Raw genomic sequence first — 230686 nt, forward strand, 5'->3', positions numbered from 1 at the left:
CGACGCCAACGCCATGTACCGTCAGCCTAAGCTGAAGACTTTCCACGATCCGTCGCAAGACGATCCGCGCGAAGCGCACGCTGCCAAGTTCGAACTGAACTACGTAGCGCTGGAAGGCAACATCGGTTGCATGGTCAACGGTGCTGGCCTGGCCATGGGTACCATGGACATCGTCAACCTGCATGGCGGCAAACCAGCCAACTTCCTCGACGTGGGCGGCGGTGCTACCAAAGAACGCGTTACCGAAGCGTTCAAGATCATCCTGTCCGACACTAACGTCGCTGCAGTATTGGTCAACATCTTCGGCGGCATCGTTCGTTGCGACATGATTGCCGAAGGCATCATCGGCGCTGTGAAAGAAGTCGGCGTGAAAATCCCGGTTGTTGTTCGCCTTGAAGGCAACAACGCTGAGCTGGGCGCTAAAGTACTGGCAGAAAGCGGTTTGAACATCATCGCTGCTACCAGCCTGACCGACGCTGCTCAACAAGTTGTCAAAGCTGCGGAGGGCAAATAATGAGCGTCCTGATCAATAAAGACACCAAAGTTATCTGCCAGGGTATTACCGGTTCGCAAGGTAGTTTCCACACCCAGCAAGCCATCGAATACGGCACCAAGATGGTTGGTGGTGTAACTCCTGGTAAAGGCGGCACCGAGCACCTGGGTCTGCCAGTGTTCAACACCGTGAAAGATGCTGTAGCCGCCACTGGCGCCACCGCCAGCGTGATCTACGTTCCAGCTCCTTTCTGCAAGGACTCCATCCTGGAAGCAGCATTCGGCGGCATCAAGCTGATCGTTTGCATCACTGAAGGCATTCCTACCCTGGACATGCTGGATGCCAAGGTCAAGTGCGACGAGCTGGGCGTAGTCCTGATCGGTCCTAACTGCCCAGGCGTGATCACTCCAGGCGAATGCAAGATCGGCATCATGCCAGGTCACATTCACTTGCCAGGCAAGGTCGGTATCGTTTCCCGTTCCGGCACCCTGACCTACGAAGCTGTGAAGCAGACTACTGACGCCGGTTTCGGTCAGTCGACTTGCGTCGGCATCGGCGGTGACCCGATCCCAGGCTCGAACTTCATCGACATCCTGAAGCTGTTCCAGGAAGACCCGAAGACCGAAGCGATCGTGATGATCGGTGAGATCGGCGGTTCGGCTGAAGAAGAAGCGGCTGCCTACATCAAGGCACACGTGACCAAGCCGGTTGTTTCCTACATCGCTGGTGTGACTGCCCCTGCGGGCAAGCGCATGGGCCATGCTGGCGCAATCATCTCTGGCGGCAAAGGCACTGCAGACGAGAAGTTTGCTGCCCTGGAAGACGCGGGCGTTAAAACCGTGCGTTCGCTGGCAGACATCGGCAAGGCTTTGTCCGAGCTGACCGGTTGGGCGATCAAGTAAGCCTCGCGCTTAGCTGACGCTTCACCAAACAAAGGCCACCTTCGGGTGGCCTTTGTCGTTTCTGGCGTTCGAGAAGTTCGCAGGTTTCTGTGGCGAGGGAGCTTGCTCCCGCTCGGCTGCGCAGCAGACGCCAAATGGGGCCGCTTCGCCGCCCAGCGGGAGCAAGCTCCCTCGCCACAGGGTTTAGTTGTGAACATTTGATATGTAAACGCGACACTGAAATGTCGCGTATCGGATAGATCGCACCCTAACAGTGCGTTTGTCGGGCAAATTCGTTAGGCTAGCCGCCATTTTGCGTTTGCGTCCCACAAGGAAGCATCGCGCTAAACGGGTCAGTCCTATACGGACCGACAGCATTTCCCTCACCCCTCAGGGAAATCCCTCTCTAAATTCCGATTCAGTAGTGTGGTATTTCCTTAATGAAAGTGTTGAAAGGCCAGGACATCCTGGCACTTGGTTTTATGACCTTTGCCCTGTTTGTCGGGGCTGGCAACATCATCTTCCCGCCTATCGTCGGTCTGCAGTCCGGTCCAAACGTCTGGATGGCGGCGCTGGGCTTTCTGATCACTGCGGTCGGTCTGCCGGTGATCACCGTTGTCGCACTGGCCAAGGTCGGTGGCGCCATGGATGCCTTGAGCAGCCCGATCGGGAAAGTCGCCGGTGGCCTGCTGGCGGCCGCGTGCTACCTCGCCGTGGGCCCGCTGTTCGCGACACCGCGCACCGCCACCGTGTCATTCGAAGTCGGCTTGGCACCACTGACTGGCGAGAGCCCGCTGGCGCTGTTCCTCTACAGCTCGGTGTACTTCCTGCTGGTGTTCTTCATCTCGCTCTATCCGGGCCGGCTGCTGGATACCGTAGGACGTTTCCTCGCACCGCTGAAGATCATCGCCCTGGCCGCACTCGGCATCGCAGCGTTTGCATTGCCGGCCGGTGATGTCGGCGTGGCCACCCCGGAATACGTGGCGGCACCGTTTTCCCAAGGCTTCATCAATGGTTACCTGACCATGGATACCCTGGGCGCGCTGGTGTTCGGCATTGTCATTGTCAACGCAATCCGCTCCCGTGGCGTCGAGTCGCCGGTGTTGATTACCCGTTACGCAATCATCGCCGGGCTGATTGCCGGCGTGGGCCTGGCGCTGGTTTACGTCAGCCTGTTCCGTCTCGGTTCGGGCAGTCATGAAGTGGCCGCGGGTGCCACCAACGGCGCGGCGGTGTTGCACGCTTACGTGCAACACACCTTCGGCTCTCTGGGCAGCGGTTTTCTGGCGGTGCTGATCTCCCTGGCCTGCCTGGTGACGGCGGTGGGTCTGACCTGCGCCTGCGCCGAATACTTCAGCCGTGTGCTGCCACTGTCCTACAAGACGCTGGTCATCATCCTGGCGGTGTTCTCGCTGTTTGTGTCCAACCTGGGCCTCACCAAGCTGATTGCGTTCTCGATCCCGGTGCTGACCGCGATCTACCCGCCGTGCATTGCCTTGGTCGCCCTGAGCTTCTGCAAGGACTTCTGGCATGAGCAGGGCCGCATCGTCGGTCCGGTGATGCTGGTGTCGTTCATCTTCGGTTTGATCGACGCCCTCAAGGGCGCGGGCCTGGCGGACTGGATGCCGACTCAGTTGTCCCACCTGCCGCTGAGCGAGCAAGGCCTGGCCTGGCTGGTGCCGTCGGTCATGACCCTCGTCGTCGCGGTGGTGTGCGATCGCCTGCTGGGCAAGCGCGAAGAAGCACTGGCCTAAGCCGCTTCATGGCCCGCCACAAGCGGGCCGTGAACACACATGGAAATGCCCCGTATCAATCGATACGGGGCATTTTTTTTGGAGGGGGTGCAGTGTCTTTTTCCTTGAGCTAACGTCGAAGCACTACTTGCTTTGCCAAACACATCACAAGGACCTGCATGTCGTTCATCCACGCCAACATGATCCACATCCTCGCCGCGCTCTGGTTCGTCATCTGCTGGGGCGGCTACACCCGTTATGCGACGTGGAAGGGCCGCGATACCGCGTGCCTGGCCAGCGTGCTGCACCTTTATCGCGAAGACTGGATGCGCCGCATGCTGTTGCGCGACAACCGTATCGCCGACGCTAGCGTGATCGGCAACCTGGAGCGCAACGCTTCATTCTTCGCCTCCAGCACACTGATTATCCTGGCCGGCATTCTTACGGTGCTCGGAGCCTCCGAAAGGGCAGTGTCGTTGTTGGCGGATATCCCGATGGTGCAACAGGCATCCCAGGGGATGTCGGAGATCAAGTTGCTGTGCCTGGCGCTGGTCTTTGTCTATGCGTTCTTTACGTTCAGCTGGTGCATGCGCCAGTACAACTTTGCCGCCATTCTGGTGGGCTCGGCACCTATGGTCGGTGAGCGTCACGTTTCCGAACAAGAGCGCAAAGCTTTTGCTGCCCGGGCGGCCCGCGTCATTTCCATGGCCGCCAACCAGTTCAACTTCGGACTGCGCTCCTATTACTTCGGCATGACCATGCTGGCCTGGTTCGTCAGCCCGTGGTTGTTCATGTTGATGAGTGCCGGGGTGGTGCTGGTGTTGTATCGCCGGGAGTTTCATTCCGACGTTCTCGACGTGATGGTCTATACACCTACAGAGGCGCCATTGCCCGAGGCGATTAAAGAGGCTGTTTGATGAGTATTCCGTTCTGGTGTGTGTTTATCAGTGCCTTGTTGATTTACGTCGCCCGTATGCCCGTCGCCAAGGCGATGAATGACCAGGGCGGTTACGACAATCACTTGCCTCGTCAGCAGCAGGCGCAACTGACTGGCTTTGGTGCCCGTGCGTTGGCGGCTCATCAAAACTGTTTTGAGGCGTTCATTCTGTTCGCGGTGGGGGTGTTGATGGCTCACACCACGCAGACAGCGGGGTGGCTGATCGACTTGCTGGCAATCATCTTCGTGATTACTCGAATCATTTATTTGCTGTGCTATTGGGTCGATCTGGCGTGGGCGCGGAGCCTGGTATGGTTTGTCGGATTAGTGTGTTCGTTGTTGCTGATGATTAGTCCGACTTTTAGAACTATTTTGCTGTAGCACCTGCTTTGCAAACAAAAAAATCAGGCAAAAGAAAACCCGCACTTGGCGGGTTTTCTTTATCACGCTAAAAACTGTTTTAGTTTTTAGGTGCTTCTTTTGCGGCAGCTTCGTTCGATTCAGCCTGAGCTTTGGCAGCTTCGGCGTTTTCTTTCGCAGCGTCGTTCACTTTATCCTGAGCTTTGCTCATGTCTTGCTGAGCTTGCTCAGCATGTTTGTCGGCTTCTTGAGCTTTGTCCTCGGATTTTTTATCGCAAGCAGCGAGACCGAGGGAAGCGGTCAACATCAAGGCAATAGCTAAAGTCTTACGCATGGGGTGTTTCTCCTTATGGAAAATATCTACTGGCCTTTCGAGCGCAGCCCATCGCGTTAAGTTCCTCAATTCATACAGATATATAAGTTTATTCCGACGGGAACTTTTACTAAAAACGCCTAGTGCGTTGCCGGAACACTAAGAAGAGTTTTATGAAAATGGCCGAAAACCCCGTTTTTGAGCGCGCTACACGATTTCTATCGGCGCTGCGACATTGTCAGGTACTTGGGCTGCGGGTTCACAGCGCCAGCAGCGAAGGGCTAACCGTCATTCTGCCGTACAGTCCTCAAATTGTTGGCAACCCGCAAACCGGCGTGATTCATGGCGGAGCGCTGACCTCGCTGATGGACACGGCCTGCGGCATGTCCACCCTCTGCGTACTGCCCGAGTTCGAAGTTTGTCCGACCCTCGACCTGCGCATCGACTACATGCACGCCGCCGAGCCGCATAAAGATGTCTACGGTTTTGCCCAGTGCTACCGGGTGACCACGGATGTGATCTTTGCTCGCGGTTTCGCCTATCAGGACGATCCCGAGCAGCCCATCGCCCATGTAGTGGGCACCTTCATGCGCATGGGCAAAGCCATCAAGGGCACCAAAGGCTTTGGTGGCGTCATCGCCGGAGGTGCGAAATGACCGATTCCTTCAAGGAACAACTTCAGCAGGCACATGAGCAGGGCGACTACGCCTCGCTGCTGCACTTGATCCCCTACGCCAAACTGATCGGCGTCGAATGTTCGCGGGTGGGGGATGAGCTGCTGTTTCGCTTGCCGGCCAACAAGGACAACATTGGTAACCCTTTATTGCCGGCGATCCATGGCGGGGTGATTGCCGGGTTCATGGAACTGTCCGCAGCGCTGCACCTGCTGATTTTCACCGGTTCGCCGGGTGTGCCGAAGATCATCGATTTCTCCCTCGACTATCTGCGCTCCGGGCAGTTTCGCGACACCTGGGCCAGATGCCAGGTTTGTCGGCAGGGCCGTCGGGTCGCCAACGTTGCGATTACGGCCTGGCAAAGCACTGAAGCCGAACCGATTGCCACAGCCCGCGCCCATTTCAAAATTGAAGAGCCCTTGAAATCCTGAACTCAGCCCCCAACTTTGATGACAACCCGCCGCCGACCCTTCAGGTCGCGGCCACTGCCATCTGATTGGAGTTTGATGACCATGAGTGTGGAAACTCAAAAGGAAACCCTGGGCTTCCAGACCGAGGTGAAGCAGCTGCTGCACCTCATGATCCATTCGCTGTATTCCAACAAGGAAATTTTCCTTCGCGAATTGATCTCGAACGCCTCTGACGCTGTCGACAAATTACGTTTCGAAGCCCTGTCCAAGCCTGAGTTGCTGGAAGGTGGCGCCGAACTGAAAATCCGTGTGAGCTTCGACAAGGACGCTAAAACCGTCACCCTCGAAGACAACGGCATCGGCATGAGCCGTGAAGATGCGATCACCCACCTGGGTACCATCGCCAAATCCGGCACTGCCGACTTCATGAAACATCTCTCCGGCGATCAGAAAAAAGACTCGCACCTGATCGGTCAATTCGGTGTGGGTTTCTACTCTGCGTTCATCGTCGCCGACAAAGTCGACGTGTTCAGCCGTCGTGCCGGTGCTGATGCCAGCGAAGGCGTGCACTGGTCGTCCAAGGGCGAAGGCGACTTTGAAGTTGCCACCGTTGATAAAGCCGAGCGCGGCACTCGTATCGTTCTGCACCTGAAGTCCGGTGAAGACGAATTCGCCGATGGCTGGCGTCTGCGCAACATCATCAAAAAGTACTCCGACCACATCGCTCTGCCGATCGAGTTGCCGAAAGAAGTGGCCGCCGTTGAAGGCGAAGAGCAACCGGCCGTTGAATGGGAAACCGTCAACCGCGCCAGTGCCCTGTGGACCCGTCCGCGTACCGAGATCAAGGACGAGGAATACCAGGAGTTCTACAAGCACGTCGCTCATGACTTCGAAAATCCGCTGAGCTGGAGTCACAACAAGGTCGAAGGCAAGCTCGAATACAGCTCGCTGCTCTACGTGCCGGCCCGTGCTCCATTCGATCTGTACCAGCGTGAAGCGCCGAAAGGCCTGAAGCTGTACGTGCAACGCGTGTTCGTGATGGATCAGGCTGAGTCGTTCCTGCCGCTGTACTTGCGCTTCATCAAAGGCGTGGTTGATTCCAACGACCTCTCGCTGAACGTATCGCGGGAAATTCTGCAGAAAGATCCGATCATCGATTCCATGAAGTCGGCGCTGACCAAGCGCGTTCTCGACATGCTGGAAAAGCTGGCGAAGAACGAGCCTGAGCAATACAAGAGCTTCTGGAAAAACTTTGGCCAGGTCATGAAAGAAGGCCCGGCAGAAGACTTCTCCAACAAAGAGAAAATCGCTGGCCTGCTGCGTTTCGCATCGACCAACGGTGATGAAGGCGAGCAAGTGGTGGGTCTGGCCGAATACCTGGCTCGCGCCAAGGAAGGTCAGGACAAGATCTACTACCTGACCGGCGAAACCTACGCGCAAGTCAAGAACAGCCCGCACCTTGAAGTCTTCCGCAAGAAAGGCATCGAAGTGCTGCTGCTGACCGACCGCATCGACGAGTGGCTGATGAGCTACCTCAGCGACTTCGACGGCAAGAGCTTTGTCGACGTGGCGCGCGGTGACCTGGACCTGGGCAACCTGGATTCGGAAGAAGACAAGAAAGCGGCGGAAGAAGTCGCCAAGTCCAAAGAAGGTCTGGTTGAGCGTCTGAAAACTGCACTGGGCGACTCCGTTGCTGAAGTGCGGGTTTCCCATCGTCTGACTGATTCCCCGGCGATTCTGGCCATCGGTGAACAGGACCTGGGCATGCAGATGCGTCAGATCCTCGAAGCCAGCGGTCAGAAGGTTCCGGAATCGAAGCCGATCTTCGAATTCAACCCGGCTCACCCGCTGATCGAGAAGCTCGACAACGAGCAGAGCGACGAGCGCTTCGGCGACCTGTCGCACATTCTCTTCGATCAGGCGGCCCTGGCCGCCGGCGACAGCTTGAAAGACCCGGCCGCGTACGTGCGCCGTCTCAACAAGCTGCTGGTTGAACTGTCGGTTTAACTGCGCTGTACAAAAACCCGCTTCGGCGGGTTTTTTTATTCTGGTGTCTTTTACTGGGAGTTAGTCATGAGCCAAATCACTGTTCGTTCCGTCGCTTATCAGATTGATGACCAGCCGTATGAAAGCCGTCTGGCGTTCGATGCCAACCACAAAGGCCCACGTCCCGGCCTGTTGATGGCGCCGAACTGGATGGGCGTCAGCGCCGGTGCCGAGGAAATTGCCAAGTCTGTTGCGTCCAAGGGTTATGTGGTGCTGATCGCGGACCTCTACGGCCAGTCGGTCCGTCCGCAGAACGGCGACGAGGCGGGTGCAGCCATGATGCCGCTCAAGCATGACCGGCCGTTGTTGCGCAAACGCATGCAAGCAGCGTTCGATCAGCTGCAGATCCAGGACGAAGCCGCGGTAGATAGCTCGAAACTGGCGACGTTCGGTTTCTGCTTCGGTGGCTGCTGCGCGCTGGACTTGGCCCGCACCGGAGCGCCGGTGAAAGCGGCTGTGTCGTTCCACGGAACGCTGGATTCGCCGAATCCGGCGGATGCCAGGAACATCAAGGGTTCGGTGTTGGTGCTGCACGGTGCATCCGACCCATTGGTGCCGAAAGAGCAGCTGCCGGCGTTTGAAGATGAGATGAACGCGGCAGGCGTGGATTGGCAATTGCTGAGCTACGGCGGCGCGGTGCATTCCTTCACCGATCCGCACGCCAATGTGCCGGGCATGATGATGTATGACGCGAAGACAGCAAGTCGTGCGTTTACCTCGATGCACAACTTGCTGGATGAAGTGTTCAAAGGCTAGAAGCAAAAAGCACCCTCACCCTAACCCTCTCCCGGAGGGAGAGGGGACTGACCGAGGTGGTTTTTAGATATTCTGCGACCGGGGAAATAGAGTCGAACTCAGGAACTAAAAGCCATGGAGATCGGCTCCCTTTCCCCTCTCCCCCGTGGGGAGAGGGCTGGGGTGAGGGGTCGATTTTCAGCCTGACGCTACCTACCGCGGCAACTCAATCCGCTCGCTTTCCCCCGGCACCGTCGGCCAATCCCCGGCCGCCCAGCGTCGCCGCGCTTCATCGATCAACGCCGGATCGCTCGCTACAAAGTTCCAGTTGATCCGCCGCGGCCCATCCAGCGGCGCACCTCCAAACAGCACCGCATGACAGTCGCTTTCAGCGAACAGTGTCATCTCTTCCCCAGCCGGCAACACCACCAGCGAATGCGGTTCTATCAGCTCGCCATCCAGTTGCACCTCGCCGTCCAGCACATACAACGCCCGCTCTTCATGCTCGGTTGGAATCAGCAATGTGGTCGCCGTTTGCAGGTTCAATTCGGCATACAGCGTAGGAGAAAGCACCGGGACCGGTGATTCCAGGCAAAAACCTGACCCGGCAATCATCCGGATCTTCACCCCCAGGTTATTGCTGACCGGTAGCGTGGCCGCCGGATGGTGGCTGTAGTGTCCGGGGCCGTGCTCTTTATCCTTTGGTGAGGCCAGCCAAATCTGCAAACCATGCATCGTGAAGCCGCTGTCCTTCAACGCCTCAGGCGTGCGCTCGACATGGGCAATTGCGCTGCCCGCCGTCATCCAGCTGACATCGCCAGCCTCCACCACCTGATCGGAGCCGAGGCTGTCCTTGTGCTGGATTTTTCCTTCGAACAGGTACGTGAGAGTCGACAGACCAATGTGCGGATGCTGACGGATGTTCATGCCTTTTCCCGCCTCATAGCGGGTTTCGAGCATGTGGTCGAAAAACACGAAAGGCCCGACGCTGCGGCATTTGGCTGACGGCAGCGGGCGGAGAATCGGCTGGCCTTCGACATCTTCGGCGCGGGGGCGGATCACGAGCGGAGTGTTCATGCTGCATTCCAGGCTGAGCGGGTAATGCGTGGAGCATAACCCGCTTGCGCAGCCCTTGCCGCTATTGGCTGAAGGCACCTTCAGACAGGTGCGTTTCGATGCTGACGTCGGTGGTCGTCATCAACTTGTGGACCGGGCAACGGTCGGCCACGCGGTGCAACTCATCGCGCTGAGCGTCGGTGAGCACGCCTTTGAGTGTCAGTTTGACGTGCAGGGCATATTTACCTTTCTGCTCTTCGCTGTTGTCACGTTTGACTTCAACGGTGACACCGGTCAGCGGGATGTCTTTCTTCTTCGCGTACATCTTCAGGGTCAGGGCCTTGCAGGCACCCAGCGCCGCGTCGAAGTAATCGTGCGGCTCGGGCGCCGAGCCTTCGCCGCCGAGGGATGTCGGTACGTCGGCAAAAATTTGATGGTCATCGATCTGGACGCTGTGGCGAAAACCTTCGGCGGAAACGGTATTGACGGTGACAGTCATGGGAAACCTCGCAGGCAACAGGAAAAGTCATTCGAACAAAAAAGACCTTGAAGGTATAGAGCATTGCTCCTGTTACGCGTTCCACTTTCTTGCTCGCCCATTCCCGAGCACTGAATCGTTACCGCTCGGCGATCGAAGCAGTTGAGGCGTTTTGATATCACGTTTTCGTCTTACGCAAAATTTATCCGGGCCGATACCTTCTTAAGCAACCCACTGCAGGGTGATGCAGCACTTTTGGAAGGAACCAGAGCAATGAGTATCAGAAGTCTCAATATTGCGCCGCGCGCGGGTCTGGGTTTTGGCTTGCTGGCGTTGATGGTGTTTGGATTGGGGGCGTTCGCCCTGCTGCAAATGTCGAACATGCGCGCGCAGTCCGATCAGGTCGATGACAACTGGCTGCCGAGTGTGATGGCGGTCGGGGAGATGAATCAGGACACGCTGCGGCTGCGGGCATTGACTATGCGTCTGCTGCTCAATCGGGACCCGCAGGTGCTGATGCAAAACGTCAGCAAACTCAACGAACTCAAAGGCACCATGGATGAGCCTCAGCAGCGGTATGACGCGCTGATCGTGCTGCCCGAAGAACGTGTGCTGTTCGACCGCTTCAAAGCCTCGGAGCAACACTTCCTGCAGTTCCAGACGCAGGTGATGACGCTGTCTGCCCAGGGACGGGTGGAAGAGGCGGCCGCTATCCTCAATGGCGAGATGAGTCCGTTGGCCGATGAAATCAACGTTACCCTCAAGGCATTGGTCGAACTGAACAAGCACAACGCTAACCTGGCGACGGAGGCGGGGCGCCAAGTGTTCAGCCGTTCGCGGGTCTGGGTCGGGGTGATGATCGGCATGACGGCGCTGATGACCATCGGTCTTGCGCTGCTGCTGACCCGCAGCATCGTCGTGCCGCTTTCCCAATCGTTGAAGGTGGCTGAAGGGGTGGCTGGCGGCGATCTCACCGGTGTCATCAGCATCAGCGGCAAAGACGAGCCGGCGCGGCTGTTGCACGCCCTCAAGAGCATGCAGGGGAGTTTGCGCGAAACCCTCCAGCGTATTTCCAACTCATCCAGCCAATTGGCCTCGGCTTCGGAAGAACTCAGTTGTGTAACCGAAGAGGCCACCCGGGGCCTGCATCAGCAGAGTCTGGAAATCGACCAGGCCGCCACGGCGGTGAATCAGATGACCGCGGCGGTGGAGGAGGTCGCGAGCAATGCGGTGGCCACGTCCGAAGCGTCTCGGGAGTCCGACCGGATCGCCCAGCACGGTCGCGAGCAGGTGCATCAGACCGTGTTGTCCATCGAATCCCTGGCCGACGATGTCACGGCCAATGCGACCCAGGTCGAGGACCTGGCGCAGAAAGTCTATGGCATCAGCAAAGTCCTGGAGGTGATTCGCTCGATTGCCGAGCAGACGAACTTGCTGGCCCTGAACGCGGCCATCGAAGCGGCGCGGGCCGGGAGTGCCGGGCGCGGGTTTGCGGTGGTGGCCGATGAAGTGCGGGCGCTGGCGCACCGGACTCAGCAATCAACCCAGGAAATCGAGCAGATGATGACTGGCATCCAGCAAGGCACCGATGCTGCGGTCAGCTCGATGCAGCAGAGCAACATTCGAGCGCGTTCGACCCTGGAAGTGGCGAAAGCAGCGGGTACGGCGCTGGAAGAAATTGCCTCGGCGTTTACCCTGATCAATGAACGCAACCTGGTGATCGCCAGTGCCTCGGAGGAACAAGCGGCTGTCGCGCGCGAGGTGGATCGCAACCTGATGAACATCCGCGATCTTGCGTTGCAGACGTCGGCCGGGGCGAATCAAACCAGTGCGGCGAGCCAGGAACTGTCTCGGTTGGCGGTCGATCTGAACACGATGGTGGCGCGGTTCTCGGTCTGAACGCCGAGCGGCTTTGTCGTTCCGGCGATGCTACCGGCTGGCTGTGCAAGGTTGCGGGTGACGCCATCCCGGCCTATGGTCCAAGCGATACTTTGCCGCGACTGGCGCGCAATGATTCGACGCCGGTCGCTGTCCATCCAGTGCTGATTTACGTAGCGAGGTGACGACATGCCCACCGACTCCCGACCCGCCGTACTCGAACTGATCGGCAATACGCCGCTGGTGCGCGTCAGCCGTTTCGATACCGGCCCGTGCACGCTGTTCCTCAAGCTCGAATCGCAGAACCCCGGCGGCTCAATCAAGGATCGCATCGGCCTGGCGATGATCGACGCCGCCGAGCGCGATGGCAGCCTGCGCCCCGGCGGCACCATCGTCGAGGCCACCGCCGGCAACACTGGCCTTGGCCTCGCCCTGGTCGGCCGTGCCAAGGGTTACCGGGTGGTGTTGGTGGTGCCGGACAAGATGTCCACCGAGAAGGTCTTGCACCTCAAGGCGATGGGCGCCGAGGTGCACATCACCCGCTCCGACGTCGGCAAGGGCCATCCCGATTACTACCAGGACGTTGCGGCGCGGCTGGCGCTGGAAATTCCCGACGCGTTCTTCGCCGATCAATTCAACAACCCGGCCAACCCGCTGGCCCACGAGTGCAGCACCGCGCCGGAGATCTGGGCGCAGACTCAGCATGATGTGGACGCCATCGTCGTCGGCGTCGGCTCGGCCGGCACGTTGACCGGTCTGACCCGGTTCTTTCGCCGCGTGCAACCGGACCTGGTCATGGTGCTGGCCGACCCGGTCGGTTCGGTGATGGCCGAATACAGCCGCAGCGGCACCATGAGCACGCCCGGTTCCTGGGCAGTGGAGGGGATCGGCGAGGACTTCATTCCGTCGATTGCCGACCTGTCCAGCGTGCGCCATGCCTACTCGATCAGCGATGAGGAAAGCTTCGATCATGCCCGCCAACTGCTGCGCGCCGAAGGCATACTCGGCGGCTCTTCGACCGGCACTCTGCTGGCGGCGGCGCTGCGCTATTGCCGCGAGCAGACCGAGCCGAAGCGGGTTGTCAGCTTCGTCTGCGACACCGGCACGCGCTACCTGTCGAAGGTCTACAACGACCAGTGGATGAACGATCAGGGCCTGTTGCAGTACAAACATTACGGCGATCTGCGCGACCTGATCTCACGGCGCTTCGAGGATGGCCGGGTGATCAGCGTGGGCCCGGACGATACGCTGCTCACTGCGTTCCAGCGCATGCGCCTGGCGGATGTCTCGCAACTGCCGGTGCTGGAGGGCGGGCAGCGGCTGGTCGGCGTGATCGACGAATCCGACATTCTGCTGGGCATGCAAGAAGATGCTTCGCACTTTCGCATGAGCGTGGCCAGCGCGATGACCGACAAGCTGCAAACCCTGCCTCCAAGCGCCAGTCTGGCTGAACTACAAGCGGAGCTCGACCGTGGGCTGGTGGCGATCATCGCCGACGCTTCGGGCTTCTACGGCTTGATTACTCGAGTCGACATGCTCATTCACCTACGGAGATCCCTTACATGAGTCAACACGACGAAAACGCTGTGCCACGTGCCTTCGCCACCCGTGTGATCCATGCCGGGCAAACACCCGACCCTACCACCGGGGCGCTGATGCCGCCGATTTACGCCAACTCCACTTATTTGCAGCAGAGCCCCGGAGTGCACAAGGGGTTCGACTACGGGCGCTCGCACAACCCGACGCGCTTTGCGCTGGAGCGTTGCGTTGCGGACCTCGAAGGCGGCACCCGGGCCTTCGCGTTCGCTTCCGGGCTGGCGACGATTTCCACCGTGCTCGAATTGCTCGATGCTGATTCGCACATCGTCTCCGGCAACGACCTGTACGGCGGTACTTTCCGCCTGTTCGACAAGGTGCGCCGGCGCAGCGCCGGGCATCGCTTCAGCTTTGTCGACCTGACTGATTTGTCGGCTTTCGAAGCGGCGCTGCAGGACGACACTCGGATGGTCATGGTCGAGACGCCGAGCAATCCTTTGCTGCGCCTCACCGACCTCGTTGCCATCGCGCGCATCTGCCGCCAGCGAGGCATCATTTGTGTCGCCGACAACACCTTTGCCAGCCCCTGGATACAGCGTCCGCTGGAGATGGGCTTCGACATCGTGTTGCACTCGACCACCAAGTACCTGAACGGGCATTCCGACGTGATCGGCGGCATCGCGGTGGTCGGACAAAACGCAGACCTGGCGGAGCGTCTGGGCTTCCTGCAAAACGCAGTCGGCGCGATCGCCGGGCCGTTCGACGCTTTCCTCACCCTGCGCGGTGTTAAGACCCTGGCGCTGCGCATGGAACGCCACTGCAACAACGCGCTGGATCTGGCGCAATGGCTGGAGCGTCAGCCGCAGGTGGCGCGCGTCTATTATCCGGGCCTGCCGTCGCACGCGCAGCACGACCTGGCGCAGCGGCAGATGCGCGGTTTCGGCGGGATGATTTCCCTCGACCTGGACAGCGACCTGGCCGGTGCCACGCGCTTTCTCGAGAATGTGCGGATCTTTGCCTTGGCCGAGAGCCTGGGCGGGGTGGAAAGTCTGATCGAGCACCCGGCGATCATGACCCACGCCACTATCCCTGCGGAGACTCGTGCGCAACTCGGCATCGGCGATGCGTTGGTGCGGTTGTCCGTGGGGGTCGAGGATGTCGAAGACCTGCGCGCCGACCTGGCACAGGCGCTGGCGCGGATCTGAATTTCAGCAGGCAAAAAAAATCCGGAACCCTTATCGGATTCCGGATTTTTGTGTGGAGCCGGATCAGCTGCCTTTGACAGCCTTGCCGTTGACCGTACCGTCGAGGAGCATGATGTTGTACTCCTTGCCGTCGGTTTCAACCTGTTGCAGACGAACCAGCAGGTAATCCCAATCCTTGGCGAACCACAGGACGGTGATGCGCTTGCTTTGCGTCGGGTCGCGCACGCGCTCGACCTTGATTGCATCGATCTGGCCAGCCTTGGTGTCGACCTTTTCCGAACCCAGCACGCGGAAATCATAGGTATCGACTTCGCCAGCGTCGACGACCTGATAGCTCATGCTTTTCTTGCCAGCGGCCACGTCGTGCTGCAGGGCGAGCTGATAAGTGGATTTGTCGACCATGCCGCGGTTGAGCGGGATCTTGACCGGGTCACCGCGATCGGTGCCGGTGATCATTTTGTTGGTCCAGTCGAAATCCAGGTCGGCCTTCTTGGCTTTACCCAGGCCGCCACGTTCGAAGTGGTAGGACTGCGGCAGCATGGTGTCCTTGTCCAGCGTCAGGGTGCTTTCTTCGGTCAGGCTGGCGATCATCATCGAGGCCTTGAAGCTGAGCTTCCAGGCGCCGTTGGCTTGTTTGGTCAGGCTGCGTTCAGCGGTACCGCTCATGGGCAACTGCTTCCAGTCAGCGGTGTAGCTGGCGGAGAAAGGTTGAAGTTCTGCAGCCTGCGCAAATGGCAGTGCGAGCAGAGCGCAAGCGAAGAGCAGGGCGCGACGCATAAAATCTCCTAGGTTCGAATCAAGTGGCCGCTGGCCGCGAGTAACTTTCCATCCAGTAAAGCACCTTGCTCGCCGAGTGATAAACGACCTTCGGCAAACCAGCGTACAGCCAGCGGGTAAATCAGGTGTTCCTGGGTATGAACTCGCTGCGACAGACTCTGCGGCGAATCGTGCAACTCTACCGGTATTACTGCCTGTACGACCAGTGGTCCGCCATCGAGTTCCTCGGTGACGAAGTGCACGGAGCAGCCGTGCTCGGTGTCGCCGGCTTCCAGCGCGCGCTGATGCGTGTGTAACCCTTTGTATTTGGGTAGCAGCGAGGGATGGATATTGAGCAGGCGACCCGCGTAGTGGCGCACGAAGTCAGCGCTGAGAATGCGCATGAATCCGGCCAGTACCACGAGTTTGGGGTTGAACGCGTCGATCAGTTCGATCAGCGCGGCATCGAAGGCCTCGCGGCCTTCGAAAGCCTTGTGATCCAGGGTGCGGGTGTCGATACCAGCGTCCCTGGCGCGTTGCAGGCCGAAGGCGTCGGCGCGGTTGGAAATCACCGCAGCGATGCGGGCCGGGCTGTCGCCCGTCCGCGTGCTGTCGATCAAGGCCTGCAAGTTACTGCCGGTGCCGGACAACAGCACCACCACATCACAGGTCTGGGACATCAATGAGCCTTGAGGTTCTTCAGTTCAACCTGAGCCGCGCCTTCGGCAGCGGTGGAGATCTGACCGATGACCCAAGGCTGCTCGCCGGCTTCGCGCAGGACGTTCAGGGCGGTTTCAACGTGCTCTTGAGCAACGCAGATGACCATGCCCACGCCGCAGTTCAGTACGCGGTGCATTTCGTTTTCGTCGACGTTGCCTTTCTCTTGCAGCCAGTCGAACACGGCAGGACGGGTCCAGCTCGCAACGTCAACCACGGCTTGTGCGCCATTTGGCAGAACGCGCGGGATGTTGTCCAGCAGGCCACCACCGGTGATGTGGGCCATGGCTTTGACGGCGCCGGTTTCCTTGATCAGCTTGAGCAGCGGCTTCACGTAGATACGGGTCGGGGCCATCAGCAGGTCGGTCAGCGGTTTGCCGTCGAGCTGGATGTTTTCGATGTCGGCACCGGACACTTCGATGATCTTGCGGATCAGCGAGTAGCCGTTGGAGTGCGGGCCGGAAGACGGCAGGGCGAGCAGGGCATCGCCGGCAGCGACTTTGGAACCGTCGATGATTTCGGATTTTTCCACGACGCCGACGCAGAAGCCGGCCAGGTCGTAGTCTTCGCCTTCGTACATGCCAGGCATTTCAGCGGTCTCGCCGCCAACCAGGGAGCAGCCGGACAATTCACAGCCAGCGCCAATGCCGGTCACGACCTGGGTCGCGGTTTCGACGTTGAGTTTGCCGGTGGCATAGTAGTCGAGGAAGAACAGCGGCTCGGCGCCGCAGACCACCAGGTCGTTCACGCACATGGCAACCAGGTCGATGCCGATGCTGTCGTGCTTGTTCAGGTTCAGTGCCAGGCGCAGCTTGGTGCCGACGCCGTCGGTGCCGGAAACCAGCACGGGCTGTTTGTAGCCGGCCGGGATTTCGCAGAGGGCGCCAAAACCGCCCAGGCCGCCCATGACTTCCGGGCGCGCAGTGCGCTTGGCGACGCTCTTGATGCGTTCGACCAATGCTTCACCGGCGTCGATGTCTACACCGGCGTCCTTGTAGCTCAGGGAGGGTTGCTTGCTCATGATCCAGGCCTTTAGGGGGGATTCAGGGGTAACGACCGAGTCCAGTGGGACCACCGAAACTGACGAAGGCGATTGCCATCCGCGAATTTCAGGGTGCCCGGCTGTTGCCGGTCTGCGAAGGCGCGCGATTTTATCAGGCTTGAGGGGCAGCGGCCATCCTCAGGCCGACGGCAGGGGCATATCCGCTTAAAAAAACCTTCATTGCCCGTGCTGGTCGCCTCCTTCATGGCTGTATAAGGTATCGCTATTAACCGTCTATCGTTATGACAGTGCAAAAACTTACCAGGGTCAGGTGAATGTTTTGCTTGGGGGCGTGGTCACAGCCTTGCTCAATCCGGTTCACGCGGCCTGTTCCAGCCGCTCTTGTCGTCAGGAATCCTCCATGCGTTTTTTTTCCAGATTTTTGTTTGCAGGCTGTTTGTCATTGGTCAGCCTGGCGAGTCATGCCGAAACCGTCAAAAACCTGTATCAGGTGCGTCAGCCTGTCAGTGGTCAAACCCCGGAAGTGCGCGATCAAGCGACCCAGCAAGCGCTGGATACGTTGGTGTTGCGTCTGACCGGTGATCCCAAGGCTGCGCAAAACCCGGGGTTGGCGGCACTGCGCAAGGACCCGCAGCAAATCATCAGTCAGTACGGCTTTGATGCTGGCCCGCCGGAAGTGCTGAAGGTCGATTTCGATCCGGCCACCACTGAGCAGGCGTTGCGCCGCGCCGGACTGTCGTTGTGGGGGGCGAACCGGCCTTCGATCCTTGGCTGGTGGCTGAACGATTCCACCGAGGGTTCGAGCCTGGTCGGCGATGGCCAGGCCAGTGCTGCGCCACTGCGTCGAGCAGCGCAACACCGTGGCTTGCCGCTGCGCCTGCCGCTGGCCGATCTGAGTGAGCAGATTGTCGCCACTGCACCGAATCTGGAAGGTACGGATGCGGCGCCACTGCGCGGGGTATCGGAGCGTTACAACGCTGACGCCTTGCTCGCGGTGCATGCCCGTGAAGAGGGCGGACAGTGGCAGGCCAAGTGGCATTTGTGGCTCGGCGACAAGAAGGAGGCGGGCAGCGTGCAGGGCGCGGATCAGGCCGCGGTGGCCGATGCGGTGATGCTGGCAGTCAGTGAGCGTCTGGCGCCTCGCTTTGTCGTCAAGCCGGGTGCTTCGGGCGAACAATTGCTCGAAGTGCAGGGCATGAACCTGGAGCACTACGCGGCGCTTGGGCGTTTGCTGGAGCCGTTTGGTGCGCGTCTGCAAAGTGTCGACGGCGACCGGATTCTCTACCGCGTCAATGGCAGTGCCGAACAGTTGAAGGCGCAATTGGCGCTGGCCAGGTTGCAGGAAGTTCCGGCCGGTGAAGCGCCGGCGCCCGTCGCACCGGCTCAGCCGGCCGAGGGTTCGGCACCGGTAGTAGCGCCGACTCCGGCACCTGTGCCGCAGCTGCGATTCCGTTGGTAAGGTTTTCTTTCTTTATATAGATGCATAGGGAGTTGTACATGGCCGATACGCGGCGTTGGTTCTGGTTGGGTGGGGTGATCCTGCTCTGCGTGTTTGTCTGGCTGTTGCATCCGATCCTGACGCCATTTCTGGTGGCGCTGCTGTTGGCTTATCTGTTCGATCCATTGGTGGATCGGCTGGAGAAGGCCGGTCTGTCTCGGACCTGGGGCGTGGTGGCAGTGTTTGCGCTGTTCACCCTGATCTTCACGACCTTGCTGCTGGTGTTGGTGCCGATGCTCGCCAAGCAGCTGTTTCGCTTGTACGAATTGGCGCCGCAGATGCTCGACTGGTTGCAGCACACCGCACTGCCGTGGGCGCAATCGAAATTCGGGCTCTCGGATAACTTCTGGAAGTTCGACAAGCTCAAGGCAGCAATCAGCGAGCACATGGGCCAGACCACTGACATTGTCGGGATCGTGCTGAGTCAGGCGACGGCGTCCGGGCTGGCGCTGATCGGTTGGTTGGCGAATCTGGTGCTGATCCCGGTGGTGGTCTTCTATTTGCTGCGGGACTGGGACCTGATGATGGCCAAGATCCGCGGCCTGCTGCCCCGTGACCGCGAAGAGCGCGCCGTGATCCTGGCGGGTGAATGCCATGAAGTGCTGGGTGCATTCGTGCGCGGACAGTTGCTGGTGATGGTGGCGTTGGGTGTGATCTACGCGGCGGGCCTGATGTTGGTAGGGCTGGAGCTGGGGCTGTTGATCGGTTTGATTGCCGGTCTGGCGGCGATTGTGCCGTACATGGGATTTGTCATCGGGATCGGCGCGGCCTTGATTGCCGGTCTGTTCCAGTTCGGTGGCGATCTGTATCCCATGATCGGAATCGTCGTGGTGTTCATGGTGGGGCAGGCGCTGGAAGGCATGGTGCTGACGCCATTGTTGGTGGGGGACAAGATCGGTCTACACCCGGTAGCGGTGATCTTCGCGATTCTGGCGGGGGGCGAGCTGTTCGGATTTACCGGCGTGTTGCTGGCGCTGCCGGTGGCGGCGGTTATTATGGTGCTGGTGCGCCATGTGCATGATTTGTATAAAGATTCGGATATGTACAGCGGTGCCGACTAGCCTGAGCGCTAAGATTCGTTGAGGGTTGGTAACGGGCAGCCTGGTTCCATGCCAGGTTGGCCCGAACCCCTCGTGCGGCTGTCACATGCGCCGCCAAAGAAACTGCCATAAAACCAGTGTGTTAACGCAAACCTTTGATTTTGCTTGTGGTCTGTCGCATTGTGCGACCCGCCTCACGGGTATAAACTTCGCAAACTTTACACAGAGGCCACTAACGGTTCCTTTGGAACTGTTCAGTCAGCATGAAACCGATTCAGCTGCCCCTAGGTGTGCGTCTGCGTGATGACGCTACCTTTATCAATTACTATCCAGGCGCCAATGCCGCTGCACTCGGCTATGTCGAGCGGCTATGCGAAGCCGACGCCGGCTGGACCGAAAGCCTGATTTATCTTTGGGGCAAGGACGGGGTAGGGCGTACGCACTTGTTGCAGGCGGCCTGCCTGCGCTTCGAGCAACTGGGGGAGCCGGCGGTGTATTTGCCGTTGGCCGAACTGCTTGATCGCGGCATCGCCATCCTCGACAACCTCGAACAGTACGAACTGGTCTGCCTGGATGATTTGCAGGCGGTGGCCGGTCGGGCGGATTGGGAAGAGGCGCTGTTCCATCTGTTCAACCGTCTGCGTGACAGCGGTCGACGCCTGCTGATTGCCGCGTCGACATCCCCGCGTGAACTGCCGGTGAAGCTGGCGGACCTCAAATCCCGTCTGACATTGGCACTGATCTTTCAGATGCGTCCGCTCTCCGACGAAGACAAATTGCGTGCCTTGCAACTGCGCGCATCTCGTCGCGGTCTGCACCTGACCGATGAAGTCGGGCATTTTATTTTGACCCGCGGTACGCGCAGCATGAGTGCACTTTTCGAGCTGCTTGAGCGTCTCGATCAGGCCTCCCTTCAAGCTCAGCGCAAGCTGACGATCCCCTTCCTGAAAGAAACCCTGGGCTGGTAAAACCAAGGCCTGTAGCGGGTTTTGGCATATTTCAGGCGCCAGAAAAACCGCTTTCCTACAGGGTTGCAGGCTGCGCGAGTGTCTAAAACGGGCTTAAGCGCTTAGATGTAAACGCGAAACCAAGAAGTCACATAAAGTTCGATTGAATTTGCAAATGAGGATGATAGTAGGCATAGTCTCGGCTTCTTTAGAACTATCAGCCACGGTCGTGCCCATGCTAAATCGCTTTGCACCCCTCGTGCCCCTCGCACTCGTCACCCTGTTGTTCGGTTGCGCTGCCCACTCTCCAGTGTCCCAGCAAGAGCAACAACAGCAGGCTAAAAATTCTGCTACCGCCCAATCTTCCGTTCTTTACCAGCAAGCGCTGGAACAGGAAGAAGCGGCCACCGAAAAAGAACTGGCAGACTTCGCCGGCGGCAAGTCGTACCAGCTTCCGGTTCTGGCCGACAGCATCCTCGAACGCGGCATGTCCCTGATCGGTACCCGTTACCGTTTCGGCGGCACCTCCGAAGCTGGCTTTGATTGCAGCGGCTTCATCGGTTACCTGTTTCGTGAAGAAGCCGGCCTGAACCTGCCACGCTCCACCCGCGAAATGATCAACGTCGACGCTCCGCTGGTTTCTCGCGGCAAACTGGAGCCGGGCGACTTGCTGTTTTTCGCCACCAATGGCCGTCGCGGCCGTGTCAGTCACGCCGGGATCTACCTGGGTGACAACCAGTTCATCCATTCCAGCAGCCGCCGTAGTGGTGGTGTCCGGATCGATAGCCTGGGCGACAGCTACTGGAGCAAAACCTTCATCGAAGCCAAGCGCGCACTTGCGATGGCGCCGGCTGCGACCCCGACGATCGTCACGGCTCGCAAGTAAGCGGACTTTTTGTAAGGTGAACTTAAAGTCTTACTTGAAGTTTGCCGCGTAGCAGCTAGAATCCTGATCTATTATTGATGGCAAACCGCCTGCGTCCTGCGCAGGCGGTTTTCTTTTCTGCGCCCCCTGCAGAAAAAGCCGCAGCCAGATCAGGATGCTCTGCATATGTCGATGTCGGCCCGCCTCGCAATCATGTTCTTCGCAGCGCTGCTCAGCGCCTGCGCCAGCCGTACACCGCCCCCTGCGCCGGTGGTTCGCGCGCCCATTGTTTTCAGTTCCTCCCAACCATTCTCCCCAGAGGCAGAAGACGTATTGTTCCGCGCGCTCGGCCTGGTGGGCACGCCGTATCGCTGGGGTGGCAACACACCGGATTCGGGTTTCGATTGCAGCGGGCTGATTGGTTATGTCTACCGTGACGTTGCCGGCATTTCTCTGCCGCGTACCACGCGCGAGATGATCAGCATGCAGGCGGCCAGCGTGGGCAAGGAAGGTCTGCAAACCGGCGACCTGATCTTCTTCGCCACCAATGGCGGTTCTCAGGTCAGTCACGCCGGGATCTACGTCGGCGAAGGTCGCTTCGTCCATGCGCCCGCCACCGGCGGCACGGTGAAGCTCGACAGCTTGTCCAAAGCTTACTGGCAGAAAGCCTATCTGAGCGCCAAGCGCGTCTTGCAACCTGAGCACTTGGCACGCAATCCCTAAATGGCAGAGGTTGTCATGACCGCTCGCACACTCAATCTCGACGATTCCCTGTATCAATACCTGCTCGACGTTTCCCTGCGCGAAACGCCGTTGCTCAAGCGTTTGCGTGACGAAACCCAAGCGCTGCCCATGGCTCGCTGGCAAGTGGCGCCCGAGCAAGGTCAGTTCCTCGCGCTATTGGTGAAACTCACCGGCGCCAAGCGTCTGCTGGAAGTGGGCACCTTTACCGGTTACAGCGCCTTGTGCATGGCAGCTGCATTGCCGGATGACGGCTCGCTGATCTGCTGTGACATTCCCGGTGACTACAACGCCACTGCGCAGCGTTACTGGCAGGAAGCGGGGCTTGCCGGGCGGATCGATCTGCGTCTGGCGCCCGCGCTGGAAACCTTGGCTCAGCTGGATCAGCGAGAGCCATTCGACCTGATCTTCATCGATGCCGACAAAGCCAACTACCCACGCTATCTGGAGCACGCATTGCGTCTGCTGCGCGTCGGCGGTCTGGCGGTGTTTGATAACACGCTGTGGAGTGGCCGGGTGCTTGAGGACAATCCCGAGAGCGAAGACACCCGAGCCATCCAGGCGCTCAATCGCGCCTTGAAGGATGACTCGCGTGTGGACCTGTCGTTGTTGCCGTTGGGCGATGGATTGACCCTGTGCCGCAAACGCTAGGCGCTTACTTGGCCGCCGACACGCGCCACACCTTGTTGCCCACATCATCCGCCACCAACAAATCACCCTGCTGATCAATCACCACGCCCACCGGCCGGCCCATGGCTTTTTCCTCGCTGTTGAGGAAACCGGTGAGCACATCAATCGGCTGCCCGATCGGTTTCCCTGCGCTGAACGGTACAAAAATCACTTTGTAGCCACTGTGCGGTTTACGGTTCCACGAGCCGTGCTGGCCAATGAAAGCGCCTTCCTTGAACTGCGCCGGCAGTCTGTTGCCTTCAGCAAACGTCAGGCCCAACGATGCGGTATGCGGCCCGACCGCGTAGTCCGGCGCAATGGCCTTGGCCACCAGCTCGGGGTTTTGCGGCTCGGCGCGGATGTCGACGTGCTGACCGTAATAACTGTAAGGCCAGCCGTAGAACCCGCCGTCCTTCACTGAAGTGATGTAGTCCGGCACCAGGTCGCTGCCGATTTCGTCGCGCTCGTTGACCGCCGTCCACAATGCGCCGCTGCGAGGTTCCCAGGCCAGACCGTTTGGATTGCGAATCCCCGAGGCGAAGATCCGATGGTTGCCGGTGGCACGATCCACTTCCCAGATCGCCGCGCGACCTTCTTCCTTGTCCATGCCGTTTTCCGCAACGTTGCTGTTGGAGCCCACCGTGACGTACAGCTTGCTGCCGTCCTTGCTGGCGATAACGTTTTTGGTCCAGTGGTGATTCAGCGTACCGCCCGGCAAGTCGATCACCTTCATCGGCTGTGACTTGATCGCCGTCTCGCCGTTTTCATAGTGGAAGCGCAGCAAGCGGTCCGTGTCGGCGACGTACAGGTCGTTGCCGACCAGGGTCATGCCGAAGGGCGAGTTGAGGTTTTCCAGGAACACCGTGCGGGTTTCGGCGATGCCGTCGTGGTCCTTGTCCCGCAGCAGCGTGATGCGGTTCGGGCTCGGTACTTTGGCGCCGGCACGGCCCATGACTTTGCCCATGACCCAGCCACGAATACCTTTGCCGTCATCGGGTTTGGGCGGTGCGTTGGTTTCGGCCACCAGCACGTCGCCGTTGGGTAACACATAGAGCCAGCGCGGGTGATCGAGACCTTCGGCAAAAGCCGCGACCTGAGTCCCTGTCGCGGCGATGGGTTTCGTGCCGTCCGGCCAGCCGATCGCCGGGGCGATGTTCACCGTCGGGATCAGGGTTTTGTTCGGTTCTGGCAGCTTGGGCGAAGGGCCGATGCCGTCGGAGACTTGCAGCCTGGCGGTTTCACCACAGGCCGCAAGCCCTCCGGCGAGCACGATGACGAGAGCGAGCTGGGGCTTGCGCATGCTGACCTTCCCTATGAATGCATTGACCTAATCAATAGAGAAGCGCAGGTGATCGATGGTTCAACTGGTCAGCCGCGTGCTTCCTTGAACAGCACGGCAATGCCGGGGTGATAGTTGCCGGCTTCGTTGCGCAACTTGCGATAGGCATAGGGGAAGTACCAGGCCACCGCGCAGGTGTGTTCCTTTTGCAGGTCGTCGACCATGTCCTGGAGTTCTTCCGGGGTGGCGCTTTGTTGGGCTTTTTGCGGTGCGACGAACAGGCAGCCGAGTTTCAGGTCGCTGGCGTAGCTGATGCGTTTGGCGTCGCTGGTGATGTCCTGCAATGCTTGAGTCAGGTTCAGGCTGTTGACGCGTGGCCAGCGCTGGGTCGCTTGCAGGTAAGCGCGTTCTTCGCTGGCCGCGATAAACAGATCGGCGCGGCCATTGCGTTCGCCTTCTTCGGTCTGTTTACGGGTCGGTGTTTGTTGCAGCGTCACCATTTCCGCCATCCACGCCGCGACGGAAAGCAGGCCCAGGTTGGCCTTTTCGTCGAACCAGTAAGGCGTGTCGTTATCGCCGCGCACGGCGTTGTAGCGGTCGATACAGTCAAACCAGCGTTCCAGCACCGGGCGCAGGAATTCCAGCTTCGGATTGCTGATGATCATGCCTTGCATGTGGCTCACCCTTGTTATTGTGTTGTGAGATTGTGGCTCTTTGATATCACTGCTGTGAGTGTGGCACAAGATTGGCGTCAGATAATTGATCGACGGCAGTTATTCGCTCGCAGGCTGCCCGTCTTCAATTGACGCTCCATCCCCAACCCTCTAACCTTCGCGGCTTGTTTCAGGTGCTCTGTGACCTTGGTCGACAGAGTGAAACAGGGAAGCCGGTGAGTGACGCTCTTCAAGCGACGAAGAGCCATGATCCCGGCGCTGCCCCCGCAACGGTAAATGAGTGAAGGCTGCGCCTTGAGCCACTGTGTCGTATGACATGGGAAGGCGCGCAGTCGGGCCCAGTGCCGCTCATGAGCCCGGAGACCGGCCTGATCCATCCAGCGGCATCACGGTGGGCGATGCCAGGCTTCTTGCCGTCTATTCTTGTGCCTGCCCGCCGTTATCCAGCCTCAACGGAGAGCTCCCCCATGACTGATACCCCTGATCGTGACGAACGCCATCTGGCGCGCATGCAGCGCAAAAAAGCCGTGATCGACGAACGCATCGCCAATTCCCCGAATGAATGCGGCCTGCTGCTGGTGCTGACCGGCAACGGCAAAGGCAAAAGCAGCTCGGCCTTCGGCATGCTCGCCCGGTCCATGGGCCACGGCATGCAGTGCGGCGTGGTGCAGTTCATCAAGGGGCGCAGCAGCACGGGCGAAGAACTGTTCTTCCGGCGCTTCCCGGAGCAGGTGCGTTTTCATGTGATGGGCGAGGGCTTCACCTGGGAAACCCAGGATCGCCAGCGCGACATCGCGGCCGCTGAAGCTGCGTGGGCGGTGTCGCGCGAATTGCTGCGTGATCCGTCGATCGGCCTGGTGGTGCTGGATGAATTGAACATTGCGCTCAAGCACGGTTATCTGGATCTCGATCAAGTGCTCAGCGACTTGCAGGCCCGTCCGCCGATGCAGCACGTGGTGGTGACCGGTCGCGGCGCCAAGCCGGAGATGATCGAACTGGCCGACACCGTCACCGAAATGGGCGTGATCAAGCACGCGTTCCAGGCCGGGATCAAAGCGCAAAAAGGCGTCGAGCTGTGAATCAACCACGTCATTGCCCGGCGGTACTGATTGCCGCGCCGGCCTCCGGTCAGGGCAAGACCACCGTCACCGCCGCGCTGGCCCGTTTGCATCGCAATCAGGGGCGCAAGGTTCGCGTGTTCAAGTGCGGCCCGGACTTCCTCGACCCGATGATTCTCGAGCGCGCCAGCGGTGCACCGGTTTATCAATTGGACATGTGGATGGTCGGCGAGCAGGAAAGTCGTCGACTGTTGTGGGAGGCCGCGGGCGAAGCCGACCTGATCCTCATCGAAGGCGTCATGGGCCTGTTCGACGGCACGCCGTCCAGTGCTGATCTGGCGCGACATTTCGGTGTGCCGGTGCTCGGAGTGATCGATGGCACTGCCATGGCCCAGACTTTTGGCGCACTGGCCCTGGGGTTGGCGCGCTATCAGCCGGACCTGCCGTTTGCCGGTGTGCTGGCCAACCGCGTCGGCACCCTGCGTCACGCGCAATTACTGGAAGGCAGCCTCACTGAAGGTTTGCGCTGGTACGGCGCCTTGTCGCGGGAAACCGGGATCGAATTGCCAAGTCGACACCTCGGGCTGGTTCAGGCCAGTGAGTTGAACGATCTCGATCTGCGCCTCGATGCAGCGGCTGATGCACTGGCCAGCAGTTGCGAGGTCGCGCTGCCACCGGCGGTGGAATTCGCCGCGCCAGATGTGATCGCTGCCGAGCCTTTGCTGGCCGGTGTGCGAATTGCCGTGGCCCGTGACGAAGCGTTTGCCTTCACCTACGGCGCCAGCCTGGATTTGCTGCGGGCCATGGGCGCTGAGTTGTCGTTTTTCTCGCCAATCCGTGACACGCAATTGCCGCAGGCAGACAGTCTTTATCTGCCGGGTGGTTATCCTGAATTGCATCATGTGGCGCTGTCACAGAACACTACGATGCTGGCCGCAATCCGCGCTCACCATATGGCGGGCAAACCGTTGTTGGCCGAGTGTGGCGGCATGCTTTATCTGCTCGATTCGTTGACCGATGTCGAAGGCACTCGCGCTGAACTGGTCGGTTTGCTGGCCGGTGATGCTGTGATGCAAAAGCGCCTGGCCGCGTTGGCGTTGCAGGCGGTCGAGTTGCCGGAAGGTTCATTGCGCGGACACACCTATCACCACTCGCTGACCAGTACCGAGCTGGAGCCTATTGCTCGTGGCTTGAGCCCGAACGGTGGGCGAGGGGCGGAGGCGGTTTATCGTGAGGGGCGGATGACCGCGTCCTACGTGCACTTTTATTTCCCTTCCAATCCCCAAGCGATGGCGGCGTTGTTCAAGCCATGAACCCAGATGATCTAGCGTTCAGCGAAGCTGAGCGCGCGGCGGTCTACCGAGCCATCGGCGAACGCCGCGACATGCGTCATTTCAGCGGCGGCACCGTCGAGCCCGAGTTACTGCGACGCCTGCTCGAAGCCGCGCATCAGGCGCCGAGTGTCGGCCTGATGCAGCCTTGGCGGTTCATCCGCATCAGTGATCGAGCCCTGCGCGGCAAGATCCAGTCACTGGTGGAAGAAGAGCGCATCCGCACCGCCGAAGCCCTCGGCGAGCGCACCGACGAATTCATGAAGCTGAAAGTCGAAGGCATCAACGACTGCGCCGAAGTGCTGGTCGCTGCGCTGATGGACGATCGCGAGCGTCACATCTTCGGCCGTCGCACCTTGCCGGAAATGGACATGGCCTCGCTGTCCTGCGCGATCCAGAACCTCTGGCTGGCCTCCCGCGCTGAAGGGCTCGGCATGGGCTGGGTCTCGCTGTTCGAACCGCAAGCGCTGGCGGACTTGCTGGGTTTACCCGCCGGAGCCAAGCCGTTGGCTGTTCTTTGTCTCGGCCCGGTCAAGGAATTCTATCCGGCACCGATGCTGGTACTCGAAGGCTGGGCGCAGGCGCGTCCGCTCAGTGAATTGCTGTATGAAAATTATTGGGGAGTGAGTCAATGAGTGTGGCGTTATTGAGTGTCGCTGCGGTTGCGCTGGATGCGCTGCTGGGTGAACCCAAACGCTGGCATCCGCTGGTGGCGTTCGGCCGTTTTGCCGACCGCATCGAGCAACGTTTCAATGGCGGTGGCCGCGGCTGGCGCAGTCATGGCGTCACTGCCTGGGTGATTGCGGTGTTGCCGCTGACCCTGCTGGCCACGGCGTTTTCCTGGGCGCCCTATGTCGGCTGGATCGTCGAGATTCTCGTGCTCTATTGCGCCCTCGGCATGCGCAGCCTCGGTGAACACGTCGAGCCGGTGGCCAAGGCATTGCGCAGCGATGATCTGGACGAGGCGCGCAAACGTGTCAGTTATCTGGTCAGCCGCCAGACCAGCGAACTGGATAAAACCGAAGTCGCCCGCGCCGCCACAGAATCCGTATTGGAGAACGGCAGCGACGCAGTATTTGCCGCGTTGTTCTGGTTTGCTGTCGCCGGTGCGCCCGGTGTGGTGCTCTACCGTTTGAGCAATACGCTGGATGCGATGTGGGGTTACCGCAACGAACGTTTCGAGCGTTTCGGCTGGGCGGCGGCAAAGATCGACGACGTCCTCAACTACATTCCTGCACGCCTGGTGGCGCTGACCTACGCGCTGCTGGGCAAAACCCGACTGGCGCTGAAATGCTGGCGTACCCAAGGTCCGACCTGGGACAGCCCGAATGCCGGCCCAGTGATGGCGGCCGGTGCCGGCGCGCTCGGTGTCGAGTTGGGCGGGGCAGCGATTTATCACGGTGAGCTGCATCAGCGTCCACAACTGGGCGAAGGCGTGCCGGCGGACGCTGACTCCATCGACCGTGGCTGGCAATTGGTCCAGCGCGGGGTATGGTTATGGTTGCTGATCCTCTGCGTGGGGGCTGAATTCTATGCTTGAACACGGTGGTCGGTTACGCAAGGCGGCGCTCGATTACGGCATCGCCGAAGCCGATTGGCTCGACCTGTCCAGCGGCCTCGCGCCCTGGCCGTTTCCGGTCCCGGAGATCCCGTTGCGGGCCTGGGCGCGTTTGCCGGAAACCGATGATGGGCTGGAGCAGGCGGCCTGTGATTATTACGGCGCCCCTCAGGTGTTGCCGGTGGCCGGCTCGCAAATGGCGATCCAGTTGCTGCCGCGTTTGCGCCGGGTCGGCAAGGTCGGCGTGCTCTCGCCGTGTTACGCCGAACACGCTGAAGCGTGGCGCCGTAATGGCTACATCGTGCGTGAAGTGCTGGAGCAGGAAGTCGACTTCTTTCTCGACAGCCTCGACGTGTTGGTGGTGGTCAACCCGAACAACCCAACCGGCCTGAGCCTGACACCGAGTCGGCTGCTCGACTGGCACTCGCGGCTGGCGCAGCGTGGTGGCTGGCTGGTGGTGGACGAGGCGTTCATGGACAACACACCGCAGCTGAGCCTGGCACCTTTTGCCAATCAGGTCGGGTTGATCGTGCTGCGTTCCTTCGGCAAGTTTTTCGGCCTGGCCGGTGTGCGTCTGGGGTTCGTGCTGGCCGAGCGCAAGTTGCTCAAGTTGCTGGCCGAGCAAGTGGGACCGTGGGCGGTCAGCGGGCCGACGCGGGTGCTGGGGCAGGCCTGTCTGCTGGATACCGAAGGGCATGCCCGGCAACGGGTTCGCACTGATGAGGCTAGCGAGCGTCTGGCGCTGCTGCTTGAACAGCACGGCTTCAAACCACAGGGCGGCTGCGCCTTGTTTCAATGGCTGATCACCGATCACGCCGAAGCGTTGCACGAATTCATGGCCCGGCGCGGCATTCTGCTGCGGTTGTTCGCGCACAACAGCAGCCTGCGTTTCGGCCTGCCCGCCGATGAAGCCGACTGGACGCGTCTCGCGCAAGCGTTCGAAGCCTACGCCAAGGAAACCCAATGACTACGTTGATGGTGCAGGGCACCACTTCCGACGCCGGTAAAAGTACGCTGGTGACGGCGTTGTGCCGCTGGGTCACGCGTCAGGGTGTCAGCGTCGTGCCGTTCAAGCCGCAGAACATGGCGCTCAACAGTGCCGTGACCGCCGACGGTGGCGAGATCGGTCGCGCGCAAGCTGTGCAGGCACAGGCCGCCAATCTTGAGCCGCACACCGACATGAACCCGGTGCTGCTCAAACCCAACAGCGACACCGGCGCCCAAGTGATCATCCATGGTCGCGCGGTTACGACGATGAACGCGGTCGCGTATCACGACTACAAAGCCATCGCCATGCAAGCAGTGCTGGTCTCACATGAACGGCTGAGCGCAGCGTATCCAGTGGTCATGGTCGAAGGCGCGGGCTCGCCGGCCGAGATCAATCTGCGTGCCGGTGACATCGCCAACATGGGCTTTGCCGAGGCCGTGGATTGTCCGGTGGTGCTGATCGCCGACATCAATCGCGGCGGCGTTTTTGCGCATCTGGTGGGTACGCTGGAACTGCTGTCGCCCAGCGAGCAGGCGCGGGTCAAAGGCTTCATCATCAACCGGTTTCGCGGCGATATCGCTTTGCTGCAACCGGGTCTCGACTGGCTGGAAGCGCGCACCGGCAAACCGGTGATCGGCGTTCTGCCTTACGTGATGGACCTGCACCTGGAGGCCGAGGACGGCATCGATCAGCGTCAGACCGACAAGGCCGACCAGGTGCTGAAAGTGCTGGTGCCGGTACTGCCGCGCATCAGCAACCACACCGATTTCGATCCGCTGCGCTTGCATCCGCAGGTGGACCTGCAATTTGTCGGCCCCGGTCAGGCGATTCCGCCGGCGGACCTGATTATTCTTCCCGGTTCGAAGAGCGTGCGCAGTGACCTCGCATATCTGCGCGCCAATGGCTGGGACACTGCGATCAGTCGTCATCTGCGTTATGGCGGCAAAGTGCTGGGGATTTGCGGCGGTCTGCAAATGCTCGGCGAGCAGCTACACGACCCGCTGGGCCTCGAAGGCGCACCGGGTTCCAGCGCCGGTTTGGGTTTGTTGGCGTTCGAAACACAGCTCGAAGAAGAGAAGCAATTACGCAATGTGCGCGGGCGTCTGGCGCTCGAAGACGCGCCGGTCAGCGGCTATGAAATTCATGCCGGCGTGACCACCGGGCCGGCGTTGGAAAACGCCGCTGTGCTACTGGACGATGGTCGCTGCGATGGCGCGCAAAGTGTGGATGGGCAGATTTTCGGCACCTATCTGCATGGGCTGTTTGAATCGCCCGCAGCGTGCAGTGCATTGCTGCGTTGGGCTGGGTTGCAGAATGTGCAGGAGGTCGATTACCACGCGTTGCGCGAGCGTGATATCGAACGGCTGGCGGATCTGGTGGAAAAACATCTGGATACCGGGTTGTTGCGTCAACTCTGCGGGATTTGAGGTGAATTCATCGCGAGCAGGCTCACTCCTACAGCGGATCGCCAGTGAACATAAACTTTGTGTTCGCCATCGACCCACTGTAGGAGTGAGCCTGCTCGCGATGAGGCCAGTCGCAACGCCGCCATTTAAAGGTAAATGACCATGCTCCAACTGATCCTCGGCGGCGCCCGTTCCGGTAAAAGTCGCCTGGCCGAAAAACTCGCCTCCGACAGCGCTCTGGCGGTGACTTACATCGCCACCAGCCAACCGCTCGACGGTGAAATGAACGAGCGGGTCGCCCATCACCGCGCCCGTCGTCCAGCCGAATGGGCGTTGATCGAAGAACCGGTGGAACTCGCCCGCGTCCTGCGCGAAACCGCCAGCCCCGATCGTTGCCTGCTGGTGGATTGCCTGACGTTGTGGATGACTAATCTGCTGATGCTCGACGACACCGAGCGGCTGTCAGCCGAACGTGATGCATTGCTGGACTGCCTGGCGTCGTTGCCGGGTGAAATTATTTTTGTCAGCAACGAGACCGGAATGGGTGTCGTGCCGCTGGGCGAATTGACTCGCCGCTATGTCGATGAAGCCGGTTGGCTGCATCAAGCGTTGGCCGAGCGCTGTCAGCGCGTCGTCCTGACCGTCGCCGGTCTGCCCCTGACTTTGAAAGGAACTGCGTTATGACTCAATCCTGGTGGCTGAACCCCTGCAAACCGATCGATGCTCATGCGGTCAAGCAAGCGCAGGCCCGTCAACAGCAGCTGACCAAACCGGCCGGCTCGCTCGGTCGGCTTGAGTCGGTGGCCGTGCAATTGGCCGGGATGCAGGGGCAGGTCAAACCGAGTCTCGATCAACTGTGGATCGCGATTTTCGCCGGCGATCATGGCGTTGTCGCAGAAGGGGTGTCGGCATTTCCCCAGGAAGTCACCGGGCAGATGCTGCACAACTTCGTCAGCGGTGGGGCGGCGATCAGCGTGTTGGCGCGGCAACTCGGGGCCTCCCTGGAAGTTGTCGACCTCGGCACGGTGACGCCGTCGCTGAATTTGCCGGGTGTGCGTCACTTGAACATCGGCCCGGGCACGGCGAATTTCGTCGAAGGTTCGGCGATGACGCCGGCTCAAGGCGAGCTCGCTTTGCAGGCCGGCCGCGACAGTGTGCAGCGCGCCATCGCGGCGGGTGCGCAGTTGTTTATCGGTGGCGAGATGGGCATCGGCAACACCACTGCGGCCAGCGCATTGGCCTGTGCCTTGCTCGATTGCCCGGTGGTGCATCTGGCCGGGCCGGGCACGGGTTTGAACGCGGCGGGTGTCAGTCATAAAGCCCAGGTTATCGAGCGCGCGTTGACATTGCACAGCGCTCAGCGTGGCGATGCGCTGCAAACCCTGTTCAACCTCGGCGGGTTTGAAATCGCTGCACTGGTCGGCGCGTATCTGGCGTGTGCCCAGGAAGGCGTTGCGGTACTGGTAGACGGTTTCATTTGCAGCGTTGCGGCGTTGGTGGCAGTGCGCTTGAACCCTGAATGCCGTCAGTGGCTGTTGTTTGGTCATCGCGGCGCCGAACCGGGTCATCGTCATGTACTGGAAACCCTGAACGCCGAGCCGCTGCTGGACCTCGGCCTGCGTCTGGGCGAGGGCAGTGGCGCTGCGTTGGCCGTGCCGTTGCTGCGTCTGGCGTGCGACCTTCACGGGCAGATGGCGACCTTCGCCGAGGCCGCTGTGGCGGACCGTCCGGCATGACCTTGCGCCTGGACCTGTTGCGCCACGGCGAAACCGAACTCGGCGGTGGTTTGCGCGGCAGCCTTGACGACGCGCTGACTGAAAAGGGCTGGGAGCAGATGCGCGCGGCGGTGGTCGAGCAGGGGCCTTGGGATCGTTTGGTCAGCTCGCCACTGCAGCGGTGCGCGCGGTTCGCCGAAGAACTCGGCGAACAGCTGGGTTTGCCGGTGCAGCTGGATAAAGACCTGCAAGAGCTGCACTTCGGCGCCTGGGAAGGACAGAGCGCCGCCGCGCTGATGGAAACCGATGCCGAGGCGTTGGGATTGTTCTGGGCCGACCCTTATTCGTTTACGCCGCCTCAGGGTGAGCCGGTGGTGGATTTTTCAACGCGGGTGTTGGTGGCCGTTGAGCGCTTGCACGCTACCTACACAGGCGAGCGGGTGTTGCTGATCAGTCACGGCGGAGTCATGCGCTTGTTGCTGGCTCAGGCGCGGGGATTGCCCCGTGAGCAGTTGCTCAACGTCGAAGTCGGGCATGGCGCGTTGTTTTCGCTGTCGGTCGAATCCGGCGTGTTGTTAAAGGAAGCGCTCTGACCATGTTGCCATTCTGGATCGCCCTGCAATTTTTGAGCAGTCTGCCGATTCGTCTGCCGGGCATGCCGGAACCACAGGAATTGGGGCGGTCGCTGCTGTTTTATCCGCTGGTCGGCCTGCTGTTTGGCGGAATTTTGTGGGCGTTCAACTGGCTGTTGCTCGGCACCCCGTTGTTGCTTCACGCGGCGCTTTTGCTGACGGCTTGGGTATTGCTCAGTGGCGCTTTGCACCTGGACGGCCTGGCGGACAGCGCCGATGCGTGGCTCGGTGGGTTCGGCGACCGCGAGCGTACGTTGACGATCATGAAGGACCCGCGCAGCGGGCCGATTGCGGTCGTGACGCTGGTGCTGGTGTTGCTGCTCAAATTCGCCGCGTTACTGGCATTGATCGAGCAGCAACACGCCGTTGTCCTGATCATCGTTCCGTTGATCGGGCGCAGCGCGATGCTGGGCTTGTTCCTGACCACGCCTTATGTGCGTGCCGGCGGGTTGGGGCAAGCGCTGGCCGATCATCTGCCACGTCTGGCGGGCAAGCAGGTGTTGGCGGTGAGTGCGTTGGCGTGTGTTTTGATTGCCGGTCTCAGCGGCGTGTTGGCCGTCGTGCTGGCGGCGCTGGTGTTTGTCTGGCTGCGGCAAGTGATGCTGCGCCGATTGGGCGGCACGACGGGCGATACGGCGGGGGCGTTGCTGGAAATCCTTGAGGTCGCGGTGCTGGTGGGATTGGCGATCGCCTGAACTTCCCACATCATGTAACTTGATTTAACACAACCGCGGGTATATACACGCACCATGCTCGACTCCCAATGTTTATGCATCAACCTGCGTCGCGCCGCCCGTGGCGTCAGCAGGCACTACGACGGCGCTCTCGACGGCTTCGGGATCAACGTTGCCCAGTATTCTCTGCTGTGTAATCTGCAGCGTCTGGATAAACCGAGTATTTCCACGTTGGCCGAGGCCATGGGGCTGGATCGCAGCACCTTGGGCCGCAATCTGCGGGTGCTGGAAGGCGAAGGCTTGCTGATGCTGGTCGAGGGCGAAGACATGCGTAACCGCATCGTCATGCTCACCGAGGCCGGTGTTGAACGTCTGAAAGCGGCCTTGCCCGCGTGGGAAGCGGCGCAACAGCGGTTGATTGACCGCTTGGGTGCCGAGAAACGTGAAACCTTGCTGCGACTGCTGGACGAACTGGCCTGATGCCGGTTTTTCCGATCTTAAGCGGGTATATACCCGCTACCGGAGAATAAGAATGACATCGATGTGGCGTACGTGTGGTTGGGTTTTGTTGGGGAGTGCGCTGATTCTCGCGTTGTCCTTGGGGGTAAGGCACGGCTTCGGGCTGTTTCTGTCGCCGATGAGTGCCGAGTTCGGCTGGGGGCGTCAGACGTTTGCCTTCGCCATTGCCTTGCAGAACCTGATCTGGGGCCTGGCGCAACCCTTCACCGGCGCGCTGGCCGACCGCTTCGGCGCCGCGAAAGTGGTGCTGGTCGGCGGTGTCCTGTATGCGTTGGGCCTGGTGTTCATGGGCCTGTCGGATTCGGCAGTGACCTTGTCCCTGAGTGCCGGCCTGTTGATCGGCATCGGTCTGTCCGGCACCTCGTTCTCGGTGATCCTCGGCGTGGTCGGCCGCGCAGTACCGCCAGAGAAACGCAGCATGGGCATGGGCATCGCCAGTGCTGCCGGCTCTTTCGGCCAGTTCGCCATGTTACCCGGTACGCTGGGGTTGATCGGCTGGCTCGGCTGGTCCGCGGCATTGCTGGTGCTGGGCCTGTTGGTGGCGCTGATTGTGCCACTGGTGAGCATGCTCAAGGACAAACCGCTGCCGGTGTTCGGCCATGAGCAAACACTGTCCGAGGCACTGCACGAGGCTTGTTCCCATTCGGGGTTCTGGCTGCTGGCATTCGGTTTCTTTGTTTGCGGTTTTCAGGTGGTATTCATCGGCGTGCACTTGCCGGCTTATCTGGTGGATCAGCACCTTCCGGCGAGCGTCGGCACGACGGTGCTGGCGTTGATCGGGTTATTCAATATATTCGGGACCTACACGGCGGGCTGGCTCGGCGGGCGGATGTCCAAGCCACGTTTGCTCACCGGCCTATATCTGCTGCGGGCAGTGGTGATCGGGTTGTTCCTGTGGGCGCCCGTCACGACGACCACCGCGTACCTGTTTGGCATGGCGATGGGCTTCCTGTGGCTGTCGACGGTGCCTTTGACCAACGGCACCGTCGCGACCTTGTTCGGCGTACGAAACCTGTCCATGCTCGGTGGGATTGTTTTCCTGTTTCACCAGCTCGGATCGTTCCTCGGCGGCTGGTTGGGCGGGGTGGTGTACGACCGAACGGGGAGCTATGACTTGATCTGGCAAGTGGCGATTCTCTTGAGCCTGTTGGCCGCCGCCCTGAACTGGCCGGTGCGTGAGCAGCCGGTGGCGCGCCTGCAAACACAAATGAGTGCGATATGAACAGTCTCTGGCCGCGGATCGCTGTGGTCGCTGTCTGCGCCTTGCTGCTCGCCTTGTCGTGGTGGGGCTGGCATCAGGGCGGGCTGGCGTTGATGCAACTGGGCATGGGTGCTTGCTAGCAGGATGTGAGGGCGAGTAACTTCGGTCTTGACGATTTCTCAAGGATGCACCGACATGCTGATGCGCTGGCTTGCAGTTCCCGCGTTACTGGTAGCGTTTAGTGGATTGGCTCAAGCGGCCGAATGCCCGGAGCTGCTGCAAGGCTCGTTGCCCAAGCTGCGCGCCAAGGAATCCATCGACCTGTGCCAGCGCTTTGCCGGCAAACCGCTGGTGGTGGTCAATACCGCGAGCTTCTGTGGTTTCGCCCCGCAGTTCAAAAGCCTTGAGGCGCTGAATCAGCGTTACAAGGATCAGGGGCTGGAGGTGATCGGCGTTCCGTCCAACGACTTCAAGCAAGAGTCCAAGGATGGCGAAGAGACAGCCAAGGTCTGCTACGTGAACTACGGCGTGACGTTCACCATGACTGAACCGCAGAAAGTGCGCGGTAATGACGCGACGCACTTGTTCAAGACTCTCGCCAAGCAAAGCACCGCGCCGAAGTGGAACTTCTACAAATACGTGGTTGATCGCAAGGGCAAGGTGATCGCCAGTTTTTCCAGCCTGACCAAGCCTGATGACCCCGAATTTATCGAGACGGTGGAAAAGGCACTGGCCTCGCAACCCTGATCAACACCCACTAAAAAGCCCCGCCTCTGTACAAGAGAGCGGGGCTTTTTTTGATTCAGGCGGCGAGGGGTTCAGGTTCGCCATGAATCATCAGAAGCGGTAGGTCGCGCCAACACCGAAACCGTTCGCATAGTTTTCATACTCTGCGCTGTAGTTCTGACGGCCGTTGCTGTTGTTGACCTTGACCGACTCTTCGCGCAGGTACGAATACGCTACGTCGATAGTCAGGTCGTCGGTCGGGCTCCAGCCGGCGCCCAGGCTGAAAATCTTGCGATCGCCAGTCGGGATGCGTGGGGAGCGGTTTGTGTTGTTGGTCGGTGCCTGGTCAACCGACAGGCCGGTACGTAGCACCCACTGCTTGTTCAGCTGGTAGGAAGCACCGATGGCGTGAGCCCAGGTGTCGTGCCAGTTCTGCTCTTCAGTGATGGTGCCAAAGCCGCGTGCGGCCAGGGCGGCAGGAACGCCTTCGTTCTCGACGGAGATCTCTTTCAGGCGGCTCCAGCGAGTCCAGGTGCTGCCTGCGTAAAGGGTCCACTGATCGTTCAGTTGGTGAGTGACCGAGAAGTCCACCGACTCAGGCGTGGTGATGTCCAGCGAAGCGTCGAACTTCTGGTTCCCCAGTGGGCCGAGCAGGGCGTAGTTGACCTTGGTGTCACCTTCGAGCTTGTACTTCACTTTCGAGTGATAGGTCAGGCCGAGGCGAGTGCTTTCGAGGGCTTGAACCATGATGCCGATGTTGTAACCCAGCGCGGTGTCGTCACCCTCGATCTTGACGGAGCCGTCCGCTGCGCGCGGGTTCAGCGACAGATTAGATTCCAGGGTCCCGTCGATGCGGTTGATGGTCGGACCGAAACCGATCGACACCTTGTCGTTGAAGGCGTAGCTGACGGTTGGCTGCAGAGTCACGATTTTGACTTCGCTCTTGCTGCCGAAGTATCTGCCGGCGAAGCCGTTCTCGTAGTCGGTCACCAGGCCGAATGGAGCGTAGACGCCGAAACCGACTGCCCAATGGTCATCGATTGGCTTTACGTAGTAGCCCATGGGCACGCCCATGAAAGGGACCATGTCACCTTTGTTGGTGCCACCATTCGGGCTTGAACTGGCGTCATTGATGTCAGTGTGCGCGTCGATAAATGCAACACCACCGGTCACTTGTTCGCGCTTGAGGCGAGACATGCCGGCAGGGTTGCCAAAAACGGTGGATGCGTCGTCGGCAGAAGAAGATCGCCCGGCAAAACCTGTCCCCATCCCGCTGATGCTTTGTTCGTTGAGGGCAAAGCCACTTGCGAAGATCTGGGTGGATGCCAAGGTAACGGCGAGGCTAAGGGTGGTTTTGAGCATTACTTTTTTCATTATTAGAACTCCTGGTGATCACCGGGGCGAAAATTACCAACATTTTCGTCCCAGCGCTATAGGCTGTAATGCTTGATTTAGAGCGGTTTTGTAGGACAATCCGACCAAAATCGCAGCAGTTGCGCGATCTTGCGGAAACAGCAGGTCAGCAGGCGACCTGATTCAGTGGTGAAACACAGGTTTGCCAGGCGCAGGTGAAGTCTCTCAGGCGTCCTTGAGGCTGGAAGGTCTGGCGCCAGATACGGGCCATTCCGAGTAGGTCGTCTGCTTCGGGGAGGGGGGTGTTCTGTTCTTCTACCAGCAGCCAGGCGATGGCTGTGGCGTAACGCAGGTTGACAGTCAGTTCGAGGTGCGGACCGCTCAGGAAAGCATGCTGGCTGGCCAGGCCGCGAACCAGGCTTGCGCGTTCCGGGTCAAGTGCCAGGTAGTGGTCCCAAAGTGCCTGATGGCGGGGTTCGGCGATTCGGTACAGGCCGTGTCCACGGCGGTCATGCAGGGCCGTTCCAAGGGCTGACTGGCTGGCGGCAATGCCCAGCAGCAGGGATTCGGCAGTTGCGCTATGGCACCCGAGGTAAATCAATGTCGGGCGGATCACATAACGGCACAGTTCGCTGGCAGCGATACCCATAAAACCCTCGAAACATCAAATGGTCGGCGATACCTGAAGGGCCTTGGCAGCGGGTGAATCGACTCAGGCTCGCCGGAAGCGGTTTAGGCCGCTTGAGTTGAAGTGTAGTGTCATATTCGCGCCGTAAAGGCCTGTTTTTAAAATATTTCCGGCTGCGAGTTATAACCGTTATATCGCTTAGTGCTTAGGCGGTGGCAGCAAAAAGAGAAATATCGGGCAATAAAAAGCCCCGCTTTTTGAGCGAGGCTTTTGAGGTTTTCAGTCTTGCTGGCGTATCAGGCAACCAGTGCCTGACGGGTACGCTCGATCACGGCCTGCAGCGGCTCGGCGCTGGAGTATTGATCGGGGTACAGGCGTTCGCTGTGACGAGCGATGCCGTGTTCGTTGACCAGAGTGAAGCTGAAGCAGCCTTTGCGAGCAGCCATGATCAGGCAGTTCATTGGTGCAAAAGCATTGGTTAGGGTGCGAATTGCATCCTGGGTGTGGATTTGAGTAGACATAGTCATTGGGTGTTCCTACAAGCGACACGGATAAGAACCGTGCAAAATTAAAACGTTCCAGTGACGCTGACCACCATTGGTCGAACGAAGAACCCGACTGGAACAAAGCAGCCAGTTTGAAGCGCTGATAAATTGGCGCGCTTGGGCTGGCAGGTAGGTACTTAGGAGGGCAGGCAACACATCAAGGGCAAAGGTTCTGGGCCCGGGGTGAAGATCCTGATCAATTTGCAGGTTGGTTCGGTCAGAGTAAGTGAGCTTCGCAACACCCTTTGCTTTCGATCAAAGGCAGTGTTGACGCAAGGTTTACCTGGAAACCATCGAGGTGGTCGATCCCGCTTTGTCGGTGGAGGCTTCCTTTGGGAAGGCTGACCGGGGGGATTTGTTCGACCAGAATTGACTTTCAGCTTGGTACTAACGCCGCGGATACTAACGGATTGAATTGCTGAAGGGAAGTGTGTTAGCAAAAAAGTTCTCTGAACGCCTCATTCAACGTCCGGATTGGCGCTCGGAATAAGCCATGACCCGCAGACTTGCCCTGTAATAGCACAAATTCCGACCATTGGTAGTCACGGCTCATCGGGCCAGGACCGGCCTGGATCATGGGTTTGCCAAGGTTTATCCCCAGGTGCAGGCAAAAAATGCGCCGAAAAAGCGCATCGATATAACTGCCTCGAAGGTACTTGTGCACATAAGTCACGGAGGGTGTCACGCCGCTGTCATCTCCCCTTCAAACGCAGTGGGTGCCTGTAACCAAAATTTAAGTCAATGAAAAACATCGCTTTTTTTTACTGGTGAAAAAATCGTCAGTTTGACTGCGAGCCCCATTCCATACGGCTTTGCGAGAGTTCAAGGGCGGTTGTCCACTGAGTTATCCACAGCTTCTGTGGATTGTCCCGAGCGCTTGCTCTAGGACGGGCGTGCCGGGTTTTTTTAGACTTTACCTGTAAGAAAAAAAGAGTAGAGTGGCGCGCCTTCCGATCTGCCCCACAGTGCTTTATGAAGTTTCGCTCAGTATCAGTCTCTGCAACCTCCACACCTCCCGGCATTACCCCGCCCAAGCGCTTTTCGATGCGTGTGGCCGAGTGGCTGCTGGACAGCCCGCGTCTGGGCGAAAACCCCAACGTCAAACACTTCGCCGGACGTTTGCTCAAGCAGCCAGCCCGTGAAGGGGTCGTGGCCGCGCAAAGCCGTCTCGGTCAGCTGATGTGCCGTGAATGCGGGAATGCCCGGGATCGCCGTATCGGCCAGGACCTTTTGCGTTCGGCCGCGCGGGCAGGGGATCGGCGCGCCCAGCAGGAACTGGGTCTGATCGAAGACTGAGCTGTCCAAGACCTGACGCCTTGGTTAACCTTCAAGCTTTATTTCATTGGCAGGAGTGGCTATGGCTATGGACTTGACCAGCGCATTGCTCGGTCTGGCGGGTGCTGCGCTGCCGTTATTGGTACTGGCCTGGCAACTTCAGCGGCGAGCGAGCGCCACGCAGTCAGACGTTGCACTGCTGGAAGAACGCCTGGCCATGGCCCATCTGGCTCAGGACGGATTGAACGCCCAGCTTGAAGCCTGTCGCGATGAAATAGGTGATCTGGGCCAAGCCAACGCCGCCAAACAAGCAGACCTGGCCGCCGTGCGCCGTGAAGTCGAATTGCTGCAGATCGAACGTGACGATGCCCGCGATGCCGCCCACGCCTGGAATCTGGAGCGCGCCGGCAAAGAGGCTGAGTTGCGTCGTCTGGACGCCCAAGCCGCTTCGCTCAACGCCGAGCTGCGTGAGCAGCAGGAAAGCCATCAGCAGCGCCTCAACGACCTGCAGGGCTCGCGAGACGAGCTGCGAGCGCAGTTCGCCGAGCTGGCCGGCAAAATCTTCGACGAGCGCGAGCAGCGCTTTGCCGAAACCAGTCAACAACGCCTCGGTCAGTTGCTCGATCCGTTGAAAGAACGCATCCAGTCCTTCGAAAAACGCGTTGAAGAAAGCTATCAGGCTGAAGCCCGCGAGCGTTTTTCCCTGGCCAAGGAACTGGAGCGGCTGCAACAGCTGAACTTGCGCCTGAGCGACGAAGCCACGAACCTGACCCGCGCCTTGAAAGGCCAGAAAACCCAAGGCAACTGGGGTGAGCTGATTCTTGAACGAGTGCTTGAACACGCCGGCCTGGAAAAGGGGCGCGAGTATCAGACCCAGGTCAACCTCAAGGGCCCGGACGGTGAGCGTTTCCAGCCGGACGTGATCATTTATTTGCCGGGCGACAAACAGGTGGTGGTCGACTCCAAGGTCAGCCTCACGGCCTATCAGCAATACGTCGCGGCCGAAGACGATGCCATCGGCCAGATCGCCATCAAGCAGCATGTGCTGTCCCTGCGCACTCACGTCAAAGGGCTGGCCGGCAAGGACTACAAGCGTCTCGACGGTTTGCACAGTCTGGATTTCGTCCTGCTCTTCGTACCGATCGAAGCGGCGTTTTCCGCCGCATTGCAGGCTGAGCCGACGCTGTTCCAAGAGGCCTTCGACCGCAACATCGTGATCGTCAGCCCGACCACGTTGCTGGCGACCCTGCGCGTCATCGACAGCCTGTGGAAGCAGGAGCGCCAGAGCCAGAACGCCCGGGAAATCGCCGAGCGGGCCGGGTGGCTGTACGACAAGTTTGTGTTGTTCATCCAGGATCTGGATGAAGTCGGCAATCGCTTACAGCAACTGGATAAGGCCTACAGCTCGGCACGCAACAAGCTGACAGAAGGCCGCGGCAATCTGGTCAGCCGCAGCGAGCAGCTCAAGTTGCTTGGCGCGCGAGCGAGCAAGAGCCTGCCGGCAGACTTGCTGGAGCGGGCGATGACCGATGTGGATGGGTTGGCCGAGTTGCCAGAATAAGATCTTTTGATTTTGACGCTACAACGGCAAATGCCGACTCAGCAACGCCCGCAACGCCGCCGGCTTCACTGGTTTGGCCAGGTAGTCCAGCCCCGCCGCATGCACTTGGGCCACCGTCTCCGGTCGCGCATCGGCACTGATCACTACCCCTGGCACTGGCTCACCCAATCGGGTTCGCAGCCATGCCATCAGTTCGGTCCCGGTCTCGCCATCGTCCAGGTGGTAATCCACCAGCGCCAATTGCGGTCGCATCCCGTCGCTGAGCAGCGCCGCGCATTCGTCGCGATTGCGCGCCGTCCAGACCTGACAACCCCAGCGCGTGAGCAAACTGTTCATGCCGATCAGGATGCTGTCTTCGTTGTCGATGCACAGCACCTGCGAGCCGCTCAGTAACTTTCCATTGAGCTCGGCGGTCTTCGCCGGCAGGGCGGCTTGAGCACGAGCCAACGGCACACTGACGCTGAACACGCTGCCGCGCCCCGGCCAGGAGCGTACGCGCAAGGTATGGCCCAGCACGCGACACAGCCCGTCGGCGATCGCCAGGCCCAGCCCCAGGCCTTTTTCAGCGCGCGTCTGGTGGCTGTCGAGACGTTTGAATTCTTCGAAAATGACCTGCTGTTTATCCACAGGAATGCCCGGGCCACGGTCCCAGACTTCCAGGCACAACTCGCCCTTGCGTCGGCGAACTCCCAGCAGCACCGGCCCTTTGGCATAGCGGAAGGCATTGGTCAGGAAGTTCTGTAGGATTCGTCGCAGCAGTTTGACGTCACTGTCGACGCGCAACGTACTGCCCCTGACGCGGAATTTCAGCCCCTGGTCGTGGGCCAGCGCCTTGAACTCGGCACCGAGGACGTCGAACATCTCATTGAGCACGAACGGTTTGGGATCAGGGTTGATCTTGCCGTTTTCCAGGCGGGAAATGTCCAGCAGGTCGCTGATCAAGTCCTCGGCCGAACGCAGTGACGTGTCCAGATGATGGACCAGTTTCTGCGCTTCACCGGAGAGGCCGTCGTCTTGGTGGGAAAGGGCGGCCGAGAACAGTCGCGCAGCGTTCAACGGTTGCATCAAGTCGTGACTGACCGCCGCCAGGAAACGGGTTTTCGACTGGTTGGCCGACTCCGCGGTGCCCTTGGCTTCGGTCAGGGCGACGTTGAGTTGCGACAGTTCGTGGGTCCGCTCGGTGACCCGACGTTCCAGGCCCTCGTTGGCTTCGGTCAGCGCCTGCTCAGCCTCGCGGAACGCGGTGATGTCGGTGAAACTCATGACGAAACCGCCGCCCGGCATCGGGTTGCCGATCAGTTCGATCACACGGCCATTGGGGAAAAGTCTTTCAGAAGTATGGGCGCGGCCCTGACGCATCCAGTGCAAGCGCCGTGCGACATGCACCTCGGCCTCGCCGGGGCCGCACAGGCCACGTTCGGCGTTGTAGCGAATGATGTCGGCAATCGGGCGGCCAAGCCTGATCAGTCCATCCGGGTAGTTGAACAGCTCCAGGTAGCGCCGGTTCCAGGCCACCAGTTTCAGCGACTGGTCGACCACGCTGATGCCTTGGGTGATGTTCTCGATCGCGCCTTGCAGCAGCGCACGGTTGAACTGCAGCACTTCCGAGGCTTCGTCGGCGATTCGGACGACGTCCTCAAGCTGCATTTCCCTACCTTCGATGGCAGCTTTTACCACCGCTCGGGTCGAAGAAGCACCCAGCACACCGGCCAGCAAACGTTCGGTATGGGCGATCCATTCACCATCGGCGTTTTGGTTCGGGTTAAAGCCTTTGCCCTGACGGTAGGCGAAGCGGATAAAGCTCTGACGGGCGCGTTCTTCGCCGACGAAGCGTGCGGCCAGTTGCAACAAATCGTCGATCTGCACCGACAGCATCGAACGGGCGCTCGGGCGGGCGCTGATTTCTTGACCGATGAAGCGACCCGCCTGCCAATGTTCCGAAACCCTCGTGCGTGACAGCACCGACACCCAGGCGAACAGTGTGAAGTTGGCCGCCAGCGACAACATCACGCCTTGGGTCAGCGGGGTAAGCGGCAGGTTCAGCGGGTTGCTGTGCAGCCATGCCAGTCCGGGGAAACTGCTCAGGGACAGGCCCAGGCTATGGGCCGCTATCGGCAGGATCAGGGTGTAGAACCAGAGGAATGTCCCGGCGGCGAGGCCGGCGAACACACCGCGGCGGTTGGCCTGTTTCCAGTACAGCGCGCCGAGCATGGCCGGGGCCAGTTGGGTCACGGCGGCGAAGGCGATCTGGCCGATGGTCGCCAGGCTCGCCGTCGAGCCGAGCAGGCGATAACTGACGTAGGCCAGCAGCAGAATCACCACAATGCTCACTCGGCGTACCGAGAGCATCCACTGGCGGAACACTTCGAACGGCCGCTCGGCGTTGTTACGCCGCAGCAACCATGGCAACAACATGTCGTTGGAGACCATGGTCGACAGCGCCACGCTGGCAACAATCACCATACCGGTTGCCGCCGAGGCGCCACCGATAAATGCCAGCATCGCCAAGGCAGGATGGGATTGGGCGAGCGGCAGGCTGATGACAAAAGAGTCCGGCAGCACCGAACTTGGCAGCATCATTTGACCGGCAAGGGCGATGGGCACGACGAACAGTGCCGCCAGCGCCAGATAGGCTGGAAACACCCATTTGGCCAGGCGCAGATCCTGAGGGTCGATGTTCTCCACCACGGTCACGTGGAACTGCCGGGGCAGGCAGATGATGGCCATCATTGCTACGCCGGTCTGCACCACCATCGACGGCCAGTTAATGGTCTCCTTCCAATACTCTTCGAGGCGCGGAGCGAGCATGGCCTGGTCGAACAGGTCGTCGAAACCGTCGTACAGGCCGTAGGTCACGAACGCGCCGACCGCGAGAAAAGCGAACAGCTTGACCAGCGATTCGAATGCAATCGCCAGCACCATGCCGCGGTGGTGTTCCGTGGCGTCGAGGTTGCGGGTACCGAAGACGATGGTGAACAGAGCCAGCACCAGCGACACGATCAGCGCCGTGTCCTGGGCGCGAGTGCCCATGGCGTCGGCACCGGCGCCGATCAACAGGTTCACCCCGAGCACGATGCCCTTGAGTTGCAGCGCGATGTAGGGCAGCACGCCGACCAGGCAGATCAGTGCCACCACTACGGCCAACGATTGGGATTTGCCATAACGCGCGGCGATGAAGTCGGCAATGGAGGTGATGTTCTCCTGCTTGCTGATCATCACCATTTTTTGCAGGACCCACGGTGCGCACACCAGCAGCAGGATCGGCCCGAGGTAGATCGGCAGGAAAGACCAGAGCTGTTCAGCGGCCTGGCCCACGGCGCCAAAGAAGGTCCAGCTGGTGCAATAGACAGCCAGCGACAAGCTGTACACCCAGGCGCGCACTCGCGGCGGCAACGGCGTGCTGCGACGGTCGCCGTAGAAGGCGATGGCGAACATGATGGCCATATAGGCCAGGGCGACGGCGGCGATCAGCCCGCTGGACAGCGACATGGGAACTCCTGACAAAAGACACCCGGGACTCCCGCCCGGACAGACAGTCTCGCACGATGGCAGGGGTTAGTCAGTGTCGACCAAGGTCGCGGCGCGGCGGGGTGTCGCAGGCTTTGTATCAGTTGGATCTTTGCTGTTTATGCTGGCCTCACTGATTCAAAGCAATCTCGATCAACCGATGCAATTCCTCAACCTCCAGCGGCGCCACTGAAAACAGGATACGAAACACCGTCGGCGCAGCCACCATGTTGATCAGCCGATCAACGTTCGGCTTCGGCTGATCGGGGTAACGATCCAGAATCGTCTGCAGCTGCCCGCCAATGATCGTCGCGCAAAGGGCCGGTGTGGTGCTGCATTGCACGTCGCGCAAGATGTTGCGGCCGGGCTCGGAACTCATCTCGTCCAGATACTGCTCGGCCCAGGCGCGCACGTCACCACGCAGGCTGCCGGTATTGGCCGGCTCGCTCTCGGGGCGCATGCGGGCGAGGGCGACGTCCGCCAACAACACCGACAAATCGCCCCAGCGCCGGTAGATGGTCGACGGTGTGACGCCGGCACGCGCAGCGATTTGCGGGACGGTCACGGTGGCGCGGTCCTGCTCTTTGAGGAGATCGCGGACTGCCGAATGAACCGACTCTTGCACCCGGGCACTGCGGCCGCCCGGGCGTAAACCTTCTTTAATTGCCATGCATCGGACCTTAACACAAAGAATTTGCTTTAAGCGTCAGCCAGTCGCACACTCCGCAAAAGCAAAAAATTAGCTTTTGTGGAGTGCTCATGTCCAGTTCAGCGTCTAATCGTTCAAGCCTGTGGTTCCTGGCGATCACCTTACTCAGTTTTCTTGCGGCGTCCACGGCGCCGACGCCGTTGTATCACTTGTACCAAGAGCACCTGCAATTCTCGGCAGCGACCCTGACCCTGATTTTCGGCGTGTACGCCATCAGCTTGCTGGCGGCATTGCTCACGGTCGGTTCGCTCTCGGATTACCTGGGGCGCAAACCGGTGATCTTCACCGCTGTGATGTTGAACATGCTGGCGATGCTGTTGTTTATCAACGCAGACAGTGTCGCCTGGTTGATCAGCGCACGAGTGCTTCAAGGTTTTGCGACGGGGATGGCCACTGCCGTACTGAGTGCGGCGCTACTGGACACTGATCGCCATAAAGGTCCGCTGGTCAACAGCGTCGCGCCATTGCTGGGCATGGCGTCGGGCGCCATGGGCTGCGGTTTGTTGGCCGAGTTTGCGCCGTTGCCGTTGCAGTTGACCTATTGGGTGCTGTTCGCGCTGTTTGTGATGCAAGCGCTGTACGTCTGGCGTTTGCCGGAAAGCGTCAGCCCCCAGCCGGGAGCCTGGGCCTCGCTGCGTCCGACACTGCATGTGCCGATTCAGGCGCGGCGTGCGTTGTGGCTGGTGCTGCCGATCAACATCGCGGTGTGGGCGCTCGGTGGTTTTTACGCCTCTTTGGCCCCGTCGTTGGTGCGCACCGCCACCGGATCGACCTCAAATCTGATTGGCGGTGCGACGGTGGCTGTGTTGACGGTGACCGGCGCGTTGATGATCTACACCCTGCGCGATCGGCCGGCCGACAAGGTTTTGCGATTAGGCGGCAGTCTGCTGCCCGCCGGCGTCGCGCTGATTCTGATGGCAGTGCACAGCGCCAGCCTTACGCTGTTTTTCGTCGGTACGCTGGTGGCCGGGTGCGGTTTCGGTGCCGGTTTCCTCGGTGCGTTGCGCAGCGTCGTGCCGCTGGCCTTACCCCATGAACGGGCAGGGTTGATGTCGGCTTACTACGTGCTCAGTTATCTGGCGTTCTGCTTGCCATCGTTGCTGGCCGGGAACTTGACCCGGACCTTCGGGCTGGTGGCCACCACCGATGGTTACGGTGCGGTGCTGATTATTCTCTCGGTCGGCGCTCTGTTTGCGTTGATGCGTCAGCAGTCCATGAAAGTCTGTGGCGCCGATGTTCGATGACCGTTAGCCTTGGCACCGCCATACTTTTCGACGGACCGACGCATGAACATCATCCGCAGCAAATCCTTCACCGCTGACCGTGCCTGGGGCGCTTTGGATATCGCCAACATGAACGGCATCACCACGCGTTTGCACTGGACCGATCAGCCCTATAGATGGCACATCAATGATGGGCAAGAAGTGTTTGTGGTGCTGGATGGCATCGTGCAGATGCGTTATCGCGAAGAAGGACAGGAGAAAGAGGTGATGTTGGGTGTAGGCGATATCTTCTATGCCGATGTAGGTACCGAACACGTTGCTCATCCGCAGGGTGCGGCGAGAATCCTGGTGATCGAGACTGAAGGCAGCGTCTGACGCTATATCTGCAAAACAGATAACAGTTAGAGATATTACCCGTTATATCGATATTCGATTCAGATCTACCATGAGCTCCACCTCAACAGAGGACAGGAGTTCACCATGACATGCCCCAACACCGCCCCGGCCGGTTTCAAACCTTTCAGTCATTTGCAGCATCCGCGTGAAGTCATCCGCCAGTTCACGCCGAACTGGTTCGCCGCCACCATGGGCACCGGTGTGCTGGCGTTGGCGCTGGCGCAGCTGCCAGGCGCAAATGCCGGTTTGCATGCGATTGCCGAAGCCTTTTGGCTGTTCAATATCGTGCTGTTCGTTTTGTTCACTGCGCTATACGCCGCACGTTGGGCGCTGTTTTTCGATGAAGCGCGGCGGATTTTCGGTCACTCCACGGTTTCGATGTTTTTTGGCACCATCCCCATGGGCCTGGCGACCATCATTAATGGTTTCCTGGTGTTCGGTCTGCCGCGTTGGGGCGAGGGCGTGATTGATGTCGCCGAGGTGTTGTGGTGGCTGGATGTGGCGATGTCCGTGGCGTGTGGCGTGCTGATTCCCTACCTGATGTTCACCCGTCAGGAACACAGCATCGACCAGATGACCGCCGTCTGGCTGTTGCCAGTGGTGGCAGCAGAAGTGGCGGCCGCCAGCGGTGGTCTGCTGGCGCCGCATCTGGCGGATGCCCATTCGCAACTGGTGGTACTGGTGACCAGCTACGTGCTTTGGGCATTTTCCCTACCGGTGGCGTTCAGCATTCTGACCATTCTGTTGCTGCGCATGGCGCTGCATAAGCTGCCCCACGAAAACATGGCCGCCTCCAGCTGGCTGGCGCTTGGCCCGATTGGCACCGGGGCGCTGGGCATGTTGCTGTTGGGCGCCGACGCGCCGGCGATCTTCGCTGCCAACGGCCTGCCGGGCATCGGTGAAATCGCCGCAGGGCTAGGGTTGGTGGCCGGAATCACCCTGTGGGGCTTTGGTCTGTGGTGGATGTTGATCGCGGTGCTCATCACCCTGCGTTACCTGCGCGTCGGCATCCCTTTCAACCTCGGCTGGTGGGGCTTCACCTTCCCGTTGGGCGTCTATTCCCTGGCGACGTTGAAACTGGCCAGCACCTTGAATCTGACATTTTTCAGCGCCTTCGGCTGCGTGCTGGTGGTGTTGCTGGCGGTGATGTGGCTGATCGTCGCGAAACGGACAGTGCAGGGCGCCTGGCGGGGCGAGCTATTTGTCTCGCCGTGCATTGCAGGTTTAAAGAAATAACCTGCAACTTTTAGGTAATGTGTGGCCTGGATCGTCGTTGGATATTCCAATCACTGCATCCACGCCACTCTCTACCCAAGATCAGGGACACACGGAAGATGAGTCACCCCTCACAGTTCACCTTGCTTCGCACCCGGCGCTTCCTGCCGTTCTTCGTCACGCAATCGCTCGGGGCGTTCAACGACAACATCTTCAAGCAGTCGCTGATCCTTGCCATTCTCTACAAGCTGACCATCGACGGTGACCGCTCGATCTGGGTCAACCTGTGTGCGCTGCTGTTCATCCTGCCGTTCTTCCTGTTCTCGGCGCTGGCCGGGCAGTTCGGGGAAAAGTTCGCCAAGGACGCGCTGATTCGTCTGATCAAGCTTGGGGAAATCGCCATCATGGCGGTGGGTGCGGTCGGATTCATGTTCGATCACCTGTCGCTGATGCTGGTGGCGCTGTTTGCCATGGGCACGCACTCAGCGCTGTTCGGGCCGGTGAAATATTCGATCCTGCCCCAGGCCTTGCATGACGAAGAACTGGTGGGTGGCAACGGCCTGGTGGAAATGGGCACCTTCCTGGCGATCCTCGCCGGGACCATCGGCGCCGGGATCATGATGTCCTCCAGTCATTACGCGCCGATCGTCTCCACGGCGATCATCGGTGTTGCGGTGCTTGGCTATCTGGCCAGCCGCAGCATTCCACGGGCCGCGGCCGCCTCCCCGGAAATGCGTCTGAACTGGAACATTTTCAGCCAGTCCTGGGCCACATTGAAACTGGGCTTGGGGCAGACCCCCGCAGTGTCGCGCTCGATTGTCGGCAACTCGTGGTTCTGGTTTGTCGGGGCGATTTATCTGACGCAGATCCCGGCCTATGCCAAGGAGTGGATGCACGGCGACGAAACCGTGGTGACGCTGATTCTTACGGTGTTCTCGGTCGGTATCGCACTCGGTTCGATGCTTTGCGAGAAACTGTCCGGACGCAAAGTCGAGATCGGTCTGGTGCCGTTCGGCTCTTTCGGTCTGACCGTGTTTGGTTTGCTGCTGTGGTGGCATTCCGGCGGAATTCCGGACAGCGTTACCGGCCATGGCTGGATCGAAGTCCTGGGTTTTGGCCACGCCTGGCTGGTGTTGATCGACATTCTGGGGCTTGGGGTGTTTGGCGGTTTCTACATCGTGCCGCTGTACGCGCTGATTCAGTCTCGTACCCCCGAGAACGAGCGGGCGCGGGTGATTGCCGCCAACAATATTCTCAACGCGCTGTTTATGGTGGTCTCGGCGATTGTCTCGATCGTCTTGCTGAGCATGGTCAAGCTGTCGATCCCGCAGCTGTTCCTGGTGGTGTCGCTGCTGAACATCGGCGTCAACGCCTACATCTTCAGCATCGTCCCCGAGTTCAGCATGCGCTTCATGATCTGGCTGCTCAGCCATTCCATGTACCGCGTGGAGCATCGCAATCTGCAACTGATTCCCGATGAAGGCGCGGCGTTGCTGGTGTGCAATCACGTGTCCTTCGTCGATGCCTTGCTGATTGGCGGCGCGGTGCGTCGGCCGATTCGCTTTGTGATGTATTACAAGATCTACAACTTGCCAGTGCTGAACTTCATCTTCCGCACGGCCGGGACCATTCCGATCGCGGGGCGTCAGGAAGACATTCAGATCTACGAAAAAGCCTTCACGCGCATTGCTCAGTATCTGAAGGACGGCGAGTTGGTGTGCATCTTCCCTGAGGGAAAATTGACCGCCGATGGCGAGATCAACGAGTTCAAGGGCGGGCTGACGCGGATTCTCGAGGAGACGCCGGTGCCGGTGATTCCGTTGGCATTGCAGGGTTTGTGGGGGAGCTTCTTCAGCCGCGATCCGCAAAAGGGCGTGTTTCGCCGGTTATGGTCACGGGTGACGTTGGTGGCAGGGCCTGCGGTGTCGGTTGAGGCGGCAGAACCAGCCCGGCTGCAAGGGTTGGTGGGGGAATTACGCGGCGCTGTGCGCTAACGCCTTTCGCTGCGGGCCGCTAACCAAGCGTGCCCGCGCCGGGCGTTCAACCCGCCATCGCCAACCGGTTGCGCCCCTCGCGCTTGGCCACATACAACGCACTGTCGGCTCGTCGCAACAGGCTGTCGGCAGACTCGCCGGGCAATAGCGTCGAGCAGCCAAGGCTGACCGTCAGCTCGATCGCATGGCCGTCGGCCGAATATTCCTCTGTTTGCACCGCAAATCGTAGCCGCTCGCCGATCATGGCTGCCGCATCACGAGTCGTGTTGGAAAGCAGGATCATGAATTCCTCGCCACCAAAGCGGAAGACCATGTCCACGTTACGCAACTGGTTTTTGATCGAGGCAGCAACGGCCTTAAGCACGCCATCCCCGGCGCTGTGCCCGTGGTTGTCGTTGATGTGTTTGAAGTGATCGATGTCCAGCATCAGCAGCGACAAGGGTTGCAGATGCCGACGCGACATCTCGACTTCCCGTTGCAGGGTCTGATCCATGGCAATGCGGTTGCCGGTGTCCGTGAGCGGATCACGCAAGGCACTTTGGGTCGCGGCGCGGTAGAGCAGGGCATTGCGCATCGGATACATCAATGCGGACAGCAGCGACTCGAGGTTGCCTTGTTCCTGCTCACTGAAGCGATGATTGCGGCGGAATATCAGTTCACCCAGGTGCTCGCCTTCATGGCTGAGGTTGTAGCTGATCGAGTGATGGCCGTGAAGGCCGAACTCCAGGCGCAAATCGCTGACCTTGTGCTGGTAGATCAAGGCGTCGAGCGGTACAAGTCGTTGAATCTCGCGGAAAAAGAGCCCAAGAATGCGTTGCGGCTCGAGACTGGTTTGTAGCTGCAGGCTCAACTTCTGGCGTAGCTGCGCAAGGTTGACAGGCCTCTCCCGAAGGGGAACCTGCTGACCAAAGCCCAGGCGTTGCAATTTGGCAACATCGAAGTCAATTGCGTTGGTCTGGGAAGGTGATTTCATATGGCGTGCGCCCCTAAGCAGTAAGGCTGTCTTACAGGCTGGGTGAGAGCGGCTTTGGGCTGCGCGTCATACTGATCCATCAGTCCCGTAGGACGTTTGGCGCAAGTTTAGTCCGCTTTGCCGAGGATGAGTAACTCATCGGCTCAGGCGTCCGCCCGTTTGCTTTCACACTGCGTGTCTGAGCAAATTTAGAGCGAAAGTCGTGCCATCAGTTCAGTCTAATAAAAAACGTTATAAATCAATGCGTTGAATGTTCTTTTGAATTTTTTCCCGAAAACGGTGACAGTTGTTTGACTTGCCGACGGTGTGGTTGCGACGCACTTCGAATGCCGCGACGAGAAGCCGTCGCGGCATAAAAGCGACGCGCGGGCGTTACTGAGCGTTGAACGCCTGGCCATTGATGCCGGTGCTGTCCGGACCCATCAGGTAGAGGTAGACCGGCATGATCTCCTCGGGCGTCGGGTTGTTCAGCGGGTTTTCACCCGGGTAAGCCTGGGCGCGCATGCTGGTGCGTGTGGCGCCCGGGTTGATGCTGTTGGAGCGCACCGGTGCCACGGTGTCGACCTCATCGGCCAGGGTTTGCATCAAGCCTTCGGTGGCGAACTTGGATACGCCATATGCGCCCCAATACGCACGACCCTTGCGGCCGACGCTGCTGGAGGTGAACACCACCGAGGCGTCCTGGGACAGCTTGAGCAGCGGCAGCAGGGTGCTGGTGAGCATGAACATGGCGTTGACGTTGACGTGCATGACACGCATGAAGTTTTCGCCGGACAGTTGCTCGATCGGCGTACGCGGGCCAATGATCGACGCGTTGTGCAGCAAACCGTCGAGATGGCCGAATTCGGTTTCGATCATCGCTGCCAGCTCATCGTATTGATGGGGCAGGGCGGTTTCCAGGTTGAACGGGATCACGGCCGGTTGTGGATGGCCGGCGGCTTCGATTTCGTCGTAGACCTGAGTCAGGTTGGCTTCGGTCTTGCCCAGCAACAGCACTGTGGCACCGTGCGCGGCAAAGGTTTTCGCGGCGGCGGCGCCGATGCCACGGCCAGCACCGGTGACCAGGATGACCCGGTCCTTGAGCAGTTCTGGGCGGGCGGAATAATCAAACATAAAAAACCCTCAACACTATTAAGACGGACACCGGAACTGTGGCGAGGGAGCTTGCTCCCGCTCGGGTGCGAAGCAGCCGTAAAACCAGCAAGTGCGGTCTACCTGATCAGAATGCTGTTATAGATAGAGGGGACGCTTCGCGCCCCAGCGGGAGCAAGCTCCCTCGCCACAAAAGCCTCTGTAATCAGCAGCCACACAAGGCGCTATCCAGTACCTTGCGCAACTCCAGCGGATGATCGACCACCACATCCGCGCCCCAATGCCGCGGGTTATCGTCCGGATGAATGTAGCCGTAGGTCACGGCGGCCGTCTTGGTGCCGGCATCGCGACCGGATTCGATATCGCGCAAGTCATCACCCACAAACAGCACGCTGGCCGGATCCAGGTCGAGCATTTTGCACGCCAGGATCAACGGCTCGGGGTCAGGTTTGCTGTTCTTCACATGGTCCGGGCAGATCAGCAGCGCCGAGCGCTCGGCCAGCCCAAGTTGCTGCATGATCGGCTCGGCGAACCGCAGCGGCTTGTTGGTAACCACGCCCCAGATCAGGTTGGCCTTCTCGATGTCGGCCAGCAGTTCGCCCATGCCGTCGAAGAGTTTGCTGTGAACCGCGCAACCGGCGAGGTAACGCTCCAGAAACTCCAGGCGTAATTCCTCGAAACCCGGTGATTCCGGGTCCATGGAGAAGGTCACGGCGACCATCGCCTTGGCGCCGCCGGAGATCTCGTCGCGAATGTGTTTGTCGTTCATTGGCGGCAAGCCGCGATCGGCGCGCATCGCCTGACAGATCGCAATGAAGTCCGGCGCGGTGTCGAGCAGGGTGCCGTCCATGTCGAAAAGAACTGCTCTGATACGCATCGGCTTACTCCTCGCGCAGGGTCTGGATCATGTAGTTGACGTCCACGTCGGAGGCCAGTTTGTAGTGCTTGGTCAGCGGGTTGTAGGTCAGGCCGATGATGTCCTTGACGGTCAGGCCGGCCATGCGGCTCCAGGCACCCAGCTCGGACGGGCGGATGAATTTCTTGAAATCGTGGGTGCCGCGCGGCAGCAGCTTCATGATGTATTCCGCGCCGACAATGGCGAACAGGTACGCCTTCGGGTTGCGGTTGATGGTGGAGAAGAACACCTGGCCACCGGGTTTGACCATGCGGAAGCAGGCGCGGATCACCGAGGATGGATCTGGCACGTGTTCGAGCATTTCCAGGCACGTGACCACGTCGAACTGCTCAGGCATTTCTTCTGCCAGGGCTTCGGCGGTGATCTGCCGGTATTCGACGCTCACACCCGATTCCAGTTGATGCAGTTGCGCGACCGCCAGCGGCGCTTCGCCCATGTCGATGCCCATCACGGTAGCGCCGCGCTGGGCCATGGCTTCGCTGAGGATGCCGCCGCCGCAACCGACGTCGAGGACTTTCTTGCCGGCCAGGTTGACCCGCTCGTCAATCCAGTTGACCCGCAGCGGGTTGATGTCGTGCAGCGGTTTGAACTCGCTTTCGCGGTCCCACCAGCGATGGGCCAGGGCTTCGAATTTGGCGATTTCGGCGTAGTCGACGTTGCTCATGGTTAAGTCCTCTAAAACTTGAAAAATCCTGTTGCCCCGGCGGTGAGTCCGGGGGGCTTACGATTCGGTATGGCCGCTGATGCGCTGGCCCCAGGCCTTGGCGGTGGCGCACAGCTGTTGTTCATCCAGGCGAGTCAGGCGACGGTCGTCGAGCAGTTGCTTGCCGGCGACCCAAAGGTGTTTCACGCAATCACGGCCGGTGGCATATATAAGCTGCGAAACCGGGTCGTAGACCGGTTGCTGCGCCAGGCCGGAGAGGTCGAATGCGACGATATCTGCCGCTTTGCCGACTTCCAGCGATCCCACTTCGGATTCAATGCCCAGCGCGCGGGCGCCATTGAGCGTGGCCATGCGCAAGGCGCGATGGGCATCCAGCGCAGTGGCCGAGCCGGCGACGGCTTTGGCCAGTAAAGCGGCGGTGCGGGTTTCGCCGAGCAGGTCCAGGTCATTGTTGCTGGCCGCACCATCGGTGCCGACCGCCACATTGACGCCAGCCTGCCACAAGCGCTCCACCGGGCAGAACCCGCTGGCCAGCTTCAGGTTGGATTCCGGGCAATGAATCACGTTGGTGTTGCTTTCTACCAGCAGCACCAGGTCTTCGTCGCTGATCTGAGTCATGTGGACGGCCTGGAAGCGCGGTCCCAACAAACCCAAGCGACCGAGACGGGCCAACGGGCGTTCGCCGCGCTGCTCGACGGACTGCTGCACTTCATGAGCCGTTTCATGCACGTGCATGTGGATCGAGGCGTCCAGTTCTTCGGTGATCACCCGGATTTTCTCCAGGTTCTCGTCGCCCACCGTGTAGGGTGCATGGGGGCCGAAGGCGACTTTGATGCGCTCGTGGTGCTTGAGATCGCCAAATAATTCGACGCCCTGACGAATGGCTTCATCCGCCGTGCTGGCGCCCGGGATCGGGAAATCGAGGATCGGAATCGCGATTTGCGCGCGAATGCCGCTGTTATGGACGCGCTCGCTGGCAACCTTCGGGAAGAAATACATGTCAGAGAAACAGGTGATGCCACCTTTGATCTGCTCGGCGATCGCCAGATCGGTGCCGTCACGTACAAAAGCTTCATCGACCCACTTGGCTTCGGCCGGCCAGATGTGGTTCTCCAGCCAGGTCATCAGGGGCAGATCATCGGCCAGGCCACGGAACAGCGTCATCGCTGCATGCCCGTGGGCATTGATCAAACCGGGGCAGAGCAATATGTCCGGCAGTTCGCGGACTTCGGTTGCGTTAAGCTTCAGCGCAGCCGAGCGTGGGCCGATGAATACGATGCGTCCGTCGCGGATGCCCAGGGCGTGCTCTTTGAGGACAACGCCAGCGGGTTCGACGGGTACCAGCCAGGTCGGCAGCAATAGCAAGTCGAGCGCAGCGGCAGTGTTCGGCATCGAGAATCGGTTCCAGAGCTTTTGTAAAGGATGGCGAAGTATACCCGAGCGTCTTCGCAGGGGGATCGCTATAATCGACGGCTTTTGTTCATGAGTACGGGGTGACAGATGCGCGATCGACTGTTGGCTGCGGAGAAGGTGAAGGCCATCGATTGGCGTGATGATGCCCTTTACCTGCTGGATCAGCGTATTTTGCCGTTCGAGGAAACCTGGATCGCCTACACCAGCGCTGCTGGCGTTGCCGAGGCCATTCGTTCGATGGTAGTGCGCGGCGCGCCGGCGATTGGCATCACTGCCGCTTATGGTGTTGTGCTGGCGGCCCGTGCACGGTTTGCCGAAGGCGGTGACTGGCAGGCGGCGCTGGAAGAGGATTTCGCGCTGCTGGCCGATTCCCGTCCGACCGCGGTCAACCTGTTCTGGGCCCTCGGCCGCATGCGTGACCGGCTTGAGCGTCTGAAACATCACGCCGATCCGCTGCCGGTGCTGGAAGCAGAGGCTATCGCCATTCACGAGAGTGATCGCGAAGCCAACCTGACCATGGCGCAACTGGGTGTGGACCTTATCCGCAAGCATCAGGGCAACGCCCAGGCGATTCTGACCCACTGCAATACCGGCGCTCTGGCCACCGGCGGCTTTGGCACGGCACTTGGCGTGATTCGTGGCGCGTTCATTGAAGGCATGGTCGAGCGCGTCTATGCCGACGAAACCCGTCCCTGGCTGCAAGGTTCGCGGCTGACCGCATGGGAACTGGCCAACGAAGGCATTCCCGTGACGCTCAACGCGGACTCCGCCGCCGCCCACATCATGAAGACCAAGGGCATTACCTGGGTAATCGTCGGCGCTGACCGGATCACCGCCAATGGCGACGTGGCCAATAAGATCGGCACCTATCAGCTGGCGGTGAACGCCATGCACCACGGCGTGCGTTTCATGGTGGTGGCGCCGAGCTCGACCATCGACATGAACCTGGCCAGCGGTGATGACATTCCGATTGAAGAACGCGATGGTCGCGAGTTGCTGGAAGTCGGCGGCAAGCGGGTCGGGGCGGATGTCGATGCGTTCAACCCGGTATTCGACGTGACCCCGGCTGACCTGATCGATGCGATCGTCACCGAAAAAGGCATCGTCGAGCGCCCGGATACTGCGAAAATGGCGCAGTTGATGTGCCGAAAACGTCTGCATTGACAGTATTTGTTGTCAGATAAATCGCCTTCGCGGGCAAGCCTCGCTCCTACAGGTTCGCTCGATCTGTAGGAGCGAGGCTTGCCCGCGAAGAACGATGACACGATCTACCACCCCTGAAGCCCCGTATTTCGCTTGAAAATATGGGGTTGTGACGGCTCTAAGCCTCTCTCGTCCCCTTCAAGCCTGTCACCGGTCAACTAACTATGCTCCATGCGCATCAGGGGGATAGGTGCGTGGCGGCGATTGTGATAACATCCGGCGGTTTCCAAGGTAGCCCGATGTGGCTGCCTTTACTGCGCAGATCCATGGCATAACTCGTTGATTTGTCGTAAGTCGGTGCATGGCACTAAGCCTGCAGCGGCGAGCTTCGTTCGTCCCATATGGATGTGACGAAGTTTCACCAGAAAAAGGAATCAGGCTTCTCATGGGCGAACTGGCCAAAGAAATCCTCCCGGTCAATATCGAAGACGAGCTGAAGCAGTCCTACCTCGACTACGCGATGAGCGTAATTGTCGGGCGGGCACTGCCGGATGCGCGCGATGGCTTGAAGCCCGTGCACCGGCGTGTGCTGTTCGCGATGAGCGAGCTGGGCAACGACTTCAACAAGCCGTACAAGAAATCTGCCCGTGTTGTCGGTGACGTGATCGGTAAGTATCACCCTCACGGTGATACCGCGGTGTACGACACCATCGTTCGGATGGCGCAGCCATTCTCGCTGCGTTACCTGCTGGTAGACGGTCAGGGCAACTTCGGTTCCGTGGACGGCGACAACGCCGCGGCCATGCGATACACCGAAGTGCGCATGACCAAGCTGGCGCACGAGTTGCTGGCTGACCTGCACAAAGAAACCGTGGACTGGGTGCCGAACTACGACGGCACCGAAATGATCCCGGCGGTCATGCCGACCCGTATTCCCAACCTGTTGGTCAACGGCTCCAGCGGTATCGCCGTGGGCATGGCGACCAACATCCCGCCGCACAACCTCGGTGAAGTCATCGACGGTTGCCTGGCACTCATCGACAACCCTGAGTTGACCATCGATGAGCTGATGCAATACATCCCCGGTCCGGACTTCCCGACCGCCGCGATCATCAACGGTCGCGCCGGCATCATCGAAGCCTACCGCACCGGTCGTGGCCGCATTTACATGCGCGCCCGCTCGATGATCGAAGACATCGACAAGGTCGGTGGCCGTCAGCAGATCGTCATCACCGAACTCCCTTACCAGCTGAACAAGGCCCGTCTGATCGAGAAGATCGCCGAGCTGGTAAAAGAGAAGAAACTCGAAGGCATCACCGAACTGCGCGACGAGTCCGACAAGGACGGTATGCGCGTCGTGATCGAACTGCGTCGTGGCGAAGTGCCTGAGGTGATTCTCAACAACCTCTACGCCCAGACCCAGCTGCAAGCGGTGTTCGGTATCAACATCGTCGCGCTGATCGACGGCCGTCCGCGGATCCTGAACCTCAAGGACCTGCTGGAAGCCTTCGTTCGTCACCGTCGCGAAGTCGTTACCCGCCGTACCGTGTTCGAACTGCGTAAAGCCCGCGAACGTGGTCACATTCTGGAAGGCCAAGCGGTTGCCCTGTCGAACATCGACCCGGTCATCGCTCTGATCAAAGCCTCGCCAACGCCGTCGGAAGCCAAGGAAGCGCTGATCAAGACGGCGTGGGAATCTTCCGCCGTGGTCGCGATGGTTGAGCGTGCCGGTGCCGATTCGTGCCGTCCAGAGACCCTGGACCCGCAATACGGTCTGCGCGAAGGCAAGTACTTCCTGTCGCCAGAACAGGCGCAAGCCATTCTGGAACTGCGTCTGCACCGTCTGACCGGACTGGAACACGAAAAGCTGCTGGCCGAGTATCAAGAGATCCTCAACCAGATCGGCGAGCTGATCCGCATCCTCAGCAGCGCCACGCGCCTGATGGAAGTGATCCGCGAAGAGCTGGAAGTGATCCGCGCCGAATACGGCGACGTGCGTCGCACCGAAATTCTTGATGCCCGTCTCGACCTGACCCTGGGTGACATGATCCCGGAAGAAGAGCGCGTCGTGACCATTTCCCACGGTGGCTATGCCAAGACCCAGCCATTGGCTGCGTACCAGGCTCAGCGTCGTGGCGGTAAAGGAAAATCGGCTACCGGCGTCAAGGATGAGGACTACATCGCTCACCTGCTGGTCGCCAACAGCCACACCACGCTGCTGCTGTTCTCCAGCAAAGGCAAAGTGTACTGGCTGAAAACCTACGAAATCCCGGAAGCCTCCCGCGCGGCCCGTGGTCGTCCGCTGGTCAACCTGCTGCCGCTGGACAGTGATGAATACATCACCACCATGCTGCCGGTCGACGAGTACACCGAAGGTCACTTCATCTTCATGGCCACTGCCAAAGGCACCGTGAAGAAGACCCCGCTGGAATCCTTCAGCCGTCAACGCAGCGTCGGTCTGATCGCGCTGGAGCTGGACGAAGGTGACGTACTGATCTCTGCCGCCATTACCGATGGCGAGCGCGAAGTCATGCTGTTCTCCGACGGCGGCAAGGTCACTCGCTTCAAGGAAACCGACGTTCGCGCCATGGGCCGTACCGCTCGCGGTGTCCGCGGCATGCGTCTGCCGGAAGGCCAGAAGCTGATTTCCATGCTGATCCCGGAAGAAGGCAGCCAGATCCTCACTGCTTCGGCCCGTGGTTTCGGCAAACGCACGGCGATCACCGAGTTTCCTGAGTACAAACGTGGCGGTCAGGGCGTTATCGCCATGGTCAGCAACGACCGTAACGGCCGTCTGGTCGGTGCAGTCCAGGTGCTCGACGGCGAGGAAATCATGCTGATTTCCGACCAGGGCACTCTGGTTCGTACTCGCGTCGACGAAGTCTCCAGTCTGGGTCGTAACACCCAGGGCGTGACCCTCATCAAACTGGCCAGCGATGAAACGCTGGTAGGTCTGGAGCGGGTTCAGGAGCCGTCGGAAGTCGAAGGTGAAGAGCTGGAAGAAGGTGAAGAGGGTGCAGTGTTCGACGGCGAAGTCGTGATCGACGACGTTGTTGAAGATCAGCAACTCGACGCCGCCGCTGACGAAGAACCGCAGGAATAAGCGGACAAGCGGGGGGCGGATGAGAATTCGCCCCCTTGTTGTTTGTCCGTAAAGAAATATCGACACCCATGGAGATCTCTGTAGGAGTGAGCCTGCTCGCGATCGCATCACCGCGAAGTTTCAGACATACCGCGGGCGCCTGCATCGCGAGCAGGCTCACTCCCACAAAAGCTGTGCTTCAGCAGGGACCCCTGTGTCGATTGATGTTGTGATTTATTGCGTGATTACCACCAAATCAGAGCGAGATTGGATGTGAGCAAGAGAGCCTATAACTTCTGTGCCGGTCCTGCGGCACTTCCCGAAGCTGTCCTGCAGCGCGCCCAGGGTGAACTCCTTGATTGGCACGGCAAGGGCCTGTCGGTTATGGAAATGAGCCATCGCAGCGATGAGTTCGTGTCCATCGCCAGCAAGGCCGAGCAGGATCTGCGTGATCTGCTGAATATCCCCTCGAACTATAAAGTGCTGTTTCTGCAAGGTGGCGCCAGCCAGCAATTTGCTCAGATTCCTCTGAACCTGTTGCCGGAAAGCGGCACCGCCGACTATATCGATACCGGTATCTGGTCGCAGAAAGCCATCGAAGAAGCTTCGCGCTACGGAAACGTCAACGTTGCCGCTACCGCCAAGCCTTACGACTATTTCGCTATTCCCGGTCAGAACGAATGGAAGCTGTCGAAAGATGCGGCCTACGTTCACTACGCGCCGAACGAAACCATCGGCGGCCTGGAATTCAATTGGGTTCCGGAAACCGGTGATGTTCCGCTGGTGGCCGACATGTCTTCCGACATTCTCTCGCGTCCGATCGATGTTTCGCGCTTTGGCATGATCTACGCCGGCGCCCAGAAGAACATCGGCCCGAGCGGCATCGTCGTCAACATCGTTCGCGAAGACCTGCTGGGTCACGCCCGTTCCCTGTGCCCGACCATGCTCAACTACAAGGTCGCGGCCGACAACGGCTCGATGTACAACACCCCGCCAACCCTGGCCTGGTACCTCTCGGGTCTGGTGTTCGAGTGGCTGAAAGAGCAGGGTGGTGTTGAAGCCATCGGCAAGCTCAACGAAGTGAAACAGCGCACGCTGTACGACTTCATCGACGCCAGCGGCTTGTACAGCAACCCGATCAACAAGTCGGATCGCTCGTGGATGAACGTGCCGTTCCGCCTGGCTGACGACCGTCTCGACAAGCCATTCCTGGCCGGTGCCGACGAGCGTGGCCTGTTGAACCTCAAGGGTCACCGTTCCGTGGGTGGCATGCGTGCCTCCATCTATAACGCCGTCGACATCGTTGCGGTCAACGCACTGATTTCGTACATGGCAGAGTTCGAGAAGGAACACGGCTAATGTCTGAGCAAGAACTCAAGGCACTGCGCCTGCGCATTGATGCCCTGGACGAGAAAGTCCTGGAGCTGATCAGTGAGCGCGCACGCTGCGCCCAGGAAGTTGCGCGAGTAAAGATGGCCTCGCTGGCCGAAGGCGAAGTGCCGGTGTTCTATCGTCCTGAGCGTGAGGCTCAGGTGCTCAAGCGTGTCATGGAGCGCAACAAGGGGCCGCTGGGCAACGAAGAGATGGCGCGGCTGTTCCGCGAAATCATGTCCTCGTGCCTGGCCCTCGAGCAGCCGTTGAAAGTGGCGTACCTCGGCCCTGAAGGCACCTTCACCCAGGCCGCCGCGATGAAGCACTTCGGTCACGCCGTGATCAGCAAGCCGATGGCAGCGATCGACGAAGTGTTCCGTGAAGTGGCGGCCGGTGCGGTGAACTTTGGCGTGGTCCCGGTGGAAAACTCCACCGAGGGCGCGGTCAACCACACCCTCGACAGCTTCCTCGAACACGACATGGTGATCTGTGGCGAAGTCGAGTTGCGGATTCACCACCACCTGTTGGTCGGGGAAAACACCAAGACCGATAGCATCAGCCGTATCTATTCCCACGCCCAGTCCCTGGCCCAGTGCCGCAAGTGGCTGGACGCCCATTACCCGAATGTCGAGCGCGTGGCGGTGTCCAGCAACGCCGAAGCGGCCAAGCGGGTCAAGGGTGAGTGGAACTCGGCGGCGATTGCCGGCGACATGGCGGCAGGCTTGTACGGGCTGACCCGTCTGGCCGAGAAAATCGAGGATCGCCCGGATAACTCCACGCGATTCCTTATGATCGGCAGCCAGGAAGTGCCGCCGACCGGCGACGACAAGACGTCGATCATCGTCTCCATGAGCAACAAGCCCGGCGCACTTCACGAGTTGCTGGTGCCGTTCCACGACAACGGCATCGACCTGACGCGAATCGAGACGCGTCCTTCGCGCAGCGGTAAATGGACCTACGTGTTCTTCATCGACTTCGTCGGCCACCACCGTGATCCGTTGATCAAGGGTGTGCTGGAAAAGATCAGTCAGGAAGCAGTGGCACTCAAAGTGCTGGGTTCCTACCCGAAAGCAGTTCTCTAAGGGCGGTAGCAAATGAGTGGTGACTTCCTCGCTCTGGCACAGCCGGGCGTGCAACAACTTTCGCCTTACGTTCCGGGCAAACCCGTGGACGAACTGGCGCGCGAGCTGAACATCGATCCGGCCAGCATCGTCAAACTGGCCAGCAACGAAAACCCGTTGGGCGCCAGTCCCAAGGCGCTGGCGGCGATTCGCGAAGAATTGGCCGAACTGACCCGTTATCCGGACGGTAACGGTTTTTCGCTCAAGACCTTGCTGGCCGATCAGTGCCGCGTCGAGCTCAATCAGGTGACGCTGGGCAACGGTTCCAACGACATTCTGGAGCTGGTCGCCCGTGCCTATCTGGCGCCGGGCCTGAATGCGGTGTTCAGCGAACACGCGTTTGCGGTCTATCCGATCGTCACGCAAGCCGTCGGCGCTACGGCCAAAGTGATCCCGGCCAAAGACTGGGGTCATGATCTGCCGGCCATGCTGGCCGCGATCGATGCCGATACCCGTGTGGTCTTCATCGCCAACCCGAACAACCCGACCGGGACCTGGTTCGGCGCCGAAGCACTGGACGAATTCCTGCAGGACGTGCCAGAACACGTGCTGGTGGTGCTGGACGAGGCCTACATCGAATACGCCGAAGGCAGCGACTTGCCGGATGGTCTGGATTTCCTGGCGGCTTACCCGAACCTGCTGGTTTCGCGCACGTTCTCCAAGGCTTATGGTCTGGCGGCGTTGCGGGTCGGCTATGGCTTGTCCACGGCGGTGGTTGCGGATGTGCTGAACCGCGTGCGTCAGCCGTTCAACGTCAACAGCCTGGCCCTGGCCGCTGCGTGCGCTGCGCTGCAAGACGCCGAGTACTTGGCCGAAAGCCGTCGCCTGAACGAATCCGGCATGCAGCAGCTTGAAGCGGGTTTCCGTGAGCTGGGGTTGAGCTGGATTCCGTCCAAGGGCAACTTCATCTGTGTCGATCTGGGTCGTGTTGCGGCGCCGGTCTTCCAGGGTTTGCTGCGCGAAGGCGTAATCGTGCGTCCGGTGGCCAATTACGGCATGCCGAACCACTTGCGCATCACCATCGGTCTGCCGGCGGAAAACAGCCGCTTCCTCGAAGCGCTGACCAAGGTTCTGGCTCGTGGTTGATGTCACTGCACTGCAATCTGCTGAACCTATGATCGGTCGCCTGGTGGTGGTCGGTCTGGGGTTGATCGGCGGTTCGTTTGCCAAGGGTTTGCGTGAAAGCGGTCTGTGCCGCGAAGTGGTCGGGGTCGACCTCGACCCGCAGTCGCGCAAACTGGCGGTTGAGTTGGGTGTGGTGGATCGCTGCGAAGAAGACCTGGTGGCTGCTTGCCAGGGCGCTGACGTGATTCAGCTGGCCGTGCCGATCCTTGCCATGGAAAAAATGCTCGGCCGCTTGGCCGGCATGGACCTGGGCCAAGCGATTCTGACCGACGTCGGCAGCGCCAAAGGCAATGTGGTGCGGGCGGCAACCGAAGCGTTTGGCGGCATGCCGTCGCGTTTCGTGCCGGGTCACCCGATTGCCGGTTCCGAGCAGAGCGGGGTGGAAGCCTCTAACTCAGAGCTGTTCCGTCGCCATAAAGTGATTCTGACACCGCTGGATCAAACCGATCCGGCAGCCCTGGCAGTGGTCGACCGTTTGTGGCGCGAATTGGGCGCCGATGTCGAGCACATGCAGGTCGAACGTCACGACGAAGTGTTGGCAGCAACCAGCCATTTGCCGCACTTGTTGGCGTTCGGTTTGGTCGATTCGTTGGCCAAGCGCAATGAAAACCTTGAGATCTTCCGTTACGCTGCCGGCGGTTTCCGCGATTTCACAAGAATCGCGGGGAGTGACCCGGTCATGTGGCACGACATCTTCCTCGCCAACCGCGAAGCTGTCCTGCGCACACTCGATACATTTCGCAGCGACCTCGACGCCTTGCGCGACGCGGTCGATGCAGGGGATGGGCACCAATTGTTGGGCGTGTTCACTCGCGCCCGGGTTGCCCGCGAACATTTCAGTAAAATCCTGGCCCGCCGGGCTTATGTGGACGCTATGAATTCCAACGACCTGATTTTCCTGGCACAACCTGGTGGCCGCCTGACTGGGCGGATTCGAGTACCGGGCGACAAATCGATTTCCCACCGTTCGATCATGCTCGGCTCCCTGGCTGAAGGCGTTACCGAAGTGGAAGGTTTCCTCGAGGGCGAAGACGCCCTGGCAACCTTGCAAGCCTTCCGCGACATGGGCGTCGTGATCGAAGGTCCGCACCACGGTCGCGTGACCATTCACGGCGTCGGCCTGCATGGCCTGAAGCCAGCGCCGGGCCCGATCTATCTGGGCAACTCCGGCACCTCGATGCGTCTGCTGTCTGGCCTGTTGGCTGCGCAGAACTTCGACAGCACGCTGACGGGCGATGCTTCGCTGTCCAAGCGTCCGATGAATCGCGTGGCCAATCCGCTGCGTGAAATGGGCGCTGTGATCGAGACCGCTGCTGAAGGTCGTCCGCCGATGACCATTCGCGGCGGCAACAAGCTCAAAGGCCTGACCTACACCATGCCGATGGCCAGTGCCCAGGTTAAATCCTGCCTGCTGCTGGCGGGTTTGTACGCCGAAGGCAAAACCACCGTCACCGAGCCGGCTCCAACCCGCGACCACACCGAGCGCATGCTGCGTGGCTTCGGCTACCCGGTCACCGTCAACGGTGCGACCGCGTCGGTCGAGTCCGGCCACAAGCTGACCGCGACCCACATTGAAGTGCCGGGCGACATCTCGTCTTCCGCGTTCTTCCTGGTGGCCGCGTCGATCGCCGAAGGTTCGGAGCTGGTGCTTGAACACGTCGGCATCAATCCGACCCGTACCGGTGTGATCGATATTCTGCGTCTGATGGGCGCTGACATCACCCTGGAAAACCAGCGTGAAGTCGGCGGTGAGCCGGTTGCAGATCTGCGCGTACGTGCAGCTAAACTCAAAGGTATCGAGATTCCCGAAGCGCTGGTTCCGCTGGCCATCGATGAATTCCCGGTGCTGTTCGTGGCCGCCGCCTGTGCCGAAGGGCGCACCATCCTGCGCGGCGCCGAAGAGCTGCGGGTTAAAGAGTCGGACCGGATTCAGGTCATGGCGGATGGCTTGCTGGCGCTTGGCGTCAAGTGCGAGCCGACCCCGGACGGGATCATCATCGACGGCGGCCAGATCGGCGGCGGCGAAGTGCACGGTCACGGCGATCACCGGATTGCCATGGCCTTCAGTGTGGCTTCGCTGCGCGCCACTGCACCGATCCGCATCCATGATTGCGCCAACGTCGCGACGTCGTTCCCGAACTTCCTCGCGCTGTGCGCGCAGGTCGGTATCCGTGTTGCACAAGAGGCTCAGTCGTGATTATCAAGCCACCGGTCATCACCATCGACGGGCCTAGCGGTTCGGGCAAAGGCACTATTGCCGGGATTCTGGCCAAGCGCCTGGGCTGGTGTCTGCTGGATTCCGGTGCGCTGTACCGTCTGCTGGCATTCGCCGCGCGTAACCATGGCGTCGATCTGACCAATGAAGAATCGCTGAAGCTGTTGGCCGCTCATCTGGACGTGCAGTTCGTCGGCGCGACCGAAGGTCATCCACAGCGGATCATTCTCGAAGGTGACGATGTCACTGATGATTTGCGCAACGAACAAGTCGGCGCCTGGGCTTCCCAGGTCGCTGCTCTGCCGGCCGTGCGTGATGCGCTGCTCCAGCGCCAGCGGGCGTTTCAGGAGGCTCCAGGTCTGGTGGCCGATGGTCGCGACATGGGCACGGTGGTTTTCCCCGATGCACCGCTGAAGATATTCCTCACTGCCAGTGCCGAGGAGCGTGCGCGCCGTCGATACTTGCAGTTGAAGGGCAAAGTCGATGGTGTTAGTCTGTCGAGTCTGCTAGATGAGATACGTGTCCGCGATGAGCGTGACACCCAGCGAGCGGTAGCCCCGCTCAAACCGGCGGCTGACGCCATACAGCTGGATTCCACGGAATTATCCATCGAACAGGTGCTGGAACGCATCATGAGCGAGATCGCCATTCGCGATATCGCCGGGTGACCAAGAAACTCCGTAGGGGACCAGTCATAGTCTTGCGGTGTTTCTTCTAATGAACATAACCCACGTCGTCTGGGACGTGGAGATGGGCGTATCCTTCGCCCTTATTCAACAGGAATTAAAATGAGCGAAAGCTTTGCGGAACTCTTTGAAGAAAGCCTAAAAACCCTGAACCTTCAGGCAGGCTCCATCATCACCGGTGTTATCGTTGATATCGATTACCAAGCTCGCTGGGTAACCGTTCACGCTGGCCTGAAGTCTGAAGCACTCATCCCGCTTGAGCAGTTCTACAACGACGCTGGCGAACTGACTATCAACGTCGGTGACGAAGTTCACGTTGCTCTGGACTCGGTTGAAGACGGCTTTGGTGAAACCAAGCTGTCCCGTGAAAAAGCCAAGCGCGCTGAATGCTGGATTGTTCTGGAAGCAGCCTTCGCAGCCGAAGAAGTGGTCAAGGGCGTTATCAACGGTAAGGTTAAAGGCGGCTTCACTGTCGACGTTAACGGCATCCGTGCGTTCCTGCCAGGTTCTCTGGTTGACGTCCGTCCTGTGCGCGACACCACGCACCTGGAAGGCAAAGAGCTGGAATTCAAGGTCATCAAGCTTGACCAGAAACGCAACAACGTTGTCGTTTCCCGTCGTAGCGTCCTCGAAGCCGAGAACTCCGCTGAGCGTGAAGCTCTGCTGGAATCCCTGCAGGAAGGTCAACAAGTCAAAGGTATCGTCAAAAACCTCACCGATTACGGCGCATTCGTCGATCTGGGTGGCGTCGATGGCCTGCTGCACATTACCGACATGGCTTGGAAGCGTATCAAGCATCCTTCCGAAATCGTCAACGTTGGCGACGAGATCGATGTCAAGGTTCTGAAGTACGATCGCGAACGCAATCGTGTTTCCCTGGGCCTCAAGCAACTGGGCGAAGATCCATGGGTTGCTATCAAAGCCCGTTACCCAGAAAGCACTCGCGTTACCGCTCGTGTAACCAACCTGACCGACTACGGCTGCTTCGCTGAGCTGGAAGAAGGCGTTGAAGGCTTGGTACACGTTTCCGAAATGGACTGGACCAACAAGAACATCCACCCTTCGAAAGTCGTACAAGTCGGCGACGAAGTGGAAGTTATGGTTCTGGACATCGACGAAGAGCGTCGTCGTATCTCCCTCGGCATCAAGCAGTGCAAATCTAACCCATGGGAAGATTTCTCTGGCCAGTTCAACAAGGGCGATAAAATCTCCGGCACCATCAAGTCGATCACCGATTTCGGTATCTTCATTGGTCTGGACGGCGGCATCGACGGTCTGGTTCACCTGTCCGACATCTCCTGGAACGAAGTGGGCGAAGAAGCCGTTCGCCGCTTCAAGAAGGGCGACGAGCTGGACACCGTTATCCTGTCGGTTGACCCAGAGCGCGAGCGTATCTCCCTGGGTATCAAGCAACTGGAAAGCGATCCGTTCTCCGAGTACGTTCAAGAGAACGACAAAGGCGCAATCGTTAAAGGCATCGTGAAAGAAGTTGACGCTAAAGGCGCCATCATCACTCTGGCCGACGATATCGAAGCGACTCTGAAAGCCTCCGAAATCAGCCGTGACCGCGTTGAAGACGCGCGCAACGTTCTGAAAGAAGGCCAGGAAGTAGAAGCCAAGATCATCAGCGTTGACCGCAAGAGCCGTGTAATCCAGCTCTCCATCAAGTCGAAAGACGATGCTGAAGAGAAAGAAGCAATCCAGAGCTTGAAAGACAAGCCTGCTGCTGACATCGCTGCTGGTCCTACCACTCTGGGCGACCTGTTGCGTGCACAAATGGAAAAACAGAACTAAGTTCTGTCAGACCATAGAAAAAGGGCGACTTCGGTCGCCCTTTTTTGTGCCTGCGATTTGGTGATTTTGATGATTTCGCGGCGCTGCGATTGTTTGTCGTGAAACCAATCCTGCTGACAAGTTGTCTCTTTCTTTAATCGGATCAATCGTTTATTTACGGCTAGTCTTTAGCTTGAAGCGAGCGACCGTCAGGCGGCGTGTCCTGCCTAAGGAAGTGAATGAACAAGCTCATTGTCGTAATAGCAGTACTGACATTGGCGGGCTGTACCACTAATGCCAAGACTCATGCAGTGCGTGGGGTCAGTGGCATCGAGATCGATTGTTCAGGGCTGGGGTCGGGGTGGGAGAAGTGTCGCAAGCGAGCTAGCAAGGAGTGCAAGGCGGCGGGCTATAAAGTTGTAGCCCGGTCCGATGATGCCAAAGATGAGGATGAGTATCCCTTTGGCTTCAATCCTGCGGGCTATCTGACACGCACCATGCTGGTTATCTGCAGGTGAGTCCGAAAGGGCATGATCAGCGTTCCAGTGCTCTGAAATCGAGCATCTCTTTGTGGGTAAAGATATGTCAAAACTCGGGCTGTTCAAATTCATCCGGGCGTGCTAAAACCTTTGAAGCGCTGATCTAGCTGCTTGAAAAAGAAGGGAAAAATATGACGAAGTCGGAGTTGATCGAACGAATTGTCACCCATCAAGGGCTGCTCTCATCCAAGGATGTGGAGCTGGCCATCAAGACCATGCTCGAACAAATGTCCCAATGTCTGGCCACCGGTGATCGCATCGAGATCCGTGGGTTTGGCAGCTTCTCCCTGCACTACCGCGCACCGCGCGTAGGTCGCAATCCAAAAACCGGTCAGTCCGTCAGTCTCGACGGCAAGTTCGTGCCGCATTTCAAGCCAGGCAAAGAATTGCGCGATCGGGTGAACGAGGATGAGGAGGAAGTGCTTTGACGGCCTCCGTTATTCAAGGAACCGCTCATGCGTAACCTCAAGCGCGTACTGCTTGCCGTATTCGTCCTGTTGCTGATTTTGGCGATCCTGGCGTTCGTTCTCGAGAATCAGCAATCGGTTTCCCTGTTGTTCCTGGGTTGGGCGGGGCCGCAACTGCCGATATCACTGGTCATGGTTATTGCGTTGCTGATCGGGATGGTGATCGGACCGATTCTTGGCTGGTTCCTGGGGCGTACGTCCAGAGTTTCACGCAAGCGCCTTGTCTGATTGCGACATGACGCGGAAGGCGCACTAAACTTTAGCCACTGCTTGTCTATATCCATTAGTAAAACCGTCATTAAGCTGTAAAATGCTGCGCTTGTCCGATAATGGCATATGCCCACGTCGGTTCAAACTGACTCTGTCAGAGGCCTCAGCAACCTTGATGGCTTCTGCATTCATGGATTAGACAGTGCTCGGTTGGCGGTCCTGTCAGTAACTCAAGGGTATGGTTTCGCGTGAAAATTCTAGTAACCGCGGCGGCGCCGGGTTTATCGGCTCGGCAGTCATTCGTCATATCATCTCCAACACTACCGACGCTGTCGTTAACGTCGATAAGCTTACTTACGCCGGTAACCTTGAGTCATTGGCCGAAGTTAGCCAGAACTCGCGTTACGTGTTCGAGCGCGTCGACATCTGCGACCGTGATCAGGTCGACCGCGTCCTGCGTGAACACCAACCGGATGCAATCATGCACCTGGCCGCGGAGTCCCATGTTGATCGCTCGATCTCTGGTCCGTCTGAGTTCATCCAGACCAACATCATTGGCACTTACACCCTGTTGGAAGCTGCGCGCCACTATTGGGCTACGCTGGATGAAGCGCGGAAAGCCAACTTCCGCTTTCACCATATTTCGACTGACGAAGTTTACGGAGACCTCGAAGGTCCGGAAGACCTCTTCATCGAAACCACGCCGTATCAGCCAAGCTCGCCATACTCCGCCAGCAAGGCCAGTTCCGATCACTTGGTTCGCGCCTGGAGCCGTACTTACGGCTTGCCGACCCTGGTCACCAACTGCTCGAACAACTACGGCCCATGCCATTTCCCTGAGAAGTTGATCCCGCTGATCATTCTCAATGCACTGGAAGGCAAACCGCTGCCGGTCTATGGCAAAGGTAATCAGGTCCGTGATTGGCTCTACGTCGAAGATCACGCCCGCGCACTGTACAAAGTCGTGACCGAAGGTGTTATCGGCGAGACGTACAACATCGGTGGTCATAACGAAAAACAAAACATCGAAGTGGTGCATACCCTGTGCGCACTGCTCGACGAACTGCGTCCCGATTCTGCTTACCGTCCACATGCCAGTCTGATCACTTACGTTCAGGACCGCCCGGGTCACGATCAGCGTTACGCAATCGATGCCGGCAAAATTCAGCGTGAGCTGGGTTGGACGCCGGAAGAAACCTTTGAAACCGGCATTCGCAAAACGGTCGAGTGGTACCTCAACAACACTGAATGGGTCGCTCACGTAAAGAGCGGTAGCTACCAGCAGTGGATCGATCAGAACTACGCAGATCGTTCGAACAAAGCATGAAAATTCTTCTGCTAGGAAAAAACGGCCAGGTAGGCTGGGAGCTGCAGCGCTCCCTCGCACCACTGGGTGAGTTGATCGCGCTGGATCGCCATGCGGTCGATGGATTGTGTGGTGATCTGTCTGATCTCGACGCCTTGCGCGCGACGATTCGTCAGGTCAAACCCGACATCATCGTCAACGCCGCGGCCTACACCGCTGTCGATAAAGCCGAGTCCGAGACCGAGTTGGCCGACCGTGTGAACGGTCAGGCAAGCCAGGTCATGGCCGAAGAGGCCACGACCCTGGGTGCTTGGCTGATTCACTACTCGACCGACTATGTCTTCAGCGGCCAGGGTTCTGCTCCGTGGCAAGAGTCGGATGCAGTCGCCCCGGTGAATCACTACGGCGCCAGTAAACTGGCCGGTGAACAGGCGATTACTGCGTCGGGTTGCAAGCATCTGATCTTTCGCACCAGTTGGGTCTATGGCGCTCGCGGCAACAACTTCGCCAAGACTATGCTGCGTTTGGCCAAGGATCGCGAAACCTTGAGCGTCATCGCCGACCAGATCGGAGTCCCGACGGGGGCAGACCTGATTGCCGACGTGACCGCGTTGGCCATTCAGCAAGTTCTGCAACGTCCCGAGCTGTCTGGCTTGTATCACTTGGCGGCCAGTGGCGAAGTGTCCTGGCACGGCTATGCTAGCCATGTGATCGGTTTCGCCCAAGACAACGGGGAGCAGCTCGCCGTATCGGCGATCAATCCGATTGAAACGACGGCTTATCCAACACCTGCGCGCCGCCCTCTGAATTCACGTTTGAATACTCAGAAGCTGCGTGACAACTTTTCTCTACACTTGCCGGATTGGCAAAGTGGTGTAACCCGAATGCTTAGGGAAGTTCTGAATAAATGAGCACGACAAATCGTAAAGGCATCATCCTCGCTGGCGGCTCGGGTACGCGTCTGCATCCGTTGACCCTTGGCGTGTCCAAACAGATGCTGCCGATCTACGACAAGCCGATGATCTTCTATCCGCTGTCGGTGCTGATGCTTGCGGGCATGCGTGAAGTCCTGATTATCTCCACGCCTGAAGACTTGCCATGTTTCCGTAAGTTGCTGGGTGATGGCAGCCTGTACGGCATCAAACTGACCTATGCCGAACAACCTAGTCCGGATGGTCTGGCACAAGCCTTTATCATTGGCGAAGAGTTCATCGGCGAAGACCCTTGCTGCCTGATCCTGGGCGACAACATCTTTTACGGTCAGCATTTCTCGGACAACCTGCGCTCAGCCAGCTCTCAACAACATGGCGCTACCGTATTCGGCTACCACGTCTCCGATCCGGAACGCTTCGGTGTTGTCGAGTTTGACAAAACCGGTCGCGCACTTAGCATTGAAGAGAAACCGCTGAAGCCAAAATCCAACTATGCAGTAACCGGCCTGTACTTCTACGACAACGATGTTGTTGAGATCGCTAAGAGCATCAAGCCGTCCGAGCGTGGCGAGCTGGAAATCACCGACGTTAACCGTGTGTACTTGGAGCGCAAGACGCTCAATGTCGAAATGCTGGGCCGTGGTTTCGCCTGGCTCGATACCGGAACCCATGATTCGCTGCTGGAAGCCAGTCACTTTGTGCACACCATCGAACAGCGCCAAGGTCTGAAAGTGGCTTGTCTGGAAGAGATTGCCTACAACAATGGTTGGATCACTGCCGAGCAGCTAGGCGTTCAAGCCAAAGCGCTCAAAAAGACAGGCTACGGTCAGTACTTGGAAAAGCTACTGGAATCGCCTTCGCAGTAAGACGATTGCGTAACCTTTTGGGACAGCAACCTTCGAGCGCTTTTTAGACAGGATTGGCATACTAGTAATGCATGTATCTGTGGATGATGCGAAAAGGTGTGTGTAATGCGGGCTAATCGCGCTGAAACGGCGCGATTAGAAGGAAAATCGTCTGTTAATAACAGAAAAGGCCTGAATGTCTACCGATTAAACATTTTTGAGTCTGGAACAGGGGTTAAAGATCGGTTGGTATTTCAGATCTTCCTTAGGGAGGCAGTTACCAATTTCGATTTATTTGCTCATGGCGCTGTTGGGGGATAACTGGTCTTCTGCGCGGGATGCTAGCAGTCTGGAAGATCACCAGGAAGGCCTGCAAGCTAATTATTGGACTACTCCCGACAAAAAAGAGTGGTTGGAATCTAAGAAGGATACCGTGATAAATGCGCAACAACCGAGCTGAGGCTAGGCCTAACGATGAAATTGACCTGATCGAGGTCATTCAGGGGTTATGGCTACAAAAGTGGCTGATATTAGCCATCGTTATGTTATTTGCCTTAGTTGGTGGAGTTTATGCTTTTCTTGCCAAACCTGTATATGAGGCTAAAGTTTTTGTCGTTCCCCCGACACAGAAAGATATTGCCGATTTAAACTATGGGCGAACGAGAGAGTCGGAACTGGAACCTTACAGCGTGAAATACGTATATGAGGTTTTCTTGCGTAATCTTCGAGCTGAATCACTGCGTCGGGATTTTTTTGAAGAGTACTATCTCCCGTCCCTTAATGAAGCAGAACGCACCGATTCTCAGGATGGTCTTTATGACCGTTTCTCCAAAGATCTGACTATAGCGCTTACTGATAAAAGTTCTCCGGATCGTTTTTCGTTGGCGATGCAAAGCACTGATCCGGCCAAGGCTGTAGAGTGGGTAAAGGCTTATGTGGAAAAGGCCAGGGTGCTAGCTGTCGGGGAAGTGGTCGGGAGTGTCAATAGAGAAGCTGAAGTACGTGCGCGAAATCTTGCGCAACAGATAAATGCGCTGCGAGAAAGTGGTGAAAAAGTTCGCGAGGATCTCATTACACGGTTGCGCGAGGCTCTGCGAATTGCCGAGGCTATTGGTTTGGAAAAGCCTCCAATCATAAAGGGGGGGTTGTCGAGCGAAGTGTCGGCCAATGTGGATGGCGAGATGACTTATATTCGTGGTACCAAGGCGCTCCAGGCTGAAATCAAAAACCTTGAAGAGCGAAAGTTAAACGACCCTTTCATTAAAAGTCTTCGGGCTTTGCAGGTGAGGTATTCCTTCTACAAGGATTTGTCTGTAAGTCCGAATGATGTGGTGGTTTTCCGTGTAGATGGACCGATTGAGACCCCAGATAAGCCAATCAAACCGAAGAAAACATTGATTTTGGCGGTGGCAATACTGCTGGGCGGAGTTATTGGTATATTTGTAGCCATATTCAGAACCCTATACCGTCGCAGTCGTGAACTACGCTCGGTTTAGGAATTCGAGAAAGACATTTTTGGGTTAATGGCGGCGATTCTAGTGTATCGCGAATCGCCTCCGGTCCAAGTCAATGTAATACCGAGGAGAGCATCACCATTCTGGTGATGCTCTTTCAACGACTCACGCTGCAAGCTGTTGCTACTTCCTAAGCTGACATCCCCGCACCCTTAGTCGTGAGATCAGGCGCAATTCGCGGTAGCCTGACTATGACGCCATCCGAGCCGCAAGCAGGGCTTCGGCATGTATCTCGCTTTCAGAAGTGTTTGTTTCAGACCTGAGCTGTGTCAGGTGATCGTCGAGATGCTTCGTGTTGGCTAGTCACCGCAACAAATCCCCGCGAGCTAAGTAGCCTCTAACCCGGCCAACCCGAGCGACGTGTGATTCAAGAAAGGAACGACCTCGCTATCTATGCCCAACCACGCCGAGATCTGAAGCGTTATCTGATTAGCTATTTTCGTCAGGCTGACGGCAAGCGTTATGAGGGCCAATAATCGCTAAGCAGTTGCAAAAATGGTCGAATGTACGAGCCGCTATGTAATTCTCGTCAAACGCGAAGTCCCCGCTGCCGAGGCGGCGGCGCAAGCCATTGTCAGGAGGGATATCTTGGATGGCGCCCTCGATCTTAAAAACCATGATGCTTGATCAATTCAGCGAAATGGCCCGCGATGCGGAAAAGCACAGCGGGAACAGATATGAAGATTTTTTCACTAACCCCACACTCACCTTGTGTAATCTGGCTGCAATAAAAATACGAATGGTTTGTTTTCTAAGCAACTCAAAAAAGCACTGAACTCTCTCTGGTAATGTAGGCAACTCTGGATGAGCTAGCTGATTTGCTCAACACCAGACCCCACCAGATACAGCGCGAGAAAACTCCAGTTTAGGTGCTGGTGGATTATCTTCATTTTCGCGACCAACAAGATTGAAACAAAATAGATCGGTAAGACCAAGCCCTGCACTCCGTCTAGCTACCTGGGAGAAACATCGCTAATGAGTGTTGCTCAAGTGTAGTTTCAGGCTCTCACATAGGCGATGCAGGGGCGAAGCCACTGTTTCGGCGGCGAGGGGGCTTGATTCTGGCTAATCCCTTGGTGGTGGAAATTGCGCTTTTTCCGGTAGACTTGGCTCATTGAGGCGACCATTGATCACGATTTTTCGGAAGCGGAAGCGGGATCGCGTTCAGTTTCGTTAGCAAGCTCAGAGTAGTTGCTGACGGTCGCACTTGCTCCTTGAGATCGCCAGTGCCATGCTGAGCAATGCACAGCTGAGATAGGAATACTTCGTCGTAATGAATATTAGCTATGACGCCCTTGCAACAAGCGATTTGAGAAAAGTATCTCAGAATACCGGCATACACCTTTTGCTGCGCATGCGTTGGTTGCATGAGCGCATCGATCAGCCTCTACATCGCTGTGAGGGAGGCGGACCGAGTGTTTTTGGGAGCGGAAGCACTGAGCGGACTACTAATAGCTTCATCAACTCCCATATGTCTCGCTATTCATTTGTAATTTTTTGAGAAAATCAATGCTAGGGTATAATCATGATGTTGACATTTATGCAGGGGTTGATAAATCAATGGCTTGGTATTTGTCACTCATGAGTTGATGCTGAATAGATCCGTAAAATATTTACTATTTGAGTAGTGGCCGAGTGTACTTGGTTCATGTTTTTTTATCCAAGCGTGCTGAATTGATAATACTTAGCATAGCTATGGGCTCGTTGCGTAATGTGTCCACACGAGGTTGCAGTGCACTATAAAAATATAATTTGGAACCTGCTAGGCCTCAGCTTGCCTCTGCTTATAGCTGCTCTGACTGTTCCAAGCTTGATTTCGGTAATAGGCACTGAGCGCTTTGGTTTTCTGGCGCTTGCTTGGGGGTTAATTGGCTACGCCGGGGCGCTTGATCTAGGGGTTGGTCGTGCAGTTACACAAAGACTTGCATCCCTCAGAGGGAGGGACAACGAAAATGAAATCCCCGATGTTATTAGCACCGCAGTCCGGATCACGATGGTTGTAGGCCTTGTAGGGTTCATACTGATCGTATTGGGAAGCTGTCTCGGTGGGTATAATTTCGTACCGCGGCAGACTGTTAGTGCCATGGAGGTTCTGATTTCTTTGCTGCTATTGGCAGTAGCTATACCAATGCAAGCAATCAGTGCAACTTATCGCGGTGTGAATGAGGCCTATCTTAATTTTAAAAATATTAGCTTCTTGCGTGTTGCTCTCGGTGCGGCAAATTTTGGTGCTCCATTTCTGGTTGCGCAAATTACTACTCAGCTGTATTGGTTGATCGCAACATTGGTGCTTTCTCGAGCGGTCGCATTGTTTATGTATAAGAAGTTTGCTTACCAATGCCTGCCAAATGGCGAGGATGACAAAGGCAAATTTTCTAAAGTGCAAGCCAATAAACTCCTCACGTTTGGAGGTTGGGTCACGGTTAGTAGTGTTGTTAGCCCGTTTTTAGTACAGGCCGACCGTTTTTTCGTCGGGATGCTGATATCCGCTGCGGCGGTAACTGCTTATGTGATTCCTTATGAAATAACGGTGCAGGCACTGGTTTTGGTTGGGGCGATTACTACGGTTGCATTCCCGGTAATTGCTGGTTTCCTGCAAGAAGATATAAATAAAGCGCATCATAATTTTAATCGATGGCTAGTGAGGGTTTCGCTCATCATGTTCTGCGTGATGGGTAGCATTGCATTTTTGATGCCTTATATCTTGAATCTTTGGGTCGGACAATATGTCTCGGAAGAATCGACCTGGGTGGGAAGGATTCTTTGTGTTGGCGTATTTTTTAATTCTATTGGTTCAATGTATTATTCGTTTTTGCATGCGTCTGGCAGATCTAAAGAAACCGCTATTTTGCACCTGATTGAGTTGCCTGTGTTTGTAGGGGCCCTATATATACTAATTACGAATTTTGGTGTTGTAGGGGCTGCATTAGCATGGACCTTTCGGGTTGTTTTTGATGCGGTAGGTCTCTTCTGTTTTACTAAATTTAAGCGGTGAAGGTGTGTTGAAGATCGGGCTTTCAAAATACCTCGTGTGTTTCGTAGTTGGCATGATTTTGTTGGGCTTTAGCACATCCCCTGAGGATGGAGGGGTGCTGAGTTTCGGTACGCCTTTTTTTATCGCCTCAATGCTTACGTTCATGCCGGTTATTATTCGCTATTGGGATGAAATGGAATGGAGTTTTTTTATTTTTCCATTCATCCAAATATTATTGATTGTGGTGATGACGGCTTTATCTTTTAACCCGTTTCAGTCATCGGTAAGGGCTTTCTTTAACGTGGTTGGTTTTGTCATTTATTTAGGGTTGATTTGCAGTGTGCTACGCCAGTTGTTATCGGTCCAGGCGCTTGCTAGGATTTTAATATGCTCTGGCGCGGCGCTGGCGGTGTATTTCATTGTCAATTTTTTCTTAAGTTCTATGGAGCTTGGTATTCAACAGGTCATACTTGAACGATATGTTGGGGGAGCCATGTCCCTCCCTTGGGGGGCTAGTAATACAATTGCGCAGGTTTTACTGCTCTCAGCTGTGTCGTACACAATTTTGGATGAACGTCGGAAATCTGATTTTTTGATGTTTTGCCTGATTGCGGTAGGTATATGTTTGACGTTTTCTAGATCAAATATGATTTTGTTATTTTTGTTGTTTTTTGTTGTTTTCAGGGTGCGCCAACTTCTTGTGGCTGGTGCCATTTTAGGTTTTGTACTTGGTGTTTTCTTTGCGTACATGGTGATATTTGTTGGTTGGGATTTATCCGGGTTTGACGCTTTTTTGTCGTCTAGGACGGATGTTGAGGTGTTGGCAACCGGAAATGGACGCTTACAAACTCTTATAGAAAAAATTGATTATTTGACAGAGCACCCTTTTGAACCAATCGGATATTACTCATCACTTTTTTACTTTGAACTATCTGCACACAACTTTTGGATGACCTCATTAATCGAACAATCACTCGCCGCGGTTTTGGTTTCTTTGTGCTTCTTTTTTTTCGTAGGGCGTACAGTGTTTCGTCGTGACCGAAAGGTGTTCTTCGGATTCTTGATCATTATGATGGCGTTGATGGTTGAGGATCCGCACTTTACTCAGCAGTATATTACTAGCTTCTGGGTGTATTTAGCCTTGCTGGTTAGTTTTGGCTGCACTGAAAAGGACATGGGTGTTGAAAGTGAGTCATAAAATTGATGTAGTTATTGTGAATTGGAACTCTGGCGATCAAGTTTTGCAGTGTGTGTCTTCAATAGGTCAAGGTGGTGATAGCGATCTAGCGCGAATCATCGTCGTAGATAATGGTTCAACGGATGGTTCGGAAAAACTGTTGCTACCTTTGACGGATGTTGAGTTAATCAAGGCCGGTCGGAATCTTGGGTTTGGAAAGGCTTGCAACTTGGGTGCAAGGCATGGAACGGCGGAGTATATTCTTTTTCTCAACCCAGACGCGGCCGTCTTTCCGGCATCGCTACAATCAGTACTAGACTATATGGAACGCTCAGACAACCAGGATGTTGGTGTCTGCGGAGTACAGTTGAAAGACGAACATGGTGAAATTTCACGTAGCTGCACCAGGTTTCCAACTGTATCAGGCTTTCTTGCACACACCGTTGGCCTTGATCACTTCATTCCCAAGCTCGGTCATTTTATGAGGGAGTGGGATCATGCAAGTGATCGCTCTGTTGATCATGTGATTGGGGCCTTTTATCTCATCCGGCGTGAGATTTTCGAGCAGTTGCAGGGTTTTGATGAAAGGTTCTTCGTATATTTGGAGGACCTTGATCTATCACGAAGAGTTAAAGCCAAGGGTTGGAGAATAGAATTCCTGAGTAATATTCAAGCCTTCCATAAAGGTGGGGGGACCTCTGATCAAGTCAAGGCACGACGTCTGTTTTACTCGCAGCGTAGCAAAATTATTTATTCGTATAAACATTTTGGATATTTGGGAGCGACATCGATCCTTTTGAGTACGTTGTTGCTCGAGCCACTATCGCGTACAGCGATTTCAATTTTGCGTGGATCATTATCATCTATCAAGGAAACCTGGATCGCCTACGGGTTACTGATTAGTTGGCTGCCTGGATGGATTTTCAAGGGGCGGACATCGAACTGATTCCGGATAATTGCTACATGCGCCTCGGTGAATCGGGTCGCCATACACTTTGCCCTTATGCTTTTTAGGCGAGATATAGTTAAGTATGAAAGTTTTATTATTGTCAAAGTATTCTAGATTAGGGGCGAGTAGTCGTCTTCGCTTTCTTCAATATATACCCTCTCTTGAAGAGGGCGGCGTTGAAGTAGTCGTTCAATGCTTGTTTGATGATACCTATCTTAAAAGCCTATACAGTTCGGGCAAGCGTCCAGTTCTTCGGTCTGTGTATTGCTATCTGGTGCGTTTTTTTGCCCTTTTTACCGTTCGTAAATACGATGTCATCTGGATAGAAAAGGAGGTGTTTCCTTATTTCCCGGCGACAGTAGAGAGAATTTTGAGGGCTTTTGCTCCGCCCTATGTTGTGGATTATGATGATGCAATATTTCACAGTTATGATCTTTCCTCTAATTCACTGATTCGCAAAATTTTGGGCGGAAAAATCGATGTCGTAATGCGCAACGCTCAATGCGTGATTGCGGGAAACAATTACCTTGCCAGTCGTGCGACTGCGGCAGGCGCCAAAAATGTTGTTGTAGTTCCCACTGTGGTCGACAAGAACCGGTATTTGGCCAAGCGGGATGCTAGTGGTCAATCGCTCATTATTGGTTGGATAGGTTCACCTTCGACACAAAAATATGTAGTCGCGATCCGGCAGACGCTTCTCAAGGTGTGCAATGAATTTGGAGCTCGCGTCTTGCTGATGGGAGCCACGCCCGAGATTGTTAACGAGCTACCTGGGATTGCCGTAGAGGTACGGCCTTGGTCTGAGGACAGTGAGGTCGACTTCATACGACAAATAGATGTAGGCATCATGCCGCTGGTTGATGGTCCCTGGGAGAAAGGTAAGTGTGGCTATAAACTGATTCAGTACATGGCTTCCAGTGTTCCCGTAGTTGCTTCTCCGGTGGGCGTGAATATCGAAATTGTCGACGGAAATCAATGTGGGCTGTTAGCCGATAGCTTAGCGGAGTGGGAGTCGTCTTTGCAGACGCTATTAGGCGATGCTGATCAGCGACTACACTATGGCCGAGCGGGGCGGGTAGCGGTAGAAAATAAATATACTTTGCACGTTCAGGTATTGGCTCTGAATAAAATATTTGGCGGAGTAGTTGGGGGGAGGACTAGCTTATAGGCGGACTTATATTTACGCTTTCAGTTTTTCGTAATAAGGTTTTTAGCGTGAGCGGGATTGAGATGAACGAGCCGGTCTTAATTAGTTGGAGATCTGGGGGGCGATTCAAACGTTGCATACGTTTCGAGTCAGCATTAGTTGTTGCAGGCGACATCGCCCGATGTTACTGACGAGGTGATTGTTCTGGCGGTGCAGGAACTGTACTGGCTACCGGATGGTTTCGACCTCTGGCGCAACCGCGCTCATCAGGTTTTGACACCGCGATTCGTAGCCTGATTCGGTATAATCCAGGGCATGATTTCCATGCCCGAAAACCTCCCCGATGATCCTGAATTGCTCAAACAAAATGTTTGCGAAGATGCAGTCCAGAGTCGCTTTTCTCGAAGAAGAAAACGCGCTGCTGTGTCAGCGCCTGTTCGGACGTAAGTCCGAGCAAACGGCTGATCAGGCAACGCCGCAGTTGGTCCTGTTCAATGAGGCAGAAAGCGTCGTAGAGCCCATCGATGACTCCGCTGAAGAGGACGTCGTTGCGCCGACCCCACGGCGTGGCAAGCGCAAGCCGCTGCCGGCCGATCTCCTTCGTATCGAAGTCATCTACGAACTGCCCGACCTGACTTCATGCCCCGGTCCCTAAACGCCGAGTAATCCTCGTTTTTACTATCCTTCGTCTATTGGGTCCGTGATTGATGGGTGAGTACTAGGGGTATATAACTCAAGATGTTACTTGTCTCTCAGTTAAGATTTTTCGTGCTGTTGAATTTACCTGCTTAACCCACCAATCGTCAAATATCGATAGAGGAAATGCTAGCGCAATTGAAGAAGTGGCGGTAATAATAAATACGATTATTAGACTTAGTTGATGGTTGGTTCCGTAAGTTGTCAGCGCAAGATAAGCGTAGCTTGATAATGAGCAGATTATAAGAGTATGGATAAGATAGAGTGGGAAGCTGATTTTTCCAATGAATCTTAAAAATCTACCGTTCAGGCTCTGAAACAATTTTTTATTGGTCATGGTGGCGAATATTATGCAGGCAGAGCCAAGTGTGTGGAGTATTGTTTGTGTGTTTTTCTTGAAAACCTCTGGGGTGAGTGAAGCCCATGCATATGATTTCTCAGGAATCATATACCCAAGCATATAGAGTCCTAAGATGATGAGTACGATGGAAGCTCGGAAGGAGATTTCTTTCCTGTTTTTGGCTAAATACGAGGAAACAAATGTGCCAACAACAAATGGGAATATAAGGTTGTTGTAGAATAGTGCTGATATTGAAATGACTAACAAGGCGTAAATTAAAAAGCGATAACCGAGTATTAAAGAGATAAAGCATGCAAGCATATAGACAAAGATGCTGCCGAAGAACTCTGGTTTCATGGTCCAGAGATTGCTGTTGTAGTTGTTTTCTCCTGTGAAAAAGGTTGTAATTCCTTGTGCTAGGGCGTCGAGAAATCTTGGTTCAAACTCTGGAGTCAACCCATTAGCAAACGCTTCAAGCCATAGGCTCGAACTAAGTTGTGAGGCTTCATGAAAATAATACAGGTTAAGTTTAAATAAAATATAACTTGCGATAGTGGTGATCGTTACAGTAGCGGCCAGTCTCGGAAATCTTTTAATGAACGCCAAAAAAAGTTTTTGTGGGTTTTCATGATTGAAATAAGACCAGCACAAAACAAACCCGGAAAGTGTAAAGAAAAATGCGACAGCCGCTGTGCCGTTAAAGAGTGCAAAAAAGGGCTGTCCTATTAGGCTGTCTTTATTTCTTGTTTTCTCCATCAGCCCTGTTGTGTATGGGGAGAATCCCAAGAAAAAGTGATGAATAAGCACAATAAATGCAGCTATTCCTCGGTAGGCTTCAAGAGGGATTAGTCTATTGTTTCCGTGTTCCGTTTCTGCTGGCATGTCAGACCTTGAGTGTACCTTGAGTATTTATAGTTTAAACTCAAGGGTCGAATGATAAATGCATTTTATTGGTTGGGTTAGCTCGGCGCTTTTCAGGGTGATTGTCGCGTCCACCGTCTAACTATGCCACTCTTTTTAGAGCTTTTGCTATCGATCCGAGTTTACCAATACGGTACCGATCGGCCTCCAGTTACGAGTCCGACTGTAAGCGATCCATGAACCCACCTATTCTAAAATACGCGGCACGCTTAGTGAGGCGATGCGAGCGAGCAGTTCCAAGGAAGCAAGGCTTCGTAATCTTCAACCGAGGTTGCCTATGGCAGGCGCTTAGGTGCGTGGCGCAGCCACGCATAGGGTTCATGGCCGTTGGGTTTAGCCGTCTCGACAAAACTGTTAAGTTGAGCGCTGGCCATCGCGCCTTTGGGCGTGTCGTTGAACTGCCAGTTCGACGAACCCGCGTCGTGCGTGTGCCCACCAGTCTAAATGTTCGACACCGGATTACGCGCTCAAGGCGTTATAGCCAGCGTCATCATCGGTCATCAGGTAGCCGCGATAACCTTCGAGCAGGCGCGACGGCGTCGGATGCTAGCGTGACGCCGGACCAGGCCATTTATCAGTTCTCCAACTCCATCGCTCCGATCATGGCAGCGTTCACTCGATGTACATCATACTTTTGCTCCGCAAGTTCGCGACTTATACGCCCCATCTGCTCGCGCAGCTCGCTTGAGTCTGCCAGGCGGGCCATCGCTTTTGCCAGATCGGTCGAGTCGCCGGGCCTAACAAGTATGCCATTGACCCCGTCTTGTACCGTTTCACGACATCCCGGTGCATCGGTAGTGATGATTGCTCGCCCGCTGGACATTGCTTCGAGCACTGAGCGTGGTGTGCCTTCACGGTATGAAGGCAGCACAAATACGCTACAGGCAGCGAGGTAAGGCTTCACATCGCTGACCGCACCGTGATACTGGACAATCCCTTCTTTTTCCCAGCCGGCAACAACACTTGCATTAATGCCCGATGGGTTTGAGTCCAGTGGTCCGACTAAATGGAAAACCACTTGCGGGTGAGTAGATTTCAGTGCGCGAGCGGCCTCCACATACTCAATTACGCCTTTATCGCGTAGCAGTCTGCCCACAAACAAAAAAATTGGCTGGGCCGGGAGGGGGGCTACGGGGAAGCGATCAGTGTCGACTCCAGAGCCATTGACGATCCAGGCCGGAATGGCTGCCTTGAAAAGTCCTTGGTCTTTGAAGAGCTGCTGGTCATCCGGGTTCTGGAAAAACAGACCATTGGCAAAGAGCAGTCCAAACCGGTACAAGCCCGATGCGACGCGATTCAAGAGGCGGCGACTGAAGCTTGCATCGACTTCGGTAAACGCATAACCAAGGCCGGTAATGAGCGCGTAACGCCGCTTGACTCCCGCCAGGCGCGCCGCAGGCAAGCCGTAGATCACCGGTTTGATTGTATAGGCGAGCGCCACGTCGGGCTTTATTTCGCGCAGACACCGGCTGAGCCGCAGCAGGTAGTGTAGATCGGCAAATGGATTCATCCCGGCACGTGCCATTGGCACAACATGGTATGCAATCCCTTTTTCGGCAAGTCGCGTTCGCACTGAATCATCATCTTCGGGTGCTATGGCAGTAACTTCGTGGCCATTAGCCCGCATCGCATCCAGAAGTTCCCCGCGAAAACGAATCAGCGATTCGGCGAGCCCGGCAATGACGACAATCTTAGACATGCTTGCCTACGTGAGTTGTGTAATAGGTAGCAGAGTCCTGCAGGCCCGCGGCGATACGATGTGTTGGTGCGTAACCGAGCAAGGATTGCGCCTTGCTGATATCCGCCTGGGAGTGACGCACATCGGCAGCTCTAAAATCACGGTACACAGGGCTCACATCCTTGAGCTCAGGCTTTTTTGCACTGGCAAGTTCACGGATATGGGCAAACAGGTCGTTCAATGTGGTGCGGTCGCCTACAGCCACGTTGAACACTTGGTTCACAGCTTCGGTTTCTTTTGTCGTAGCCGCCAGGATATTGGCTTGCACAGCATTGGCCACGTAGCAGAAGTCACGGCTGGTTTCGCCGTCTCCGTTGATATGAATGGGTTCGTCGCGGAGCAGGGCGCCAAACCATTTTGGAATAACTGCTGCATACGCACCATCCGGATCCTGTCTTGGGCCGAATACGTTGAAGTAACGCAGTCCGATGGTCCCCAGTCCATAGCAGCGCGCAAACACGTCTGCGTACAACTCATTTACATATTTGGTGACTGCATAAGGCGAGAGTGGCCGACCAATCCGATCCTCGACCTTAGGCAGGCCGGGATGATCGCCGTACGTAGAGCTTGATGCAGCATAGACGAAGCGCTTGGCGCCAGCGTCCCGGCTGGCAACGAGCATGTTCAGGAAGCCATCGATATTCGTGCTGTTGGTGCGGATCGGGTCTTCCAGCGAGCGGGGTACGCTGCCCAGTGCTGCCTGGTGAAGAACGTAGTCAACGCCTCCTGCCAGCGCGCGTTGGCAGTCTTCCAGTTTACGGATGTCACCTTGCACAAACTTGAATTGTGCCCAGGCTGTATCGGAAACGGCCTGCTGCACCAGGTCAAGGTTGCGTTGGTGGCCGGTCTCGAAGTTGTCCAGACCAATCACGTTCTGATTGAGCTGAAGTAGCGTCTCAAGCAAATTCGAACCAATGAAGCCGGCCACACCAGTAACGAGCCAAGTGCGCGGCGAAGCCACTAGCTCTTGACGCAAAGTTTCGTAAGTATTCATGCGATTCTCCATTAAAGGCGCCAGAAACGCGCTCCGGCACTTTGCAGCGCAGGACCGTCGCAAATACCTTTGACATCGATGACAACCGGGGCGGTGTGCATTAGCTTCAGGTATTCATCGTTTGTCCAGCGCGCATAAGCATCGTGTGCGACGGCAATCACAACTGCAGCGGCAGGCTGGAGTTCGTCGAGCTTGAGCAGCGAGACACCATATTCGTGCAGGGCTTCTGCAGCCTCGGCTTCTGGGTCGAAGACTTGTACCTTGACACCGAAGTCCTCGAGTTCACGAATGATGTCAATAACGCGAGAGTTGCGCAGATCAGGGCAGTTCTCTTTGAAGGTCAATCCAAGCACGGTGACTACGGCGCCAGCAATCGGATGGCCGGCATGGATCATTTGCTTGATCGTTTGCTGGGCAATAAAAGCCCCCATGCTGTCATTGATGCGACGACCAGCAAGAATTACCTGGGGGATGTAGCCAAGCTTCTCGGCCTTGTGGGTTAGATAGTAAGGATCCACGCCAATGCAATGTCCGCCTACCAGCCCTGGCTTGAATTTCAGGAAGTTCCACTTGGTGCCTGCCGCTTCCAGGACGTCGAGAGTGTCGATGTCCATACGGTCGAAGATCAGTGCGAGCTCATTCATCAGGGCGATGTTCAGATCGCGCTGTGTGTTTTCGATTACTTTGGCGGCTTCGGCTACTTTGATGGAAGCAGCTTTGTAAACGCCGGCCGTGACCACGGAGCTGTACACGTCTGCCACGATTTCAAGTGTGGCGGCGTCCTGTCCGGATACCACCTTTTTGATCTTGGTGAACGTGTGCTCTTTATCACCCGGGTTAATGCGCTCCGGGCTGTAACCAACAGTGAAGTCGATGCCGCATTTTAATCCCGATACGCGTTCGAGGATTGGCACGCAGATGTCCTCTGTCACACCAGGGTAAACAGTCGATTCATACACCACAATATCGCCCTGCTTGAGCGCTTTACCAACCGTTTCGGAGGCCTTGAGTACCGGGGTCAGGTCCGGTTGGTGGGCGTCATCAATCGGCGTGGGCACGGCGACGATATGGAAGTCCGCCTGAGCAAGAACTTCGGTCTTGCTGGTGAATTCAATCTGCGTCTGCAACAGCTCTTCGCGGGTGATTTCATTTGTGCGGTCTTGTCCCGCGCGTAGTTCCTGCAGGCGGCTTTCGTTAATGTCGAATCCGATTACAGGCCCGTGTTTGCCAAATGCCACTGCCACAGGCAGGCCTACATAGCCCAGCCCGACCACTGATATCTTTCTGAGATACATGGATTTTCCTCTAATAAATGAAATCTTTTATTCAGATGGCTGGTTTTCGATCGAGCCATGCTTGGAACATCAGCACAGGCCAAAGCTTATGCTGGTTGTTTTCCTGTCCTCGAAGGTGTCTTTCCCAGATGGCCCGGATTGGGCCAGGTGCGAAATAACCTTCGCTTGCCAATCTTTGTGGGTCCAACAAGGACTCAGCCCAGTCACGCAATGGGCCGCGGAGCCAATCGTGTAACGGGATACCGAAGCCCATTTTAGGGCGCTCGATAAGTTCTCGTGGAACGTAGCGATAGAGTAGCTGGCGCAGAATCCACTTGGTGCTGCCGTTGCGTACTTTGAGCGACATCGGCAATGCTGACGCGAATTCGACGATCCGATGGTCCAGGAACGGAACGCGGGTTTCCAGACTGACCGCCATTGCTGCGCGATCCACTTTGGCCAGTATGTCGTCAGGCAGGTAGGTCAGCGTGTCCTGGCGCATCATCCAGGAGGCGAAATCACTGTCCCCAACGGACGCCGCGTTGGGCATACGGTTTGCGCCAATGACTACGTCGCTCGCATTTGGCCACTGTGAAACCACGCGATCATACATTAAGCCAGGAGAGTCGTGTCGCATGACGCTGGCGAGTTTGTGGAGCTTGTCTCCAGGTAGTCTGACGCGAAGACTGGTCGGGGTAATCGGCGTTAATCCGCTAGCGATGGAGTCCCAGAGACTTGGGGAGGCACACTCAATCATTCGCGCGGCCAGCCTGCGGGCAGGTCCGGGTACACGACTGAGATTGCGCCAGACATTAGGCAGGAACTGATAGCGATTGTATCCGCCGAACAATTCATCACCCGCATCGCCAGACAGGCTCACAGTAACCTGGCTGCGCGCCAACTGAGAAACGAGATAAGTCGGGATCTGTGATGAGTCGGCGAATGGTTCGCCGTAGATGTAGGGTAATTTCGGTATTACGTTCAGCGCGTCGTCGCCTGAAACGTAGAGTTCGGTGTGGTCGGTGCCGAGATGACGGGCCACTGCTTTTGCGTGCTCGGCCTCGTTGTAACCAGGATTGTCGAAGCCGATGGTAAAGGTCTTGACCTGCTGGGAGGATAGCGATTGCATCAAGCCGACGATCAGGCTTGAGTCTATGCCTCCAGACAGGAATGCGCCGAGGGGCACATCGGCCATCATTTGCTCGCTGATTGTTGTGCGCATCAGCTCGTCAAGTTGGTCGATCGCCTCTGCGTCGGAAATCGCTGGTCGGCTCCCGGGTTGTACGACAGGCAGCTCCCAATAGGTCTGCGGCACTCCAATGGTGCCACTCTCCAGTGCGGCACGATCGAGATCGATCCATGTGCCGGGCGGCAATTTGTGAATGCCTTCATAAATGGAATGTGGCGATGGCACGTACGCATACTTCAGGAGCAGAGCGAGGCTGTCGCGCGAAACTTCCGCGTCAAAGCTTGGGTGCGCATCGAGTGACTGCAGCTCCGAGGCGAAGAGCAGCGCGCCTTTCTTCAGGCCGTAATAGAGTGGTTTTTCACCAATCCGGTCACGCGCAAGAGTGAGGGTTTCGCGAGTGCGGTCCCATACCGCCAGCGCGAACATACCGACCAGCCTGCTTAAGGTTTCTTTGATGCCCCAATGTTCGAATGCCGCCAGCATCACCTCGGTGTCCGAGTGGCCGCGCCACGGCAGTGGGCTCCGGTGTGCCGCATCGAGCGACTTGCGCAGTGCCTGGAAATTGTAAATCTCACCGTTGAAGACAATGACATAGCGACCGGTTGGCGATGCCATTGGCTGGTGCCCAGCTGAAGACAGGTCGACAATCGCCAGTCGACGGTGGCCAAGAAACAAGCCGGCGCCGTTGTGCCAGGCGCCAGAGTCATCGGGGCCGCGGTGGAGAATGGCGTTGGTCATGCGGGTGAGGACTGTTGGCCCGTCGTACCTGCCTTGGCTGTTAGGGTGCCAGAACCCAGCAATACCGCACATGGAGCAATCTCGTTGTAAATTAGTTGGGCTGAGGCTTTTCGCGCGAGGTAGTGAAACTGCCATTCTTGACCGCTAGCGCGCAAATGATCATATACAGATTGAATACGAACTGGCGGAGCATGAAGTGCTCTCTGGAGAAAATCATCAGGACGATCAGCACTGCCAGCGAATAAGGGTATCTGGCTCGATACGCTGTGACCAGAAGCCATAGATACAAGGCGCCAATCAACAACACTCCCACGATACCGGCCTGGGTCAGCATCTCGAAGCCAAGGTTGTGGGCTTCCTGCTTGTTTTCCTGATCGTCAAAATAGGAAAACGCGCCTGGACTGTAGGCGGATTTGTATTTACCCAAGGTTCAGCGCCGTCGGCATGACTGACATAAATGGATATGAACTCGGTTGCGAACACTTGCAGGAGAGCAACTCCAATGATTGGCGCCGCCTGTCGGTAGGGGGTGGTCACCAGGGACCACGACACAGGAGGGGCGCGGCGTTCTGTTTCTCTATTTGCGCAAAAACAGCCACAGAATAAAGTAGTAGGGGATCTTTCTAAATACAAAGGTGGCCAGTCCCACTCGATCTGGTGTGTCGTGGTGGCAACCATCGCTGCCGTAAAGAAGCGACTTAATTGGATACATAATTGAAATTGTACGTAGCCAAAGCGCCCTGCCCGTAGCACGTTCAACCTGTTTCAATTCAATAACCGTGTTGCACTCAGTGCCTGCAACGGACATCCATAATCTTGGGGGCCGATGTAATGAATAAGGATTGGGATAATCAAAATGTTTAACAGGAAACTCGGGCCATTGGCTGAATACAGCGCAAGGAATTTTTTTCAGCAAGATTTTCAATCTCATTTCCCTATGCCGACTACGTAAAATTATCAACGTTCCGGTTTCCATCTGGAAATGGTCTGGATCGCAAATCATGTTGTGATCTATGGAGCATTGGAAGAGTTTTTTCTTGCTTGACTGTCATCTATGTGCGTGCCGGCGATCGCCGGGCAGGGCTCCAAGATCTTGGAGGATCCGCGCGTGGCCGCTAGCAGTAAGGCAACATGGTTTTGATGGTGTGGGATGATACTGGATAGAGCTGTTCTGGCAAGTGGCATGAGTCGGTGTCGGCCTTTCAGGCCGCATGCATGGAGGGGGGCATCGGCATAATCGATACGGTCGGGTGGGTGTCTGCATTCAAGGGATCAAGAAAATCGGTGACTGAAGCGGGCCAGCATGGACAGTGTCGACTGGTGAGGTGGCCGGATTCACCGCTTGACGCGGGAAATGATGGTTGTCAAAATTTCTCGCTTTTTTTTTGTGGACATCTTCCGATCGTCTGGGCGAAGGTGCAGGAAGTGGCTTGACGAGTCCGGCAATTGGTTTGACTCGCGGTTCTGTCGGTAATATTGAAGTCGAGAGTTATCGGTTCGATTTTTGTCGCTATCGCGGCATCCTGCTCGCGGAATCCGATTTCGATTACTGTGCTTGCTTTTGGGAATATGATGCCTATGACCACTTAGATTATCGCTATCGGTGGTTGTAAATGGTGAATCGACGTGCCTTGTACGAGAAGCAGCGTTGTGGCCACTCGATGGGAAGAGACTCAGTCGTAGGCATATTCGGCATTGGTTCCTAGTGCTCATCCAATCAACATTCGGGTCAATAAATGTTCAAGCGGTTCATAGACATAAGCGCTTCATTGTGCGCACTTATACTTCTGGCGCCAGTGATGGCTATCGTCGCCTGGAATATCCGCAAAAAGCTTGGTTCGCCGGTTCTTTTCAGGCAGGTTCGCCCTGGGCGCGGTGGCAAACCTTTCGAGATGGTGAAGTTTCGGACAATGCGCGACGCGGTAGATGCCGACGGCACTCTGCTGGCCGATTCGGAGCGAATGACCCCATTCGGAAGCTTTCTCCGTGCCAGCAGCCTGGATGAGTTGCCAGAGCTATGGAATGTCCTTAAAGGAGACATGAGTCTGGTGGGGCCTCGGCCATTGCTGATGGAGTATCTGCCGCTGTATAGCCCGGAACAGAACCGTCGTCATGATGTACGACCCGGTGTGACCGGTTGGGCCCAGATTAATGGTCGCAATGCTTTGAGTTGGGACGAAAAGTTCAAGCTGGATGTTTGGTATGTCGATAACCAATCCTTGCGTCTTGATCTCAAGGTCATTTTCATGACAGTGAAGAAGGTGGTTGTCAAAGAGGGCATCAGCGCAGACGGTGAAGCCACCATGTCCAAATTCACCGGAAGTAAGCAATGAAAAAACTGGCTGTTCTCGGGGCAAGCGGGCACGGGAAAGTCGTGGCCGATACAGCGCAGTGTTGTGGTTGGGACCAGGTCGACTTTTATGATGATGCATGGCCAAGCTGCGAGCGCAATGGCAGTTGGCTCGTGGTGGGGGACTCAGCGGCCATGTACACTCGACTGCGGGACTATCAAGGTGTTGTGGTGGCCATTGGCAATAACGCCGTTCGGCACAGGAAGCTCACTGCACTGATCGACGCATCGGCTCCTGTTGTGGCATTGATACATCCAATGGCGGTCGTTAGTCAATATGCCAGCATTGGTCCCGGCTCGGTTGTTTTTGCTGGGGTCGTGGTCAATGCCGACACCAAAGTTGGACTTGGAGCAATCCTCAATACCGGTTGCAGTGTCGACCATGATTGCGTTTTAGGGACCGCTGTTCATGTCAGCCCAGGCGCCAGATTGGCCGGTGCTGTTAGCGTAGGAGACCGGAGCTGGGTCGGAATAGGTGCCAGTGTCAAGCAGTTGGTCAGGATCGGTAGTGATGTCGTTGTCGGGGCTGGCGCTGCGGTGGTGAGCAACGTACCTGATGGCGCAGTGGTTGTTGGTGTGCCGGCCAGGGCTATCTAAAGGCTCAAGCAGATGTCGACTTCGCTGGAAACCATGGTCGAACTGTATGTAAATGCGTTATTTTTCTGAATTTCCATCTTTAAATAGTGGGTATGGGCTGTGTTGAACTCTCCTTTTTCTCCTTGGCCTTCTTTTTCCGAAGAAGAAGCCAACGCAGTACGTGACGTCATTCTTTCCAACAAAGTCAATTACTGGACCGGGCAGGAATGTCGTGAGTTCGAGAAAGAGTTCGCTGCATGGAGCGGAACTCATCATGCAATCGCCTTGGCCAACGGTACCGTTGCCCTGGATCTCGCGTTTCAGGCGCTGGGCATCGGAGTGGGTGACGAGGTCATCGTGACATCCCGAACTTTCCTTGCCTCGGTGTCCAGCATCGTTAATGCTGGTGCGGTGCCTGTTTTTGCCGATGTGGACCCTGACTCGCAGAACATCACTGCGCAGACCATCGCCGCAGTACTGACACCGCGTACCCGCGCAATTGTCTGTGTTCATCTCGCCGGCTGGCCTTGCGACATGGACCCGATCATGGCCCTCGCCGAGAAGCATGATCTCAAGGTAATTGAAGATTGTGCCCAAGCCCATGGCGCGAAGTACAAAGGGCGTTCGGTCGGCTCGATTGGGCATGTCAGTGCATGGTCGTTCTGCCAAGACAAGATAATGACCACGGGTGGCGAAGGCGGAATGGTCACGACTAATGATCGTGATTTGTGGTCGAGCATGTGGTCTTACAAGGATCATGGCAAGAGCTGGGAAGCCGTATACGAAAGAGAGCACGCCCCCGGTTTTCGTTGGTTGCACGAAAGTTTTGGTACTAACTGGCGGATGCTGGAAGCGCAAGGCGTATTGGGGCGTATTCAACTGCGACGCATGGAGCAGTGGCAGGAAGTGCGTTTGGCCAATGCCCGAAGAATCTGGGATACCGCGGATCAATTAATCGGTTTGCGAGTGCCAGTCATTCCTGCGGATTGCGTGCATGCCGCTTACAAGTGCTACGTATTCGTCGAGCCCAAGGCATTGAAAGCAGATTGGACCCGGGACCGCATTCTCAATGAAATTGCTGCGCGTGGAGTTCCCTGTTTTTCAGGTTCGTGTTCTGAGGTCTATTTGGAGAAGGCATTCGATAATACGCCATGGCGACCGGCGGAGCGTCTGCCGGTCGCCAAGGAGTTGGGTGAAACAAGTTTGATGTTCATGGTGCATCCGACACTGACATCCTCGGAAATTGACAAGACGTGTCAGGTTTTGCGTGACGTCATGCAGGAAGCGGTAGCCGGTTGAGCGTTGAATCACACCTATTGTTATACGGAGCTTGTCTGGAATCGTGAGACTTGTTTAAAGCGAAAGCGCTTTCAAGAGCAGCGCCGTTCAGGATGAATCTGCGGCAGACATAATTTGAATAGAGGCCGGACCGCAATAGCGTATCTTTTGACTTGGCGTTGGTGGTCTTGAGAGTGCTATTCGGTTCAAGAACGGTCCATGTTTACGAGGGAATTATGGAAAACGCACGAGCATTCTTGCTAGGGCTATCGCGCAGAAAAAAACGGATGATTCAGGTCGCTTGCGACGTGCTGCTGGTCTGGCTTGCACTATGGATGGCATTTCTCGTGCGCCTTGGCATTGATGATCTGGTCAATCCCTTGGAAGCGCAACGCTGGCTGTTTATCAGTGCTCCGATTGTGGCAATTCCCTTGTTTGTCCGGTTTGGTATGTATCGTGCTGTGATGCGTTATTTTGGGAACGATGCACTGATCGCTATCATCAAGGCTGTCAGCCTTTCTTCGTTGTTACTCGCGGTTGTCGTTTATTGGTATAGCAATCATGATCCGGTCGTTCCTCGGTCGATCATTTTCAACTATTGGTGGCTGAGCCTGGTATTGATTGGTGGGTTGCGTTTGGCCATGCGCCAATACTTTTTGGGCGACTGGTTTACTGCTGCTCAACATGTGCCCTTCACCAATCGGAATGACGGCTTGCCGAAAGTGGCGATTTACGGAGCGGGGTCTGCCGGTAATCAATTGGCAGTAGCTTTGCGAATGGGCCGTCTGATGCGCCCGGTAGCGTTTATCGATGATGACCGTAGTATTGCCCACAGGGTTATTTCCGGGCTGCAGGTTTATACACCAAAGCATATTCAACAGATGATTGACGAGACGGGCGCGCAGGAGATTTTACTGGCGGTGCCCTCGGCAACCCGAGCCAGGCGCCGAGAGATACTCAATTTTCTAGAAGCCTTCCCGTTACACGTGCGTAGCGTTCCTGGCTTCATGGACTTGGCCAGCGGGCGGGTCAAGGTTGACGATATTCAGGAAGTGGACATTGCCGATTTGCTTGGTCGCGATACAGTGCCGGCACAAGGCGATTTGCTTGAGCATTGCATCAAGGGGCAGTCAGTTCTGGTCACGGGTGCGGGCGGGTCCATCGGCTCAGAGCTATGTCGTCAGATCCTGTCGTTGCACCCGACTACGCTTTTGTTGTTCGAACATAGCGAATTTAATCTCTACAGTATTCTGTCGGAGCTGGAGCAACGAATTACTCGTGAGTCCCTGTCCGTGCGTCTGTTACCAATCCTCGGATCAGTGCGCAATCAGGACAAGCTGATGGACGTGATGAAGACTTGGCATGTAGATACTGTTTATCACGCCGCTGCTTACAAGCATGTACCAATGGTTGAGCATAATATCGCCGAAGGTGTGCTGAATAATGTGATTGGCACGTTGAATACGGCGCAGGCCGCGCTTCAAGCCGGAGTGTCTAACTTCGTGCTGATTTCCACGGACAAGGCTGTTCGTCCTACGAATGTGATGGGGAGCACCAAACGCCTGGCTGAGTTGACGTTGCAGGCATTGAGTCGAGAACCGGCGCCAGTGATGTTTGGTGACAAGACCAATGTATCCCGGGTCAATAAAACTCGGTTCACGATGGTGCGCTTCGGTAATGTGCTCGGGTCTTCCGGTTCGGTCATCCCGTTGTTTCACAAACAGATCAAATCGGGTGGGCCGTTGACAGTCACTCATCCCAAAATCACCCGCTATTTCATGACCATTCCGGAAGCTGCACAGTTGGTGATTCAGGCCGGTTCAATGGGGCAGGGGGGGGATGTGTTTGTGCTGGATATGGGGGAGCCTGTCAAAATTGTCGAGCTTGCCGAGAAGATGATTCATCTTTCCGGCTTTAGTGTGCGATCGGAAAAAACTCCGCACGGCGATATCTCCATTGAGTTCACGGGGCTTCGTCCAGGCGAAAAGCTTTACGAAGAGTTGCTGATTGGAGATAACGTAGCGGCAACGCAGCACCCGATGATCATGACTGCAAACGAAGACTATTTAAACTGGGACGTGCTCAAGGTAAGGCTGAGTGAATTGTTATCGGCTGTTGAGCGCGATGAATATTCTCAGGTGCGTCAGCTCCTGCGCGAAACCGTCAGCGGCTACACCCCCGACGGCGAAATCGTTGACTGGATCTACCAGCAACGTCGCCTCGAACCCTGATTGTTTCACATCCTGTAACGGACACATTTTTGACAGACTCCAGACATCGCCTAAGTTTGGAAGGCAGCTTCGGAAAAGCTGCTTTCTCAATCGATGTCATGGAGCTTCATTTATGCGTACTGGCTATTTCTACTCTCTGGTTTTTGCCCTGCTCACCAGCGCCTCTATTGCTGCCATTGCTGCGCCGACGGCCAAGCCCGAGGCTGGCAATGCACCCTTGGTGCTGGAAGTTTCTCCCAAGGCACAGTCCGACAAGGTCGATCTGAATCAGGCCGATGCGCCAACCCTTCAGCGCGAGTTATCCGGTGTGGGTGAGGCCAAGGCCAAGGCGATTGTTACCTATCGTGAGAGTAATGGGCCGTTTGCGTCCGTGGACGAGCTGCTCGAAGTGAAGGGAATCGGTAAAGCGATTCTGGATAAGAATCGCGAGAAGCTTGAGGTGAACTAAGCTTATACGTCAGCGCCAGGGGCCGGTCATTGATCGGCCTTTTTGCTTTCTGGCGAATGCTGTGATGGTGCGCCTTTCATCGATACGTGAAAAATTACGGCTATCATATGCGCCTAAAATTATGCCTATAATAAATTGGTTTCCGACAAGCGTTCTGTACCTCAGGCGCTTGTCTTTCCCTTAGGCATCTCCCAGGAGCACAGTCATGAACTCTGTCCAGTCCCAAGGTACGGCCCTCGTCACCGGTGCTTCTTCCGGTATCGGTGCGATTTACGCTGAGCGGTTGGCGGCGCGTGGTTTTGATTTGTTATTGGTCGCCCGTGATCAAGAGCGGCTGGAAGCGACGGCGAGCAAGTTGCGCGCCGAGCATGGTGTTCAGGTCGAGGTGCTCAAGGCGGATCTGACGCAAAAGGATGATGTGCTGAAACTTGAACAGCGTCTTCGCAGCGATTCGAGTATCAGCCTGCTGCTGAACAACGCCGGTATTGCAGCGGATGGCTTGTTGGCCAATGCCGACATGGATCAGATGGAGCGCTTGATTCAACTGAACGTGACAACAGTCACGCGACTGGCGTCGGCAGCAGCCACCAGTTTTGCCAAGGCGGGTCGGGGGACGATCATCAATATCGGGTCAGTGGTGGCGTTGTTTCCCGAGCGCTTTAACGCGACTTACAGCGCCAGCAAGGCTTATGTGTTAAGTCTGACGCAGTCGTTGAACGCTGAACTGGAGGGCACTGGGGTCAAGGTTCAGGCCGTGTTGCCAGGCGTCACACGCACCGAAATCTGGGAGCGCTCAGGTATCGACGCTAGCCAGATTCCGGCGGAAATGGTCATGGAAGCCGGGGATATGGTTGATGCGGCGTTGTCGGGTCTGGACCAGGGTGAGTTGATCACCATTCCTTCGTTGCCGGATGCGGCCGATTGGGATGCCTTCGTTGCGGCGCGTTTGGTAATGGCGCCGAATCTTTCCAAAAGTAAGGCCGCCGCGCGTTACACGTGAGGCGTCATGAATCGGCTTGAGGTATTTGCGGTATGAGTGATCGTCGAGTGGTTGTAACGGGCATGGGCCTGGTGTCTCCATTGGGTTCTGGCGTCGAAGCCGTTTGGTCGCGTCTGTTGGCCGGGCGTTCCGGGTTGCGCAATTTACCGGACGAGGTGGTTGCCGATTTGCCGGCCAAGGTCGGGGGCGCAGTGCCGACGCTGGCTGACGATCCCGAGGCGGGTTTTGATCCGGATCGGGCGACGGCGCCCAAAGAGCAGAAGAAGATGGACCGCTTCATTATGTTCGCCATGGAAGCGGCGCGTCAGGCGCTGGAGCAGGCCGGTTGGCAAGCGGCGGACGCCAATGCCCAGGAGCGTACGGCAACCATTATCGGTTCCGGCGTGGGTGGTTTCGGTGCGATAGCGGATGCGGTGCGCACCACGGACAGCCGTGGGCCGCGACGCCTCTCGCCGTTCACCATTCCTTCATTTCTGGTCAACCTCGCCGCAGGTCATGTGTCGATCCAGCACGGTTTCAAGGGACCATTGGGTGCTCCGGTGACGGCTTGCGCGGCCGGGGTGCAGGCGATTGGTGATGCGGCGCGGCTGATTCGTTGTGGCGAGGCGGACATCGCGGTATGTGGCGGCGCGGAAGCGGCGATCGATCGCGTCAGTCTCGCCGGGTTTGCTGCTGCTCGCGCCTTGTCCAGTGGTTACAACGACACCCCGGAACGTGCCTCGCGGCCGTTCGACATTGACCGCGATGGCTTCGTCATGGGCGAGGGCGCTGGCCTTCTGGTGATCGAATCCCTGGAGCATGCCCTGGCCCGCGGTGCTCAACCGCTGGCGGAACTGGTCGGTTATGGCACCAGTGCCGACGCCTATCACCTGACGGCGGGTCCCGAGGATGGCAGCGGTGCGCGACGGGCGATGTCGCTGGCATTGGCCCAGGCAGGCATTTCACCGGCGCAGGTGCAGCATCTCAATGCTCACGCAACCTCGACCCCGGTAGGGGACCTGGGCGAGTTGGCGGCCATCAAGGCGTTGTTCGGCACGGATAACAAAATCGCCGTGACATCGACCAAATCGGCTACCGGGCATTTGCTCGGTGCAGCGGGTGGTATCGAGGCGATCTTCACGTTGTTGGCGATTCGCGATCAGGTCGTGCCGGCCACCCTCAATTTCGACAACCCGGACCCCGCCGCCCAAGGCGTGGACATCGTCCACGGTCAGGCGCGGCCGATGGCCATCGAATACGCGCTGTCCAATGGCTTCGGGTTTGGTGGGGTGAATGCCAGCGTGTTGTTCAAACGCTGGGAGGGTTAGTCCCGGGACTGTTTGAGATAGGCGCGAGTCACGTCGAGAATCCGCTGAGCCAGCTCGGGATTCTCGACACTGCGTGACAGCAGTAAAGCCCCGACCAGCGTCGACATGATGACGACGCTGGCGTCGGCAGCGTTGTCGCCTTCAAGAGTGCCTTGCACTTGTTCGAGCCGTGCGTTGAGTACCACGTCAGTGGTCGGGCTTTGCTGCCCGCGCAGGCCGAGTTCCGATGACATGGTCGGCAACGGGCAACCCTCATCGGGTGAAGTCTGGTGCCATTCGGACAAATAGGTGTCGATGAACGCTTCCAGCGGACGATCCTGAGCGAAGAGCTCGGCGCAAATGATGTCGACCTGCTCGCCGGCGGCTTGCAACGCCTTTTCCACCAGTTCGTCTTTGGACTTGAAATGCGAGTAGAAACCACCGTGAGTCAGGCCCAGTGCTTTCATCAGCGGTTGCAGACCTGTCGCGCCAATGCCATCGCGGCGAAAGCGCGCTGACGCTTCCTTGATGATGCGTTGGTGGGTCTGGGCTTTATGGTCCTGCGAGTAACGCATCGGGGATCTCCGCAACAATGCGCCATATTAACCAATGAAAATGGGATGGTGATTGTACTTCTACTTCTAAAAAGCATGCAGATGCGTCGATCTTGGTAGAACGTCGTTTCAACAAGTGGCACGAATAGTGATTACTCATTACCTGACGATTGTTGAACAATCACGAGGCAATGAGTATGAACAGCGGACTGTCCCTGGCCGACCACATCACACTTGAGTTGCGCGCCGACATCATTGGCGGTCGTTTGCTGCCCGGTATGGCATTGGTGGAAAACGATCTGGTGTCTGCCTACAACGCATCCCGCAATACCATTCGCGAAGCGCTGCATCGTCTGGGGCAGGAAGGTCTGACCCGTTATGTGCGCAACAAAGGCGTGATGGTGCGCCGGCTGGGCGTCGAGGACGTGCGAGATCTGTTCAAGGTCAGGCGCACCCTGGAGTTGCAGGCCATCAGCGCGAGTCAGCCGCTGCGCGACTATCAATCCGACCGGATGCTCGAAGCCCTGGAAGCCACCGAGCTTGCCCGCGAACGCGAGGACTGGCGCGCCGTCGGCACCCACAGCCTGGCCTTTCATCAACACATCGTCGGATTGCTGCGCAGTCCGTTGTTCGACGAGTTCTTCACCAACGTCGTCGCGCAATTGCGCCTTGTGTTTTGCACCGCTCCCGATGAATCACGTTTTCAGGCGCCCTGGCTGGCGCGCGACCGGCAGATCCACGAGTTGTTGGCCGAGGGCGACAAACGCGCGGCCGAGGACGCCATGAGCCTGTATCTCGACGATTCCGAACACCTCCTGTTGCAAATGCTTGCTCCAGTTTCCCATCACTGATCGAGGATTCGTGCCATGTACAAAGACTATCCGGCGGCCTATCAAGTCAGCAAAGGCTCAGCCTTGCAGGTGGACAAAGCCTTCTACGAACGGATCCGCGATGAGAAGGAGGGACGCACGTTAATTGAGGAGTTCGAGGTGCCGATCCGCACCGGTCGCGCCTGGAAGGTGCCGGCCGGGCATGTGTTCCGCGTGACCACCCCCGTCGGCCCGCAAGTCGGGGATTTCAACGTGTGGAATGCCAACGATCCACGGGAGCGTTTGTGGGCGGCACGGACCCGTCAGTTACAGGGTGCACACGTCAGCACCCATGACCGGCTCTGGTCGAACCTGCCTTTTCTGCGGCCGCTGGTGACCATCACCGATGACAGCCTGGCCGGTTACGGGATCGATGAACATGGCGGTCGCTTGCACGATTTGCTCGGCACCCGCTGCGACCCTTATGTGAACAAAATGCTCACCGGCGAAGATTTCCATCATCACTGCCATTCGAATCTGACCCGTGCGGTGCTGCCTCATGGGCTGTCCGAGTTCGACGTGCATGACGTGCTGAACATCTTCCAGTGCACGGGCCTGAACCACGACGACATGTACTTCATGAAAGCCTGTCCTGCGCAGAAGGGCGATTATCTGGAGTTTTTTGCCGAAATCGATCTGCTCTGTGCGCTTTCGACCTGCCCGGGCGGCGATCTGTCGCTGGCCATGTGGGGGCCGGATGCGCAGGATCCGCTAAGCGTGTGCCGCCCGCTCGGGGTGGAGATTTATCGGTTGGAGGAATCGTTGCTTGAGGGCTGGAGCCAGCCGGAACGCGCGGCATACAAAGGGTTACATGGCTTGCACATCGCCAAGGCGGATTGGGAGAAGTAAAACGCAAAACCCTGTCATTCAATGAGAATGACAGGGTTTTGTTTTAGCGGTCCTGCGCATCCTTGGAATCCGCTTCGGCGTTGCGTTCAGCGACGCGTTTGCGTTGCTCCTCGGTCAGTTCGACCTTGTTGGCGGTGTCACGCAACATCATCAAACCACCAACGATCGAGCCGATTGCAACGATCAGAATCAACCAGGCATACCAGGGCATAGGGCTCTCCTTGAGGGCAGGCCGATTGGCGGGTTTTGCCAATCGATCGTGCATACCACTTTGAGCGATTAACTTTCGCAGTGGTTCCATTCTATGCCTGTTCTGACAGCTGCACTTCGCCTGTTTAGAGCCCGGTCAGCATCGCGTCCGCCGGCGCATCGGCACGCAATTGCGCCGTGAGCATGAAGTACACGAAACCCACTGCCATAAAGCCCAGGAAGATCAACCCGATCAGCGTATTGAACCAGGCCATCGCCACCAGGCAGACCACCGCCAGCACCAGCGCAATGAACGGCACCAGCGGATAGCACGGCGCGCGAAAGGTGCGTTCCAGATTCGGTTCGGTTTTACGCAGTTTGAACAGGCTGAGCATGCTCATGATGTACATCACGATCGCCCCAAAGACCGCCATCGTGATCATCGCCGCCGTCAGCGTCATGCCACCGAGGTTGATCAAACCATCGCTATAAATCGCGGCAATGCCGATCACGCCACCGGCGATGATCGCCCGGTGCGGGGTCTGAAAACGTGACAATTTGGCCAGGGACGCCGGCAGGTAACCGGCCCGGGCGAGGGCGAAGAACTGCCGCGAGTAGCCGAGAATGATCCCGTGGAAACTCGCTACCAGGCCGAACAGGCCGATCCACACCAGCATGTGCAGCCAGCCCGAACTTTCGCCAACCACGGTTTTCATCGCTTGTGGCAGCGGGTCGTTGATGTTCGACAAGGTGCGCCAGTCACCGACGCCGCCGGCAAAGAACATCACGCCCATCGCCAGCAATACCAGAGTCAGAATGCCGCTGATGTAGGCCTTCGGAATGGTGCGTTTCGGGTCCTTGGCTTCTTCGGCGGCCATGGCGGCGCCTTCGATGGCCAGGAAGAACCAGATGGCGAAGGGTATCGCCGCGAACATCCCGGCAATCGCCGGTGCGCCGAACACATCGGAACCGGCCCAGCCGTTCAGCGCGAAGTTACTGAAGCTGAACGCCGGGGCGACCACGCCCATGAACACCAACAGTTCGGCCACTGCGAGAACGCAGACTATCAATTCGAAGGTTGCGGCCAGTTTCACCCCGAGGATGTTCAGGCCCATGAACACGATGTAGGCACCGACCGCTGCGTGTTTCGGATCAAGCGCTGGAAACTGCACGTTCAGATACGCGCCAATCGCCAGAGCAATGGCCGGCGGGGCAAAGACAAATTCAATCAGTGTCGCCAGCCCGGCGATCAATCCGCCTTTCTCGCCAAAGGCGCGGCGGCTGTAGGCAAAGGGACCACCTGCGTGAGGAATCGCGGTGGTCAGCTCGGTGAAACTGAAGATGAAGCAGGTGTACATCGTGGCGACCATGAAGGACGTCACCAGAAAACCGAGTGTGCCTGCCACGCCCCAGCCGTAACTCCAGCCGAAGTATTCACCGGAAATCACCAGCCCGACCGCAATGCCCCACAGGTGCAGCGTGCCCAGCGTGGGTTTGAGTTGTGTGTTCATGCGTTGCTCCCTGAACGGTTTGGAAAGCTCGGGGGAGGGCATTTGCAGTGGGCGTGCCATTTTGTATTTGTGCGTCGCAAAGCGCTGAAAGCTGTCGTATCGGGGGATGTTCAGTGCTAGATGTCAGCGTTTTGTGCGCCAGTTGAGGGCGTTGTTGTCTGTAGTGCCGTTATCGCGAGCAGGTTGGGAATGGTAGCCGGGTTTGAAAACCACCCCTCACCCCAGCCCTCCCGAAACGTCGGACCGCCCCAGAGGGGAGAGGGGAAAGGGAGCCGATCTTCATCGCTTTCAAGACCTGAGTTCAACTCGGTATTTCAGGTCGATTTAGCTCAAAAGAACACCTCGGTCAGTCCCCTCTACCTCTGGGAGAGGGCTAGGGTGAGGGGCCTCTGTAACAAACCCATAAACCCACTCTTTACGCTTTCTTTATGCCCAGCCAACCCCCTCGATCTCGTTCCTTTACAGCCTTCCTTCCGACAATGGCTCCACACGCGGCAATACGCCGTAACACGGAGAATTTCCATGAGCGTTCTGGACGGGGTGTCACTGCTACTGGCAGTGGGGCTGTTCATTTATCTGTTGGTTGCGCTGTTGCGCGCGGACCGGAACTAGGAGCGGCTATGCACAGTTATGACTATTGGCTGATCCTCGCCTTCTTCGCCCTGGTGCTTATCCCGGCACCGTTTCTGGGGCGCTTCTACTACAAGGTGATGGAGGGGCAGCGCACCTGGCTTTCGCCGATTCTCGGACCGGTGGAGCGCGGGTGTTATCGGGTGGCCGGCGTCGATCCGCAGGCCGAACAGAGCTGGCAGAAATACACCCTGGCCTTGCTCGCCTTCAACCTTGCGGGCTTCTTGCTGTTGTTCGCGATTCTGTTGTTCCAGGACCACTTGCCGCTGAACCCGCAAAACCTGCCGGGTCAGGAGTGGACGCTGGCGTTCAACACCGCCGTCAGCTTCATGACCAACACCAACTGGCAGGCCTACAGCGGTGAAGCGTCGCTCAGCTACCTGAGTCAGATGGTCGGCCTCACCGTGCAGAACTTCGTCAGCGCCGCTACCGGCCTCGCCGTGCTGGTTGCCCTGTGTCGCGGTATTGGCCGCAAGTCGACCAAGACCCTCGGCAACTTCTGGGTCGACATGACCCGCGCTACCCTCTACGGCTTGCTGCCGCTGTGCCTGCTGTTGGCGCTGTACCTGGTCTGGCAGGGCGTGCCGCAAACCTTCGCGCATTACGTGAATGCCGTGACCATGCAAGGCGTCGATCAGGTGATCCCGCTCGGCCCGGCCGCCAGCCAGATTGCGATCAAGCAACTGGGCACCAACGGCGGTGGCTTCTTCGGCGTCAACTCGGCGCACCCGTTCGAGAACCCGACGGCGTGGAGCAACCTGTTCGAAGTCGGCTCGATCATTCTGATCCCGGTGGCGCTGGTGTTCACCTTCGGCCACTACGTGAAAGACCTGCGTCAGAGCCGCGCGATCATCGCCTGCATGCTGGCGCTGTTCCTGATCGGCGGCGCGACGTCGCTGTGGGCTGAATACCAGCCGAACCCGACCCTGAACAATGTCGCCGTCGAACAGACCGCGCCGCTGGAAGGCAAGGAAGCACGCTTCGGCACCACGGCCACGGTGCTGTGGTCGGTGACTACTACGGCGGCGTCCAACGGTTCGGTCAACGGCATGCACGACAGCCTCAACCCGCTGAGCGGCATGGTCGCGATGGTCAACATGATGGTCGGCGAAGTGATCTTCGGCGGCGTCGGTGCCGGGCTCTACGGCATGTTGTTGAACGTGTTGATCGCGGTGTTCCTCGCCGGCCTGATGATCGGCCGCACCCCGGAATACCTCGGCAAAAAACTGCAGGCGAAAGAAGTCCAGTTACTGGTCGTGACCTTGCTGGTGATGCCGGTCGGCGTGCTGGTACTCGGCGCGATTGCCGCGAGCCTGCCTGGCCCCGTTGCAGCGGTGAGTAACCCTGGCGCTCACGGTTTCAGCCAGTTGCTGTACGCCTACACCTCGGCCAGTGCCAACAACGGCTCGGCGTTCGGTGGCTTCGGTGCCAACACCGCGTTCCACAACCTGATGCTGGGCCTTGGCATGTTGATCGGTCGCTTCGGTTACATCCTCCCGGTACTGGCGTTGGCCGGCAGCCTGGCGATGAAGAAAACCGCACCGATCGGCCAGAACAGCTTCCCGACCCATGGCCCGCTGTTCGTGACCCTGCTGACCGTGACCATTTTGCTAGTGGGTGGTTTGACCTTCCTGCCGACATTGGCGCTGGGTCCGATTGCCGAACATCTGAGCATGGCTGCTTTTGGAATAGGAAGCTGAGGATTGAATGATGAATATGCCCGTAACTAAAGCCGCCACCGTCAAGGCGCCGGAACAACCGAAAACCGCAATTGCCGCCCTCTGGCGCCCAGCGCTGGTGCAAGCCTTCGTCAAGCTCGATCCACGGCAATTGCAACGTGCGCCAGTGATGCTGGTGGTCGAACTGACCGCGATCCTGACCACCGTGCTGTGCTTCATTCCCGACTCGGCGGTGCCGACTTTTGTCGCGGCGCAAATCGCCTTGTGGCTGTGGTTCACCGTGCTGTTCGCCAACTTCGCCGAAGCCTTGGCCGAAGGTCGTGGCAAGGCTCGCGCCGACAGCCTCAAGGCCGGTAGCGAAGGTCTGAGTGCTCGCCGCAAAACCAGCACAGGCACCTTTCAAGTGGTGCCGGCCACCAGCCTGCGCAAGGGCGATGTGGTCCGCGTTGAAGCGGGGGAAATGATCCCCGGTGACGGCGAGGTGATTGAAGGGATCGCAGCAGTCAACGAAGCGGCGATTACCGGTGAATCCGCGCCAGTGATTCGCGAATCCGGCGGCGACCGTTCGGCCGTCACCGGCAACACCCGACTGGTGTCCGACTGGCTGCTGGTGCGCATCACCGCCAACCCCGGTGAGTCGACACTGGACCGCATGATCGCCCTGGTCGAAGGCGCCAAACGCCAGAAAACCCCGAACGAAGTGGCGCTCGACATCCTGCTGATCGGCCTGACCCTGATCTTCTTGCTGGTGGTCGTCACCCTGCAACCGTTCGCCCACTTCGCCAATGGCAGCCTGCCGCTGGTGTTCCTGGTGGCGTTATTGGTCACGCTGATTCCGACCACCATTGGCGGTCTGTTGTCGGCCATCGGTATCGCCGGGATGGACCGTCTGGTGCGCCTGAACGTGATCGCCAAATCCGGTCGTGCCGTGGAAGCGGCGGGGGACGTACACGTCCTGCTGCTGGACAAGACCGGCACCATCACCTTCGGTAACCGTCGTTGCACTGCGGTTTATGCGGCGCCTGGCGTCACGGCCAAGGAACTCGCCGAGGGTGCCTTGTTCGCTTCGCTGGCCGATGACACGGCTGAAGGTAAATCCATCGTCGAGTACCTGCGCGGCACTCAGCCACAACCTGAACCGGCCACCGAGTTGCTGACAGCTGTACCGTTCAGCGCTGAGACGCGTCTGTCTGGTGTCGACTATCGGGGCCGCGTGTATCGCAAAGGCGCGGTGGATTCGTTGCTGGCCTTCGTTGGCCTGAAACGCGCCGACCTGGCCGCGCCGCTGGCCCGGGAAATCGACAAGATCGCCCAGAGCGGCGGCACGCCGTTGCTGGTCTGCGCCGACGGTAAATTGCTCGGTGCGATCCACCTCAAGGACGTGGTCAAACCCGGCATTCGTGAACGCTTCGCCGAGCTGCGAAAACTGGGCATCCGCACCGTCATGGTGACCGGCGACAACCCACTGACAGCTGCAGCGATTGCGGCTGAAGCGGGCGTTGATGATGTGTTGGCCGAAGCCACACCGGAGAAAAAACTGGCGCGCATTCGTCATGAGCAGAACGACGGTCGCCTGGTCGCCATGTGCGGCGACGGCGCCAACGACGCCCCGGCCCTGGCCCAGGCGGACGTGGGCATGGCGATGAACGACGGCACGCAAGCGGCACGTGAGGCGGCGAACATGGTCGACCTCGACAGCGACCCTACCAAGCTGCTGGACGTGGTGCAGATCGGTAAGGAATTGCTGGTGACCCGCGGCGCGCTGACGACGTTCTCCATCGCCAACGACGTGGCCAAATACTTCGCGATTTTGCCGGCGTTGTTCGCCTCGATCTACCCGCAACTGGGCGTGCTGAACGTCATGCATTTGAGCAGTCCACAGAGCGCGATTCTCTCGGCGATCGTGTTCAACGCCTTGATTATTGTGGTGCTGATTCCACTGGCATTGCGCGGCGTGCGAGTGCAGGCGGCGAGTGCGGCGGCGTTGTTGCGACGCAATCTGTTGATCTATGGATTGGGCGGGATTCTGGTGCCGTTTGTGGGGATCAAGGCGATCGACATGCTGTTGACGGCGTTGCATTTGGTTTGAGGCTGAAATCGACCCCCTCACCCTAACCCTCTCCCTGGGGGAGAGGGGACTGACCGAGGTGTTCTTGGAGTTACATCGACCTGAAAGACCGAGTCGAACTCCGGTTTTGAAAGGCACAAAGATCGGCTCCCTTTCCCCCTCTCCCCCGTGGGGAGAGGGCTGGGGTGAGGGGTGGATCTCCATGACACACCACAGTTTTAAACTCCCCAAATTCGAGGATTCTGAAATGTCCACAATGATACGTCCGGCCCTGAGCCTGCTCGTCCTGATGACCCTGATCACCGGCGTCGCCTATCCACTGGTGGTTACTGGTGTCGCCCAGGTCGCATTCCCCGATCAAGCCAATGGCAGTCTGGTCCACGACGCCGATGGCAAGGTCCGCGGCTCGTCGCTGATTGCGCAAGATTTCGTCGGCGACGCCTGGTTCCATCCACGGCCATCGGCCGGTGCCTTTGCCACCGTGTCGAGCAGTGCCAGCAACCTCTCGCCGAGCAACCCGGCCCTGGCTACCCGGGTGATCGATGATGCCAACAAGTTGCTGGTGCCGGGGCAGGGGCCGGTGCCATTGGCGATGGTTACCACCTCCGGCAGCGGCCTCGATCCACACTTGCCACCGGCCGCGATTGCCTATCAACTGGCGCGTGTTGCGGCGGCGCGTAATCTGCCGGTGTCTACGCTTCAGCAGTTGATGGACGCGCACATCGAGCAGCCACTCGTTGGCCCGCCGGTGGTGAATGTGTTGGCGCTGAATATGGCGCTGGAAAACCTGTAGATCGGTGGCGCCGCTAATCGCGAGCAAGCTCGCTCCCACAGGGATTTTTAGTGTTCACATTACCTTGTGGGAGCGGGCTTGCCCGCGATGACGGCCGAATAATCACCACATCAACATCTGAAAAAGAGACCCCTAAGCATGAGTGACTCCGGCCGCGCCGACGCGCTGTTAGCAGACCTGCCTCGGGATGGCCGTGGCCGGCTCAAGGTTTTTCTCGGCGCCGCGCCCGGTGTCGGCAAGACCTACGCCATGCTGCAAGCAGCCCACACCCAACTGCGCCAGGGCGTGAAAGTCATCGCCGGCGTGGTCGAAACCCACGGTCGCGCCGAGACCGAAGCGCTGCTTGGCGGCTTGCCGCAGCAGCCGTTGGTGCGCTCGGAATACCGTGGTGTGATGCTCGAAGAAATGGACCTCGACGGCCTGCTCGCAGCCAAACCGAAATTGGTGTTGGTGGACGAACTGGCCCACAGCAACGCCCCCGGCAGTCGCCACACCAAACGCTGGCAAGACATTCAGGAATTGCTCGCGGCAGGCATCGACGTGTTCACCACGGTCAACGTCCAGCACCTGGAAAGTCTTAACGACAAAGTGCGTGGCATCACGGGTGTGCAGGTCCGCGAAACCCTGCCGGACTGGGTGCTGCAGGAAGCCTATGAACTGCTGCTCATCGACCTGCCGCCGCGCGAGCTGCTCGAGCGTTTGCGCGATGGCAAGGTCTACGTGCCGGAACAGGCGAGGGCGGCGATTGATGCCTTCTTCACCCAGACCAACCTCACGGCCCTGCGGGAACTGGCGATGCAAACCGCCGCCGCTCAGGTCGATGATGATTTGGCCCAGGGCTATCGCCAGCTCGGCCAAGCGGCGCCGGCGGTGCGTGGTCGCCTGTTGGTCGGCGTCGATGGCGATGCACAGGCCGAGCGTCTGGTGCGTCACGCCAGTCGCGTCGCCCAGCGTCGGCATTTGCCGTGGAGCCTGGTGCATGTGGACAACGGCAGCGTGCGTGACGAACAGTCGCGACTGCGTCTGCAAAGCGCCCAGCAATTGGCTGAACGCCTCGGTGGTGAAGTGGTGCTGTTGCGCGCCGGCGAAGTGGCAAAAACCTTGATCCAGCACGCCGCCGAACGCCGCGCGAGTCTGGTGTTGGTCGGTCAGTCCCGGCAGCGTTTGCGTCGACGGTTGTTCGGCGGTGGACTGGCGTCGCGTTTGCTGCGCGATGCGCGCGGGCTGGAAATCAACGTCCTCGACAGCGATCAAGAACAGCATCAGCCGCGTCAGCGTTCGGCGCAGGCACTGGTGTGGTTCGACTACGCGCTGGCGTTGGTGGCGACGGTGCTCGCCAGTGCCTTGGCCTGGGCGGTGGCGAGTGTTTTGCCTCTGCCCAATATCTCGCTGGTGTTCCTCGCTGCGGTGTTGCTGGTGGCGGTGCGCAGCAGCCTCGGCCCGGCGCTGGCCTGTGCGGCGTTGTCGTTTCTGACCTATGACTTTCTGTTCATCCCGCCGAATTTTTCCTTCAGCATCCAGCGCGAAGAAGACGTGCTGACCTTGCTGTTCTTCCTGCTGATGGCGGCGCTTACCGGCAACCTCGCGGCCCGGCAACGGCGCCAATTGCAGGCGCTGCGCGACACTCAGGAAGAGACCACCGAACTGCTCGACCTGTCGCGCAAACTCACCGCCGCCACCGACCGCCAGGCAGTGGTCAGCGCAGCGGCCCAGCACCTCGATGGCTGGAGTGATCTGCAAGTCTGCCTGCTCAATCAAGACGGGCAGGGCGGCTGGAAAGTCGAAACCGGTGGCCCGCTGGAGTTTTCCGAAGCCGAGCGCGCTGCCGCCGATTGGGCCTGGCAACACGATCAACCGGCCGGCGCGGGCACCGGCACGCTGCCGTTCGGGCGTTGGTGGTGGTGGCCGTTGTCGGTGGAAGAGGGGCCGCTGGCATTGCTCGGTGTGTGTGCCAAAGAGGGCCAGACCTTGGGCGGTCAGCGTCGGCGTTTGTTGACCGCGCTGAGCCAACCGCTGGCCCAGGCGCTGGCGCGTGCGCAATTGGCCGAAGACCTGGAAGCCGCCCGCCTGCACGGCGAAACCGAGCAACTGCGCAGTGCCTTGCTGGCCTCGGTGTCCCATGATTTGCGCACGCCGCTGACCTCCATGCGCGGCAGCATCGACAGCCTGTTGGCCCTCGGTGAGGCGATCCCGCTGGAGGATCGCCGCGAACTGCTTGAAGGCACTCGCGATGAAGCCGAGCGCCTCGATCGCTACATCCAGAACCTGCTGGACATGACCCGCCTCGGGCACGGCGCCCTGAAGCTGGCGCGGGACTGGGTGTCGCCGGCCGACATCGTCGGCAGCTCGCTCAATCGTCTGCGCGCCGTGCTGGCGCCGTTGCAAGTGACCACCGAAGTGCCGCCGGAGTTGCCGCTGCTGTATGTCCACGCCGCGCTGATCGAACAGGCGCTGGTCAACGTGCTGGAAAACGCTGCGCGGTTTTCACCGTCTCACGGTCGCCTGCAATTGCGTGCCGGAGCCGACGACAGCGAGCTGTTTTTTTCGGTGAGCGATGAAGGGCCGGGGATTGCGCAGGAAGATCGGGCGAAGATTTTCGACATGTTCTACACCGCTGCGCGCGGTGATCGTGGCGGGCAAGGGACCGGGCTGGGGCTGGCGATCTGTCGGGGCATGGTCGGTGCTCACGGCGGACGGATCAGTGTCGCCGATGGCATCGAAGGGCGCGGCACCTGCATCACCTTGCACCTGCCGTTGCAGGCTCAACCGGCCCTTGAAAATTAAGAGCCGAAAGTGAAGCCTGATCGCGCTTGCGCTACTCTCTTGCCACTTCTTTGTGTTGATGTGAATTCATGAGCCAGACCGCGACCATTTTGGTCATCGACGACGAACCGCAGATCCGCAAATTCCTGCGCATCAGCCTCGCGTCCCAAGGCTACAAAGTGCTGGAGGCCGGCACCGGCACCGAAGGCCTGGCCCAGGCTGCACTGAATAAACCGGACCTGCTGGTACTCGACCTCGGTTTGCCGGACATGGACGGCCAGCAAGTGCTGCGCGAGTTTCGCGAGTGGTCAACGGTGCCGGTGCTGGTGCTCTCGGTGCGCGCCAGTGAAGGGCAGAAAGTCGAAGCGCTCGACAACGGCGCCAACGACTACGTGACCAAACCGTTCGGCATTCAGGAGTTTCTTGCGCGGGTGCGTGCCTTGTTGCGTCAGGCTCCGGCGGGTGAAGCTCAACAAGCAGCGCTGACGTTCGGCCCGTTGACCGTGGATCTGGCGTATCGCCGGGTGTTGCTCGACGGCACCGAAGTCGCGCTGACCCGCAAGGAATACGCGGTACTGGCGCAACTGGCGCGGCATCCGGGACGGGTCATCACCCAGCAGCAATTGCTCAAGGATATTTGGGGGCCGACCCATACCGAGGACACTCATTATTTGCGGATTGTGGTCGGGCACTTGCGGCAGAAACTGGCGGATGATCCGACTCAGCCGCGGTTTATCGTCACCGAGGCTGGGGTCGGGTATCGGCTTTTGAGTGAGGGCAGCCTTTAATTTTTGTGCTGACTGATTGGGCCTCATCGCGAGCAAGCCCGGCTCCCACAGGATCAGAGTCGTCCACAAATGTTGTGTGCACCTCAAAACCTGTGGGAGCCGGGCTTGCCCGCGATGAGGCCAGTTGCTTCACTCGAGAACCTCAGGAATCCCGTTCATTCTCATACCGATCCAGCGTATCCCGCGCAATCTCCCGCCCCAGCGCGATCAATTCCGGCGCCTTGTAGAATTCGAAAAACCGGCACACTCGTTTCGGCACGTTGATCAAAATATCCGGCGGATAACCGGCGATCTTGTACTGCGCCAACGACGTCTGCATCACCTCGAAACTCTGGTTGATCAGGTCCAGCAAAGACGCCGGACCGACGTTGTCGATGATGAACGAACCGGTGGCAGACTTCGGCGCACCGTCGCGTTCAGGGGCGGCAGCCGGTTGCTGGGCTTCGGGTTCGGCGGATTCGATCCAGGGGTTGATCTCGGCCGCTTCTGCCATCAACGCTTCCTTTTCCAGCAGCAGCAATTGTTCCGCCTGTTTGCGGCGGAAGGGCAATTTTGAACCGAGCGAGCTGATCAGGCTGTCGAAGCGGGTCTTGAACGCCGCCGGGCGCTGGATCACCGGCAGTTGATAGTGGCGCTGGTTGGTGGAGTTGAGGTTGACCGCGATGATCAGGTCGCAATGACTCGACACCACCGGCACGATCGGTAAAGGGTTGAGAATGCCGCCGTCCACCAGCATGCGGTTGCCCTGCATCACCGGGGTGAACAGGCTGGGAATCGCCGCCGAGGCACGCATGGCCTGGTGCAGGCAGCCTTCCTGAAACCAGATTTCCTGTTGGTTGGTCAGGTCGGTGGCTACCGCCGTGTAAGGGATGCGCAAGTCTTCAATGTTGATCTCGCCGACGATCTTGCGGATCTGCCCGAAAACCTTCTCCCCGCGAATCGCGCCCAAACGAAAACTGACGTCCACCAGGCGCAGGACGTCGAGGTAATCCAGGCTTTCGATCCAGTTGCGATACTCGTCGAGTTTGCCGGCGGCATAGATCCCGCCGACCACTGCGCCCATGGAACATCCGGCGATGCAGGCGATGTCGTAGCCACGCCGTTCGATCTCCTCAATGACCCCGATATGGGCGTAGCCCCGGGCCCCACCTGAGCCCAGCACTAGCGCGACACGCTTTTTCATGAATCGCCCTCGTCTGACAAGGTTCAACAATGCACCCTTCGAGGGGCGTGCTTCAATCGCTAAGGTCGTTCCGCGAGGCGAGGGCGTCGTTTTTTCGACACTCTTTGGCTGCAGATGGGTATTCTCGCGAGCACTAGATTTTCCGAGACGGGGCCAAGGCACTTTTCACGTGCCAGACCGTCTTAACTGCACGATTGTTTACCTATCTTTGAGGTGTGATTAATGAAAGCCTGGATCTGTGTGCCTTTACTTGCCCTGGCACTTGCCGGTTGCGCCGGAAAAACCGCTTACCGTGATAGCTGCGGTAGCGGGCTTGATGCGGCGTGGCATGAACTGGATCTGGCCAAGGCCGAAGGTTTCGCCGGAACCGTCAGCTACTCCAAGGCCCTGTCGCTGTTGACGGCGGCCAAAACTCAGCAGCAATTTGAAGGGTTCGAAGGCTGCGCCAAGAAGGCCGAGAAGGCGCGTTTTTATATTCGTGAATCGCGCGCGGGGCGCTGAAAGGAGCTCTAAGCTCTTAGCTGCAAGCAATAAGTCGGTCGCCCCGGATTTCGGCTGGCGGCTTGCAGCTGTTTACGGAGTAAACCCCCATGATTAACCGGTTGGTGGCCCATGTCCTGGGTCTGGAAGTCCGTGTGCTGGCCTGTCAGGCACGCTTGAATGCGCGCACCGACCCTGAAGCGCTGCACGATCTGCGTACCACGGTTCGCCGTTTACGCAGTCTGCTGCGGCCATTGCGCGGTTTGCCCGGAGTCGAACAGCTGGAAGCAGCGGCGTCCCGGGTCGGCGACCTGACCACGCCGTTGCGCGATCGCGAAGTGCTGGCGGCGTACCTGCTCGAACATGATCAACCCGAGGCTGCCCATCGGCGTATGGCGCAGATGGCCGAGGCTTATCCGGCGGTCGCGACGAGTCCTGAAGTGGCGCAGTTGCTGATGATCCTCGACGCCTTTCCGCGTTTTCTGCGGGCCTCCCAGCGTCAAGGCTTGCTCAAGGGCTTGCGTCAGCGCATCGAAAAACGTTTGGCCAAACAGTGGAAGAAACTCGACAAAGCCCTGCACGATCCGGCGCATGATCGCCACCGTTTGCGCCTGCTGATCAAGCGCGTGCGCTATGGCATCGAAGCCTATCCCGAACTCGATCGACTGCCGAAAGCAGCGATGCCGCGCTTGAAGTCCGCGCAAGGTGCCTTGGGCGATTGGCACGATTGCTGGCAATGGCTGGCCATCGCTGAGAAGGAAACCGATTTGCAGCCCTGCGTCGAGGCCTGGAAAACCGAAATGGCCAAGGCCGAAGGCTGCGCCGACCGCGTCCTCGACAAACTCAGCGCAACCTGTTTCAAACCCTGAAACCACCACAAGACAGATCTATGTAGCAGCTGCCGAAGGCTGCGTTCGGCTGCGCAGCAGTCGTAAAACCTGCCAATGCGGTTTACAGGTATACCGAGATAACCGGATTAGCGACTGCTATGCAGCCGAACGCAGCCTTCGGCAGCTGCTACAAAGGGCGGCGGCTCTATCCGGCTCATCTGTCAGTCAATTTGGCCGGAATAAGCGCTGTGCCATCCCAGCAGGCTGGTTAAGATCCCTTCATCCTTTTCCCGCACCGAGGTTTCCATGCGTTTTTCCGATCTGCTCGACGCTGTCCGCCGCCAGCCGTTGGAGCTGTCTATCCCGGCCGAATGGGCTCAGGGGCGTGCCAGTTTCGGTGGCCTGGTGGCCGCCTTGCAGTACGAAGCCATGCGCGCGAAGGTCCCGGCGGATCGTCCGGTGCGTTCGCTGGCGATCACCTTTGTCGGTCCGGTCGAGCCTGAAGTGCCGGTCAGCTTTGAAGTCGATGTGTTGCGCGAAGGGAAGGCGGTCAGCCAGGTGCTGGGTCGGGCGATGCAGAAGGGGCAAGTGGTGACGTTGATCCAGGGCAGTTTCGGCGCCTCGCGACCATCGGAAGTGGCGGTGATCGCGAAACCGGCACCCGAGATGAAGCACTGGGACGAGTGTCAGGAACTGCCGTTCATCAAAGGCGTACTCCCGGAGTTCATGCAGCATCTGGCGATGCGCTGGAGTGTCGGCGGTCTGCCGTTCACGGGCAACAAATCCCGCGAGATGGGCGGCTGGGTGCGCTTGGGTGGGGACGTGAAGGAAGAAGCGGTCAGCGAAGCGCATATCTTGGCGCTGGTCGACGCCTGGCCACCGGCCCTGATGCCGCACCTGAGTAAACCGGCGATGGGCAGCACGCTGACCTGGACCATCGAATTCGTCCAGCCGTTGCGTGAACTGAGCACGCTGGACTGGTGCAAATACCTCGTCGAAACCGAACATGCCGCTGACGGCTACGGTCATGCGGCCGCGAAATTGTGGAACGCGGACGGTCAGTTGATTGCCATGAGCCGGCAGACGGTGACGATTTTCGCCTGATCAGTGACGACGGTGGCGCTCACGCCAGGCGCGCCACCAGCCGCCGCTCAGGAAGTACCGTGGGAAGGTCAGAAACTGCTCGACCAGCAAGCGCGACACGGCATCTTTGCGATCACTGAACGGCTCGGCGGTTTGCGCCTCCAGGCTATGACCGTGGCGTTGCAAGCCGAGGGCGGCGAGCAGACCGATGACGCCAATCGCGACATTGGCAAAACTCAGACTGAACACCCCCGAGACAATCAGCAGAAACGCCACGATGAACAGCGGCACGGCAATCAGGTGCAGCACCAGATTGGTCGGGTGCTGGTGATTGTTCGGGTACGCTCGCCATTGCCAGGCGGGGAGGTTGGGGTGACGTTTGCCCATGATGGTAATCCTTGGTTCGTTGAGGCTCTTGAACAAAGAATAGGCCGGGGCAAACCAGTCGGCGAATCAAGGCTGGCTATCGAAGTGATAGGTGTCATGTCCAAATTTGATGTTGGCCGGGCTGACGCTATCGCGAGCAAGCTCGCTCTCACAGGTAATGCGCAAATATTGAAATGGCGCTAACCCTGTGGGAGCGAGCTTGCTCGCGATGAGGCCCTTACAGCTTGAGCTGACCGATAGCCTTGCTCAACTCCCCGGCCAACGCCGCCAGCTCATTGCTGGTCGTCGCCGAATCCACGGTCTGCTGCACGGTGTTCTCGGTCACATCCCGAATGCTCACCACCGCCCGATTCATCTCTTCCGCCACATGGCTCTGCTGCTCGGCCGCCACCGCGATCTGCGTGTTGCTTTCGCGCATCTGTGCCACCGCGCTGGTGATCTCCGCCAAGGCTGCGCCGGCCTCCTGAGCCTGCTGCACGCAATCGTCGGCCTTGAACGAGCTTTCCTGCATGAAATCCACCGCGTCCCGAGTCCCGGCCTGCAGCGCGGAAACCATGAGGGTGATCTCGTCAGTGGAGATCTGGACACGTTTGGCCAGGTTGCGCACTTCATCGGCAACCACCGCAAACCCGCGGCCCATTTCACCGGCGCGGGCCGCTTCAATCGCCGCGTTCAGCGCCAGCAGATTGGTCTGCTCGGCGATGCTGTGAATCACACTGACCACGCCGTTGATCTTCTGACTGTCCTCGGCCAGACGCTGAATCATCTCGGCAGTCTGCTGCACGCCGCTGGACAGGCCGGCAATCGACTTCTGCACCCGGCTGACCACTTCCTGCCCGCTGCCGGCCAGGGTGTCGGCGGTTTGCGAGAGGTCGCGGGTGGCGCCGGCGTGCTGGGCAATGTGATAGACCGTGGCGGTCATTTCGTTGATCGCCGTGGCGGCCTGATCGGTTTCGCTTTGCTGGCCGAGCATGCCGTGACGCACCTCGTTCATGCTCAACGCCAGCCGCGCCGCGCCGACATCCAGTTGCCGGGCGGTGCTGGCAACGGTGTTGACCACCCGCTGGTAACCGGCCTGCATGGCATTGAAGGCATTGGCCATCTGCCCGACTTCGTCAGTGCAGGCCAGCGGCACACGGGCCGACAGGTCACCGGTTTTCTCAACGTGAAGCATCACGTCCTTCAGCGTATTGAGCTGGCTGAGCAGGAAGCGAATCAACAATTGCGAAGCGCCGAGCATCGCCAGCATCAGGATCGCCACCGCCACGGCATAGTTGGCAAAGCGCTCGCCAAATACCTGGGTCAGGCTCGGGCCATGGGCAATCACCGCGACCTGATTGCCATCCGTGCGGGTAAACACTTCAGCCCCCATCAACGGGTTGTCGCCGAACAGCGGCATGGCATTGATTTCGACCCAACCATTAGTATCGGCCAGTTCCAGTACCGGCTGCCCGTTCAGCAACGGTGCCTGCCCCCGACTGAAGGTCATCACGTTATCGGCTTTGGGGAGCGGCTGCCCGGCGGGCCAGGCGCTGAGCAGTCGCGCCTGGGCTTGAGCCGATGCCTGATACGCATGGCTGCGGGCCTGTTGTTCGAGCTGTACGGCGTACAACACCAGCAGCAAGGTCGTGACGAAGGCGACGGCGTTGACCGCCCAGAATTTGTATTTCAGCGAGATATTGCTAAGCCAGGCAACCATGGAGGTCTTCTCTGATAGCGGAAACAGTTTCGGCAAGGTGCCAGTATTGTGCCGCTACTCAGGGTGCCGGATCTTGATGTGCGTCAACAATCCCGGCCCTGCTCGCGCACAGGAATTGCGGGGCGTAATGCGCTATCCTTCGCGCCTTCAAATTTCCCTCGCTACAGGATTCCGCCCCATGAAAGCCGCACTCGTCGAACTCATCAGCAAAATCAGCTCCGGGTGCATGAGCGATGACGAAATCCTGAAAGTCGCTGACGAAGCGGCCCAGGCCTACGCCGATCCCGAGGCTTTTCTGACGGCCAATCCGGATATCAACTACGACGAAACGTTCCCGATTCCGCTGGGCGAGTGGGTCGTCGTCGGCAGTCTTCCAGAGACCGTGCTGTTCCAGGCCGACACCTATGAGGACCTGTTCGCCCAGATCGTTTCGTCATTCGGCCCCGGTGTTGATTTCAATATCAAGCCCAAGCAGCTGGCCAAGACTGAAGCCCTGACTGCGCTCAATCGCATTCAGGTGCAGATGGGCAGCATGAACAAGGAAAACGGCGGTTACACGCTGATGAACTTCAGCCAGTTGCTCGACGACGAACTGCAAGTGGTGCTGGTCTACGGCAACGACGTGCCGCGCGTGCTCGAGTTGTGCGCCCAAGTCGGCATCGCTGCCGCACCCTCGCTGGAAGCCCTCAAAATCGCCGTCCACGTTTAAAAAGCGGAACCCTCGCAAGGCCCGGCTATCCTAAGAGTGCATATCACTCTTAGGGAGCGACACCATGGGTTCCACGTTCAACGGTCTGGTTGGCCTGATTATTCTTGCCCTGGATATCTGGGCAATCATCAACGTGCTCAAAAGTGGTGCCGACACAGGGATGAAAATCATCTGGGTACTGCTGATCCTGCTGCTGCCGGTGCTGGGCCTGATCATCTGGGCCATCGCCGGGCCACGAGGCAACGTCCGGATCTGACTGCATCCCCCGAAAACGACACCGAACCTGTGGGAGCTGGCTTGCCTGCGATTCAGGCGGCACGGTCTGTCAGGCATACCGCGGCGATCCCATCGCAGGCAAGCCAGCTCCCACAGGGGATTGTGTCGAGGCGTCAAGCGAGGTTCGACCTGTCATATCCCGCGACGTAGAATTCGCGCCTTGCCACCCGCATTCATCGGAGCACTTCCCATGAGCAACACCCCGACCAGCGAGTACCTGGAAACCCTCTACGACGGTTACGGCCAGCGTTTTCGCATGGAAAAACTGTTGCACGAAGTGCGCACCGAACACCAACACCTGGTGATTTTCGAAAACCCGCGCATGGGCCGCGTCATGGCGCTGGACGGCGTGATCCAGACCACCGAAGCCGACGAATTCATCTACCACGAGATGTTGACCCACGTGCCGATCCTGGCGCATGGCACCGCCAAGCGCGTGCTTATCATCGGTGGCGGCGACGGCGGCATGCTGCGTGAAGTGGCCAAGCACCGCAGCATCGAGCACATCACCATGGTCGAGATCGACGGCACCGTGGTGGAGATGTGCAAGCAATTCCTGCCGAACCACTCCAAGGGTGCGTTCGACGATCCACGCCTGAACCTGGTGATCGACGACGGTATGCGTTTCGTCGCCACCACCACCGAAAAATTCGACGTGATCATTTCCGATTCCACCGACCCGATCGGCCCGGGCGAAGTGCTGTTCTCGGAAAACTTCTACCAGGCCTGCCGTCGCTGCCTGAACGAAGGCGGCATCCTGGTGACCCAGAACGGCACGCCATTCATGCAAATCGAAGAAGTCAAAACCACCGCAGGGCGTCTGCGCAGCCTGTTCCCGGACTGGCACTTCTATCAGGCGGCCGTGCCGACCTACATCGGCGGCGCCATGACCTTCGCCTGGGGCGCGACCAATACCGCCTATCGCAAATTGTCCCGCGACACCCTGCAGCAGCGCTTCGCCGGCAGCGGCATCATCACCCGTTACTACAATCCGGAAATCCACATCGGCGCGTTCGCCTTGCCGCAATACGTCCTGCAGGCTGTGAACAAGCCTAGCAACGACTGATATCGAGCAAGCCACAAAGGGCCCACTGAGGTTGTGTGAAAACACACCGCAGATGGCCCTTTTTTCATGCTTCACTTATAGAGGGACCGGTTGAACGATTGGCCGGGGTACAAGGTCGAGATAGTGGTAGGCCCATTCGCAGTTTTGATCGAGGAGGCACCTGATGCAAAAGTGGAAAGTCACTTTCGTTGATGATCACGGTGAACAAGTTGACGAGGTGTTCGAGAGCGATGAATGCCCGAACAACGAGCAAGCCGCGAAACTCATTCTTGCCCGGCGTCTGCCCGTGGCTGCCGAACTGGACCTCAACGATCTGGAAGGGCGCACTGATGATCCGACTGTCAAAAGTTTGAAGACCCAGAACAGCATTGAAATCCTCGGCATCACGCCAATCTGAACATCTCCTGTCACATTCCTAACCAGGCCTTGGCAGCGGCTCTCTCTTGAGGCTACTCTGCAATCGAGATCAGCGAACGGATCGCTAAGGTCTGGTCTTGTCAGCTACATGCTTGCTTCCCACCGGCAACGTTGTTGCCGCATCGCTCGCCCCATTCGGTTGCGAGTGCCGGGAATACGGAAAGTCTATCCATCAGTCTGAGGGGGACGTTTCATGAGCACAGCCTATCAAGAAGACATCAGCACCAGCGTCTTGCGCCGCATGAAAGAAGGCGGTTTCGACTTTTCACGATTCCATCCCATCGAGTTCTACGCCATTTTCCCGGACGAGGAGCGGGCGCGCAGGGCGGCAGGGCATTACTGTGGTGAATCCTTGAATGCACAAATCAGCGTGCGCGACGACGGCGCGTGGTACCTGGAACTGAGCAAAGTGATGTACGCCACTTATGACGGCATTGGCGATTTTGAGCAGGATTTCGAGGCGGTGGTCGAGCCTTTGGGCGGCATCATCGAAGGATGGGGCGTCAAGCAGGAGGTACGAGGGCGACTCGCATAACTTATGAACAGTGACAACACTCAGCAACGGCTGACCTTCGGGTTGGCCGTTTTCGTTTGTGGGGTTCGGAAAGATCAAAAGATCGCAGCCTTGGAATGCGTTCTCCTGTAGCAGCTGTCGAGTGAAACGAGGCTGCGATCTCTTGATTGTGTTTTTGATTCATAACGTTTCAAAAACGCAAAAAAAAGCCACCTAAACAGGCGGCTAAAGGGAAGTTCGTCAAGATTTTCAGCGAATGCGCGGATTATCCGCAGCGACTCCCGGGCAGTGAAATCAACTCTGGCTATGCTGGTGATAGGCGACAACATTGCTTCGCAATGAAGCGGGGGCGATCAGGTGGGGGCATTTACCGCACAGGATTGGTGCGGTGCGTGCAGTGCGATAATCCAACTGATTGATATCAAAGCGTTTATGCCGATGGCACGGGCTTTGCGAAGCCCAGATGTCCGGGTGACAAGGAGTACGGCATGATCCGCACCTATTTTGATGAGATGTACGATGCCGGCGGCCAGGTCCGCCCGCATTATCGGGAGTTTGCCCGTTGGCTGGCCGAAACGCCTGACGAGCTTTTGGCACAACGGCGACGCGAGGCCGATCTGTTATTTCATCGCGCCGGGATTACCTTCACGCTCTATGGTGATGAGCAAGGGACAGAGCGCCTGATTCCCTTCGACACCATCCCCCGCAGCATCCCCGCCAGTGAATGGCGAGTGGTCGAGCGCGGCTGCATTCAGCGGGTCAAGGCGTTGAACATGTTCCTCGCCGACCTCTATCACGAGCAGCGCATCATCAAGGCCGGCATCATCCCGGCCGAGCAAGTGCTGGCCAACGAGCAATACCAGTTGGCGATGCAAGGGCTGAATCTGCACCGCGATATCTATTCCCACATCTCCGGTGTCGATCTGGTGCGCGATGGCGACGGCACGTACTACGTGCTTGAAGACAATCTTCGTACACCGAGCGGCGTCAGCTACATGCTGGAAGACCGCAAGATGATGATGCGGTTGTTCCCCGAGTTGTTCGCGGCCCAGCGCATCGCCCCTATCGATCATTATCCGAACCTGTTGCTCGACACCCTGAAAAGCTCCAGCCCGATTGATAACCCGAGCGTGGTGGTGCTGACGCCGGGTCGTTTCAACAGCGCGTTCTTTGAACATGCGTTTCTGGCGCGGGAAATGGGCGTTGAGCTGGTGGAAGGCGCGGACCTGTTCGTGCGGGATGACAAGGTGTTCATGCGCACGACGGACGGGCCGAAAGCCGTCGACGTGATCTACCGTCGCCTCGACGATGCGTTCCTCGATCCGCTGGCGTTCAACCCGGACTCGATGCTTGGCGTTCCAGGGCTGCTGTCGTCGTATCGCTCCGGCAACGTCGTGCTGGCCAATGCCATCGGCACCGGGGTCGCGGACGACAAGTCGGTGTATCCATTCGTCACGGACATGATCCGTTTCTACCTGGATGAAGAACCGATCCTGAAGAATGTGCCGACGTGGCAGTGTCGTAATCCCTCCGAGTTGTCCCACGTACTGGCCAATCTTCCAGAGCTGGTGGTCAAGGAAACCCAGGGCTCCGGCGGTTACGGAATGCTGGTCGGGCCGGCGGCGACGGCGGCGGAAATCGAATCATTCCGCGCGCGGATCAAAGCCAAGCCCCATGCGTACATCGCGCAACCGACGTTGTCCCTGTCGACCTGTCCGACCTTTGTCGAAAACGGCATCGCGCCACGCCACATCGACCTGCGTCCGTTTGTATTGTCTGGCCGCGAAACCCGGGTTGTGCCCGGCGGTTTGACCCGTGTTGCCCTGCGCGAAGGCTCTCTGGTGGTGAATTCATCCCAGGGCGGTGGAACCAAGGACACCTGGGTGGTCGAGGATTGAAGGAAGCCTGCCATGTTAAGTAGAACTGCCTCGGATTTGTATTGGATGTCGCGTTACCTGGAGCGGGCGGAAAACCTCGCACGGATGCTCGACATCAGTTATTCGCTGTCGCTGATGCCACAGGATGGCCGTGGTGATGGCCTGCATGAACTCGCCATGCCGTTGTTGATCACCGGCACCCTGGACGATTACCTGGAGCGCCACGGCGACTTGCACGCTGAACGGCTGCTGCATTTCTTCGCCCTGGATGCGGCCAACCCGGCGAGCATCTACAGCTGCCTCGGCGCCGCACGGGCCAGTGCCCATGCGGTGCGTGGGCGAATCACCGCCGACATGTGGGAAAACATCAACGCCACCTGGCTGGAAATTCGCGGGATTGCCGATCAGGGCTTGAGTCGCTACGGCATGAGTCGATTCTGCGAGTGGATCAAGGAACGTTCCCACCTGTTCCGCGGCGCGTCCTACGGCACGATCATGCGTAACGATGCGTTCCGCTTCATTCGTCTGGGGACATTTATCGAAAGGGCCGACAACACGTTGCGCCTGCTCGATGCCCGCTACGAAATGGCGGGCGATCAGGCCGAGGCGGTCAGCGATGGCACCGCTCACGCGTATTACCAGTGGAGTGCCTTGCTGCGGGCGTTGTCCTCGTTCGAGGCCTATACCGAGATCTACCGCGATGCGCCCGGCGCCCGGCATGTGGCTGAGTTGCTACTGCTGCGGGCTGACGTGCCGCGTTCATTGCGCGCCTGCACCGAAGAAATCGACCAGATCCTTGCCCAGTTGCCGGGGGCCAACGGCCGTCCCGCGCAACGCCTGGCAGCGGAAATGGACGCACGCCTGCGCTACACCGGCATCACCGAAATTCTCGACGAAGGCCTGCACGCCTGGCTGACCGAGTTCATCCCGCTGGTGCGCCAGTTGGGTAACGCCATACACAGTTCCTACCTGGAGGCTGCATGAGACTTTCCATTAGCCACGAGACCACCTATCACTACGAAGATCAGGTGCGGGCGAGCATCCAGTACCTGCGACTGACACCCCACGACAGCGAACGCCAGCACGTGCTCAGCTGGCAGCTCGACTTGCCGCGCCCGGTGCGCGCGCAACTCGATCCGTTCGGTAACATCCTGCACGTGCTGACCATGGACGAGCCCCACGAGGCGATCATCATCGGTGCTCGTGGGCAGGTGGACATCGACGAATTGCGCGAGGCGGAACATGAAAGCCAGTCGGCGCTGCCGTTCTTGCGTTTCACTCGCCTGACCGAAGCCGACGAAGCCCTGCGTGCGTTCGCCGAGAAGGAATGCAAGCAGCGCCGGGATCGCACGGCGCTGATCGACTTGATGCATGGCCTGAACCAGCACATGACCTACACACCGGGCTCCACCGAAGTGGACACCAGCGCCGCGCAGGCCTTCGCCGGGCGTTCGGGCGTCTGTCAGGACCACACCCACGCGTTTCTCGCCTGCGCTCGCAGCCTGGGCATTCCGTCGCGTTATGTGTCGGGCTATTTGTACAGCGAGAACAGCGAACACCTGGCCAGTCATGCCTGGGCGGAAGCCTGGCTCGATGACGCCTGGTACAGCTTCGACGTGACCAATGAATTGGCGCGGCCTGAGCGTCATTTGAAACTGGCGGTGGGTCTGGATTACCTGGATGCCTGCCCGGTGCGTGGCATGCGGCGTGGCGGTGGTTGCGAGCAGATGCATGCGAAGGTGTTTGTGTCACCGACACCGATACCGATGCCTTTGCCGGTGATCTCCGTCCAGCAACAGTAACCCGCAACACCACAAACCCACTGTAGGAGTGAGCCTGCTCGCGATAGCGGCTTATCAGTCACACATTAATTGACTGGAAGTCCGCCATCGCGAGCAGGCTCACTCCTACATGGGGGAATGGTGTCAGGGCTTAACTTTTCGCCCAGCCATGTGCTTCAAATACCCCACCAACCTCTCCAGATCCCCGTCCGGCAACACCGTCGCCGAGAACCCGGGCATCTTCGCCTGAGGCCACTGACGCAAGCTCTGCGGATCACGAATGTAGCGCTTGAGGAAATCCGCGCCAAAATACTCGGTCGGGTTAAACGGAATATTCAGGTCCGGCCCAAACTGCGCATCCCCGGCGCCGTTCAATCGATGGCACGCCAGGCAATTCTTCTGAAACAGCGCAAAGCCCTTGTTCACCGGATCGTCAGCCTTCAACGCCGGATCGGGCAGCAGGGCAGGGAAGCGCTCGGCCACCGGTGCCAAGCGCTTGATGCTCGCCACTTGAAAGGGCCATTGCTCGGGGCTGATATCGCCCGCCTGCGGATCGGTCCAGACCAGATAGAACGGCCCGGCGCCGGGTTTGCCTTCCGACAGCGGTGGCCACGGTTTGGCGGGTTCTTCAATCGCCAGCCATGCACGCGCACCCTGGGTATTGAGCAACGGCGCGGCTGACAGTTCTGCGGCAAAACCATCCAGGGCTACCGCCTGTAAATGGTCTTCAGGTTTGATGCCCGTCAACAACGCAGCCACCGGAACAGCGCGATAGCTCATGTCCCGTTTGTAGGAAACGTCGTTGCTGATGGTGATGGTCTGAACCTGAGGATGCTTGAGCAACTCCTCGGTTTGCCAGGTGCGACTGCTCGCGCCGAGCTCAAGGTTCAGCTGTGCGGCAGACAGAGGCGTGCTGAGCAGCAAGGCCCCGAACAGAATGAGCGTTTTCAAATGATCGCCGTCCATGTCGTGGAAGTGCCGCAAAGGTTGGCACACCCACGCTGGCCCGGGTAGCGAACCAGTCACATTTTTAGAGGGCGATATAAAACCCGGCGCCGTATTTTTTAATGACCGACTAGCCGATCACCTTGGTCAGGTTCGGCAAAATCAACAACAGCGTAGTGGCAAAAAGAATGAGCCCGGCTTGACGTACTTTCGATTGTTTGAACATGGCTTGACCGCCTTTATTGTTATTTCCTGATGCCTGCCTGCATTTCTCCATGACGGCAGAGCGTTGCACTTCCTGTTTGACGAGCGCCTCGGCAAAACCCGACGACAACTTCGTACAACTTCACCTTAGAGCCCGCGTCACGCTTGGTTTAGATCCATTTCGTATGGACTTCACCTAAATGGCTATTAAAAAGACATGAGGCCTATTGCCAGCTTCTTGGGCGCCCTTTTGCTAGACAGCTCGGTGTCCTCAATCGGTTAATTCGGTCGCTGCCTACCGTCCGTCTGAGCGTGACCGTCAACGTCTGTGAGCACTGCGGTCATTGAATCCAGGGCTGCTCGGCCTAAGGTGGGGGCTCTGCATTTACTCCCCGCTCAGGTTCGAGGACGTCATGACCCAAGCTTTGATTTTCGACGCGTTACGCACGCCCCGCGGCAAAGGCAAGGCCAATGGCGCCTTGCACAGCGTCAAACCGGTGAACCTGGTAGCCGGGCTGCTCACCGCGCTGCAACAGCGTACGTCTCTCGATACCAGTCAGGTCGACGATGTGGTACTTGGCTGCGTGACGCCCATCGGCGACCAGGGTTCCGACATCGCCAAAACCGCGACCCAGGTGGCGGATTGGGACGTCAGCGTGGCGGGTTTGCAGATCAACCGCTTCTGCGCCTCGGGGCTGGAGGCGGTGAACCTCGGCGCGATGAAAGTGCGTTCCGGCTTCGAAGACCTGGTGGTGGTCGGCGGCGTCGAGTCCATGTCCCGCGTGCCGATGGGCAGCGATGGCGGCGCCTGGGCACATGACCCGGAAACCAATTTTCACAGCCATTTCGCCCCTCAAGGCGTGGGCGCTGACCTGATAGCCACGTTGGAAGGCTTCAGCCGTCAAGACGTCGATGCCTATGCGCTGCACTCTCAGCAAAAGGCTGCGCGGGCAAGGGCCGACGGTTCGTTCAACAAGTCGCTGGTGCCGGTGCAGGACCAGAACGGCATTATCCTGCTCGATCACGATGAATTCATCCGCGCCGGATCGACCATGGAAGGCTTGGGCCAGCTCAAGCCGAGCTTCGAGATGATCGGGCAAATGGGCTTCGATGCCACCGCGCTTCGGGTCTACAGCCATGTCGAGCGGATCAACCACGTGCACACGGCGGGTAACAGTTCCGGGATCGTCGATGGCGCGGCGCTGATGCTGATCGGCTCCGAGGCCAAGGGCCGGGCGCTGGGTTTGCAGCCGCGGGCACGGATCGTCGCCACCGCCGTCACCAGCACCGACCCGACCATCATGCTCACCGGCCCCGCGCCGGCCACCCGCAAGGCACTGGCCAAGGCCGGGCTGCGGGTTGAAGACATCGACCTGTTCGAGGTCAACGAAGCTTTCGCCTCGGTAGTGCTGAAATTCATCAAGGACATGGCCATCGACCCGGATAAGGTCAACGTCAACGGCGGCTCCATCGCCATGGGTCACCCGCTGGGCGCCACTGGCTGCGCGATCCTCGGCACGCTGCTCGATGAACTGGAAACCCGGCGCCTGCGCTATGGCCTCGCGACGTTGTGTGTCGGCGGCGGCATGGGCATCGCCACCATCATCGAACGCCTCTGAGCCCCCGACCGACTTTCAAGGAAGCACTTTCATCATGACTGAAGCCATCCGTTACGAAAAAGGCCAGGACCAGATCGTCGTCCTGACCATCGACATGCCGGGCCAGAGCGCCAACACCATGAACGCGGTCTACCGCGAAGCCATGGCCGCGTGTGTTGCCAGACTGGTTGCCGACAAAGACACCATCGCCGGCGTGATCATCACCTCGGCCAAGAAAACCTTCTTTGCTGGCGGCGACCTCAATGAACTGATCAAGGTCGGCAAACCTGAAGCCAAAGCCTTCTATGACATGGTGCTGACGTTAAAAGGGCAGCTGCGAACCCTGGAAACCCTCGGCAAACCGGTGGTCGCCGCGATCAACGGCGCCGCGTTGGGCGGCGGTTGGGAAATCTGCCTGGCGTGCCATCACCGAGTGGCGCTGGACAACCCATCGGTACAACTCGGCCTGCCGGAAGTGACCCTCGGCCTGTTGCCGGGCGGTGGCGGGGTGGTGCGCATGGTGCGGATGCTGGGTATTGAAAAAGCCTTGCCCTATCTGCTCGAAGGCAAAAAAGTCCGGCCGCAACAGGCATTGCGGGCAGGTTTGATTGATGAGTTGGCGGCGGATCGTGATGAACTGCTGGCTAAGGCCCGCGCCTGGATTATCGCCCATCCTTCAGCGGTGCAGCGCTGGGACGTGAAGGGTTACCAGATTCCGGGGGGCACGCCGTCGGACCCGAAAGTCGCGCAAATGCTGGCCATCGCGCCGTCGATCCTGCGCAGCAAAACCCAGGGCTGCCTGCCCGCGCCAGAGAAAATCCTCTGCGCCGTGGTGGAAGGTGCCCAGGTGGATTTCGACACCGCGCATTTGATCGAAACCCGTTATTTCACCGAATTGACCACCGGCCAGGTGTCGAAAAACCTGATCGGCACGTTCTGGTTCCAGCTCAACGAAATCAATGCCGGCAGCTCGCGGCCTCAGGGCTTTGCACCTTACGTGACGCGTCGCGTGGGTGTGCTGGGCGCAGGCATGATGGGCGCTGGAATTGCCTTTGCCAGCGCGTCGGCCGGCATCGACGTGGTGCTCAAGGACATCAATCTTGCGGCGGCACAAAAGGGCAAGGCTCATTCGGCGGCGCTGCTGGACAAGAAGGTTGCGCGTGGCCAATTGAGTGCCGATCAGCGCGATGCAACGCTGGCGCGAATTCACCCCACTGAAAGCGATGCCGATCTGGCCGGTTGTGATCTGATCATTGAAGCGGTGTTTGAAGATCGCGATCTGAAAGCCAAGGTCTCTTCGGCAGCGCAAAAAGTCGTTGGCCCGGATGCGGTGATAGCTTCCAACACGTCGACCTTGCCAATCAGCGGCCTCGCGACCGCCGTGCCGGATCAGAGCAAGTTCATCGGCCTGCATTTCTTCAGCCCCGTGGAGAAAATGCCCTTGGTGGAAATCATCAAAGGCGCCCACACCAGCAACGAAACCCTGGCTCGCGGGTTCGATTTCGTCCTGCAAATCAAGAAAACCCCGATTGTGGTCAACGACAGTCGCGGTTTCTTCACCTCGCGGGTGTTCGGCACATTCACCAACGAAGGCATCGCCATGCTGGGCGAAGGCGTGAGCGCGCCGATGATCGAGACCGAAGCGCGCAAGGCCGGCATGCCGATCGGACCTCTGGCGATCTCCGACGAAGTTTCCCTCAGCCTGATGAGCCATATCCGTCAGCAAACCGCCAAAGACCTGCAAGCAGAAGGGAAACCGCTGATTGAGCACCCGGCATTCGCCGTGATTGACTTGCTGCTCAACGAATACAAGCGTCCGGGCAAGGCTGCTGGTGGTGGTTTCTACGATTATCCGGCCCGTGGGCAAAAGTATCTGTGGCCAGAGCTGAAAAGCCGTTTCGAGAAGGCTGACGGGCAGATTTCGCCGAAGGACGTGCGTGATCGACTGCTGTTCGTGCAAGCCATCGAAACCGTGCGCTGTGTGGAGGAGGGGGTGTTGACCTCGACGGCGGACGCCAACGTCGGCTCGATCTTCGGTATCGGCTTCGCCGCCTGGACCGGTGGCGCGCTGCAGTTCATCAATCAGTACGGCGTGAAAGATTTCGTCGCCCGTGCCCAGTACCTGGCGGAGCAATATGGCGAACGATTCGCTCCGCCCGCGCTATTGCTGGAGAAAGCGGCTAAAGGGGAGGCGTTCTAGGGGACGGGTGACGCATTCCGGGGCTTGCCTTGCCACTGTGTTTCAAGGCAGGCTCTGGGGTGTGCATTATTCCCATCATGTGTCAGGTATTTTTTATGTCGTTACGCATCTGCATTCTGGAAACCGACATCCTGCGTCCGGAACTGGTCGATCAATATCAGGGGTACGGGCAGATGTTCCAGCGTCTGTTTTCGCAGCAACCCATCGCTGCCGAGTTCACTGTGTACAACGTGATGCAGGGCGAATATCCCGGCGATGAGCTGAGCTTCGACGCCTATCTGGTCACTGGCAGCAAGGCCGACTCCTTTGGCACCGACCCGTGGATTGAAACCCTCAAGGCTTACCTGCTGACCCGCTACGAGCGCGGCGACAAACTGCTGGGCGTGTGCTTCGGCCATCAACTGTTGGCGCTGCTGCTGGGCGGCAAGAGTGAACGTGCGACCCAAGGCTGGGGCGTCGGCACCCACAAGTACAAACTCGCCGCCAAGGCGCCGTGGATGAGCCCGGTGAGGGAAGAACTGACCTTATTGATCAGCCACCAGGATCAGGTCACCGCGCTCCCGGCAAACGCCACGGTCATTGCTTCCAGCGATTTCTGCCCGTTCGCCGCGTACCACATCAACGATCAGGTGCTGTGCTTCCAGGGGCATCCGGAGTTCATTCACGATTACTCGCGCGCGCTGTTGGATATCCGTCAGGAAGCGCTGGGCGAGCAGATCTATTCGAAAGGTATGGCGAGCCTGGAACACGAGCATCATGGCACTACTGTGGCGGAGTGGATGATGCGGTTTGTGGCGCACAAGCCAGCATCCGAGTCGGTTTAAAGGGCAGACAAAGAACCTGTGGCGAGGGAGCAAGCTCCCTCGCCACAACGCCTGTCACAACCACCCGGATTTCTTGAAACTCGCCCACAAACTTACACACCCCACCGCAATAACCCCCAACACCCCGAAATACCCGTAATGCCAACTCAACTCTGGCATGTCCTGAAAGTTCATCCCGTATATCCCCGCCACCGCCGTCGGGAACGCCAGAATCGCCGCCCACGCCGCAAACTTGCGCTGCACCACGCTTTGGCGTGACGCCTCCAGCAACACCCCGACCTCAATCGTCTGGCTGGCAATGTCCGCCAGGGTCGTCAGGTCTTCCATCTGCCGCGTCACGTGGATCTGCACATCGCGAAAGTACGGGCGCATGTTCTTGTCGATGAACGGGAAACTCAGCTTCTGCAATTCTTCACCGATCTCCACCATCGGCGCCGCAAACCGGCGCAAGCGCAGTACATCGCGGCGCAGGCTGTGGAGTTTTTGAATGTCGCGCTCGTTCAGGGAGCTACACATGACGTTGCGTTCCAGCTCATCGATCTCTGCGTGGATCGCTTCGCCCATGGGCTGGTAGTTTTCGATCACGAAGTCGAGGATGGCATAGAGTACGAAATCTTCCCCGTGCTCCAGCAACAGCGGACGCGCCTCACAACGCTGTCGGACATGGGCGTAGGACGCCGAGTGACCGTTGCGTGCGGTAATGATGTAGCCCTTGCCGGCAAAGATATGAGTCTCGATGAACTCCAGTTTTCCTTCATTTCGGATAGGCGAGTACGTGACGATAAACAGTGCGTCACCGAAGGTTTCCAGTTTCGGTCGACTGTGTTTTTCCAGGGCGTCTTCGATGGCCAGTTCGTGCAGGTTGAACTGGCGTTGCAGGTTGAACAGCTCCTGGGCGTTCGGCTCTTCAAGACCGATCCAGACAAAGTGGCCAGGCTTTGCCGCCCAGGCAGCGCCTTCATCGAGGGTGATATTGGTGACTTTTTTACCGGCGCTATAAACCGCAGCAGCAACAACTCTACCCATGATAGTGATTCACTTCTTATTGGCAGCTTTCTATTAGCAAAGATGGCAGTGGCAGGCAGTCTCCAGCTTAGCCCTGTCTACTGCTTGAGAGTCAGTGAAATCTGCTGAGTTCGCAGGCAAAAGCTCACAGGCAAAAGAAAACCCGCACAAGGCGGGTTTCTTTTATGCGACTTGCAGTTGCCGATCCATCGAAGCGATGCACTCGCGCATCTGCTCGCGGCACTGGGCAATCAGCAGCGGCATGTCATCCAGGCTCAATCCGGCCGTAGGAATCGCCGGTAACGAGCGGATCAGAATTTTCCCACTGCGCCAACGGTTCAATCGCATGTGTTTAACGTAACTGCTGACACACACCGGAACAATCGGCACGCCGGCGGCAATGGCCATTTGAAAGGCGCCTTTCTTGAACGGCAGCAACTCTTCGCCCAGATTACGCGTGCCTTCCGGGAAGACCCAGATCGAAGTGTCTTCGTTCTGCAGCGTGTGAGTAGTGGTCAGCATCGACTGGCGCGCTTTCTGCGCATTGCCGCGATCGATCAGCACATTGCCCGCCAGCCAGAACAACTGACCAAACAGCGGCACCCACTTCAGACTCTTCTTGCCGATACACACGGTGCGGCGGGGCACCACGTTGCCGAACACAAACAGATCGTAGTTGGACTGATGGTTGGCGATGATCACGCAGCTGTCGGGTTTATCCATCAGCGGTCCGACGTCAGCCTTCACCCGCAGACGCAAAATGCACATCGCTGGCCATGCATAAAGACGCGCGCACAAACGGCTGTTGTCCGGATTGAACGGACGGCACAGACCCAGAAACACCCCAAGCACACCGGCCAGAATAAAGTGCAGGCCCATCAATAACATACGAAACACAAACAGCATTTACAGGCCCACCGGGACAAAAGGTGGCGCAGTGTACGGATGTGCACTGTTTTCGGCAATTACCACTATAGAGGTGGGAGATGGGCGATGTTTGAGCGCATGTTTCCGACTTATGGGTCAGACGCGATCTAGAGCGGTTGTAGGCTTTTCAACGGGGAGCGTAAGAAAAAGCCCGACACGACCGTCGGGCTTTTCGGTTTTGCAGGTTTGGACTTAAACCAAAGGTTCCTGATCCAGGATGATCGCGTTGTCCAGCGTCTCCAGCAGCGCTTTGCGCACTTTGAGCTTGGTGTTCTTGTGAGCGATCATGTTGATCTTCTTCAACTGACGAGCCGCCGCCAACGCCGCGCCTTGCAGCTCTTCGGCCGAAACCACCAGGTCGAGAAAACCGGCATCCACGGCACTCTGCGGATTAAACATCTCAGCGTTGATCACCGAGCGATGGAATGCCGACTTGCGCAGACGATCGCGGGCCAGTTCGATACCGGCGTGGTGCATGGTCATGCCGATCTGCACTTCGTTCAGGCCAATGCTGAATGGGCCGTCGACACCAATGCGGTAATCCACCGACAACAGCAGGAACGCGCCCTTGGCCACCGCATGCCCAGGGCACGCCACGATCACCGGGAACGGGTGCGACAACAGGCGACGGGCCAGGGTCGAACCGGCAGTCACCAGCGCCATGGCTTCTTTAGGACCTGAGGTCATCACCTTCAAGTCATAACCGCCCGACAGAATCCCGGGCGTACCGGTAATGATCACCACCGCACGATCAGTCACGGCCTGATCCAGCGCGGCGTTAAACGCAGCAATCACGTCCGGAGAGATGGCATTGACCTTGCCATTGCTCAAGGTCAGGGTCGCGATACCGTCTTCGAGATGGTAAGAAATCAACTCACTCATGACGCTAATCCTTTCAATAAAGTAGGGCAGACGTTACTCACCGCCGCAGGCCAGGTAAAGCGCCGTGACTGACCGCCCAGTCACCCTTTCCCCGCCCGGCAAGCGTCGCCCGCCACGCCCGCCGCGCATTTCCCTCTATATAGAAGCGGGCGCGACGCCGGAGATTGGCGGGTTTGCCATGGACTGGAACCTGCTCGAACGACTAAAACGCTAAGCGCATGAAAATTCTGCAAAAAAAGTTTGCCATCGGAAAAGCTTTCGACTACATTAGCGCGCCTCGACAGACAGAACATGTTTGACGAGATACGGTGAAGTGTCCGAGTGGCTTAAGGAGCACGCCTGGAAAGTGTGTATACAAGAAATTGTATCGAGAGTTCGAATCTCTCCTTCACCGCCAAATTCGATGTAACCAAAACCCCTGATTTCGAAAGAAGTCAGGGGTTTTGTGGTTTCTGGCGTCTGGAATTCGTGGATGCCAATGATATTGACCCAAGCCCATCGGCGAAGACGCTTCCGAAATTCATGTAGGACGGCTGATAGGCATGTGGGAAGTCATGCTGGAAAGCCAGGTAGCTGGGTGCTCTCATAGGTTTCGGCACCTGACACGAGCCGTTTCGTGAGGGGTATTCGCTTTACGCCTTTGGCGTACAAAATGAATCAACGGCAAGGCACATGACGCGGCCTATTATCTGGAAGGACAAACGCACGTTATGCAGGAACTCACCATGGAACAGGCGGAACTGGAAAAGGTTCACGTGGAGATCGTCAAGCTGATGGCTGAGCAGCGCAAGCTGAACGCCGAGGCCGGGAAGATGACCCGTGAAACTTTTTGGTATCCGGTGGCTGTAGCGACTGGGTTGATTGGCACGGTGGCCACTGTCACAACTGTGTTGGTCAAGTTGCTTTAACCTGTTGGACTGCCCAAGCCCGCTCGAGCGACCGGTCGCAACGTCGCACAATTGTTGTCGGAGCGGATCTGGAGCCGTTTGGGGGTTGAGCAGGACGCCTATTTCACGGTGGATTCCATTGGCACCCCGTTTGCTGGCGGCGGCTTGAACACGGGCTTGCGCGTTACCGTTCGATGTGGTGGGTGACCAACAAAGAGGGCGGAGCCTTCATGGCGCGCGGGGTCCATGGGCAACGCATTTATGTCGACCCGAAAGCCGAAATGGTGATTGTTCGCTACGCCTCCCATCCGGTCGCCAGTAACTCGGCTAATGATCCGGTCACCTTGCCGGCGTTTGATGCGTTGGCTCAACACCTGTCCAGGCTGCCTTGAGTCATTATCCCCGGGCCATGAAGAAGGAAATTTAATGATCACCACCACAACCCACACCATCGAAGGCCGACAAATCACCGCCTACCTGGACATCGTCAGTGCCGAGTCGGTGCAGGGGGTCAACGTTGTTCGCGATATGTTCGCCGGGATGCGGGATTTTTTCGGTGGGCGCTCTCAGACATTGGAGCGGGCGTTGAAGGAAGCACGGATTCAGGCCACCGATGAGTTGAAGGAGCGGGCGCGGGCACTTCAGGCTGATGCGGTGGTGGGGCTTGATTATGAGATCAGCATGCCGGCCGGGAAGGGCGGGATGGTGGTGGTGTTTGTGACCGGGACGGCGGTCAAGTTGAGGTGAATATGGTGACGAGGCCGTTCGTCGGGATGCAATAATTCGAACTACAAGTCCGGTAATGACTGGCTAGTCTCAAAAGCGTTAAAGGTCGATATTTTTCAGGCAAATAGGGCTTGCCGGTGTCGACCCTTTTTTGAGAGGGGAAAGGTATGGCTGATTCGTATATCGAAGACGACGGGTCTGAGTTTCCGATTAACAATTGCGTGCAGTGTGGTCAAGCGGAGTATGTGTCGGGCTTTGGTGAAGATCGGGTCCAGGTCGCCAAAGTGAAATCCAAGAAGCCCCGAACCGAAAAGGCGAATTTCTTGCCCAAGAGGGTGCCGGCGCCTTCCGGGAAGTAACCGTCAAACGGACAGCCCCCGCCATTGAGCGGGGTTTTTATTTTCACAAGGTCCGCTGTCGGGATTTGGACTACAGATACACAACACGCTGTTGGTTTTTTTTCACAAACTTTTCACACCTATCTACGTAGGCTCAACTCATCCGTTAGAAAGCAGTACCTGGCCCGTTCCCCAGCGGGCTTTTTTTTGCCTGTCATAAAACCTTTTCCAAAATTGCTGTCCAACCGTCGCCTATTGCGAGGTTGTACCCGTGCGTGTCTGGACTTTGTCTCCTCTAAAGCATTCAATCTCGTCCCTTTCGGTTACCCCCTTTTTTGAGGTTCTTGTCATGCGTTTAACACTGCCTGCTTTGGTTCTGGGGCTTTTGGTTGCTCAAGGTGCGATGGCTGCGGGTGATGGCACTGCCGCCATCGGTGGTGGTTTGGGTGGCGCGCTGGGTAATGTGGTCGGCCAGAGCATGGGCGGCAGCACCGGTGCAGCGATTGGTGCTGGTGTAGCGGGCGCAGCCGGCAGTGCCGTTGCCGCACGCAAAGGCAGCCGCACTAAAGCCGCCATTGGTGGTGGTGTCGGCGCGGCCGGCGGTTCGATCATCGGCAACAGCCTGGGCGGCAGGACCGGTTCCACCATCGGCGCAGGCTTGGGCGGCGCATTGGGCGGCGGCGTGGGCAGCAACCTGGCCAAAGGTCACAAGCGTCACTGATCCAGATCGATCAGCTCAAAAAGCCCGGCTTGATGCCGGGCTTTTTGTATCTAGATATTTTTTTCTTCACGCTCTTTGAATCTACTGTTGTCCAACAATCAGCGCTGGTGTGATGAAAAAGCTAGACTCACGCCATCCGTAACGCGTTCTCTTACCCCCGATACGGAATTTAGAGGTTCATATCATGCGTTTGACATTGTCCACATTGGTTCTGGGACTCTTGGTCGCTCAAGGTGCAATGGCTGCCGGTGACGGCACCGCTGCCGTTGGCGGTGGTATTGGCGGTGCGCTAGGTAACGTGGTCGGCCAGCAAATGGGCGGCAGCACAGGTGCCGCGATTGGCGCCGGTGTAGGCGGCGCGGCAGGTAGCGCGGTCGGTGCGAACAAAGGCAGTCGCACAGAAGCGGCTATTGGTGGTGGTTTAGGGTCGGCCGGTGGCTCGGTGATCGGCAACAGCCTGGGTGGCAAGACCGGTTCCACTATCGGTGCAGGCCTGGGCGGCGCGGCGGGTGGGGCAGTAGGCAACAACTTGGGTAACGACAGCGGCAGTTCGCACTCCGGTAACGGCTACAATCATAAGCATAAAAATAAGCACAGAAACAAACATCACTGATTCGTCATTGAGTCACAGCAGAAACCCGGCCTAGCGCCGGGTTTTTTCGTTTCAGGAGCAGGACTCTGGAACGTTTGGTCGTGGGCCGCCTCGAACTTCATACACCCCAGAATGTTATGAGGCATGCCATGACGCCTGAAACCGAAGGCAAGGAAGAAAAAGGCCCGAGCGGGCTTCCGTTCATTAACGATCCTGGAAACGAAGACCCAGGTTCGTTGATGGATGACGCAACAGTGCCGCTCAATGATTCCGATGATGCGGGCGACGTCGGAAATATCGAGTTCGAAGACGAGGAAGAGGATGAGGACGAAGATTGACCCTGCTGTGCGACGGACTCGACCGATCGTCTCTCTGATCGAACGCAATGCAGGGCGCATCCTCGAAACTTCAGGGCCTGCTTTTCAGGCCCCTCGAGAGGTGCTTTATGAACACTGATCCGAAAGACTCCGACATCGACGATACCCCCGAATATCCGCTGCCTTCACCGACCAATCCCCTGAGTCGTGATCAACGTCCGCCTGATGACGACACTGCTGTGGAGCAATTGCCGTCTGAGGAAGTGAAGCGTGGGGACGTGGAAGCGAACCCTGATGACCCGGACATTGCTGGAGATGACGGCTCAAGCGAACCGAGCTGAATAAACGTTGTGGTGCAATCGCCGCTCGTTGATTGTGCAGCACCTTAATAAACGTTTCTTTTATCAATTGTCATTGAACACCATCAATGACTTTTATGTGCTGGGTGATTTTAGGCAGATATACGGATTTATTCTGTGAGCGACTCAATCCATCGTTTGTAGTAATCCCTTTGTTCTTGAATATCCTGTGTAATTTTGTTTTCTTCATAATCGAAAATATTCACGATATCTTCCGGTTCGGCGGGTTTGCCCATGTGTAGTTCATACGCCACTACCCCAGCAGACATTTGCGATGACATACGTGAGGGGTAAACGTTGAGTTTGGCCCCTTTGCATAAAAATTTCGTTTCTGGAAAATCGGCTCTTAATAGTCCAAGGCATAGGTAAAGATCATGCGCTGTATATGTTTTTCTTAAGCCGCTTTCTAATATGTAAGTTAATGTCCGATTTTGTCGATCGCATTCGATAGCGACCTTTTGAATGACGTCGTGGGCATTGATAGATATTTCTATTGTTTTCATGACTACTTCCTGCGCGGGTTAGGGGTTGAGTAGCCCTTATAGCTGCCATCGGCGTTGACGGGGGTTACGCCGAGGATGTCGTGGCTGTCTATTCCTCCTGGGAACGCGATTTCAACCTCCTTGCGGTGAGGCGAAATCATGCCGAGCCTTTTATTTACATCTATTCCACGGATGTTTTTTATTACATAGACGAAGCCATCATCAAAACCGTATCCCGTTGCGAACTTTATGGCCTCCTTTTCCGAGGTCGAAGTGCTGACAAAAAAACTGGGAGGGCTCCGGTTGTCCAAGGCATGTAAGTAGAGATCCATGCTGTCTCCGAGGGGCTCAAACCCCGCTTCAAAAATCTCCCAGTCTTCTCGGGAGTCTCCGCGGTACAAGTACCGATTATTTGGTTTCGTGGATGGAGCGCCGGGCTCCCCCTCATTAACCCCAACCTTTCCCGCCGGATCCTCATCCCCAAAAGCCGGCTTCTTACACCCATTCCCACCCGGACACTCACTCAACCCCAGCGGATCAACCCACCCTGTCGGGTTCCGCGTGTACTGATACCCGTTTAACCCGCCCGCCAACTTGCTCGGATCCGGCGTCAAATACCGCCCAACATCCGGATTGTAGTAGCGATGCCGGTTGTAATGCAGGCCTGTCTCCGCATCGAAATACTGCCCCTGAAACCTTAATGGCTGATCAAGCACTTGATGGGTGTCGCGGTTGAGGCGAGTCAGGCGGCCATAGGCTGTGTATCGGGCGGCCCAGATGATGTCGCCGCTGTAGTCGGTGAGTTCCTGCGGTGTGCCGAGGTGGTCGAGTTGGTAGTAGAACGGACAGGCCCGGTGCGGGCCTTTGCCGTCGAGCATGGCCAGAGGGCGGAAAGTGCCGGGTTCGTAAACGTAGCTGCGGTGGTGATCCTGGCTGTGTTCGGCGACGAGGTGGTCGCCCTGCCAGAAGAACTCGGTGGTTTTGCCGTCGACGGTTTTGGCGATGCGGCGGCCGAAGGCGTCGTAGCCGTAGTTGGCGCTGCGGCCGTCAGGGGTTGTGACGCCGACCAAGCGGTGTTGGCAGTCGTAGCGGTACTCGGTGAGCAGTTTTTGCCCGGTGCCGCGGCGTTCGCGGACCAGATTGCCAAAGGCGTCGTAGTCGTAATGGCGGTCGCCTTGCATGAGCAGGCGATTGCCTTTGACGGTGGACGGGCCGGGACGATCCTGCATCAGCAGGTTGCCCGCCGGGTCGTGGGCGAAGCTTTCCGGTTGTTGGTCGCGGGAGTGGCGGACGCGGATCAGGCGGTCGAGCGGATCGTATTGGTAGCTGCGTTGGCCGTGTCGCGTGTCGGCAATGTAGTCGAGGTTGCCGTTGGCGCTGTAGGCATAGTCGCGGCGATACAACGCTTGGTGCTGTTGACTGACGGCATGGGCCTTCAATCGGCCCTGATCGTCGTAGGCATATTCGCTGAGCAGTTGCCCCTGCTGGCGTTGCTGCTCGCGACCGAAGGCGAATTGGTGAGTGGTGAGTCGCGCGCCGTTAAGGTCGATGGCGGTCAGCGCACCGCCCTTGGCGTGGTGGTAATCGAGTTTGCTGTTGTCCGGCAGGCGCAGGCGATTGAGTTGGCCGCAGGCGTCGTAGCCATAACGCAAGGTGCCCCAGCCCTGATGTTCAGTGATCAGACGGTCCTGCTGGTCGTACTCGAATTCCAGCGGGTGATCGTGGCCGTCATCGACGCTGACCAACCGGCCGAGGCTGTCGTAGCGGTATTCCACCTTGATGCCGTCGGGCAGGGTTTTGACCAGTAGGCGCCCGGCAGAATCCCGCTGATACGCCGTTACCAACCGCGAGCCGTCCTCGCCGAACTCGGTTCTTTCCAGCAACTGGCCGTTGAGGTCGTAGGCGTACGCCGTGCGTTGGCCGTCGAATCCGGTTTCCTGTCGGATCAAGCCGTTGGGCGTGTAGTCCAGGAGATATTTTTCACCGGATTCGTTTTCGATCTCGGTGAGCAACAGCTGGGCGTTGTCGTAGCGGTACTTCAGCTGGGTGCCGTCGGCATTGATCCGACGGCTGACCAGATGCAGATCGTCGACGTATTCGTAGCGGGTGACGCGGCCCTGCTCATCGCGTTCGGCGGTGATCTTTCCGTAGGCGTTGTAGCTGAAGGCGCGGCTGGCGCCGGTAGGCAAAGTCGTCTGGATCAGTCGGCCGACGGCATCCCATTGGTACTGGGTAACGGCACCGTGTTCGTCCTGACGGGTAATCTGCCGCCCCAGCGCGTCGTAGGAAAACCGCCGCTGACCGCCGTCCGGCAAGGTCTCTTCGAGCAGTTGTCCCAAGGCGTTCCAGACGAACACCTGCCGGCTGGTGTCCGGGTAACGGATCGACAGCAGCTGACCTTTTTCGTCGTAGTGGTAGTGGGTGACTTGACCGTCAGGATCGGTCGCTTCGGTGATGTCACCCTGGGCGTTGCGCTGGTATTTCCACACCGCTTTGCCGCGAAACCGTGCGTGCAGGAAACCGTGGCGGTACTCGTAGGTCGTCGGTTCGTCTTCCGGCGGAATTAGCGCAACCAATCGTCCGATTTCGTCGTAACGGTATTCGGTGACGGCGCCTAACGGGTCTTGCTCGGCAATCAGCCGACCATTGTCGTCGTAAGCCTTGAGGTGTTCGCCACCGTTCAGCTCGACCTTGCGCACCAGCCGTGCGCGGTCGTCGTGCTCATAAATCTTTTCGCTACCGTCGGCGTTTTTAACCAGCACACTGCCGTTGTCGTCCCAGACATAACGCGTGTCCATCTGCGAAAAAGTCGCCCAATGCCGCACGCACCGGGCCGCTTTGCCGGCACGCTCCCACTCCCAGTAGAAACTCGCTCCACCGGCCAACTGCCGCTGCAGAATCACGTGCTGATCGTCGTAATCGTAGCGTTCGCTTTCGCCGGCGGCATTGGTGGCTTCGATCAAGCGATGACGAGCGTCATAGCGGTAGGCAACCAGTGTGTGCTCGGTACGCCACGCGTCTTCCAGGGTGTCGGCCGGATGAAAACGCTGGTACTCGACGGCGACCAGATGCCGGCGCTCATAGCGCAATAGAAGGGAACGCCCTGCGCCGTTATCGAGGCGCTTGATCCTGTCAGAAGAGTCCCGCTGCACTGTCAGCCGATTGCCGTAGGCATCACTGATGGCCGTCAGACGTCCTGCACGAAAGTGGAAAAACCGCGCTTTTTCGCCAGCCAGTGCGAGGATCAGTTCTTCAGGCTGATCGCCCAGAAAAATCGCCGCGCGCGAGAGGCTGTTGTGAATTGCCGGGCGCTCGATATTCGGTAGCGGAAAGGTCGTACGACGGTTTTCGTGGTCGATCCAGATGACCGTATCGCCGTCGATGTCCAGCCGATGGGATAACGAATGGCTCCAGCCAAAACCTAAACCGTTGTCGATCTCGGCCGCACTGGTGCGATAGAGCCGGGTGAAGTCAAACGGCAAAATCCCGTCCAGCGCACCATCGGTCAGAGTCAGCAGTTCTTCGCCCGTGACCATCGATACCGGACAGCCGTTGGTACAGGTCAACGGTCCGCAATCGGCGCTGTCGCCGTTGGGGTTTTTCGCCTGGTCCGGGGCAACGTCGCGATGTTCCTGCCGGCCAATCCGGGTCATGGCTTCAGACTTGTCGCGAGCAATGGCCACCGGATTCTTCACCAACAAGGCCGGCGCAACACCCGCGTTAATTTGCAACGACACGGCGGGAGCAGGTTTGATCGGTGCATTCCGGGCATTGACCATCAGCGGTTTGAGCGCGCCAGCGTGGGCTGTCAGGTCGGACTTGGCGGTGAGCTCCGCCAATCGCAAACTGGCGGCCGCCAGCCATTGCCGGGTCTGCGGGGACTTGATCCTGGACAGCACCTTCTCACTCAGACGCAATTTCAGTCCCGCAGGACTGGTAAGGCACGTGAGCAGGAAACTGATCAATATCTCCGTACGAATTTCCGCCACGACCTCGGCGACGTACTGCGGCGGCAGCATCCTCAGCCAACTGGTGAACGCCGCGAGATGAATGAACATCAACGGCTCGTCGCTCAGCATCAGCAACACCTTGGCGATGGACTCCGCCGAGGCGTTCAGCAGTGTTTCAAGCTCGGATCGGGTCAGGTATTCAAGGAGTTTTTCGCTGTTGGCCTGCAGGTCCGCGATCAGGGCGTAAATCTGTTTGACGTCATCCCACAAACCGTTCAGCGAATTCTCGAAGCCGCGCCAATCTGCCTGCTGCAACATGCCGTAGCGCTTGATGAAACCGGCCTGGGAGAACCCGGCCCACGCTGGTTCGAACTCGGTCGTCCACTCGTTGCGCAACCAGCGTTCCAGCTCGCCGATGACGCCTTGATAGGAGGCGTAAAGTGCTTTGACGTGATCAGCGGATACATCGGGAAAGAAGGTGATGCGATAGTGCTGGCCGCGCGGGCAATCGGGGATTTCCAGGATGCCGCTGGGGCCGATCTCGTGGTGGATCGGTTCGCCAAACGTCTGCTCACCCGCCACCTCGGAAAGCAAAGGTTCAAGCATCACCGGCGTATTGCCGATCGGTACGAAACGCGCAGCCTCAAACAGATGCACCAGGGTCAACGGACCGCTGGCCGGGCACGCGGCGACTGTCGCACTGACAGGCGTAGTCGAGTTCTTCGGCGCGCTTAGACGGACTTCGTTGCCGACCCTGAACACTTGCTCGATATCCAGTGCCCTGCCGGTCCAGAAGCTTTCCGCCCAGGTGTCGTAGTCATTGAGGCAGAGCCGAAAGTCATCGAGCAGCGCTTCGACATTCGGCTGGTCAGGGTCCATGGCGGCGACCACCAGCAGCCCGATGGTGTTGTTCAAGGCCAGGAGGTTGTCAGGTATGAACATTCGCAGTCCCTCGCGCGGATCAATTCAGAGCGCGAGACTTTGCGTGGGATCGGCGGGGAAAGAAGTCGGGAAAGTAAGTGTTTGGTGTAGGGGAAATCGCTAAATGACGGAGAGCACTTCGGCGCAGGTTTTAGTGCTGATCAGGCGTTGCCCGTTGCCCTATGCCCGTCGCGCTCGCTATGCTGCTGAATCCTTTAATCGATCGCGGACCCGGCCGTACCTGAGCCGCCTCTGGGATGTCATTAGAAAACGGATCAGATGCGATGAATGCACCGCTGAATGAATTCGGCCCGATCAAGGCCGTGATATTCGATATGGACGGCTTGTTGCTGGACACCGAGGGCATTTACACCGAAGTTACGTCCATGATTGCTGCGCGTTACGGTCGAGTCTTCGACTGGAGCATCAAACAGAACATCATCGGCCGTGGCGCGGGTGATCTGGCGCGTTATGTGGTCGAGGCGCTGGACCTGCCGATCACCGCCGAAGAGTTCCTGGTGATCCGCGAACCGCTGATGCGCGAGCGTTTTCCTACAGCGCTGGCGATGCCTGGCGCACAGGAGCTGGTTCGGCATCTGAAGGCCAACAACATTCCGATCGCGGTGGGCACCAGTTCTTCGCGTCAGTCGTTTGGCCAGAAAACCACCTTGCACCGCGACTGGTTCGCGCTGTTCGATTTCATCGTGACGGCCGATGACCCGGAAGTCGGCGCGGCCAAACCGGCGCCGGACATTTTCCTCACGGCCGCGCGGCGTCTGGGTGTTGCGCCTGAGGATTGCCTGGTGTTCGAGGATTCGCCGTTCGGTGTCACGGCGGCGAAAGCGGCGGGGATGACCGCGATTGCGATCCCGGATGCGGCGATGGCTGACGAAAAGTACGCACACGCTGATGGCATTCTTCGTACGCTGACGGCGTTCAGACCGAGCGCCTTCGGCCTGCCAGCGCTCGAATGGGCTTAAAGCCGTGTACATGAAAACGCCGGCAACCTGATCAGGGTTGCCGGCGTTTTTTTATGCGTGATTCAGAACATCACGCGCCGAAACCACCGTCGATGGTCAGGCTGGCACCGGTGATGTAGCCGGCTTCCGGCCCCACGAGATAGGCGACGAAGCTGGCGATTTCTTCCGCTTTGCCGTAACGACCTACCGCCATCAACGGGATCAGGCTTTCGGCGAAGTCACCACTGGCCGGGTTCATGTCAGTGTCGACCGGGCCCGGCTGCACGTTGTTGATGGTGATGCCACGTGGGCCGAGGTCGCGCGCCAGGCCTTTGGTCAGACCGACCAGCGCCGACTTGCTCATGGCGTACGGGCCACCACCGGCGAAGGGCATGCGGTCGGCGTTGGTGCTGCCGATGTTGATGATGCGACCGCCTTCGGTCATGTGTTTGGCGGCGGCCTGGGTGGCGATGAATACGCTGCGCACGTTGATCGCGAGAGTCTGGTCGAAGTCTTCGAGTTTGAAGTCTTCCAAGGGGGCAACGGCCAGCACACCTGCGTTGTTGACCAGAATGTCCAAACGACCAAAGGCTTTTACGGTGGCGGTCACGGCATTGCGGATGGCCTCGGCGTCGGCGCTGTCAGCCTTGATGGCGAGGGCTTTGCCGCCGTTACCAGTGATGCTGTTTTGCAATTCTTCGGCTTTGGCCGTGGAGCTGACGTAGGTGAAGGCGACTGTCGCGCCTTCAGCGGCCAGGCGTTTGACAATGGCGGCGCCGATACCGCGGGATCCGCCTTGAATCAAAGCCACTTTGCCGCTGAGGTTTTGAGTAGTCATATCGATCTCCAAAATCCCGAGGCGAGATGCCTCGGTTGATGGAGCCTAGTATCGATTCAGGATTACCGGCTGTGTAGACGGCAATTACGATAGTCTGTGTAAACCAAAAGTTTATAGTGGCGCTTATGGAAACCTTCAGCAGTATCGAATGCTTCGTGCGCAGTGCCGAGGTCGGCAGCTTCGCCGAAGCCGCGCGCCGCCTGAGTCTGACCCCGGCGGCGGTGGGCAAGAGTGTCGCCAAACTTGAGGCGCGGCTGGGTGTACGGCTGTTTCAGCGCAGCACCCGCAGCCTGACGCTGACGGAGGCCGGTCAGCTGTTTCTCGGCGAAGTCAGTTCCAGCCTGCACACCATTCAGAATGCCGTGGCCAATCTGGCCAGTGCCGAAGGACGACCGGCAGGAACGCTGAAGGTCAGCATGGGCACGGTGTTCGGGCGGTTGTATGTCGTGCCGTTGCTTGGGGAGTTTCTGCGGCGCTTTCCGGCGATCAACCCGGACTGGCATTTCGATAATCGACAGGTTGATTTGATTGCTCAGGGTTTCGATGCGGCGATTGGTGGGGGATTCGAGCTGCCGCAAGGGGTGGTGGCGCGCAAGCTGACACCGGCCCATCGGGTGTTGGTCGCGTCAGCTGAGTATCTGGCGGGGCGTGAGGCGATTGTCGAGCCGGATGATCTCAAACATCACGATGGCATCCTGATTCGATCGCCCCAGACGGGTCGTGTGCGTTCCTGGCAATTGACCAGTCGCACCCAGCAACACAGCCCACTGACGCTCAAGGCGCGGATGACCATGAGTGATTCGGAGGCGGCCTGCGCCACGGCCGCCCAAGGGTTGGGCATTGCGCTGGTGAGCATGCCGTTCGCCGTGGGCTATCTGGAGGCCGGGACCTTGCAACGGGTGCTGCCGGACTGGTATGTCGACGATGGCAACATTTCCATTTATTACGCTGAACACAAACTGCTGCCCGGCAAGACCCGGGCGTTTGTGGATTTCATCATTGAGCAGTTTGCGGAGCAGGGGTTGGGGCAGCGGTTTAGTGCTCTTTGAGTTGGCTTGGGACCGCGTCGCCCCCATCGCGGGCAAGCCACGCTCCCACAAAGTTTTGCGTCGTTTACATCAACATGGCACGACACAAAACCTGTGGGAGCGTGGCTTGCCCGCGATGGGGGCGACGCGGTCTACCGCCCGAACCGCCCCGGCCAGCCAATAATTTTCTTCGGCCGCGGCGTCGCATAAGTTCGCACCTTGGACGTCGACAACCCCAATCGCACCAATGACTCGGCAATCGTCACCGCCGCCGTCACACCATCCACCACTGGCACGCCTGTGCGCCGGCGAATCTGTTCATCCAGCCCGGCCATGCCGCCGCAGCCCAGGCAAATCACCTCGGCCTTGTCCTCAAGCACGGCCAATTCCGCCTGGCGAATAATTGCCTCCAGCGCACGCTCAGGATCGGATTCCAGTTCCAGCACCGCCAAACCACTGGCCCGCACCGACGCGCAGCGGTCCCAGAGTCCGGACAGTTTGAGGCGATCCTCGATCAGTGGCACGGTACGGTCCAGCGTAGTGACCACCGAGTAGGCATGGCCGAGGAACATGGCGGTGCTGGCCGCCGCATCGGTGATGTCCACCACCGGCACGTTGAGCAATTCCTGCAAGCCTTCGCGGCCGTGTTCGCCGTAACCCGCCTGGATCACGGCATCGAAGGGTTGGTCGTAAGCCATCACTCGATCCATCACCGCGATAGCGGCCAGGTAACTTTCGAAATTGCCTTCGATGGAGTCAGCACCGAAGTAAGGCGTCAGGCCGATGATTTCCGTGCCAGGCGCAGCCACGGACTGAGCCGAACGCGCGATGGCCTGGGTGATGGATTCGGTGGTGTTGACGTTGACCACGAGAATTCGCATGGGAAGTCCTTATAGCGGGTGGTTCTGCGGGCCGACGGTGCCGGGCCGCCAAGGGATTAATGGCTGACGTTATCGACGGCGATGGCTTCACCGCTGACGTCTGCGTAATGGGGTTGCCGTTTGGCGATGATCAGGTAGAGCATCCCGGCAATCCCGGCACCAATCAGCCAGGAGAAGGGCGATACGCTGTCGAAGCCCGGTACCAGCGCCAGGACGATGGCGATCAGCGCGGCAGGAATGAATGCCGCGACGGCACGTAAATTGACTCCGCGGCTGTAGTAATAAGCGCCGTTGGGGTCTTCGCTGTACAACTGCGGCACGTTGACCTGACCTTTTCGTACGAGCCAGTAGTCGACCATGATCACCCCATACAACGGGCCGAGCAGGGCGCCGAGGCCGGACAGGAAATACACGATCACCAGCGGGCTGTTGTAAAGGTTCCACGGCAGGATCAGCACCGCGATGGTCGCGCTGATCAACCCGGCGCGGCGGAACGTCAAGTATTTGGGCGCCAGGTTGCTCAGCACGAAGGCCGGGGCGACGAAGTTGGCCATGATGTTCACCGCCACGGTGACGATCAGGAAGGCCAGGCAGCCAAGCACCAGGAAGAAGGTATTGGGAATCGAGGCAATGATCTCGGTCGGGCTTTCGATGATCCGTCCATTGATCTGAAATTGCGCGCCGCAGAGCAGGACGGTGATGCTGGCGAACACCAGAATATTCACCGGCAGGCCCCAGAAATTGCCGACCTTGATGGTCTTGCGGCACGGCGAAGAACGGGCGAAGTCGCAGAAGTTGAGGATCAGCGTGCCGTAGATCGACAGCCACAACGCACCGCCGGCAAAGATGTTGCGCCACATCTCGCCGCCGGTTAGCGGCTCGCGGATCGACCAGGCGATGGTCGCGTTGGCCTGAAAGTACATCCACGCGGCGAGGGCGGCGACGGTCAGCAGAATCACTGGCCCGGCGAACGCCTCGTAGCGCCGCACCATCTCCATGCCATAGGCGAGGATCGCCAGTTGCACGAACCAGATCGCCACGAAGCACACCCAGCCCAGGCTCGATAGACCAAGGATCGAGTTGTGGTCGTAGTCAGCGAAGCCGGGATGAGCCGCTGTCAGCAGTACGCGAAAGACCACCGAGGCCAGGTACGTCTGAATCCCGAACCAGGCGATGGCGATAACCGCACGGATCAATGCAGGAATCTGCGCCCCGTGAATGCCGAAACTGATCCGGCTGATGACAGGAAACGGCACGCCGGTCTTTTGTCCCATGTAACCGGAGAGGTTCATGAAGCAGTACACCAGCGCCGCACCGATCCCCAGGGACAGCAGGATTTGCCAGCCGCCCAGTCCGAGGGCATACAGCCCGATGGCGAATGAGTAATTGGCGATGTTGTGAACGTCGTTGGTCCACAGGGCGAAGATGCTGTAGCGGCCCCAGCGTCGACCTTCGGCCTTCGTCGGCGCCAGGTCCTTGTTGTGCAGGCGAGGGCTGAGTACGACGGGTTCTTGAAACGTTTGGTCGTGAGGGGTTGAAGTGGGTGGGAAGGAGGGCAGATCCAGCGCGATGTTGTTATTGGAGAGGCTAGTACGCATTCCGGCAGGCTCCGAGCTTGGCGTCGCGATGACTGTGCATGAGCGTTGGCTCGACAAATCTTCGTCGCGGGCAGTCAGCATCATTGGTTACGGGGCATCTGCAGCCTGTACGGGATAGGGCGCTTCAGGCTTGCGGATCTAAAGTGTGTGTATGTTTTGATGTGATTGTATACAAAACATGTATGCACTTAAGCCAGATCCATGCCAGTCAGCGATCTATGAATTCTGCCGCTAATTTCGTTTTGTTATCTGTTCGCGGTAAGTGACTGAAAAAAAGCCGATATAAATTGACTGTTTGAACAGGTATTTATTTTTCAGCGGGATTTTCAGGAAACGTCGACTGAGGAAGTCAGGGCGAGGGGGTGTAACTTTTTGGGGCGCTGAAATGAAAAGTGCACACACAAATGGCACCTATGGTGACATTCGTGTGTACACATTTTTCGAGGCGGTTTTTAAGCTTTGGATTTGCTGATGATGTTGCCTGCATGCAGGCCGCATTCTTTCTGCGTCGCTTCTTCCCACCACCAACGACCTTCGCGCTCGTGCTGGTTCGGCAACACCGGGCGGGTGCAGGGTTCGCAGCCGATGCTGATGAACCCGCGCTCATGCAGGCTGTTGTACGGCAGCTCCAGCATGCGGATGTAACCCCAGATCTCTTCGCTGGTCATTTGTGCCAGCGGGTTGAATTTGTACAGGGTGCGTTCCGGGGTGGAGAACGCGGTGTCGATTTCCAGCACCGCGACGGCGCTGCGAGTGCCAGGGCTCTGATCCCGACGCTGACCGGTGGCCCAGGCTGTCACACCGGAGAGTTTGCGACGTAGCGGCTCGATCTTGCGGATACCGCAGCATTCGCCATGGCCGTCCTTGTAGAAACTGAACAGGCCCTTTTCCTTCACGAAAGGCTCGAGCTTGGTGTAGTTCGGCGACACCAGTTCGATGTCGATCTTGTAGTGCTCGCGCACCTGATCGATGAAGCGGTAGGTCTCGGGGTGCAAGCGGCCGGTGTCGAGGCTGAACACTTTGACGTTCTTGTTCAGCTTCCAGGCCATGTCCACCAGCACCACGTCTTCGGCGCCGCTGAAAGATATCCACAGGTCATCGCCAAACTCGGCGAACGCGAGTTTCAGGATGTCCTGGGCGGATTTGTTGGCATAGGTCGTGGCGAGTTCCACGACGTCGAACGTTGGGCTCATCAGGGCGGCTTCCTACAGGTCGGTGGCGCTGGGCGCTCTATATGGTCCTGATGGTAACAAAAACCTACGGCGGCTGGCGCGCCCTATGCGTTGCACCGGTCAGCCTGAGTCGCTAGAGTTCGGCAGTCTTTTGGCTCGCTCGACTCAATAATCAATACAAATGGGAGTGTCTTGTGGAAATTGCCTGTCTGGATCTTGAAGGTGTACTGGTCCCGGAAATCTGGATCGCCTTCGCCGAAAAAACCGGGATCGAGTCCCTGAGGGCTACCACCCGGGACATCCCCGACTACGACGTGCTGATGAAGCAGCGCCTGCGGATTCTCGACGAGCACGGCTTGAAACTCACGGACATCCAGGAAGTGATCGCCACGCTGAAGCCGCTAGATGGCGCCATCGAGTTCGTCAACTGGCTGCGTGAACGCTTTCAGGTGGTGATTCTGTCGGACACGTTCTACGAGTTCTCCCAGCCGTTGATGCGTCAATTGGGCTTCCCAACCTTGCTTTGCCATCGTCTGATTACTGACGACTCCGGGCGGGTGACGAGCTATCAATTGCGTCAGAAAGATCCCAAACGCCAGTCGGTTTTGGCCTTCAAGAGCCTTTACTACCGGGTGATCGCGGCGGGGGATTCCTACAACGACACCACGATGCTGGGCGAGGCGGATGCGGGGATTCTGTTCCATGCGCCGGACAATGTGATTCGCGAGTTTCCGCAGTTCCCGGCGGTGCATACGTTTGAGGATTTGAAGCAGGAGTTCATCAAGGCTTCCAACAGGGCGTTGAGCCTGTAAACCCAATTCTGTGGCGAGGGAGCTTGCTCCCGCTGGGGTGCGAAGCGCCCCCAAAAACCTTTGCGACTGCTGCGCAGCCGAGCGGGAGCAAGCTCCCTCGCCACAAAAGCTAGAGGTTTTGCAGGGTGTCGAGCAGGACCTTCACCTTGGTAATCGATTCCTGATACTCGGCCTGCCACTCGGAATCCGCGACGATCCCGCCACCGCCCCAGCAACACACCTGCCCATCCTTGACCAGCAAACTGCGAATGGCGATCGAACTGTCCATCTCGCCGCGCACGTCCAGATAGAGCAAAGACCCGCAGTACAACCCACGACGCGTCGGCTCCAGTTCGTCGATAATCTGCATCGCGCGAATTTTCGGTGCACCGGTAATCGAGCCGCCAGGGAAGCTGCCGGCGATCAGGTCCAGCGCGTCCCGGTCATCCGCGAGTTCTCCGGTCACGCTGCTGACCAGGTGATGCACATTCGGGTAACTTTCCAGGCTGAACAACTCTGGCACCCGCACCGACCCAATACGGCACGTGCGGCCGAGGTCATTGCGCAGCAAGTCGACGATCATCAGGTTTTCCGCGCGGTCCTTGGGGCTGGCCAGCAGTTCGGCGGCGTTTGCCGCATCTTCGGCAGCGGTCAGTCCGCGAGGGCGGGTGCCTTTGATCGGGCGGGTTTCTACATGGCGTTCGCTGACTTTGACGAAACGTTCGGGCGACAGGCTCAACACCGCGCCGCCGTCGGGCAGGCTCTGAAAACCGGAAAACGGCGTCGGGCACGCTGCCCGCAGCGCGCAATACGCGGCCCATGGATCGCCCTGGCATTGCGCGCGGAAACGCTGGGCGAAGTTGACCTGGTAACAGTCGCCGGCCTGGATGTAATGCTGAATGCGTTCTAACGCGTGGCGATACTCTTCAGCGCTCAGGTCGGCCTTCATCGGGGCTTTCAGCGTGAAAGGCTCGACCGCTTCAGCCGTAGGTTCACTGAATAGTGCAATCAGACGCTGACGTTCGCTGTCGATCAGCGACGGGTGGAAGACCAACTGACTGGTACTCAGTTGGTGATCGCTGATCAGCGCCCAGTCGTACAGTCCGAAACGTGCGTCGGGTAGTTGCAGATCGTCTTGCGCCTGACTGGGCAGGTTTTCCAGATGCCGACCGAAGTCGTAGCTCAGGTAACCGATCAGGCCACCGGCGAAGGGCAAGTCGCAAGGAACAGCCGCTTCACCGAGTCGTGTCAGATTGTCGCGAAGGCGTTGCAGGAAATCGCTGCCACTTTCGTCAGGCAAGACTGCTATTTGCTCCAGCGGCCAGGCACTGAGCAGGTCATAACGTCCACGCTCGGCACTCGGCCGGCCACTGTCGAGCAGCACGGCACCGGGGGCGTGACGAATCGCCGCGAAGTACTCGGCGGGGTTGGCGCGATAGGGGAGCGGGTGTACGGAACAGGTCAACATGAGCGGGGCAGATCAGCCATCGAGGCGGGGGTGGCGATTGTAGTCTCCTCGGGGAATTGCTCCTAGAGGGGATGTCGGGGATTGGCAGATTGGGAGCGGCTGGCGAGAGACCTGTGGCGAGGGAGCTTGCTCCCGCTCGGCTGCGAAGCAGTCGTAAAGCGATCGGCCTGATACACCCGAGGTGAATGAATTGGGGCTGCTTCGCAACCCAGCGGGAGCAAGCTCCCTCGCCACAAAAGCATTGCAGGGATCAGCCCTCGACGGCCGGAATATGCCCAAACATCTCCTGCACAAATTCCACTCGCTCGCGCACCGTTTCGGTAACCCCACGAGCCTTCAACTCTTCCAGCCGCGCCTCGACCGCATGGGTGCGCAACGTCAGCCCGCAATCATTGGCAATCTGAATGTTCAACCCCGGCCGGGCGTTGAGTTCAAGAATCAGCGGCCCTTTCTCCTGGTCCAGCACCATGTCGACACCGATATAACCCAGCCCGCACAGCTCATAGCAGCCCGCGGCAAGTTTCATGAAACCGTCCCAGTAGGGCAGTTGCACGCCATCCACTGCGTTGGTGGTGTCCGGGTGTTTGGTGATGATGTTGTTCAGCCAGGTGCCGCGCAGCGTCTGCCCGGTCGCGAGATCGACACCGACGCCGATGGCGCCCTGGTGCAGGTTGGCCTTGCCGCCGGACTGGCGCGTCGGCAAGCGCAGCATGGCCATCACCGGGTAACCCATCAGCACGATGATGCGGATGTCCGGCACGCCTTCATAGCTGATGCTTTTGAAAATCTGGTCCGGGATCACCCGGTATTCGATCAGCGCGCGGTCGCGGTGCCCGCCCAGGGAATACAGGCCGGTGAGGATGCTCGAGATATGGTGCTCGAGTTCCTCATGGTCGAGGATCTTGCCGGACACTGTGCGATAGCGCCCCTCGAACCGGTCGGCCACCACAATGATGCCGTCACCACCGGCGCCCTGGGCCGGTTTGATCACGAAATCGTTGCGCCCGCCGATGATCTCGTCGAGGTCGTCGATTTCCTTCTCGGTGGAGATCACGCCATACAGTTCTGGCACATGAATGCCGGCGGCGATGGCGCGTTCCTTGGTGATGATCTTGTCATCGACAATCGGGTACAGACTGCGCTTGTTGTACTTGAGCACGTAGTCCGCGTTACGCCGATTGATCCCCATGATGCCCCGGGCTTCCAGGGCCTTCCAGGTCTTCCAGAGGCCGAACATCAGGCGTCAGCCTTCTTCAGGAAAGCCTTGAAACGCACCAGTTCGGTCAGGCGGTAGCCGCGATAACGACCCATGGCCAGCATGAAGCCCACCAGAATCAGCAGGATCGCCGGGAAGGTGAACACGAAGTAAATCAGCTCTGGCACGGTCATGATCAGGTGCGCCAGAGACGCAGCGAACAGCGTACCGATCGCCACTTTCATGGCATGGCCGGAACCGCGTTCTTCCCAGGTAATCGACAGGCGTTCGATGGTCATCGTCAGAATCACCATCGGGAACAGCGCCACCGACAACCCGCGTTCCAGGCCGAGTTTATGGCTGAACAGACTGATCGCCGCGATCAGCACCACCACGAAAGTCAGTACCACCGACAGCCTCGGCAGCATTTGCAGCTTCAAGTGTTCAAGGTAGGAGCGCAGCGACAGGCCCAACGCCGTGATGATCGTAAACAGCACGATGCCGAAGCCGAGCTGGGTTTCCCTGAAGGCGAGGGCGATCAGCACCGGAGTAAAGGTGCCGAGGGTTTGAATGCCGATCAGGTTGCGCAGGATCAAAATCACCAGCACGCCGATCGGGATCATCACCATGATCATGAAGGTCTGCTGGGTTTGCAGCGGCAGGCCGTACAGCGAGTATTCGAGGAAGTTGGCGTCGGTGTTTTCGTCGGTCAGCTTGGCCAGGCGAATCGCGTTCATTTCGCTGTTGTTCAGGCTGAAGGTCACGTTGGCTTTCTTGCCGCCATCGACGGTGATCAGGTTTTCGTCGCCGGTCCACCACAGCAGGCGGTCGGTCGGCAGGCCTTGTTCACCGGTTTCCGGGTTGAAGTACAGCCAGTCGGTGCCGTTGAAACTGCGCAGCCACAGTTCCGGCGTTTGCGGTTGGTCAGCCACCAGACGAATGGTGTGGACCTTTTCTACCGGTACGTGGGCGATGGACAGCACCAATTCGACGATTTTCGCCTTGTGCCCGGGGGACGGATCGCCGCCCAGCAACAGCTTCACATTGTCGTCGTTGAGATTGTTGACACGCTTGATGGCTTCGCCGATGAAGGTTTCAACGTCGGCCGAGTGCTGGCGGATCGGTGCGAGCAAGGCTTCGGCGGCGACTTTTTCCGCGCCTTCGACGGCGATGCTGTCGCGGAAGGTCGGGCCTTTGACCTTGGATTTTTCACCGGTGTAGCGCTTGGTCAGCACCAGGCGGTAATACAGCGTTTGATTGCCCTTGGCCCGACGTGCCGACCAGGTGACTTTGCGGTTGCCGTCGGCACGGTTCACGGCCACGCCGTAGTTATTGGAAATGAAGCTCTCGTTGAGGCTGACGTAATCGCGGCTCAGCGGCGGCACGAACATCTGGATCTTGACCGGGTCCTTGGTACTGGCGACGAACTCGACTTTGGCGTCGATGTTCCACAAGTCGTCGGTAGCGTCTTCGGTCACGGGGATGCCGAGCACGAAGATCTGATAGGCCGTGACTGAAATACCCAGCACCACCAGGATGGCGATCAGGAATTTCAGGTGAAGGGTAAGAGAGCGCATTGGAATTACTCTGCGGTATGAGCGTCGGTGGCGCAGGCGGGTTTGCCAGCAGCGTATTTAAGACTGGGGTCGACCAGCGCATCGAAGCGTTTCAGCGCTTCGGAGCCGATCAGGAGCGGGTATTGGAAGGCGCTGCGGTCGGTCAAGTTCACTTCGATGCTGCGTAAAGCCGAACCCATGCAGATATTCAGCTCGATCACCGGACGGGCGGTGTACTTCTTGCCTTCTTCCGGGTCGTAATCGCCGGCCCGACGCTTGATCTTGCTGACGCGGGCCAGTGGTCGTTCGATCGGGTGCGAGTGCGCAGCGTCGATCGCCAGATAAAAGCGCACCCAGGATTCGCCATTGCGCTTGAAACGTTTGATGTCACGGGCACTCAAGGACGCGGTTTTCGCCCCGGTGTCGAGTTTGGCGGCGACTTCCAGGTCGATGCCGTCCAGGGAGGCGTACTCGTTGAGGCCGTAAACAGTCTTTTCCCCCGCCGCCGCGAAACCGGGCAGGCAAAGAAGATAAAGGAAGGTGGGGAAGGGCTTGAGTCTCATAAATCCTGGTGCGCAGCGGTCCGTACTTCGATTCAAGGCCCTGGCATCGCTGCGCAAGCTCCCTCGTATGCCTATCAACTGTTTATGACAAGCAGTGCAGATGTCACAAACAAATGCGGCCGGCATTCTAGCACGGTGGTTTTATGGCGCCAGCGCCGGGAGGCGGCTATAAACAGAGGGGATGCGTCGTTCTGGTGCAGTCGGTTATTAGACGATTGTCGACAATACCTATTTATCCTTTGACTAAAAGGTCTGTATTCGCTAGTTTTTGCGGCATCAGCTTTCAAGGTGTCGACAATATGCTGGATCAACTCGATCCCCCGGTCATTGCCCAAGACGATTCAGAGACTCTGTCCGAGAACGTCTTCCGGCGCATTCAGGCGGCCATCGTCAAGGGCGAGATCGCCCCGGGCAGCAAGATCTCCGAGCCGGAACTGGCGCGCACCTATGGCATCAGCCGCGGGCCGCTGCGTGAGGCGATCCACCGTCTGGAAGGCCAGCGCCTGCTGGTTCGCGTACCGCACGTCGGGGCGCGGGTGGTTTCGTTGAGCCATGCCGAGCTGCTGGAACTCTACGAAATCCGCGAATCCCTCGAAGGCATGGCCTGCCGTCTGGCGGCCGAGCGCATGACGCTCGAAGAAATCGACGAACTGCGCCGGGTCCTCGAAACCCATGAGCGCGATGCGGCGTTTCAGGCCGGTGTCGGCTACTACCAGCAGGAAGGCGATTTCGACTTCCATTACCGAATCATCCAGGGCAGCGGCAACCGCACCCTGACGCAGATGCTCTGCGGCGAGCTCTATCAACTGGTGCGCATGTACCGCATCCAGTTTTCCACCACGCCCAATCGCCCGCGTCAGGCCTTTGCCGAGCACCACCGAATTCTCGACGCCATCGCCGACCGTGACGGTGAGCTAGCCGAGTTGTTGATGCGCCGCCACATCGGTGCCTCCAAACGCAATATCGCCCGTCACTACCAGGACGGCACACACCAGACAGCCACTGAACGAGGTGAGTCATGAGTTCCAACAAGAGCACTCCAGGCCAGCGTTTCCGCGATGCGGTCGCCAGCGAACATCCGCTGCAAGTGGTCGGCGCGATCAACGCCAATCACGCGCTGCTGGCCAAGCGCGCCGGTTTCAAGGCGATTTATCTGTCGGGTGGCGGGGTGGCTGCTGGCTCCCTCGGTGTACCGGACCTGGGCATCACCGGCCTGGATGACGTGCTGACCGACGTGCGCCGCATCACTGACGTCTGCGACCTGCCGTTGCTGGTGGACGTGGACACCGGTTTCGGTTCCTCGGCGTTCAACGTCGCACGTACCGTCAAATCGATGATCAAGTTCGGCGCGGCGGCGATTCACATCGAAGACCAGGTCGGCGCCAAGCGCTGCGGTCACCGCCCTAATAAAGAGATCGTGTCCCTGCAGGAAATGGTCGATCGCATCAAGGCTGCTGTTGATGCGCGCACCGATGACAGCTTCGTGATCATGGCCCGTACCGACGCCCTCGCGGTGGAAGGTCTGGAATCCGCTTTGGATCGCGCCGCGGCGTGCATCGAGGCCGGCGCCGACATGATCTTCCCGGAAGCCATCACCGAACTGGACATGTACAAGCTGTTCGCCAACCGCGTGAAAGCGCCGATCCTGGCCAACATCACCGAATTTGGCGCGACCCCGCTGTACACCACCGAGCAGCTCGCCGCCGCTGATGTGTCGCTGGTGCTGTACCCATTGTCCGCGTTCCGCGCGATGAACAAAGCCGCAGAAAACGTCTACACCGCGATCCGCCGCGACGGCACGCAACAGAACGTCATCGACACCATGCAGACCCGCATGGAGCTTTACGATCGCATCGACTACCACACCTTCGAGCAGAAGCTCGATGCGTTGTTTGCGGCGAAGAAGTAAGTCGAATAACTCCTTAACAAATTCAAAAACTGGAGACAGCAATGGCCGAAGCAAAAGTACTCAGTGGCGCCGGGCTCCGTGGCCAGGTTGCCGGGCAAACCGCACTGTCCACCGTGGGCCAGTCGGGCGCAGGCCTGACCTATCGTGGCTACGACGTTCGCGAACTGGCGGCTGACGCTCAATTCGAAGAAGTGGCCTACCTGCTGCTTTACGGCGAATTGCCGACCAAAGCGCAACTCGACGGCTACATCAGCAAGCTGAGCAAGCTGCGTGACCTGCCGCAAGCGCTCAAGGAAGTACTGGAACGCATCCCCGCCGACGCCCACCCGATGGACGTGATGCGCACCGGTTGCTCGTTCCTGGGCAACATCGAACCGGAGAAAGACTTCTCGGAACAACACGACGTGACCGACCGCCTTCTGGCCGCGTTCCCGGCGATCATGTGCTACTGGTATCGCTTCAGCCATGACGGCAAGCGCATCAGTTGCGTGAGCGACGAACAGTCCATCGGCGGCCACTTCCTGCACTTGCTGCACGACAAGAAGCCGAGCGAGTTGCACGTCAAAGTGATGAACGTTTCGCTGATCCTCTACGCGGAGCACGAATTCAACGCTTCGACCTTCACCGCACGGGTGTGTGCTTCGACCTTGTCGGACATGTTCTCCTGCATCACCGCCGCCATCGGTTCGCTGCGCGGTCCGCTGCACGGCGGTGCCAACGAAGCGGCGATGGAAATGATCGAGCGCTTCAGCTCGCCGGAAGAGGCGATCAAAGGCACCCTCGGCATGCTCGAGCGCAAGGACAAGATCATGGGCTTCGGCCACGCGATCTATAAGGACAACGATCCGCGCAACGAGGTGATCAAGGGCTGGTCGAAAAAACTCGCTGACGAAGTGGGCGACACCGTGTTGTTCCCGGTTTCCGAAGCCATCGACAAGACCATGTGGGAGCAGAAGAAACTGTTCCCGAACGCCGACTTCTACCATGCGTCGACGTACCACTTCATGGGCATCCCGACCAAGTTGTTCACTCCGATCTTCGTCTGCTCGCGCCTGACCGGCTGGGCGGCGCACGTGTTCGAACAACGTGCCAACAACCGCATCATCCGCCCGAGCGCCGAGTACGTCGGCGTCGAACAGCGCAAGTTCGTGCCAATCGAACAACGCTGAATGGTGGGCTGCTCTGATCTCGGAGACCACCACTAAACCCTGTAGGAGTGAGCCTGCTCGCGATTGCGTCCAGTCAGCCGCCGAAAATATTGGATGACACACCGCGATCGCGAGCAGGCTCACTCCTACAAAGGGACGGTGTGAACCTCAAGGTCGACGCAGCGCCCATCAATTGTAATCACCGTGACCGAGTCCTGACCCGATGAACACAGAATTCCGCAAAAACCTGCCCGGCAGCCATCTGGATTACTTCGACGTCCGTGCGGCTGTCGAAGCCATCCAGCCCGGCGCCTACGACACTCTGCCGTACACCTCCCGCGTGCTGGCGGAAAACCTGGTGCGTCGCTGCGACCCGGCCACGCTCACCGAATCCCTGAAGCAGTTTATCGAGCGCAAACGCGACCTCGACTTCCCATGGTTCCCGGCCCGCGTGGTGTGCCACGACATTCTCGGCCAGACCGCACTGGTTGACCTCGCCGGCCTGCGTGACGCCATCGCCCTGCAAGGTGGCGACCCGGCGCAAGTGAACCCGGTGGTGCCTACACAATTGATCGTCGATCACTCCCTGGCCGTCGAGCGCGGTGGTTTCGATCCGGAGGCGTTCGAGAAGAACCGCGCCATCGAAGACCGTCGCAACGAAGACCGTTTCCACTTCATCAACTGGACCAAGAAGGCGTTCAAGAACGTCGACGTGATTCCACCGGGCAACGGGATCATGCACCAGATCAACCTGGAGAAAATGTCTCCGGTGATCCAGGTGCGCGATGGTGTTGCCTTCCCTGATACCTGCGTCGGCACCGACAGTCACACCCCGCACGTCGATGCGCTGGGCGTGATCGCCATCGGTGTCGGCGGCCTGGAAGCGGAAAGCGTGATGCTTGGCCGCGCATCGTGGATGCGTCTGCCGGAAAGCGTCGGCGTTGAACTGACCGGCAAGCTGCAACCGGGCATCACCGCCACCGACATGGTGCTGGCGCTGACCGAGTTCCTGCGTCAGCAAAAAGTCGTTGGTGCGTGGCTGGAGTTCTTCGGCGAAGGCGCCTCCGCGTTGACCCTCGGCGACCGCGCAACCATCTCCAACATGGCCCCGGAATACGGCGCCACCGCCGCGATGTTCTACATCGACCAGCAGACCATCGACTACCTGAAACTCACTGGTCGCGAAGACGAGCAGGTGCAGTTGGTCGAGAGCTACGCCAAGACCACAGGCCTGTGGGCTGACAGCCTGAAAGGCGCGCAATACGAGCGCGGGTTGACCTTCAACCTGTCCTCGGTGGTGCGCAACATGGCTGGCCCGAGCAACCCGCACGCCCGCGTCGCGACTTCCGATCTCGCCGCCCAAGGCATCTCCGGCCAGTGGGACGATGTTCCCGGCCAGATGCCGGATGGCGCGGTGATCATCGCCGCCATCACCAGTTGCACCAACACCAGCAACCCGCGCAACGTCATCGCCGCCGGTCTGCTGGCACGCAATGCCAACAAACTCGGATTGACCCGCAAGCCGTGGGTCAAATCGTCCCTGGCGCCGGGTTCGAAAACCGTGGCGCTGTACCTGGACGAAGCCGGCCTGACCACCGAACTGGAGCAACTCGGCTTCGGCGTCGTGGCCTTCGCTTGCACCACCTGCAACGGCATGTCCGGCGCGTTGGACCCGGTGATCCAGCAAGAGATCATCGACCGCGACCTGTACGCCACTGCCGTGCTGTCCGGTAACCGCAACTTCGACGGGCGGATTCACCCGTACGCCAAGAACGCGTTCCTCGCTTCGCCGCCGTTGGTGGTTGCTTACGCCATCGCCGGGACCATCCGTTTCGACATCGAAAAAGATGTGCTGGGTGTGGTCGACGGTAAGGAAATCCGCCTGAAAGACATCTGGCCGAGCGACGAAGAAATCGACGCAGTGGTCAAGGCATCGGTCAAACCTGAGCAGTTCCGTCAGGTCTACATTCCGATGTTCGCCATCCACGAAGACACCGGTCCGAAAGTGACGCCGCTGTACGACTGGCGCGAGATGAGCACCTACATCCGCCGTCCGCCGTACTGGGAAGGCGCGCTGGCCGGGGCTCGTCCGCTCAAGGGCATGCGCCCGCTGGCCGTGCTGCCGGACAACATCACCACCGATCACCTGTCGCCGTCGAACGCGATCATGCTGGACAGCGCCGCCGGCGAATACCTGGCGAAAATGGGCCTGCCGGAAGAGGACTTCAACTCTTACGCAACGCACCGCGGTGACCACCTGACCGCACAACGCGCCACCTTCGCCAACCCGAAACTGTTCAATGAAATGGTTCAGGAAAACGGCAAGGTCAAACAGGGTTCGCTGGCTCGCGTCGAGCCGGAAGGCAAAGTGATGCGCATGTGGGAAGCCATCGAAACCTACATGGAGCGCAAGCAGCCGCTGATCATCATCGCGGGCGCCGACTACGGTCAGGGTTCGTCCCGCGACTGGGCAGCCAAAGGCGTGCGTCTGGCGGGTGTGGAAGCGATTGCGGCCGAAGGCTTCGAGCGCATTCACCGCACTAACCTGGTGGGCATGGGCGTGTTGCCGCTGGAATTCAAGCCGGGCACCGACCGCAAGACATTGGGCATCGACGGCAGCGAAACCTACGACGTGATCGGCGAGCGCACCCCGCGTGCCGAGCTGACGTTGGTGATCAACCGCAAGAACGGCGAACGCGTCGAAGTGCCGGTGACCTGCCGCCTCGACACCGCCGAAGAAGTGTCGATCTACGAGGCCGGCGGCGTGTTGCAACGCTTCGCCCAAGACTTCCTCGAAGAATCGGCGGTTGCCGTTTAACACGATGAGTTCGGTCGGGGCCATGCGGTCCCGCCCGATCCTAAAAGGAACATCATGGCTCACGCACCTCAAATTAGAATCCCCGCCACCTACATGCGCGGCGGCACCAGCAAAGGCGTGTTTTTCAGCCTGAAAGACCTGCCCGAAGCGGCACAGGTTCCAGGCCCGGCGCGCGATGCCTTGTTGCTGCGCGTGATCGGCAGCCCCGACCCGTACGACAAGCAGATCGACGGCATGGGCGGCGCGACGTCCAGTACCAGCAAAACCGTGATCCTGTCGAAAAGCATCAAGGCCGATCACGACGTCGATTACCTGTTCGGTCAGGTGTCCATCGACAAGCCTTTCGTCGACTGGAGCGGCAACTGCGGCAACCTGTCGGCTGCAGTCGGTTCGTTTGCCATCAGCAACGGTCTGGTGGACGCCAGCCGCATCCCGCACAACGGCGTTGCCGTGGTTCGCGTGTGGCAGGCCAACATCGGCAAGACCATCATCGCCCACGTGCCAATCACCAACGGTGAAGTGCAGGAGACCGGTGATTTCGAACTCGACGGCGTGACCTTTCCGGCCGCTGAAGTGCAGGTCGAATTCATGGACCCGGCAGCAGAAGAAGAGGGCGGCGGTGGTTCGATGTTCCCTACCGGCAACCTGGTGGATGACCTCGAAGTACCCGGCGTCGGAACCCTCAAGGCGACCATGATCAATGCCGGTATTCCGACGATTTTCGTCAATGCCGAAGACATCGGTTACACCGGCACCGAGCTGCAAGGCGCGATCAACAGTGATCCGAAAGCGCTGCTGATGTTTGAAACCATTCGGGCTTACGGCGCATTGCGCATGGGCCTGATCAAGGATCTGGACGAAGCGGCCAAGCGTCAGCACACGCCTAAGGTTGCCTTTGTGGCCAAGCCTGCGGATTACGTTGCTTCGAGTGGCAAAGCGATTGCGGCGGGCGATGTCGATCTGTTGGTACGCGCATTGTCGATGGGCAAATTGCACCACGCGATGATGGGCACGGCGGCTGTGGCGATTGGTACAGCGGCGGCGATTTCCGGCACGTTGGTGAATCTCGCAGCGGGTGGTGTTGAACGCAATGCTGTGCGCTTCGGGCATCCGTCCGGCACCTTGCGCGTGGGAGCTGAAGCCAGCCAGGTCAACGGTGAGTGGACTGTGAACAAAGCCATCATGAGCCGCAGTGCGCGGGTGTTGATGGAAGGGTTTGTCCGTATTCCCGGCGATTCTTTCTGAAGAAACACAAAACCCTGTAGGAGCGAGCCTGCTCGCGATGGCGGCATGACTGGCAACAAAGATGTTGAATGTTATGGCCTCATCGCGAGCAGGCTCGCTCCTACAGTGGATCGCATTTCAACAATAAGAAAATGTTGTCACCGACTGAGATTTATCTGAACCGAGGTCCCATCAACGAACCACTTCAAGAGTGAATCGAACATGAGCACCAACGTCGACCAGAACAACCGCCCCGACTACGACACGGTCCTGCAGGACATTGCCGACTACGTCCTCAACTTCAAGATCCAATCCGCCGAAGCCCTCGACACCGCCCGCAACTGTCTGATGGACACGTTGGGCTGTGGCCTGCTGGCCCTGCGCTTCCCCGAATGCACCAAACACCTCGGCCCCATGGTGGAAGGCACCGTCGTCCCGTTCGGCGCCCGCGTCCCCGGCACCAGTTATCGGCTCGACCCGGTCAAGGCGGCGTGGGACATCGGTTGCATCGTCCGCTGGCTTGACTACAACGACACCTGGCTCGCGGCCGAGTGGGGCCATCCGTCCGATAACCTTGGCGGCATTCTCGCGGTGGCCGATCATCTGTCGCAAAAGCGCCTGGCCAATGGCGATGCGCCGCTGACCGTTCGCGTGGTACTTGAAGCCATGATCATGGCCCATGAGATTCAGGGTGTGATCGCGCTGGAAAACTCCTTCAATCGCGTAGGCCTGGATCACGTCATTCTGGTGAAAGTCGCCTCGACGGCCGTCACCGCCAAGCTGATGGGCGCCAATCGCGAGCAGTTGCTGTCGGCGTTGTCTCACGCCTTCGCCGACGGTCAGGCGCTGCGCACTTACCGTCATGCGCCGAATGCCGGATCGCGTAAATCCTGGGCCGCAGGCGATGCGTCCAGCCGTGGCGTGCGTCTGGCGGACATCGCGATGCGCGGCGAAATGGGCATCCCCGGCGTACTGACCGCCAAACAATGGGGCTTCTACGACGTGCTGTTCAGCCACACCAACAACGACCTGGCGCTCAAGCCCGAAGACAAACGCGCTTTCAGCTTCTCCCGCCCGTACGGCAGCTACGTGATGGAAAACGTGCTGTTCAAAATCAGCTTCCCGGCCGAGTTCCACGCGCAAACGGCCTGTGAAGCGGCGGTGACTCTGCACCCGCAAGTCAGAAATCGCCTGCATGAAATCGACAAAATCGTCATCACCACCCACGAATCGGCGATCCGCATCATCTCCAAGGTCGGCCCGCTGGCCAACGCTGCGGACCGTGACCATTGCATCCAGTACATGACCGCCGTGCCGCTGGCGTTCGGCAATCTGGTGGCCGAGCAGTACGAGGACGACTTCCACGCGGCGCATCCGATCATCGACGTGCTGCGCGAAAAAATGGTCATCGTCGAAGACCCACGCTATACCCGCGAATACCTGGAGGCTGATAAGCGCTCCATCGCCAATGCGATACAGGTGTTCTTCAAGGACGGCTCCAGCACCGAGAACGTGTTGGTGGAATACCCGATCGGCCATCGCCGTCGTCGCACCGACGGCATTCCATTGCTGGAAGACAAGTTCAAGGCCAACCTGGCGACCCGCTTCAACGCCCAGCGCAGCGCTGAGATCTTTGCGTTGTGCAAGGATCAGGCTGCGCTTGAGGCGACACCGGTGAACCGGTTTGTGGATCTATTCGTGATCTGACACCAATCCCCGTAGGAGCCAGGCTTGCCGGCGAAGGCGTCCTCAAGTACGCCTTCGCCGGCAAGCCTGGCTCCTACAGGAGCTGTATTCAGCGTTTGAGCCATTTTTCGATGGGTAATTTGGTGATCGCAAACCCCGTCAGCAAAATCGCCGAGTACATCATCAGTTCCCGGGACAAGGTTTGCCCCTCGTACCAGGCACCGATGATCACCGCGAACACCGGAAAAATGATGAACACAAACGACAGAATGATCGGGCTCAGTCGCTTGAGCAGCAGGAAGTAAACGATAAACCCGCCCACTGACGCCACCAGCCCCAGATAGAGCAGGGCGCTCCACGAACGCGCGGTGATGGCATCGAACACCGGTGCTTCGACACTCAATCCGGCGACAAACAGCATCACCCCGGCAATGCCAATCGGCAGCGTGTTGTAGGTAATCACGCTGATCGCCGTACCGTGTTTTTTCGTCACCACGTAACACAGCGCATGCATTACCGCGGCGCAGAGAATCGCCAACACCCCGAACAATTCGGCATGGTCCAGATGCAGCCCTTGGCTGCGGATGATCATGAACAGGCTGCCGAAACCGATGGCGATGCCCAGCACTTGCGAGGGGTAGATTTTCTCCCGCAGAAACAGCGCGGAAAACAGCAGGATGAACACCGGCATGCAGCTGAACAGCAGCGCCGTCAGGCCGGACGAAACGTGCATCTCGCCGTAGTTGAGCAAGTAATACGGCAGGCTGAAATACGTCAACGTGACGAAGACAAAGAACCAGCGACTTTCTTTGGGAAACAGCAGCGGTTCACGACGGATCAGGGCGAAGCCGAGAAAGAGCGGGAAGGCGATGAGGAATCGCAGACCGGCGGCAGTCAGCGGCGGCACGCTTTCAACGGCAATCTTGATCCCGAGCCACGTGGTGCCCCAACTCAGGCACACGATCAGGAACAGCGCGCTGGTAACCAGGGCGGCCAGCCAGGGTTTGGCAGTACGTGAAGGTGCGCTGATGGCGATGGACATGAACGAACTCCTTTTATCGTCGGAATTGACCTTCATCTGCAAAGGGTCTATCCCTGATTGGACCTGTTTAAAGCACGCTATTCGGGGCTGGAATGACTGTCAAAACAAGTATTGCCATGGTGTCAATCATGCGCGATGGCCTGGCGAACGGTCTGGGGGTGAAATACAAACGCCTCGCCGACGCGATCGAAAAAGGCATCGCTGAAGCGCTGATCGAGCCCGGCTGCAAATTGCCGCCTCATCGGTTACTGGCGGATAGCCTCGGCGTGACCATCGGTACCATCAGCCGCGCTTACGGTGAACTCGAACGTGTGGGATTGGTGGTCGCTCGCGTAGGAGACGGCACGTATGTGCGTCAGCGCGGGATGGAACGACCGCGAGACGGTGGCTTTCGCAATGTCAGCGATGAACCTCGGGCGTTTTTTGACATGAGCCGCAATCAACCGATTCCGGGGCAGGAAGCGCTTTTTTTAAGTCAAAGCCTGCAAGCGTTGTCCCTTGAACCTGAGGCGTTGCAACACCTCAGCGGCTACACCGTCGAGGCCGGATTGCCACGCTATCGCGCGGCGGGCGCGCACTGGCTCAGGCATAAAGCGTTTGTCCCGAACGCCGAGCAGATTGTTTGCGTGAACGGCGGCCAGCACGGTCTGTTGTGTGCCTTGATGGGGTTGCTCAAGGCGGGCGATACGTTGGTGACGGAGCACCTGACCTACCCGGGGTTGATCAGCGTCGCACGCCAGCTCGGGATAAAACTGATCGGTGTCGGGATGGATGATGAAGGACTGATGCCCGATGCGCTGGATGAGGTTTGCCGCAACCATCGTGTGTCGGCGCTGTATTGCACACCGACGATCCAGAATCCTACGGCTGCAGTGATGTCCGTCGTACGGCGTGAGGCGATTGCAGAGGTCTGTCGACAGCACAATCTGTTGATTTTTGAAGACGAAGCCCACGCGGTATTGGCTCAACAGCGACCGTTACCCTTGAGTCATTTCGCCCCGGAGCCTTCGGTGCTGATCGGCAGCCTGAGCAAGGCGGTTTCGGCGGGTTTGCGAGTCGGTTACCTGCATGCGCCGCAACCGTTGATCGGACGCTTGAGCGCCGCCGTGCGCGGGACGTGCTGGATGGCCAGCCCGTTGTCGCTGGAAGTGGCGAGTCTGTGGATAGAAAACGGTATTGCCGAGCAGTTGCTGGGCCAGCAGATTGCGGAGATCGGTCGGCGCAAGGCGTTGGTGAGTGGTGTGCTGGAGGGGTTGGCCTACAAAACTCATTCCCATAGCCCGCACTTCTGGGTCGAAGTGCCCGAGCCGTGGCGCGCTTCGCAGATTGCTGAGGAGCTCAAGGCGAATAATTATCTGATCGCCACCGCTGAGGCGTTTGCGGTCGGGCACGGGGCGGTGCCGCAGTTCATCAGGGCGAGTGTTTGCAATTCGAAGGGGGATGACGGGTTGCTGCTTCAAGGGTTTGACGCATTAGCGCGGGCATTAACAAACACCGTGTAGTCGTTCATCGCGGGCAAGCCCGCTCCCACAGTTTTCTCTGTAGTTTTCGAATTTTGCATTCAACACAGATCCCTGTGGGAGCGGGCTTGCCCGCGATGGCGGCCGATCAGGCGCTAGAGCACTATTTGAAACGCCGCTCCACGCCTTTCTCCACCAGAATCTTCGCCGAAATCTCTTCCACCGAAAAATGCGTGGAATTGATGTGCGGGATGTTCTCGCGGCGGAACAGATTCTCCACCTCACGCACTTCGAATTCGCACTGGGCGTAGCTCGAATAGCGGCTGTTGGGCTTGCGCTCGTTGCGGATCGCGGTGAGGCGGTCCGGGTCAATGGTCAGGCCGAACAGTTTGTGCTGGTGGGCACGCAGGGTGGCTGGCAGTTGCAGGCGCTCCATGTCGTCTTCGGTCAGCGGATAGTTGGCCGCGCGGATGCCAAATTGCATGGCCATGTACAGGCACGTCGGCGTCTTACCACAACGCGACACGCCCACTAGGATCAGGTCCGCCTTGTCGTAATAATGCGTGCGCGCACCGTCGTCGTTGTCGAGGGCGAAGTTCACCGCCTCGATCCGCTCCATGTAATTGGAGTTGCTGCCAATCGAGTGGGACTTGCCGACGGTGTAGGAAGAATGCTCGGTCAGCTCCTGTTCGAGAGGCGCCAGGAAGGTCGAGAAAATGTCGATCATGAAACCATTGGACGTTGCGAGGATCTCACGGATGTCCTGATTGACAATGGTGTCGAAGATGATCGGCCGAAAGCCGTCGGTTTCGGCGGCTTTGTTGATTTGTTGTACCATGGCCCGCGCTTTATCCACGTTGTCGATGTACGGCCGCGTGAATTTGCTGAAGGTAATGTTTTCGAACTGCGCCAGGAGGCTTTGGCCGAGGGTTTCGGCGGTAATGCCGGTGCCATCGGAGATAAAGAAAGCAGATCGTTTCATTTGCACCTTGGGCCTTAAGCTAGTGACGAATCTTGGATATGATAGGCGCGATTTGCCGGCCGCCAGTGGCCCGCATTCTCACTTATTTTCCAGGTCCAGGCCATACAGCTGGCAAACGCTCTAATGAGCAGCCGGCTTCTGAGCTTTTCCAACACAGTTAGTGGAGAGATCACCTTGGTAGAGTACGTAGTTTCCCTCGATAAGCTCGGCGTCCATGATGTAGAGCACGTAGGGGGCAAGAACGCATCCCTGGGCGAGATGATCAGTAACCTTGCAGGTGCCGGTGTATCGGTGCCCGGTGGCTTCGCCACGACAGCTCAGGCTTATCGTGATTTTCTCGAGCTGAGCGGCCTGAACGATCAGATCCATGCCGCCCTCGACGCCCTGGACGTCGACGATGTCAATGCCCTGGCCAAGACCGGCGCCCAGATCCGTCAATGGATCATGGAAGCCGAATTCCCTGAGAAGCTCAACGCCGAAATCCGTACCGCGTTCGCCACGCTGTCGGCCGGCAACCCTGACATGGCCGTGGCCGTGCGCTCTTCCGCTACCGCCGAAGACCTGCCGGACGCTTCCTTCGCCGGTCAGCAGGAAACCTTCCTGAACATCCGTGGTGTCGAAAACGTTATTCGCGCCGCCAAAGAGGTGTTCGCTTCGCTGTTTAACGACCGTGCGATTTCCTACCGCGTCCACCAGGGCTTCGACCACAAGCTGGTTGCCCTGTCGGCTGGCGTGCAGCGCATGGTCCGCTCCGAAACCGGCACCGCCGGCGTGATGTTCACCCTCGATACCGAATCGGGCTTCCGTGACGTGGTGTTCATCACCGGCGCCTACGGCCTGGGTGAAACCGTCGTACAAGGCGCGGTGAACCCGGATGAGTTCTACGTCCACAAAGGCACGCTGGCAGCCGGTCGTCCGGCCATCCTGCGTCGCAACCTGGGCAGCAAAGCCATCAAGATGATCTACGGCGAAGTCGCCACGGCCGGTAAATCGGTCAAGACCATCGACGTCGACAAGGCTGATCGCGCACGTTTCTGCCTGAGCGACGCCGAAGTCAGCGAGCTGGCCAAGCAAGCGATGATCATCGAGAAGCACTACAAGTGCCCGATGGACATCGAATGGGCCAAAGACGGCGACGACGGCAAGCTCTACATCGTTCAGGCCCGTCCTGAAACCGTGAAGAGCCGTACTTCGGCCAACGTCATGGAACGCTACCTGTTGAAAGAAACCGGCACCGTGCTGGTTGAAGGTCGCGCCATCGGTCAGCGCATCGGCGCCGGCAAGGTCCGCATCATCAAGGACGTGTCCGAGATGGACAAAGTCCAGCCAGGCGACGTTCTGGTCTCCGACATGACCGACCCGGACTGGGAACCGGTCATGAAGCGCGCCAGCGCCATTGTCACCAACCGTGGCGGCCGTACCTGCCACGCGGCGATCATCGCTCGCGAGCTGGGCATCCCGGCCGTGGTCGGTTGCGGCAACGCCACCCAGCTGTTGAAAGACGGCCAGGGCGTGACCGTGTCCTGCGCTGAAGGCGACACCGGTTACATCTTCGAAGGCGAACTGGGCTTCGACATCAAGAAAAACTCCGTGGACGCCATGCCTGATCTGCCGTTCAAGATCATGATGAACGTCGGCAACCCGGACCGCGCCTTCGATTTCGCACAGCTGCCAAACGCCGGTGTGGGCCTGGCCCGTCTGGAGTTCATCATCAACCGCATGATCGGTGTTCACCCGAAAGCGCTGTTGAACTACGACGGTCTGCCGCAGGACATCAAGGACAGCGTCGACAAGCGCATCGCCGGTTACGACGATCCGGTTGGCTTCTACGTCGAGAAGCTGGTTGAAGGCATCAGCACCCTGGCTGCTGCGTTCACCCCGAAAAAGGTCATCGTGCGTCTGTCGGACTTCAAGTCCAACGAATACGCCAACCTGATCGGCGGCAAGCTGTACGAGCCGGAAGAAGAAAACCCGATGCTGGGCTTCCGTGGCGCCTCGCGTTACATCAGCGAAGCGTTCCGTGACTGCTTCGAACTCGAATGCCGTGCCATCAAGCGCGTGCGCAACGAGATGGGCCTGACCAACGTTGAAATCATGGTGCCGTTCGTCCGTACATTGGGCGAAGCTAGCCAGGTGATCGATCTGTTGGCTGAAAATGGCCTGGCCCGCGGCGAGAATGGTCTACGCATCATCATGATGTGCGAGTTGCCGTCCAACGCGATCCTGGCGGAAGAATTCCTCGAGTTCTTCGACGGTTTCTCCATTGGCTCCAACGACCTGACCCAGCTGACCCTGGGCCTGGACCGTGACTCCGGGATCATCGCGCACCTGTTCGACGAGCGTAATCCGGCGGTCAAGAAGTTGCTGGCCAATGCGATTCAGGCCTGCAACAAGGCTGGCAAGTACATCGGCATTTGCGGTCAGGGTCCTTCGGACCACCCTGATTTGGCCAAATGGCTGATGGAGCAGGGCATCGAAAGCGTTTCGTTGAACCCCGATTCCGTACTGGAAACCTGGTTCTTCCTGGCTGAAGGTCAAGCTTCTGCTTGATGGCGTGAGTGAAGCCTCGGCCTGCTGCGGTGGGCCGGGGTTTTAAGATTCAAGTAGGGCGGGCTCCTCTGGAAGCCGCCCTTTTTTGTGCAAGAGCATTATGCAAAGCAGCAGCAACCTATTTCCTGTCGCCCTGATCAGCGCCGAACGGCGCGGCGATCTGAGCGAAGACGTGTATCGTCTGAAACCCGGCAACAGCCCTGACGGCACCGTCGAACTGGCTGTGACGCGCCTGGGCATGGCGGATGGCTCAGACGCGCGTGGCGTTCCGGTTATTTTGCTTCACGGCAGCTTTTCCAATCGCCGGTTCTGGTTTTCCCCGAAGGGGCTCGGACTGGGCGCCTGTCTGACGCGTCTGGGATTCGATGTATGGATTCCCGAAATGCGTGGCCACGGCCTGTCCCAGCGTAACCAGAACTACCGCAAGAACCGCGTTGCTGACTACGCCCGTTACGATTTGCCGGCCATTGGCGCGTTCGTGCGTGAGCAGAGCGGCCAGATCCCGCACTGGATCGGTCACTCGCTGGGCGGGATTACCCTGGCGGCGGCATTGGGCGGTGAGTACATCGGCGAACCGGTGGTGGCTTCCGCAGCGTTTTTCGGCACGCAAGTCAGCCGCACCTACTGGCCGTTGAAAATTCCGCCGGTGGAGTGGAGCGGACGCTTCATTCTCAAACGTTTTGCCCAGCTGTCCGGTTCACGGCTAAAGCGCGGCCCGGAGGACGAGCCCATTGGCCTGGCCCTGGAAAGCATGCGCTGGTATGGCCTGTTCGGGCGCTTCGGCGATGCTGACAAGGATTGGTGGGCCGGATTGGCCGACGTTCAGTTGCCGGTATTGGCCGTGAGTGCCGCAGGTGACCATCAGGACCCGACCTGGGCCTGTCGCAAGCTGTTCGATCAGGTGGGTTCCGAGCATAAGCAATTTATCAACCTGGGTCGCGAGCAGGGCTTTGGCGATAATTTCGGTCATGTGGAGATGCTCGTCAGCAAAGCCGCGCAGACTGAAGTCTGGCCGCTGGTGGCGCGCTGGTTGGCAGATCAGCAGACGCCATTGCTGGGTGATAAACCGGATCTGGCTGCGGCGGTCTGAGCCTGATGCTCTAACAAGGGCATTTCGCTCTGTTCGGCTTGCGGCTAAGATATGACGCATTGAGCTGTTCTGGTCACTTTCGGTTACTGAGCTATCAGTGATGTTCGTGCTGTCTTCCTCTTTACAGGAGTTTCTCGATGAACCATTACCTCACGCCTGACCTGTGCGACGCCTATCCGGAGCTGGTGCAGGTGCTGGAACCGATGTTCAGCAATTTCGGCGGCCGTGATTCTTTCGGCGGCGAAATCGTGACCATCAAATGCTTCGAAGACAACTCGCTGGTCAAGGAACAAGCCGAGCTCAAGGGTAATGGCAAGGTATTGGTGGTCGACGGTGGCGGTTCCCTGCGTCGTGCGCTGCTGGGCGACATGATCGCCGAGAAAGCCGCGAAAAACGGTTGGGAAGGGCTGGTGATCTACGGTTGCATCCGTGACGTCGACGTCATTGCGCAAACCGATCTGGGTGTTCAGGCGCTGGCCAGCCACCCGATGAAAACCGACAAGCGCGGCATCGGCGATCTCAACGTAGCCGTAACCTTTGCTGGCGTGACCTTCCATCCAGGTCACTACATCTATGCGGACAACAATGGCGTGATCATTTCGCCAAGTCCGCTGAAGATGCCTGAATAAAGCGCTACACCAACAAAGGGGTGAGGATGTTCGAGGAAGAAAACGCGCAGTGGGGGCTGGTACATGCCCTGGTGCTGGACGGTAAAGGCGGTGCGCGTTCGATAGCCCGGACTGAACTCGATGACTTGCAGCTGCAGGCTCATGAAAGCCTGTGGCTGCACTGGGATCGCAGTCACCCGCAAACCCAGACCTGGTTGCGAAAATCCAGCGGTCTGAGCGAATTCAGCTGTGATCTGTTGCTTGAAGAAAACACCCGTCCGCGTCTTTTACAGCTTTCGGACAGCGAACTGCTGCTATTTTTGCGTGGGGTCAACCTGAACCCGGGCGCCGAGCCGGAAGACATGGTCTCGGTGCGGATTTTTGGGTCAGCCCAGCGGGTTATTTCTCTGCGTTTGCGTCCGTTGCGCGCCACCGATGATTTGCTGGTGCAGCTCGCCGAAGGCAAAGGACCGAAAACGGCGTCAGAACTCATCCTTTATATGGCGCAATACCTCACCAACAAGGTGCAGGATCTGGTCAGTTGCCTCTCGGAAGTGGTCGATGAGGAAGAAGAAAAGCTGGATGCCGACGAACGGTATACACCCGAGCATGGAGCCGTTTTGCAGATCCGTCGCAGGGCTGCCGCACTGAAACGTTTTCTTGCGCCGCAGCGGGAAATATTCGGGCAGCTGACACGGATAAAACTGCCTTGGTTCGTCGAAGACGACGGTGATTACTGGAACGAATTGAACAACAGCCTGACCCGGTATCTCGAGGAGCTGGAATTGACCCGGGAGCGGGTGGGGTTGGTCCTTGAGGCTGAAGATAGACGTTTGAGCGTGCGGATGAACCGCACGATGTACCGCTTCGGAATCATCACCGGGATCTTTTTGCCGATGAGTTTTCTGACGGGTCTTTTAGGTATCAATGTCGGTGGGATTCCGTTCTCTGCAAGCCCCTATGGCTTCCTGATTGCGTGTCTGATGATGGTCTCGGTGGCGCTGGGACAGTGGTGGTTATTCCGACGTTTGCGCTGGGTCTGAGGGTGAGCCATGTGACCCGAGCAAATTTGGCCGCGTCTTTCACAGACATCACGAGAGGTGCGTATGCACGATCCGTTTGAACAGTCTTTGCGTGACATGCTCAATGCATCACCGTCCACCCGGGACGACGATGCGTGCCTTGGGCGTGTACTGAAAACCGCCAACCGCCAGGTCGGCGCTGGTGACCTGTTCAGCCTGCTGGGCCGCTGGCTGCCCGCGCTGATGATTGCCTTGAATAACGGATCGGCCCATGTCGCTCCGGTTTCCCGCCACCGTAAACCTACCGTTCGCACTGCTGATAAGGCTGATTGAATATGGAACTTGATCTCTGGACTCAGAGCCTCGTCACTGCAATGACTGCGTTATGGACCAAGGTTGCAAATTTCATCCCGAACCTGTTCGGCGCACTGGTTGTGCTGCTGTTGGGTTTCGTCGTTGCGAAACTTTTGGACACATTGCTGTCTAAGTTGCTCGCCAAGCTGGGGCTTGATCGCCTGATGGGCGGCACCGGTCTGACAAAATTGCTGTCCCGGGCCGGCCTTCAAGTGCCGATCTCTACCTTGATCGGCAAGATTGTCTATTGGTTCGTTCTGCTGATTTTTCTGGTTTCTGCCGCAGAATCCCTTGGACTTGAGCGAGTTTCGGCTACGCTTGACATGCTTGCGCTGTATTTGCCGAAAGTATTCGGCGCCGCGCTGGTGCTGCTGGTGGGTGTTTTGCTCGCACAATTGGCCAATGGGCTGGTGCGGGGTGCGGCAGAGGGCGTAGGGCTTGACTACGCTGCGGGCCTGGGGAGAATTGCCCAGGGCCTGGTGATTATCATCAGTATTTCGGTCGCAATCAGCCAGTTGGAGGTCAAGACTGACCTGCTCAACCACGTGATTGTGATCGTATTGATTACCGTTGGTCTGGCGGTTGCGCTGGCCATGGGGTTGGGAAGCCGGGAAATTGCCGGCCAGATTCTTGCGGGAATCTATGTGCGTGAGTTGTATCAGGTTGGGCAACAAGTGCGTGTTGGCGAGGTCGAAGGTCAGATCGAAGAGATCGGCACGGTTAAAACCACATTGCTGACGGATGAGGGTGAGCTAGTCTCTCTCTCCAATCGGATCCTCCTGGAACAGCATGTGAGTAGCCGCTAACCCGGCAAACCCTGCTAATGTATGCCGCCGCAAAATGCCCTGAAAAGGGTTGCGGCGGACATTGACCTGACTGTCGGCCCGACTTGTTTTGAATAAAGCTCAATCGCTGTCCACGCGCTACGACCCCCGCGAGCTCTCTGATGAGGAGTTGGTCGCGCGCTCGCATACCGAGCTGTTTCACGTAACGCGCGCCTATGAAGAACTGATGCGGCGTTACCAGCGAACATTATTTAACGTCTGTGCCCGGTATCTTGGGAACGATCGTGACGCAGACGATGTCTGTCAGGAAGTGATGTTGAAGGTGTTGTATGGCCTGAAGAACTTCGAGGGCAAATCGAAGTTCAAGACATGGCTCTACAGCATCACGTACAACGAGTGCATCACGCAGTATCGGAAAGAACGGCGAAAGCGTCGCTTGATGGATGCTTTGAGTCTGGACCCCCTCGAGGAAGCGTCTGAAGAGAAGGCGCCGAAACCTGAGGATAAGGGTGGACTTGATCGCTGGTTAGTGTATGTGAACCCGATTGACCGTGAAATTCTGGTGCTACGATTTGTCGCAGAGCTGGAATTTCAAGAGATCGCGGATATCATGCACATGGGTTTGAGTGCAACAAAAATGCGTTACAAACGTGCTCTAGATAAATTGCGTGAGAAATTTGCAGGCATTGCTGAAACTTAGTTCGGCGCAAATATCTCTTACGTGTAGGCAAGTTCTGATAGACTTGCCGCCGAGTTGTCCCCCGGTTTGCGGGACTGCTTCACAATCACCAGATGGGGATTTAACGGATGAAACTGAAAAACACCTTGGGCTTGGCCATTGGTTCTTTGATTGCCGCCACTTCTTTCGGCGCTCTGGCACAAGGCCAAGGCGCAGTTGAAATCGAAGGCTTCGCAAAGAAAGAACAATTCGACAGCGCTCGTAACTTCAAGAACAACGGCAACCTCTTCGGTGGTTCGGTTGGTTACTTCCTGACCGACGACGTTGAACTGCGTCTGGGCTACGACGAAGTGCACAACGTGCGTTCCGACGACGGTCGTAACATCAAGGGCGCTAACACCGCTCTGGATGCTCTGTACCACTTCAACAACCCAGGCGACATGCTGCGTCCATACGTTTCTGCCGGTTTCTCGGACCAGAGCATTGGCCAGAACGGCGGTGGCGGTCGTAACCGTTCCACTTTCGCCAACGTTGGCGGCGGTGCCAAGTTGTACTTCACCGAGAACTTCTACGCCCGTGCTGGCGTTGAAGCTCAATACAACATCGACCAGGGCGACACCGAGTGGGCTCCAAGCGTCGGTATCGGTGTGAACTTCGGTGGCGGCTCCAAGCCTGCTGCAGCTCCAGCTCCAGCTCCAGCTGAAGTCTGCTCCGACAGCGACAACGATGGCGTTTGCGACAACGTTGACAAGTGCCCGGACACCCCAGCCAACGTAACTGTTGACGCTGATGGCTGCCCAGCAGTTGCTGAAGTTGTTCGTGTTGAGCTGGACGTGAAATTCGACTTCGACAAGTCGGTAGTCAAGCCTAACAGCTACGGCGACATCAAAAACCTCGCTGACTTCATGAAGCAGTACCCATCCACCAGCACTACTGTTGAAGGTCACACTGACTCCGTCGGTCCTGACGCTTACAACCAGAAACTGTCCGAGCGTCGTGCAAACGCCGTTAAGCAAGTTCTGACCAACCAGTACGGTGTTGAATCGTCCCGCGTTCAGTCTGTTGGCTACGGCGAATCCCGCCCAGTTGCTGACAACAAAACTGAAGCTGGTCGCGCTGTAAACCGTCGCGTAGAAGCGCAGGTTGAAGCTAACGCTAAGTAATTAGCGCGCAGCTCTGAAAAGCCCGGCTTAGGCCGGGCTTTTCTTTGTCTGCGATTTGATGAGGCAGGGTTGAAGCGGGGGAGAGTCAGGCTGACTGGTTGACTGCATTCGCGGGAAAATCAGATACCGACAGGGGTACTTCTGCACAGGCCGCGACCGCGCCGATGACCAGGATTGCTGGGCTTTTCAACTCAAAGGCGTAGGCATCTTCTTCCATCGCTGTCAGATCGCTCCGACATTCCCGCTGATGTGGCAGGGAAGCGTTTTCAATCATTGCCACCGGTGTATCCGCCGCCATTCCTCCGGCGAGCAACTGCTCACGGATCTCGCTCAGTTTTGCGACACCCATATATACCACCAGCGTCGTGCCACCCTGGGCCAGGGCTTGCCAGTTCAGGCTGCTGCCATCCTGAGTGTGGGCGGTGACCAGCGTCACGCCGCGCGCAACGCCCCGCAGGGTCAACGGAATATCGCATTGCGTTGCACCGGCAAGCCCGGCGGTGATGCCGTTGACCAGTTCCACTTCGACCCCATGTTCACGCAGCCACTGCGCCTCTTCGCCGCCCCGGCCAAAAATGCACGGGTCGCCACCTTTGAGCCGCACCACGCATTTTCCGTGGCGGGCATAACGCAGCATCAGACGATGAATGAATGCCTGAGGTGTGGAGCGACAGCCGCCGCGCTTGCCCACGGGAATGATCCGCGCCTGCGGACAATGCTCCAGCACCGCATCGTTGACCAGGTCATCGATCAGCACCACATCCGCTTCGTTCAACGCCCGCACGGCCTTGAGGGTCAACAATTCCGGATCGCCAGGACCCGCACCCACCAGCCAGACTTTTGCGCTCATAGTGTTTTTCCTCACGAGGTGACGGCGACCGGCTGCGCAGCGGCAGCCAGCAAACGCTTGATTTCCGGGACGCAGGAGCCGCATTGCGTGCCGCAGCCCAATTCTTGTTTCAAACCCTGCAGGTCCAGACCCCGGCTAATGCCGGCGCAGACCGCGCTTTGGCTGACGTTTTTGCAGTTGCACAGGGTTTTGTTGCCAGCGGTCGTCGTCTTGGCGTTGCCCGGTGGGGCGCTTAGCGGTGCCAGCAGCCAGCGCCGCAGCTGTTCGTCGGCGCGGCCTTCCAGCCACAGGCTTTGCAGCCAGTGCTGGGCAAGGGTTTCACCGGCCAGGCGTATGGCAGTGATCCGGCCATTTTCGATCCGAACCCTTTTACCGATGGAGCGCCTTGGGTCGTCGTAGGCCAAAACCGGGCCATCGTTGAGTCCCAGGCATTGATCGATATCACGCAGCAATTGCGGATCGGGCGCGACGGAGCTGGCGGCGCGTATCAGCAGCGCGGGGCGTTCGCGACCGGCCAAACTGAGGCTGACGTAGGAAAACGCCTCACAGAGCGGTCGTAGCGTCTCAAAATGCTGTTGTACATTGCCCTCGATTAGGGCGAACAGCTGCCATGGCAGACTTACAGGTTCTAGACGCACGCCGCTGTGCTTGAGTTCGGGTTGTTTCGACAAAGGGTCGAACGCCGGTTGAGTGAGCGCATTTACGCCACCCTTGAGGAAACGGTCACCCCAATGCATGGGCAGAAAGGCCTGACCGGGTCGTACGCTGTCGTCGCCGCCGACGGCAACAATCACCGCACCACGGCGACTTTTCAGGCTGACCAGGTCGCCCGATTGCAGCCGATGCCGGCGCAGTTCATCCGGGTGCAAACTCAACACGGCTTCGCTGACGTGACCGAACAATTGCGCGGCGGTGCCGGTGCGGCTCATGCCGTGCCATTGGTCACGCAGGCGGCCGGTGATCAGGGTCAGCGGGAAGCGCGCGTCGCGTTGTTCCTTGGCGGCGCGGTACGGGTCGGCCACGAATTGCGCACGTCCACTGGCCGTCGGGAAAATTCCGTCCAGATACAGCCGGGGCGTGCCTTCGCTGGCGCCAGTGGGGAAGGGCCATTGCTGCGGGCCGAGGTGGTCGATCAGGGCATGACTGATGCCGGACAAGTCCAGATCACGCCCGCGGGTCAATTGCTTGTACTCGTCGAAGACCTGCGCCGGGTTTTCAAAGGCGAACAGGCTGGTTTGCCCCGGACGCAGATATTTTTCCAGGCGCTGTGCGAAATCCACGGTGATCGCCCAGTCAGGGCGTGTTTCTCCGGGTGCGACGATGGCTCGGCGAACGTGGGAAATGCGACGTTCAGAGTTGGTCACCGTGCCGTCCTTTTCGCCCCAACTGGCGGCGGGCAGCAACAGGTCGGCAAACGCGGCGGTTTCGGTGGTGCGGAAGGCCTCCTGCAACACCACGAACGGGCAGGCTTGCAGTGCCGCGCGCACGGCGGTTTGATCCGGCATTGATTGCGCAGGGTTGGTGCAGGCGATCCACAGTGCCTTGATCTTGCCGCTGCGCACCTGCTCAAACAACTCGATAGCGGTGAGCCCGGTGTTTGCGGGCAGTTGATCCACGCCCCAATACGCCGCCACTTCCGCGCGATGTTCGGCATTGGCAGCCTCGCGATGGCCTGGCAGCAGGTTCGACAAGCTGCCGGTTTCGCGGCCACCCATAGCATTTGGCTGACCGGTCAGGGAGAAAGGTCCTGCACCGGGGCGGCCGATTTGCCCGGTGGCCAAGTGCAGGTTGATCAGTGCGCTGTTTTTCGCGCTGCCGGCGGTGGACTGGTTCAAGCCCATGCACCACAGCGACAGGAAGCTCGGTGACGTGCCAACCCATTCGGCGCATTGCTGCAATTGCTCGACGCTGATCCCGCAGAGCTGCGAAACCATCTGCGGCGTGTAATCGCGCACCAGATTTTTCAGTTCGGCCAAACCTTCGGTGTGGGCCTTGATGAAGTCGCGGTCGACCCAGTCTTCCCACAGCAGCAGGTGCAAAATCCCATGGAACAAGGCGACATCGGTGCCTGGCAGAATCGCCAGGTGCAGGTCAGCCAGATCGCAGGTGTCGGTACGACGCGGGTCAATGACGATGACTTTCATTTGCGGCCGGCGGGATTTCGCTTCCTCCAGGCGACGGAAAAGTATCGGGTGGGCGTAGGCCATGTTGCTGCCGACGATCATCACGCAGTCGCTCAATTCCAGGTCTTCGTAGCTGCACGGCGGTGCGTCGGCGCCCAGGCTGCGCTTGTATCCGACCACTGCCGAAGACATGCACAGGCGCGAATTGCTGTCGATGTTGTTGGTGCCCACCAACGCTCGCGCCAGTTTGTTGAAGGCGTAGTAATCCTCGGTCAGCAATTGTCCGGAAATGTAGAACGCCACGCTGTCCGGGCCGTGTTCGGCAATGGTCTCGGCAAAAACGCTGGCGGCATGATCGAGGGCGGTATCCCAGTCAGTGCGGCTTCGGGCGAGGCCTTTGCCCAGGCGCAGTTCGGGATACAAGGCCCGGGCTGCGAGGTCGCCGGTCAGGTGCAAGGTAGAGCCTTTACTGCACAGTTTTCCGAAGTTGGCCGGGTGGGCCGGATCGCCGCTGACGCCGAGAATGCGCTCGCCGTCATGCTCGATCAGCACGCCGCAGCCGACCCCGCAGTAGCAGCAGGTGGAAGCGGTGATCTGGTTCATCAGCTTGCTTCCCGCAGGGCCAACAACACCCGGCCATTCTCGACCCGTGCTGAATGGTGGTGAGCGCAACCGATATCCGGGGCCTGGGCTTCACCGGTTTCAAGGTCGATCTGCCAGTTATGCAGCGGGCAGGCGACCCGTTTGCCATAGATCAAACCTTGGGACAGTGGCCCGCCCTTGTGCGGGCAGCGGTCGTCGAGTGCAAAAACCTCATCGTCGCTGGTACGAAAAATCGCGATGTCGCCTTTCGGGCCGGCGATGATCCGCGAGCCCAGGGCATTGATTTCTTCCAGTGCGCAGATATCCAGCCAGTTCATGCCGACACCTCCAGGTTCTTCACTGCGATGACGTCGAATTCTTTCTTCAGCAGCGGTTGTTCCAGGCGCTCCTTCCACGGGTCCTGTTCGAACGACAACGAGAACTGCAAGCGATCGTTGAGCGCCTTGCGCCGCTCCGGGTCTTCCAGCACGGCTTTCTTGATGTGTTCCATGCCGACCCGTTGCAGGTAGTGCACGGTGCGTTCGAGGTAGAAAGCTTCTTCGCGATAGAGCTGCAGGAACGCGCCGTTGTATTCACGCACTTCCTCGGCGGTCTTGAGCTTGACGAAGAATTCCGCGACTTCGGTCTTGATCCCTCCGTTGCCACCGATGTACATCTCCCAGCCCGAATCCACGCCGATAATTCCGACGTCCTTGATGCCCGCTTCTGAACAGTTGCGTGGGCAACCGGAGACGGCCAGTTTCACTTTGTGTGGCGACCACATGTTGAACAGGTCGTGCTCAAGCTCGATGCCCAGTTGCGTGGAATTCTGGGTGCCGAAACGGCAGAACTCGCTGCCGACGCAAGTCTTCACGGTGCGGATGGATTTGCCGTAGGCGTGGCCGGACGGCATGTCGAGATCCTTCCAGACGCCCGGCAGGTCCTGCTTCTTGATCCCCAGCAAATCGATACGCTGGCCGCCGGTAACCTTGACCATCGGCACGTTGTATTTGTCGGCCACGTCGGCAATGCGCCGCAGCTCCGAAGGATTGGTCACACCGCCCCACATCCGTGGGACTACAGAGTAAGTGCCGTCCTTCTGAATGTTGGCGTGGGCGCGTTCGTTGATCAGGCGCGATTGTGGGTCGTCCTTGGCTTCGCCCGGCCAGGTGGAAATCAGGTAGTAGTTGAGCGCCGGGCGGCATGTGGCACAGCCATTCGGCGTGCGCCAGTTCAAATAACTCATGGTGCCGGCGATGGTCAGCAGATGCTGCTCGCGGATGGCCTGGCGGATTTGCCCGTGATTCAAGTCGCTGCAACCGCAAATGGCTTTTTCGCTTTTCGGTTTGACGTCTGCTGCGCCGCCCACGGTGTTGATCAGGATCTGTTCCACCAGTCCAGCGCAGGAGCCGCAGGAGCTGGCAGCCTTGGTGTGTTTCTTGACGTCGTCGACGCTGAACAACCCGTGCTCCTGAATCGCCTTGACGATGGTGCCTTTGCACACGCCGTTGCAACCGCAGACTTCGGCGGTGTCGGCCATGCTCATGGCTTTGTCCTGGCCCTGGTGTCCTACGTCGCCCAGGGCGTTTTCGCCGAACATCAGGTGATCGCGGATCTCGTCGATGGCGTGGTTCTCACGGATCTGCCGGAAATACCAGCCACCGTCTGCCGTATCGCCATACAGACAGGCCCCGACCAGCACGTCATCCTTGATCACCAGTTTTTTGTAGACCCCGCCGATAGGGTCGGAGAGGGTGATGGTTTCGGTGCCTTCGCCGCCCATGAAGTCGCCGGCGGAGAACAGGTCGATGCCCGTCACTTTCAATTTGGTCGACGTCACCGAGCCCTTGTAGGTGGCGAAGCCCAGTTGGGCGAGGTGGTTGGCGCAGACCTTGGCCTGTTCGAACAGCGGCGCCACCAGGCCGTAAGCGATGCCGCGGTGGCTGGCGCATTCGCCGATGGCGTAGATGCGTGGGTCGTAGGTTTGCAGGGTGTCGTTGACCAGAATCCCGCGGTTGCAGGGAATGCCGGATTTTTCCGCGAGTTCGGTGTTGGGGCGAATACCGGCGGCCATCACCACCAGATCGGCGGGGATGATGTCGCCGTTCTTGAACTCAACCGAGCCGACCCGGCCGTTGCCGGCATCGTGCAGGGCCTGGGTTTGCTCGCAAAGACGAAAGTGCAGGCCGCGGGCTTCCAGGGCAGTTTGCAGCAACTGGCCGCTGGTTTTATCCAGTTGCCGTTCCAGCAGCCATTCACCGATGTGCACTACGGTGACGTGCATCCCGCGCAGCATCAGGCCGTTGGCGGCTTCGAGGCCGAGCAGGCCGCCACCGATCACAACGGCGTGCTTGTGGGTTTTCGCGGTGTCGATCATTGCCTGGGTGTCGGCGATGTCGCGGTAGCCGATCACGCCGTCCAAGGTGTTGCCGGGGATCGGCAGGATGAACGGAGTCGAGCCGGTGGCGATCAGCAGGCGATCGTATTCGGCCTCGCTGCCGTCTTCGGCGATCACGCGGCGCTTGACCCGGTCGATCTCCACCACTTTGCGGTTGAGCAGCAGCTTGATGTTGTTTTCCAGGTACCAGTCCAGATCGTTCAGCACGATCTCTTCGAAGGTTTGTTCGCCGGCCAGCACGGGCGAGAGCAGGATGCGGTTGTAGTTGGTATGGGGTTCGGCGCCGAAGACCGTGATGTCGTACAGCTCATTGCTCAGCTTGAGCAGTTCTTCCAGGGTGCGAACCCCGGCCATGCCGTTGCCGATCATCACCAGTTTTAATTTTTTCATCAGGTTCTCCGGGGAGCTCGGACCCGCCTCATCAGGGCATTCAGGTCTTGCTCGACAAAATTTGCGCAAACAAAAAAAGGCGTCCCGCTAGTTGCCTAGCGAGGACGCCTTTGTCCTGGTCCCGTTCTCTCGGGAAGCGCATCCTTCGTCGTTGAAGGCTGGGCTTTATGTCTGTTGAGAAAGGTAATGCAGTGGTTGTGCCAAGTCGCACAAATGCCGAATTTATGGGCTCTTGTCGTGGGCGGAGGGTATTTCCGTGCACCGGTTCAATGCGCGATGCCCGGTTTTGAAGCAGAAAAATCAAAAGATCGCAGCCTACGGCAGCGCCTACAGGAGATCGTGGGCACCCGTAAGGGCTGCCGCAGGCTGCGATCTTTTGATCTTTTGGGAACAGTGAAAAACTCAGCCATGAAACAGTAAAAACAGCAGCACCAGGTTCACCAGCAACGACACCAGCGCCAAGGTTCGCCAGACCTTCAACGGTTCGCGCTCCAGCAACGGTCTGGGTCGCACGCTCAAACTGCGCCGCTCGCCCTGTTCCAGCAGCAGCAACCATTCTTCCGCCGTTTCAAAGCGCTGAGCCGGATCCGCCGCCACGGCGCGCTCCAGACTTTGCGCAATCCATTCCGGCAGGTCGGGTCGATAGCGACTGGCGCTGACAGAAACCCCGAACCGTGGGCGCTGGAAGGCTTCGATTTCGCCGTAGGGATAATGCCCGGTGAGCAGGAAATACAAGGTCACGCCGACGGCATACAAATCCTGTTGCGGTGTCGGTGCTTCCCCACGAAAGGCTTCCGGCGCGATATAGCTGGGCGTTCCGGGCAAGGCAGAAGGCTGATCTTCGGACAGGCCTGGGCAGTAGGCGAGACCGAAGTCCAGCAGGCGTAATTCGCCGTCGTCCCCCAGCAGCAGGTTCTCCGGTTTGATGTCTCGATGGAGAATCTGCCGTCGATGCAATATGCCAATAGCGCGCAGCAGGCGTTCGGCCAGATCCAGCCATTGGGGCAGAGGCAGCGGTCCGACATCGGCGTGCAGCTCCGCCAACGTAGATCCGGAATATTCCCGCATCACGTAATACAAATGCTGACGCTGACTGGCGGCATGGACTTCAGGGAAATGCCGTCCGGCCACGCGCTTGAGAAACCATTCTTCCGACAGCAACGCCTGCCCGGCCAAGTGATCGTCGCGCAGCGCGCCCGGCAAGGTTTTCAGCAGCCAGGGTTGTTGTTGCCCATCGCGTACCCGATAGAGCAATGACTGCTGGCTCTGACCAAGTATCCCTTCGACCTGCCAACCTTCGAACGTCTGGCCGGGTTTCAAAGCAGGCGGCAGTGGCCATTGCTGTAAATGAATCAAGGCATCGCCGATGCTGGTTTCACCGAGGGCATCAACTCGCACCAGCAAGGCGCTGGCGTTGTCCTGGCTACCGGCCAGATGCGCCGCGCTGACCAAGGTCTGCGCAGCGCTGTTGAGATCCGGTTGATCGCGCAGAATGGCCGCAATCGCGGTGTCGCCCAGCACAGCCCAAATGCCATCGCTGAGCAATACGAAACTTTCGTTCAGCCGCAGTTCGCCATCGAGAAAATCCAGCACCAAATGCTGATCGAGCCCCAGGGCTCGCTTGAGCACATGCTGCATGCCCGGCTGGTCCCAGACGTGGTCCTCGCTGACCCGCTGCAAAGTGTCGGCGTGCCATCGATAAACCCGGCAATCGCCGACATGGGCCAAGGTAAAACGCCTACCGCGCATGACCAAAGCACTGACAGTGGTGAGCAAGGGTTGCCCACCGCCATTGGCTTGCAACCAGCGATTCTGTGCCAGCAGCAGGCGATCCAATGCTTGCGCAACGCCCCAGGTTTCCGGCGTGGCGTAGTAATCCAGCGCCAGTGCCTGCAACGTCGAGCGGGCGGCGAGACCACCGTCGGCGCACTGGCTGACGCCATCGGCGATGGCGAACAGGTAACCCTTGCTCGCCGCCAGCGCCGGGGCCGGAGTCACCAGACGCAGGGCGTCCTGATTCTCCTCGCGAGGGCCGATGGCGCTCGCTTCGGCAAAACTCAGTTGCAGGCTCATTGAGGCTTCAGACCCGAGCAGCGGTCACGGCGGCCGAACCCCAAGTGGTTCTCCAGCGACGTTTCACACCGTGCAGGCCGAACCAGGCCAGAACGCCAAGGCTGGCGAACAACCACAAGGCCAGTTGATAACTGCCGGTGCTTTGCTTGATCGCGCCCATGCCCGCTGCCAGTGCAAATCCGCCAATACCGCCGGCCATGCCGATCAAACCGGTCATCACACCGATCTCGCGACGAAAACGCTGCGGCACCAATTGGAAAACAGCGCCGTTACCGGCACCCAAACCAAGCATGGTGCAGACGAAAAGTGCCAATGCGGCGTAGGAACTTGGCAAATTGAAGCCGACCACGGCAATGCAGGTCGCCGCCACCGTGTACATCCCAAGTAGCGTGCGAATACCGCCGAAGCGGTCGGCCAGAGCGCCGCCCAACGGACGCATCAAGCTGCCACCGAACACGCAGGCCGCGGTGTAGTAACCGGCGGTCACCGGGCTGAGGCCATACTGGTCGTTGAAATAGCCGGGCAGGGCGCTGGCCAGGCCGATGAAGCCGCCGAAGGTCACGCTGTAGAAAAACATGAACCACCAGCTGTCGCGGTCGCCCAGGGCCTTGAAGTAGTCGGACATCGACTTGGCTTTCGGACGCTCAGGTGCGTTTTTGGCCAGCCAGGCGAAGACGATGATGGTCAGGATCAGCGGGATCAGGGCGAAGCCGAACACGTTGCTCCAGCCAAACGCGGCAGCCAGTACCGGGGCGATCAGTGCTGCGAGCACGGTACCTGAGTTACCGGCACCGGCGATGCCCATGGCTTTGCCTTGGTGTTGTGGTGGATACCATTGCGACGCCAGCGGCAGGGCGACGGCGAAGGACGCGCCGGCCATGCCGAGGAACAGGCCCAGCACCAGCGCTTGTTCATAACTGTGGATGCCGAGTTTCCAGGCGCCGAACAGGGCGCAGATGACGATCACCTGGCCAATCAGCCCGGCGGTTTTCGGCGACAGGCGATCAGCCAGCAAGCCCATTACAAAGCGCAATACCGCCCCGGCCAGAATCGGCGTGGCCACCACCAGCCCGCGCTGCTGGGTGGTCAGGTGCAGGTCGGCGGCGATCTGCACGGCCAGCGGGCCGAGCAGGTACCAGACCATGAAACTCAGGTCGAAATAGAGGAAGGCCGCGAACAATGTCGGGGTATGGCCAGATTTCCAGAAGCTTGAATTCATCGCGCACCTCAGCTGTTAGGAGTCTCGAGAAGGAGTCATGAGCTTGCAGGTGGGGCGCCGCATCGGCCGCACCACCGGCCCCGGTCTGTGGGGCCAAAACAAAAAAACGCCGCCACCGGATTCGCCAAAGGGCAAATGCGGTGAGCGACGTCTTTGTCGTAGGTGGGGCAACCGCCGTTGGTTACCTGTAGCGATTACCTAGCGAGATCTGTGCCAACAGGTGAAACCGTGGTGCGGCTCATCGCGGGCAAGCCCGCTCCCACATGGATCTTTGGTGTCCACAAAACCTGTGGGAGCGGGCTTGCCCGCGATGAGGCCCTGACAGGCAATGCAATGCTTCAGCCGAGCAGTTCGCTCATAGCAATAATTTGTTCCGCCACCTGAATCAGCTTCTGCTGGCGGCTCATGGCCTGGCGGCGCATGAGGGTGTAGGCCTCTTCCTCGTTGCAGTCCTTCATTTTCATCAGCAGCCCCTTGGCCAACTCGATGCGCTTGCGCTCGGCCAGTTGCTGGTCACGGGCGTTGAGTTGGGCGCGCAGGGCCTGGTCGCTTTCAAAGCGTGCCATGGCCACATCGAGAATCGGCTGCAAGCGCTGTGCGTGGATGCCTTCGACGATGTAGGCACTGACGCCGGACTTGATCGCCTGACGCATCACATCGGGGTCATGTTCATCGGTAAACATCACAATCGGACGCGGTTGATCGCGGCTCACCAGCACCACTTGCTCCATCACATCGCGGCTCGGTGACTCGGTATCGATCAAAATCACGTCCGGACGCACCGTTTCGACGCGCGCGGGCAGGTCGATGGTCAAGCCCGACTCGTCGATCACCTCGAACCCGGCTTCGGTCAGGGCAGCCTTCAGGCGACCGACTTTCTTCGCGGTGTCGTTGATCAGCAGGATACGCAACATATTCGTAGTCTCCTGTCAGCGGCTGGCGAGAAGGGGCGAGCTGTCGCTCATGGCGTGCAGCTTGAAACTGCGGGCATAGCCGACCGGGTCCGAGCCGTCCCAGACCTTGCCGTCGATCAACTGGCTGCTGCGCATTGGCTGATCACTCGTGGCCACACCGACAGCAGTGGCGGCCTCTCGATACAAGTCTAGTTGCTGGACCTGACGGGCCACGCCCAGGTAGTCCGGGTCGTCGCGCAACAAACCCCAACGGCGGAACTGGGTCATGAACCACATGCCATCGGACAGATACGGCAAGTTGACCTCGCCATCACCATGGAAACGCAGTGCGTGCGGGTCCTGCCAGCGATTACCCAAGCCATCGGCGTAGTCACCGAGCAATCGCGGTTCGATGCAGTCGAGTGGCGCGTCGAGGTATTGCGGCGCGCTCAACAGCTTCGCGGTGCTGCGGCGATTCTCGGTGCTTTCTTCGATGAAGCGACTGGCCTCCAGAATCGCCATCACCAGCGCCCGTGCGGTGTTGGGGTATTGCTCGACAAAGGCGCGGGTGCAACCGAGGACTTTTTCCGGGTGATCGGGCCAGATGGTCTGAGTGGTCGCCATCGTGAACCCCAGGCTCTGCTGCACCGCGCTCGCGGACCATGGCTCGCCGACGCAGAAGCCGTCGATGCGCCCGGCTTGCAGGTGCGCGACCATTTGCGGCGGCGGCACGACCACGCTGTCGACGTCCTGCAACGGATGGATACCTTGACTCGCGAGCCAGTAATACAGCCACATGGCGTGGGTGCCCGTAGGAAATGTCTGGGCGAAGGTGAGTTTTGGGCGACTTTGGTGCACGTGCCGTTCCAGTGCTTCAGGACTGGTCACGCCTAAAGTCTGTAAGCCATGGGACAGGTTGATGCTCTGGCCATTCTGATTCAGGCCCATGAGCACCGCCATGTCGGTCGACGCGACACCGCCGATGCCCAAATGCACGGCGTAGATCAAACCGTACAGGCTGTGCGCGGCATCGAGTTCGCCACTGACCAGTTTGTCCCGCAGGTTGGCCCAGGACGACTGGCGCTTGAGGTTCAGGGTCAGGCCATAAGGTTGGGCGAAGCCCTGCGTGGCCGCGACGACTACCGAGGCGCAGTCGCTCAGGGCGATGAAACCGAGGTTGATTTCGGTCTTTTCCGGGGCATCGCTGCCGTTGACCCAGGCCAGAGGGTTGGCTGGAACTTCAATCATCAGTAAACACCTTCCATAAAAAAGCGCCGGACCGGGCTGCTTGCCAGGGCAAGGCCAAGTGACGACGCCTTTGTCTTTCGACTCATCCCGCCGTTGGCATGAGTGCTGATGTGAGTGACGGTGCAAGGCATATGCCATCGCATGCTGATTTTGTCGCGCGCCTCGCCTGCAACCCCGATGCCCGGCTATAATCGCCGCCACTTTTCGTAGCCCAGAGTCAAACCCGCCCATGTACACCCTGGCCCGTCAGCTGTTGTTCAAACTTTCCCCGGAAACCTCCCACGATCTGTCCCTGGACCTGATCGGCGCGGGCGGGCGTTTGGGCCTCAACGGCTTGCTGTGCAAGGCCCCGGCGAAAATGCCGGTGACCGTCATGGGCCTGGACTTCCCGAACCCGGTGGGTCTGGCGGCCGGTCTGGACAAGAACGGCGCGGCCATCGACGGTTTTGCGCAACTGGGTTTTGGCTTTGTCGAAATCGGCACCATCACCCCGCGTCCGCAGCCGGGCAACCCGAAGCCACGGATTTTCCGTCTGCCGGATGCCGAGGCGATCATCAACCGCATGGGGTTCAACAACCTCGGCGTCGATCACCTGCTGGCTCGAGTGGCGGCGGCCAAGTTCAAGGGCGTGCTGGGCATCAATATCGGCAAGAACTTCGATACCCCGGTTGAGCGGGCGGTCGATGACTACCTGATCTGCCTGGACAAGGTCTACGCCCACGCCAGCTACGTGACGGTCAACGTCAGTTCGCCGAACACCCCGGGCCTGCGCAGCCTGCAATTCGGCGATTCGCTGAAGCAATTGTTGGCCGACCTGGCGACGCGCCGCGCTGAACTGGCGCTGCGTCATGGCAAACATGTACCACTGGCGATCAAGATTGCACCGGACATGACCGACGAAGAAACCGCTCAGGTCGCGCAAGCGCTGATCGAAACCGGGATGGACGCGGTGATCGCCACCAACACCACCCTGAGCCGCGTCGGCGTAGAAGGCATGGAGCACGGTGACGAGGCGGGCGGTTTGTCCGGCGCACCGGTTCGCGACAAGAGCACCCACACCGTGAAGGTGCTGGCGGCCGAATTGACCGGTCGCTTGCCGATCATCGCCGTGGGCGGCATCACCGAAGGCAAGCACGCAGCTGAGAAAATCGCCGCGGGTGCCAGCCTGGTGCAGCTCTATTCCGGCTTCATCTATAAAGGACCGGCGCTTATTCGTGAGTCCGTCGACGCCATCGCCGCATTGCGCTGACCTGTAGCAGCTGCCGAGCAACGCGAGGCTGCGTTCGGCGGCGAAGCCGTCGTAAACCCTGCATGCACAGTGTATCTGCAAGACCGAGGTGTCTGATTTCACGACGGCTTCGCCGCCGAACGCAACCTCGCGGTGCTCGGCAGCTGCTACAAAGGAATTGTATTTCGGCGAAAAGCAGGCATAAAAAAGGGCACCTCGAAGGTGCCCCTGGGCCGAAGCCCGCCGCCCGGATGGGGCGTGCGTGGTAAGTCGTTACGTAATCAGATTGTCGTGTCGGAGTGTGTGCCCTGTGTTAGCCGACGGCGTGAAGTTCGTTGAGTCTATGGATTCCCGCAGTGCCGGTCATACCGTCCCAGTTGTCGCCGCGTCCTTCTCGCCAGCCGTTAATCCAGGCTTGGCGTACCGACGGTAGAGTAAATGGGCAAAGCTCACGGGATTTGCCACCAACGCCATATTGATATCCGCGCAAAAATGCTCTTTCCAACGGATCACGCTTAAGTCTTCTCATAGGGTGTTGCCCTCACTTGTTGACTGTATTTATCGCGTCGACCTCAATTGAGGTCTGGCAGAAAAACTCCTGCCGTTGGGGCTTGCTGCCGGCGTCGCAAGCCAAGGTGTTGACGTCATTGCGGCGTCAACCTGTATTGAGTTCTAACCAATGCGTCACATCGAGGGAATGATCGTTTTGTCATAAGGACGTAACGATAAAGATGGTATGGCGATAAGTAACACCATGTTGTCCCGTGTTTATTGGCAAAACCCCGGTATGATCAGCCCCTCGCTGCATGATGGGGTTAATCCTTTAGTGAGAATGCCTCCTGTTGAGCAGGGGGACTATTCGACGAAGGGTCGACTTATGACATTTTGTTGCATCAACTTTTTTATCTGTCTTTGCATCTAAGCTCTTTTAACCCGAGCTTGCAGGGGTGGGACGGCACACCTTCGTGCCACGCGGGCGCTCTTTTAGAAAAGCGCCTGATTGAAAACCGGGCCGGCAATGCGTTGCCGGTTCACTTAGCTAAAGGCTCTGGAATTACCATGTCCGATCGTTTCGAACTCTTCCTCACTTGCCCCAAAGGCCTTGAAGGCCTGCTCATCGAGGAAGCCGTCGGGCTTGGCCTTGAGGAAGCGCGTGAGCACACCTCGGCTGTGCGCGGCATGGCCACCATGGAAACCGCTTATCGCCTGTGCCTGTGGTCGCGTCTGGCGAACCGGGTGCTGCTGGTACTCAAGCGTTTCCCGATGAAGGACGCCGAAGACCTTTATCACGGCGTACTCGATATCGAGTGGCAAGACCACATGCTCAACGATGGCACCCTGGCCGTTGAGTTCAGCGGTCATGGCTCGGGCATCGACAACACCCACTTCGGCGCGTTGAAGGTCAAGGACGCCATCGTCGACAAACTGCGCACGCCGCAGGGCGACCGTCCTTCCATCGACAAGCTCAACCCGGACCTGCGCATTCACCTGCGCCTGGACCGTGGCGAAGCGATCCTGTCCCTCGACCTCTCCGGTCACAGCCTGCACCAGCGCGGCTATCGCTTGCAGCAGGGCGCGGCGCCGCTGAAGGAAAACCTCGCGGCCGCGATCTTGATCCGTTCCGGCTGGCCGCGCATTGCGGCCGATGGCGGCGCGCTGGCTGACCCGATGTGCGGTGTCGGTACGTTCCTCGTCGAAGCCGCGATGATCGCCGCCGACATGGCGCCGAACCTGCGTCGCGAGCAGTGGGGTTTCACGGCTTGGCTCGGTCACGTCCCGGCGCTGTGGAAAAAGCTTCACGAAGAAGCCACTGAGCGTTGCGCGGCCGGTCTGGCCAAGCCACCGCTGTGGATTCGCGGTTACGAAGCCGATCCGCGCCTGATTCAACCGGGTCGCAACAACGTCGAACGTGCCGGCCTGAGCGAGTGGATCAAGATCTACCAGGGCGAAGTCGGGACGTTCGAGCCGCGTCCGGACCAGAACCAGAAAGGCCTGGTGATCTGCAACCCACCGTACGGCGAACGTCTGGGTGATGAAGCGAGCTTGCTCTATCTCTACCAGAACCTCGGCGAACGTCTGCGTCAGGCCTGCCTGAACTGGGAAGCCGCGGTATTCACCGGCGCCCCGGACCTGGGCAAGCGCATGGGCATCCGCAGCCACAAACAGTATTCGTTCTGGAACGGCGCGTTGCCGTGCAAATTGCTGCTGATCAAGGTCACGCCGGACCAGTTCGTCACTGGCGAACGTCGCACTCCGGAACAGCGTCAGGTCGAGCGCGAGCAAGCCGAAGTCGAAGTCGCAGACAACGACGTAGCACCGGGCAAGTACGAGAAGTACAACAAGAACGGCAACCCGATCAAACCGGCACCGGTAGTGATCGAGCAACCGCGCTTGAGCGAAGGCGGGCAGATGTTCGCCAACCGCCTGCAAAAGAACCTCAAGGCCCTCGGCAAGTGGGTCAAGCGTGAAGGCATCGACTGCTACCGCGTCTACGATGCCGACATGCCGGAATACTCCATGGCCATCGACCTGTATCAGGATTGGGTCCACGTCCAGGAATACGCCGCGCCGAAATCCATCGATCCGGAAAAAGCCTCGGCGCGCATGTTCGATGCCCTGGCCGCCATTCCGCAGGCCCTGAACATCGACAAGAGCCGCGTGGTGGTCAAGCGTCGCGAGCGTCAGAGCGGCACCAAGCAGTACGAACGCCAAGCGGCACAGGGCAAGTTCGTCGAGGTCAACGAAGGTGGCGTGAAGCTGCTGGTGAACCTCACGGATTACCTCGACACCGGGCTGTTCCTCGATCACCGGCCGATGCGTATGCGGATCCAGAAAGAGGCGGCCGGCAAGCGCTTCCTCAACCTGTATAGCTACACCGCAACCGCCAGTGTTCACGCAGCCAAGGGCGGTGCGCGCAGCACCACCAGCGTCGACCTGTCGAAAACCTATCTGGACTGGGCGCGTCGCAACCTGTCGCTGAACGGTTTCTCCGAGAAGAACCGTCTGGAGCAGGGCGACGTGATGGCCTGGCTCGATGCCTGCCGTGACGAGTACGACCTGATCTTCATCGATCCGCCGACGTTCTCCAACTCCAAGCGCATGGAAGGGATCTTCGACGTACAGCGTGACCAGGTGCAATTGATCGACCTGGCCATGGCGCGTCTGGCCCCGGGCGGCGTGTTGTACTTCTCCAACAACTTCCGCAAGTTCCAGCTTGAGGAAAACCTTGCCGAGCGTTATGCGGTCGAGGAAATCACCGCCCAGACCATCGATCCGGATTTCGCCCGTAATGGCAAGATCCACCGCGCATGGAAAATCACGGCGCGTTGACACTTGAGGGAATTGGATCCACAGAGCCTTGATTTTTAAAGGCTCTTGGCTTCTTTCTGTGCTGGTCAAATTGATGGCTAATAGCTATAACTCAACGCATGGCCAATGGGCTTTCCCGCACCTGGCGTTTTGAGTTGCGTCTATGTCGTTGCACGCCGTGCGCCCCAAGATCCTGGGTTTTATCAGTGAAGATGTCTCGGCCTGGCTGGTCGCTCTGCTGGTATTGGTTGTCGGCGGGATTCTCACGGGATTGCTGGCGTGGTCGACGCTGAATCTGTTCCACCATCAATTGCGGCAACGTTTCCAACTGCTGGCCAGTGAACGTTACAGCCGTATCGAAGAGCGCTTCGAAGATCAGGAGCAGCGCCTCGATGGCCTGCGCCGGTTCTTTGCCAATTCCGATTCGGTCTCCCGCGCGGAGTTCGACGGTTACACCCAGCCGCTGCTGCACCGGACTCAGGCCTATTCCTTCGCCAAGCGAGTAACCGGTGCCGAACGAGCGGAATTCGAACGCCAGGTGCGTGCAGAGGGTTTGACCGACTTCACCTTGCGCGAACTCAATGCCGACGGCCAACTGCAACTGGCGGCCGAACGGGATGAGTACGTGGCGGTGCTGTATAGCCAGACCCAAAGCAAACTGGGTTCGCCGCTGGGCTACGACTTGTGGGCTCAACCCTTGCGCCGTTCCACCCTTGAACGGGCCGATCAGCTCGGCGGCATGGCGGTATCGCAGCCGATGCATCTGGTCAATATCGAACCGGCCTACGCGCGCGGCGTGCTGCTGGCCGCACCGGTGTTGCGGCGCAGTAGTCCGGCTACGGCGGGGGTGAAATCGTACGGTTATGTCATGGCGGTGATCAGCATGCATCAGTTGCTGGCGGATGGACTGCCGGACGTTGGCCGTGACTATCTTTCGGTGCGCATCCTCGACTTATCCACAGATGATCAGCACGAAGTGCTTTATGAGTCGCCCAACACGCCGGCGCCCAGTGAGTTGTCGGCGACGCGCCTGTTGCGGCTTGCCGACCATGACTATCAAGTCGACATCCAGCCCAGCGAAGCCTTCCTGCGAGCCAACCACTCTTCGGTGACCAGCCTCGTGGTGCTGGGCGGCTTGCTCAGTCTGTTGCTCAGTGCCTTGCTCTATGTGCTGGTCAGTCAGCGTCGACGGGCGCTGAAAATGGTCGAGCAACGGACCCAGGAACTGCGCGCCCGCGAGCAGGAGTTGCGCGGCACCCATGGCCAGTTGCGTGGCGTGCTGAATGCCGCGACCCAAGTGGCGATCATCGCCACTGACCTGCGCGGGGTTATCCGCACCTTTAATGCCGGTGCCGAGCAAATGCTTGGCTACACCAGCACCGAGGTGGTGGGCCACATGACCCTGGAAAACCTGCACCTGCCCCGAGAACTCATGGCACGTTCGGCGGAGTTGAGTGCGCGTTATGGCAAACCGATTCCGACCTGCCAGGCGATGTTGGTCGAGGGCGGCGAGGAGGGCGGTCACGAAGCGCGGGAATGGACGCTGCTGCGTAGCGACGGCAGCCATTTGACGGTGAACATGCTGGCGACCCCGGTCCTCGACGAGCAAGGCTTGTGGGTCGGGCACCTGGCGATCTGCATCGACATCACTGAACGCAAGCGCGTCCACGAGGCCTTGGCGGCACGGGATTTGTTGCTGAAGAAACTCAGCGCTCATGTACCCGGCGGGATCTACCAATTCAAAATGGAATTCGATGGGCGCTTCAGTGTGATCTACGCCAGCGACGGTATTCGTGAGATCTACGAACTTGAACCGGATGTGTTGTTGCTCAACGCCGAAGCGATTTTCACGCGGATTCATCCGCAGGACACCACCCGCGTCCGTGCCTCGATCCGGGCGTCGGCGGACACCCTCAGCCCTTGGCGCGAGGAATACCGCGTGCAGTTGCCCCTGCGCGGCCTGCGTTGGGTTCGCGGCGAGGCGACACCGGAGGAATTGCCCGGTGGCGGCGTGCTCTGGCACGGCTATGTCTCGGACATCTCCGACTTGAAACGGGTGGAAGAAGAACTGCGGGCGCTATCGATCACCGACTCCCTGACCGGGATCCACAACCGCCGCTATTTCCAGGAACGCCTGACCACCGAAATGGGCCGGGTCGAACGCGGCGGTGGCGAACTGTCGGTGATCATGCTCGATATCGACCACTTCAAACGCATCAATGACCAGCACGGCCACGCAGTCGGCGATCGGGTGTTGCAGATCGTGTGCGAACGCATCGGCCATCGGCTGCGCCGCACAGACGTATTCTGTCGCCTGGGTGGCGAGGAGTTCATGGTGCTCTGCCCGGACATCAACGGCGAGCAGGCGCACGTCCTGGCCTTGCAGCTATGGCAAGGGTTGCGCAGTTCGCCGATCGAAGGCGTCGGGACCGTGACCGCCAGTTTCGGGATTGCCAGTTGGCAAGTCGGGGAGGGCGCGGATGCGCTGCTGCTGCGTGCGGATTCGGGGGTGTATGCGGCGAAACTGGCAGGACGGGATCGGGTAGAAGGAGAGATGAGCTAACCCTGCCGGGAGATCTTGAGTGAATTGAAAAGATCGCAGCCTGCGGCAGCTCCTACAGGGTTATGTGTACACCTGTAGGAGCTGCCGCAGGCTGCGATCTTTTGATTTCGGGGGTTACAGCACCGAAGCCGTTTCCGGCAGTTTCGGCTGGCGATACAGGTCCAGCAGCACTTGATCGAGCACCGACGACGCGCCAAACGGTGCCTTGTCGTTGAGGATCGCCACTACCGCCCAGGTATTGCCGTTGATGTCGCGGCTGAAGCCGGCAATCGCCCGCACAGTATTCAAGGTGCCGGTCTTGATGTGCGCTTCACCGCGCATCGCCGTGGTCTTCAGGCGTTTGCGCATGGTGCCGTCGGTGCCGGCAATCGGCATCGAGCTGATGAACTCGGCCGAATACGGGCTTTTCCAGGCCGCTTGCAGCATGCCGGCCATTTCACGCGCACTCACCCGTTCCGCACGGGACAGCCCGGAACCGTTCTCCATCACCAGGTGCGGTGCGGTGATGCCTTTCTTCGCCAGCCACTGACGCACGACACGCTGTGCAGCCTTGGCATCGTCACCGTCGGCCTCGGTGCGGAACTGCGCACCCAGGCTCAGGAACAGCTGCTGGGCCATGGTGTTGTTACTGTATTTGTTGATGTCGCGGATGATTTCCGCCAGGTCCGGCGAGAAGGCCCGAGCCAGGACCTTGGCGTCTTTAGGTGTTGGCGCCAGACGGTCCACCCCCTGAATGCTGCCTCCCAGTTCCTTCCAGATCGCTCGCACGGCGCCTGCGGTGTAGGTCGCGTGGTCGAGCAGCGACAGGTAAGTCTGGGAACTGCAGCCCTCGCCCAACTGGCCGCCGACCGTTACGGTCACGCTGCCATCGGCCTGGGTCACCGGGTTGTAACGCACGCCACCGGTGCATTGCTTGGAGTTGACGGCTTTGACCTGGTTTTCGATGCGAATGGTGGCAATCGGCGGTTCTACCGAAATCAGCACCCGGCCGTTGTCGTTGCGCGCCACAAAGCGCAGGGCCTTGAGGTTGACCATCAGCGCGTCGGGTTTGACCAGGAACGGCTTGTTATCGTCATTACCGTCGTCGTTGAACTGCGGCAATTGCGGTTGTACGAAGAAGTTGCGGTCCAGCACCAGGTCGCCGGTGATTTGCGTCACACCGTTGGCGCGCAGGTCACGCATCAGCAACCAGAGTTTTTCCATGTTCAGTTTCGGATCGCCGCCACCCTTGAGGTAGAGGTTACCGTTGAGGATGCCGCCGCTGAGGGTGCCGTCGGTGTAGAACTCGGTTTTCCACTGGTGGTTCGGGCCGAGCATTTCCAGCGCCGCGTACGTGGTGACCAGTTTCATGGTCGAGGCCGGATTGACGGAGACGTCAGCGTTGAAAATCGTCGGGGTGCCGGGGCCGTTGAGCGGGATCATCACCAGCGACAGGGCGTTGTCCTGCATCTTGCTGGCCTTGAGGGCTTTTTCAACGTTGGGCGACAGCGAGGTGTTGATCGGGGCGGCGGAGACAGAGAAGGCCAGCGGGAGCAGAAAACCGGCCAGTAGCAATGGACGCAAAGATTTGATCATGTGAAATAAAACCCTACAGCCGAGGGGGAAAAAAACGAGGGCATGAAGATAAATTCCCTCAGTGGTCATGAAAGTGTCGGCATTATGCCCCAAGGTGTAGTGACTTGTGCCGTGCCCTGGCCTTCTAATCCGCTATTTTTTACCGACGGTAAGGCTTGCAGCCCAGAGAAACGGGCAATCGGCGCCTTAAACTGCTAAAGTGCCGCCCGTTATTACTTATGAGGATTGTTCCAATGGCGACTAACCGTTCCCAGCGTCTGCGCAAAAAACTGTGCGTCGATGAATTTCAAGAGCTGGGTTTCGAACTGAACCTGGATTTCAAAGAAGATTTGGCTGATGAAGCCATTGATGCTTTCCTCGACGCGTTCCTGAAAGAAGCCATGGAAGCCAACGGTCTGGGCTATGTTGGCGGCGACGACTTCGGTCTGGTTTGCCTGCAGAAGCGTGGCTCGGTGTCCGAAGAGCAGCGTGCCGCTGTTGAAGCCTGGCTCAAAGGCCGCAGCGAACTGACTGAAGCAACCGTCAGCCCGCTGATCGACGTCTGGTACCCGGAAAAGCCGATCAATCCGGTAGCTTGATGTTGTAAAAAACGGCGACCCAAGGGTCGCCGTTTTTTTTTGTGACGATCAAAGGATCGCAGCCTCGTTTCACTCGACAGCTGCTACAGGGCAATGCAATCCATGTAGCAGCTGTCGAGTGAAACGAGGCTGCGAGCTTTTAGCTTTTGCGCCAATTCAGAATCACCAGCGTCAACACCCCCGCCACAATCCCCCAGAACGCCGAACCGATGGAAAACAGCGTCAGCCCCGACGCCGTGACCATAAAGGTAATCAGTGCTGCCTCACGTTCCTTCACTTCGCTCATGGCGATGCTCAAGCCATTGATGATCGAGCCGAACAACGCCAGCGCCGCAATCGACAGCACCAATTCTTTAGGCAGCGCGGCAAACAACGCCGCCAGCGTCGCGCCGAACACCCCGGCGATCCCGTAGAAAACCCCGCACCAGACGGCCGCTGTGTAGCGCTTGTTGCGATCTTCATGGGCATGCGGCCCGGTGCAAATCGCCGCGCTGATGGCTGCCAGGTTGATCCCGTGGGAACCGAACGGCGCCAGCAGCAACGAAGCGATGCCGGTGGTGGTGATCAGCGGCGAGGCCGGCACGGTGTAACCGTCGGCGCGCAGCACGGCAATGCCGGGCATGTTCTGCGAGGTCATGGCCACCACGAACAGCGGAATGCCAATGCTGATGGTCGCCGCCAAGGAGAAGTGCGGCGTAGTCCAGACCGGCGTCGCCACTTCCAGATGGAAACCGCTGAAGTCCAGCAGGCCCATGAACCCTGAGAGCGCCGTGCCGATCAACAGCGCGGCCAATACGGCATAACGCGGCGACAGGCGTTTGACCACCAGATAAGTGAAGAACATGCCCAATACCAGCGCGGTGCGATGCTGCGCGGCGACGAAGATTTCGCTGCCGATCTTGAACAGAATCCCCGCCAGCAAAGCCGCCGCCAATGACGCCGGAATCTTTTTCACCAGCCGCTCGAAGCTGCCGGTCAAACCACAAATCGTCACCAGCACCGCGCAGGTCATGTAGGCGCCAATGGCTTCGCCGTAGGTCACGCCGCCCAGACTGGTAATCAGCAACGCCGCGCCGGGGGTCGACCAGGCGATGGTGATTGGCGTGCGATAACGCAGAGACAGGCCAATCGAGCACACCGCCATGCCAATCGAGATCGCCCAGATCCACGAGGAAATCTGCCCGCTGGTCAGCCCCGCCGCTTGCCCGGCCTGGAACATCAGGACCAGCGAGCTGGTGTAACCGGTCATCATCGCGATGAAGCCGGCAACGATCGCAGAAGGCGACGTATCGGCAAAAGGGCGGAGCTGCGTGTGCGTGATGTCGTTCATGACAGCGGTGTTCCTTATACAGATGAAGATGTCTGCAATAGCGCAAAACCTGTAGGAGTGAGCCTGCTCGCGATAGCGGAGTGTCAGGCAACAATGTTGTCGACTGATCCACCGCTATCGCGAGCAGGCTCACTCCTACAGGGGATTGTGCGCAAAAGGCGGATTCTGTGATCAAGCCTAAACTCAAACGTAAGGAATCGTTGCAATACAGCGGAAGTGACAAACAGCCGTACAGTCGTGTTGCCACCCTCCATTGTGTACAATCGCAGTGTTTTTTACGCGATACTTGCCAGCGACCCTCTGTGCCGTATTACAGTCACGGTCAATTCGCCGCAGTTCTTCCGACTCGAGTGCCCATGAACGAACAGTTGCAACCCCTAAAGAAACAACCGCGAGCAGGCAAAGCCGGCCGCAGCGGTACCCAGGACGATATTGTCTATGCGCATATCTTCGAGGCCATCCTCGAACAGCGTCTGGCGCCCGGTACCAAGTTGAGCGAAGAAGCGCTGGGGGAAATTTTCGGGGTCAGTCGCACCATCATTCGCCGCGCGCTGTCGCGCCTGGCCCATGAAGGCGTCGTGCTGCTGCGTCCGAACCGTGGCGCTGTCGTCGCCAGCCCGAGTGTCGAAGAGGCTCGTCAGGTGTTCATGGCCCGGCGTCTGGTGGAGCGTGCGATTACTGAGTTGGCGGTGCAGCATGCCACTGCCGAGCAGATTGCCGAGTTGCGCCAGATGGTCAACGACGAGCGCGACAGCTTCTCCCGTGGTGATCGCGGCGCCGGTATTCGTCTGTCGGGCGAGTTCCACTTGAAGCTGGCCGAAGCGGCGAAAAACGCGCCACTGATCAGCTTCCAGCGCAGCCTGGTGTCCCAGACTTCGTTGATCATTGCCCAGTATGAAAGCGGCAATCGCTCCCACTGTTCCTACGACGAGCACACCCAGCTGATCGACGCCATCGAAGCGCGCAACGCCGAGCTGGCGGTGGACCTGATGATGCATCACATGGATCACATCGACAGCAAACTCAACCTCGACGAAGAAAGCGCGTCGGATGATTTGCATGCGGTGTTTTCGCATTTGTTGCAGACCAAGAAGCCAGGGCGGCCTGCTGCGAAACTCTGACACACCGCGGCTTGCTTGCGAAGGCGACCTCAACAACACAAAAAATCCCCCAGGCTGTAAAACGATGGGGGATTTTTTTATGCCCGAAAAACCTAGCGCTGATGCACCTGATTCCCCGCCGCATACGTCTGCAACACCGTCCGGTCATCCCCCAGCGTCATCAATACAAACAACGTCTCGGCAATGTTATTGGCCTGCTTCAAGCGATAGCTCAGCAGCGGCGTGGCGTTGTAGTCCAGCACCAGGAAGTCCGCATCAGTGCCCGGTTGCAGGGTGCCGATCTTGTCTTCCAGCCGCAGCGCGCGAGCGCCGCCGAGGGTGGCCAGGTACAGCGATTTGAATGGGCTCAGTCGCGCGCCTTGCATCTGCATGACTTTGTAGGCTTCGTTCAAGGTTTGCAGCAGCGAGAAACTGGTGCCGCCACCGACGTCCGTACCGAGGCCGACATTCAACTTGTGCTTCTCGGCCATCGGCAGGTTGAACAGGCCGCTGCCGAGGAAAAAGTTCGACGTTGGACAGAAGGCGATGGCCGAGCCGGTTTCCGCCAGCCGCGCGCACTCGTCGTCGCACAGGTGCACGCCATGGGCGAACACCGAGCGCTCGCCGAGCAGTTTGTAGTGGTCGTAGACGTCCAGGTAACCCTTGCGCTCCGGGAACAGCTCCTTGACCCACTCGACTTCCTTGAGGTTTTCGCTGATGTGGGTCTGCATGTACACGTCAGGGAATTCGCTGAGCAACTGGCCGGCGAGAGTCAGCTGTTCAGGGGTGCTGGTCGGTGCAAAGCGCGGGGTGACCGCGTAGTGCAACCGGCCCTTGCCGTGCCAGCGTTCGATCAGCGCCTTGCTTTCCACGTAGCTGGATTCGGCGCTGTCGGTCAGGTAGTCCGGCGCGTTGCGGTCCATCATCACCTTGCCGGCGATCATCCGCAGGTCCAGCTGTTCGGCGGCCTCGAAGAACGAGTTCACCGACTGCGGGTGCACGCTGCCGAAGACCAACGCGGTGGTGGTGCCGTTGCGCAGCAGTTCCTTGATGAAAATGCCCGCGACTTCGTCAGCGTGAGCCTTGTCGGCAAACTGGCTTTCGCACGGGAAAGTGTAGGTGTTGAGCCAGTCCAGCAACTGCTCGCCGTAGGCGCCGACCATGCCGGTTTGCGGCAAGTGAATGTGGGTATCGATGAAGCCTGGGGTGATCAGCGCGTCCTGATAATGGGTGATCTCGATGTCGGCCGGCAGGGTCGGCAGCAAGTCGCTGGCGTGACCAAGGGCGCTGATCTGGCCGTTATCAACCACCAGCAGGCCGTCTTCGAAATACTCATAAGACGCTTCGATGCCCACTTCGGCGGGGTCGGCGATGCTGTGCAGAATGGCGGCGCGGTAGGCTTTGCGTGTCAGAGGCATGTGAGTTCTCAATTGGAAGCTTGGCTGCGGCGTGACGCGGGCAGCAATTTGGCAATCGATGATCCGGCGCTGGCAGTTTGCTGGCCGAAATTGGCGTTATAGGTGGCGATGATTTCGCCGGCGATGGAGATGGCGATTTCCACAGGCAACTTGCCTTTGACTTCGCCGATGCCCATCGGGCAGCGCATGCGTTGCAGCACGGCGCTGTCGAAACCACGGTCACGCAAGCGGTGTTCGAACTTCACCCGTTTGGTCTTCGAGCCGATAAGGCCGAAGTAGGCGAAGTCGTTGCGCTTGAGGATCGCGGCGGTGAGTTCGAGGTCGAGCTGGTGATTGTGGGTCATGACGATGCAGTAGCTGCCGGCAGGCAGGTCGTCGACTTCGTCCACTGGTTCTTCGGTGACGATTTTGCGCACACCGTGGGGGATTTGTTCCGGGAATTCGGCCTCCCGCGAGTCGATCCAGCGCACCCGGCAGGGCAGGCTGGCGAGCAGCGGCACCAGCGCCCGACCGACGTGGCCGGCACCGAACACGGCGATCTGCGCCTGGACCTGGCCCATCGGTTCGAACAGCAACACAGTCACGCCGCCGCAGCACTGGCCGAGGCTGGCGCCTAGGCTGAAGCGCTCCAGATGGGTGTCCTGCTTGCCGCTGGCCAGCATCTCGCGGCCGATCTGCATGGCCTTGTATTCCAGATGCCCGCCACCGATGGTGTCGAAGGTCTGGTTGGCGCTGATGACCATCTTCGAGCCGGCATTGCGCGGCGTTGAGCCGAGCTCTTCGATGATGGTCACCAACACGCAGGGCTCACCCCGGGATTGCAGGTCGGCGAGGGCGTCGATCCAGTTGTACATGTTTCACCTCGACATCTTTGTTGTCTGTTCGGGCCTCATCGCGAGCAGGGCTCACTCCTACATTTGGAATGCATTCCCCTGTAGGAGTGAGCCCTGCTCGCGATGGCCGCGCCTCGGTCTTAAAGCGAAGCCAGCTCCGGCTCAGTTTCGGCAGCTTTCACCGCATTCAACTGGCGCATCTGCTCACAGCCCCACAACACCCGCTCCGGTGTCGCCGGTGCGTCGATTTTCGGTTGATGCTTGTAGTCGCCCAGGCTCGCCACGGCGTCCTTGATCGCACACCACGAGGCGATGCCGAGCATGAACGGCGGCTCACCCACAGCCTTGGAATGGAACACCGTGTCTTCCGGGTTCTTGCGGTTTTCCACCAGCTTCACCCGCAGGTCCAGCGGCATGTCCGCCACCGCCGGAATCTTGTAGCTGGCCGGGCCATTGGTCATCAGTTTGCCCTTGTTGTTCCACACCAGTTCTTCCATGGTCAGCCAGCCCATGCCCTGGATGAAACCACCCTCGACCTGACCAATGTCGATCGCCGGGTTCAGCGAGTCGCCGACGTCGTGGAGGATGTCGGTGCGCAGCATTTTGTACTCGCCGGTGAGGGTGTCGATGATCACCTCGCAGCACGCTGCGCCGAAGGCGTAGTAATAGAACGGCCGGCCCCGCGCCTGGCTACGGTCGTAGAAGATTTTCGGGGTCTTGTAGAACCCGGTGCTCGACAGCGACACCTGAGCGAAATACGCCTGCTGGATCAGCGCTTCGAAGGTCAGGATGTGATCGCGAACGCGTACATGACCGTTGTGGAATTCCACGTCCTCTTCGCTGACCTTGTACTGCCGCGCGGCAAATTCAACCAAGCGCTTCTTGATGATTTCCGCTGCGTTCTGTGCGGCTTTACCGTTCAGGTCGGCACCGCTGGAAGCGGCGGTCGGAGAGGTGTTCGGCACCTTGTCGGTGTTGGTCGCGGTGATCTGCACGCGGTCCATTTCCACCTGGAACACTTCGGCCACGACCTGCGCGACTTTGGTGTTCAGGCCCTGGCCCATTTCGGTGCCGCCATGGTTCAGGTGGATGCTGCCATCGGTGTAGACGTGGATCAGCGCACCGGCCTGGTTGAGGAAGCTGGCAGTGAAGGAAATACCGAATTTCACCGGGGTCAGCGCCAGGCCTTTTTTCAGGATCGGGCTGTTGGCGTTGTAGCGACGAATCGCTTCGCGGCGTTCGGCGTACTGGCAGCTTTCTTCCAGTTCGGCGGTCATTTCCTCGAGCATGTTGTGCTCGACGGTCTGGTAGTAATGGGTGACGTTGCGCTCGGTCTTGCCATAGTAGTTGGCCTTGCGCACCGCCAGCGGATCGAGGGCCAGATGACGGGCAATCGCATCCATCACTTCTTCGATGGCGACCATGCCTTGCGGGCCGCCGAAACCACGGTAAGCGGTGTTCGACGCGGTGTTGGTTTTGCAGCGGTGACCGTTGATGGTCGCGTCGCCCAGGTAGTACGAGTTGTCGGCGTGGAACATCGCGCGGTCGACAATCGACGCCGAGAGGTCCGGCGAGCAACCGCAGTTGCCGGCCAGTTCCAGGGCAATACCGTGCAGCCGACCGGTGCTGTCGAAGCCCACGTCGTATTCGACGTAGAACGGGTGACGTTTGCCGGTCATCAGCATGTCTTCGACCCGAGGCAGGCGCATTTTGGTCGGCTGGCCGGTGAGGTGCGCGATCACTGCGCACAGGCACGCCGGACTGGCAGCCTGGGTTTCCTTGCCGCCGAAACCACCGCCCATGCGGCGCATGTCGACGACGATTTTGTTCATCGACACATCGAGCACTTCGGCGACGAGCTTCTGCACTTCGGTGGGGTTCTGCGTCGAGCAGTAGACGATCATCCCGCCATCTTCAGTCGGCATCACCGAAGAGATCTGGGTTTCCAGATAGAAGTGTTCCTGGCCGCCGATGTGCAGCGTGCCTTGAATGCGGTGTTCGGCGGTGGCCAAGGCGCCGGCCGAATCACCGCGCTGATGGGTGTGGCTGTCGAGCACAAAGTGGCGTTTGCGCAGCGCTTCGACCACGTCCAGCACCGGTTCCAGATCTTCGTATTCGATGATCGCGGCCATCGCGGCTTTGCGAGCGGTTTCCAGGTCCTTCGCCGCAACGGCGAGCACCACTTGACCGACGAACTGGACGTCATCGATGGCCAGTAACGGATCGCCCGGCATCAGTGGACCGATGTCTTTCAGGCCCGGCACGTCTTTGTGGGTGATAGCGATGCGCACGCCGTCGAAGGCGTAACAAGGCTGGGTGTCGATGCTGATGATTTTCGCGTGGGCGCGGTCCGACAGGCGTGCGTAAACATGCAACTGGTTCGGAAATTCCAGCCGGTCGTCGATGTACTGCGCTTCACCGGACACGTGCTTGGCGGCGCTGTCGTGCTTGACGCTGCGGCCGACACCGGTGGTCAGGTCCTTGGCGAACAGTTCAGCCAGTTCGGCCTGGGTCTTCTCTACGGCGTGATGGTTAGACATAAGCGGTCACCCGAGTCTCGATGTGCGGTGTTTGCAGTTCGATGAAGTATTTACGCAGCAGGTTCTGCGCGCTGAGCAGGCGGTATTCCTTGCTGGCGCGGAAGTCCGAGAGTGGCGTGAAATCTTCGGCCAGTGCAGCGCAGGCGCGTTCGACGGTGTCGTTGTTCCAGGTGGCGCCGAGCAGAACGGCTTCACAGTTTTTTGCACGTTTCGGGATTGCGGCCATGCCGCCGAAGGCGACGCGGGCGTCGGCGATCACGCCGTTGTCGATGCGCAGGTTGAACGCGGCGCAGACAGCGGAAATGTCATCGTCCAGTCGCTTGGAGACTTTGTAGGCGCGGAACAGTTGTTCGGCGCTGGCACGCGGCACGATGATCTTTTCGATGAACTCGCTTTCCTGACGCGCGGTGACCCGGTAATCGATGAAGTAATCTTCCAGCGCCATCGTGCGGCGAACTTCGCCTTTGCACAAAACGATCTGCGCTCCGAGTGCAATCAGCAGGGGCGGGGAGTCACCGATCGGTGAGGCGTTGCCGATGTTGCCGCCGAGGGTGCCCTGGTTGCGGATCTGCAGGGAAGCAAAGCGTTGCAGCAATTCGCCGAAGTCCGGGTACTCGGTTTTCAAGGCCTCGTAGCAATCGGAGAGGGCGGTGGCAGCGCCGATTTCCAGGCGATCGTCGAAGCGCTCGATGCGCTTCATCTCGGCGACGTTGCCGACGTAGATCATCACCGGCAGGGTGCGGTGGAACTGCGTGACTTCCAGCGCCAGATCCGTGCCGCCGGCCAGCAGGCGAGCCTGTGGATAAGCGTCATAGAGGTCAGCCAGATCGGCGACGGTCAGCGGCACCAGGCAGCGCTTGTCGCCACTGTTGAGTTCGCCGATATCGGTAGGGGCAATGGCCTTCAGGCGAGCGATGGTGTCAGCTTCACGGGCGTCGAACTGGTCCGTTTGCTTGCCGCAGCAGGATTGTTCGGCGGCAGCCAGAATCGGCCGATAGCCGGTGCAGCGGCAGAGGTTGCCGGCCAGTGCTTCGTGAGCTTTATGAGCATCCGGTTGATCACTGTTCTTTTGCAGCGCGAACAGCGACATGACGAAGCCCGGCGTGCAGAAGCCGCATTGCGACCCGTGGCACTCGACCATGGCTTTCTGCACGCTGTGCAGTTCGCCTTGGTGCTTGAGGTCTTCAACGCTGATCAATTGTTTGCCGTGCAATGACGAAACGAACGTCAGGCACGAGTTGAGGCTGCGATAGCGAATGTGTTCGCGGCCATCGTCATCCGTTTGCAGCTCGCCAACCACCACGGTGCAGGCGCCGCAGTCACCGCTGGCGCAGCCTTCTTTGGTGCCGGGTTTGCCCACATGGTCGCGCAGATAATTGAGCACGGTCAGGTTTGGGTCCAGGGCGTGCTCGCTACGGAGTTCCTGGTTAAGTAAAAACTGGATCACGGAAGGCCTCGCAGACTCATTATTGTTGTTAACCGACTTGAACCGAATTTATCAGGTCTGACTTTGCGGTCAATGATTTTCTGACTTAAAGGTCAGGAAATAGCATTTTGTCGATCAACGACTCGTTCCTTTATTATTGACCCTCGCGGGATAGCCTGCTTTTTGCTGGATTCGTGCCAAAAACCGCCGAGTGGGCACTCCGCCATGACCCTTCATGTGCGCTACACTGCGCCGCTTGTGCAGATCGAAGAGTTTGAAGGACAACCATGACGTTCAAGGCGCCGGACAGCCTCGCCGAGCAAATTGCTCACCACCTCGCCGAACGCATCATTCGTGGCGAAATGAAGCCCGGGGAGCGCATCCAGGAACAGAAGGTCACGCAGGCCCTCAATGTCAGCCGCGGTTCGGTCCGTGAAGCCTTGCTGATCCTCGAGCGCCGCCACCTGATCGCGATCCTGCCGCGACGTGGCGCCCACGTGACCGAGCTCACGGTTCACAAGGTCCAGAGCCTGTGCACGCTGATGAGCGAGCTTTACATCCTGCTGGGTAATGCAGTGGCCAGCGGCTGGAAAGTCCAGGCCGACATGGCGCCATTCGTGCAAATCCAGCAGCGTCTGACCGCCAGCTACGAGCGCCAGGACATTCGCACCTTTGTCGACGACAGCTTCAGTGTGATGCGCGCCGCGTATCCGTTCGCCAACAACCCGTACTTGCAGGAAACCGTCGAGAATCTGCAGCCGGCCATGAGCCGCGCGTATTTCCTCGCCCTGGAACAGCGCAAGGCCTCGATGAGCGAGTTCCTCGAACTGTTCGAACGCTTGCTCGCCGCCGTGCTGGCCCGAGATTTTCCGCAGATCCGCATTGTGCTGACGGCGTATGCCCAGCGCAGCAGTGATCTGGTGGTTTCTGCCCTGACGGACGCTTAAGCGTGCGGCTAAAGTGCATCAAGCTGGCGGGGTTCAAATCCTTCGTCGACCCGACCACGGTGAACTTCCCCAGTAACATGGCGGCGGTGGTCGGGCCCAATGGTTGCGGCAAGTCGAACATCATCGACGCCGTGCGCTGGGTGATGGGCGAGAGTTCGGCCAAGAACCTGCGCGGCGAGTCGATGACCGACGTCATCTTCAACGGCTCGACCAGCCGTAAACCGGTGAGCCAGGCCAGCATCGAGCTGGTGTTCGATAACTCCGACGGCACCCTGCTCGGCGAATACGCGGCCTACGCGGAAATTTCCATTCGCCGCAAAGTGACCCGCGACAGCCAGACCACTTACTACCTCAACGGCACCAAGTGCCGCCGTCGCGATATCACCGACATCTTTCTGGGGACAGGCCTGGGCCCGCGCAGCTACTCGATTATTGAGCAGGGGATGATCTCCAAGCTGATCGAGTCGAAGCCCGAAGACCTGCGCAACTTCATTGAAGAAGCGGCAGGCATCTCCAAGTACAAGGAGCGCCGGCGCGAGACTGAAAACCGCATCCGCCGCACCCACGAAAACCTGGCCCGCCTGACCGACCTGCGCGAAGAGCTCGAGCGTCAGCTTGAACGCTTGTACCGCCAGGCCGAGGCCGCCAAGAAGTATCAGGAATACAAGGGCGAGGAGCGGCAGCTCAAGGCCCAACTGTCGGCCCTGCGCTGGCAGGCGTTGAATGAACAGGTCGGTCAGCGTGAAGCAGTCATCGGCAATCAGGAAGTCACCTTCGAAGCGTTGGTCGCCGAGCAGCGCAATGCCGATGCGGCGATTGAACGCTTGCGTGACGGGCACCACGACCTGTCCGAACGCTTCAATCTGGTGCAGGGGCGCTTCTATTCGGTCGGCGGCGACATCGCCCGGGTCGAGCAGAGTATTCAGCACGGTCAGCAGCGTTTGCGCCAATTGCAGGACGACCTGAAAGAAGCCGAGCGCGCGCGTCTGGAAACCGAGTCTCACTTGGGCCACGACCGTACCTTGCTGCTGACCCTGGGCGAAGAGCTGGACATGCTCACCCCCGAACAGGAAGTCACCAGCGCCGCCGCCGAAGAAGCGGCCGCCGCGCTGGAAGAATCCGAAACCACCATGCACGCCTGGCAAGAGCAGTGGGACACCTTCAACCTGACGGCCGCCGAACCGCGTCGCCAATCCGAAGTTCAGCAGTCGCGGATCCAGCAGCTGGAAACCAGTATGGAGCGACTGGCCGATCGTCAGAAGCGTCTGGGCGAAGAGCGCGCGTTGCTCTCGGCAGACCCGGAAGACGCGGCGATCATGGAGCTCAGCGAGCAATTGGCCGCGAGTGAAGCGACGCTGGAAGATTTGCAGGCCAGCGAAGAAGCCCAGGTCGAACGCCTCGAGCAACTGCGTCAGGAATTGCAACTGGCACTGCAAAATCAGCAGCAGGCTCAGGGCGATTTGCAGCGTCTGAACGGTCGCCTCGCTTCCCTTGAAGCCTTGCAGCAAGCCGCACTCGATCCCGGCACCGGCACCGCTGAATGGCTGCGCGAACAACATTTGGCGGACCGTCCGCGTCTGGCCGAAGGCCTGAAAGTTGAAGCTGGTTGGGAGCTGGCGGTGGAAACCGTGCTCGGTGCCGACCTGCAAGCGGTACTGGTGGATGACTTCGGCGATTTCGATCTGGCCGGCTTTACCCAGGGCGATTTGCGCTTGCTCAGCCCGGCCACTGATGGCGTGCGCGTGCCCGGCAGCTTGCTCGATAAAGTTGAAGCGCAGATCGATCTGGCGCCATGGTTAGGGCAGGTTAAACCGGTCGACAGCCTCGAACAGGCGTTGGCCCTGCGCAATCAATTGACCGCCGGCCAGAGCCTGATCAGCCGCGACGGTTACTGGGTCGGTCGGCACTTTTTGCGCGTGCGTCGGGCCAGCGAAGCGGAAAGCGGTGTGCTCGCCCGTGGTCAGGAAATCCAGCGTCTGGGCCTTGAGCGCGAAGAGCGCGAAGCCACGGTCGAAACCCTGGAAACCCAACTTCAGAATCTCAGGGCGCAACAGCGTCAGCAGGAAAACGGTCGCGAACATCTGCGCCGTCTGCTGCAAGACGAAGCGCGTCAGCAAGGCGAATTGAAAGCCCAGTTGTCCGCCGGTAAAGCCAAGGCCGAACAACTGACCTTGCGTCGTACACGACTGGACGAAGAACTCACCGAGTTGGCTGAGCAGCGGGCGCTGGAACACGAAAATATCGGCGAAGCGCGCCTGCAATTGCAGGAAGCCCTCGACAGCATGGCGCTGGACACCGAGCAGCGCGAGTTGCTGCTGGCCCAGCGCGACAGCTTGCGCGAGCGACTGGATCGGGTGCGGCAGGAAGCCCGGCAACACAAAGATCACGCGCATCAATTGGCGGTGCGTCTGGGCTCGCTCAAGGCGCAACACGACTCCACGCGTCAGGCGCTGGAACGTCTGGAAATGCAGTCCGAGCGCCTGACCGAGAAGCGCGAGCAGCTGAGTCTGAACCTGGAGGAGGGCGAGGCGCCGCTGGAAGAGTTGCGCCTCAAACTCGAAGAGTTGCTCGACAAGCGCATGACCGTCGACGAAGAACTCAAGACTGCACAGATCGCTCTGGAAGACGCTGATCGCGAATTGCGCGACGCAGAAAAACGTCGCAGTCAGGCGGAGCAGCAATCGCAATTGATTCGCGGCCAGATGGAAACCCAGCGCATGGAATGGCAAGCCCTGACCGTGCGCCGCAAGGCGCTCGAAGATCAGTTGCTGGAAGATGGCTACGATCTCCACGGTGTGCTCGCCACGCTGGTGGCCGAGGCCAACGAGAAAGACGCCGAAGAAGAACTCGAACGCATTGCCGCGCGTATTCAGCGCCTCGGTGCGATCAACCTGGCGGCCATCGACGAATACCAGCAACAATCCGAGCGTAAACGTTATCTGGATGCGCAGAACGACGATTTGGTCGAGGCGCTGGATACGCTCGAAAACGTGATTCGCAAGATCGATAAGGAAACCCGAAACCGCTTCAAAGATACCTTTGATCAGATCAATGGCGGTTTACAGGCCCTTTTCCCAAAAGTTTTCGGTGGAGGCCGCGCCTATTTGGAACTGACGGGCGAAGATCTACTCGATACAGGGGTAACGATCATGGCGCAGCCGCCAGGAAAGAAGAACAGCACCATCCATTTGCTCTCCGGTGGCGAAAAAGCCCTGACCGCATTGGCTCTGGTTTTTGCCATCTTCAAGTTGAATCCGGCGCCGTTCTGCATGCTCGATGAAGTTGACGCGCCATTGGATGACGCTAACGTTGGACGCTACGCACGGCTGGTCAAAGAGATGTCGCAGACGGTGCAGTTCATCTATATCACCCACAACAAGATCGCCATGGAAATGGCCGAGCAACTGATGGGGGTGACGATGCACGAACCGGGTTGCTCGCGTCTGGTGGCAGTGGATGTCGAGGAGGCGATGGCGATGGTGGATGCCTGAGTCGGCGCTTGTAGGAGAGGTATTATTGGGTTGTAGGACTTATTTACCTTCCCTGACTTGCTGGCCAATCGACATATTCGCGCAAGCCATAGTGACAGACGGTGTAAAGTTGCCTTTGGTCGTGCTAGTTTAATGTCAATTTTTCGTATACGTGGGCAAAACGCCTGTCAGAACATAGAGTTGGCGCCACGTTTTAAAGCGGTTTACGAGTTGTAAACCTCTTATTTTTCAGCATTTTTTATAGAGGCACGGGATTACATGGAAATCGGTCTGCGCGAGTGGCTGATCGTCATCGGCATTATTGTCATTGCCGGTATTCTTTTCGATGGCTGGCGTCGCATGCGCGGCGGCAAGGGGAAACTGAAATTCCGTCTCGACCGAAGTTTGTCCAACTTGCCGGACGAGGACACCAGCGCCGAGCTGTTGGGCCCGCCCCGCGTACTGGATACGCATAAAGAACCGCAACTGGACGAGCACGACCTGCCGTCGGTGAGCATGCCTGCCCGTGAGCCGCGTGAGTCGGGTTCCAAGCGCGGCAAGCGTGGTCATGGCGAGCCTTCGCAAGGCGACATGAACCTCAGTCTGGATCTGGACGGCGGCCCGAGCTTCAGCAGCCGTGACGACGATTTCCCGGATGACACCAAGGCTTCGAGTTCGACCAGCGACAGGGAACAACCGCAAGCCGAAGAAGTATTGGTGATCAGCGTGATCTGCCGCGACGCCGCCGGCTTCAAAGGCCCGGCGCTGTTGCAGAATATTCTGGAAAGCGGTCTGCGTTTCGGCGAGATGGACATCTTCCACCGCCACGAAAGCATGGCTGGCAATGGCGAAGTCCTGTTCTCGATGGCCAATGCGGTCAAGCCGGGCGTTTTCGATCTGGACGACATCGACCACTTCAGCACACCGGCAGTGAGCTTCTTCCTCGGTCTGCCAGGCCCGCGTCATCCGAAGCAAGCCTTCGATGTGATGGTGGCTGCGGCGCGCAAACTGTCCCAGGAGCTGAACGGCGAACTGAAAGACGACCAGCGCAGCGTGCTGACTGCCCAGACGATTGAGCATTACCGTCAGCGCATCGTTGAGTTCGAACGTCGCGCCCTGACCCAGAAGCGTTGATTCAAAAGGTTGTTCCCGCGCCGCGCGCGGGACGATCAGCAAAATAGATTGAGCAGCCTCGGCTGCTCTTTTGCTTTATGAGAGAACACCCATGACCGCCGCCAAAAACCGCATTCTAGAGCTGCGCGCTGAGCTGGATCAGCACAACTATCGCTACCACGTGCTGGACGAGCCGAGCATTCCGGACGCCGAATACGATCGGTTGTTCAACGAGCTCAAGGCCCTCGAAGCAGCCCATCCCGAATTGATCACCAGCGACTCGCCGACCCAGCGTGTCGGCAGTGCGGCGCTGTCGGCGTTCACTCAGGTGCGTCACGAAGTGCCAATGCTCAGCCTCGGCAACGCCTTCGAAGAAACCGACATGCGCGAGTTCGATCGTCGGGTGACTGAAGGTCTCGACCTGCCGGCCGGCGATTTGTTCGGTGGCGGCGCGGCGGTGGAATACAGCTGTGAACCCAAGCTCGATGGCCTGGCGGTCAGCTTGCTGTATCAGGACGGCGTGCTGGTGCGCGGCGCGACTCGCGGCGATGGCACCACCGGCGAAGACATCAGCGTCAACGTCCGTACCGTGCGCAACATTCCGCTCAAGCTGCACGGTACTGGCTGGCCGGCGACCCTGGAAGTGCGCGGCGAAGTGTTCATGTCCAAGGCCGGTTTCGAACGCCTCAACGCCACGCAGCTGGAAGTTGGCGGCAAGACCTTTGCCAATCCGCGCAACGCGGCGGCGGGCAGTTTGCGTCAGCTCGATTCGAAGATCACGGCCAACCGTCCGCTGGAGTTCTGCTGCTATGGCATCGGTCAGATTTCGGCCGATATTGCTGACACGCATATTGGCAATCTGCAGCAACTCAAAGCCTGGGGCATGCCGATCAGTCATGAGTTGAAACTGGCTCACGGCATTGATGAATGCCTGGATTACTACCGCGACATCGGTGAGCGCCGCAATTCGCTGCCCTACGAAATCGACGGCGTGGTGTTCAAGGTCAACAGCATTGCCTCTCAGCGTGAGCTGGGCTTCCGTGCCCGTGAACCGCGCTGGGCGATCGCGCACAAATTCCCTGCCATGGAAGAACTCACTGAATTGCTCGACGTGGAATTCCAGGTCGGCCGTACGGGTGCGGTAACACCCGTGGCGCGCTTGAAACCAGTCAAAGTGGCTGGCGTGACCGTGGCCAACGCGACGTTGCACAACATGGACGAAGTGGCGCGTCTGGGCCTGATGATCGGCGACACCGTGATCATTCGCCGCGCTGGCGATGTGATTCCGCAGGTGGTGCAAGTGGTCATCGAGCGTCGTCCGGACAATGCACGGCCAGTGCAGATTCCCGAGAAGTGCCCGGTTTGCGGCTCGCATGTCGAGCGCACGCAACTGGTCAAGCGCAGCAAAGGTCGCGAGACCGTCAGCGAAGGCGCGGTGTATCGCTGCGTTGGCCGTCTGGCCTGCGGTGCGCAACTCAAGCAGGCAATCATTCACTTCGTCTCCCGTCGCGCCATGGACATTGAAGGCCTGGGTGAGAAGAGCGTCGAGCAATTGGTGGATGAAGGTCTGGTCAATTCGCCGGCCGATCTGTACGCCCTGACGTTCGAGCAAATCGTCGATCTGGAAGGCTTTGCCGAACTGTCGAGCAAGAACCTGCTCAGCGCCATTGAAGACAGCAAGAAGCCGAGTCTGGCACGCTTCATCTACGCCCTCGGGATTCCCGATGTCGGCGAAGAGACGGCGAAGGTGCTGGCGCGTTCTCTCGGCTCGCTGGAGCGGGTTCAGCAGGCGTTGCCGCAAGTGCTCACGTACTTGCCGGACGTCGGCCTGGAAGTGGCTCACGAGATTCACAGCTTCTTTGAAGATGCGCATAACCAGCAGGTGATCAAGGACCTGCTCAAGCACGGCATGCAGATTCAGGATCAGGGTGCGCTGGGCGCCGAGTTTGCTGCCAGCACCACGTTGGGTGGTTTCCTCGACAAGTTGCACATTCCTTCGGTGGGGCCGGGTGGGGCGCAGAAACTGGCGGACAAGTTTGGTTCGCTTGAAGGGGTTTTCAGCGCCGACTGGCTGGATATGCGCCAGGCGCTGCCGGAAAAACAGGCCACTTCGGTTCGGGAGTTCTTTGCGGTTGCGCAACATCGTCAAATTGCTGAAGCCGCCGAGAAACAGCTGCGCGATTTTGGTATGCACTGGCAGAGCGAGAAGAAAGTCGTTGAAGGCTTGCCGCTGGCCGGGCAGACCTGGGTGCTGACCGGCTCGCTGGAGCTGATGAGCCGCGACATCGCCAAGGACAAACTTGAAAGCCTCGGTGCCAAGGTGGCGGGCTCGGTGTCGGCCAAGACTCATTGTGTGGTCGCCGGGCCGGGTGCAGGTTCCAAGTTGGCAAAGGCCAATGAGCTGGGGTTGAAGGTTCTGGATGAAGAGGCGTTTGTCGCTCGTCTGAAGGAATACAACATCTCGATCTAACCCGGGATCTGTGGCGAGGGAGCTTGCTCCCGCTGGAGCGCGAAGCGGTCCCTTGAGTCTTGGCGCCTGCTGCGCAGGCGAGCGGGAGCAAGCTCCCTCGCCACAACTGCGGAACGATCTTCGCACGGCAATGATCTAGTCTTGGCAAGCCCCAGGGAGAGATCGCCATGTACCGCTTCTTCGAACAGCTCAGTTCACGCATCGCTGCGCCCTTCATCGGCGAAAGCTCGCGTAACAGCAAGGTCTGGCAGTGCCGCTGTGGGCAGTCGCTGTTTTTTCGCAACAGCCAGTGCCTGGCGTGTTCGGCGGCGTTGGGTTATCAGCCGGAGCAGAGTCGCCTGTCGTCGCTTCGGCCCGGCTTGCAGGCTGATACCTGGTTGCTCGACGCCGATCCCGAAACCGGTGTCTTGCGCCGCTGCGCCAACCTCGATTCCCCGGCCGCGTGCAATTGGTTGTTGCCCGCCAATGACCACGATGCGTTATGCATCGCCTGTAGCCTGAACCACACCATCCCCGACCTGTCGATTGCCGAAAACCACGAACGCTGGCGCAAGGTCGAAACGGCCAAGCGGCGTCTGGTCGCACAGTTGGTCAGCCTGGGTTTACAGGTGATTCCCAAAACCGTGGACGAAGAGGCGGGCCTGGCTTTCGATTTCATCGGTGTCGACCTCGAAGGCAAGCCGCCCACCACTGGTCACGCCAACGGTTTGATCACCCTCGATATCAAAGAAGCCGACGACGCCCATCGCGAGCAGATTCGGGTGCAGATGCACGAACCTTATCGCACGCTGCTCGGGCATTTTCGGCATGAGGTCGGGCATTACTACTGGGATCGGTTGATCGCCAACAGCCATTGGCTGGAACCGTTCCGCAGCCTGTTCGGCGACGAGCGCGCCAGCTATGCCGACGCCCTCGAACGGCATTACCAGCAAGGCGCGCCGCTCGACTGGCAGCAACACAACGTCAGCGCCTACGCAACCATGCACCCGTGGGAGGATTGGGCCGAAACCTGGGCTCACTACTTGCACATGATGGACGCGGTGGATACGGCGCTGGGGTTCGGCATGAGCGCGCGGGAAATGGACTTCGACTACAAGCCATTTCCGGCCAGCACCCTCTACGACCCGCAGCATCCCGGCGGCGCGGCGTTCCTGTCATTCGTCAATGCGTGGATCGAACTGGCGGGCATGCTCAATGAACTGTCTCGCAGTATGGGGCAGCCGGATTTCTATCCGTTCGTCCTGCCGCCGGCAGTCATCGCCAAGCTGCACTTCATCCACCTGGTGATCCAGCAGGAGGGTGGCCGGGCGGATGAGGTGTTGCAGGCGCAGTAGCAAGTGCTTGAGCCCTCTCATATTTTTAATCCACCCGAACAGTTGTAACTTCGTCTCAGATAGGTACAATGGCGCGGCTCGCCGTCAGGTGAGCGTCGTTATGGTGACCCCATCGGTCCCCCCGCAACGATTACCCGTGAACCTGGTCAGATCCGGAAGGAAGCAGCCACAGCGGGAACATTGTGTGCCGGGGTGTGGCTGGTGGGGTTGCCTCCATAACGCAGCGCGAGTCCTCTCTCGCGTTATCTGTCTAAAAAATACATGCTTGTTGCTCTGCCATGGATTGTCCAGGGCGGTGTTTTTTCGTGTCCGGTTTTCAGGGCGAACACATAAAAGGAGGCCGGGCTGTCGAATGCGACGGCTCGGCCTCCTTTTTCATTTCCGGTACTAAGGCTTAGACAAGGCCTGGTCAACCGCTGCAATCAGCTTTCCCAGATCCTTCGGGGTGGCGTTATGTATGACACCGAACAGATACGCCCGCTGTTCATCTTCATCGCCTAAATCTGCGAAAAAGGCTTTCAGCTTCACACCCAGCACATCGGCAAGCAGGAACAAGGCTTCCACGCTGGGGGTGTAGGTACCGGTTTCGAAGCGGCTGATGGTTTTGGGGTCAAAACCGGTCTTTTCGCCGAGTTCAGCCTGAGTAAGCCCAGCGACCTTGCGGTAGCGCCGAATGGCCGCACCCAAACTTGAATTTTGCATCGCTTAATTCCCATTTAGAATCAAGAACTTAACGATAGATTTTTGCATTAGACAACTGCATGATCCATCACCTTGCTTTGCAAAATGTGATGCCTTTCGTAGAATCGCCGATCAAAATGGATATTTTGGGTCTTTAAGGTTAGTTGATCTCTGCTTTCAGGAGGTCATCAACCGCTGTTCATGGAGTGATATCGTGTTGCTGCGCATTACCTATAAAAACATCTCTTCCGGGCATCCTGCACTGGTCGAGCGGTATCACCGCTAGCCACAGCGAGCCTGACTCATGGATGAGAAATACCGCAGGGCCGTGGATGCTGCCGCGATTTTTTCCGAGACCGATCTGAGCGGCCGGATCACCCACGTCAACGATCAGTTCTGTACCGTGTCCGGCTATAGCCGCGAAGAACTGCTCGGGCAGAATCATCGTCTCCTCAACTCCGGTCTGCACTCCGCCGATTTCTTCGCGGCCATGTGGCGCACCATCGCTTTGGGCAAGGTCTGGAAAGGCGAGATTTGTAATCGCGCCAAGGACGGCAGCCTGTATTGGGTCGACAGCACCATGGTGCCGGTGCTCGATGACGCTACCGGGCGGGTTGACCGTTATCTTTCGATTCGTTTCGACATCAGCGAAAAACACCAATTGCTGCATTCACTGCAATGGCGGGTGGGGCATGACGTGCTGACCGGGCTGCCGAATCGCGCGTTCCTCTCGGATTTGCTGGATCAGGCGCTGGAGTTCTCCCGTCACGAAAACATCCCGCTGGCGGTATGCATGCTCGATCTCGACGGCTTCAAAGCGGTCAACGATGGCTACGGGCATGCCAGTGGCGATCTGCTGTTGGTCGAGGTGGCCAAGCGTTTGCGCGCCATTGTGCGCGGCGAAGATGTGGTGGCACGGTTGGCCGGTGACGAGTTTGTGCTGGTGTTGCGATATGTACGAGATCTGCCGGAACTGCGTGCGGCGTTGAACCGGGTGCTCGGCGCCATTTCGGCGCCGTACTTGCTGCATGGCAAGGGCGTCAATGTGTTTGCCAGTATCGGCGTCACCCTGTTCCCCCACGACAATCAAGATGCCGAAACATTGTTGCGTCATGCCGATCAGGCCATGTACGTGGCGAAACAAAGCGGTCGCAATCGCTTTCATTTGTTCGACGTGTCCCGGGATCAGGAGGTCAAGGCTACTCACCAGACCGTCGAGCGAGTGCGCCAGGCGCTGGCTGCCGGTGAGTTGCGTGTGCATTTCCAGCCCAAGGTGAACATGCGCCGTGGCGAGGTTATCGGCTTTCAGGCGTTGTTGCGTTGGGAGCATCCGCAACACGGTATGGTGCCGGCCCGGGAGTTTTTGCCGCTGGTGGAAGAAACGGACCTGATCATCGATATTGGTGAATGGGTGATGGATCAGGTCCTGTCGCAGGTGCACCATTGGCAGCAAGTGGGGCAGGGCTGGCCTGTCAGCATTCATATTGCGGCACGACATTTTCAGCGCGCGGATTTCGTCGACCGGCTCAAGCACGTGCTCGCCCGGCATGCCCAGGTGGCGCCGCAGATGCTCGATCTGGAAATCGTCGAGTCGGTGGCGATCGAAAATATTCAGCATGTCAGCGCCTGTTTACAGGCCTGCCAGGCGCTGGGGGTGCAGTTTTCATTGGGCAATTTTGGCACCGGTTATTCGTCCCTGAGCTACCTCAAACGTTTGCAAACCCAAACCATCAAGATCGACAAGTCGTTTGTGCGTGACATCCTTAAAGATCGGGATGATCTGGCCTTGACCAGGGCGGTCATTGGGCTGGCTCGGGCCTTTGGTCGGCAGGTGATCGCCGAAGGGCTGGAAAGTATCGAGCATGGTGAATTGCTGCTGCGACTGGGCTGCGAAGTTGCTCAAGGCTATTTCATTGCCCCGCCGATGCCGCCCGCAGAAGTAACGGGCTGGGTCAAAGGTTTTGTCGCGCCGCTGCAATGGCAGGTGTTGGAGCAGGCCGTCTGAACTCGGTCCATGTAACAGCCTCCGGCAGCTGCTACAGATCTGCGGGGCCGCCGATATACAGTCGAATGATGTCGTCGATTTCCCCGGACATTTTCATTCGCACCAAGGTGCGCAAAATGCGCTGCACGGGCACCTTGGGATCGTTGCGCACATAACAACCGACACTCTGCTCCTGCAAAACCGCCACGCCTTGCAGTTGCCGGTCAGGCAGCAGGCGCTGATTGAACCAGTCCAGCGTCCATTGATTGCTCACGGCGTAGTGATAGCGTCCGGCCAGGAGCTTTTCCAGCACCTGTTCCTGGTTGCGCGCGTCTTCGCGATACAGTCGGTCGGCGTCAAACAGCGGTTGCAGGGTCGGGTAGCTGTAGCCGAGTACCGTGCCGATGGCTTGTCGCGACAAGTCCGCAGGCGTCACTGACGTCAGCGGATCTGACCGGCTGATCAGCAGGTCGCGCTGAAACCAAAGTGGAATGCTCCAGATGTAGTCCCCGGACTGATTCGGCTGCCAGGACTGCGCCGCATAGCAGCGGATATCGACTTCGTCGTGCTCCATGGCGTTTTGCACTCGCGTGCGAGGCAGCACGTGAAATTCGGCTGGCACGCCGACCTGAGTCGCGAGGCTGACCATCACGTCGTGCAGGATGCCTTGGGTGGGGTGGCCGCGGTCCAGTTGCACCATTGGCATCGCCCAACTGTCGGGCACCACGAAGCGCAATGGCGGCTCGGCGCCAGCGACTTTCAGGCTGATTAACAGCAGTGCCCCCAAAACCAGCCGCATAAACGCTCCGGTGCTGATAAAACCCGAGCCGATAAAAGCCCCCCAAAGACCATCTTAGCCAGATTAGACGAGCGCACCGGATGCAATTTTGGCCTTGCTCCGCTAGCATTAGCCGCTTCTGTTCCTTCGTTGCGACGGTTTTCGATGAGTTATCAGGTTCTTGCACGTAAATGGCGTCCGCGCTCGTTCCGCGAAATGGTCGGCCAGACCCATGTGCTCAAGGCTCTGATCAATGCCTTGGACAGCCAGCGGCTGCACCACGCCTATCTGTTTACCGGTACCCGCGGGGTCGGCAAGACCACCATCGCGCGGATCATCGCCAAATGCCTGAACTGTGAAACAGGTATCACTTCAACGCCTTGCGGCGAGTGCTCGGTGTGCCGCGAGATCGATGAAGGCCGCTTCGTCGACCTGATCGAGATCGACGCCGCGAGCCGGACCAAGGTCGAAGACACCCGCGAACTGCTCGACAACGTGCAGTACGCGCCGAGCCGCGGGCGGTTCAAGGTCTACCTGATCGACGAAGTACACATGCTCTCCAGCCATTCCTTCAATGCGCTGTTGAAAACCCTTGAAGAGCCGCCGCCCTACGTCAAGTTCATCCTGGCGACCACCGATCCGCAGAAACTTCCTGCAACCATTCTTTCGCGGTGCCTGCAGTTCTCTCTGAAGAACATGACACCGGAGCGTGTGGTCGAGCATTTGACCCATGTGCTGGGTGTCGAGAACGTGCCGTTCGAAGACGACGCGCTCTGGCTGTTGGGCCGTGCTGCCGACGGTTCGATGCGCGACGCCATGAGCCTGACCGACCAGGCGATTGCCTTCGGTGAAGGCAAAGTCATGGCGGCCGACGTACGGGCGATGCTCGGCACGCTCGATCACGGCCAGGTCTACGACGTTCTGCATGCGCTGATCGAAGGCGACGCCAAGGCCTTGCTCGAAGCCGTCCGTCATCTGGCCGAGCAAGGCCCGGACTGGAACGGCGTACTCTCGGAAATTCTCAACGTGCTGCACCGTGTCGCCATCGCCCAGGCGCTGCCTGAAGGCGTTGACAACGGTCATGGCGACCGTGACCGGGTGCTGGCGCTGGCCCAGGCCTTGCCGGCAGAAGACGTGCAGTTTTATTACCAGATGGGCCTGATCGGTCGCCGCGACTTGCCGTTGGCGCCGGACCCGCGCGGTGGTTTCGAAATGGTGTTGCTGAGGATGCTCGCATTCCGTCCGGCAGACACCACGGACGCCCCGAGGCAACCGCTAAAGCCAGTGGGGATCAGCCAAGCCACAGTTGATTCCGCAAATTCAGTGGCTGCCGCGCCCGTTGTTGCGCCGGTAGTCGCTGCGGCAGTTGCACCCGTCGCGCCAGCGCCAGTTGCGGCGGTGGTTGCCCCAGTGCAAGCGCCCGAGCCTGAGCCGGTTGCGCCCGTCGTCGTGTCCGAGCCTGTGGTTGAGGCGGTAGCGGTCGAGGCCGTCGTCGATCTGCCGTGGAACGACCCGATCGAACCCGAGGTCGTTCAGCAACCCGCCGTCGAGCCGGTGCTGGAAACTGCCAGCGAACAACCCGAACTGGCGCCGATGCCGTTGCCGACCCCCGACAGCGTGGTGCCGGACGCACCAGAGTGGGCCGCTGCGCCGATTCCCGAGCCGTCGGTGGCCGAAGTCGATGCCGCGACGCCGGGCATGGACCTGGACGACGAGCCGCCGCTGGACGAGGACTATATCGAGCCAGACATCGAGTCGGCCTACAGCTACCTCGATGAACTGGCCAGCGAACACACCGCTGAGCCAACGCCAGAAGCCGAGCCTGAACCGGCCGCCATGCCGGCCACCGGTCTGGCGGCGCAATGGCTGGAGTTGTTCCCGAAACTGCCGATCTCCGGCATGACCGGCAGCATCGCCGCCAACTGCACGCTGATCGCCGTCGACGGTGACAACTGGCTGATGCACCTGGACCCGGCCCACAGCGCGCTGTTCAACGCGACTCAACAGCGTCGATTGAACGATGCGTTGAACCAGTTTCACGGGCGTACGCTGAACCTGAGCATGGAGCTGATCAAGCCCGAGCAGGAGACCCCGGCCCAGGCCGCGTCCCGGCGCCGTGCGAACCGTCAGCGCGAGGCCGAAGAGTCGATCCACGGTGATCCGTTCATCCAGCAAATGATGCAGCAGTTCGGTGCGGTGGTCCGTAACGATACTATTGAACCTGTCGAGACCCTGGTCACTCAGGGCTAATAACTGAAGGTGTTTGGCCGAATGGGCCGGGCGCTGTATTTATCCAAGTACTTTTGAGGTGATTCCCATGATGAAAGGTGGCATGGCCGGCCTGATGAAGCAGGCACAGCAGATGCAGGAAAAAATGGCCAAGATGCAGGAAGAGCTGGCCAACGCCGAAGTCACCGGTAAAGCCGGTGGCGATATGGTCACCGTGGTGATGACCGGTCGTCACGACGTCAAGCGCGTGACCATCGATCCAAGCCTGGTCGAAGGCTTGAGCGAAGACGACAAAGAGATGCTGGAGGCTGTGTTCGCCGCCGCCGTCAACGATGCCGTGCGCAAGATCGAAGCCAACAGCCAGGACAAAATGTCCGGCATGACCGCTGGCATGCAACTGCCACCGGGTATGAAACTGCCATTCTGATTCGCCAAAGCGCGTCGGATGGGCTACAAAAAAATGCCAGGCATCGCGCCTGGCATTTTTGTTTCTGCCGGGTTTTGTTAAACCCTGTGGCGAGGGAGCTTGCTCCCGCTGGGTCGCGAAGCGGCCCTCTTATCCCTAAGAGGAAGGGGACTGCTGCGCAGTCCAGCGGGAGCAAGCTCCCTCGCCACAATGAAAGGCAGAAACATCGAACGCCATACCATCACAAAGGTCTGCTCCCTATACCGCCGAATTCATCGATCAAAAGGAGAAGCTCACATGCCACAAGCATTGACCCTCAACCAACGTATCGTCCTGGCGTCCCGCCCGACAGGCGCGCCGACGCCGGAGAATTTCCGCCTGGAGCGCGTTGCGCTGCCGGACCTGGCCGACGGTCAGGTGCTGCTCAAGACCCTTTACCTGTCACTCGATCCCTACATGCGCGGACGCATGAGCGACGCGCCTTCGTACGCCGCACCGGTGGAAATCGGCGAGGTGATGACCGGTGGCGCTGTCAGTCGGGTCGAGCGCTCGCTGAATCCGAAATTCCATGAAGGTGATCTGGTGGTCGGTTCTACCGGTTGGCAGAGCCACAGCCTCAGCGACGGGCGCAACATCATTCCGGTGCCGTCCGGGCTGCCGAGCCCTTCAATGGCGTTGGGCGTGTTGGGCATGCCCGGAATGACCGCGTATATGGGCCTGATGGACATCGGCCAGCCAGAAGCCGGCGAAACCCTGGTGGTTGCGGCAGCGTCCGGGGCCGTGGGTTCTGTGGTCGGTCAGGTGGCGAAGATCAAGGGATTGCGCGTGGTCGGCGTGGCCGGTGGCGCGGACAAGTGCCGTTATGTGGTCGATGAGCTGGGTTTTGATGCTTGTATCGATCACAAGAGCCCGAACTTCGCCGAAGAATTGGCCAAGGCGTGCTCCGAAGGCATCGACATCTATTACGAAAACGTCGGCGGCAAGGTGTTCGATGCCGTGCTGCCGTTGCTCAATCCCAAGGCGCGAATTCCACTCTGCGGTTTGATCGCCTCCTACAACGCTCACGAAGCACCGACCGGCCCGGATCGTCTGCCGCAATTGCAGCGCACGCTGCTGACCAAGCGTGTGCGAATCCAGGGCTTCATCGTGTTCGACGACTACGGCGATCGTCAGCCGGAATTCGTCAGCGCCATGGCGCCGTGGGTGCGCGACGGCAAGGTGAAGTTCCGTGAAGACGTGGTCGATGGCCTGGAGCAGGCACCTGAAGCGTTCATCGGTCTGCTGGAAGGACGCAACTTTGGCAAACTGGTTGTGCGGGTCGCCCAGGACTGAGTAATTGACGCTAATCAGAGGCGCGGGTATAAACCGCGTCTCGTTGTTTTGTCGGACTTTTCCCCATGAGCTTCAGCCCTTTGATTCGCCAACTGATCGACGCCCTGCGAATTTTGCCAGGTGTGGGTCAGAAAACTGCCCAACGCATGGCGTTGCAGCTGCTCGAGCGTGATCGCAGCGGCGGCTCGCGACTGGCCCTGGCACTGAGCCAGGCCATGGAAGGGGTGGGTCACTGTCGGTTGTGTCGCACGCTGACCGAAGACGACCTCTGCCCGCAATGCGCCGATACCCGTCGCGACGACACCTTGCTCTGCGTGGTGGAAGGGCCGATGGACGTCTACGCGGTGGAGCAGACCGGTTTCCGTGGTCGCTACTTCGTGCTCAAGGGCCATCTGTCGCCACTCGACGGACTCGGCCCGGAAGCCATCGGTATTCCGCAACTGCTGGCGCGGATCGAAGAGGCGGGCACGTTCACCGAAGTCATTCTCGCGACCAACCCGACCGTGGAAGGTGAGGCGACAGCGCATTACATTGCCCAGTTGCTCAGCAATAAAGGCCTGATCGCCTCGCGCATTGCCCACGGCGTGCCATTGGGTGGCGAGCTGGAATTGGTGGATGGCGGGACGTTGGCGCATTCGTTTGCCGGGCGTAAGCCGATTGTTTTGTAGTGTCTGAACAGGTCCCTTCGCGGGCAAGCCTCGCTCCTACAGGTGTAACGTATTACCTGTAGGAGCGAGGCTTGCCCGCGAAGCAGGCGCCTCGGTTTAACTGACTAAACAATTCTATTGAAAACCAAGCAAGCGCTCGGTTAACTTCGCTGAACCTTCAGTGGAGTTCGCCGATGCCTGCCTTTCAGGAATACTTCGACCCCAGCCACCAATTGGTCCGCGACAGCGTCAGACGTTTCGTCGAGCGCGAGATCTTGCCGGACATCGACCAGTGGGAAGAAGCCGAAAGCTTTCCCCGCGAGCTCTACCTCAAGGCTGGTGCGGCGGGGATTCTGGGGATCGGTTATCCCGAAGCCTTGGGTGGCAGTCACGAAGGTGATCTGTTCGCCAAGGTCGCCGCCAGCGAAGAGCTGATGCGTTGTGGCTCCGGCGGTCTGGTGGCGGGGCTCGGCTCGCTGGACATCGGGCTGCCGCCGATACTCAAGTGGGCCAGGCCTGAGGTCCGCGATCGTGTTGTGCCTCAGGTGCTCGCCGGCGAGAAGATCAGCGCCCTTGCCGTGACCGAGCCCAGCGGCGGCTCCGACGTCGCCAACCTGCAAACCCGCGCCGTGCGTGACGGCGACTTTTACCGGGTCAGCGGCAGCAAAACCTTTATCACCAGTGGCGTCCGCGCAGATTTCTACACTGTCGCGGTGCGTACCGGTGCGCCGGGTTTCGGTGGCATCAGCCTGCTGTTGATCGAGAAGGGCACGCCTGGTTTCACCGTCGGTCGTCAGTTGAAGAAAATGGGTTGGTGGGCGTCGGACACTGCCGAACTGTTCTTCGACGATTGTCGGGTGCCGTCAGGAAATCTGATTGGCGGCGAAAACATGGGCTTCGCCTGCATCATGGGTAATTTCCAGAGCGAGCGCCTGGCGCTGGCGCTAATGGCCAACATGACCGCGCAACTGGCGTTGGAAGAGAGCCTGAAATGGGCTCGCCAACGTGAAGCGTTCGGTAAACCCATCGGCAAATTTCAGGTGCTCAAGCATCGCCTTGCCGAAATGGCCACGGCGCTGGAAGTGTCACGGGAATTCACCTACCGACAGGCGGCGAAAATGGCGGCGGGGCAGAGTGTGATCAAGGAGATTTCCATGGCCAAGAATTTTGCTACTGACACGGCTGATCGGATCACCACGGATGCGGTGCAGATTCTGGGTGGTCTCGGCTACATGCGTGAGAGCCTGGTGGAGCGGCTGTACCGCGATAACCGCATTCTTTCGATCGGAGGGGGGACGCGGGAAGTGATGAACGAGATCATCAGCAAACAGATGGGACTGTGACGAGTTGATCGTTCCCACGCGGAGCATGGGAACGATCTGTCAGGGGGTTACTTATCGCTCAACGCAAACTGCGTCAGGCAGAACGTAGGAATCCCCATATCCTCCAAGCGCTGCGACCCGCCCAATTCTGGCAAGTCAATGATCGCCGCCGCTTCGTGAACCCGCGCGCCCATGCGTCGAACCAGGTTCGCCGCTGCAATCAGTGTCCCGCCCGTGGCGATCAAGTCATCGAACATCACCACCGAATCGCCCTCGCACAGGCTGTCGGCGTGGACTTCGAGGAAGGCTTCGCCGTATTCAGTCGCATAACCCTCGGCCAGCACGTCGGCCGGCAGTTTGCCTTGCTTGCGGAACAGCACCAGCGGCTTGTTCAGCTGATAGGCCAGGACCGAACCGATCAGAAAACCACGCGCGTCCATCGCACCGATGTGGGTGAAGTCAGCCTCGACATAACGGTGGGCGAAGCTGTCCATCACCAGGCGCAGGGCCGTGGGCGACTGGAACAATGGGGTAATGTCGCGGAAGATCACGCCCGGCTTGGGAAAGTCGATCACAGGGCGGATGAGGGATTTGATGTCGAAGGAGTCGAAGACCATCGTCGAGGTGTCCTGGCAGGCTGCAAACGACGCAGTATAACGGCGGCTGAACCGTTTCGCTCAGCCACCATCGCCGAAATCAGCCGTCTAGCGAGCCGCCGGCCAGGGCGCAGAGTTGAATTGGGTCGAGGATATGGATTTCCTTGCCTTCAGCCGCGATCAGTTCGTTTTGCTGGAAACGCGTGAACACCCGGGACACGGTTTCCACCGCCAGGCCCAGGTAATTGCCGATTTCGTTGCGCGACATGCTCAGGCGGAACTGGTTGGCCGAGAAACCCCGGGCGCGGAAGCGGGCCGACAGGTTGACCAGGAACGTGGCGATGCGCTCGTCGGCGGTTTTTTTCGACAGCAGCAACATCATTTGCTGATCGTCGCGAATCTCTCGACTCATCACGCGCATCAACTGACGGCGCAGTTGCGGCAGTTGCACCGCCAGTTCGTCGAGGCGTTCGAACGGGATTTCACACACCGATGTGGTTTCCATGGCTTGCGCCGAGACCGGGTGTTTTTCGGTGTCCATGCCCGACAGGCCGACCAGTTCGCTCGGCAAGTGGAATCCGGTGAGTTGTTCTTCGCCGCCATCGCTCAGGCTGAAGGTCTTCAGGGCACCCGAGCGTACTGCATAAACGGAATCGAAGGTGTCGCCCTGGCGGAACAGGAATTCGCCCTTTTTCAGCGGGCGGCCACGTTTAACGATTTCGTCCAGCGCATCCATGTCTTCCAGATTCAAAGAAAGTGGCAAGCAGAGGGGGGCCAGGCTGCAATCCTTGCAATGGGCCTGACTATGAGCGCGCAGCTTTACTGGCTCGGACATTTCTTCAATCCTTGTGGGAAAAAACACACATAAGCCGTAAGGGTAACCCACGGGAGGACATTCAGGCACGCGGCGATTTTGTCGCAGGGTCGTAAAGTCAGCGTTTCGTAGACCGGCTGAGAGGTAATAGCTAGATCACCCGCGAAAACCGCTGGCGATTGTGCTGTTCCAGGTACGCGTCGAACACCATGCACACTGAACGCACCAGCAATCGTCCGGCGGGCAGTACGGTGATCCGTTGGTTATCAAGTTCGATCAGGCCGTCTTCGGCCATTCTCTGCAACTGTGGCCAAAGTTCGCCGAAGTAACCCTGAAAGTCGATGTTGAAGGCGTGTTCGATCTCGGCGAATTCCAGGCTGAAATGACAGATCAGTTGTTGGATGACCGCACGTCGCAGGCGGTCATCGGCGTTGCATAGCAGACCACGGCTGGTGGCCAGCTGCGCGCTGGCCAGCGTGTTCTGGTACTGATTCAGGTCGCTGCTGTTCTGGCAATACAAGTCGCCGATCTGACTGATGGCCGACACGCCAAGGCCAATCAGGTCGCAATGACCGTGGGTGGTGTAGCCCTGGAAGTTGCGTTGCAGGGTCGATTCTTCCTGGGCAATCGCCAGTTCATCGTCGGGCAGCGCGAAGTGGTCCATGCCGATGTAGCGGTAACCGGCCTGGGTCAGCTGCTCGATGGTGCCCTGGAGTATTTCCAGTTTTTGCGCCGGGGTCGGCAGTTCGTCGCTGTTGATTCGCCGTTGCGGCATGAAGCGTTCCGGCAGGTGCGCGTAGTTGAACACCGAGAGGCGGTCCGGTTGCAGGTTGATGACTTCATCGACGGTGCGGGCGAAATTCTCGGGTGTCTGCCTCGGCAGGCCGTAGATCAGGTCAATGTTGATCGAGCGAAACTGCAGCGTGCGGGAGGCGTCGATCACCGCGCGGGTTTCTTCCAGGCTTTGCAGGCGATTGACTGCCCGTTGCACCGCCGGGTCGAGGTCTTGCAGGCCGATACTGACCCGGTTGAAACCCAGTTCACGGAGCAGGCCCATGGTTGACCAGTCGGCTTCGCGAGGGTCGATTTCGATGCCGTAGTCGCCGGAATCGTCGTCCAGCAAGTTGAAGCTTTTGCGCAACTGGGCCATCAACTGGCGCAGTTCATCGTGACTGAGAAAGGTCGGGGTGCCGCCGCCGAAATGCAGTTGCTCGACTTTCTGCGCGGGGTCGAGGTGGCAGGCGATCAGCTGGATTTCCTGCTCAAGGCGCTGCAAATAGGACTGGGCCCGGCCGCGGTCCTTGGTGATGACTTTATTGCAGGCGCAGTAGTAGCAAATGTTCGCGCAGAACGGCACGTGCACATACAGCGATAACGGGCGCAGGGCTTTACGGCTATCGCGCAGGGCGTGAAACAGGTCGAACGTGCCGACCTGACCGTCGAATTGCACCGCGGTCGGGTAGGAGGTGTAGCGCGGTCCCGCCAGGTCGTAACGGCGGATCAGATCGGTATCCCAACGAATGGCGTCGAGCATCATGCGGGCATTCCCCCGGATAGGCTGGCAGTGTCAGCGAGTCTAGGGGGAGGCGGGGTGGGGCATCTTGATTTGCGTCAACGGTGGTTAGCGGGTGTGCCGCTTTTTGTGGCGAGGGAGCTTGCTCCCGCTGGGGCGCGAAGCGGACCTAAAAGAGGGACTGCTGCGCAGTCCAGCGGGAGCAAGCTCCCTCGCCACAGGTCTAGTGGCCCATGAGCCAATGCTGATGCGGCCCCGGCAAGGTCCAGATGCCGAACAGGATCACCAGTAATCCGCCCGTCATCCGCACGCTACGTTTGCGCAACAACGCCGTGACCCGCTCAGCCGCCAACCCCGTGGCGAGCAACACCGGCCAGGTGCCGAGCCCGAACGCGAGCATCAAAAGCGCACTGTCCAGCGCATTGCCCTGACTCGCCGACCACAGCAACGTGCTGTAAACCAACCCGCACGGCAGCCAGCCCCAGAGTGCGCCCAGCAGCAACGCGCGGGGGACGCTCGACACCGGCAGCAGTTTGTTGGCAACCGGCTGGATGTGTCGCCACAGGCCGCGACCGAGGCTTTCGATGCGGGTCAGGCCGCTCCACCAACCGGCGAGGTACAGGCCCATGGCGACCAACAACAATCCGGCGATGACGCGCATGAACATCGCCGCCGGGCTGTTGGCCACCGCCCAACCGGCCAGGCCGATCAGCAGGCCGGCCGTTGCATAGCTGAGAATTCGCCCCAGGTTGTAGGCCAGCAGCAGTCGAAAACGCCGGCTGCGTTGCTCCTTGGGAATCGCTAGGGTCAACGCACCCATCAAGCCGCCGCACATGCCCAGGCAATGGCCGCCACCGAGCAGACCGAGGATCACCGCAGACACCAGCAGCGGCGCCAACTCAAGCATGAGGTGGCACCTTGTCGTCCGGCTTGGCCGGATGACCGCTGGCTTCGTCGACCGCAGCCTTGTGGTTCGGGTCCTGGTCGTCGAACAGGATGCTGTGGGCCGGGCCGTCGAGGTCGTCGTACTGACCGCTGTCGACGGCCCAGAAGAAGATGTAAATGGCGATGGCCACGATCAGCAGCGCAGCCGGGATCATCACGTAGAGAGCTGGCATCTGGACTCCATGCCCGCGCGGCTCAGGCCGGCAGCGGACGGGTTTCTGGCGTGGCGCTGACCGCAGGCGTGTTGGGCATGCGAGTCAGGCGCAGGGCGTTCAGCACCACGGTCAACGAACTGATGGACATACCGACCGCGGCCCATACCGGAGTGATCCAGCCGAGGGCGGCGAACGGCAACATGAGGCCATTGTACAGCCCGGCCCACAGCAGGTTCTCAATGATTACCCGGCGGGTGCGTCGAGCCAGGCTGAAGGCTTGCACCAATGCATCGAGACGGTTCGACAGCAGCACTGCATCGGCACTGGTTTTCGCCAGATCGGTGGCCGACCCCATGGCCACGCTGATGTCGGCGGCGGCCAGTACGGGCACGTCGTTGACCCCGTCACCGAGCATCAACACCTTGCGGCCTTCCTTGTGCAGCTGTTGCAGGACCTGCAATTTGTCGTCCGGGCGCAAACCGCCACGGGCTTCATCGATGCCCAGTTCCGCCGCGACACTGGCGACCATCGGCGAACTGTCGCCGGACAGCAGCAGCGTGCGCCAACCGCGAGCCTTGCAGGCGGCGAGCAGGGCGGGGGCGTCAGCACGCAAACGGTCATCGAGAACAAACCATGCCAACGGTCCCTGACTGTCGCCGAGCAACAGCCATTGGCCAGCTTCATCCGGCATCGATGGCACGGCAGCGCCACTGAGCTCACAGACAAAACCCGGTTGGCCGATACGCAGGCGTTGCTCGCCGACCGAGCCTTCGAGGCCGAGTCCCGGCGTGCTGTGGACTTCTTCGGCGGCCAGCGGCGCCCGGCCAAACGCGCGGGCGATCGGGTGTTCGGAACGGTTTTCCAGGGCGGCGGCGAGGCTCAGGCATTGATCGCTGTTCAGCGCGCCGAGTGGGCGAATCGAACGCAAGGCCAGGCGACCTTCAGTCAGTGTGCCGGTCTTGTCGAAAATCACCGTATCGATCTGGTTCAGGCCTTCCAGCACATGACCGCGCGTCAGCAGCAAACCGAGTTTGTGCAGCGTACCGGTGGCGGCGGTGAGGGCGGTCGGCGTGGCCAGCGACAAGGCGCACGGGCACGTCGCAACGAGCATCGCCAACACAATCCAGAAGGCTCGCGACGAATCCAGTTCCCACCAGATCAGGCCGATGACGGCAGCGGCAATCAGCGACAGCAGCAGGAACCATTGCGCGGCGCGGTCGGCAATTTCAGCCAGTCGCGGCTTCTCGGCCTGAGCACGGTCCAGCAGGCGGACGATGGCGGACAGTCGGGTGTCCTGGCCGAGGGCAAGGACTTCCACGGTCAGCGCACCTTCGACGTTCAGGGTGCCAGCGGTGACGGCATCGCCCGGCGTGCGCGGTTGCGGCAGGTATTCGCCGGTGAGCAGGGATTCGTCGATGCTCGACTGGCCGTCGAGGATCTTGCCGTCGGCCGGGAGGATCGCGCCGGGATGCACCAGCACCTGATCGCCTAAACGCAGTTCACTGAGCAGAATCCGCTCACTCTGGCCGTCGGCACTCAGGCGCAGGCACGAGGCGGGCAGCAGGTTTACAAGCTGTGCGGTGGCGGCAGCGGTGCGTTCGCGGGCGCGACGTTCGAGATAACGCCCGGCCAACAGGAACAGCGCGAACATGCCGACCGCATCGAAATACAGTTCACCAACGCCGGTGATCGAGGTCCAGATCCCGGCGATGTAGGCGCTGCCAATCGCCAGCGACACCGAGACGTCCATGGTCAGGTGTCGGGTGCGCAAGTCACGCATGGCGCCTTTGAAGAACGGCGCGCAGCTGTAGAACACGATCGGGGTGGTGAGAAATAGCGCGACCCAACGCAGGATGGTGTGCAGCTCGGGGCTGAGGTCGATGTTGAATTCCGGCCAGGTGGCCATGGTTGCCATCATCGCCTGGAACCACAGCAACCCGGCCACGCCGAGTTGACGCAGGGCCAGGCGGTTTTCGCTGGCCAGTTGTTCGCTGGCGCGGTCGGCCTGATAGGGGTGCGCGGCGTAACCGATGTGGCGCAATTCGCTGAGTACCTGGCTCAGCGGCAGTTGCGCATCGGCCCAGCGCACGTGCAGGCGATGGTTGGACAGGTTCAGGCGCGCTTCGGCCACTGCGGGCAAGCCACGCAGGTGTTTCTCGATCAGCCAGCCGCAGGCGGCGCAGCTGATGCCTTCCATCAACAGGGTGGTTTCGGCGAGTTCGCCTTCGTGGCGAACGAAGGGAGCTTGCACGTCGGCGCGGTCGTATAGCGCCAGTTCGTCCACCAACTGCACCGGCAAGGCTTCGGGGTTGGCCGATGACTCGCTACGATGCTGGTAATAGGTTTCCAGTCCACCGGCCACAATGGCTTCGGCCACGGCCTGACAACCCGGGCAGCAGAACTCGCGGGTTTCACCGAGGACGGCAGCGGTGAAGCGGCTGCCGGCCGGGACGGGCAGGGCGCAGTGGTAGCAGGGGAGTGGAGTGGTCATGTGTGTTGCCATGAAAACCATTGTGGCGAGGGAGCTTGCTCCCGCTCGGCTGCGAAGCAGTCGTAAATCTGCGAACGCGCTATGACTGAAAGAGCCGGCTTGCAGTTTTTTGGGCCGCTTCGCGTCCCAGCGGGAGCAAGCTCCCTCGCCACATTTGATCGCATTCGCAGTGTTTACTTCTTCAGGTCTTCGGCGCCTTGCAGCGGTTCATCACCCAGCAGCAGATCCTTGTCATGGCTGACCTGTTCTTCTTCGAACATGCGCCAGGTCTTGTCGTCCTGTACGCCCAGCAGCTCTACAAAGCGGCGACCGTCGACCTTGTCGTTCAACTGGCCAATGTAGCGGCCCTGTTCGGTTTCGCTGCGTGCCAGGGTGATCTTGCGATCCTTCTCCGGCTGGGTCGGCGAGATCAGGTTCAGTTCCAGGGTTTTAGGTTGGCTGTTGCCGCTCAGGCGCAGGTCGACTTCGCCGGTCACGTCGTCCAGATGAACGCTGGCGCGCATCAGCAGGGTCTGCGCCAGCAATTCACGGTCGAGGGAGCGGTTGATGCCTTTGCCGGCCTCGTAATAGTTGTCGTTGACCAAATTGTCCGGGTTGTTCACCGCGATCGTCACCATGGACAAGGTCAGGGTCACGGAACACGCCAGGATGGCGATGATGATCCACGGCCAAAGGTGCTTGTACCAGGGACTTGCGGCATTTGCTGCGGGCATGATCACTTCTCTCAACGAACTTGTGGGCCGATGAACCGGCTCTTGGCTTCAATGTGGACGCTGTCGTCATCGGCATCCTTGAGGATGAATTTCACCTCGTTGGTGCTCGATGGCAGTTTCTCCGGTGCGCTGGACAGTTCGACCGGCTGGCTGAAAATCTCCCCGGCGGCGACCTTGATCTCGCGCTTGCCTTGCAGCTTGAGGTCCGGCAGGCCAGCGGCTTCGAGCACGTAGGTGTGGTCGCGCTGATCCTTGTTCATGATCTTCAGGCTGTAGACGTTTTCGATCCGGCCTTCGGCGTTCTCGCGGTACAGCACGCGGTCCTTGCTGACGTCGAAACCGACCAGCGAACGCATGAAGAAGGCGGTCATCAGCAAAGCGATCATCGCCAGCAGCACCGTGGCATAGCCGATCAGGCGCGGGCGCAGTTTATTGGTTTTTTGCCCGGACAGGTTGTGCTCGGTGGTGTAGCTGATCAGGCCGCGCGGGTAATCCATCTTGTCCATGATGCTGTCGCAGGCATCGATGCAGGCCGCACAGCCGATGCATTCGACTTGCAGGCCGTCGCGGATGTCGATGCCGGTCGGGCAGACCTGGACGCACATGGTGCAGTCGATGCAATCGCCCAGGCCCATGGCCTTGTAGTCGACGCCTTTCTTGCGCGGGCCGCGGCTTTCACCCCGGCGCGGGTCGTAGGAAACGATCAGGGTGTCTTTGTCGAACATCACGCTCTGGAAGCGCGCATACGGGCACATGTAAATGCACACCTGCTCGCGCAACCAACCGGCATTGCCGTAGGTGGCGAGGGTGAAGAAACCGACCCAGAAATACGACCAGCCATCGGCTTCGCCGGTGAAAAAGTCGATGGTCAGTTCGCGGATCGGCGAGAAGTAACCGACGAAGGTCATGCCGGTCACGAAGCCGATCAACAGCCACATCGTGTGTTTGCTGAATTTACGCAGGAACTTGTTGGCGCTCATCGGCGCTTTGTCGAGCTTGATGCGCTGGTTGCGGTCGCCTTCGGTGACCTTTTCGCACCACATGAAAATCCAGGTCCAGACACTCTGTGGGCAGGTATAGCCGCACCAGACCCGCCCGGCGTACACGGTAATGAAGAACAGGCCGAAGGCACTGACGATCAGAATCCCCGAGAGCAGGATGAAGTCCTGAGGCCAGAAGGTTGCGCCAAAGATGAAGAACTTACGTTCCGGCAGGTTCCACCAGACGGCCTGATGGCCACCCCAGCTCAGCCAGACCGTACCGAAATACAGCAGAAACAGCCCGGCACCGCCCATCATCCGCAGGTTGCGGAACAGGCCGGTGAAGGCACGGGTGTAGATTTTTTCTCGAGAGGCGTAGAGGTCGACGCTGTTGTTCGCGTTCTTGGCAGGGGTGACGTCGTGTACCGGAATCTGATTGCTCATCATTGCATCCCACGGCAGTGGAAAAATGCCTCGGTCAGTACATGCCGACCGCGGTCAAAAAGAGGTGTTGCAGTGGCGCAATGATACGCCTGTAGCTCTAGGTCAAGGGTGCGACCTTTGGTCACGTTGGTGGAATTCAACTGACGGTGTAATGACTTGAATCAATTGACTTGTGAATTATGGATGGTTTTTGAGGGCGACGAACTCATTCGTCCCATGGATTGATCAGTGCAACGCCGCTGGATTGAAAATCGCTGATGTTGCGGGTGACGACTGTGAGGCCATGAACCAGCGCGGTCGCTGCGATCAGGGCGTCGCCTTCGTTGGCACGGTCCGGAACATGCAAACTGGCACACCGTAGCGCCACGGCGGC

Annotated in this window: 200 protein-coding genes, 1 tRNA gene, 1 other RNA gene, 4 pseudogenes and 1 riboswitch (2 of these 207 cut by a window edge); of the genes and pseudogenes, 132 read left to right on the plus strand and 74 right to left on the minus strand. The window is 58.7% G+C overall.

Annotation, left to right across the window (positions count from 1 at the left end; genetic code table 11):
* From sucC to ABH912_RS29490, 5 genes are all read left to right on the plus strand, one after another.
* Positions 1-514 carry the 3' end of an ADP-forming succinate--CoA ligase subunit beta gene (gene sucC, locus ABH912_RS29470; protein ID WP_008148602.1) on the plus strand. The gene continues 653 nt to the left of window position 1, outside the view, so 514 of the gene's 1167 nt are visible here — the last part of the coding sequence; its start codon lies off the left edge, out of view; its stop codon occupies positions 512-514.
* On the plus strand, positions 514-1395 hold the full coding sequence (gene sucD / locus ABH912_RS29475; protein ID WP_008148605.1) for a succinate--CoA ligase subunit alpha: 882 nt from the start codon (positions 514-516) through the stop codon (positions 1393-1395). The genes sucC and sucD overlap by 1 nt, the downstream gene beginning before the upstream one ends.
* Before the next feature lie 419 nt (positions 1396-1814).
* Positions 1815-3128, plus strand: a complete 1314-nt coding sequence (gene brnQ, locus ABH912_RS29480; protein ID WP_033056079.1) for a branched-chain amino acid transport system II carrier protein — start codon at positions 1815-1817, stop codon at positions 3126-3128.
* A gap of 158 nt (positions 3129-3286) precedes the next feature.
* Positions 3287-4024: a DUF599 domain-containing protein gene (locus ABH912_RS29485; protein WP_033055885.1), complete on the plus strand. Its 738-nt coding sequence runs from the start codon at positions 3287-3289 to the stop codon at positions 4022-4024.
* Positions 4024-4425 (plus strand): MAPEG family protein, encoded by a 402-nt coding sequence (locus ABH912_RS29490; protein ID WP_033055883.1) that lies wholly within the window; start codon positions 4024-4026, stop codon positions 4423-4425. Before ABH912_RS29485 ends, ABH912_RS29490 begins: the two co-directional genes overlap by 1 nt.
* Before the next feature lie 79 nt (positions 4426-4504).
* Here ABH912_RS29490 and ABH912_RS29495 read toward each other — a convergent pair whose 3' ends face one another.
* Entirely contained in the window at positions 4505-4738 is a 234-nt protein-coding gene (locus tag ABH912_RS29495) for a hypothetical protein (RefSeq protein ID WP_033055882.1), read from the minus strand.
* A 158-nt stretch (positions 4739-4896) separates the two neighbouring features.
* Here ABH912_RS29495 and ABH912_RS29500 point away from each other — a divergent pair, with 158 nt between their 5' ends.
* The 4 genes from ABH912_RS29500 to ABH912_RS29515 all read left to right on the plus strand — a co-directional run bounded on the left by ABH912_RS29500 (position 4897) and on the right by ABH912_RS29515 (position 8603).
* Positions 4897-5373 (plus strand): PaaI family thioesterase, encoded by a 477-nt coding sequence (locus ABH912_RS29500; RefSeq protein WP_033055901.1) that lies wholly within the window; start codon positions 4897-4899, stop codon positions 5371-5373.
* Positions 5370-5822 (plus strand): PaaI family thioesterase, encoded by a 453-nt coding sequence (locus ABH912_RS29505; RefSeq protein ID WP_429512400.1) that lies wholly within the window; start codon positions 5370-5372, stop codon positions 5820-5822. The genes ABH912_RS29500 and ABH912_RS29505 overlap by 4 nt, the downstream gene beginning before the upstream one ends.
* A gap of 81 nt (positions 5823-5903) precedes the next feature.
* Positions 5904-7808, plus strand: coding sequence for a molecular chaperone HtpG (gene htpG, locus ABH912_RS29510; protein ID WP_033055900.1), 1905 nt, complete (start codon positions 5904-5906; stop codon positions 7806-7808).
* A gap of 66 nt (positions 7809-7874) precedes the next feature.
* Complete coding sequence (locus ABH912_RS29515) at positions 7875-8603, plus strand: dienelactone hydrolase family protein (protein WP_033055880.1); 729 nt, start codon at positions 7875-7877, stop codon at positions 8601-8603.
* 192 nt (positions 8604-8795) lie between these two features.
* Here ABH912_RS29515 and ABH912_RS29520 read toward each other — a convergent pair whose 3' ends face one another.
* Together ABH912_RS29520 and ABH912_RS29525 are read right to left on the minus strand one after the other, a co-directional pair.
* The gene (locus ABH912_RS29520) at positions 8796-9659 is read right to left on the minus strand and encodes a pirin family protein (protein WP_429512402.1); all 864 of its coding nucleotides are present in this window, start codon (positions 9657-9659) and stop codon (positions 8796-8798) included.
* A 61-nt stretch (positions 9660-9720) separates the two neighbouring features.
* A complete protein-coding gene (locus tag ABH912_RS29525) occupies positions 9721-10137 on the minus strand; it encodes an OsmC family protein (protein ID WP_033055876.1) in 417 nt (138 codons plus the stop codon).
* 252 nt (positions 10138-10389) lie between these two features.
* On the opposite strand from ABH912_RS29525, the gene ABH912_RS29530 reads away from it, so the two are divergent.
* From ABH912_RS29530 to ABH912_RS29540, 3 genes are all read left to right on the plus strand, one after another.
* Positions 10390-12015: a methyl-accepting chemotaxis protein gene (locus tag ABH912_RS29530; RefSeq protein WP_429512404.1), complete on the plus strand. Its 1626-nt coding sequence runs from the start codon at positions 10390-10392 to the stop codon at positions 12013-12015.
* 168 nt (positions 12016-12183) lie between these two features.
* Positions 12184-13560 (plus strand): pyridoxal-phosphate dependent enzyme, encoded by a 1377-nt coding sequence (locus tag ABH912_RS29535; RefSeq protein ID WP_033055871.1) that lies wholly within the window; start codon positions 12184-12186, stop codon positions 13558-13560.
* Positions 13557-14735 (plus strand): trans-sulfuration enzyme family protein, encoded by a 1179-nt coding sequence (locus ABH912_RS29540; protein ID WP_429512407.1) that lies wholly within the window; start codon positions 13557-13559, stop codon positions 14733-14735. Before ABH912_RS29535 ends, ABH912_RS29540 begins: the two co-directional genes overlap by 4 nt.
* A 63-nt stretch (positions 14736-14798) precedes the next feature.
* Here the strand turns inward: ABH912_RS29540 and ABH912_RS29545 are convergent, their stop codons facing one another.
* The 3 genes from ABH912_RS29545 to purM are packed head-to-tail and all read right to left on the minus strand — an operon-like array spanning position 14799 to position 17229.
* Positions 14799-15512: a DUF3108 domain-containing protein gene (locus ABH912_RS29545; RefSeq protein ID WP_033055868.1), complete on the minus strand. Its 714-nt coding sequence runs from the start codon at positions 15510-15512 to the stop codon at positions 14799-14801.
* 8 nt (positions 15513-15520) lie between these two features.
* Positions 15521-16171: a phosphoribosylglycinamide formyltransferase gene (gene purN, locus ABH912_RS29550; RefSeq protein WP_429512409.1), complete on the minus strand. Its 651-nt coding sequence runs from the start codon at positions 16169-16171 to the stop codon at positions 15521-15523.
* Positions 16171-17229, minus strand: coding sequence for a phosphoribosylformylglycinamidine cyclo-ligase (gene purM, locus ABH912_RS29555; protein ID WP_429512411.1), 1059 nt, complete (start codon positions 17227-17229; stop codon positions 16171-16173). Before purM ends, purN begins: the two co-directional genes overlap by 1 nt.
* Before the next feature lie 382 nt (positions 17230-17611).
* On the opposite strand from purM, the gene ABH912_RS29560 reads away from it, so the two are divergent.
* The 6 genes from ABH912_RS29560 (at position 17612) to ABH912_RS29585 (ending at position 22953) form a co-directional block, all read left to right on the plus strand.
* Positions 17612-18670 carry a DUF2066 domain-containing protein gene (locus tag ABH912_RS29560; protein WP_033055865.1) on the plus strand — a complete coding sequence of 353 codons (1059 nt, stop codon included), beginning with the start codon at positions 17612-17614 and terminating at the stop codon, positions 18668-18670.
* 38 nt (positions 18671-18708) lie between these two features.
* Complete coding sequence (locus ABH912_RS29565; protein WP_429512413.1) at positions 18709-19770, plus strand: AI-2E family transporter; 1062 nt, start codon at positions 18709-18711, stop codon at positions 19768-19770.
* Positions 19771-20012: 242 nt separating this feature from the next.
* Positions 20013-20717 (plus strand): DnaA regulatory inactivator Hda, encoded by a 705-nt coding sequence (gene hda / locus ABH912_RS29570; RefSeq protein ID WP_008148645.1) that lies wholly within the window; start codon positions 20013-20015, stop codon positions 20715-20717.
* A gap of 214 nt (positions 20718-20931) precedes the next feature.
* Complete coding sequence (locus ABH912_RS29575) at positions 20932-21582, plus strand: C40 family peptidase (RefSeq protein ID WP_033055863.1); 651 nt, start codon at positions 20932-20934, stop codon at positions 21580-21582.
* Between the two features lie 165 nt (positions 21583-21747).
* The gene (locus ABH912_RS29580; RefSeq protein ID WP_033055862.1) at positions 21748-22284 is read left to right on the plus strand and encodes a C40 family peptidase; all 537 of its coding nucleotides are present in this window, start codon (positions 21748-21750) and stop codon (positions 22282-22284) included.
* Between the two features lie 15 nt (positions 22285-22299).
* Complete coding sequence (locus ABH912_RS29585) at positions 22300-22953, plus strand: O-methyltransferase (protein ID WP_429512416.1); 654 nt, start codon at positions 22300-22302, stop codon at positions 22951-22953.
* A gap of 4 nt (positions 22954-22957) precedes the next feature.
* Here ABH912_RS29585 and ABH912_RS29590 read toward each other — a convergent pair whose 3' ends face one another.
* Both ABH912_RS29590 and ABH912_RS29595 read right to left on the minus strand, forming a co-directional pair.
* Positions 22958-24271 carry a PQQ-dependent sugar dehydrogenase gene (locus ABH912_RS29590; RefSeq protein ID WP_429512418.1) on the minus strand — a complete coding sequence of 438 codons (1314 nt, stop codon included), beginning with the start codon at positions 24269-24271 and terminating at the stop codon, positions 22958-22960.
* Positions 24272-24339: 68 nt separating this feature from the next.
* On the minus strand, positions 24340-24924 hold the full coding sequence (locus ABH912_RS29595; protein WP_429512420.1) for a hypothetical protein: 585 nt from the start codon (positions 24922-24924) through the stop codon (positions 24340-24342).
* A 154-nt stretch (positions 24925-25078) separates the two neighbouring features.
* Positions 25079-25310, plus strand: a riboswitch (cobalamin riboswitch).
* An 81-nt stretch (positions 25311-25391) separates the two neighbouring features.
* Here ABH912_RS29595 and cobO point away from each other — a divergent pair.
* The 14 genes from cobO (at position 25392) to ABH912_RS29665 (ending at position 36753) form a co-directional block, all read left to right on the plus strand.
* The gene (gene cobO, locus ABH912_RS29600) at positions 25392-26003 is read left to right on the plus strand and encodes a cob(I)yrinic acid a,c-diamide adenosyltransferase (protein ID WP_429512421.1); all 612 of its coding nucleotides are present in this window, start codon (positions 25392-25394) and stop codon (positions 26001-26003) included.
* On the plus strand, positions 26000-27295 hold the full coding sequence (locus tag ABH912_RS29605; protein WP_429512422.1) for a cobyrinate a,c-diamide synthase: 1296 nt from the start codon (positions 26000-26002) through the stop codon (positions 27293-27295). Before cobO ends, ABH912_RS29605 begins: the two co-directional genes overlap by 4 nt.
* Positions 27292-27948, plus strand: coding sequence for a 5,6-dimethylbenzimidazole synthase (gene bluB, locus ABH912_RS29610; protein WP_033055857.1), 657 nt, complete (start codon positions 27292-27294; stop codon positions 27946-27948). The genes ABH912_RS29605 and bluB overlap by 4 nt, the downstream gene beginning before the upstream one ends.
* Positions 27945-28853: an adenosylcobinamide-phosphate synthase CbiB gene (gene cbiB, locus ABH912_RS29615; RefSeq protein WP_033055855.1), complete on the plus strand. Its 909-nt coding sequence runs from the start codon at positions 27945-27947 to the stop codon at positions 28851-28853. The genes bluB and cbiB overlap by 4 nt, the downstream gene beginning before the upstream one ends.
* On the plus strand, positions 28846-29838 hold the full coding sequence (gene cobD, locus ABH912_RS29620; protein ID WP_429512423.1) for a threonine-phosphate decarboxylase CobD: 993 nt from the start codon (positions 28846-28848) through the stop codon (positions 29836-29838). Before cbiB ends, cobD begins: the two co-directional genes overlap by 8 nt.
* Positions 29835-31286, plus strand: a complete 1452-nt coding sequence (locus ABH912_RS29625) for a cobyric acid synthase (RefSeq protein WP_429512424.1) — start codon at positions 29835-29837, stop codon at positions 31284-31286. The genes cobD and ABH912_RS29625 overlap by 4 nt, the downstream gene beginning before the upstream one ends.
* A gap of 141 nt (positions 31287-31427) precedes the next feature.
* A complete protein-coding gene (gene cobU, locus ABH912_RS29630; RefSeq protein ID WP_429512426.1) occupies positions 31428-31949 on the plus strand; it encodes a bifunctional adenosylcobinamide kinase/adenosylcobinamide-phosphate guanylyltransferase in 522 nt (173 codons plus the stop codon).
* On the plus strand, positions 31946-33001 hold the full coding sequence (gene cobT / locus ABH912_RS29635) for a nicotinate-nucleotide--dimethylbenzimidazole phosphoribosyltransferase (RefSeq protein WP_429512427.1): 1056 nt from the start codon (positions 31946-31948) through the stop codon (positions 32999-33001). The genes cobU and cobT overlap by 4 nt, the downstream gene beginning before the upstream one ends.
* Complete coding sequence (cobC, locus tag ABH912_RS29640; RefSeq protein WP_429512429.1) at positions 32998-33573, plus strand: alpha-ribazole phosphatase family protein; 576 nt, start codon at positions 32998-33000, stop codon at positions 33571-33573. The genes cobT and cobC overlap by 4 nt, the downstream gene beginning before the upstream one ends.
* A 2-nt stretch (positions 33574-33575) precedes the next feature.
* On the plus strand, positions 33576-34307 hold the full coding sequence (locus tag ABH912_RS29645) for an adenosylcobinamide-GDP ribazoletransferase (protein WP_033055844.1): 732 nt from the start codon (positions 33576-33578) through the stop codon (positions 34305-34307).
* A 54-nt stretch (positions 34308-34361) separates the two neighbouring features.
* Positions 34362-34766, plus strand: a complete 405-nt coding sequence (locus ABH912_RS29650) for a MarR family winged helix-turn-helix transcriptional regulator (RefSeq protein WP_033055842.1) — start codon at positions 34362-34364, stop codon at positions 34764-34766.
* A 52-nt stretch (positions 34767-34818) separates the two neighbouring features.
* Positions 34819-36027, plus strand: a complete 1209-nt coding sequence (locus ABH912_RS29655; protein WP_429512431.1) for an MFS transporter — start codon at positions 34819-34821, stop codon at positions 36025-36027.
* On the plus strand, positions 36024-36146 hold the full coding sequence (locus ABH912_RS29660; protein WP_008148682.1) for a hypothetical protein: 123 nt from the start codon (positions 36024-36026) through the stop codon (positions 36144-36146). Before ABH912_RS29655 ends, ABH912_RS29660 begins: the two co-directional genes overlap by 4 nt.
* 55 nt (positions 36147-36201) lie before the next feature.
* Positions 36202-36753 (plus strand): glutathione peroxidase, encoded by a 552-nt coding sequence (locus ABH912_RS29665; protein ID WP_033055839.1) that lies wholly within the window; start codon positions 36202-36204, stop codon positions 36751-36753.
* A 90-nt stretch (positions 36754-36843) separates the two neighbouring features.
* Here ABH912_RS29665 and ABH912_RS29670 read toward each other — a convergent pair whose 3' ends face one another.
* The 3 genes from ABH912_RS29670 to ABH912_RS29680 form a co-directional block, all read right to left on the minus strand.
* Positions 36844-38106: an OmpP1/FadL family transporter gene (locus ABH912_RS29670; RefSeq protein WP_429512432.1), complete on the minus strand. Its 1263-nt coding sequence runs from the start codon at positions 38104-38106 to the stop codon at positions 36844-36846.
* A gap of 145 nt (positions 38107-38251) precedes the next feature.
* Entirely contained in the window at positions 38252-38734 is a 483-nt protein-coding gene (locus ABH912_RS29675; RefSeq protein ID WP_033055837.1) for a hypothetical protein, read from the minus strand.
* Positions 38735-39009: 275 nt separating this feature from the next.
* Positions 39010-39234 carry a hypothetical protein gene (locus tag ABH912_RS29680; protein ID WP_007898912.1) on the minus strand — a complete coding sequence of 75 codons (225 nt, stop codon included), beginning with the start codon at positions 39232-39234 and terminating at the stop codon, positions 39010-39012.
* A gap of 996 nt (positions 39235-40230) precedes the next feature.
* Between ABH912_RS29680 and ABH912_RS29685 the strand changes: the two genes are divergently transcribed.
* Together ABH912_RS29685 and rmuC are read left to right on the plus strand one after the other, a co-directional pair.
* Entirely contained in the window at positions 40231-40554 is a 324-nt protein-coding gene (locus tag ABH912_RS29685; protein WP_081757437.1) for a sel1 repeat family protein, read from the plus strand.
* A gap of 175 nt (positions 40555-40729) precedes the next feature.
* Positions 40730-42094 carry a DNA recombination protein RmuC gene (gene rmuC / locus ABH912_RS29690; RefSeq protein WP_197281727.1) on the plus strand — a complete coding sequence of 455 codons (1365 nt, stop codon included), beginning with the start codon at positions 40730-40732 and terminating at the stop codon, positions 42092-42094.
* A gap of 18 nt (positions 42095-42112) precedes the next feature.
* Here the strand turns inward: rmuC and ABH912_RS29695 are convergent, their stop codons facing one another.
* Both ABH912_RS29695 and ABH912_RS29700 read right to left on the minus strand, forming a co-directional pair.
* Complete coding sequence (locus ABH912_RS29695; RefSeq protein ID WP_429512435.1) at positions 42113-45583, minus strand: hybrid sensor histidine kinase/response regulator; 3471 nt, start codon at positions 45581-45583, stop codon at positions 42113-42115.
* 148 nt (positions 45584-45731) lie between these two features.
* Positions 45732-46271 carry a TetR/AcrR family transcriptional regulator gene (locus ABH912_RS29700; RefSeq protein ID WP_429512437.1) on the minus strand — a complete coding sequence of 180 codons (540 nt, stop codon included), beginning with the start codon at positions 46269-46271 and terminating at the stop codon, positions 45732-45734.
* An 89-nt stretch (positions 46272-46360) separates the two neighbouring features.
* On the opposite strand from ABH912_RS29700, the gene ABH912_RS29705 reads away from it, so the two are divergent.
* The 4 genes from ABH912_RS29705 to ABH912_RS29720 all read left to right on the plus strand — a co-directional run bounded on the left by ABH912_RS29705 (position 46361) and on the right by ABH912_RS29720 (position 51138).
* Positions 46361-47554 (plus strand): MFS transporter, encoded by a 1194-nt coding sequence (locus tag ABH912_RS29705; RefSeq protein ID WP_429512439.1) that lies wholly within the window; start codon positions 46361-46363, stop codon positions 47552-47554.
* A gap of 42 nt (positions 47555-47596) precedes the next feature.
* Positions 47597-47908 carry a cupin gene (locus ABH912_RS29710; protein WP_429512441.1) on the plus strand — a complete coding sequence of 104 codons (312 nt, stop codon included), beginning with the start codon at positions 47597-47599 and terminating at the stop codon, positions 47906-47908.
* 105 nt (positions 47909-48013) lie between these two features.
* A complete protein-coding gene (locus ABH912_RS29715) occupies positions 48014-49165 on the plus strand; it encodes a TDT family transporter (RefSeq protein ID WP_429512442.1) in 1152 nt (383 codons plus the stop codon).
* Between the two features lie 98 nt (positions 49166-49263).
* A complete protein-coding gene (locus ABH912_RS29720) occupies positions 49264-51138 on the plus strand; it encodes an MFS transporter (RefSeq protein WP_033055828.1) in 1875 nt (624 codons plus the stop codon).
* Positions 51139-51184: 46 nt separating this feature from the next.
* On the opposite strand, the gene ABH912_RS29725 is transcribed toward ABH912_RS29720, so the two are convergent.
* The 5 genes from ABH912_RS29725 to ABH912_RS29745 all read right to left on the minus strand — a co-directional run bounded on the left by ABH912_RS29725 (position 51185) and on the right by ABH912_RS29745 (position 56175).
* A complete protein-coding gene (locus tag ABH912_RS29725) occupies positions 51185-52111 on the minus strand; it encodes a GGDEF domain-containing protein (protein ID WP_033055826.1) in 927 nt (308 codons plus the stop codon).
* A gap of 372 nt (positions 52112-52483) precedes the next feature.
* Positions 52484-53224 (minus strand): YciK family oxidoreductase, encoded by a 741-nt coding sequence (locus tag ABH912_RS29730; RefSeq protein WP_033055825.1) that lies wholly within the window; start codon positions 53222-53224, stop codon positions 52484-52486.
* A 184-nt stretch (positions 53225-53408) separates the two neighbouring features.
* Complete coding sequence (gene mupP, locus ABH912_RS29735; RefSeq protein WP_033055824.1) at positions 53409-54080, minus strand: N-acetylmuramic acid 6-phosphate phosphatase MupP; 672 nt, start codon at positions 54078-54080, stop codon at positions 53409-53411.
* 4 nt (positions 54081-54084) lie between these two features.
* Positions 54085-54783 carry a bifunctional 2-polyprenyl-6-hydroxyphenol methylase/3-demethylubiquinol 3-O-methyltransferase UbiG gene (gene ubiG / locus ABH912_RS29740; protein WP_033055822.1) on the minus strand — a complete coding sequence of 233 codons (699 nt, stop codon included), beginning with the start codon at positions 54781-54783 and terminating at the stop codon, positions 54085-54087.
* Positions 54784-54840: 57 nt separating this feature from the next.
* On the minus strand, positions 54841-56175 hold the full coding sequence (locus ABH912_RS29745) for a TRZ/ATZ family hydrolase (protein ID WP_429512445.1): 1335 nt from the start codon (positions 56173-56175) through the stop codon (positions 54841-54843).
* A gap of 108 nt (positions 56176-56283) precedes the next feature.
* Between ABH912_RS29745 and mtnA the strand changes: the two genes are divergently transcribed.
* The 20 genes and pseudogenes from mtnA to ABH912_RS29845 all read left to right on the plus strand — a co-directional run.
* Positions 56284-57360 carry an S-methyl-5-thioribose-1-phosphate isomerase gene (gene mtnA / locus ABH912_RS29750; RefSeq protein ID WP_033055818.1) on the plus strand — a complete coding sequence of 359 codons (1077 nt, stop codon included), beginning with the start codon at positions 56284-56286 and terminating at the stop codon, positions 57358-57360.
* Between the two features lie 424 nt (positions 57361-57784).
* Positions 57785-60442: a DNA gyrase subunit A gene (gene gyrA / locus ABH912_RS29755; protein ID WP_008148713.1), complete on the plus strand. Its 2658-nt coding sequence runs from the start codon at positions 57785-57787 to the stop codon at positions 60440-60442.
* Positions 60443-60694: 252 nt separating this feature from the next.
* Positions 60695-61780, plus strand: coding sequence for a 3-phosphoserine/phosphohydroxythreonine transaminase (gene serC, locus ABH912_RS29760; protein WP_429512447.1), 1086 nt, complete (start codon positions 60695-60697; stop codon positions 61778-61780).
* Positions 61780-62874, plus strand: a complete 1095-nt coding sequence (pheA, locus tag ABH912_RS29765; protein WP_033055815.1) for a prephenate dehydratase — start codon at positions 61780-61782, stop codon at positions 62872-62874. The genes serC and pheA overlap by 1 nt, the downstream gene beginning before the upstream one ends.
* A 12-nt stretch (positions 62875-62886) precedes the next feature.
* Positions 62887-63999 carry a histidinol-phosphate transaminase gene (gene hisC, locus ABH912_RS29770; protein ID WP_429512449.1) on the plus strand — a complete coding sequence of 371 codons (1113 nt, stop codon included), beginning with the start codon at positions 62887-62889 and terminating at the stop codon, positions 63997-63999.
* Positions 64000-64027: 28 nt separating this feature from the next.
* Positions 64028-66235 (plus strand): bifunctional prephenate dehydrogenase/3-phosphoshikimate 1-carboxyvinyltransferase, encoded by a 2208-nt coding sequence (locus ABH912_RS29775; RefSeq protein ID WP_429513174.1) that lies wholly within the window; start codon positions 64028-64030, stop codon positions 66233-66235.
* Complete coding sequence (gene cmk, locus ABH912_RS29780; RefSeq protein ID WP_415770470.1) at positions 66232-66921, plus strand: (d)CMP kinase; 690 nt, start codon at positions 66232-66234, stop codon at positions 66919-66921. Before ABH912_RS29775 ends, cmk begins: the two co-directional genes overlap by 4 nt.
* A 120-nt stretch (positions 66922-67041) precedes the next feature.
* Positions 67042-68733: a 30S ribosomal protein S1 gene (gene rpsA, locus ABH912_RS29785; protein ID WP_033055812.1), complete on the plus strand. Its 1692-nt coding sequence runs from the start codon at positions 67042-67044 to the stop codon at positions 68731-68733.
* A gap of 218 nt (positions 68734-68951) precedes the next feature.
* Positions 68952-69230: a hypothetical protein gene (locus ABH912_RS29790; protein WP_111450708.1), complete on the plus strand. Its 279-nt coding sequence runs from the start codon at positions 68952-68954 to the stop codon at positions 69228-69230.
* Between the two features lie 152 nt (positions 69231-69382).
* On the plus strand, positions 69383-69679 hold the full coding sequence (gene ihfB, locus ABH912_RS29795) for an integration host factor subunit beta (protein ID WP_033055808.1): 297 nt from the start codon (positions 69383-69385) through the stop codon (positions 69677-69679).
* A 27-nt stretch (positions 69680-69706) separates the two neighbouring features.
* Positions 69707-69946, plus strand: a complete 240-nt coding sequence (locus ABH912_RS29800; protein WP_033055807.1) for a LapA family protein — start codon at positions 69707-69709, stop codon at positions 69944-69946.
* Between the two features lie 230 nt (positions 69947-70176).
* Positions 70177-71255 (plus strand): annotated as a pseudogene (rfbB, locus tag ABH912_RS29805) (dTDP-glucose 4,6-dehydratase).
* Positions 71252-72145: a dTDP-4-dehydrorhamnose reductase gene (gene rfbD / locus ABH912_RS29810; protein ID WP_033055803.1), complete on the plus strand. Its 894-nt coding sequence runs from the start codon at positions 71252-71254 to the stop codon at positions 72143-72145. The pseudogene rfbB and the gene rfbD overlap by 4 nt, the downstream one beginning before the upstream one ends.
* Positions 72142-73032 (plus strand): glucose-1-phosphate thymidylyltransferase RfbA, encoded by an 891-nt coding sequence (gene rfbA, locus ABH912_RS29815; RefSeq protein ID WP_033055802.1) that lies wholly within the window; start codon positions 72142-72144, stop codon positions 73030-73032. The genes rfbD and rfbA overlap by 4 nt, the downstream gene beginning before the upstream one ends.
* 419 nt (positions 73033-73451) lie before the next feature.
* A complete protein-coding gene (locus ABH912_RS29820) occupies positions 73452-74507 on the plus strand; it encodes an LPS O-antigen chain length determinant protein WzzB (protein ID WP_033055801.1) in 1056 nt (351 codons plus the stop codon).
* Between the two features lie 1750 nt (positions 74508-76257).
* Positions 76258-77520 (plus strand): flippase, encoded by a 1263-nt coding sequence (locus ABH912_RS29825; RefSeq protein ID WP_156363907.1) that lies wholly within the window; start codon positions 76258-76260, stop codon positions 77518-77520.
* 4 nt (positions 77521-77524) lie between these two features.
* Positions 77525-78697: a hypothetical protein gene (locus tag ABH912_RS29830; RefSeq protein ID WP_033055795.1), complete on the plus strand. Its 1173-nt coding sequence runs from the start codon at positions 77525-77527 to the stop codon at positions 78695-78697.
* Positions 78687-79622: a glycosyltransferase family 2 protein gene (locus ABH912_RS29835; protein ID WP_050482785.1), complete on the plus strand. Its 936-nt coding sequence runs from the start codon at positions 78687-78689 to the stop codon at positions 79620-79622. Before ABH912_RS29830 ends, ABH912_RS29835 begins: the two co-directional genes overlap by 11 nt.
* A gap of 85 nt (positions 79623-79707) precedes the next feature.
* A complete protein-coding gene (locus ABH912_RS29840) occupies positions 79708-80793 on the plus strand; it encodes a glycosyltransferase family 4 protein (protein WP_033055793.1) in 1086 nt (361 codons plus the stop codon).
* A 294-nt stretch (positions 80794-81087) separates the two neighbouring features.
* A pseudogene (locus ABH912_RS29845) lies at positions 81088-81403 on the plus strand (transposase domain-containing protein); the annotation flags it as partial.
* A 102-nt stretch (positions 81404-81505) separates the two neighbouring features.
* Here ABH912_RS29845 and ABH912_RS29850 read toward each other — a convergent pair.
* The 8 genes and pseudogenes from ABH912_RS29850 to ABH912_RS29885 all read right to left on the minus strand — a co-directional run bounded on the left by ABH912_RS29850 (position 81506) and on the right by ABH912_RS29885 (position 89587).
* Complete coding sequence (locus ABH912_RS29850; protein ID WP_033055790.1) at positions 81506-82690, minus strand: acyltransferase family protein; 1185 nt, start codon at positions 82688-82690, stop codon at positions 81506-81508.
* A 248-nt stretch (positions 82691-82938) separates the two neighbouring features.
* A pseudogene (locus tag ABH912_RS29855) lies at positions 82939-83145 on the minus strand (transposase domain-containing protein); the annotation flags it as partial.
* A gap of 158 nt (positions 83146-83303) precedes the next feature.
* The gene (locus ABH912_RS29860; protein WP_429512453.1) at positions 83304-84428 is read right to left on the minus strand and encodes a glycosyltransferase family 4 protein; all 1125 of its coding nucleotides are present in this window, start codon (positions 84426-84428) and stop codon (positions 83304-83306) included.
* Complete coding sequence (locus ABH912_RS29865) at positions 84421-85461, minus strand: NAD-dependent epimerase/dehydratase family protein (protein ID WP_033055786.1); 1041 nt, start codon at positions 85459-85461, stop codon at positions 84421-84423. The genes ABH912_RS29860 and ABH912_RS29865 overlap by 8 nt, the downstream gene beginning before the upstream one ends.
* Positions 85462-85472: 11 nt before the next feature.
* Complete coding sequence (locus tag ABH912_RS29870; protein WP_033055785.1) at positions 85473-86756, minus strand: nucleotide sugar dehydrogenase; 1284 nt, start codon at positions 86754-86756, stop codon at positions 85473-85475.
* A 31-nt stretch (positions 86757-86787) separates the two neighbouring features.
* Entirely contained in the window at positions 86788-88734 is a 1947-nt protein-coding gene (gene asnB, locus ABH912_RS29875) for an asparagine synthase (glutamine-hydrolyzing) (RefSeq protein ID WP_033055784.1), read from the minus strand.
* A gap of 19 nt (positions 88735-88753) precedes the next feature.
* A complete protein-coding gene (locus ABH912_RS29880; RefSeq protein WP_429512456.1) occupies positions 88754-89089 on the minus strand; it encodes a hypothetical protein in 336 nt (111 codons plus the stop codon).
* A gap of 150 nt (positions 89090-89239) precedes the next feature.
* Complete coding sequence (locus ABH912_RS29885) at positions 89240-89587, minus strand: hypothetical protein (RefSeq protein ID WP_429512458.1); 348 nt, start codon at positions 89585-89587, stop codon at positions 89240-89242.
* Positions 89588-90023: 436 nt separating this feature from the next.
* On the opposite strand from ABH912_RS29885, the gene ABH912_RS29890 reads away from it, so the two are divergent.
* The 8 genes from ABH912_RS29890 to fabF all read left to right on the plus strand — a co-directional run bounded on the left by ABH912_RS29890 (position 90024) and on the right by fabF (position 97852).
* On the plus strand, positions 90024-90275 hold the full coding sequence (locus ABH912_RS29890; protein WP_429512459.1) for a hypothetical protein: 252 nt from the start codon (positions 90024-90026) through the stop codon (positions 90273-90275).
* 123 nt (positions 90276-90398) lie between these two features.
* Entirely contained in the window at positions 90399-90995 is a 597-nt protein-coding gene (locus ABH912_RS29895) for a sugar transferase (protein ID WP_033055780.1), read from the plus strand.
* Positions 90992-91609: an acetyltransferase gene (locus ABH912_RS29900; protein WP_429512461.1), complete on the plus strand. Its 618-nt coding sequence runs from the start codon at positions 90992-90994 to the stop codon at positions 91607-91609. Before ABH912_RS29895 ends, ABH912_RS29900 begins: the two co-directional genes overlap by 4 nt.
* A 99-nt stretch (positions 91610-91708) precedes the next feature.
* Positions 91709-92887, plus strand: coding sequence for a DegT/DnrJ/EryC1/StrS family aminotransferase (locus ABH912_RS29905; RefSeq protein ID WP_033055777.1), 1179 nt, complete (start codon positions 91709-91711; stop codon positions 92885-92887).
* Between the two features lie 215 nt (positions 92888-93102).
* The gene (locus ABH912_RS29910) at positions 93103-95097 is read left to right on the plus strand and encodes a polysaccharide biosynthesis protein (protein ID WP_429512464.1); all 1995 of its coding nucleotides are present in this window, start codon (positions 93103-93105) and stop codon (positions 95095-95097) included.
* A 112-nt stretch (positions 95098-95209) separates the two neighbouring features.
* A complete protein-coding gene (locus ABH912_RS29915) occupies positions 95210-95545 on the plus strand; it encodes a ComEA family DNA-binding protein (protein WP_429512466.1) in 336 nt (111 codons plus the stop codon).
* Positions 95546-95750: 205 nt separating this feature from the next.
* Positions 95751-96545, plus strand: a complete 795-nt coding sequence (locus ABH912_RS29920; RefSeq protein ID WP_429512468.1) for an SDR family NAD(P)-dependent oxidoreductase — start codon at positions 95751-95753, stop codon at positions 96543-96545.
* A 32-nt stretch (positions 96546-96577) separates the two neighbouring features.
* Positions 96578-97852 (plus strand): beta-ketoacyl-ACP synthase II, encoded by a 1275-nt coding sequence (gene fabF / locus ABH912_RS29925; protein ID WP_429512470.1) that lies wholly within the window; start codon positions 96578-96580, stop codon positions 97850-97852.
* Here fabF and ABH912_RS29930 read toward each other — a convergent pair.
* Complete coding sequence (locus ABH912_RS29930; protein ID WP_429512472.1) at positions 97849-98406, minus strand: TetR/AcrR family transcriptional regulator; 558 nt, start codon at positions 98404-98406, stop codon at positions 97849-97851. The two genes, fabF and ABH912_RS29930, sit on opposite strands and share 4 nt — an antisense overlap.
* 176 nt (positions 98407-98582) lie before the next feature.
* On the opposite strand from ABH912_RS29930, the gene ABH912_RS29935 reads away from it, so the two are divergent.
* Together ABH912_RS29935 and ABH912_RS29940 are read left to right on the plus strand one after the other, a co-directional pair.
* Positions 98583-99236: a GntR family transcriptional regulator gene (locus ABH912_RS29935; RefSeq protein WP_046057107.1), complete on the plus strand. Its 654-nt coding sequence runs from the start codon at positions 98583-98585 to the stop codon at positions 99234-99236.
* A gap of 15 nt (positions 99237-99251) precedes the next feature.
* On the plus strand, positions 99252-100103 hold the full coding sequence (locus ABH912_RS29940; RefSeq protein ID WP_033055768.1) for an urea carboxylase-associated family protein: 852 nt from the start codon (positions 99252-99254) through the stop codon (positions 100101-100103).
* Between the two features lie 43 nt (positions 100104-100146).
* On the opposite strand, the gene ABH912_RS29945 is transcribed toward ABH912_RS29940, so the two are convergent.
* Both ABH912_RS29945 and eat read right to left on the minus strand, forming a co-directional pair.
* Positions 100147-100314: a DUF2897 family protein gene (locus ABH912_RS29945; protein WP_082459029.1), complete on the minus strand. Its 168-nt coding sequence runs from the start codon at positions 100312-100314 to the stop codon at positions 100147-100149.
* 124 nt (positions 100315-100438) lie between these two features.
* Positions 100439-101803, minus strand: coding sequence for an ethanolamine permease (eat, locus tag ABH912_RS29950; RefSeq protein ID WP_429512475.1), 1365 nt, complete (start codon positions 101801-101803; stop codon positions 100439-100441).
* 522 nt (positions 101804-102325) lie between these two features.
* Here eat and kdpF point away from each other — a divergent pair.
* The 6 genes from kdpF (at position 102326) to ABH912_RS29980 (ending at position 110524) form a co-directional block, all read left to right on the plus strand.
* Positions 102326-102415 (plus strand): K(+)-transporting ATPase subunit F, encoded by a 90-nt coding sequence (kdpF, locus tag ABH912_RS29955; protein ID WP_007899818.1) that lies wholly within the window; start codon positions 102326-102328, stop codon positions 102413-102415.
* A gap of 8 nt (positions 102416-102423) precedes the next feature.
* Positions 102424-104133, plus strand: a complete 1710-nt coding sequence (gene kdpA / locus ABH912_RS29960; RefSeq protein ID WP_429512477.1) for a potassium-transporting ATPase subunit KdpA — start codon at positions 102424-102426, stop codon at positions 104131-104133.
* A gap of 10 nt (positions 104134-104143) precedes the next feature.
* Entirely contained in the window at positions 104144-106201 is a 2058-nt protein-coding gene (gene kdpB / locus ABH912_RS29965; RefSeq protein WP_429512479.1) for a potassium-transporting ATPase subunit KdpB, read from the plus strand.
* Positions 106202-106427: 226 nt separating this feature from the next.
* Positions 106428-106973: a potassium-transporting ATPase subunit KdpC gene (kdpC, locus tag ABH912_RS29970; protein ID WP_033055762.1), complete on the plus strand. Its 546-nt coding sequence runs from the start codon at positions 106428-106430 to the stop codon at positions 106971-106973.
* A 138-nt stretch (positions 106974-107111) separates the two neighbouring features.
* Positions 107112-109757, plus strand: coding sequence for a DUF4118 domain-containing protein (locus ABH912_RS29975; RefSeq protein WP_429512481.1), 2646 nt, complete (start codon positions 107112-107114; stop codon positions 109755-109757).
* 68 nt (positions 109758-109825) lie between these two features.
* Positions 109826-110524, plus strand: a complete 699-nt coding sequence (locus ABH912_RS29980; RefSeq protein ID WP_033055759.1) for a response regulator — start codon at positions 109826-109828, stop codon at positions 110522-110524.
* A gap of 142 nt (positions 110525-110666) precedes the next feature.
* Here ABH912_RS29980 and ABH912_RS29985 read toward each other — a convergent pair whose 3' ends face one another.
* On the minus strand, positions 110667-111707 hold the full coding sequence (locus ABH912_RS29985; protein ID WP_033055757.1) for a patatin-like phospholipase family protein: 1041 nt from the start codon (positions 111705-111707) through the stop codon (positions 110667-110669).
* Positions 111708-111929: 222 nt separating this feature from the next.
* Here ABH912_RS29985 and ABH912_RS29990 point away from each other — a divergent pair, with 222 nt between their 5' ends.
* From ABH912_RS29990 to ABH912_RS30000, 3 genes are all read left to right on the plus strand, one after another.
* Positions 111930-112208 (plus strand): hypothetical protein, encoded by a 279-nt coding sequence (locus tag ABH912_RS29990; protein ID WP_033055755.1) that lies wholly within the window; start codon positions 111930-111932, stop codon positions 112206-112208.
* An 89-nt stretch (positions 112209-112297) separates the two neighbouring features.
* Positions 112298-113056, plus strand: coding sequence for a CHAD domain-containing protein (locus ABH912_RS29995; protein WP_429512483.1), 759 nt, complete (start codon positions 112298-112300; stop codon positions 113054-113056).
* 267 nt (positions 113057-113323) lie between these two features.
* On the plus strand, positions 113324-114121 hold the full coding sequence (locus tag ABH912_RS30000; protein ID WP_429512485.1) for an acyl-CoA thioesterase: 798 nt from the start codon (positions 113324-113326) through the stop codon (positions 114119-114121).
* Here ABH912_RS30000 and ABH912_RS30005 read toward each other — a convergent pair whose 3' ends face one another.
* Together ABH912_RS30005 and ABH912_RS30010 are read right to left on the minus strand one after the other, a co-directional pair.
* The gene (locus ABH912_RS30005) at positions 114122-114487 is read right to left on the minus strand and encodes an Mpo1-like protein (protein ID WP_033055752.1); all 366 of its coding nucleotides are present in this window, start codon (positions 114485-114487) and stop codon (positions 114122-114124) included.
* A gap of 217 nt (positions 114488-114704) precedes the next feature.
* Positions 114705-116186: a methyl-accepting chemotaxis protein gene (locus ABH912_RS30010; RefSeq protein WP_429512487.1), complete on the minus strand. Its 1482-nt coding sequence runs from the start codon at positions 116184-116186 to the stop codon at positions 114705-114707.
* Between the two features lie 178 nt (positions 116187-116364).
* On the opposite strand from ABH912_RS30010, the gene ABH912_RS30015 reads away from it, so the two are divergent.
* The 8 genes from ABH912_RS30015 to ABH912_RS30050 all read left to right on the plus strand — a co-directional run bounded on the left by ABH912_RS30015 (position 116365) and on the right by ABH912_RS30050 (position 122847).
* Positions 116365-116895 carry a hypothetical protein gene (locus tag ABH912_RS30015; protein ID WP_429512489.1) on the plus strand — a complete coding sequence of 177 codons (531 nt, stop codon included), beginning with the start codon at positions 116365-116367 and terminating at the stop codon, positions 116893-116895.
* Positions 116896-116959: 64 nt separating this feature from the next.
* The gene (locus ABH912_RS30020) at positions 116960-117151 is read left to right on the plus strand and encodes a PLDc N-terminal domain-containing protein (RefSeq protein ID WP_033055745.1); all 192 of its coding nucleotides are present in this window, start codon (positions 116960-116962) and stop codon (positions 117149-117151) included.
* A 210-nt stretch (positions 117152-117361) separates the two neighbouring features.
* The gene (gene speE / locus ABH912_RS30025; protein WP_429512491.1) at positions 117362-118237 is read left to right on the plus strand and encodes a polyamine aminopropyltransferase; all 876 of its coding nucleotides are present in this window, start codon (positions 117362-117364) and stop codon (positions 118235-118237) included.
* A gap of 163 nt (positions 118238-118400) precedes the next feature.
* Entirely contained in the window at positions 118401-118634 is a 234-nt protein-coding gene (locus ABH912_RS30030; RefSeq protein WP_033055743.1) for a hypothetical protein, read from the plus strand.
* Between the two features lie 213 nt (positions 118635-118847).
* Entirely contained in the window at positions 118848-119189 is a 342-nt protein-coding gene (locus tag ABH912_RS30035; protein WP_008148805.1) for a ribonuclease E inhibitor RraB, read from the plus strand.
* Positions 119190-119656: 467 nt separating this feature from the next.
* On the plus strand, positions 119657-121066 hold the full coding sequence (locus ABH912_RS30040; RefSeq protein WP_008148806.1) for a circularly permuted type 2 ATP-grasp protein: 1410 nt from the start codon (positions 119657-119659) through the stop codon (positions 121064-121066).
* A gap of 12 nt (positions 121067-121078) precedes the next feature.
* Positions 121079-122029 carry an alpha-E domain-containing protein gene (locus tag ABH912_RS30045; RefSeq protein ID WP_033055742.1) on the plus strand — a complete coding sequence of 317 codons (951 nt, stop codon included), beginning with the start codon at positions 121079-121081 and terminating at the stop codon, positions 122027-122029.
* A complete protein-coding gene (locus tag ABH912_RS30050; RefSeq protein WP_033055741.1) occupies positions 122026-122847 on the plus strand; it encodes a transglutaminase family protein in 822 nt (273 codons plus the stop codon). The genes ABH912_RS30045 and ABH912_RS30050 overlap by 4 nt, the downstream gene beginning before the upstream one ends.
* A gap of 123 nt (positions 122848-122970) precedes the next feature.
* Here ABH912_RS30050 and ABH912_RS30055 read toward each other — a convergent pair whose 3' ends face one another.
* A complete protein-coding gene (locus ABH912_RS30055; RefSeq protein WP_033055740.1) occupies positions 122971-123792 on the minus strand; it encodes a c-type cytochrome in 822 nt (273 codons plus the stop codon).
* A gap of 596 nt (positions 123793-124388) precedes the next feature.
* Between ABH912_RS30055 and ABH912_RS30060 the strand changes: the two genes are divergently transcribed.
* The 3 genes from ABH912_RS30060 to ABH912_RS30070 all read left to right on the plus strand — a co-directional run bounded on the left by ABH912_RS30060 (position 124389) and on the right by ABH912_RS30070 (position 128597).
* Positions 124389-125594 carry an acetyl-CoA C-acetyltransferase gene (locus tag ABH912_RS30060; RefSeq protein WP_033055739.1) on the plus strand — a complete coding sequence of 402 codons (1206 nt, stop codon included), beginning with the start codon at positions 124389-124391 and terminating at the stop codon, positions 125592-125594.
* A gap of 34 nt (positions 125595-125628) precedes the next feature.
* On the plus strand, positions 125629-127773 hold the full coding sequence (locus tag ABH912_RS30065) for a 3-hydroxyacyl-CoA dehydrogenase NAD-binding domain-containing protein (RefSeq protein WP_429512494.1): 2145 nt from the start codon (positions 125629-125631) through the stop codon (positions 127771-127773).
* Between the two features lie 95 nt (positions 127774-127868).
* Positions 127869-128597 carry an amidotransferase gene (locus tag ABH912_RS30070; RefSeq protein WP_033055736.1) on the plus strand — a complete coding sequence of 243 codons (729 nt, stop codon included), beginning with the start codon at positions 127869-127871 and terminating at the stop codon, positions 128595-128597.
* 54 nt (positions 128598-128651) lie between these two features.
* On the opposite strand, the gene ABH912_RS30075 is transcribed toward ABH912_RS30070, so the two are convergent.
* The 3 genes from ABH912_RS30075 to ABH912_RS30085 form a co-directional block, all read right to left on the minus strand.
* Complete coding sequence (locus tag ABH912_RS30075) at positions 128652-129623, minus strand: magnesium and cobalt transport protein CorA (RefSeq protein WP_008148819.1); 972 nt, start codon at positions 129621-129623, stop codon at positions 128652-128654.
* A gap of 162 nt (positions 129624-129785) precedes the next feature.
* The gene (locus ABH912_RS30080) at positions 129786-130508 is read right to left on the minus strand and encodes a 1-acylglycerol-3-phosphate O-acyltransferase (protein ID WP_429512497.1); all 723 of its coding nucleotides are present in this window, start codon (positions 130506-130508) and stop codon (positions 129786-129788) included.
* A gap of 213 nt (positions 130509-130721) precedes the next feature.
* On the minus strand, positions 130722-131411 hold the full coding sequence (locus ABH912_RS30085) for a crotonase/enoyl-CoA hydratase family protein (protein ID WP_033055733.1): 690 nt from the start codon (positions 131409-131411) through the stop codon (positions 130722-130724).
* Between the two features lie 64 nt (positions 131412-131475).
* Here ABH912_RS30085 and ABH912_RS30090 point away from each other — a divergent pair, with 64 nt between their 5' ends.
* From ABH912_RS30090 to ABH912_RS30130, 9 genes and pseudogenes are all read left to right on the plus strand, one after another.
* Positions 131476-131625 carry a hypothetical protein gene (locus tag ABH912_RS30090; RefSeq protein ID WP_156363906.1) on the plus strand — a complete coding sequence of 50 codons (150 nt, stop codon included), beginning with the start codon at positions 131476-131478 and terminating at the stop codon, positions 131623-131625.
* Positions 131626-131718: 93 nt separating this feature from the next.
* Positions 131719-131808, plus strand: a tRNA-Ser gene (locus tag ABH912_RS30095).
* A 328-nt stretch (positions 131809-132136) separates the two neighbouring features.
* Complete coding sequence (locus ABH912_RS30100; protein WP_082459027.1) at positions 132137-132319, plus strand: hypothetical protein; 183 nt, start codon at positions 132137-132139, stop codon at positions 132317-132319.
* A gap of 21 nt (positions 132320-132340) precedes the next feature.
* Positions 132341-132690, plus strand: a pseudogene (locus ABH912_RS30105) (6-aminohexanoate hydrolase); the annotation flags it as partial.
* A gap of 34 nt (positions 132691-132724) precedes the next feature.
* Positions 132725-133045, plus strand: coding sequence for a YbjQ family protein (locus ABH912_RS30110; RefSeq protein ID WP_033055729.1), 321 nt, complete (start codon positions 132725-132727; stop codon positions 133043-133045).
* Positions 133046-133711: 666 nt separating this feature from the next.
* Positions 133712-134083 carry a hypothetical protein gene (locus tag ABH912_RS30115; RefSeq protein ID WP_033055724.1) on the plus strand — a complete coding sequence of 124 codons (372 nt, stop codon included), beginning with the start codon at positions 133712-133714 and terminating at the stop codon, positions 134081-134083.
* A gap of 184 nt (positions 134084-134267) precedes the next feature.
* Positions 134268-134696 (plus strand): glycine zipper domain-containing protein, encoded by a 429-nt coding sequence (locus ABH912_RS30120; RefSeq protein ID WP_033055722.1) that lies wholly within the window; start codon positions 134268-134270, stop codon positions 134694-134696.
* Between the two features lie 128 nt (positions 134697-134824).
* Positions 134825-135013, plus strand: coding sequence for a hypothetical protein (locus tag ABH912_RS30125; protein ID WP_046047922.1), 189 nt, complete (start codon positions 134825-134827; stop codon positions 135011-135013).
* A 107-nt stretch (positions 135014-135120) separates the two neighbouring features.
* Positions 135121-135333, plus strand: coding sequence for a hypothetical protein (locus ABH912_RS30130; protein ID WP_429512500.1), 213 nt, complete (start codon positions 135121-135123; stop codon positions 135331-135333).
* 128 nt (positions 135334-135461) lie between these two features.
* On the opposite strand, the gene ABH912_RS30135 is transcribed toward ABH912_RS30130, so the two are convergent.
* Complete coding sequence (locus ABH912_RS30135; RefSeq protein WP_429512502.1) at positions 135462-135854, minus strand: hypothetical protein; 393 nt, start codon at positions 135852-135854, stop codon at positions 135462-135464.
* 2 nt (positions 135855-135856) lie between these two features.
* On the minus strand, positions 135857-140725 hold the full coding sequence (locus tag ABH912_RS30140) for an RHS repeat-associated core domain-containing protein (protein ID WP_429512503.1): 4869 nt from the start codon (positions 140723-140725) through the stop codon (positions 135857-135859).
* A 263-nt stretch (positions 140726-140988) separates the two neighbouring features.
* Between ABH912_RS30140 and ABH912_RS30145 the strand changes: the two genes are divergently transcribed.
* Positions 140989-141684, plus strand: a complete 696-nt coding sequence (locus ABH912_RS30145; RefSeq protein WP_429512505.1) for an HAD-IA family hydrolase — start codon at positions 140989-140991, stop codon at positions 141682-141684.
* A 70-nt stretch (positions 141685-141754) separates the two neighbouring features.
* Here the strand turns inward: ABH912_RS30145 and ABH912_RS30150 are convergent, their stop codons facing one another.
* Positions 141755-142501: a 3-oxoacyl-ACP reductase family protein gene (locus tag ABH912_RS30150; protein ID WP_008146002.1), complete on the minus strand. Its 747-nt coding sequence runs from the start codon at positions 142499-142501 to the stop codon at positions 141755-141757.
* 125 nt (positions 142502-142626) lie between these two features.
* Between ABH912_RS30150 and ABH912_RS30155 the strand changes: the two genes are divergently transcribed.
* The gene (locus tag ABH912_RS30155) at positions 142627-143550 is read left to right on the plus strand and encodes a LysR family transcriptional regulator (protein ID WP_429512507.1); all 924 of its coding nucleotides are present in this window, start codon (positions 142627-142629) and stop codon (positions 143548-143550) included.
* 131 nt (positions 143551-143681) lie between these two features.
* On the opposite strand, the gene ABH912_RS30160 is transcribed toward ABH912_RS30155, so the two are convergent.
* The 3 genes from ABH912_RS30160 to ABH912_RS30170 form a co-directional block, all read right to left on the minus strand.
* Positions 143682-144410 (minus strand): aspartate/glutamate racemase family protein, encoded by a 729-nt coding sequence (locus ABH912_RS30160; protein ID WP_033055712.1) that lies wholly within the window; start codon positions 144408-144410, stop codon positions 143682-143684.
* A 56-nt stretch (positions 144411-144466) separates the two neighbouring features.
* The gene (locus tag ABH912_RS30165) at positions 144467-146008 is read right to left on the minus strand and encodes an NCS1 family nucleobase:cation symporter-1 (RefSeq protein ID WP_429512509.1); all 1542 of its coding nucleotides are present in this window, start codon (positions 146006-146008) and stop codon (positions 144467-144469) included.
* Positions 146009-146460: 452 nt separating this feature from the next.
* Entirely contained in the window at positions 146461-147201 is a 741-nt protein-coding gene (locus ABH912_RS30170; protein WP_429512511.1) for a phosphoadenylyl-sulfate reductase, read from the minus strand.
* Positions 147202-147374: 173 nt separating this feature from the next.
* Here ABH912_RS30170 and thrH point away from each other — a divergent pair, with 173 nt between their 5' ends.
* On the plus strand, positions 147375-147992 hold the full coding sequence (gene thrH, locus ABH912_RS30175) for a bifunctional phosphoserine phosphatase/homoserine phosphotransferase ThrH (RefSeq protein ID WP_033055708.1): 618 nt from the start codon (positions 147375-147377) through the stop codon (positions 147990-147992).
* Between the two features lie 109 nt (positions 147993-148101).
* On the opposite strand, the gene pabB is transcribed toward thrH, so the two are convergent.
* From pabB to ABH912_RS30195, 4 genes are all read right to left on the minus strand, one after another.
* Positions 148102-149439, minus strand: a complete 1338-nt coding sequence (gene pabB / locus ABH912_RS30180) for an aminodeoxychorismate synthase component I (protein WP_429512513.1) — start codon at positions 149437-149439, stop codon at positions 148102-148104.
* A gap of 250 nt (positions 149440-149689) precedes the next feature.
* Positions 149690-150676 (minus strand): alpha-L-glutamate ligase-like protein, encoded by a 987-nt coding sequence (locus tag ABH912_RS30185; protein WP_429512514.1) that lies wholly within the window; start codon positions 150674-150676, stop codon positions 149690-149692.
* On the minus strand, positions 150676-152211 hold the full coding sequence (locus tag ABH912_RS30190; protein WP_033055704.1) for an inactive transglutaminase family protein: 1536 nt from the start codon (positions 152209-152211) through the stop codon (positions 150676-150678). Before ABH912_RS30190 ends, ABH912_RS30185 begins: the two co-directional genes overlap by 1 nt.
* Before the next feature lie 5 nt (positions 152212-152216).
* Complete coding sequence (locus ABH912_RS30195) at positions 152217-152753, minus strand: ATP-dependent zinc protease family protein (RefSeq protein ID WP_008146333.1); 537 nt, start codon at positions 152751-152753, stop codon at positions 152217-152219.
* A 302-nt stretch (positions 152754-153055) separates the two neighbouring features.
* On the opposite strand from ABH912_RS30195, the gene ABH912_RS30200 reads away from it, so the two are divergent.
* From ABH912_RS30200 to prpD, 6 genes are all read left to right on the plus strand, one after another.
* Positions 153056-153775 (plus strand): GntR family transcriptional regulator, encoded by a 720-nt coding sequence (locus ABH912_RS30200; protein WP_176471555.1) that lies wholly within the window; start codon positions 153056-153058, stop codon positions 153773-153775.
* Positions 153772-154662: a methylisocitrate lyase gene (prpB, locus tag ABH912_RS30205; protein ID WP_010456549.1), complete on the plus strand. Its 891-nt coding sequence runs from the start codon at positions 153772-153774 to the stop codon at positions 154660-154662. The genes ABH912_RS30200 and prpB overlap by 4 nt, the downstream gene beginning before the upstream one ends.
* Before the next feature lie 41 nt (positions 154663-154703).
* A complete protein-coding gene (prpC, locus tag ABH912_RS30210; protein ID WP_033055701.1) occupies positions 154704-155831 on the plus strand; it encodes a bifunctional 2-methylcitrate synthase/citrate synthase in 1128 nt (375 codons plus the stop codon).
* 202 nt (positions 155832-156033) lie between these two features.
* Positions 156034-158628: a Fe/S-dependent 2-methylisocitrate dehydratase AcnD gene (gene acnD, locus ABH912_RS30215; RefSeq protein WP_033055699.1), complete on the plus strand. Its 2595-nt coding sequence runs from the start codon at positions 156034-156036 to the stop codon at positions 158626-158628.
* Between the two features lie 54 nt (positions 158629-158682).
* The gene (prpF, locus tag ABH912_RS30220; protein ID WP_429512517.1) at positions 158683-159873 is read left to right on the plus strand and encodes a 2-methylaconitate cis-trans isomerase PrpF; all 1191 of its coding nucleotides are present in this window, start codon (positions 158683-158685) and stop codon (positions 159871-159873) included.
* 201 nt (positions 159874-160074) lie between these two features.
* The gene (gene prpD / locus ABH912_RS30225) at positions 160075-161559 is read left to right on the plus strand and encodes a 2-methylcitrate dehydratase (protein ID WP_033055696.1); all 1485 of its coding nucleotides are present in this window, start codon (positions 160075-160077) and stop codon (positions 161557-161559) included.
* 88 nt (positions 161560-161647) lie between these two features.
* Here the strand turns inward: prpD and ABH912_RS30230 are convergent, their stop codons facing one another.
* Entirely contained in the window at positions 161648-162535 is an 888-nt protein-coding gene (locus ABH912_RS30230; RefSeq protein WP_429513177.1) for a DMT family transporter, read from the minus strand.
* 137 nt (positions 162536-162672) lie between these two features.
* Here ABH912_RS30230 and ABH912_RS30235 point away from each other — a divergent pair, with 137 nt between their 5' ends.
* Positions 162673-164082 (plus strand): PLP-dependent aminotransferase family protein, encoded by a 1410-nt coding sequence (locus ABH912_RS30235; protein WP_429512519.1) that lies wholly within the window; start codon positions 162673-162675, stop codon positions 164080-164082.
* 121 nt (positions 164083-164203) lie between these two features.
* On the opposite strand, the gene ppsR is transcribed toward ABH912_RS30235, so the two are convergent.
* Positions 164204-165022, minus strand: a complete 819-nt coding sequence (gene ppsR / locus ABH912_RS30240; protein ID WP_033055694.1) for a posphoenolpyruvate synthetase regulatory kinase/phosphorylase PpsR — start codon at positions 165020-165022, stop codon at positions 164204-164206.
* A 174-nt stretch (positions 165023-165196) separates the two neighbouring features.
* Between ppsR and ppsA the strand changes: the two genes are divergently transcribed.
* The 8 genes from ppsA to ABH912_RS30280 all read left to right on the plus strand — a co-directional run bounded on the left by ppsA (position 165197) and on the right by ABH912_RS30280 (position 173273).
* Positions 165197-167572 carry a phosphoenolpyruvate synthase gene (gene ppsA / locus ABH912_RS30245; protein ID WP_429512520.1) on the plus strand — a complete coding sequence of 792 codons (2376 nt, stop codon included), beginning with the start codon at positions 165197-165199 and terminating at the stop codon, positions 167570-167572.
* A gap of 100 nt (positions 167573-167672) precedes the next feature.
* A complete protein-coding gene (locus ABH912_RS30250; RefSeq protein ID WP_429512522.1) occupies positions 167673-168662 on the plus strand; it encodes an alpha/beta fold hydrolase in 990 nt (329 codons plus the stop codon).
* A 137-nt stretch (positions 168663-168799) separates the two neighbouring features.
* A complete protein-coding gene (gene rraA, locus ABH912_RS30255) occupies positions 168800-169291 on the plus strand; it encodes a ribonuclease E activity regulator RraA (RefSeq protein WP_027922555.1) in 492 nt (163 codons plus the stop codon).
* Positions 169292-169317: 26 nt separating this feature from the next.
* Positions 169318-170313 carry a zinc transporter ZntB gene (locus ABH912_RS30260; RefSeq protein WP_033055690.1) on the plus strand — a complete coding sequence of 332 codons (996 nt, stop codon included), beginning with the start codon at positions 169318-169320 and terminating at the stop codon, positions 170311-170313.
* Between the two features lie 63 nt (positions 170314-170376).
* Complete coding sequence (locus ABH912_RS30265; RefSeq protein ID WP_027922557.1) at positions 170377-170625, plus strand: hypothetical protein; 249 nt, start codon at positions 170377-170379, stop codon at positions 170623-170625.
* A 2-nt stretch (positions 170626-170627) separates the two neighbouring features.
* Entirely contained in the window at positions 170628-171452 is an 825-nt protein-coding gene (locus tag ABH912_RS30270) for a mechanosensitive ion channel family protein (protein WP_008027407.1), read from the plus strand.
* An 88-nt stretch (positions 171453-171540) separates the two neighbouring features.
* A complete protein-coding gene (sigX, locus tag ABH912_RS30275; RefSeq protein ID WP_008146300.1) occupies positions 171541-172131 on the plus strand; it encodes an RNA polymerase sigma factor SigX in 591 nt (196 codons plus the stop codon).
* A gap of 107 nt (positions 172132-172238) precedes the next feature.
* Positions 172239-173273 (plus strand): OmpA family protein, encoded by a 1035-nt coding sequence (locus ABH912_RS30280; RefSeq protein ID WP_429512525.1) that lies wholly within the window; start codon positions 172239-172241, stop codon positions 173271-173273.
* An 85-nt stretch (positions 173274-173358) separates the two neighbouring features.
* Here ABH912_RS30280 and cobA read toward each other — a convergent pair whose 3' ends face one another.
* From cobA to ABH912_RS30320, 8 genes are all read right to left on the minus strand, one after another.
* A complete protein-coding gene (gene cobA, locus ABH912_RS30285) occupies positions 173359-174123 on the minus strand; it encodes a uroporphyrinogen-III C-methyltransferase (RefSeq protein ID WP_429512527.1) in 765 nt (254 codons plus the stop codon).
* Positions 174124-174134: 11 nt separating this feature from the next.
* Positions 174135-176849: a molybdopterin-dependent oxidoreductase gene (locus tag ABH912_RS30290; protein WP_429512529.1), complete on the minus strand. Its 2715-nt coding sequence runs from the start codon at positions 176847-176849 to the stop codon at positions 174135-174137.
* The gene (gene nirD / locus ABH912_RS30295; protein ID WP_008146292.1) at positions 176849-177166 is read right to left on the minus strand and encodes a nitrite reductase small subunit NirD; all 318 of its coding nucleotides are present in this window, start codon (positions 177164-177166) and stop codon (positions 176849-176851) included. Before nirD ends, ABH912_RS30290 begins: the two co-directional genes overlap by 1 nt.
* Positions 177163-179616, minus strand: a complete 2454-nt coding sequence (nirB, locus tag ABH912_RS30300) for a nitrite reductase large subunit NirB (protein ID WP_033055686.1) — start codon at positions 179614-179616, stop codon at positions 177163-177165. Before nirB ends, nirD begins: the two co-directional genes overlap by 4 nt.
* 402 nt (positions 179617-180018) lie before the next feature.
* Positions 180019-181689: a protein kinase domain-containing protein gene (locus ABH912_RS30305; RefSeq protein WP_429512532.1), complete on the minus strand. Its 1671-nt coding sequence runs from the start codon at positions 181687-181689 to the stop codon at positions 180019-180021.
* Between the two features lie 7 nt (positions 181690-181696).
* Positions 181697-182908 (minus strand): nitrate/nitrite transporter, encoded by a 1212-nt coding sequence (locus ABH912_RS30310; RefSeq protein WP_033055683.1) that lies wholly within the window; start codon positions 182906-182908, stop codon positions 181697-181699.
* Positions 182909-183246: 338 nt separating this feature from the next.
* Positions 183247-183822: an ANTAR domain-containing response regulator gene (locus tag ABH912_RS30315; RefSeq protein WP_008146285.1), complete on the minus strand. Its 576-nt coding sequence runs from the start codon at positions 183820-183822 to the stop codon at positions 183247-183249.
* A 15-nt stretch (positions 183823-183837) separates the two neighbouring features.
* Entirely contained in the window at positions 183838-185049 is a 1212-nt protein-coding gene (locus tag ABH912_RS30320) for a CmpA/NrtA family ABC transporter substrate-binding protein (protein ID WP_429512534.1), read from the minus strand.
* Between the two features lie 229 nt (positions 185050-185278).
* Between ABH912_RS30320 and ABH912_RS30325 the strand changes: the two genes are divergently transcribed.
* Positions 185279-186298 (plus strand): quinone-dependent dihydroorotate dehydrogenase, encoded by a 1020-nt coding sequence (locus tag ABH912_RS30325; RefSeq protein WP_429512536.1) that lies wholly within the window; start codon positions 185279-185281, stop codon positions 186296-186298.
* Positions 186299-186590: 292 nt separating this feature from the next.
* On the opposite strand, the gene rmf is transcribed toward ABH912_RS30325, so the two are convergent.
* Positions 186591-186806: a ribosome modulation factor gene (gene rmf / locus ABH912_RS30330; RefSeq protein WP_003223300.1), complete on the minus strand. Its 216-nt coding sequence runs from the start codon at positions 186804-186806 to the stop codon at positions 186591-186593.
* A 530-nt stretch (positions 186807-187336) separates the two neighbouring features.
* Between rmf and rlmKL the strand changes: the two genes are divergently transcribed.
* Positions 187337-189607, plus strand: a complete 2271-nt coding sequence (gene rlmKL, locus ABH912_RS30335) for a bifunctional 23S rRNA (guanine(2069)-N(7))-methyltransferase RlmK/23S rRNA (guanine(2445)-N(2))-methyltransferase RlmL (protein ID WP_033055679.1) — start codon at positions 187337-187339, stop codon at positions 189605-189607.
* A 142-nt stretch (positions 189608-189749) separates the two neighbouring features.
* On the plus strand, positions 189750-192149 hold the full coding sequence (locus ABH912_RS30340) for a sensor domain-containing diguanylate cyclase (protein ID WP_033055678.1): 2400 nt from the start codon (positions 189750-189752) through the stop codon (positions 192147-192149).
* A gap of 114 nt (positions 192150-192263) precedes the next feature.
* Here the strand turns inward: ABH912_RS30340 and dacB are convergent, their stop codons facing one another.
* Entirely contained in the window at positions 192264-193724 is a 1461-nt protein-coding gene (gene dacB / locus ABH912_RS30345) for a D-alanyl-D-alanine carboxypeptidase/D-alanyl-D-alanine endopeptidase (RefSeq protein WP_033055677.1), read from the minus strand.
* Positions 193725-193957: 233 nt separating this feature from the next.
* Here dacB and ABH912_RS30350 point away from each other — a divergent pair, with 233 nt between their 5' ends.
* Positions 193958-194302 carry a YggL family protein gene (locus ABH912_RS30350; protein ID WP_007896965.1) on the plus strand — a complete coding sequence of 115 codons (345 nt, stop codon included), beginning with the start codon at positions 193958-193960 and terminating at the stop codon, positions 194300-194302.
* 139 nt (positions 194303-194441) lie between these two features.
* Here the strand turns inward: ABH912_RS30350 and ABH912_RS30355 are convergent, their stop codons facing one another.
* Positions 194442-195632 carry a benzoate/H(+) symporter BenE family transporter gene (locus ABH912_RS30355; RefSeq protein WP_429512538.1) on the minus strand — a complete coding sequence of 397 codons (1191 nt, stop codon included), beginning with the start codon at positions 195630-195632 and terminating at the stop codon, positions 194442-194444.
* 356 nt (positions 195633-195988) lie between these two features.
* On the opposite strand from ABH912_RS30355, the gene ABH912_RS30360 reads away from it, so the two are divergent.
* The gene (locus ABH912_RS30360) at positions 195989-196753 is read left to right on the plus strand and encodes a GntR family transcriptional regulator (RefSeq protein WP_008146364.1); all 765 of its coding nucleotides are present in this window, start codon (positions 195989-195991) and stop codon (positions 196751-196753) included.
* A gap of 92 nt (positions 196754-196845) precedes the next feature.
* Here ABH912_RS30360 and guaD read toward each other — a convergent pair whose 3' ends face one another.
* The 4 genes from guaD to xdhA form a co-directional block, all read right to left on the minus strand.
* Positions 196846-198150 carry a guanine deaminase gene (gene guaD, locus ABH912_RS30365; RefSeq protein ID WP_429512540.1) on the minus strand — a complete coding sequence of 435 codons (1305 nt, stop codon included), beginning with the start codon at positions 198148-198150 and terminating at the stop codon, positions 196846-196848.
* Positions 198151-198158: 8 nt separating this feature from the next.
* Complete coding sequence (xdhC, locus tag ABH912_RS30370; protein ID WP_033055674.1) at positions 198159-199004, minus strand: xanthine dehydrogenase accessory protein XdhC; 846 nt, start codon at positions 199002-199004, stop codon at positions 198159-198161.
* A gap of 119 nt (positions 199005-199123) precedes the next feature.
* On the minus strand, positions 199124-201523 hold the full coding sequence (gene xdhB / locus ABH912_RS30375) for a xanthine dehydrogenase molybdopterin binding subunit (protein WP_429512542.1): 2400 nt from the start codon (positions 201521-201523) through the stop codon (positions 199124-199126).
* On the minus strand, positions 201516-202970 hold the full coding sequence (gene xdhA / locus ABH912_RS30380; protein ID WP_429512543.1) for a xanthine dehydrogenase small subunit: 1455 nt from the start codon (positions 202968-202970) through the stop codon (positions 201516-201518). Before xdhA ends, xdhB begins: the two co-directional genes overlap by 8 nt.
* 266 nt (positions 202971-203236) lie before the next feature.
* On the opposite strand from xdhA, the gene ABH912_RS30385 reads away from it, so the two are divergent.
* From ABH912_RS30385 to ffs, 6 genes are all read left to right on the plus strand, one after another.
* Entirely contained in the window at positions 203237-203896 is a 660-nt protein-coding gene (locus tag ABH912_RS30385; protein ID WP_033055671.1) for a GntR family transcriptional regulator, read from the plus strand.
* A 2-nt stretch (positions 203897-203898) separates the two neighbouring features.
* A complete protein-coding gene (gene smc, locus ABH912_RS30390; protein ID WP_033055670.1) occupies positions 203899-207387 on the plus strand; it encodes a chromosome segregation protein SMC in 3489 nt (1162 codons plus the stop codon).
* 258 nt (positions 207388-207645) lie between these two features.
* On the plus strand, positions 207646-208500 hold the full coding sequence (zipA, locus tag ABH912_RS30395) for a cell division protein ZipA (protein WP_033055669.1): 855 nt from the start codon (positions 207646-207648) through the stop codon (positions 208498-208500).
* A gap of 91 nt (positions 208501-208591) precedes the next feature.
* Positions 208592-210949, plus strand: coding sequence for an NAD-dependent DNA ligase LigA (gene ligA / locus ABH912_RS30400; protein ID WP_429512546.1), 2358 nt, complete (start codon positions 208592-208594; stop codon positions 210947-210949).
* 167 nt (positions 210950-211116) lie between these two features.
* Complete coding sequence (locus ABH912_RS30405; RefSeq protein ID WP_429512548.1) at positions 211117-212283, plus strand: zinc-binding metallopeptidase family protein; 1167 nt, start codon at positions 211117-211119, stop codon at positions 212281-212283.
* Positions 212284-212393: 110 nt separating this feature from the next.
* An RNA gene (gene ffs, locus ABH912_RS30410) (signal recognition particle sRNA small type) lies at positions 212394-212490 on the plus strand.
* A gap of 180 nt (positions 212491-212670) precedes the next feature.
* Here the strand turns inward: ffs and ABH912_RS30415 are convergent.
* On the minus strand, positions 212671-212985 hold the full coding sequence (locus ABH912_RS30415; protein WP_429512549.1) for a helix-turn-helix domain-containing protein: 315 nt from the start codon (positions 212983-212985) through the stop codon (positions 212671-212673).
* Between the two features lie 283 nt (positions 212986-213268).
* Here ABH912_RS30415 and ABH912_RS30420 point away from each other — a divergent pair, with 283 nt between their 5' ends.
* A complete protein-coding gene (locus ABH912_RS30420; RefSeq protein ID WP_429512551.1) occupies positions 213269-214969 on the plus strand; it encodes a putative bifunctional diguanylate cyclase/phosphodiesterase in 1701 nt (566 codons plus the stop codon).
* Positions 214970-215000: 31 nt separating this feature from the next.
* On the opposite strand, the gene ABH912_RS30425 is transcribed toward ABH912_RS30420, so the two are convergent.
* Positions 215001-215747: a substrate-binding periplasmic protein gene (locus ABH912_RS30425; protein WP_033055664.1), complete on the minus strand. Its 747-nt coding sequence runs from the start codon at positions 215745-215747 to the stop codon at positions 215001-215003.
* Positions 215748-215891: 144 nt separating this feature from the next.
* Here ABH912_RS30425 and dnaX point away from each other — a divergent pair, with 144 nt between their 5' ends.
* From dnaX to ABH912_RS30450, 5 genes are all read left to right on the plus strand, one after another.
* Complete coding sequence (dnaX, locus tag ABH912_RS30430; protein WP_033055663.1) at positions 215892-217976, plus strand: DNA polymerase III subunit gamma/tau; 2085 nt, start codon at positions 215892-215894, stop codon at positions 217974-217976.
* A 67-nt stretch (positions 217977-218043) separates the two neighbouring features.
* Complete coding sequence (locus tag ABH912_RS30435; RefSeq protein ID WP_008028561.1) at positions 218044-218382, plus strand: YbaB/EbfC family nucleoid-associated protein; 339 nt, start codon at positions 218044-218046, stop codon at positions 218380-218382.
* A gap of 276 nt (positions 218383-218658) precedes the next feature.
* Positions 218659-219693: an NADP-dependent oxidoreductase gene (locus ABH912_RS30440; protein WP_033055662.1), complete on the plus strand. Its 1035-nt coding sequence runs from the start codon at positions 218659-218661 to the stop codon at positions 219691-219693.
* A 65-nt stretch (positions 219694-219758) separates the two neighbouring features.
* Complete coding sequence (recR, locus tag ABH912_RS30445) at positions 219759-220361, plus strand: recombination mediator RecR (RefSeq protein WP_046047871.1); 603 nt, start codon at positions 219759-219761, stop codon at positions 220359-220361.
* Positions 220362-220534: 173 nt separating this feature from the next.
* Positions 220535-221683: an acyl-CoA dehydrogenase family protein gene (locus ABH912_RS30450; protein ID WP_429512555.1), complete on the plus strand. Its 1149-nt coding sequence runs from the start codon at positions 220535-220537 to the stop codon at positions 221681-221683.
* A 47-nt stretch (positions 221684-221730) separates the two neighbouring features.
* On the opposite strand, the gene ABH912_RS30455 is transcribed toward ABH912_RS30450, so the two are convergent.
* From ABH912_RS30455 to ABH912_RS30495, 9 genes are all read right to left on the minus strand, one after another.
* Positions 221731-222279 carry an adenine phosphoribosyltransferase gene (locus ABH912_RS30455; RefSeq protein WP_008146813.1) on the minus strand — a complete coding sequence of 183 codons (549 nt, stop codon included), beginning with the start codon at positions 222277-222279 and terminating at the stop codon, positions 221731-221733.
* A gap of 79 nt (positions 222280-222358) precedes the next feature.
* Positions 222359-223093 (minus strand): fumarate/nitrate reduction transcriptional regulator Fnr, encoded by a 735-nt coding sequence (fnr, locus tag ABH912_RS30460; RefSeq protein ID WP_033055658.1) that lies wholly within the window; start codon positions 223091-223093, stop codon positions 222359-222361.
* Between the two features lie 130 nt (positions 223094-223223).
* Positions 223224-224606 (minus strand): oxygen-independent coproporphyrinogen III oxidase, encoded by a 1383-nt coding sequence (gene hemN, locus ABH912_RS30465; protein WP_429513179.1) that lies wholly within the window; start codon positions 224604-224606, stop codon positions 223224-223226.
* Positions 224607-224808: 202 nt separating this feature from the next.
* Entirely contained in the window at positions 224809-225492 is a 684-nt protein-coding gene (locus ABH912_RS30470) for a sulfite exporter TauE/SafE family protein (RefSeq protein WP_033055657.1), read from the minus strand.
* Positions 225485-225703, minus strand: a complete 219-nt coding sequence (gene ccoS, locus ABH912_RS30475; RefSeq protein ID WP_429512557.1) for a cbb3-type cytochrome oxidase assembly protein CcoS — start codon at positions 225701-225703, stop codon at positions 225485-225487. Before ccoS ends, ABH912_RS30470 begins: the two co-directional genes overlap by 8 nt.
* Positions 225704-225725: 22 nt before the next feature.
* The gene (locus ABH912_RS30480) at positions 225726-228176 is read right to left on the minus strand and encodes a heavy metal translocating P-type ATPase (protein ID WP_429512559.1); all 2451 of its coding nucleotides are present in this window, start codon (positions 228174-228176) and stop codon (positions 225726-225728) included.
* 173 nt (positions 228177-228349) lie between these two features.
* The gene (locus ABH912_RS30485; protein WP_429512560.1) at positions 228350-228889 is read right to left on the minus strand and encodes a FixH family protein; all 540 of its coding nucleotides are present in this window, start codon (positions 228887-228889) and stop codon (positions 228350-228352) included.
* Positions 228890-228900: 11 nt separating this feature from the next.
* Entirely contained in the window at positions 228901-230313 is a 1413-nt protein-coding gene (ccoG, locus tag ABH912_RS30490; protein WP_033055652.1) for a cytochrome c oxidase accessory protein CcoG, read from the minus strand.
* A gap of 205 nt (positions 230314-230518) precedes the next feature.
* Positions 230519-230686, minus strand: partial view of a type II toxin-antitoxin system VapC family toxin gene (locus ABH912_RS30495; RefSeq protein WP_033055651.1) — the final stretch only. It continues 243 nt past the right edge of the window; the window shows 168 of its 411 coding nt (coding positions 244-411); its start codon lies off the right edge, out of view; it ends in the stop codon at positions 230519-230521.

Origin of the sequence: Pseudomonas sp. BT76 TE3572 (genome assembly GCF_050435365.1) — a bacterium.
GTDB classification, from domain to species: Bacteria; Pseudomonadota; Gammaproteobacteria; order Pseudomonadales; family Pseudomonadaceae; genus Aquipseudomonas; species Aquipseudomonas fluorescens_W.

Excerpts from the sequence above, each read along its gene's own strand:
- ABH912_RS30055 (WP_033055740.1), bottom strand. The coding sequence starts at position 123,792 with ATGGACGGCGATCATTTGAAAACGCTCATTCTGTTCGGGGCCTTGCTG.
- ABH912_RS30190 (WP_033055704.1), bottom strand. The coding sequence starts at position 152,211 with ATGCGCTCTCTTACCCTTCACCTGAAATTCCTGATCGCCATCCTGGTG.
- ABH912_RS30450 (WP_429512555.1), top strand. The coding sequence starts at position 220,535 with ATGCCTGCCTTTCAGGAATACTTCGACCCCAGCCACCAATTGGTCCGC.
- ABH912_RS30165 (WP_429512509.1), bottom strand. The coding sequence starts at position 146,008 with ATGCGTACTAGCCTCTCCAATAACAACATCGCGCTGGATCTGCCCTCC.
- ABH912_RS29715 (WP_429512442.1), top strand. The coding sequence starts at position 48,014 with ATGACATGCCCCAACACCGCCCCGGCCGGTTTCAAACCTTTCAGTCAT.
- ABH912_RS30045 (WP_033055742.1), top strand. The coding sequence starts at position 121,079 with ATGTTAAGTAGAACTGCCTCGGATTTGTATTGGATGTCGCGTTACCTG.
- rmf (WP_003223300.1), bottom strand. The coding sequence starts at position 186,806 with ATGAGAAGACTTAAGCGTGATCCGTTGGAAAGAGCATTTTTGCGCGGA.
- ABH912_RS29980 (WP_033055759.1), top strand. The coding sequence starts at position 109,826 with ATGAGCCAGACCGCGACCATTTTGGTCATCGACGACGAACCGCAGATC.
- ABH912_RS30155 (WP_429512507.1), top strand. The coding sequence starts at position 142,627 with ATGGAAACCTTCAGCAGTATCGAATGCTTCGTGCGCAGTGCCGAGGTC.
- ABH912_RS29565 (WP_429512413.1), top strand. The coding sequence starts at position 18,709 with ATGGCCGATACGCGGCGTTGGTTCTGGTTGGGTGGGGTGATCCTGCTC.
- prpD (WP_033055696.1), top strand. The coding sequence starts at position 160,075 with ATGAGCACCAACGTCGACCAGAACAACCGCCCCGACTACGACACGGTC.
- hda (WP_008148645.1), top strand. The coding sequence starts at position 20,013 with ATGAAACCGATTCAGCTGCCCCTAGGTGTGCGTCTGCGTGATGACGCT.
- cobT (WP_429512427.1), top strand. The coding sequence starts at position 31,946 with ATGACTCAATCCTGGTGGCTGAACCCCTGCAAACCGATCGATGCTCAT.
- kdpA (WP_429512477.1), top strand. The coding sequence starts at position 102,424 with ATGCACAGTTATGACTATTGGCTGATCCTCGCCTTCTTCGCCCTGGTG.
- ABH912_RS29935 (WP_046057107.1), top strand. The coding sequence starts at position 98,583 with ATGAACAGCGGACTGTCCCTGGCCGACCACATCACACTTGAGTTGCGC.
- ABH912_RS30320 (WP_429512534.1), bottom strand. The coding sequence starts at position 185,049 with ATGATTGAAGTTCCAGCCAACCCTCTGGCCTGGGTCAACGGCAGCGAT.
- guaD (WP_429512540.1), bottom strand. The coding sequence starts at position 198,150 with ATGCCTCTGACACGCAAAGCCTACCGCGCCGCCATTCTGCACAGCATC.
- ABH912_RS29895 (WP_033055780.1), top strand. The coding sequence starts at position 90,399 with ATGTTCAAGCGGTTCATAGACATAAGCGCTTCATTGTGCGCACTTATA.
- ABH912_RS30260 (WP_033055690.1), top strand. The coding sequence starts at position 169,318 with ATGTTCGAGGAAGAAAACGCGCAGTGGGGGCTGGTACATGCCCTGGTG.
- ABH912_RS29500 (WP_033055901.1), top strand. The coding sequence starts at position 4,897 with ATGGCCGAAAACCCCGTTTTTGAGCGCGCTACACGATTTCTATCGGCG.
- ABH912_RS29860 (WP_429512453.1), bottom strand. The coding sequence starts at position 84,428 with ATGTCTAAGATTGTCGTCATTGCCGGGCTCGCCGAATCGCTGATTCGT.
- ABH912_RS30185 (WP_429512514.1), bottom strand. The coding sequence starts at position 150,676 with ATGTTCGGCCTCTGGAAGACCTGGAAGGCCCTGGAAGCCCGGGGCATC.
- ABH912_RS30065 (WP_429512494.1), top strand. The coding sequence starts at position 125,629 with ATGACTGAAGCCATCCGTTACGAAAAAGGCCAGGACCAGATCGTCGTC.
- dnaX (WP_033055663.1), top strand. The coding sequence starts at position 215,892 with ATGAGTTATCAGGTTCTTGCACGTAAATGGCGTCCGCGCTCGTTCCGC.
- ABH912_RS30290 (WP_429512529.1), bottom strand. The coding sequence starts at position 176,849 with ATGAACCAGATCACCGCTTCCACCTGCTGCTACTGCGGGGTCGGCTGC.
- ABH912_RS29505 (WP_429512400.1), top strand. The coding sequence starts at position 5,370 with ATGACCGATTCCTTCAAGGAACAACTTCAGCAGGCACATGAGCAGGGC.
- sucD (WP_008148605.1), top strand. The coding sequence starts at position 514 with ATGAGCGTCCTGATCAATAAAGACACCAAAGTTATCTGCCAGGGTATT.
- ABH912_RS29710 (WP_429512441.1), top strand. The coding sequence starts at position 47,597 with ATGAACATCATCCGCAGCAAATCCTTCACCGCTGACCGTGCCTGGGGC.
- ABH912_RS30385 (WP_033055671.1), top strand. The coding sequence starts at position 203,237 with ATGACGTTCAAGGCGCCGGACAGCCTCGCCGAGCAAATTGCTCACCAC.
- cobU (WP_429512426.1), top strand. The coding sequence starts at position 31,428 with ATGCTCCAACTGATCCTCGGCGGCGCCCGTTCCGGTAAAAGTCGCCTG.
- ABH912_RS30010 (WP_429512487.1), bottom strand. The coding sequence starts at position 116,186 with ATGGTTGCCTGGCTTAGCAATATCTCGCTGAAATACAAATTCTGGGCG.
- cbiB (WP_033055855.1), top strand. The coding sequence starts at position 27,945 with ATGAGTGTGGCGTTATTGAGTGTCGCTGCGGTTGCGCTGGATGCGCTG.
- ccoS (WP_429512557.1), bottom strand. The coding sequence starts at position 225,703 with ATGCCAGCTCTCTACGTGATGATCCCGGCTGCGCTGCTGATCGTGGCC.
- ccoG (WP_033055652.1), bottom strand. The coding sequence starts at position 230,313 with ATGAGCAATCAGATTCCGGTACACGACGTCACCCCTGCCAAGAACGCG.
- cobA (WP_429512527.1), bottom strand. The coding sequence starts at position 174,123 with ATGAGCGCAAAAGTCTGGCTGGTGGGTGCGGGTCCTGGCGATCCGGAA.
- ABH912_RS29790 (WP_111450708.1), top strand. The coding sequence starts at position 68,952 with ATGAACAAGCTCATTGTCGTAATAGCAGTACTGACATTGGCGGGCTGT.
- ABH912_RS29525 (WP_033055876.1), bottom strand. The coding sequence starts at position 10,137 with ATGACTGTCACCGTCAATACCGTTTCCGCCGAAGGTTTTCGCCACAGC.
- ABH912_RS30250 (WP_429512522.1), top strand. The coding sequence starts at position 167,673 with ATGCAAAGCAGCAGCAACCTATTTCCTGTCGCCCTGATCAGCGCCGAA.
- rlmKL (WP_033055679.1), top strand. The coding sequence starts at position 187,337 with ATGTCCGATCGTTTCGAACTCTTCCTCACTTGCCCCAAAGGCCTTGAA.
- ABH912_RS29915 (WP_429512466.1), top strand. The coding sequence starts at position 95,210 with ATGCGTACTGGCTATTTCTACTCTCTGGTTTTTGCCCTGCTCACCAGC.
- ABH912_RS30405 (WP_429512548.1), top strand. The coding sequence starts at position 211,117 with ATGTACCGCTTCTTCGAACAGCTCAGTTCACGCATCGCTGCGCCCTTC.
- fnr (WP_033055658.1), bottom strand. The coding sequence starts at position 223,093 with ATGTCCGAGCCAGTAAAGCTGCGCGCTCATAGTCAGGCCCATTGCAAG.
- ABH912_RS29995 (WP_429512483.1), top strand. The coding sequence starts at position 112,298 with ATGATTAACCGGTTGGTGGCCCATGTCCTGGGTCTGGAAGTCCGTGTG.
- ABH912_RS29665 (WP_033055839.1), top strand. The coding sequence starts at position 36,202 with ATGCTGATGCGCTGGCTTGCAGTTCCCGCGTTACTGGTAGCGTTTAGT.
- ABH912_RS29900 (WP_429512461.1), top strand. The coding sequence starts at position 90,992 with ATGAAAAAACTGGCTGTTCTCGGGGCAAGCGGGCACGGGAAAGTCGTG.
- kdpC (WP_033055762.1), top strand. The coding sequence starts at position 106,428 with ATGTCCACAATGATACGTCCGGCCCTGAGCCTGCTCGTCCTGATGACC.
- ppsR (WP_033055694.1), bottom strand. The coding sequence starts at position 165,022 with ATGAAACGATCTGCTTTCTTTATCTCCGATGGCACCGGCATTACCGCC.
- ABH912_RS29645 (WP_033055844.1), top strand. The coding sequence starts at position 33,576 with ATGTTGCCATTCTGGATCGCCCTGCAATTTTTGAGCAGTCTGCCGATT.
- brnQ (WP_033056079.1), top strand. The coding sequence starts at position 1,815 with ATGAAAGTGTTGAAAGGCCAGGACATCCTGGCACTTGGTTTTATGACC.
- ABH912_RS30480 (WP_429512559.1), bottom strand. The coding sequence starts at position 228,176 with ATGACCACTCCACTCCCCTGCTACCACTGCGCCCTGCCCGTCCCGGCC.
- ABH912_RS30160 (WP_033055712.1), bottom strand. The coding sequence starts at position 144,410 with ATGCGAATTCTCGTGGTCAACGTCAACACCACCGAATCCATCACCCAG.
- ABH912_RS30150 (WP_008146002.1), bottom strand. The coding sequence starts at position 142,501 with ATGACTACTCAAAACCTCAGCGGCAAAGTGGCTTTGATTCAAGGCGGA.
- ABH912_RS30035 (WP_008148805.1), top strand. The coding sequence starts at position 118,848 with ATGAGCACAGCCTATCAAGAAGACATCAGCACCAGCGTCTTGCGCCGC.
- ABH912_RS29560 (WP_033055865.1), top strand. The coding sequence starts at position 17,612 with ATGCGTTTTTTTTCCAGATTTTTGTTTGCAGGCTGTTTGTCATTGGTC.
- rpsA (WP_033055812.1), top strand. The coding sequence starts at position 67,042 with ATGAGCGAAAGCTTTGCGGAACTCTTTGAAGAAAGCCTAAAAACCCTG.
- ABH912_RS29520 (WP_429512402.1), bottom strand. The coding sequence starts at position 9,659 with ATGAACACTCCGCTCGTGATCCGCCCCCGCGCCGAAGATGTCGAAGGC.
- rraA (WP_027922555.1), top strand. The coding sequence starts at position 168,800 with ATGAACCATTACCTCACGCCTGACCTGTGCGACGCCTATCCGGAGCTG.
- ABH912_RS29585 (WP_429512416.1), top strand. The coding sequence starts at position 22,300 with ATGACCGCTCGCACACTCAATCTCGACGATTCCCTGTATCAATACCTG.
- ABH912_RS29675 (WP_033055837.1), bottom strand. The coding sequence starts at position 38,734 with ATGGGTATCGCTGCCAGCGAACTGTGCCGTTATGTGATCCGCCCGACA.
- ABH912_RS29650 (WP_033055842.1), top strand. The coding sequence starts at position 34,362 with ATGCTCGACTCCCAATGTTTATGCATCAACCTGCGTCGCGCCGCCCGT.
- ABH912_RS29530 (WP_429512404.1), top strand. The coding sequence starts at position 10,390 with ATGAGTATCAGAAGTCTCAATATTGCGCCGCGCGCGGGTCTGGGTTTT.
- ABH912_RS29870 (WP_033055785.1), bottom strand. The coding sequence starts at position 86,756 with ATGTATCTCAGAAAGATATCAGTGGTCGGGCTGGGCTATGTAGGCCTG.
- hemN (WP_429513179.1), bottom strand. The coding sequence starts at position 224,606 with ATGCTCGACGCCATTCGTTGGGATACCGATCTGATCCGCCGTTACGAC.
- cobO (WP_429512421.1), top strand. The coding sequence starts at position 25,392 with ATGACTGATACCCCTGATCGTGACGAACGCCATCTGGCGCGCATGCAG.
- ABH912_RS30050 (WP_033055741.1), top strand. The coding sequence starts at position 122,026 with ATGAGACTTTCCATTAGCCACGAGACCACCTATCACTACGAAGATCAG.
- ABH912_RS29720 (WP_033055828.1), top strand. The coding sequence starts at position 49,264 with ATGAGTCACCCCTCACAGTTCACCTTGCTTCGCACCCGGCGCTTCCTG.
- ABH912_RS29535 (WP_033055871.1), top strand. The coding sequence starts at position 12,184 with ATGCCCACCGACTCCCGACCCGCCGTACTCGAACTGATCGGCAATACG.
- ABH912_RS29820 (WP_033055801.1), top strand. The coding sequence starts at position 73,452 with ATGCGCAACAACCGAGCTGAGGCTAGGCCTAACGATGAAATTGACCTG.
- ABH912_RS30015 (WP_429512489.1), top strand. The coding sequence starts at position 116,365 with ATGAAAGCCGCACTCGTCGAACTCATCAGCAAAATCAGCTCCGGGTGC.
- ABH912_RS30120 (WP_033055722.1), top strand. The coding sequence starts at position 134,268 with ATGCGTTTGACATTGTCCACATTGGTTCTGGGACTCTTGGTCGCTCAA.
- ABH912_RS29865 (WP_033055786.1), bottom strand. The coding sequence starts at position 85,461 with ATGAATACTTACGAAACTTTGCGTCAAGAGCTAGTGGCTTCGCCGCGC.
- ABH912_RS29680 (WP_007898912.1), bottom strand. The coding sequence starts at position 39,234 with ATGTCTACTCAAATCCACACCCAGGATGCAATTCGCACCCTAACCAAT.
- gyrA (WP_008148713.1), top strand. The coding sequence starts at position 57,785 with ATGGGCGAACTGGCCAAAGAAATCCTCCCGGTCAATATCGAAGACGAG.
- mupP (WP_033055824.1), bottom strand. The coding sequence starts at position 54,080 with ATGCGTATCAGAGCAGTTCTTTTCGACATGGACGGCACCCTGCTCGAC.
- ABH912_RS30030 (WP_033055743.1), top strand. The coding sequence starts at position 118,401 with ATGCAAAAGTGGAAAGTCACTTTCGTTGATGATCACGGTGAACAAGTT.
- ABH912_RS30125 (WP_046047922.1), top strand. The coding sequence starts at position 134,825 with ATGACGCCTGAAACCGAAGGCAAGGAAGAAAAAGGCCCGAGCGGGCTT.
- ABH912_RS29990 (WP_033055755.1), top strand. The coding sequence starts at position 111,930 with ATGAAAGCCTGGATCTGTGTGCCTTTACTTGCCCTGGCACTTGCCGGT.
- ABH912_RS30470 (WP_033055657.1), bottom strand. The coding sequence starts at position 225,492 with ATGCTTGAGTTGGCGCCGCTGCTGGTGTCTGCGGTGATCCTCGGTCTG.
- ABH912_RS30075 (WP_008148819.1), bottom strand. The coding sequence starts at position 129,623 with ATGGGTAGAGTTGTTGCTGCTGCGGTTTATAGCGCCGGTAAAAAAGTC.
- prpC (WP_033055701.1), top strand. The coding sequence starts at position 154,704 with ATGGCCGAAGCAAAAGTACTCAGTGGCGCCGGGCTCCGTGGCCAGGTT.
- rfbA (WP_033055802.1), top strand. The coding sequence starts at position 72,142 with ATGAGCACGACAAATCGTAAAGGCATCATCCTCGCTGGCGGCTCGGGT.
- mtnA (WP_033055818.1), top strand. The coding sequence starts at position 56,284 with ATGCGCGATCGACTGTTGGCTGCGGAGAAGGTGAAGGCCATCGATTGG.
- ABH912_RS30140 (WP_429512503.1), bottom strand. The coding sequence starts at position 140,725 with ATGTTCATACCTGACAACCTCCTGGCCTTGAACAACACCATCGGGCTG.
- ABH912_RS29515 (WP_033055880.1), top strand. The coding sequence starts at position 7,875 with ATGAGCCAAATCACTGTTCGTTCCGTCGCTTATCAGATTGATGACCAG.
- ABH912_RS30340 (WP_033055678.1), top strand. The coding sequence starts at position 189,750 with ATGTCGTTGCACGCCGTGCGCCCCAAGATCCTGGGTTTTATCAGTGAA.
- ABH912_RS29745 (WP_429512445.1), bottom strand. The coding sequence starts at position 56,175 with ATGCCGAACACTGCCGCTGCGCTCGACTTGCTATTGCTGCCGACCTGG.
- hisC (WP_429512449.1), top strand. The coding sequence starts at position 62,887 with ATGAGTGGTGACTTCCTCGCTCTGGCACAGCCGGGCGTGCAACAACTT.
- ABH912_RS29655 (WP_429512431.1), top strand. The coding sequence starts at position 34,819 with ATGACATCGATGTGGCGTACGTGTGGTTGGGTTTTGTTGGGGAGTGCG.
- ABH912_RS30100 (WP_082459027.1), top strand. The coding sequence starts at position 132,137 with ATGGAACAGGCGGAACTGGAAAAGGTTCACGTGGAGATCGTCAAGCTG.
- ABH912_RS29725 (WP_033055826.1), bottom strand. The coding sequence starts at position 52,111 with ATGAAATCACCTTCCCAGACCAACGCAATTGACTTCGATGTTGCCAAA.
- ABH912_RS30005 (WP_033055752.1), bottom strand. The coding sequence starts at position 114,487 with ATGGGCAAACGTCACCCCAACCTCCCCGCCTGGCAATGGCGAGCGTAC.
- ABH912_RS30130 (WP_429512500.1), top strand. The coding sequence starts at position 135,121 with ATGAACACTGATCCGAAAGACTCCGACATCGACGATACCCCCGAATAT.
- ABH912_RS30110 (WP_033055729.1), top strand. The coding sequence starts at position 132,725 with ATGATCACCACCACAACCCACACCATCGAAGGCCGACAAATCACCGCC.
- ABH912_RS30350 (WP_007896965.1), top strand. The coding sequence starts at position 193,958 with ATGGCGACTAACCGTTCCCAGCGTCTGCGCAAAAAACTGTGCGTCGAT.
- asnB (WP_033055784.1), bottom strand. The coding sequence starts at position 88,734 with ATGTGCGGTATTGCTGGGTTCTGGCACCCTAACAGCCAAGGCAGGTAC.
- ABH912_RS29910 (WP_429512464.1), top strand. The coding sequence starts at position 93,103 with ATGGAAAACGCACGAGCATTCTTGCTAGGGCTATCGCGCAGAAAAAAA.
- cobD (WP_429512423.1), top strand. The coding sequence starts at position 28,846 with ATGCTTGAACACGGTGGTCGGTTACGCAAGGCGGCGCTCGATTACGGC.
- zipA (WP_033055669.1), top strand. The coding sequence starts at position 207,646 with ATGGAAATCGGTCTGCGCGAGTGGCTGATCGTCATCGGCATTATTGTC.
- ABH912_RS29730 (WP_033055825.1), bottom strand. The coding sequence starts at position 53,224 with ATGTTTGATTATTCCGCCCGCCCAGAACTGCTCAAGGACCGGGTCATC.
- kdpB (WP_429512479.1), top strand. The coding sequence starts at position 104,144 with ATGAATATGCCCGTAACTAAAGCCGCCACCGTCAAGGCGCCGGAACAA.
- ABH912_RS29920 (WP_429512468.1), top strand. The coding sequence starts at position 95,751 with ATGAACTCTGTCCAGTCCCAAGGTACGGCCCTCGTCACCGGTGCTTCT.
- ABH912_RS30265 (WP_027922557.1), top strand. The coding sequence starts at position 170,377 with ATGCACGATCCGTTTGAACAGTCTTTGCGTGACATGCTCAATGCATCA.
- ABH912_RS29705 (WP_429512439.1), top strand. The coding sequence starts at position 46,361 with ATGTCCAGTTCAGCGTCTAATCGTTCAAGCCTGTGGTTCCTGGCGATC.
- ubiG (WP_033055822.1), bottom strand. The coding sequence starts at position 54,783 with ATGAGCAACGTCGACTACGCCGAAATCGCCAAATTCGAAGCCCTGGCC.
- ligA (WP_429512546.1), top strand. The coding sequence starts at position 208,592 with ATGACCGCCGCCAAAAACCGCATTCTAGAGCTGCGCGCTGAGCTGGAT.
- ABH912_RS30040 (WP_008148806.1), top strand. The coding sequence starts at position 119,657 with ATGATCCGCACCTATTTTGATGAGATGTACGATGCCGGCGGCCAGGTC.
- ABH912_RS30195 (WP_008146333.1), bottom strand. The coding sequence starts at position 152,753 with ATGAGACTCAAGCCCTTCCCCACCTTCCTTTATCTTCTTTGCCTGCCC.
- pheA (WP_033055815.1), top strand. The coding sequence starts at position 61,780 with ATGTCTGAGCAAGAACTCAAGGCACTGCGCCTGCGCATTGATGCCCTG.
- xdhC (WP_033055674.1), bottom strand. The coding sequence starts at position 199,004 with ATGTACAACTGGATCGACGCCCTCGCCGACCTGCAATCCCGGGGTGAG.
- bluB (WP_033055857.1), top strand. The coding sequence starts at position 27,292 with ATGAACCCAGATGATCTAGCGTTCAGCGAAGCTGAGCGCGCGGCGGTC.
- ABH912_RS29695 (WP_429512435.1), bottom strand. The coding sequence starts at position 45,583 with ATGTCGCTGTCCAGCGGGCTGATCGCCGCCGTCGCCCTGGCCTATATG.
- ABH912_RS29670 (WP_429512432.1), bottom strand. The coding sequence starts at position 38,106 with ATGAAAAAAGTAATGCTCAAAACCACCCTTAGCCTCGCCGTTACCTTG.
- ABH912_RS29930 (WP_429512472.1), bottom strand. The coding sequence starts at position 98,406 with ATGCGTTACTCGCAGGACCATAAAGCCCAGACCCACCAACGCATCATC.
- ABH912_RS30360 (WP_008146364.1), top strand. The coding sequence starts at position 195,989 with ATGAACGAACAGTTGCAACCCCTAAAGAAACAACCGCGAGCAGGCAAA.
- ABH912_RS30135 (WP_429512502.1), bottom strand. The coding sequence starts at position 135,854 with ATGAAAACAATAGAAATATCTATCAATGCCCACGACGTCATTCAAAAG.
- ABH912_RS30115 (WP_033055724.1), top strand. The coding sequence starts at position 133,712 with ATGCGTTTAACACTGCCTGCTTTGGTTCTGGGGCTTTTGGTTGCTCAA.
- ABH912_RS29840 (WP_033055793.1), top strand. The coding sequence starts at position 79,708 with ATGAAAGTTTTATTATTGTCAAAGTATTCTAGATTAGGGGCGAGTAGT.
- ABH912_RS30425 (WP_033055664.1), bottom strand. The coding sequence starts at position 215,747 with ATGCGGCTGGTTTTGGGGGCACTGCTGTTAATCAGCCTGAAAGTCGCT.
- xdhB (WP_429512542.1), bottom strand. The coding sequence starts at position 201,523 with ATGTCTAACCATCACGCCGTAGAGAAGACCCAGGCCGAACTGGCTGAA.
- ABH912_RS30070 (WP_033055736.1), top strand. The coding sequence starts at position 127,869 with ATGTCGTTACGCATCTGCATTCTGGAAACCGACATCCTGCGTCCGGAA.
- ABH912_RS30085 (WP_033055733.1), bottom strand. The coding sequence starts at position 131,411 with ATGAGTGAGTTGATTTCTTACCATCTCGAAGACGGTATCGCGACCCTG.
- ABH912_RS29540 (WP_429512407.1), top strand. The coding sequence starts at position 13,557 with ATGAGTCAACACGACGAAAACGCTGTGCCACGTGCCTTCGCCACCCGT.
- acnD (WP_033055699.1), top strand. The coding sequence starts at position 156,034 with ATGAACACAGAATTCCGCAAAAACCTGCCCGGCAGCCATCTGGATTAC.
- ABH912_RS29485 (WP_033055885.1), top strand. The coding sequence starts at position 3,287 with ATGTCGTTCATCCACGCCAACATGATCCACATCCTCGCCGCGCTCTGG.
- purM (WP_429512411.1), bottom strand. The coding sequence starts at position 17,229 with ATGAGCAAGCAACCCTCCCTGAGCTACAAGGACGCCGGTGTAGACATC.
- ABH912_RS29545 (WP_033055868.1), bottom strand. The coding sequence starts at position 15,512 with ATGCGTCGCGCCCTGCTCTTCGCTTGCGCTCTGCTCGCACTGCCATTT.
- ABH912_RS29985 (WP_033055757.1), bottom strand. The coding sequence starts at position 111,707 with ATGAAAAAGCGTGTCGCGCTAGTGCTGGGCTCAGGTGGGGCCCGGGGC.
- ABH912_RS29945 (WP_082459029.1), bottom strand. The coding sequence starts at position 100,314 with ATGCCCTGGTATGCCTGGTTGATTCTGATCGTTGCAATCGGCTCGATC.
- ABH912_RS30060 (WP_033055739.1), top strand. The coding sequence starts at position 124,389 with ATGACCCAAGCTTTGATTTTCGACGCGTTACGCACGCCCCGCGGCAAA.
- dacB (WP_033055677.1), bottom strand. The coding sequence starts at position 193,724 with ATGATCAAATCTTTGCGTCCATTGCTACTGGCCGGTTTTCTGCTCCCG.
- fabF (WP_429512470.1), top strand. The coding sequence starts at position 96,578 with ATGAGTGATCGTCGAGTGGTTGTAACGGGCATGGGCCTGGTGTCTCCA.
- purN (WP_429512409.1), bottom strand. The coding sequence starts at position 16,171 with ATGTCCCAGACCTGTGATGTGGTGGTGCTGTTGTCCGGCACCGGCAGT.
- ABH912_RS29580 (WP_033055862.1), top strand. The coding sequence starts at position 21,748 with ATGTCGATGTCGGCCCGCCTCGCAATCATGTTCTTCGCAGCGCTGCTC.
- ABH912_RS30280 (WP_429512525.1), top strand. The coding sequence starts at position 172,239 with ATGAAACTGAAAAACACCTTGGGCTTGGCCATTGGTTCTTTGATTGCC.
- ABH912_RS29590 (WP_429512418.1), bottom strand. The coding sequence starts at position 24,271 with ATGCGCAAGCCCCAGCTCGCTCTCGTCATCGTGCTCGCCGGAGGGCTT.
- ABH912_RS29595 (WP_429512420.1), bottom strand. The coding sequence starts at position 24,924 with ATGCAAGGCATGATCATCAGCAATCCGAAGCTGGAATTCCTGCGCCCG.
- prpF (WP_429512517.1), top strand. The coding sequence starts at position 158,683 with ATGGCTCACGCACCTCAAATTAGAATCCCCGCCACCTACATGCGCGGC.
- ABH912_RS30440 (WP_033055662.1), top strand. The coding sequence starts at position 218,659 with ATGCCACAAGCATTGACCCTCAACCAACGTATCGTCCTGGCGTCCCGC.
- ABH912_RS30315 (WP_008146285.1), bottom strand. The coding sequence starts at position 183,822 with ATGTTGCGTATCCTGCTGATCAACGACACCGCGAAGAAAGTCGGTCGC.
- nirD (WP_008146292.1), bottom strand. The coding sequence starts at position 177,166 with ATGAACTGGCTGGATATCTGCGCACTGGAAGAAATCAATGCCCTGGGC.
- ABH912_RS29575 (WP_033055863.1), top strand. The coding sequence starts at position 20,932 with ATGCTAAATCGCTTTGCACCCCTCGTGCCCCTCGCACTCGTCACCCTG.
- ABH912_RS29625 (WP_429512424.1), top strand. The coding sequence starts at position 29,835 with ATGACTACGTTGATGGTGCAGGGCACCACTTCCGACGCCGGTAAAAGT.
- ABH912_RS30420 (WP_429512551.1), top strand. The coding sequence starts at position 213,269 with ATGGATGAGAAATACCGCAGGGCCGTGGATGCTGCCGCGATTTTTTCC.
- ABH912_RS30170 (WP_429512511.1), bottom strand. The coding sequence starts at position 147,201 with ATGAGCCCAACGTTCGACGTCGTGGAACTCGCCACGACCTATGCCAAC.
- ABH912_RS29490 (WP_033055883.1), top strand. The coding sequence starts at position 4,024 with ATGAGTATTCCGTTCTGGTGTGTGTTTATCAGTGCCTTGTTGATTTAC.
- prpB (WP_010456549.1), top strand. The coding sequence starts at position 153,772 with ATGAGTTCCAACAAGAGCACTCCAGGCCAGCGTTTCCGCGATGCGGTC.
- ABH912_RS29775 (WP_429513174.1), top strand. The coding sequence starts at position 64,028 with ATGATCGGTCGCCTGGTGGTGGTCGGTCTGGGGTTGATCGGCGGTTCG.
- rfbD (WP_033055803.1), top strand. The coding sequence starts at position 71,252 with ATGAAAATTCTTCTGCTAGGAAAAAACGGCCAGGTAGGCTGGGAGCTG.
- ABH912_RS30310 (WP_033055683.1), bottom strand. The coding sequence starts at position 182,908 with ATGAATTCAAGCTTCTGGAAATCTGGCCATACCCCGACATTGTTCGCG.
- ABH912_RS30080 (WP_429512497.1), bottom strand. The coding sequence starts at position 130,508 with ATGCTGTTTGTGTTTCGTATGTTATTGATGGGCCTGCACTTTATTCTG.
- ABH912_RS30435 (WP_008028561.1), top strand. The coding sequence starts at position 218,044 with ATGATGAAAGGTGGCATGGCCGGCCTGATGAAGCAGGCACAGCAGATG.
- ABH912_RS29495 (WP_033055882.1), bottom strand. The coding sequence starts at position 4,738 with ATGCGTAAGACTTTAGCTATTGCCTTGATGTTGACCGCTTCCCTCGGT.
- ABH912_RS30305 (WP_429512532.1), bottom strand. The coding sequence starts at position 181,689 with ATGAGCCTGCAACTGAGTTTTGCCGAAGCGAGCGCCATCGGCCCTCGC.
- ABH912_RS29850 (WP_033055790.1), bottom strand. The coding sequence starts at position 82,690 with ATGCCAGCAGAAACGGAACACGGAAACAATAGACTAATCCCTCTTGAA.
- ABH912_RS30000 (WP_429512485.1), top strand. The coding sequence starts at position 113,324 with ATGCGTTTTTCCGATCTGCTCGACGCTGTCCGCCGCCAGCCGTTGGAG.
- eat (WP_429512475.1), bottom strand. The coding sequence starts at position 101,803 with ATGAACACACAACTCAAACCCACGCTGGGCACGCTGCACCTGTGGGGC.
- ABH912_RS30235 (WP_429512519.1), top strand. The coding sequence starts at position 162,673 with ATGACTGTCAAAACAAGTATTGCCATGGTGTCAATCATGCGCGATGGC.
- ABH912_RS30355 (WP_429512538.1), bottom strand. The coding sequence starts at position 195,632 with ATGAACGACATCACGCACACGCAGCTCCGCCCTTTTGCCGATACGTCG.
- speE (WP_429512491.1), top strand. The coding sequence starts at position 117,362 with ATGAGCAACACCCCGACCAGCGAGTACCTGGAAACCCTCTACGACGGT.
- nirB (WP_033055686.1), bottom strand. The coding sequence starts at position 179,616 with ATGAAAAAATTAAAACTGGTGATGATCGGCAACGGCATGGCCGGGGTT.
- ihfB (WP_033055808.1), top strand. The coding sequence starts at position 69,383 with ATGACGAAGTCGGAGTTGATCGAACGAATTGTCACCCATCAAGGGCTG.
- ABH912_RS29940 (WP_033055768.1), top strand. The coding sequence starts at position 99,252 with ATGTACAAAGACTATCCGGCGGCCTATCAAGTCAGCAAAGGCTCAGCC.
- ABH912_RS29975 (WP_429512481.1), top strand. The coding sequence starts at position 107,112 with ATGAGTGACTCCGGCCGCGCCGACGCGCTGTTAGCAGACCTGCCTCGG.
- ABH912_RS29660 (WP_008148682.1), top strand. The coding sequence starts at position 36,024 with ATGAACAGTCTCTGGCCGCGGATCGCTGTGGTCGCTGTCTGCGCCTTG.
- ABH912_RS29685 (WP_081757437.1), top strand. The coding sequence starts at position 40,231 with ATGAAGTTTCGCTCAGTATCAGTCTCTGCAACCTCCACACCTCCCGGC.
- kdpF (WP_007899818.1), top strand. The coding sequence starts at position 102,326 with ATGAGCGTTCTGGACGGGGTGTCACTGCTACTGGCAGTGGGGCTGTTC.
- recR (WP_046047871.1), top strand. The coding sequence starts at position 219,759 with ATGAGCTTCAGCCCTTTGATTCGCCAACTGATCGACGCCCTGCGAATT.
- ABH912_RS29700 (WP_429512437.1), bottom strand. The coding sequence starts at position 46,271 with ATGGCAATTAAAGAAGGTTTACGCCCGGGCGGCCGCAGTGCCCGGGTG.
- ABH912_RS30485 (WP_429512560.1), bottom strand. The coding sequence starts at position 228,889 with ATGCCCGCAGCAAATGCCGCAAGTCCCTGGTACAAGCACCTTTGGCCG.
- ABH912_RS30145 (WP_429512505.1), top strand. The coding sequence starts at position 140,989 with ATGAATGCACCGCTGAATGAATTCGGCCCGATCAAGGCCGTGATATTC.
- cobC (WP_429512429.1), top strand. The coding sequence starts at position 32,998 with ATGACCTTGCGCCTGGACCTGTTGCGCCACGGCGAAACCGAACTCGGC.
- pabB (WP_429512513.1), bottom strand. The coding sequence starts at position 149,439 with ATGTTGACCTGTTCCGTACACCCGCTCCCCTATCGCGCCAACCCCGCC.
- ABH912_RS30455 (WP_008146813.1), bottom strand. The coding sequence starts at position 222,279 with ATGGTCTTCGACTCCTTCGACATCAAATCCCTCATCCGCCCTGTGATC.
- ABH912_RS29800 (WP_033055807.1), top strand. The coding sequence starts at position 69,707 with ATGCGTAACCTCAAGCGCGTACTGCTTGCCGTATTCGTCCTGTTGCTG.
- ABH912_RS30415 (WP_429512549.1), bottom strand. The coding sequence starts at position 212,985 with ATGCAAAATTCAAGTTTGGGTGCGGCCATTCGGCGCTACCGCAAGGTC.
- ABH912_RS30270 (WP_008027407.1), top strand. The coding sequence starts at position 170,628 with ATGGAACTTGATCTCTGGACTCAGAGCCTCGTCACTGCAATGACTGCG.
- ABH912_RS30020 (WP_033055745.1), top strand. The coding sequence starts at position 116,960 with ATGGGTTCCACGTTCAACGGTCTGGTTGGCCTGATTATTCTTGCCCTG.
- ABH912_RS30325 (WP_429512536.1), top strand. The coding sequence starts at position 185,279 with ATGTACACCCTGGCCCGTCAGCTGTTGTTCAAACTTTCCCCGGAAACC.
- htpG (WP_033055900.1), top strand. The coding sequence starts at position 5,904 with ATGAGTGTGGAAACTCAAAAGGAAACCCTGGGCTTCCAGACCGAGGTG.